Annotated in this window: 200 protein-coding genes, 2 tRNA genes and 2 pseudogenes (2 of these 204 running past the window's edge); 111 read left to right on the forward strand and 93 right to left on the reverse strand. The window is 61.8% G+C overall.

Annotation, left to right across the window (positions count from 1 at the left end; translation table 11 throughout):
• The 16 genes from fdhD to AC1DY9_RS06825 all read left to right on the forward strand — a co-directional run.
• A protein-coding gene (gene fdhD / locus AC1DY9_RS06750) for a formate dehydrogenase accessory sulfurtransferase FdhD (protein ID WP_477666107.1) crosses the window boundary here: on the forward strand, positions 1-674 show its 3' portion. It extends 142 nt beyond the left edge of the window; 674 of the gene's 816 nt are visible here — the last part of the coding sequence; its start codon lies off the left edge, out of view; the stop codon is at positions 672-674.
• On the forward strand, positions 671-895 hold the full coding sequence (locus AC1DY9_RS06755; protein WP_477648462.1) for a formate dehydrogenase subunit delta: 225 nt from the start codon (positions 671-673) through the stop codon (positions 893-895). The genes fdhD and AC1DY9_RS06755 overlap by 4 nt, the downstream gene beginning before the upstream one ends.
• A gap of 60 nt (positions 896-955) precedes the next feature.
• Positions 956-1,543 carry a DUF3305 domain-containing protein gene (locus AC1DY9_RS06760; protein WP_477666108.1) on the forward strand — a complete coding sequence of 196 codons (588 nt, stop codon included), beginning with the start codon at positions 956-958 and terminating at the stop codon, positions 1,541-1,543.
• Positions 1,536-2,276 (forward strand): DUF3306 domain-containing protein, encoded by a 741-nt coding sequence (locus AC1DY9_RS06765; protein WP_457279602.1) that lies wholly within the window; start codon positions 1,536-1,538, stop codon positions 2,274-2,276. Before AC1DY9_RS06760 ends, AC1DY9_RS06765 begins: the two co-directional genes overlap by 8 nt.
• Positions 2,206-4,341, forward strand: coding sequence for a 4Fe-4S dicluster domain-containing protein (locus AC1DY9_RS06770; RefSeq protein ID WP_457279601.1), 2,136 nt, complete (start codon positions 2,206-2,208; stop codon positions 4,339-4,341). The genes AC1DY9_RS06765 and AC1DY9_RS06770 overlap by 71 nt, the downstream gene beginning before the upstream one ends.
• A gap of 29 nt (positions 4,342-4,370) precedes the next feature.
• Entirely contained in the window at positions 4,371-4,988 is a 618-nt protein-coding gene (locus AC1DY9_RS06775) for a TorD/DmsD family molecular chaperone (protein WP_457279809.1), read from the forward strand.
• A gap of 205 nt (positions 4,989-5,193) precedes the next feature.
• Positions 5,194-5,400 (forward strand): formate dehydrogenase, encoded by a 207-nt coding sequence (locus AC1DY9_RS06780; RefSeq protein WP_457279600.1) that lies wholly within the window; start codon positions 5,194-5,196, stop codon positions 5,398-5,400.
• A gap of 61 nt (positions 5,401-5,461) precedes the next feature.
• Positions 5,462-8,431 carry a formate dehydrogenase subunit alpha gene (locus AC1DY9_RS06785; protein WP_457279599.1) on the forward strand — a complete coding sequence of 990 codons (2,970 nt, stop codon included), beginning with the start codon at positions 5,462-5,464 and terminating at the stop codon, positions 8,429-8,431.
• 148 nt (positions 8,432-8,579) lie between these two features.
• Positions 8,580-9,200: a formate dehydrogenase FDH3 subunit beta gene (gene fdh3B / locus AC1DY9_RS06790; RefSeq protein WP_457279598.1), complete on the forward strand. Its 621-nt coding sequence runs from the start codon at positions 8,580-8,582 to the stop codon at positions 9,198-9,200.
• The gene (locus AC1DY9_RS06795) at positions 9,197-9,430 is read left to right on the forward strand and encodes a hypothetical protein (RefSeq protein ID WP_457279597.1); all 234 of its coding nucleotides are present in this window, start codon (positions 9,197-9,199) and stop codon (positions 9,428-9,430) included. Before fdh3B ends, AC1DY9_RS06795 begins: the two co-directional genes overlap by 4 nt.
• 14 nt (positions 9,431-9,444) lie before the next feature.
• On the forward strand, positions 9,445-10,623 hold the full coding sequence (locus tag AC1DY9_RS06800) for a formate dehydrogenase subunit gamma (RefSeq protein ID WP_457279596.1): 1,179 nt from the start codon (positions 9,445-9,447) through the stop codon (positions 10,621-10,623).
• A 28-nt stretch (positions 10,624-10,651) separates the two neighbouring features.
• Positions 10,652-11,038, forward strand: coding sequence for a hypothetical protein (locus tag AC1DY9_RS06805; protein WP_457279595.1), 387 nt, complete (start codon positions 10,652-10,654; stop codon positions 11,036-11,038).
• A 76-nt stretch (positions 11,039-11,114) separates the two neighbouring features.
• On the forward strand, positions 11,115-12,134 hold the full coding sequence (locus AC1DY9_RS06810) for a formate dehydrogenase accessory sulfurtransferase FdhD (protein ID WP_477666109.1): 1,020 nt from the start codon (positions 11,115-11,117) through the stop codon (positions 12,132-12,134).
• A 23-nt stretch (positions 12,135-12,157) separates the two neighbouring features.
• Positions 12,158-13,744 (forward strand): C13 family peptidase, encoded by a 1,587-nt coding sequence (locus AC1DY9_RS06815; protein WP_477666110.1) that lies wholly within the window; start codon positions 12,158-12,160, stop codon positions 13,742-13,744.
• A gap of 69 nt (positions 13,745-13,813) precedes the next feature.
• Positions 13,814-16,375: an ABC transporter permease gene (locus tag AC1DY9_RS06820; RefSeq protein ID WP_477666111.1), complete on the forward strand. Its 2,562-nt coding sequence runs from the start codon at positions 13,814-13,816 to the stop codon at positions 16,373-16,375.
• Between the two features lie 717 nt (positions 16,376-17,092).
• On the forward strand, positions 17,093-17,524 hold the full coding sequence (locus tag AC1DY9_RS06825) for a group II truncated hemoglobin (RefSeq protein ID WP_477666112.1): 432 nt from the start codon (positions 17,093-17,095) through the stop codon (positions 17,522-17,524).
• Positions 17,525-17,622: 98 nt separating this feature from the next.
• Here AC1DY9_RS06825 and AC1DY9_RS06830 read toward each other — a convergent pair whose 3' ends face one another.
• Together AC1DY9_RS06830 and AC1DY9_RS06835 are read right to left on the reverse strand one after the other, a co-directional pair.
• Positions 17,623-17,961, reverse strand: coding sequence for a hypothetical protein (locus AC1DY9_RS06830; RefSeq protein ID WP_457279590.1), 339 nt, complete (start codon positions 17,959-17,961; stop codon positions 17,623-17,625).
• A gap of 233 nt (positions 17,962-18,194) precedes the next feature.
• Positions 18,195-19,094, reverse strand: coding sequence for a LysR family transcriptional regulator (locus AC1DY9_RS06835; RefSeq protein ID WP_477666113.1), 900 nt, complete (start codon positions 19,092-19,094; stop codon positions 18,195-18,197).
• A gap of 101 nt (positions 19,095-19,195) precedes the next feature.
• Between AC1DY9_RS06835 and AC1DY9_RS06840 the strand changes: the two genes are divergently transcribed.
• The 4 genes from AC1DY9_RS06840 (at position 19,196) to AC1DY9_RS06855 (ending at position 22,552) form a co-directional block, all read left to right on the forward strand.
• A complete protein-coding gene (locus AC1DY9_RS06840) occupies positions 19,196-20,071 on the forward strand; it encodes an SDR family oxidoreductase (RefSeq protein WP_477666114.1) in 876 nt (291 codons plus the stop codon).
• A 40-nt stretch (positions 20,072-20,111) separates the two neighbouring features.
• Entirely contained in the window at positions 20,112-20,585 is a 474-nt protein-coding gene (locus AC1DY9_RS06845; RefSeq protein ID WP_457279587.1) for an AtaL-like protein, read from the forward strand.
• 10 nt (positions 20,586-20,595) lie between these two features.
• Entirely contained in the window at positions 20,596-21,264 is a 669-nt protein-coding gene (locus tag AC1DY9_RS06850; RefSeq protein ID WP_477666115.1) for an NAD(P)-dependent oxidoreductase, read from the forward strand.
• Between the two features lie 193 nt (positions 21,265-21,457).
• The gene (locus AC1DY9_RS06855) at positions 21,458-22,552 is read left to right on the forward strand and encodes a patatin-like phospholipase family protein (protein WP_477666116.1); all 1,095 of its coding nucleotides are present in this window, start codon (positions 21,458-21,460) and stop codon (positions 22,550-22,552) included.
• 429 nt (positions 22,553-22,981) lie between these two features.
• Here AC1DY9_RS06855 and AC1DY9_RS06860 read toward each other — a convergent pair whose 3' ends face one another.
• Positions 22,982-23,638, reverse strand: a complete 657-nt coding sequence (locus AC1DY9_RS06860) for a Smr/MutS family protein (RefSeq protein ID WP_457279584.1) — start codon at positions 23,636-23,638, stop codon at positions 22,982-22,984.
• Positions 23,639-23,815: 177 nt separating this feature from the next.
• Between AC1DY9_RS06860 and AC1DY9_RS06865 the strand changes: the two genes are divergently transcribed.
• Positions 23,816-27,343: a tetratricopeptide repeat protein gene (locus AC1DY9_RS06865; protein WP_477666117.1), complete on the forward strand. Its 3,528-nt coding sequence runs from the start codon at positions 23,816-23,818 to the stop codon at positions 27,341-27,343.
• Between the two features lie 15 nt (positions 27,344-27,358).
• On the opposite strand, the gene radC is transcribed toward AC1DY9_RS06865, so the two are convergent.
• The gene (radC, locus tag AC1DY9_RS06870) at positions 27,359-28,033 is read right to left on the reverse strand and encodes a RadC family protein (RefSeq protein WP_477666118.1); all 675 of its coding nucleotides are present in this window, start codon (positions 28,031-28,033) and stop codon (positions 27,359-27,361) included.
• 323 nt (positions 28,034-28,356) lie between these two features.
• Between radC and AC1DY9_RS06875 the strand changes: the two genes are divergently transcribed.
• From AC1DY9_RS06875 to AC1DY9_RS06900, 6 genes are all read left to right on the forward strand, one after another.
• Positions 28,357-29,979: an ABC transporter substrate-binding protein gene (locus tag AC1DY9_RS06875; protein WP_457279808.1), complete on the forward strand. Its 1,623-nt coding sequence runs from the start codon at positions 28,357-28,359 to the stop codon at positions 29,977-29,979.
• Positions 29,980-30,098: 119 nt separating this feature from the next.
• Complete coding sequence (locus tag AC1DY9_RS06880) at positions 30,099-31,052, forward strand: ABC transporter permease (RefSeq protein WP_457279581.1); 954 nt, start codon at positions 30,099-30,101, stop codon at positions 31,050-31,052.
• 2 nt (positions 31,053-31,054) lie between these two features.
• The gene (locus AC1DY9_RS06885; RefSeq protein ID WP_477666119.1) at positions 31,055-31,993 is read left to right on the forward strand and encodes an ABC transporter permease; all 939 of its coding nucleotides are present in this window, start codon (positions 31,055-31,057) and stop codon (positions 31,991-31,993) included.
• Between the two features lie 4 nt (positions 31,994-31,997).
• The gene (locus AC1DY9_RS06890; protein ID WP_457279579.1) at positions 31,998-33,035 is read left to right on the forward strand and encodes an ABC transporter ATP-binding protein; all 1,038 of its coding nucleotides are present in this window, start codon (positions 31,998-32,000) and stop codon (positions 33,033-33,035) included.
• A gap of 58 nt (positions 33,036-33,093) precedes the next feature.
• The gene (locus tag AC1DY9_RS06895; RefSeq protein ID WP_477666386.1) at positions 33,094-34,083 is read left to right on the forward strand and encodes an ABC transporter ATP-binding protein; all 990 of its coding nucleotides are present in this window, start codon (positions 33,094-33,096) and stop codon (positions 34,081-34,083) included.
• A 16-nt stretch (positions 34,084-34,099) separates the two neighbouring features.
• Positions 34,100-35,278, forward strand: coding sequence for an amidase (locus tag AC1DY9_RS06900; protein ID WP_477666120.1), 1,179 nt, complete (start codon positions 34,100-34,102; stop codon positions 35,276-35,278).
• Positions 35,279-35,372: 94 nt separating this feature from the next.
• On the opposite strand, the gene AC1DY9_RS06905 is transcribed toward AC1DY9_RS06900, so the two are convergent.
• The 3 genes from AC1DY9_RS06905 to AC1DY9_RS06915 are packed head-to-tail and all read right to left on the reverse strand — an operon-like array spanning position 35,373 to position 37,714.
• Complete coding sequence (locus AC1DY9_RS06905) at positions 35,373-35,858, reverse strand: metallophosphoesterase family protein (RefSeq protein ID WP_457279577.1); 486 nt, start codon at positions 35,856-35,858, stop codon at positions 35,373-35,375.
• A 57-nt stretch (positions 35,859-35,915) separates the two neighbouring features.
• A complete protein-coding gene (locus tag AC1DY9_RS06910; protein ID WP_457279576.1) occupies positions 35,916-36,413 on the reverse strand; it encodes an ureidoglycolate lyase in 498 nt (165 codons plus the stop codon).
• The gene (locus tag AC1DY9_RS06915; protein WP_457279575.1) at positions 36,410-37,714 is read right to left on the reverse strand and encodes a Zn-dependent hydrolase; all 1,305 of its coding nucleotides are present in this window, start codon (positions 37,712-37,714) and stop codon (positions 36,410-36,412) included. The genes AC1DY9_RS06910 and AC1DY9_RS06915 overlap by 4 nt, the downstream gene beginning before the upstream one ends.
• Before the next feature lie 224 nt (positions 37,715-37,938).
• On the opposite strand from AC1DY9_RS06915, the gene AC1DY9_RS06920 reads away from it, so the two are divergent.
• The 7 genes and pseudogenes from AC1DY9_RS06920 (at position 37,939) to AC1DY9_RS06950 (ending at position 43,100) form a co-directional block, all read left to right on the forward strand.
• Positions 37,939-38,427, forward strand: a complete 489-nt coding sequence (locus tag AC1DY9_RS06920) for an FKBP-type peptidyl-prolyl cis-trans isomerase (protein WP_477666121.1) — start codon at positions 37,939-37,941, stop codon at positions 38,425-38,427.
• Positions 38,424-39,422 (forward strand): 4-hydroxy-3-methylbut-2-enyl diphosphate reductase, encoded by a 999-nt coding sequence (gene ispH / locus AC1DY9_RS06925; protein WP_477666122.1) that lies wholly within the window; start codon positions 38,424-38,426, stop codon positions 39,420-39,422. The genes AC1DY9_RS06920 and ispH overlap by 4 nt, the downstream gene beginning before the upstream one ends.
• A 22-nt stretch (positions 39,423-39,444) precedes the next feature.
• Entirely contained in the window at positions 39,445-40,386 is a 942-nt protein-coding gene (locus AC1DY9_RS06930; RefSeq protein ID WP_477666123.1) for a threonine/serine dehydratase, read from the forward strand.
• A 47-nt stretch (positions 40,387-40,433) separates the two neighbouring features.
• Entirely contained in the window at positions 40,434-41,774 is a 1,341-nt protein-coding gene (gene serS / locus AC1DY9_RS06935; protein WP_477666124.1) for a serine--tRNA ligase, read from the forward strand.
• 35 nt (positions 41,775-41,809) lie between these two features.
• A tRNA-Ser gene (locus AC1DY9_RS06940) sits at positions 41,810-41,897 on the forward strand.
• Positions 41,898-42,195: 298 nt separating this feature from the next.
• Positions 42,196-42,453 (forward strand): annotated as a pseudogene (locus AC1DY9_RS06945) (IS21 family transposase); the annotation flags it as partial.
• Between the two features lie 239 nt (positions 42,454-42,692).
• The gene (locus AC1DY9_RS06950) at positions 42,693-43,100 is read left to right on the forward strand and encodes a BLUF domain-containing protein (RefSeq protein ID WP_477666125.1); all 408 of its coding nucleotides are present in this window, start codon (positions 42,693-42,695) and stop codon (positions 43,098-43,100) included.
• Positions 43,101-43,561: 461 nt separating this feature from the next.
• Here AC1DY9_RS06950 and AC1DY9_RS06955 read toward each other — a convergent pair whose 3' ends face one another.
• From AC1DY9_RS06955 to AC1DY9_RS06965, 3 genes are all read right to left on the reverse strand, one after another.
• Positions 43,562-43,756 carry a DUF3606 domain-containing protein gene (locus AC1DY9_RS06955; RefSeq protein WP_457279569.1) on the reverse strand — a complete coding sequence of 65 codons (195 nt, stop codon included), beginning with the start codon at positions 43,754-43,756 and terminating at the stop codon, positions 43,562-43,564.
• Positions 43,757-44,167: 411 nt separating this feature from the next.
• On the reverse strand, positions 44,168-44,671 hold the full coding sequence (locus AC1DY9_RS06960; protein ID WP_477666126.1) for a hypothetical protein: 504 nt from the start codon (positions 44,669-44,671) through the stop codon (positions 44,168-44,170).
• Positions 44,672-44,840: 169 nt separating this feature from the next.
• Positions 44,841-45,209, reverse strand: a complete 369-nt coding sequence (locus AC1DY9_RS06965; RefSeq protein WP_457279567.1) for a helix-turn-helix domain-containing protein — start codon at positions 45,207-45,209, stop codon at positions 44,841-44,843.
• A gap of 143 nt (positions 45,210-45,352) precedes the next feature.
• Here AC1DY9_RS06965 and AC1DY9_RS06970 point away from each other — a divergent pair, with 143 nt between their 5' ends.
• Together AC1DY9_RS06970 and AC1DY9_RS06975 are read left to right on the forward strand one after the other, a co-directional pair.
• Positions 45,353-46,222, forward strand: a complete 870-nt coding sequence (locus AC1DY9_RS06970; RefSeq protein WP_457279566.1) for an XRE family transcriptional regulator — start codon at positions 45,353-45,355, stop codon at positions 46,220-46,222.
• 82 nt (positions 46,223-46,304) lie between these two features.
• A complete protein-coding gene (locus AC1DY9_RS06975; protein ID WP_457279565.1) occupies positions 46,305-47,675 on the forward strand; it encodes a sensor histidine kinase in 1,371 nt (456 codons plus the stop codon).
• Between the two features lie 40 nt (positions 47,676-47,715).
• On the opposite strand, the gene AC1DY9_RS06980 is transcribed toward AC1DY9_RS06975, so the two are convergent.
• The 12 genes from AC1DY9_RS06980 to AC1DY9_RS07035 form a co-directional block, all read right to left on the reverse strand.
• A complete protein-coding gene (locus tag AC1DY9_RS06980) occupies positions 47,716-48,300 on the reverse strand; it encodes a response regulator transcription factor (RefSeq protein ID WP_457279564.1) in 585 nt (194 codons plus the stop codon).
• A gap of 211 nt (positions 48,301-48,511) precedes the next feature.
• Complete coding sequence (locus AC1DY9_RS06985) at positions 48,512-49,822, reverse strand: tryptophan--tRNA ligase (protein WP_477666127.1); 1,311 nt, start codon at positions 49,820-49,822, stop codon at positions 48,512-48,514.
• Positions 49,823-49,847: 25 nt separating this feature from the next.
• Entirely contained in the window at positions 49,848-50,528 is a 681-nt protein-coding gene (locus AC1DY9_RS06990) for a site-2 protease family protein (RefSeq protein WP_457279562.1), read from the reverse strand.
• Between the two features lie 46 nt (positions 50,529-50,574).
• A complete protein-coding gene (locus AC1DY9_RS06995; protein ID WP_457279561.1) occupies positions 50,575-51,210 on the reverse strand; it encodes an L-threonylcarbamoyladenylate synthase in 636 nt (211 codons plus the stop codon).
• 24 nt (positions 51,211-51,234) lie between these two features.
• Positions 51,235-52,140 (reverse strand): DMT family transporter, encoded by a 906-nt coding sequence (locus AC1DY9_RS07000; RefSeq protein WP_477666128.1) that lies wholly within the window; start codon positions 52,138-52,140, stop codon positions 51,235-51,237.
• A complete protein-coding gene (locus tag AC1DY9_RS07005; protein ID WP_457279559.1) occupies positions 52,140-53,000 on the reverse strand; it encodes a 3',5'-nucleoside bisphosphate phosphatase in 861 nt (286 codons plus the stop codon). The genes AC1DY9_RS07000 and AC1DY9_RS07005 overlap by 1 nt, the downstream gene beginning before the upstream one ends.
• Before the next feature lie 267 nt (positions 53,001-53,267).
• Complete coding sequence (locus AC1DY9_RS07010; RefSeq protein WP_457279558.1) at positions 53,268-54,020, reverse strand: aspartate/glutamate racemase family protein; 753 nt, start codon at positions 54,018-54,020, stop codon at positions 53,268-53,270.
• Positions 54,021-54,290: 270 nt separating this feature from the next.
• Positions 54,291-55,004: a GntR family transcriptional regulator gene (locus tag AC1DY9_RS07015; protein ID WP_457279557.1), complete on the reverse strand. Its 714-nt coding sequence runs from the start codon at positions 55,002-55,004 to the stop codon at positions 54,291-54,293.
• The gene (locus tag AC1DY9_RS07020; RefSeq protein ID WP_477666129.1) at positions 55,001-55,882 is read right to left on the reverse strand and encodes an ABC transporter permease; all 882 of its coding nucleotides are present in this window, start codon (positions 55,880-55,882) and stop codon (positions 55,001-55,003) included. The genes AC1DY9_RS07015 and AC1DY9_RS07020 overlap by 4 nt, the downstream gene beginning before the upstream one ends.
• Positions 55,883-55,983: 101 nt before the next feature.
• Positions 55,984-56,898 carry an ABC transporter permease gene (locus tag AC1DY9_RS07025; RefSeq protein WP_477666130.1) on the reverse strand — a complete coding sequence of 305 codons (915 nt, stop codon included), beginning with the start codon at positions 56,896-56,898 and terminating at the stop codon, positions 55,984-55,986.
• A 156-nt stretch (positions 56,899-57,054) separates the two neighbouring features.
• Positions 57,055-58,350 carry an ABC transporter substrate-binding protein gene (locus tag AC1DY9_RS07030; RefSeq protein WP_477666131.1) on the reverse strand — a complete coding sequence of 432 codons (1,296 nt, stop codon included), beginning with the start codon at positions 58,348-58,350 and terminating at the stop codon, positions 57,055-57,057.
• Between the two features lie 74 nt (positions 58,351-58,424).
• The gene (locus AC1DY9_RS07035; RefSeq protein ID WP_477666132.1) at positions 58,425-59,480 is read right to left on the reverse strand and encodes an ABC transporter ATP-binding protein; all 1,056 of its coding nucleotides are present in this window, start codon (positions 59,478-59,480) and stop codon (positions 58,425-58,427) included.
• Between the two features lie 274 nt (positions 59,481-59,754).
• Between AC1DY9_RS07035 and AC1DY9_RS07040 the strand changes: the two genes are divergently transcribed.
• Positions 59,755-60,423, forward strand: coding sequence for a glutathione S-transferase (locus AC1DY9_RS07040; protein ID WP_477666133.1), 669 nt, complete (start codon positions 59,755-59,757; stop codon positions 60,421-60,423).
• 54 nt (positions 60,424-60,477) lie between these two features.
• On the opposite strand, the gene AC1DY9_RS07045 is transcribed toward AC1DY9_RS07040, so the two are convergent.
• From AC1DY9_RS07045 to AC1DY9_RS07055, 3 genes are all read right to left on the reverse strand, one after another.
• Complete coding sequence (locus tag AC1DY9_RS07045; RefSeq protein ID WP_477666134.1) at positions 60,478-61,221, reverse strand: DUF2325 domain-containing protein; 744 nt, start codon at positions 61,219-61,221, stop codon at positions 60,478-60,480.
• A gap of 446 nt (positions 61,222-61,667) precedes the next feature.
• Positions 61,668-63,473: a single-stranded-DNA-specific exonuclease RecJ gene (recJ, locus tag AC1DY9_RS07050; protein ID WP_477666135.1), complete on the reverse strand. Its 1,806-nt coding sequence runs from the start codon at positions 63,471-63,473 to the stop codon at positions 61,668-61,670.
• 18 nt (positions 63,474-63,491) lie between these two features.
• Positions 63,492-64,508: a hypothetical protein gene (locus AC1DY9_RS07055; RefSeq protein WP_477666136.1), complete on the reverse strand. Its 1,017-nt coding sequence runs from the start codon at positions 64,506-64,508 to the stop codon at positions 63,492-63,494.
• Positions 64,509-64,636: 128 nt separating this feature from the next.
• On the opposite strand from AC1DY9_RS07055, the gene AC1DY9_RS07060 reads away from it, so the two are divergent.
• Entirely contained in the window at positions 64,637-65,890 is a 1,254-nt protein-coding gene (locus AC1DY9_RS07060; RefSeq protein ID WP_477666137.1) for a lipoprotein-releasing ABC transporter permease subunit, read from the forward strand.
• A gap of 109 nt (positions 65,891-65,999) precedes the next feature.
• Positions 66,000-66,674: a lipoprotein-releasing ABC transporter ATP-binding protein LolD gene (gene lolD, locus AC1DY9_RS07065; RefSeq protein ID WP_477666387.1), complete on the forward strand. Its 675-nt coding sequence runs from the start codon at positions 66,000-66,002 to the stop codon at positions 66,672-66,674.
• A gap of 148 nt (positions 66,675-66,822) precedes the next feature.
• Here the strand turns inward: lolD and AC1DY9_RS07070 are convergent, their stop codons facing one another.
• The 3 genes from AC1DY9_RS07070 to AC1DY9_RS07080 all read right to left on the reverse strand — a co-directional run bounded on the left by AC1DY9_RS07070 (position 66,823) and on the right by AC1DY9_RS07080 (position 69,001).
• Positions 66,823-67,560, reverse strand: coding sequence for a hypothetical protein (locus AC1DY9_RS07070; protein ID WP_477666138.1), 738 nt, complete (start codon positions 67,558-67,560; stop codon positions 66,823-66,825).
• Between the two features lie 76 nt (positions 67,561-67,636).
• Complete coding sequence (locus AC1DY9_RS07075; RefSeq protein ID WP_477666139.1) at positions 67,637-68,128, reverse strand: hypothetical protein; 492 nt, start codon at positions 68,126-68,128, stop codon at positions 67,637-67,639.
• Positions 68,129-68,632: 504 nt separating this feature from the next.
• Positions 68,633-69,001, reverse strand: coding sequence for a hypothetical protein (locus AC1DY9_RS07080; protein WP_477666140.1), 369 nt, complete (start codon positions 68,999-69,001; stop codon positions 68,633-68,635).
• Between the two features lie 150 nt (positions 69,002-69,151).
• Here AC1DY9_RS07080 and AC1DY9_RS07085 point away from each other — a divergent pair, with 150 nt between their 5' ends.
• Positions 69,152-69,445, forward strand: coding sequence for a hypothetical protein (locus tag AC1DY9_RS07085; RefSeq protein ID WP_477666141.1), 294 nt, complete (start codon positions 69,152-69,154; stop codon positions 69,443-69,445).
• A 661-nt stretch (positions 69,446-70,106) separates the two neighbouring features.
• Here the strand turns inward: AC1DY9_RS07085 and AC1DY9_RS07090 are convergent.
• On the reverse strand, positions 70,107-70,394 hold the full coding sequence (locus AC1DY9_RS07090; protein ID WP_477666142.1) for a hypothetical protein: 288 nt from the start codon (positions 70,392-70,394) through the stop codon (positions 70,107-70,109).
• Between the two features lie 142 nt (positions 70,395-70,536).
• Positions 70,537-70,833: a DUF7660 family protein gene (locus AC1DY9_RS07095; protein ID WP_477666143.1), complete on the reverse strand. Its 297-nt coding sequence runs from the start codon at positions 70,831-70,833 to the stop codon at positions 70,537-70,539.
• 434 nt (positions 70,834-71,267) lie between these two features.
• Here AC1DY9_RS07095 and AC1DY9_RS07100 point away from each other — a divergent pair, with 434 nt between their 5' ends.
• The 4 genes from AC1DY9_RS07100 (at position 71,268) to AC1DY9_RS07115 (ending at position 74,255) form a co-directional block, all read left to right on the forward strand.
• Positions 71,268-71,543, forward strand: coding sequence for a DnaJ domain-containing protein (locus AC1DY9_RS07100; RefSeq protein WP_477666144.1), 276 nt, complete (start codon positions 71,268-71,270; stop codon positions 71,541-71,543).
• 45 nt (positions 71,544-71,588) lie between these two features.
• On the forward strand, positions 71,589-72,173 hold the full coding sequence (locus tag AC1DY9_RS07105) for a hypothetical protein (protein WP_477666145.1): 585 nt from the start codon (positions 71,589-71,591) through the stop codon (positions 72,171-72,173).
• 34 nt (positions 72,174-72,207) lie between these two features.
• Positions 72,208-72,975, forward strand: a complete 768-nt coding sequence (locus AC1DY9_RS07110; RefSeq protein ID WP_477666146.1) for a hypothetical protein — start codon at positions 72,208-72,210, stop codon at positions 72,973-72,975.
• Between the two features lie 68 nt (positions 72,976-73,043).
• Complete coding sequence (locus tag AC1DY9_RS07115; RefSeq protein ID WP_477666147.1) at positions 73,044-74,255, forward strand: hypothetical protein; 1,212 nt, start codon at positions 73,044-73,046, stop codon at positions 74,253-74,255.
• 369 nt (positions 74,256-74,624) lie between these two features.
• Here AC1DY9_RS07115 and AC1DY9_RS07120 read toward each other — a convergent pair whose 3' ends face one another.
• Together AC1DY9_RS07120 and AC1DY9_RS07125 are read right to left on the reverse strand one after the other, a co-directional pair.
• A complete protein-coding gene (locus tag AC1DY9_RS07120; RefSeq protein WP_477666148.1) occupies positions 74,625-75,113 on the reverse strand; it encodes a nuclear transport factor 2 family protein in 489 nt (162 codons plus the stop codon).
• Positions 75,114-75,192: 79 nt separating this feature from the next.
• A complete protein-coding gene (locus tag AC1DY9_RS07125) occupies positions 75,193-75,594 on the reverse strand; it encodes a hypothetical protein (protein WP_477666149.1) in 402 nt (133 codons plus the stop codon).
• A gap of 260 nt (positions 75,595-75,854) precedes the next feature.
• On the opposite strand from AC1DY9_RS07125, the gene AC1DY9_RS07130 reads away from it, so the two are divergent.
• From AC1DY9_RS07130 to AC1DY9_RS07145, 4 genes are all read left to right on the forward strand, one after another.
• Positions 75,855-76,346: a VOC family protein gene (locus tag AC1DY9_RS07130; protein ID WP_477666150.1), complete on the forward strand. Its 492-nt coding sequence runs from the start codon at positions 75,855-75,857 to the stop codon at positions 76,344-76,346.
• A 310-nt stretch (positions 76,347-76,656) separates the two neighbouring features.
• On the forward strand, positions 76,657-76,872 hold the full coding sequence (locus AC1DY9_RS07135; RefSeq protein ID WP_477666151.1) for a glycine zipper 2TM domain-containing protein: 216 nt from the start codon (positions 76,657-76,659) through the stop codon (positions 76,870-76,872).
• A gap of 83 nt (positions 76,873-76,955) precedes the next feature.
• Positions 76,956-77,807, forward strand: coding sequence for an alpha/beta fold hydrolase (locus AC1DY9_RS07140; protein WP_477666152.1), 852 nt, complete (start codon positions 76,956-76,958; stop codon positions 77,805-77,807).
• A 40-nt stretch (positions 77,808-77,847) separates the two neighbouring features.
• A complete protein-coding gene (locus AC1DY9_RS07145; RefSeq protein ID WP_477666153.1) occupies positions 77,848-78,204 on the forward strand; it encodes a nuclear transport factor 2 family protein in 357 nt (118 codons plus the stop codon).
• A 49-nt stretch (positions 78,205-78,253) separates the two neighbouring features.
• On the opposite strand, the gene AC1DY9_RS07150 is transcribed toward AC1DY9_RS07145, so the two are convergent.
• The 8 genes from AC1DY9_RS07150 to AC1DY9_RS07185 all read right to left on the reverse strand — a co-directional run bounded on the left by AC1DY9_RS07150 (position 78,254) and on the right by AC1DY9_RS07185 (position 86,781).
• Positions 78,254-79,351 carry a VWA domain-containing protein gene (locus AC1DY9_RS07150; RefSeq protein ID WP_477666154.1) on the reverse strand — a complete coding sequence of 366 codons (1,098 nt, stop codon included), beginning with the start codon at positions 79,349-79,351 and terminating at the stop codon, positions 78,254-78,256.
• A gap of 21 nt (positions 79,352-79,372) precedes the next feature.
• A complete protein-coding gene (locus AC1DY9_RS07155) occupies positions 79,373-80,353 on the reverse strand; it encodes a DUF58 domain-containing protein (RefSeq protein ID WP_477666155.1) in 981 nt (326 codons plus the stop codon).
• Between the two features lie 131 nt (positions 80,354-80,484).
• Complete coding sequence (locus AC1DY9_RS07160; protein ID WP_457279536.1) at positions 80,485-81,507, reverse strand: AAA family ATPase; 1,023 nt, start codon at positions 81,505-81,507, stop codon at positions 80,485-80,487.
• Positions 81,508-81,528: 21 nt separating this feature from the next.
• Positions 81,529-82,473, reverse strand: a complete 945-nt coding sequence (locus tag AC1DY9_RS07165; RefSeq protein WP_477666156.1) for a S1C family serine protease — start codon at positions 82,471-82,473, stop codon at positions 81,529-81,531.
• 209 nt (positions 82,474-82,682) lie between these two features.
• Positions 82,683-83,543 (reverse strand): ABC transporter permease, encoded by an 861-nt coding sequence (locus tag AC1DY9_RS07170; protein WP_477666157.1) that lies wholly within the window; start codon positions 83,541-83,543, stop codon positions 82,683-82,685.
• Between the two features lie 118 nt (positions 83,544-83,661).
• Positions 83,662-84,567, reverse strand: coding sequence for an ABC transporter permease (locus AC1DY9_RS07175; protein ID WP_477666158.1), 906 nt, complete (start codon positions 84,565-84,567; stop codon positions 83,662-83,664).
• Positions 84,568-84,579: 12 nt separating this feature from the next.
• A complete protein-coding gene (locus AC1DY9_RS07180) occupies positions 84,580-85,683 on the reverse strand; it encodes an ABC transporter ATP-binding protein (protein ID WP_457279532.1) in 1,104 nt (367 codons plus the stop codon).
• Positions 85,684-85,704: 21 nt separating this feature from the next.
• Positions 85,705-86,781 carry an extracellular solute-binding protein gene (locus tag AC1DY9_RS07185; RefSeq protein ID WP_477666159.1) on the reverse strand — a complete coding sequence of 359 codons (1,077 nt, stop codon included), beginning with the start codon at positions 86,779-86,781 and terminating at the stop codon, positions 85,705-85,707.
• 231 nt (positions 86,782-87,012) lie between these two features.
• On the opposite strand from AC1DY9_RS07185, the gene AC1DY9_RS07190 reads away from it, so the two are divergent.
• The 9 genes from AC1DY9_RS07190 to AC1DY9_RS07230 all read left to right on the forward strand — a co-directional run bounded on the left by AC1DY9_RS07190 (position 87,013) and on the right by AC1DY9_RS07230 (position 96,996).
• Positions 87,013-87,858: a TatD family hydrolase gene (locus AC1DY9_RS07190; RefSeq protein WP_477666160.1), complete on the forward strand. Its 846-nt coding sequence runs from the start codon at positions 87,013-87,015 to the stop codon at positions 87,856-87,858.
• Positions 87,855-88,460 carry a DNA-deoxyinosine glycosylase gene (locus AC1DY9_RS07195; protein WP_457279529.1) on the forward strand — a complete coding sequence of 202 codons (606 nt, stop codon included), beginning with the start codon at positions 87,855-87,857 and terminating at the stop codon, positions 88,458-88,460. Before AC1DY9_RS07190 ends, AC1DY9_RS07195 begins: the two co-directional genes overlap by 4 nt.
• Entirely contained in the window at positions 88,460-89,227 is a 768-nt protein-coding gene (locus AC1DY9_RS07200) for a class I SAM-dependent methyltransferase (RefSeq protein WP_457279528.1), read from the forward strand. Before AC1DY9_RS07195 ends, AC1DY9_RS07200 begins: the two co-directional genes overlap by 1 nt.
• A gap of 54 nt (positions 89,228-89,281) precedes the next feature.
• The gene (gene tfpB / locus AC1DY9_RS07205) at positions 89,282-91,084 is read left to right on the forward strand and encodes a type IV pilus assembly ATPase TfpB (RefSeq protein ID WP_457279527.1); all 1,803 of its coding nucleotides are present in this window, start codon (positions 89,282-89,284) and stop codon (positions 91,082-91,084) included.
• A gap of 151 nt (positions 91,085-91,235) precedes the next feature.
• Complete coding sequence (locus AC1DY9_RS07210) at positions 91,236-91,721, forward strand: tripartite tricarboxylate transporter TctB family protein (protein WP_457279526.1); 486 nt, start codon at positions 91,236-91,238, stop codon at positions 91,719-91,721.
• A 12-nt stretch (positions 91,722-91,733) separates the two neighbouring features.
• Positions 91,734-93,248, forward strand: a complete 1,515-nt coding sequence (locus AC1DY9_RS07215; RefSeq protein ID WP_457279525.1) for a tripartite tricarboxylate transporter permease — start codon at positions 91,734-91,736, stop codon at positions 93,246-93,248.
• Positions 93,249-93,345: 97 nt separating this feature from the next.
• Positions 93,346-94,314 carry a Bug family tripartite tricarboxylate transporter substrate binding protein gene (locus tag AC1DY9_RS07220; RefSeq protein WP_457279524.1) on the forward strand — a complete coding sequence of 323 codons (969 nt, stop codon included), beginning with the start codon at positions 93,346-93,348 and terminating at the stop codon, positions 94,312-94,314.
• A 123-nt stretch (positions 94,315-94,437) separates the two neighbouring features.
• Positions 94,438-96,048: a gamma-glutamyltransferase family protein gene (locus tag AC1DY9_RS07225; RefSeq protein WP_457279523.1), complete on the forward strand. Its 1,611-nt coding sequence runs from the start codon at positions 94,438-94,440 to the stop codon at positions 96,046-96,048.
• A gap of 78 nt (positions 96,049-96,126) precedes the next feature.
• Complete coding sequence (locus AC1DY9_RS07230; RefSeq protein WP_477666388.1) at positions 96,127-96,996, forward strand: DMT family transporter; 870 nt, start codon at positions 96,127-96,129, stop codon at positions 96,994-96,996.
• A gap of 228 nt (positions 96,997-97,224) precedes the next feature.
• Here the strand turns inward: AC1DY9_RS07230 and AC1DY9_RS07235 are convergent, their stop codons facing one another.
• Together AC1DY9_RS07235 and AC1DY9_RS07240 are read right to left on the reverse strand one after the other, a co-directional pair.
• Positions 97,225-98,280: a M48 family metalloprotease gene (locus AC1DY9_RS07235; RefSeq protein ID WP_477666161.1), complete on the reverse strand. Its 1,056-nt coding sequence runs from the start codon at positions 98,278-98,280 to the stop codon at positions 97,225-97,227.
• Positions 98,281-98,302: 22 nt separating this feature from the next.
• A complete protein-coding gene (locus AC1DY9_RS07240; RefSeq protein ID WP_477666162.1) occupies positions 98,303-98,905 on the reverse strand; it encodes an SH3 domain-containing protein in 603 nt (200 codons plus the stop codon).
• 37 nt (positions 98,906-98,942) lie between these two features.
• Here AC1DY9_RS07240 and AC1DY9_RS07245 point away from each other — a divergent pair, with 37 nt between their 5' ends.
• Both AC1DY9_RS07245 and AC1DY9_RS07250 read left to right on the forward strand, forming a co-directional pair.
• Entirely contained in the window at positions 98,943-99,737 is a 795-nt protein-coding gene (locus tag AC1DY9_RS07245; RefSeq protein ID WP_477666163.1) for an SDR family oxidoreductase, read from the forward strand.
• A gap of 16 nt (positions 99,738-99,753) precedes the next feature.
• Complete coding sequence (locus tag AC1DY9_RS07250; protein ID WP_477666164.1) at positions 99,754-100,128, forward strand: hypothetical protein; 375 nt, start codon at positions 99,754-99,756, stop codon at positions 100,126-100,128.
• 38 nt (positions 100,129-100,166) lie between these two features.
• Here AC1DY9_RS07250 and AC1DY9_RS07255 read toward each other — a convergent pair whose 3' ends face one another.
• The 3 genes from AC1DY9_RS07255 to AC1DY9_RS07265 all read right to left on the reverse strand — a co-directional run bounded on the left by AC1DY9_RS07255 (position 100,167) and on the right by AC1DY9_RS07265 (position 103,645).
• Entirely contained in the window at positions 100,167-102,170 is a 2,004-nt protein-coding gene (locus AC1DY9_RS07255; protein WP_477666165.1) for an AAA family ATPase, read from the reverse strand.
• 1 nt (position 102,171) lies between these two features.
• Complete coding sequence (locus tag AC1DY9_RS07260; protein WP_457279516.1) at positions 102,172-102,408, reverse strand: hypothetical protein; 237 nt, start codon at positions 102,406-102,408, stop codon at positions 102,172-102,174.
• Positions 102,409-102,745: 337 nt separating this feature from the next.
• Positions 102,746-103,645, reverse strand: coding sequence for a DMT family transporter (locus AC1DY9_RS07265; protein WP_457279515.1), 900 nt, complete (start codon positions 103,643-103,645; stop codon positions 102,746-102,748).
• 140 nt (positions 103,646-103,785) lie between these two features.
• On the opposite strand from AC1DY9_RS07265, the gene AC1DY9_RS07270 reads away from it, so the two are divergent.
• From AC1DY9_RS07270 to AC1DY9_RS07285, 4 genes are all read left to right on the forward strand, one after another.
• Complete coding sequence (locus AC1DY9_RS07270; protein WP_477666166.1) at positions 103,786-104,781, forward strand: quinone oxidoreductase family protein; 996 nt, start codon at positions 103,786-103,788, stop codon at positions 104,779-104,781.
• Positions 104,782-104,894: 113 nt separating this feature from the next.
• Positions 104,895-106,328 (forward strand): DUF1800 domain-containing protein, encoded by a 1,434-nt coding sequence (locus AC1DY9_RS07275; protein WP_477666167.1) that lies wholly within the window; start codon positions 104,895-104,897, stop codon positions 106,326-106,328.
• A gap of 122 nt (positions 106,329-106,450) precedes the next feature.
• Positions 106,451-107,818: a DUF1501 domain-containing protein gene (locus AC1DY9_RS07280; RefSeq protein WP_477666168.1), complete on the forward strand. Its 1,368-nt coding sequence runs from the start codon at positions 106,451-106,453 to the stop codon at positions 107,816-107,818.
• 239 nt (positions 107,819-108,057) lie between these two features.
• Positions 108,058-108,879 carry an NUDIX hydrolase gene (locus tag AC1DY9_RS07285; protein ID WP_477666169.1) on the forward strand — a complete coding sequence of 274 codons (822 nt, stop codon included), beginning with the start codon at positions 108,058-108,060 and terminating at the stop codon, positions 108,877-108,879.
• Here the strand turns inward: AC1DY9_RS07285 and AC1DY9_RS07290 are convergent.
• The 4 genes from AC1DY9_RS07290 to AC1DY9_RS07305 all read right to left on the reverse strand — a co-directional run bounded on the left by AC1DY9_RS07290 (position 108,876) and on the right by AC1DY9_RS07305 (position 115,062).
• Positions 108,876-110,534: a Na/Pi cotransporter family protein gene (locus tag AC1DY9_RS07290; protein ID WP_457279510.1), complete on the reverse strand. Its 1,659-nt coding sequence runs from the start codon at positions 110,532-110,534 to the stop codon at positions 108,876-108,878. The two genes, AC1DY9_RS07285 and AC1DY9_RS07290, sit on opposite strands and share 4 nt — an antisense overlap.
• A gap of 56 nt (positions 110,535-110,590) precedes the next feature.
• Positions 110,591-111,091: a signal peptidase II gene (gene lspA / locus AC1DY9_RS07295; protein ID WP_477666170.1), complete on the reverse strand. Its 501-nt coding sequence runs from the start codon at positions 111,089-111,091 to the stop codon at positions 110,591-110,593.
• Positions 111,091-113,910, reverse strand: a complete 2,820-nt coding sequence (gene ileS, locus AC1DY9_RS07300; protein WP_477666171.1) for an isoleucine--tRNA ligase — start codon at positions 113,908-113,910, stop codon at positions 111,091-111,093. Before ileS ends, lspA begins: the two co-directional genes overlap by 1 nt.
• 117 nt (positions 113,911-114,027) lie before the next feature.
• Positions 114,028-115,062 (reverse strand): bifunctional riboflavin kinase/FAD synthetase, encoded by a 1,035-nt coding sequence (locus AC1DY9_RS07305; RefSeq protein WP_477666172.1) that lies wholly within the window; start codon positions 115,060-115,062, stop codon positions 114,028-114,030.
• A gap of 161 nt (positions 115,063-115,223) precedes the next feature.
• Between AC1DY9_RS07305 and AC1DY9_RS07310 the strand changes: the two genes are divergently transcribed.
• Positions 115,224-115,781, forward strand: a complete 558-nt coding sequence (locus tag AC1DY9_RS07310; protein WP_092128654.1) for an HNH endonuclease — start codon at positions 115,224-115,226, stop codon at positions 115,779-115,781.
• A gap of 122 nt (positions 115,782-115,903) precedes the next feature.
• On the opposite strand, the gene AC1DY9_RS07315 is transcribed toward AC1DY9_RS07310, so the two are convergent.
• Entirely contained in the window at positions 115,904-117,019 is a 1,116-nt protein-coding gene (locus AC1DY9_RS07315; protein ID WP_477666173.1) for an acyl-CoA dehydrogenase family protein, read from the reverse strand.
• Between the two features lie 22 nt (positions 117,020-117,041).
• On the reverse strand, positions 117,042-118,223 hold the full coding sequence (locus tag AC1DY9_RS07320; protein WP_457279505.1) for an acyl-CoA dehydrogenase family protein: 1,182 nt from the start codon (positions 118,221-118,223) through the stop codon (positions 117,042-117,044).
• A 158-nt stretch (positions 118,224-118,381) separates the two neighbouring features.
• On the opposite strand from AC1DY9_RS07320, the gene purN reads away from it, so the two are divergent.
• Together purN and AC1DY9_RS07330 are read left to right on the forward strand one after the other, a co-directional pair.
• The gene (purN, locus tag AC1DY9_RS07325) at positions 118,382-118,978 is read left to right on the forward strand and encodes a phosphoribosylglycinamide formyltransferase (protein ID WP_457279504.1); all 597 of its coding nucleotides are present in this window, start codon (positions 118,382-118,384) and stop codon (positions 118,976-118,978) included.
• 193 nt (positions 118,979-119,171) lie between these two features.
• On the forward strand, positions 119,172-119,726 hold the full coding sequence (locus tag AC1DY9_RS07330) for a fasciclin domain-containing protein (protein WP_457279503.1): 555 nt from the start codon (positions 119,172-119,174) through the stop codon (positions 119,724-119,726).
• 67 nt (positions 119,727-119,793) lie between these two features.
• Here AC1DY9_RS07330 and mdeB read toward each other — a convergent pair whose 3' ends face one another.
• Complete coding sequence (gene mdeB / locus AC1DY9_RS07335; RefSeq protein ID WP_477666389.1) at positions 119,794-122,502, reverse strand: alpha-ketoglutarate dehydrogenase; 2,709 nt, start codon at positions 122,500-122,502, stop codon at positions 119,794-119,796.
• A 106-nt stretch (positions 122,503-122,608) separates the two neighbouring features.
• Between mdeB and AC1DY9_RS07340 the strand changes: the two genes are divergently transcribed.
• Complete coding sequence (locus AC1DY9_RS07340) at positions 122,609-123,118, forward strand: Lrp/AsnC family transcriptional regulator (protein ID WP_457279501.1); 510 nt, start codon at positions 122,609-122,611, stop codon at positions 123,116-123,118.
• Here the strand turns inward: AC1DY9_RS07340 and AC1DY9_RS07345 are convergent.
• Positions 123,101-124,948: a 7TM diverse intracellular signaling domain-containing protein gene (locus tag AC1DY9_RS07345; protein WP_477666174.1), complete on the reverse strand. Its 1,848-nt coding sequence runs from the start codon at positions 124,946-124,948 to the stop codon at positions 123,101-123,103. The two genes, AC1DY9_RS07340 and AC1DY9_RS07345, sit on opposite strands and share 18 nt — an antisense overlap.
• A gap of 146 nt (positions 124,949-125,094) precedes the next feature.
• On the opposite strand from AC1DY9_RS07345, the gene AC1DY9_RS07350 reads away from it, so the two are divergent.
• Entirely contained in the window at positions 125,095-126,486 is a 1,392-nt protein-coding gene (locus AC1DY9_RS07350) for an esterase-like activity of phytase family protein (protein WP_477666175.1), read from the forward strand.
• A gap of 86 nt (positions 126,487-126,572) precedes the next feature.
• On the opposite strand, the gene AC1DY9_RS07355 is transcribed toward AC1DY9_RS07350, so the two are convergent.
• Both AC1DY9_RS07355 and AC1DY9_RS07360 read right to left on the reverse strand, forming a co-directional pair.
• The gene (locus tag AC1DY9_RS07355; RefSeq protein ID WP_457279498.1) at positions 126,573-128,198 is read right to left on the reverse strand and encodes a peptide chain release factor 3; all 1,626 of its coding nucleotides are present in this window, start codon (positions 128,196-128,198) and stop codon (positions 126,573-126,575) included.
• Between the two features lie 147 nt (positions 128,199-128,345).
• Entirely contained in the window at positions 128,346-128,594 is a 249-nt protein-coding gene (locus tag AC1DY9_RS07360) for a DUF1653 domain-containing protein (protein WP_457279497.1), read from the reverse strand.
• Between the two features lie 54 nt (positions 128,595-128,648).
• Between AC1DY9_RS07360 and AC1DY9_RS07365 the strand changes: the two genes are divergently transcribed.
• From AC1DY9_RS07365 to AC1DY9_RS07380, 4 genes are all read left to right on the forward strand, one after another.
• Positions 128,649-129,905 carry an RsmB/NOP family class I SAM-dependent RNA methyltransferase gene (locus AC1DY9_RS07365; protein ID WP_477666176.1) on the forward strand — a complete coding sequence of 419 codons (1,257 nt, stop codon included), beginning with the start codon at positions 128,649-128,651 and terminating at the stop codon, positions 129,903-129,905.
• A gap of 199 nt (positions 129,906-130,104) precedes the next feature.
• Positions 130,105-131,304 carry a DesA family fatty acid desaturase gene (locus AC1DY9_RS07370; RefSeq protein ID WP_457279495.1) on the forward strand — a complete coding sequence of 400 codons (1,200 nt, stop codon included), beginning with the start codon at positions 130,105-130,107 and terminating at the stop codon, positions 131,302-131,304.
• A 585-nt stretch (positions 131,305-131,889) separates the two neighbouring features.
• Positions 131,890-133,815, forward strand: a complete 1,926-nt coding sequence (locus tag AC1DY9_RS07375) for a linalool dehydratase/isomerase domain-containing protein (protein ID WP_477666177.1) — start codon at positions 131,890-131,892, stop codon at positions 133,813-133,815.
• A 127-nt stretch (positions 133,816-133,942) separates the two neighbouring features.
• The gene (locus tag AC1DY9_RS07380) at positions 133,943-134,341 is read left to right on the forward strand and encodes a diacylglycerol kinase family protein (RefSeq protein ID WP_477666178.1); all 399 of its coding nucleotides are present in this window, start codon (positions 133,943-133,945) and stop codon (positions 134,339-134,341) included.
• A gap of 296 nt (positions 134,342-134,637) precedes the next feature.
• On the opposite strand, the gene rpmG is transcribed toward AC1DY9_RS07380, so the two are convergent.
• The 3 genes from rpmG to trxB form a co-directional block, all read right to left on the reverse strand.
• On the reverse strand, positions 134,638-134,805 hold the full coding sequence (gene rpmG / locus AC1DY9_RS07385; RefSeq protein ID WP_007863188.1) for a 50S ribosomal protein L33: 168 nt from the start codon (positions 134,803-134,805) through the stop codon (positions 134,638-134,640).
• Positions 134,806-134,816: 11 nt separating this feature from the next.
• Positions 134,817-135,050: a 50S ribosomal protein L28 gene (gene rpmB / locus AC1DY9_RS07390; protein WP_293403299.1), complete on the reverse strand. Its 234-nt coding sequence runs from the start codon at positions 135,048-135,050 to the stop codon at positions 134,817-134,819.
• 202 nt (positions 135,051-135,252) lie between these two features.
• Positions 135,253-136,197, reverse strand: a complete 945-nt coding sequence (gene trxB / locus AC1DY9_RS07395; protein WP_477666179.1) for a thioredoxin-disulfide reductase — start codon at positions 136,195-136,197, stop codon at positions 135,253-135,255.
• A gap of 176 nt (positions 136,198-136,373) precedes the next feature.
• On the opposite strand from trxB, the gene AC1DY9_RS07400 reads away from it, so the two are divergent.
• The 3 genes from AC1DY9_RS07400 to lolA all read left to right on the forward strand — a co-directional run bounded on the left by AC1DY9_RS07400 (position 136,374) and on the right by lolA (position 140,304).
• Entirely contained in the window at positions 136,374-137,051 is a 678-nt protein-coding gene (locus AC1DY9_RS07400) for a Crp/Fnr family transcriptional regulator (RefSeq protein WP_431097946.1), read from the forward strand.
• Positions 137,052-137,299: 248 nt separating this feature from the next.
• A complete protein-coding gene (locus AC1DY9_RS07405) occupies positions 137,300-139,654 on the forward strand; it encodes a DNA translocase FtsK (RefSeq protein ID WP_457279491.1) in 2,355 nt (784 codons plus the stop codon).
• 5 nt (positions 139,655-139,659) lie between these two features.
• A complete protein-coding gene (gene lolA, locus AC1DY9_RS07410) occupies positions 139,660-140,304 on the forward strand; it encodes an outer membrane lipoprotein periplasmic chaperone LolA (RefSeq protein WP_477666180.1) in 645 nt (214 codons plus the stop codon).
• A 54-nt stretch (positions 140,305-140,358) separates the two neighbouring features.
• Here the strand turns inward: lolA and AC1DY9_RS07415 are convergent, their stop codons facing one another.
• Positions 140,359-140,931 carry a class I SAM-dependent methyltransferase gene (locus AC1DY9_RS07415; RefSeq protein ID WP_457279489.1) on the reverse strand — a complete coding sequence of 191 codons (573 nt, stop codon included), beginning with the start codon at positions 140,929-140,931 and terminating at the stop codon, positions 140,359-140,361.
• A gap of 146 nt (positions 140,932-141,077) precedes the next feature.
• Between AC1DY9_RS07415 and AC1DY9_RS07420 the strand changes: the two genes are divergently transcribed.
• The 6 genes from AC1DY9_RS07420 to AC1DY9_RS07445 all read left to right on the forward strand — a co-directional run bounded on the left by AC1DY9_RS07420 (position 141,078) and on the right by AC1DY9_RS07445 (position 146,776).
• Entirely contained in the window at positions 141,078-142,370 is a 1,293-nt protein-coding gene (locus tag AC1DY9_RS07420; RefSeq protein WP_457279488.1) for a replication-associated recombination protein A, read from the forward strand.
• Positions 142,371-142,633: 263 nt separating this feature from the next.
• The gene (locus AC1DY9_RS07425) at positions 142,634-143,563 is read left to right on the forward strand and encodes a branched-chain amino acid ABC transporter permease (RefSeq protein WP_457279487.1); all 930 of its coding nucleotides are present in this window, start codon (positions 142,634-142,636) and stop codon (positions 143,561-143,563) included.
• Between the two features lie 34 nt (positions 143,564-143,597).
• Positions 143,598-144,716 (forward strand): ABC transporter permease subunit, encoded by a 1,119-nt coding sequence (locus tag AC1DY9_RS07430; RefSeq protein ID WP_457279486.1) that lies wholly within the window; start codon positions 143,598-143,600, stop codon positions 144,714-144,716.
• 11 nt (positions 144,717-144,727) lie between these two features.
• Complete coding sequence (locus AC1DY9_RS07435) at positions 144,728-145,495, forward strand: ABC transporter ATP-binding protein (RefSeq protein WP_457279485.1); 768 nt, start codon at positions 144,728-144,730, stop codon at positions 145,493-145,495.
• A gap of 14 nt (positions 145,496-145,509) precedes the next feature.
• Positions 145,510-146,226: an ABC transporter ATP-binding protein gene (locus AC1DY9_RS07440; protein ID WP_457279484.1), complete on the forward strand. Its 717-nt coding sequence runs from the start codon at positions 145,510-145,512 to the stop codon at positions 146,224-146,226.
• Positions 146,227-146,386: 160 nt separating this feature from the next.
• Complete coding sequence (locus AC1DY9_RS07445) at positions 146,387-146,776, forward strand: DUF2845 domain-containing protein (RefSeq protein WP_457279483.1); 390 nt, start codon at positions 146,387-146,389, stop codon at positions 146,774-146,776.
• 336 nt (positions 146,777-147,112) lie between these two features.
• Here the strand turns inward: AC1DY9_RS07445 and AC1DY9_RS07450 are convergent, their stop codons facing one another.
• Positions 147,113-148,114: a Bug family tripartite tricarboxylate transporter substrate binding protein gene (locus tag AC1DY9_RS07450; protein WP_457279482.1), complete on the reverse strand. Its 1,002-nt coding sequence runs from the start codon at positions 148,112-148,114 to the stop codon at positions 147,113-147,115.
• Between the two features lie 163 nt (positions 148,115-148,277).
• Positions 148,278-149,330, reverse strand: a complete 1,053-nt coding sequence (locus AC1DY9_RS07455; RefSeq protein WP_477666181.1) for a CDP-6-deoxy-delta-3,4-glucoseen reductase — start codon at positions 149,328-149,330, stop codon at positions 148,278-148,280.
• A gap of 61 nt (positions 149,331-149,391) precedes the next feature.
• On the opposite strand from AC1DY9_RS07455, the gene AC1DY9_RS07460 reads away from it, so the two are divergent.
• The 3 genes from AC1DY9_RS07460 to AC1DY9_RS07470 all read left to right on the forward strand — a co-directional run bounded on the left by AC1DY9_RS07460 (position 149,392) and on the right by AC1DY9_RS07470 (position 160,385).
• Positions 149,392-150,318 (forward strand): SDR family oxidoreductase, encoded by a 927-nt coding sequence (locus AC1DY9_RS07460; protein WP_477666182.1) that lies wholly within the window; start codon positions 149,392-149,394, stop codon positions 150,316-150,318.
• Between the two features lie 425 nt (positions 150,319-150,743).
• Positions 150,744-158,666 carry a beta strand repeat-containing protein gene (locus tag AC1DY9_RS07465; protein WP_477666183.1) on the forward strand — a complete coding sequence of 2,641 codons (7,923 nt, stop codon included), beginning with the start codon at positions 150,744-150,746 and terminating at the stop codon, positions 158,664-158,666.
• A gap of 27 nt (positions 158,667-158,693) precedes the next feature.
• Positions 158,694-160,385 (forward strand): ShlB/FhaC/HecB family hemolysin secretion/activation protein, encoded by a 1,692-nt coding sequence (locus tag AC1DY9_RS07470; protein WP_457279478.1) that lies wholly within the window; start codon positions 158,694-158,696, stop codon positions 160,383-160,385.
• A 131-nt stretch (positions 160,386-160,516) separates the two neighbouring features.
• Here AC1DY9_RS07470 and AC1DY9_RS07475 read toward each other — a convergent pair whose 3' ends face one another.
• The gene (locus tag AC1DY9_RS07475; protein ID WP_477666184.1) at positions 160,517-161,539 is read right to left on the reverse strand and encodes a S1C family serine protease; all 1,023 of its coding nucleotides are present in this window, start codon (positions 161,537-161,539) and stop codon (positions 160,517-160,519) included.
• A gap of 596 nt (positions 161,540-162,135) precedes the next feature.
• On the opposite strand from AC1DY9_RS07475, the gene AC1DY9_RS07480 reads away from it, so the two are divergent.
• From AC1DY9_RS07480 to AC1DY9_RS07490, 3 genes and pseudogenes are all read left to right on the forward strand, one after another.
• Positions 162,136-164,352, forward strand: a complete 2,217-nt coding sequence (locus AC1DY9_RS07480; RefSeq protein WP_457279801.1) for a type I secretion system permease/ATPase — start codon at positions 162,136-162,138, stop codon at positions 164,350-164,352.
• Between the two features lie 89 nt (positions 164,353-164,441).
• Positions 164,442-165,977, forward strand: a complete 1,536-nt coding sequence (locus tag AC1DY9_RS07485; RefSeq protein WP_477666185.1) for an HlyD family type I secretion periplasmic adaptor subunit — start codon at positions 164,442-164,444, stop codon at positions 165,975-165,977.
• A 182-nt stretch (positions 165,978-166,159) separates the two neighbouring features.
• Positions 166,160-166,438 (forward strand): annotated as a pseudogene (locus AC1DY9_RS07490) (IS21 family transposase); the annotation flags it as partial.
• Positions 166,439-166,717: 279 nt separating this feature from the next.
• Here AC1DY9_RS07490 and AC1DY9_RS07495 read toward each other — a convergent pair.
• Positions 166,718-166,802: transfer RNA gene (locus tag AC1DY9_RS07495), tRNA-Leu, on the reverse strand.
• 39 nt (positions 166,803-166,841) lie between these two features.
• On the opposite strand from AC1DY9_RS07495, the gene cysM reads away from it, so the two are divergent.
• The 3 genes from cysM (at position 166,842) to AC1DY9_RS07510 (ending at position 168,718) form a co-directional block, all read left to right on the forward strand.
• Complete coding sequence (gene cysM / locus AC1DY9_RS07500; RefSeq protein ID WP_457279475.1) at positions 166,842-167,744, forward strand: cysteine synthase CysM; 903 nt, start codon at positions 166,842-166,844, stop codon at positions 167,742-167,744.
• Between the two features lie 123 nt (positions 167,745-167,867).
• Positions 167,868-168,434 carry an NUDIX hydrolase gene (locus AC1DY9_RS07505; RefSeq protein WP_477666186.1) on the forward strand — a complete coding sequence of 189 codons (567 nt, stop codon included), beginning with the start codon at positions 167,868-167,870 and terminating at the stop codon, positions 168,432-168,434.
• Between the two features lie 56 nt (positions 168,435-168,490).
• Positions 168,491-168,718 (forward strand): sulfurtransferase TusA family protein, encoded by a 228-nt coding sequence (locus tag AC1DY9_RS07510; RefSeq protein WP_007867181.1) that lies wholly within the window; start codon positions 168,491-168,493, stop codon positions 168,716-168,718.
• 18 nt (positions 168,719-168,736) lie between these two features.
• On the opposite strand, the gene galU is transcribed toward AC1DY9_RS07510, so the two are convergent.
• Positions 168,737-169,657: a UTP--glucose-1-phosphate uridylyltransferase GalU gene (galU, locus tag AC1DY9_RS07515; protein ID WP_457279474.1), complete on the reverse strand. Its 921-nt coding sequence runs from the start codon at positions 169,655-169,657 to the stop codon at positions 168,737-168,739.
• Positions 169,658-169,781: 124 nt separating this feature from the next.
• Between galU and AC1DY9_RS07520 the strand changes: the two genes are divergently transcribed.
• Entirely contained in the window at positions 169,782-170,798 is a 1,017-nt protein-coding gene (locus AC1DY9_RS07520; RefSeq protein ID WP_457279473.1) for an NAD(P)-dependent oxidoreductase, read from the forward strand.
• Positions 170,799-171,133: 335 nt separating this feature from the next.
• Here AC1DY9_RS07520 and AC1DY9_RS07525 read toward each other — a convergent pair whose 3' ends face one another.
• The 3 genes from AC1DY9_RS07525 to AC1DY9_RS07535 form a co-directional block, all read right to left on the reverse strand.
• The gene (locus AC1DY9_RS07525) at positions 171,134-174,061 is read right to left on the reverse strand and encodes a valine--tRNA ligase (protein ID WP_457279472.1); all 2,928 of its coding nucleotides are present in this window, start codon (positions 174,059-174,061) and stop codon (positions 171,134-171,136) included.
• A gap of 113 nt (positions 174,062-174,174) precedes the next feature.
• Positions 174,175-174,375, reverse strand: a complete 201-nt coding sequence (locus tag AC1DY9_RS07530; protein ID WP_457279471.1) for a DUF2783 domain-containing protein — start codon at positions 174,373-174,375, stop codon at positions 174,175-174,177.
• Entirely contained in the window at positions 174,372-176,162 is a 1,791-nt protein-coding gene (locus tag AC1DY9_RS07535) for an FAD-dependent oxidoreductase (RefSeq protein WP_477666187.1), read from the reverse strand. Before AC1DY9_RS07535 ends, AC1DY9_RS07530 begins: the two co-directional genes overlap by 4 nt.
• Before the next feature lie 560 nt (positions 176,163-176,722).
• Here AC1DY9_RS07535 and AC1DY9_RS07540 point away from each other — a divergent pair.
• From AC1DY9_RS07540 to queF, 7 genes are all read left to right on the forward strand, one after another.
• Positions 176,723-177,145: a rubrerythrin family protein gene (locus AC1DY9_RS07540; protein ID WP_007867167.1), complete on the forward strand. Its 423-nt coding sequence runs from the start codon at positions 176,723-176,725 to the stop codon at positions 177,143-177,145.
• A 110-nt stretch (positions 177,146-177,255) separates the two neighbouring features.
• On the forward strand, positions 177,256-178,605 hold the full coding sequence (locus AC1DY9_RS07545) for a (Fe-S)-binding protein (protein WP_477666188.1): 1,350 nt from the start codon (positions 177,256-177,258) through the stop codon (positions 178,603-178,605).
• Positions 178,606-178,614: 9 nt separating this feature from the next.
• Positions 178,615-179,205, forward strand: a complete 591-nt coding sequence (locus tag AC1DY9_RS07550) for a DUF3501 family protein (protein ID WP_457279468.1) — start codon at positions 178,615-178,617, stop codon at positions 179,203-179,205.
• Positions 179,206-179,288: 83 nt separating this feature from the next.
• Positions 179,289-180,065: a peroxide stress protein YaaA gene (gene yaaA, locus AC1DY9_RS07555; protein WP_457279467.1), complete on the forward strand. Its 777-nt coding sequence runs from the start codon at positions 179,289-179,291 to the stop codon at positions 180,063-180,065.
• Positions 180,066-180,080: 15 nt separating this feature from the next.
• The gene (locus AC1DY9_RS07560; protein ID WP_477666189.1) at positions 180,081-180,914 is read left to right on the forward strand and encodes a 2OG-Fe(II) oxygenase; all 834 of its coding nucleotides are present in this window, start codon (positions 180,081-180,083) and stop codon (positions 180,912-180,914) included.
• A gap of 320 nt (positions 180,915-181,234) precedes the next feature.
• Positions 181,235-182,128, forward strand: coding sequence for an alpha/beta fold hydrolase (locus AC1DY9_RS07565; protein ID WP_477666190.1), 894 nt, complete (start codon positions 181,235-181,237; stop codon positions 182,126-182,128).
• 71 nt (positions 182,129-182,199) lie between these two features.
• Positions 182,200-183,027, forward strand: a complete 828-nt coding sequence (gene queF / locus AC1DY9_RS07570) for an NADPH-dependent 7-cyano-7-deazaguanine reductase QueF (RefSeq protein ID WP_477666191.1) — start codon at positions 182,200-182,202, stop codon at positions 183,025-183,027.
• Between the two features lie 55 nt (positions 183,028-183,082).
• On the opposite strand, the gene AC1DY9_RS07575 is transcribed toward queF, so the two are convergent.
• The 12 genes from AC1DY9_RS07575 to AC1DY9_RS07630 form a co-directional block, all read right to left on the reverse strand.
• On the reverse strand, positions 183,083-183,943 hold the full coding sequence (locus tag AC1DY9_RS07575; protein WP_477666192.1) for an enoyl-CoA hydratase-related protein: 861 nt from the start codon (positions 183,941-183,943) through the stop codon (positions 183,083-183,085).
• 14 nt (positions 183,944-183,957) lie between these two features.
• On the reverse strand, positions 183,958-184,287 hold the full coding sequence (locus AC1DY9_RS07580) for a hypothetical protein (protein ID WP_457279462.1): 330 nt from the start codon (positions 184,285-184,287) through the stop codon (positions 183,958-183,960).
• Positions 184,288-184,397: 110 nt separating this feature from the next.
• Positions 184,398-184,976 (reverse strand): cupredoxin domain-containing protein, encoded by a 579-nt coding sequence (locus AC1DY9_RS07585; protein WP_457279461.1) that lies wholly within the window; start codon positions 184,974-184,976, stop codon positions 184,398-184,400.
• 123 nt (positions 184,977-185,099) lie between these two features.
• On the reverse strand, positions 185,100-185,477 hold the full coding sequence (locus tag AC1DY9_RS07590; protein WP_457279460.1) for a DUF6632 domain-containing protein: 378 nt from the start codon (positions 185,475-185,477) through the stop codon (positions 185,100-185,102).
• 126 nt (positions 185,478-185,603) lie between these two features.
• A complete protein-coding gene (locus AC1DY9_RS07595) occupies positions 185,604-186,074 on the reverse strand; it encodes a tetratricopeptide repeat protein (protein ID WP_457279459.1) in 471 nt (156 codons plus the stop codon).
• Positions 186,075-186,261: 187 nt separating this feature from the next.
• Positions 186,262-187,350, reverse strand: a complete 1,089-nt coding sequence (locus AC1DY9_RS07600) for a serine hydrolase domain-containing protein (RefSeq protein WP_457279458.1) — start codon at positions 187,348-187,350, stop codon at positions 186,262-186,264.
• Positions 187,351-187,442: 92 nt separating this feature from the next.
• A complete protein-coding gene (locus AC1DY9_RS07605; protein ID WP_477666193.1) occupies positions 187,443-188,276 on the reverse strand; it encodes a PhzF family phenazine biosynthesis protein in 834 nt (277 codons plus the stop codon).
• A 49-nt stretch (positions 188,277-188,325) separates the two neighbouring features.
• Positions 188,326-189,000, reverse strand: a complete 675-nt coding sequence (locus tag AC1DY9_RS07610) for a phytanoyl-CoA dioxygenase family protein (protein WP_477666194.1) — start codon at positions 188,998-189,000, stop codon at positions 188,326-188,328.
• Between the two features lie 32 nt (positions 189,001-189,032).
• Complete coding sequence (locus AC1DY9_RS07615) at positions 189,033-189,800, reverse strand: alpha/beta hydrolase (protein WP_477666195.1); 768 nt, start codon at positions 189,798-189,800, stop codon at positions 189,033-189,035.
• A gap of 111 nt (positions 189,801-189,911) precedes the next feature.
• On the reverse strand, positions 189,912-190,829 hold the full coding sequence (locus AC1DY9_RS07620) for an LOG family protein (RefSeq protein ID WP_457279454.1): 918 nt from the start codon (positions 190,827-190,829) through the stop codon (positions 189,912-189,914).
• 56 nt (positions 190,830-190,885) lie between these two features.
• The gene (locus AC1DY9_RS07625) at positions 190,886-191,629 is read right to left on the reverse strand and encodes an anti-sigma factor (RefSeq protein ID WP_477666196.1); all 744 of its coding nucleotides are present in this window, start codon (positions 191,627-191,629) and stop codon (positions 190,886-190,888) included.
• On the reverse strand, positions 191,626-192,240 hold the full coding sequence (locus tag AC1DY9_RS07630; RefSeq protein ID WP_457279452.1) for an RNA polymerase sigma factor: 615 nt from the start codon (positions 192,238-192,240) through the stop codon (positions 191,626-191,628). The genes AC1DY9_RS07625 and AC1DY9_RS07630 overlap by 4 nt, the downstream gene beginning before the upstream one ends.
• Before the next feature lie 225 nt (positions 192,241-192,465).
• On the opposite strand from AC1DY9_RS07630, the gene AC1DY9_RS07635 reads away from it, so the two are divergent.
• Positions 192,466-193,041, forward strand: coding sequence for a DUF3455 domain-containing protein (locus AC1DY9_RS07635; protein WP_477666197.1), 576 nt, complete (start codon positions 192,466-192,468; stop codon positions 193,039-193,041).
• 30 nt (positions 193,042-193,071) lie between these two features.
• Positions 193,072-193,665 (forward strand): hypothetical protein, encoded by a 594-nt coding sequence (locus AC1DY9_RS07640; protein ID WP_457279450.1) that lies wholly within the window; start codon positions 193,072-193,074, stop codon positions 193,663-193,665.
• Positions 193,666-193,684: 19 nt separating this feature from the next.
• On the opposite strand, the gene AC1DY9_RS07645 is transcribed toward AC1DY9_RS07640, so the two are convergent.
• From AC1DY9_RS07645 to AC1DY9_RS07655, 3 genes are read right to left on the reverse strand one after another with little or no spacing between them, the layout of a single operon-like run.
• Positions 193,685-194,353, reverse strand: coding sequence for a cupredoxin domain-containing protein (locus AC1DY9_RS07645; RefSeq protein WP_477666198.1), 669 nt, complete (start codon positions 194,351-194,353; stop codon positions 193,685-193,687).
• On the reverse strand, positions 194,350-194,808 hold the full coding sequence (locus AC1DY9_RS07650) for a group I truncated hemoglobin (RefSeq protein WP_477666199.1): 459 nt from the start codon (positions 194,806-194,808) through the stop codon (positions 194,350-194,352). Before AC1DY9_RS07650 ends, AC1DY9_RS07645 begins: the two co-directional genes overlap by 4 nt.
• 34 nt (positions 194,809-194,842) lie before the next feature.
• Positions 194,843-195,763 carry a DUF3034 family protein gene (locus AC1DY9_RS07655; RefSeq protein ID WP_477666200.1) on the reverse strand — a complete coding sequence of 307 codons (921 nt, stop codon included), beginning with the start codon at positions 195,761-195,763 and terminating at the stop codon, positions 194,843-194,845.
• Positions 195,764-196,010: 247 nt separating this feature from the next.
• On the opposite strand from AC1DY9_RS07655, the gene AC1DY9_RS07660 reads away from it, so the two are divergent.
• Both AC1DY9_RS07660 and AC1DY9_RS07665 read left to right on the forward strand, forming a co-directional pair.
• Complete coding sequence (locus tag AC1DY9_RS07660) at positions 196,011-196,445, forward strand: c-type cytochrome (protein ID WP_477666201.1); 435 nt, start codon at positions 196,011-196,013, stop codon at positions 196,443-196,445.
• 158 nt (positions 196,446-196,603) lie between these two features.
• Complete coding sequence (locus AC1DY9_RS07665) at positions 196,604-197,122, forward strand: DUF1569 domain-containing protein (protein WP_477666202.1); 519 nt, start codon at positions 196,604-196,606, stop codon at positions 197,120-197,122.
• A gap of 21 nt (positions 197,123-197,143) precedes the next feature.
• On the opposite strand, the gene AC1DY9_RS07670 is transcribed toward AC1DY9_RS07665, so the two are convergent.
• The gene (locus tag AC1DY9_RS07670) at positions 197,144-198,346 is read right to left on the reverse strand and encodes a Y-family DNA polymerase (protein ID WP_477666390.1); all 1,203 of its coding nucleotides are present in this window, start codon (positions 198,344-198,346) and stop codon (positions 197,144-197,146) included.
• 277 nt (positions 198,347-198,623) lie between these two features.
• On the opposite strand from AC1DY9_RS07670, the gene AC1DY9_RS07675 reads away from it, so the two are divergent.
• A complete protein-coding gene (locus AC1DY9_RS07675; protein WP_477666203.1) occupies positions 198,624-199,052 on the forward strand; it encodes a VOC family protein in 429 nt (142 codons plus the stop codon).
• A 90-nt stretch (positions 199,053-199,142) separates the two neighbouring features.
• Positions 199,143-199,547 (forward strand): DUF3224 domain-containing protein, encoded by a 405-nt coding sequence (locus AC1DY9_RS07680; RefSeq protein WP_477666204.1) that lies wholly within the window; start codon positions 199,143-199,145, stop codon positions 199,545-199,547.
• A 70-nt stretch (positions 199,548-199,617) separates the two neighbouring features.
• Here the strand turns inward: AC1DY9_RS07680 and AC1DY9_RS07685 are convergent, their stop codons facing one another.
• Together AC1DY9_RS07685 and AC1DY9_RS07690 are read right to left on the reverse strand one after the other, a co-directional pair.
• Positions 199,618-200,298: a hypothetical protein gene (locus AC1DY9_RS07685; protein WP_477666205.1), complete on the reverse strand. Its 681-nt coding sequence runs from the start codon at positions 200,296-200,298 to the stop codon at positions 199,618-199,620.
• Positions 200,299-200,317: 19 nt separating this feature from the next.
• Positions 200,318-201,466 carry an alpha-hydroxy acid oxidase gene (locus AC1DY9_RS07690; RefSeq protein ID WP_457279440.1) on the reverse strand — a complete coding sequence of 383 codons (1,149 nt, stop codon included), beginning with the start codon at positions 201,464-201,466 and terminating at the stop codon, positions 200,318-200,320.
• A 203-nt stretch (positions 201,467-201,669) separates the two neighbouring features.
• On the opposite strand from AC1DY9_RS07690, the gene AC1DY9_RS07695 reads away from it, so the two are divergent.
• Positions 201,670-202,470, forward strand: coding sequence for an SPFH domain-containing protein (locus AC1DY9_RS07695; RefSeq protein WP_457279439.1), 801 nt, complete (start codon positions 201,670-201,672; stop codon positions 202,468-202,470).
• 40 nt (positions 202,471-202,510) lie between these two features.
• On the opposite strand, the gene AC1DY9_RS07700 is transcribed toward AC1DY9_RS07695, so the two are convergent.
• The 4 genes from AC1DY9_RS07700 to AC1DY9_RS07715 are packed head-to-tail and all read right to left on the reverse strand — an operon-like array spanning position 202,511 to position 213,334.
• Positions 202,511-203,872 carry a TPM domain-containing protein gene (locus AC1DY9_RS07700; protein WP_477666206.1) on the reverse strand — a complete coding sequence of 454 codons (1,362 nt, stop codon included), beginning with the start codon at positions 203,870-203,872 and terminating at the stop codon, positions 202,511-202,513.
• Between the two features lie 59 nt (positions 203,873-203,931).
• On the reverse strand, positions 203,932-206,175 hold the full coding sequence (gene pbpC, locus AC1DY9_RS07705) for a penicillin-binding protein 1C (protein ID WP_477666207.1): 2,244 nt from the start codon (positions 206,173-206,175) through the stop codon (positions 203,932-203,934).
• A gap of 5 nt (positions 206,176-206,180) precedes the next feature.
• Entirely contained in the window at positions 206,181-207,383 is a 1,203-nt protein-coding gene (locus tag AC1DY9_RS07710; RefSeq protein ID WP_477666208.1) for a serine hydrolase domain-containing protein, read from the reverse strand.
• The gene (locus AC1DY9_RS07715) at positions 207,380-213,334 is read right to left on the reverse strand and encodes an alpha-2-macroglobulin family protein (RefSeq protein WP_477666391.1); all 5,955 of its coding nucleotides are present in this window, start codon (positions 213,332-213,334) and stop codon (positions 207,380-207,382) included. Before AC1DY9_RS07715 ends, AC1DY9_RS07710 begins: the two co-directional genes overlap by 4 nt.
• Positions 213,335-214,223: 889 nt before the next feature.
• Here AC1DY9_RS07715 and AC1DY9_RS07720 point away from each other — a divergent pair.
• The 3 genes from AC1DY9_RS07720 to AC1DY9_RS07730 all read left to right on the forward strand — a co-directional run bounded on the left by AC1DY9_RS07720 (position 214,224) and on the right by AC1DY9_RS07730 (position 219,954).
• Positions 214,224-214,685, forward strand: a complete 462-nt coding sequence (locus AC1DY9_RS07720) for a hypothetical protein (protein WP_477666209.1) — start codon at positions 214,224-214,226, stop codon at positions 214,683-214,685.
• Positions 214,682-214,930, forward strand: coding sequence for a hypothetical protein (locus AC1DY9_RS07725; protein WP_477666210.1), 249 nt, complete (start codon positions 214,682-214,684; stop codon positions 214,928-214,930). Before AC1DY9_RS07720 ends, AC1DY9_RS07725 begins: the two co-directional genes overlap by 4 nt.
• Positions 214,931-215,283: 353 nt before the next feature.
• Positions 215,284-219,954, forward strand: coding sequence for a calcium-binding protein (locus AC1DY9_RS07730; protein ID WP_477666211.1), 4,671 nt, complete (start codon positions 215,284-215,286; stop codon positions 219,952-219,954).
• A 62-nt stretch (positions 219,955-220,016) separates the two neighbouring features.
• On the opposite strand, the gene AC1DY9_RS07735 is transcribed toward AC1DY9_RS07730, so the two are convergent.
• The 3 genes from AC1DY9_RS07735 to AC1DY9_RS07745 form a co-directional block, all read right to left on the reverse strand.
• Entirely contained in the window at positions 220,017-221,525 is a 1,509-nt protein-coding gene (locus AC1DY9_RS07735) for a DegQ family serine endoprotease (RefSeq protein ID WP_477666212.1), read from the reverse strand.
• A gap of 193 nt (positions 221,526-221,718) precedes the next feature.
• Entirely contained in the window at positions 221,719-223,140 is a 1,422-nt protein-coding gene (locus AC1DY9_RS07740) for an ATP-binding protein (protein ID WP_477666213.1), read from the reverse strand.
• The gene (locus AC1DY9_RS07745; RefSeq protein ID WP_457279431.1) at positions 223,137-223,796 is read right to left on the reverse strand and encodes a response regulator; all 660 of its coding nucleotides are present in this window, start codon (positions 223,794-223,796) and stop codon (positions 223,137-223,139) included. The genes AC1DY9_RS07740 and AC1DY9_RS07745 overlap by 4 nt, the downstream gene beginning before the upstream one ends.
• Before the next feature lie 230 nt (positions 223,797-224,026).
• Between AC1DY9_RS07745 and AC1DY9_RS07750 the strand changes: the two genes are divergently transcribed.
• Genes AC1DY9_RS07750 through AC1DY9_RS07760 form a run of 3 tightly spaced genes read left to right on the forward strand, consistent with a single transcriptional unit; the run spans position 224,027 to position 227,449 of the window.
• Entirely contained in the window at positions 224,027-225,001 is a 975-nt protein-coding gene (locus AC1DY9_RS07750) for a lipopolysaccharide kinase InaA family protein (RefSeq protein WP_457279430.1), read from the forward strand.
• A gap of 38 nt (positions 225,002-225,039) precedes the next feature.
• A complete protein-coding gene (locus AC1DY9_RS07755; RefSeq protein ID WP_477666214.1) occupies positions 225,040-226,017 on the forward strand; it encodes a VWA domain-containing protein in 978 nt (325 codons plus the stop codon).
• A gap of 10 nt (positions 226,018-226,027) precedes the next feature.
• Complete coding sequence (locus tag AC1DY9_RS07760) at positions 226,028-227,449, forward strand: adenylosuccinate synthetase (RefSeq protein WP_477666215.1); 1,422 nt, start codon at positions 226,028-226,030, stop codon at positions 227,447-227,449.
• Positions 227,450-227,461: 12 nt separating this feature from the next.
• On the opposite strand, the gene argH is transcribed toward AC1DY9_RS07760, so the two are convergent.
• On the reverse strand, positions 227,462-227,810 hold the end of the coding sequence (argH, locus tag AC1DY9_RS07765; RefSeq protein ID WP_457279427.1) for an argininosuccinate lyase. Its footprint extends 1,070 nt past the window's final position; only the last 349 of its 1,419 coding nucleotides appear in the window; the start codon falls outside the window, past its right edge — the gene reads right to left on this strand; its stop codon occupies positions 227,462-227,464.

Here is a 227,810-nt window from a genome sequence, read left to right on the forward strand (position 1 = left end):
GCCCCTCCGACCTCGAAGACTTTGCCTTCGGCTTTTCCGTCACCGAAGGCATCGTGGACGACTACACGCAGATTCACGACATTGAACAGACCAGCAGTGAGCAAGGGGAGACGCTGCACCTGAGCATCGCGGCATCGTGCTTTGCCCGCCTGAAAGACCGCCGCCGCAGCATGACCGGCCGTACGGGCTGCGGCCTGTGCGGCACCGAAAGCCTGGCGCATGCGGTGCGCCTGCCGCCGCGCCTGCACGGCGGCGCGGAGTTTGAAGCGGGCGCCATCACCCGTGCCCTGATCAACTTGCGCGAGCAGCAGTTACTGCTCAGCGCCACCGGTGCCACCCATGCGGCCGCCTGGTGCAATGCGGGCGGCGGCATCGTGGTGCTGCGTGAAGACGTCGGCAGGCACAACGCGCTGGACAAACTGACAGGCGCCTTGCAGCGCGGCCGTGTCAAGGTCAATGAAGGTTTTATCGTCGTCACCAGCCGCGCCAGCTACGAGATGGTGCACAAAACTGCCATGGCCGGCGTGACACTGCTGGCGGCTGTGTCGGGGGTGACCGGCCTGGCGATTGATGTGGCGCAAACCGCCGGCGTGGCGCTTCTGGGCTTTGTGCGCGGGGAAGATCTTTCCGTGTACAGCCACAAAGAGCGTGTCAACCTGGAGTACCTCCTGTGAACAACGACAACCTGATTCGCATGGTCAACCAGATCGGCGCCTTCTTTGAAACCATGCCTGACCGCACGGAAGCCCTGCAGGAACTGGCCATGCACCTCAAGAAATTCTGGGACCCCCGCATGCGCAAGGCACTGCTGGAGTTGATAGAAGGTAACGGCGGCGACGGGATCAGCGACGTGGTGCGTCGTGCCGCCCTGGAACACCGGTCCTTGCTGGTCTAGAGGTTTATTGGGGATAGGGTTATTGCGAACGGTCCGCTTTGCCCGCCGTACACTGCGGGCATGTCGGATTTCCTGCTGCAGTCCCCTGAAACAGACGCCACGCTGCACCGGCCGTGCACCGCGGTGGCCGTTGTCATGCGCCGCGAGCGCATCGACAACCGCTGGCAGCCCTGGCGCTGGTCGCTGGATGAAATCGTGCCGCACGAAGACGGTTTTGGCGCCGCGCCGCGCCTGCTGCTCAAAGACGAGCGCGAAGAGCGCTGGTTGCACCCCGGCTTCAAGGTCGAGCTGTTCACCGACGACGCCGAAGGCTACTACCTCAATGCCAGCACCGGGCAGCCCTGCTTCTGGGTGGTCTGGCGCATGGAGGAAGAAGCCCTGCTGGCCGATGAACCTATCGCAGTGCCGCAGATCGTCACCCTGAGTTATCACGATGCCGGGCGCTGGCTGGATGCGCAGGAAACAGTCGAGCAGGTGCCCGCGCCGCCGCAGGTCGTGCAGTGGCTGCAGCAGTTTGTAGATCAGCACTACGTCATAGAAGCCAAGCGCCGGCAGCGCCCGCAAAGCTTTAAGCCGCTGACGGACCGCTTCGGCAATCCGGCGCGGGTCAGCACGGAAAAGAAAACCGGCGGAGGCCAGCATGGCTGACGAACCGAAGGGCTTTTTGGGGCGATGGTCCCGCCGCAAGGCCGACGCTGTGCTGGGCAAACCACTGGATGAGCCGGTTGTGGCCGCACCGGCAACGGATGCCAACGCGCCCGCCCTGCAAGTCCAGACGCCCCGGGAACCGGCGCAAAAATCACCGGAAAATCCGCCGGAAAAGCAAGCGCTCACGCTGGCCGACGCCAGGCTGCTCACCAAAGATTCCGACTTCAAGCCCTTTATGGCCGGCGATGTGACGCCCGACGTGCGTAACGCGGCCATGAAGCAACTCTTTGCCGACCCGCATTTCAATGTGATGGACGGCCTGGACATCTACATCGACGACTATTCCAAGTCCGACCCCATCCCCGAGGCCATGCTGCGGCAGATGACGAGTGCGAAGTTTCTCAATCTCTTTGATGACGATGAGGACAAAGAGAAAGAGAAAAACAAAAGCAGCGCGGAGGACGCGGCAGGCGAAGACCAAGCGAAGGCTGCCGGCCCGCAAGACGACCCCGTCAACCTGCCACGGGAAAGCGCCAATAACCCCACGGGCGAAACCGTGGCACAGTCCTATGAAAATCCAGACATAGCCCCATCGCAAACGCCAGGCGCTTTATCAACCAGCCAATCCCAGCCCGACCCGGCCGGTGCCAGCCAAGAAGACCATGCCCACACTGATTTGCGATTGCAACCAGACCATGCCGCTCCAGCCACAGGCGCTGGGCACGGCACTTAACGAGACCCTGACGCTGCATTCGGCGCTGTGCCGCCGCGAGGTGGGCGCCTTCCAGAAGGCCGCGCAGTCCGGCGACGATGTTGTCGTAGCCTGCACCCAGGAGAAGCGGCTCTTTGCCGAAGTGGGTGAGCAGACCCAGGGCGTCACCTCGGTGGTGAAGTTCGTCAATATCCGCGAGACCGGCGGCTGGAGCAAAGACGCTGTCAGCGCCACGCCAAAAATCGCGGCTCTGCTGGCCGCGGCCCATTTACCAGACGCAGAGCCGGTGTCCACCGTCACCTACAAAAGTGCCGGGCGCCTGCTCATCGTGGGTGCGATCGACCAGGCCGAGCAGGTGGCGGCCCTTGTGGCTGACACGCTGGACGTGACCATCTTCGCCCAGGGCGTTTCGTCCCAGGCGCAGACCGGGTTTCCCTCGCAAGAACGCAAATATCCTGTGATCAGCGGTGAGCGGCTCGCGCTCAAAGGCTGGCTGGGTGCGTTTGAGGCGAGCTGGGACAAGACCAACGCTATCGACCTGGACCTTTGCACACGATGCAATGCCTGCGTCGCCGTGTGCCCCGAAGGCGCCATCGACCTGAGCTACCAGGTTGACGCGGCCAAATGCACATCCCACCGTGATTGTGTGGCCGTATGCAAGGTGGCCGGTGCCATTGACTTCAACCGCTCGCCGCAAACACTCACGGAAGCATTTGACCTGGTGCTCGACCTCGGCGCCAAACCGCTGGTCGCGCTGCATGCGCCACCGCAAGGCTACTTCGCCCTGAATGCCTCCGCCGGCCTCGCCTCACCCGGCTTGCTGGCCACCGTGGTCAAGCTGCGCGACATGGTGGGCGAGTTTGAAAAGCCCAAATTTTTTGCCTATAAACAAAAACTCTGTGCCCACAGCCGCAACGAAACCGTGGGTTGCAACGCCTGCATCGACATCTGCTCGGCCGGCGCCGTCAGCAGCGAAAAAAGCCGGCAGCAGATCGTCGTCAACCCCAACCTGTGTGTGGGTTGCGGCGCGTGCACCACGGTGTGCCCGACAGGCGCGCTCACCTACGCCTACCCGCGTGCCAGCGAGCAGGGCGTTCGCATCAAGACCCTGTTGTCGGCGTACGCCAAAGCCGGCGGCACGCAACCGGTGCTGCTGTTTCACAGCCAGGACAGCGGCCAGCAGGCGGTCGAGGCTCTGGGCCGCGCTGCGCGGCTGCAAAAAACCGTGCGGGGTGTGCCGGCCAATGTGATCCCGCAGGCGCTATGGCACACGGCCAGCGTGGGCCTGGACTTGTGGCTCAGCGCCATCGCATTCGGTGCGTCGCAAGTGGCGGTGCTGGTAACGCGTGAAGAAGCTCCCGCCTATCTTGAAGGCCTGGCCGAGCAAATGCACGTGGCGCAAACCCTGCTCAATGGCCTGGGCTATGCCGGCGTGCACCTTCATTTGGTGCAAGCCGGGGAGGGCGCTGATGCCATTGCCGGGCTGGACGCCAGCCTGCAAACGCTGGCGCGCGGCCGCCCTGCAGTGCCCGCCGCTGTGGCGCGCTTTGCGGTGGCGCAAGAAAAACGCAGCACACTGGACATGGCGCTGGACCACCTCATGAGCCAGGCGCCCGCCGCCCTGCCCGAAGCGATTACGCTGCCCGCCAAGGGCTCGCCCTTCGGCAGCCTGACCGTCAACGCAGACACCTGCACGCTGTGCCTGAGCTGTGTGAGCGCGTGCCCCGCCAGCGCACTGCAAGACAATCCCGACCGCCCGCAGCTCAAGTTCATCGAAAAAAACTGCGTACAGTGCGGCCTGTGCGCCACCACTTGTCCCGAGGATGCCATCACGCTGCAGCCGCGCCTGTTGCTCACACCGCTACGCAAAGAGGCGCGTGTGCTCAACGAGAGCCAGCCCTACCAGTGCATACGCTGCAGCAAACCCTTCGGCACGCTCAAGGCCATCGAGTCCATGCTGGGCAAGCTTGCGGGGCACGCGATGTTCCAGGGTGCGGCCGCCGACCGGCTCAAGATGTGCAGTGACTGCCGCGTCATCGACATCTATTCCGCCGATAACGAACTGAAAATCACGGACATCCGGTGAGCAACAGCTTCCCGACTCCAGACGCCACCATGACGCAAGCCCAACTCACCGCCTCCACCCTGGACGAAGAAACCGCGCGAGCCGAAGTCTATGGCGTGCTGGCCGCCCTTTACTACGCCGCGCCCTCCGCGGAGCTGCATGAAAACCTTCGCATTGCAGTAACGGAGGCGCCCGCCGCCGGTGGGTTGCTTGAAAGTTCGTGGAGCGAACTCGTGGCCGCCGCCCGCACGCAGAGCCTTGCAGATGTCACGCGGGAGCATGATGCCCTGTTCGGCGGCGTTGGCAAGCCTGAGGTGTACCTCTTTGGTTCGCACTACCTCAGCGGTTTCCTCAATGAGAAGCCTTTGGCGGCCTTGCGCACCGACATCGCCGCGCTGGGCCTGGCGCGTGACGAGGCCATGCCCGAAACCGAAGACCACGTGGCCTACCTGTGCGAAGTCATGCGCTACCTGATTGCCGGTGACGACGTGGAGGTCGCCAATCTCACGCGGCAGCGCGAATTTTTCGCGCGCCATGTCCAGCCCTGGGTGCCGCTGATGTGCGATGCCATCACGGCGCATCCCAAGGCGCGTTTTTATGCCGCTCTCGCGGCCTTTACCCAGACCTTCATCGGCGTTGAGGCGCAGGGCTTCGACATGCTGGCCTGACGGGGTGCATGAATTTTTTTTCTCAAAATGAGACAGCTTTTGAATGGCCAACCGGCCATAGCCGCCGAGTCTGACAATAAGATCGCTTATCGTTTTCCCTAGACTTGGACGTTGAGCGGCGCTAACCATTGTGGTGCGCAGCGCTCTGCCTTACAGTACTATGCAAACGGTTACATAGCCAGCAAGCCTTCCCCTGGAGATCACCATGCAGGACAGCCAGCCAAAACCCTCACGCAGGGGATTCTTTTTCGGCGCAGCCGCCACGGGCGCGGCAGCCGCGGCCATCGTCGCTTTGCCCGGCGCACCTGCGCTTCAAGCCGAGCTTCCAGAGCCCAAGCCGGCCCCTGAAAAAGGCGGCGGCTACAGCCTCTCGGAACACGTCAAGCGCTACTACAAGACCACCCGCATCTAGGTAGCCCTGGCTTCCAGTTCAGCCCGACCGGCCCCCGATTTCACCTTCTACGGAGAGCTTCATGCTGCTCACGAAAAAATCTTCTGATGTCCATCCCGTGCATCGCGCGGGTTCCGCGCGCTTTGTGCAAAGCCTGTCGCGGGGCCTGTCCAATGCGCTGCCCACCATGGACCGCCGCGCCTTCCTGCGCCGCTCCGGCCTGGGTGTCGGCGTCGGCCTGGCCGCTACGCAATTAACCCTGGTCAAAAAAGCCAAGGCCGCCACACCGGGCGCCGGCGACGGCACGGGAAAGATCGAAGTCAAGCGCACCGTTTGCACCCACTGCTCGGTGGGTTGTGCTGTAGACGCGGTGGTTGAGAACGGCGTCTGGGTCCGCCAGGAGCCGGTGTTCGACTCTCCCATCAACCTGGGCGCCCATTGCGCCAAGGGTGCTGCCCTGCGCGAGCACGGCCATGGCGAATACCGCCTGCGCTACCCGATGAAGCTGGTGAACGGCAAATACGAGCGCATCAGTTGGGACGTCGCCCTCAAGGAAATCACCGACCGCATGCTGGAGCTGCGCAAGGCCAGCGGCCCTGACTCGGTGTATGTGGTGGGGTCGTCCAAACACAACAACGAGCAGGCCTACCTGCTGCGCAAGTGGATGAGCCTGTGGGGCAGCAACAACTGTGACCACCAGGCCCGCATCTGCCACTCCACCACGGTGGCCGGCGTTGCCAACACCTGGGGCTACGGCGCCATGACCAATTCGTACAACGACATGCAAAACAGCAAGGTCGCCCTGTACATCGGCTCCAATGCGGCCGAGGCCCATCCCGTCAGCCTGCTGCACATGCTGCATGCCAAGGAAACCGGCTGCAAGATGATCGTGGTCGATCCGCGCTTTACCCGCACCGCCGCCAAGGCCGACGAATACATCCGCATCCGCTCCGGCTCCGACATCCCCTTCCTGTTCGGCATGCTGTATCACATCTTCAAAAACGGCTGGGAAGACAAGAAGTACATCAACGACCGTGTCTACGGCATGGACAAGGTCAAGGAAGACGTGCTGGCCAAATGGACACCCGACAAGGTGGAAGAAGCCTGCGGCGTGCCCGAGGCGCGTGTCTACATGGCTGCCGAGATGATGGCCAAGAACCGGCCGTCCACCATTGTCTGGTGCATGGGCCAGACCCAGCACACCATCGGCAACGCCATGGTTCGTGCTTCGTGCATCCTGCAGCTGGCGCTGGGCAATGTCGGTGTTTCCGGCGGCGGCACCAACATTTTCCGCGGCCACGACAACGTGCAGGGCGCCACCGACGTCGGCCCCAACCCCGATTCGCTGCCCGGTTACTACGGCTTGGCCGAGGGCTCCTGGAAGCACTTCGCAAAAATCTGGGGCGTCGAGTTCGACTGGATAAAGGGCCGTTATGCCTCTGCCGCCATGATGGGCAAGCCCGGCATCACGGTCTCGCGCTGGATCGACGGCGTGATGGAGAAAAACGAATTCATCGACCAGGACTCCAACCTGCGCGGCGTCTTCTTTTGGGGCCACGCGCCCAACTCACAGACGCGCGGCCTGGAAATGAAACGCGCGATGGACAAGCTGGACCTGCTGGTGGTGGTGGACCCGTATCCATCGGCCACCGCCGCCATGGCGGCCATGCCCGGCAAGGCTGAAGACCTCAACCCCAACCGCGCGGTGTACCTGCTGCCGGCCGCCACGCAGTTTGAAACCAGCGGCTCGGTGACGGCTTCCAACCGTTCCATCCAGTGGCGCGAAAAAGTGATCGAGCCGCTCTGGGAGAGCCGCACCGACCACATGATCATGCACCAGTTCGCCGAAAAGCTCGGCTTTGCCAAAGAGCTCTCCAAGAACTACAAGATGCAAAAGGTCAAGGGCATGGACGAGCCCGTGCCCGAAGACATCCTGCGCGAGATCAACAAGACCTGCTGGACCATCGGCTACACCGGCCAGAGCCCTGAGCGCCTCAAGGCGCACATGCGCAACATGCACCTGTTCGACGTCAAGACCCTCAAGTCCAAAGGCGGCGTCGACAAGGCAACCGGCTACGACACCACGGGTGATTACTTCGGCCTGCCATGGCCCTGCTACGGCACGCCCGAGATGAAACACCCGGGCTCGCCCAACCTGTATGACACCTCCAAGCACGTGATGGAAGGCGGCGGTAACTTCCGCGCCAACTTCGGCGTGGAACGCGAAGGCAAAAACCTGCTGGCTGAAGACGGCTCTTGTTCCAAGGGCGCCGACATCCAGACCGGCTACCCCGAGTTCGATCACCTGCTCGTGAAAAAACTCGGCTGGTGGGACGAGCTGACCGACGCCGAGAAAACCGCCGCCGAAGGCAAGAACTGGAAGACCGACTCCTCAGGAGGCCTGATCCGCGTCGTCATGAAGAACCATGGCTGCCATCCTTTCGGCAATGCCAAGGCGCGCGCCGTGGTCTGGAACTTCCCCGACGCCATTCCGCAGCACCGCGAGCCGCTTTACGGCAACCGGGCCGACCTCATGGCCAAGTACCCGACGCACGACGACAAGAAAGCCTTCTGGCGCCTGCCCACGCTGTACAAAACCATCCAGCAAAAGAACATCGCCGACAAGGTGCATGAGAAATTCCCGCTGATCATGACCTCGGGCCGGCTGGTGGAATACGAAGGCGGCGGCGAAGAAACCCGCTCCAACCCCTGGCTGGCCGAGCTGCAGCAAGAGATGTTCATCGAGATCAACCCCAAGGTCGCCGCCGAAAAAGGCATACGCAATGGCGAACGCGCCTGGGTCAGCACGCCCACCGGCGCACGCCTGAACGTACAGGCCCTGGTCACCGAACGTGTCGGGCCCGACACGGTGTTCATGCCTTTCCACTTCTCGGGCCGCTGGCAAGGCGCCGACATGCTGGCGTACTACCCGAATGGCGCGGCACCGGTTGTGCGCGGCGAGGCGATCAACACGGCAACAACTTACGGCTACGACAGCGTCACGATGATGCAAGAAACAAAAACGACGGTCTGCAACGTCGAAAGGGCATAAACATGACCCCCACGCTTTTCACTTCGTGTAATGCGCTGCCCCCCGAGGGGGCCGCTGCGCCTGCGGCCCGGCAAAGCCGGTTCCGCGGCCCCTGCTTGGGCAGAGCCCCGCGCAAGCTTCCGATCAACCGGTTTTCTCTGGAGACGTCATGGCACGCATGAAATTTGTTTGTGATGCGGAGCGCTGCATCGAATGCAACGGCTGCGTCACCGCCTGCAAAAACGAAAATGAAGTCCCGTGGGGTGTGAACCGCCGCCGCGTGGTCACGCTCAACGACGGTGTCCCTGGTGAAAAATCCATCTCGGTGGCCTGCATGCACTGCAGCGACGCACCCTGCATGGCTGTCTGCCCCGTCAACTGTTTTTACCGCACCGAAGAAGGCGTGGTGTTGCATGACAAGGACGTCTGCATTGGCTGCGGCTATTGCTCATACGCTTGCCCCTTCGGCGCGCCGCAGTTCCCGGCTGCCGGCACGTTTGGCGTGCGCGGCAAGATGGACAAATGCACCTTCTGCGCCGGCGGTCCTGAAGTCAACGGCAGCCAGGCCGAGTTTGAAAAGTACGGCCGCAACCGCCTGGCCGAAGGCAAGCTGCCGGCCTGCGCCGAAATGTGCTCGACCAAGGCCCTGCTCGCCGGCGACGGCGATGTGGTCGCCGACATCTTCCGCAACCGTGTGGTGCAACGCGGCAAGGGCGCCGAAGTCTGGGGCTGGGGCACGGCCTACGGATCCAAACAGGCAGGCCAGCCGCCCGCAGGAGCCAAATCATGATGCGCCTTCTTGTCTTGACCCTCTCCTTGTCGGCTTTGTCGGCCTGCGGCGAAAAACCGCAGACCCTGGGCAGCGGTGTGAAAAGCGACGGCGCCGCCTACCAGGGCGTGCAAACCCAGTTTGCGGCGCCAGGCTGGAAGGCCGGCGACAAGACCAGCTGGGAGCAAGGCCTCAAGGCCCGCGCACAAAACAGCCAGAACGAGTACACCAAGACAGGTAACTCGAAATAGTGACCGGAGGCCTTATGTTTTGTGCGCGACCAGCTATATTTTTCATAGCGGCCAGCCTGGCGGGACTTGCCTGTGCGCAAGCGCCTGCGGCTCCGCCGGCCACCGCCGCGCCTGCCACCGCTCCCGCTGCCACCGGCGGCATCCAGGGCCAGAACATCTTTGAGGTCAAGCCCGAAGCCAGCGCCGACCCCAACTACGCCAAGCAGACCAATGGTGAACGCGCCAAAGTGCAGCCGGGCAACAACGCGCCCATGTGGCGCCAGGTGGGCGAGGGCGTCACCGGCTACAGCAGCCTGCCCAAGAGCGAAGCGCCCGAAGCCGGCAACCTGATTCAGCCCTTTGTGCAGTACCCCGGCTCACGCCTGACCAACGCCGGCGAAGCCTGGCGACAGGTGCGCAACAACTGGATCATTCCCTATGGGGGCTCGCTGTTCCTGATCGTGCTGTTGGCCATCGCGATTTTTTACTTCAGCAAGGGTTCGATCAAAACCCACGGCGTCGACACCGGCCGCAAGATCGAGCGCTTCACGCCGTTTGAGCGTGCCGCGCATTGGTCCAACGCGATTGCGTTCTGCATCCTGGCCATCTCAGGCCTGGTCATGGCATTCGGCAAATTCTTCCTGCTGCCCGTCATTGGTGGCGCGCTCTTCGGCTGGCTGACCTGGACCCTCAAGACCATGCACAACTTTGCCGGCCCGCTGTTCGCGGTGTCGCTGGTGATCGTGTTCCTGACCTTCCTGCGCGACAACTGGCCGCAAAAGGGCGATCTGCACTGGCTGGCCAAAGGCGGTGGCCTGATCACGGGCGGCGAAGAACCGCCTTCGAACCGTTTCAACGCCGGCGAAAAACTCATCTTCTGGGGCGGCGTGTTCTTCCTGGGCATCGTGGTGGTGTCGTCGGGCTTTGTGCTCGACAAGCTGCTGCCCGGCCTGATCTATGAGCGCTCGACGATGCAGGTCGCACACATGGTGCACGCCGTGGCCACCGTGCTCATGATGTGTTTGTTCCTCGGCCATATCTACCTCGGCACCATCGGCATGCAGGGCGCCTACAAGGCCATGCGTACAGGTTACGTCGATGAGACCTGGGCCCGTGAGCACCACGAATACTGGTATGACGATGTCAAAGCCGGGAACATTCCGGCCCAACGCAGCAAGCCTGTTGACCCGCCCGGCCAGACGGCGCAGGCATAAGCCCCGAAGAGTTGTAGTGAGGAATCCCATGAAAAAAATTCTGATCATGAGCTTGCTGGCCGCCGCATCGGCCGCGTCGCTGGCCAAACTGCCCGCCCTGAGCGACGAAGCCAAGGCCAAGGCCGCAGAAGCGGCCGCCAAGACCGCCTGGACCGGCAAGCTGGAGGCCTACCAACTGTGCAAGTCGCAAGACAAGGTCGCCGCCAGCTATTACAAAACGGCCAAGGCCACCGGCAAAGAGACCAAACCGCCGACGCCTGCACCTGCTTGCGCGGACCCCGGCCCCTTCGCCTACACCCCGCCTGCAGCAAAGCCGATCGAAGCGGCCGGCGCGCATTCACCCGCAGGCAACGCTACCAGCCCGCCCAGTACCAAGCAGCCCGATGCGGTTGGAAACCCCGCCAAGAAGTCCTGATCCACTTCCAGGCTCATTCCACTTCCCGAAAGGCCGACTCCGCAAGGGGCCGGCTTTTTTGTTGTAGTCTTCCCTCATGCCCGCCTCGACATCTCTTCCCTCACGCCTGCCCCGGCTGACCAACGCCCAGGCGCCCCTGACCTGCGAGGTTGATGCCGTCAATGAATATGGCGAGACGCACAAGGTCGCCATCCCCGCCGAGCGTGCCCTCACCGTGTATGTCGACAAACGCGAGCTTGTGACGCTCATGACATTGGGCGCTCACCCTGAGCTGCTGGTGCTCGGCTACCTGCGCAACCAGCGGCTGGTCAAGGATGTGGCCGATATCGAATCGATCACCGTCGACTGGGACGTGGGCGCGGCCGCCGTCAAGACGCACCACGGCATTGAAGACATTGAAGAGAAAACCTCGCGCCGTGTGGTCACCACGGGTTGCGGGCAGGGCAGTGTGTTTGGCGGCCTGATGGACGAAGTCGACGGCATCGTGCTGCCCGCAGATGCGCACATCACCCAGGCCCAGTTGTATTCCCTCGTCAACACCATACGGCTCAAGGAAACCACGTACAAATCCGCCGGCTCGGTGCATGCGTGTGCATTGTTTGCGATGACGGCGGGCGACCCTGAAATGCTGCTCTTCGTGGAAGACGTGGGCCGCCACAACGCCATAGACACCATCGCTGGCTGGATGTCAATCAATAGGGCCCCCACGCTCGGCACTGACGTGTCCTCGCTGCCCCCCGAGGGGGCGTTGCGCCTGCGGCCTGGCAAAGCCAGTTCCGCGGCCCCGGCTGGTGAAGAGGGTGAGCCCGCGGTCGGTGCTTCGTCGACCGATCTCGGCTGGGACGGACTGGTCTTCTACACCACCGGCCGCCTCACCAGCGAAATGGTGATCAAGTCCGCGCAGATGGGGGTGCCCATTGTGGTCTCGCGCAGCGGCATCACGCAGATGGGCCATCAGGTCGCGCAGTCAGTCGGCCTGTGCGCGATTGGCCGCGCCACCAACAAGCGTTTTGTCTGTTATGCCAACCCGCAGCGGCTAAAGCTGCAGCCAGAACTGGCTGGCCCCCGCCCTCGCAATGTGGGCGCTGAGCCCTGAATCTGCCGTGGCATGATGCCGCCATGCACGACGCCCGCGTTCAACACACCTCGCCTGGCATCCCGGAACCCTTGCTGAGCCCGGTGGACCGCGGCCGTCCTGATACCTCTGGGAGGCTGAGTACATCACGCTGGATAAAGGAGGGGGTCCGTGCTGCGTTTTTCCTGCCTGTCCGCGTGGCGGGGAAAACACCGACGCCATTGCAGGTGATGGGCATTGTGATTCTGGCCGCAACCATGGAAGTTGCATTGATGCGGCTGGAAATTGCAGGCCCCGCGGTGTTTAACCTGCAGGCCTGGTTGTCGACATGGTGGACGATCGGGTTGGGCGTTGGCCTGGCGTGGTGGGCTTTTCCTGCTTCGGCAGTTGTGCCTGCCCCTGAAGCGGACGAGCCCGTTCCCGGCGACCAACCTCCCGGTGACCAGCCGCCTCGCGGTGTGGCGGCCTTTTTCGCGCTGTGGCTGGCAGCGGGGCTGCCCAATGTGCTGCTCGCCCAGGGCGTGGTTGCTGCGATTGCGCACGGCTGGATCAAGGCGGCGGTGTTTTCCGCTCCCTGGTTTTACTGGGCGTTGTATGCGGCGGTGACAGCCTGGGCGCTTGGCGTGAGCCTTTTCCTCTTCGTGCGTTTCGCCGGATGGACCTGGCGGACTGCCGTATTTGCGCTGGTCCTGCTGGCAACCACAGGCGTGTCCGCCTGGCAATTCGAGGCGCGTACCTGGGGGGTGGACTACGCGAGCCAGGCCACCGAAGACAGCCGGCCCCGCCTGCAGCTGAGCCAGCAGGTTTTTGAAGAGCAGCAGGCGCTGATGGAAAAGACGATGGCCGCCATCGAGCCGCAGCGCCGCGGTATCACCGACGTCTACGGCCTGGTGTTTGCTCCTTATGCCGCGGAAGATGTGTTCCTGCGGGAAAGCAGCATGGTCAGCCGTGTGCTTGCCGATCGCTTCGATGCCGAAGGCCGCGTGATGCACCTGGTCAACCATGCCAGCACCGTGAAAACCCATCCCTGGGCCACCACGCTGAATTTGCAGCGCGCCATCGACGCACTGGCCCAGCGCATGGATCGCGACAACGACGTGCTGGTGGTCTACATGACTTCGCACGGCGCCAGCGACTTCAAGCTGGCCGCCTCCCACTGGCCGCTGCAGGTACCCCCGCTCAGTCCCGGCGAGCTGCGCGAGGCGCTCGACAATGCCGGTATCCGCCACCGCGTCATCGCGATATCGGCCTGCTATTCCGGCGGCTGGATCGAGGCGCTGGCCAGCGACACCACCCTGGTCATGACGGCGGCCGACGCCACCCATACCTCTTACGGTTGTGGGCGCCTGTCCGAACTCACCTTCTTCGGCCGCGCCATGTTTGACGAGCAGTTGCGCAAGACACATTCTTTTGAGCAGGCTTTTTCCCGTGCCGTTCCGGTGATCAGGCAGCGCGAAATCGACGCCGGCAAGGATGACGGCTTTTCCAACCCGCAGATCAGGGCGGGAACTGGCATCGGGCCCGTGCTGCGCGCGCTGGAGCAGCGGCTGGATGCCTTGCCGGGCGCTCCGGTTTCGGCCCCAGCTCCAGCCCCGGTGGTGGCGGGACCCGGCTTCAAAACGTCTCCATAACCCTCCGCTAAATCCCTGGCAAATCCCGGCCATGATGCCGGGATGCGGACTTTGCGTTATGGTCTGCGCATGAACACCCTTTTCCTCAAGCTCGGCTGGAAAACCCTGTTGCGTGATCTGCGCGCCGGCGAGCTGCGCCTCCTGATCGTCGCGGTGACCCTGGCGGTTGCTGCGCTCACCGCGGTCGGTTTTTTTGCCGATCGCCTCAAGGGCGGCCTGCAACGCGATGCCCGTCAGCTGCTGGGCGGCGACGCCGTGATCCGCAGCGACGGCATCACGCCGGCCGCCTTCATTGCCAAGGCGCAGGCGCTGGGCCTGAAGGCCATCTCCACCGTCACCTTTCCCACCATGGGCCGCGCCACCGACGCTGATGGCGGCGCCAGCAAGCTGGTGGCTTTCAAGGGGGTGCCGGAAGGTTATCCGCTGCGCGGCAGCATGAAAATCGCCGACAGCCTGGACGGCCCCGGCGAAGACACGCGGGAGGTGCCGGCCCCCGGCACGGCCTGGGCCGACGCTTCGCTGCTCGACGCGCTGGGCCTCAAGCTCGGCCAGGCCCTGTTGATGGGCGACGCCAGCTTCAAGGTCACCCGCGTCATCGTGCAGGAGCCCGACCGCGGCGCCGGGTTCATCAGCTTTTCTCCCCGCGTGATGATCAACCAGGTCGACGTGGCCGCCACCAACCTGATCCAGCCCGCCAGCCGCACCAACTACCGCTTTGCTGTGGCCGGCGACGACAAGGCCGTCAAGGCCTATGTGAAATGGGCCGCAGACGAGATCAAGAAACCCGGTGCAGAGTCCGGCATCCGCGGCGTGCGCCTGGAGTCGCTCGAATCGGGTAGCCCCGAGATGCGGCAGACGCTGGACCGCGCCGAGAAATTCCTCAACCTGGTGGCCTTGCTGGCGGCCCTGCTGAGCGCGGTGGCCGTGGCCATCGTCGCGCGCGGTTTCGCCACCAAGCACCTGGACGACTGCGCCATGCTGCGCGTGCTGGGCCAGCCCCAGCGCACCATTGCGCTGGCCTACACCTTTGAGTTTGTCGTGGCCGGCATGCTGGCCAGCGCGCTTGGCGTGGCGCTGGGTTTCGCCGTGCATTACGCCTTTGTGCTGCTGCTGGCCGGGCTGGTTGAAACCGCTTTGCCGGCGGCCACCTGGTGGCCCGTCGTGTTCGGCATGGGCATGGGCCTGACGCTGCTGCTGGCCTTTGGCCTGCCGCCGGTGCTGCAGCTGGCGCAGGTGCCGCCGCTGCGCGTCATTCGCCGCGACGTCGGCAACCTCAAACCCGCGTCAATGGCGGTGCTGGGCGTGGGTGTGGCCGGCTTTGCGGCCCTGCTGGTCGCTGCCAGCAGTGATTTGAAACTGGGCCTGATTGCGGTTGGCGGCTTTGCCGGCGCTGTGCTGGTGTTCGCCGCGGCCAGTTTTGCCGCCGTCAAGCTGCTGCGCGCCAGCGTGAACGAAGTCACCGCCCCGCGTTGGCTGGTACTGGCCACGCGGCAGCTGTCTGCCCGGCCCATGTATGCCGTGGTGCAGACCAGCGCCCTTGCGGTCGGCCTGCTGGCCCTGATGCTGCTTGTGCTGCTGCGCACAGACCTCATCAGCAGCTGGCGCAAGGCGACGCCGCCCGATGCGCCCAACCGTTTTGTCATCAATGTGCAGCCGGAGCAGGGCGAGGCTTTCCAGAAAGCGTTGCGCGACGGCGGCGTGAAGAAGTTCGACTGGTACCCCATGATCCGCGGCCGTCTGGTGGCAGTCAACGGCAAGGCCGTCACGCCCGACGACTTTGAAGACGACCGCGCCAAACGCCTGGTGGACCGCGAATTCAATCTTTCCAACAGTGCCGACATGCCCGGTCACAACCAGGTCACCGGCGGGCGCTGGACAGGCGGTGAAAAAGACGCCGTGAGCGTGGAAGACGGCCTGGCCAAAACACTGGGCCTCAAGCTCGGCGATTCATTGCGCTTTGATATCGGCGGCCAGCTCAGCGAGGCGAAGATCACCAGCCTGCGCAAGGTCGACTGGGGTTCCATGCGCGTCAATTTCTTTGTGATGTACCCGGTGGCGCAATTGCCTGCCGATGTCCCTGTGTCCTTCATCAGCGCGTTTCGTGCACCCGAGGCGCTCGCTGTGGCACCCGGCCAGCCGCAGCCCCAGAGTTTTGACAACACGCTGGTCAGGGCGTTTCCCAACATCACCAATGTCGACATGAGCAGCACGCTGGCGCAGGTGCAGCGCGTGCTTGACCAGGTGATACGTGCGGTGGAATTTTTGTTCGGCTTCACGCTGGCCGCGGGCCTGGTCGTGCTCTTCGCCGCCATCACCGCCACGCGCGAAGAGCGCGCCCGCGAGTTCGCCATCATGAGGGCCGTGGGTGCGCGTGCTTCGCTGCTGCGGCAGGTGCAGCGGGCTGAATTGGCGGGCGTTGGTTTGCTGGCTGGCTTTCTGGCTTCCATCGTTGCGTTGGCCGTGGGCTGGGGTTTGGCGAGGTTTGTGTTTGACTTCAGCTGGACTGGTTCGTGGACGGTGCCTTTGGTGGGCAGCCTGGCGGGGGCTTTGCTGGCGCTGGCGGCGGGGTGGTGGGGGTTGAGGTCGGTTTTGAATACGCCGGTGGTGGAGACTTTGCGGAAGGCGCAGTAAGGTTTCTTGCCCTTGGCTTGTTCTTGCTCCGGCGTTGAGCTTTTTGCTGAAGGCGGTTGGCCGGGGGTTGCCCGGCATGCAACTCACTTTCTTTTGCTTCGCCAAAAGAAAGTAAGCAAAGAAAAGGCGACCCTGGTTCCTGCGTCCCTGCGCTTCGCTACGGGCAACCTGCGGTGCTCGGTCCAGCCGGGGTCAAAAACAACTCGCCTTCGGCTCAAACAAGTTTTTGCCCTGATCCGTCTGGGCCTCCGCTCCTCGGCGCATCCACAAGGGGGTGGGAGAGGAATACTGAACAGCCAACAACCGAATACCAGAACCCGAACACCTGAAGAAACAAGGACACGCCATGGCGTGTCCTTGTTGGTATTGGAGTTGGTATTTGTTTTCAGTCCCCGCTCCCGATTAGCCCTTCTGTATGCGCCGAGGAGCACAGGTTCAGGCGGATCAGGGATCGCGATTGTCTGAGCCGAAGGCGAGTTCGAGCGAGACCCCGCCTGAACCGAGCACCGCAGGTTGCCCGAAGCGAAGCGCAGGGACGCAGACAGCAGGGTCGCCTTTTCTTTTGCTTACTTTTCTTTTGGCGAAGCAAAAGAAAAGTGAGTAGCCGCCGGGCTACCCCCGGCCAGCAGCTCTCAGAAGAAGACGCATAGCCGGAGCGAGAACCGGCCAATGACCCCTCTCAACCAACCCCAAACCCCAACATTCGATAATCCAAAGATGCAGATAGAAGAAAAGCCCCCAGGAAACCCTCCCTTCGAAACTCCCTACGCCTGGATAGGCGGCGAAGAGCGCGTCAAGGCATTGGTCGAGCGCTTCTACGACCTGATGGACCTGGAGCCCGGCTACACAGCCCTGCGCGCCGCGCACGGCAGCACCCTGGACAACGCCCGCCAGCGCCTCTTCTGGTTTTTATGCGGCTGGCTGGGCGGGCCGCAGTACTACACCGACCGCTTCGGCCACCCGCGCCTGCGCATGCGCCACATGCCGCAGCAAACCGGCGGCGGCTCGATCGGCATTGCCGAGCGTGACCAGTGGCTGGCGTGCATGGACCAGGCCATGCGTGAAACCGGTGTTGATGAAGCGCTGCGCACGCGGCTCAATGCGTCGTTTTTCCAGACGGCCGACTGGATGCGCAACAGGGGCGAGTGATGATGCAGCGCCCCGGTGCAATGCCGGGTCACTGAATGCTATCAAAAATATAGCTGCTAGCGCCCGACTGCAAAGGGATGCGGCCGGTATTGATCCCGCTAGATAGCGTATCGGCGCCGGCCGTGAGGCAGCACGTTGTGAAGCCACATGCGCTCACGAATGTGCGCCCGTAGCGAGTTGGCCGACAAATCATCCGGATGATCCTCACCGCGATTGCGCGGGGTTTCTGCTGCCTTGGCGGGTTCGGGTTGCCTGTCTTTCTGGATGAAGTTGGTTTCCCTGAGCACATGGCCGCGCACAAAATCTCCCTGCCCGTCAATTTCGTCATACCAGTACACCGACGTCACGTGGGTTTCACTGGCTTCCACCTTGATGTCCCTCTGGACGATCCGGTTGCCATCTTCAATACCAAGTTTTTTCCTGTGCAGCGCATTCATCCAGACAACTCCTCTTTGTTTTTAGTAAGGCGACTCTAACGAGATGTGACGCATTGCGCGGATGCCCTTGGCAACTAAAGAAGAGGTCGGCGCTATATTCCACGCGCCAGTGGTCTGAGGCCAACGGAAATGAGCATTCGTTCACATCCATGGCGGCTCACTCCGGATCGTCAGGCTCGAGAGCGGTGTCGGGCTCGTCTCCGCATCGAGAGAGTCGGGCGTTTGTGCAGACCTCATCTCCCGATGTAGTCCGCCAACTCCTCCGGTGATCCGTTGGGAAAGGCTTCCTTCAGGCAGTCCAGGAAGGCGGATACGCGGGCGCTCAGCAGGCGGCGTGATGGATAGAGCGCCCAGAGGGCAATCTCAGGCCCTTTCACGTCGCCCCAATGGACCAGGGTTCCGGCTGCGAGATCGTGGGAGATCAGCGAAAGGGGAATACGCGCCGCCCCGACATTTGCCCGGACTGCGTCGCGGACCATGAACAGCGATGACAGGCGCAGGACGGGGTCCACCGCAAACCGTTGTTCACCGTCTGGCCCCGTCATTTCCCAGGGTTCATTCGGGTTTCCTGCCCCGCCTGCCCGCATCACCACCGGAACAGGCGCCTTGCCTGATGGGCGGTTCAGGTCAGGGCTGGCCACCACAACCAGGCGGTCGCGCAAGAAAATCCGCCCCACCAGGTTTTCGTCCGGGTCGGGGTTGACGCGGATCACCAGGTCGTAGCCCTCTTCCACCATATCGACCGGGCGATCTTCAGGGATGACCTCGAGCCGGACCTCGCGATGCTTCAGCGCGAACCGGGCGGCGAGCTTGCCCATGGCGGCTTGCGAGAAGAGCAGGGGCGCACTCACCCTCAATGTGCCTCGCGGCGTCTCACCGCCGGAGGTAATCGTGGCGACCGTCTCGTCGAGTTCGGCCAGCAAAACAGAGGTCCTTTCGTACAGCGAGCGTCCCTCCTCGGTGAGCTTGAGGGTCCGCGCCCCCCGCTCAAAGAGACGCAGGTTGAGGCCGCTCTCCAGGTCGGCCACCCGCCGTGACAGGGTCGCCTTGGGCCGCCCGGATTCGCGGGCGGCCCGCCCAAAGCCGCCATGCCGGGCCACGAGGTTGAAGTCTGCAAGGGCAAGCAAGTCCATATGTTCCACCAATGAGACGAAGTGTCTAAATATAACAGCTATCGGATACTGAGTGGATCAATCAAGATTGAGGCTCCTTCAACACACAACGGAGTAATTTCATGACCATCCTCATTACTGGCGCAACTGGCAACGTCGGCCGCCAGGTTATCCAGCAGCTCGTCCAGCGTGGCGCCAAAGTGCGCGCACTGGTCCGCGATCCGGCAAAGGCGAACTTCCCGGCCGGCGTCGAAGTCGTTCCAGGCGACCTGCTCGACGTGGCGGCACTGCGGAGCGCGTTCACAGGCGTGTCCACCCTGTTCCTGCTCAACGCCGTGGTCCCCGACGAGTTCACCCAGGCCCTGCTCACGCTCAATCTGGCGCGTGAAGCCGGCGTCGAGCGCGTCGTCTATCTCTCCGTGATCCACAGCGACCGCTACCTGAACGTTCCCCACTTCGCGGGCAAATTCGGTGTCGAGCGGATGCTCGAAGAGATGGGTTTCGCCGCCACCATCCTGCGCCCCGCCTACTTCATGAACAACGACCTCACCATCAAGGACGTGGTCACCGGTTACGGCGTCTATCCGATGCCGATCGGCAGCAAGGGCCTGGCCATGATCGACGCGCGGGACATCGGCGAGATCGCGGCGATCGAGCTGCTGCGCCGCGAGCAGGCGTCGAAACCGCTTCCGCTGGAGCGCATCAACCTCGTCGGCCCCGACACGCTGACAGGCGATGATGTCGCCGCCATCTGGTCAACTGTGCTGGACCGCCCGATCACGTATGGCGGAGACGACACCGCAGGCTTTGAGAAGAACCTGCTGAATTTCATGCCACCCTGGATGGCGTACGACATGCGCCTCATGAGCGAGCGTTTTCTCACGGTGGGGATGGTTCCCGAATCGGGTGACGTCAAGCGCCTGACGACGCTCCTCGGGCGCCCGCTACGGTCCTACCGCGAGTTCGCTACCGAAATCTCCGCGTCGGCATCGGCATAAGAGCCGGCGGTATAGCAAGCCACACCAAAGGAATACCACCATGATTTATTCAACCGCTACAGTGCCCGTCAATCCGCAAGGCGAAGTGAAGCTCACGCGTGCCCAGGCGTGGGCCGGCCTGGTTCTCAAGGCGCGTGACGCGCGCCGCTTCCTGCCGCCAGATCTTTGCACGCGCTGCGAAGTCGTCGAGGAAAGCGCGACGCACATCGTGCGCGAAGCCACTATCGCCGGCGCCGACCTGCGCGAGATCATTGCCTTCGAGCCCGAAAGCAAGGTGACCTTCTTCCAGGCCACCGGCCCGCGCGAAGGCGCGGTCGTCAACGAGTTGTTCGAAGACGAATCCGGAGAGCTCCAGCTGCGCTTCTACGGTTATCTCGGCCTGCGCGGCAAGACGCCGGGCGGCCCCGAAGAGCAGGCCGAGCAAGCCTGGATGGACGGCGAGCAAGGCTACAAAAGCGCGCTCGTCTCGACGCTCAAGCGCACCCGTGAACTGCTCGCGCAGGGCGAACTTTAAAGGCCGGACCATGAACACACTGAACACTGCCGGCATCTCGCTTGCTCGCCCGAAGATTCTGGTTCTTGGCGCCACCGGCGGCACGGGCCGGCTGATCGTCAGGGAGGCGCTTGCACGGGGATTCGACGTTCGCGCGCTCGTGCGCTCCCCGCAGAAGGCGAGCGGTCTCAAGGGCGCCGAGATCATCATCGGCGATGCCCTTGACGAAAGTGCGCTGCGTGAGGCCCTGCGAGGTCGCGATGCCGTCGTGAGCGCCCTGGGCACACCGGTCAGCCCGCTGCGCGAGGTGACCGTTCTCTCCTCGGCCACGCGGGCACTCGTGAGCGCCATGAAAGCGGAGCAGGTCTCGCGCCTTGTCTGCATCACGGGCATGGGCGCAGGCGACAGCGCCGGCCATGGCGGGTTCCTGTTCGACCGGCTGATCCATCCCGTTCTGTTGCGCAAGGTCTACGCCGACAAGAATCGGCAGGAGGCTGCCGTCCGCGCCAGCGGGCTGGACTGGGTTCTGGTGCGCCCTTCCGTGCTGAACGACAAGCCAGCGCGGCGCAAGATCCGCACCTTGACAGACTTGTCCGGTTTTCACGGAGGAACCATTGCGAGGCAGGACGTCGCGGACTTCGTCCTGGACCAGGTGCAGATGGATGTCTGGCTGCACCGGTCCCCTCTGATATCTTGGTGATTCCGGCTTTGAGACAAGGGCGGCAAGCGCTGGCGACAGCGGCCGCCCCGGACTTGCCATAGGCATCGAGCCGACAGGCATAGGAGAATCGGGACTGCTACCCATCCACGGCAAATAACATGCAATACGGCTTCTCCACAGCGATCACTGCGCATCGCCCGCTTCCTCTATATGTGCGCTGCAAGGCTGCGGCATGAAGCCGGTCTACCTGGCCCTTTCGGGCGGCGGCACGCGCGCCATGGTGTTTCACTGCGGCGTGCTGAGCTTCCTGGCGGAACACCAGGCGCTGGAGCGGGTCAGCAAGGTGTCTACTGTTTCGGGCGGCAGCCTGCTGGTGGGCCTCTTGCTGCAGCTCAACGCGATGCGCTGGCCCGGCAGCAATGAATGCCTGGCGGTGCTGCTGCCGCGCGTGAAAACACTGCTGACCACCACAGACCTGCAGAACGCCGCCATGCGCGCCATGCTGCACCCGCGCAACTGGCGCTTTGCGCTGTCGCGTGCCAACGTGCTGGCATCGGCCATCGGCAGTGCCTGGGGTGTCGATGCGCTGATGGAGGATGTTCCGGCGTCACCCGCCTGGGTGGTCAACGCCACCACGGCCGAGACCGGCAAACGCGCCAGCATCGAAGGCGACGCGTTGCGCGACTGGATGCTGGGCTCCACGCGCCTGAAGCAACTGCCGTTGCGAGATGCGATGGCGGTGTCGGCGGCTTTTCCGGGCTTGATCGGCCCTTACGTACTGCCGACCGACAGCTTTGACTGGAACCTGCCGATGTTCGCCTCCGGCGACGATGCCCGGCCTGCCGAAGACCGCTTTGCCCGCATCCACCTCTACGACGGCGGTGTGTACGACAACCTCGGGCTGGAGCCGTTCTTTGACGCCGGCTTTGGCCCCAAGCCCAAAATCGACGGCGTGATCATCGCGTCTGATGCAGGCGCGCCCTTGCCGGTGGGTTTTGCGATGGGCCCCCTCAGCATCTTTCGTCTCAAGCACGTGGCCGACATCATGTCCGACCAGGTCCGCGCGCTGCGCGCCAGGGGGCTCATGGCCTACGCCGCGCGCGAGCCGGGTCGCGCCGCCTACCTGCGCATAGGCGCTACCGCCCGGGAAGTTGCCGAACGCGCCGGCGCGGACTGCCCGGCCGGCGAATGGCTGGACGCAAACAGCGTCAGGGCGGCCGCTGCCTACCCCACCTCACTGAAGAAAGTGCCGCTGCCGATGTATGAGCTTGTGTTCAGGCACGGTTATGAATGCGCCGCGGCTGGACGAGCGGGGTTCGGGCTTTGAACGGCTGGCGGCTGAACCGGGACTGGTTCGAGTATCTGACTTGCTATCAAAAATATAGCTGCTCGCGCAGATCCTGATTCGGATACAGACACTTTTTGTTTGTAAAAAGTGCCTTTTCGCGGCGTCAAACCGGGTTTTTGGTGTCCGCCAAGTAAAAAAAGCAGCCCCTCGAGGCCTTTTTCGGTGAAATTCAGGCATCAAATACGCCTCCCACCCAATCACATCATGCGCGAGCAGCTATTGAATTGATAGCGCTTGGGATGCCTGCGGAATCTGTCCAGCAGGTGCCGCGGGACCGGCTTTGCCGGACCGCAGGCGCCGTCCCCTGCAAGGGGAAAAGGCACTACACGTAGTGAGTGTCGATAGGGGTGTACTCAGTCTTTCAAGGGGAGATGGCGCTACACGCAGTGAGCGCCGACAGGGGTGTGCCTAGCCAGCTTCAAGCAACACCACCAGCGCCCCGGCGCCGCCCTCGGCCGGCCGCGCCTGCACAAATGCCAGCACCTCCTGCTTCTGGATCAGCCAGCTTTGCACCTTGCCTTTGAGCACCGGCGTCTTGCCGGGAGACCCCAGGCCTTTGCCATGCACCACGCGCACGCAGCGCCAGCCCACCTTGTGCGCATCCTTGATGAAGTGAGCCAATGCTTCGCGCGCATCCTCGCGGCGCAGGCCGTGCAGGTCAAGCTGGCCCTGGATGCTCCAGCCGCCGCGGCGCAGCTTGCGCACCACGTCAGGCCCCATGCCGGGCCGCCGAAAGCTCAGCGCTTCATCCGTGTCCAGCAGTGTTTCCACGTCGAACTCGTCCGAGATCGCTTCTCGCATCACCGCAAGTTCATCGCGTTGCTGCTGCACCGGGATGGGCGCTGCCTGCGCCACCGGCAACGCCGCCTTGTGGCCCGGCAGGTGTTTGGCCGGCAGGGCCTTGACGGGGCCGACCGCGCGCGAGAAGAGTTCTTTCTCGGCTTTGGCCCTGGCGGCTGCTGCCACGCGCGCGGCTTCCTGTTCTTTCTCAAGCTTCGCGCGGGCTTCGATGTCCCGCTTGACGGCCTTGAGGTCCTGCAGGCTTTTGAGTGCGGGCGCTTTCATGATGCTTACTTTATCGTAGTGCTTCAGTACTCACCGATGTAGATAAACCACGCGTCGGGTCATTCAGCGGCGGATCTGGCGATGGCTACGTTACGATGTTCCGCTAACTTGCTGAGCGGTATCAGGTCATCGACGCACGTTCTGCCAGATCCGGATTTTGAATTGAGGGAGAGAAAAATGAAGCGGTCTACCGCCGTGCTTTGCGGAGTTCTGTTGCTCTGCAGTGGTGTATTGGCTGTCAGTAAGGTTCAGGCATTTCGCACCGAGGCCGCCGCGGAGGAGGAGAGGGCGAAACGGGAGGCCTCTGCGGCAAAGGCTCGAGCGGACATCCAGAACAAGATCGCGATGGAACGGTCTTTTGAAGATACTGCAATGGCCCGCTTCCTGCCGCCGCGCTATTCACCGCAGGCTTCCGATTGGCAGGGCAAGGAAAAGCTTTTCTACGGTCAGGTGTTGTCTGGCGGAAAGTTTGATGTGCTGGTTGTACCGTTCCAGGTTTGGGGCTGGGGTGTCGACAGGGCAAGCCGGTCCATCATGACTGCGGAACTCGCTGCGGGCGTCGCCCAATCGCAGAAAGTGAAAATTCCCGACCCCTATCTGGTGGCAAAAGCACTTGGTGAGGGGCAGCGCCACCTCAAGCAGGAGGAAATCTACAAGCTTGCCGATGCCGTGGGGGCAAAGCGCATTGTCTGGGGTTACGCCGGGCACGACCGGAAAGGAAAAATGGCGATCGCCATCCGGACCCAGGACTACACGGGCACTGCGCGCAATGGCGCTGTTTGGGCTGCTCCGGTGGAAACCAAAAAATTTGAAAATATCCCTTTTGGGGATGAAATTCCGGCCGTCGAGGCCTACGAATCCGTGTTGCCGGAAATCCTCAAGGCGGCAGGCGCCAACCCTTCCTCGCCTCTTTATGAAAAGACAGTCAGCAGCCTGGAACTGGAAGCGCTGCCGGCATCTCCGTTCGGCTTGGTGGCACCGTCTGGCAACCCGGCGCAGGATGCATACGCTTTCCTGGTGTACAGCGCACTGGCGCCCACAACCAACGAAAGAACGAAAGAGATATTTGCTGAAAAGGCGCATCTGGCGCTTTTGGGCCTGTCGCCGCAATCACCCGACTACCGGGCGCTCAGGGCGAGGACCTACATGGCACTGGGTCTGCGCATGGCTGCCATCAAGGCACTGGGCGATGTGCAGACCGTCGAGGAAAAAGAATTGCTTGCCGCCCTGAACGGAAATATCCTGGACGTGCGTGCAATGGCGGCGCTTGAAAAGAATCCCTTAAAACGCTTGCTGCAAAAGATCGATGAGAACAGGATCGCTACCGCCTACGGCACGATGACAACCAAAAAGGCAGGCGCCGAAGTGGCAGCGTTGAAGCTGCCCGGAACGATATGGCCGTTCATCGTGACGCGGGTTTTTGTAGAAACAGAACCGTGGGTTCAGAACGAGAATGCTTCCCTGAAAATGCTTCTTGACTATGAGTTGCCGGTCAAGGGGTATGCAATGGCGGACATGGCACGCGCGGCATTGCCACTTGCTGACCCGGACAAGGTTCAGACCATGGTGGATCTGTCGGTGTTTCATCACGGCCGCAAGTTCATCGAGGCCAATGCGGCCAGTTTGTGCTGCGGGCCCGCACCCGGCAAGCCGGGCCCGTTTGACTATCTGGACTTGCTCGAGAGTATTGGCCATGACAACCTGATGAACCGCATCAATTTCCTGTCCAACGTCCAGGGCATTCCGAACAAGGCCCTGATCTTTGCGAACAGCATTGACGCAATCTACAAGGGTTACCCGTCCTACGCGTATGAGCGCTCAAGAGCGGAGGCGAAGCTCGCCGGAAAGTCCACTGGAGCCGAAAGAGAGCAGTTGGTCAAGGCCGCGCACCAAAACGCGTTCGATGCAGCCTACTGGGAGCAAGGCCAGTCGCTCACCGCATTACGGGCCTTGAATCATTTCAATGCTGACGGCGGTCAGTACTACGGACCTTATAACAATCTTTACTATGCCGATGTGCCATTCCGTCCTTATTACTGGACCTGGGCAGACGGCGGTAAATTGGAGATAAGTATTGAAAACGAAATTGCCGCTTTGAAGAGTGCCACTTGGGAAATCGGAACCTTCACGGAGCTGCACGGGACGTACCGTCATTTTTTCCCCGACCAGGGGCGGGACACCGATCTTTTAGCGTCAATCAACGGGCGTTTCGTCGGCTCCCCGCAACTCAATAGCATCCTCGGCGCCGAGGCCAGGAGGCAGGGGGACACCGCGAAAGCGCAGGCTTACTATCGCGACAACCTCAAGCTTGCACCCACGCGGTGGACTTCCTATAGCGATTTGGCATGGATGCTGTTCGCGGCGGGTGACGTCAAAGCTGCCGCCAAGATGTTTCATTCTTACGAGGGCTTCAAGAAAGGGTCCGAAGACGGCCGGGTTGCGACCGCAAACCTTGCTTTCGAGGCAGGGTCGTATTTTTACTGGGCGGGTTATTTCGACCTTGCCAGGCCGTTCTATCAAATCGCCGTCTCTCAGGGATCGGGATCGTCCGGCGAAATCACGAGCGATACGCGTCTGAAGCTTCTTGCCGGCGATCTGCAGGGGGCGATGGCCAGCACCTTGCGGCGTGCCCAGCGTTACCAGGAGTCGTATGCCCACCGGGACTATCTGGGGCTTCTTCACGCAAGTGGCCATTCCAGGGAGGCCTGGGCCGGTTTTGAAATGCTGGCGAAACAAAGCCGCGCTCCTCACATTTGGGAGTCCGCGCTGGTCGGGCATCACATCTCCGGTCTGCCTGAAGCGGAGGTCGTGAGTTGGGCGCAACAGGGGAAATTCGGGGGCACAGTGGAGGGTACGATCGCCGCAACCGTTCACCTTGTGCGTTTTGCAACCACGGACCGCACGCCTTCCAGCAGCTTGTCTCAGGCGGTAGACGCACTGGATCTGCAGCGATGGAAAGTGCCCGGACACCCCAATCCGATTTGGGAAGGACATCCGGTCGCGCAGAAAGCTCCTGTGAAACAGCATGTGAAATCCATGCATGCGTATTTTGTGGAAGCTTACCGGGCCATCAAACTCAAGGACTTTGCCGGTGCGAAGGCAATCTTCTCCGAGTCGGCAACGTTTTACGACCTGACCGATTACCAGGTCAATTCAACGTTGACCTGCTATTTTCCTTACTACGCTTATGCGGCTGTCAAGGCGGGAGACACCTCAATTATTGAGAAGATGGTAAGCGGCACCAAGGCCTCCAGGCAAGACTTTGACTACCAGCTGACCATGGCGATTCTTGCCGCAGCATCCGGCAAAAACGAAGAAGCACTGCAATTCCTTCAACGCGCGCGGCAACTGCGGCCGCACACTGAGAAAAGGGCCTTGCTGACGCAGTACACCTTTGGAGAGATTTCCGAACTGGTGGCGGAAATGACCGGCAGCAGCAAGATCAGGGCCTTGACGCTGGAGTGGGCCCAGAAGAGCCAGAAGTTCGAACCCTGGCAATCCTGGGCTTATGCACTGGAAGCCAGGTTGACGAGGAACCCTGCCGAGCGCAGGCGGGCCTTGGCGATGCTGTTTTATCTCGACCCCAAATCGGAGGGCCTGTCCGCGTTCGGGCAACCCGAAATCGATGCCGCTGTGAAGGCATTCGGGAAGTCCAACCCCTTTCTCTCCATCAATCCGGAAATTGTAAAAAAAGAGGCAATCTAGAAAGAGTTTCGACTTCTACAGCAAGCCCAGCTCGGCCATCGACACCGCCTGGGAGCTCGTCACCACAAAATGGTCCAGCACGCGCACATCGACCAGCGCGAGGGCTGACTTGAGCGTTTGCGTCAGCGCCTCGTCGGCGCGTGAAGGTCTGGCGGTGCCGCTGGGGTGGTTGTGGGCCAGCACCACACTGGCGGCGTTGAGCGCCAGGGCGCGCACCACTACCTCGCGCGGGTAGACGGACGTTTGTGTCAGCGTTCCGCGAAACAGCTCTTCGAGAACGATCAGCCGGTGCTGGCTGTCGAGGAACAGCACCGCAAAAATCTCGTGCGGCCGGCTGCCCAGCTGCAGCTGCAAATAGTCGCGCACGGCCTGCGGCGTGTCAAAGAGCGTTTTTTCACGGAGCTTTTCGGCAAGCGCCCGCCGGGAAAGTTCCAGCACCGCGACCAGTTCGGCGCGTTTGGCCGGGCCCAGACCCTTGATGCTTTTGAGCGCTTCGGGGCCGGTGTGCAGCAGCCCGGCCACGCCGCCAAAGGTGTCGACCAGCTCCTGCCCCATCTGCAGCGCATTCTTGCCGGGCAGGCCAGTGCGCAGCAGCAGGGCCAGCAGCTCGGCATCGCTGAGCGCGCCGGGGCCGCGGGCCAGCAGTTTTTCGCGGGGGCGGGCGTCCTCTGGGAGGTCTTTGAGAAGCATGGAAGAAAAGCCGGTGAAAGGGATGAGGGGAAAGAACCACCAAAAGCAGTGCGGACCCGGACGGGTTCCCTTGCTCTGGACGGGAACAGTTTACAAACAGTTGCCGTCCCCCCACGAATGCCATGCCACGCGGAGACGGTTCGCGAGATTTTGAAGCGATGCACCAAGGCAGTGACGCATGCACTGCGGCGGAGCTCGCCTGACGAGCATCGGCGCTGAAACCATTGGCATATTCCTTGCGGGCATATCCTTATTTACAGGAGTGCTCCATGAAAGTTATCGGGTCCCGTCTGTCTCTGGTCTGGCTGCGCGCGCCGGTGTCCATGGCCCTGCTTGCCGCGGCCTCGCTGGCTGCCACCGGCCTGCATGCACAGGAAAAAGTACTGCGCATCGCCATGACGGCGGCCGACATTCCGCGCACCCTGGGCCAGCCCGACCAGGGCTTTGAAGGCAACCGTTTTACCGGCATCCCGATTTACGACTCGCTGACCCAATGGGATCTCTCGAAGGCCGACGCGCCGAGCGTGCTGATTCCCGCGCTTGCCACTTCCTGGGCCGTGGATGCCAAGGACAAGACCAAGTGGGTCTTCAAGCTGCGCCCCGGCGTCAAGTTCCACGACGGTTCAGCCTTTAATGCCGATGCCGTGATCTGGAACGTGCAGAAGGTGCTCGATAAGGACGCCCCGCAGTTCGACCCCAGCCAGGTCGGTGTGACCGCGTCGCGCATGCCGACCCTGCGCACCGCCCGCAAGATCGACGACATGACGGTCGAACTCACCACGAGCGAGGCCGACTCCTTCCTGCCGATCAACCTCACGAATCTGTTCATGGCCTCGCCGGCGCATTGGTCCGCCAAGCTCGCGGCCGTGCCGGCCGGCGTCACCGTACCCGCTGACCGCGCCAAGGCGGCCTGGACGGCTTTCGCCGCCGATCCGGCCGGCTCTGGCCCCTTCAAGGTCACGCGCTTCGTGGCGCGTGAGCGCCTTGAGCTGGCCGCCAACAAGGCCTACTGGGACGCCAAACGCGTGCCCAGGATCGACAAGGTCGTGATGCTGCCCATGCCCGAAGCCAATGCGCGCACCGCGGCGCTGCTGGGCGGGCAGGTCGACTGGATCGAGGCTCCCGCACCTGATGCGATGGCGCAGATCACGCAGCGCGGCTTCAAGATCTATTCCAACGCCCAGCCGCACGTGTGGCCGTGGCAGCTGTCATTCGCCGAAGGCTCGCCCTGGCTCGACAAGCGCGTGCGCCAGGCGGCCAACCTTTGCGTGGATCGCGGGGGCATCAAGCAACTGCTGGGCGGCATGATGGCCGAACCCAAGGGCACGGTGGCGCCCGGACACCCATGGTGGGGCAACCCCAAGTTCGACATCAAGTACGACGTGAAGGCTGCCCAGGCGCTGATGACGCAGGCGGGTTTTTCGGCCGCCAAGCCGCTCAAGGTCAAGGTGCAGATTTCCGCCTCAGGCTCGGGCCAGATGCAGCCGCTGCCGATGAACGAGTTTGCGCAGCAGTCGCTCAAGCAATGCTTTTTTGACGTGCAGTTCGACGTGATCGAGTGGAACACGCTGTTCACCAACTGGCGCAAGGGCGCGAAAGACCCGTCGGCCAATGGCGCCAATGCGGTCAACATCAGTTTCGCGGCGATGGACCCGTTCTTTGCCATGGTGCGTTTCGTGAGCACCAAGGCCTTCCCGCCGGTGTCCAACAACTGGGGCTACTACGGCAACGCCGATATCGACAAGCTGGTGGCCGATGCGCGTACCAGCTTCGACGAGAAGTCGCGCGACGCCGCGCTGGCCAAGCTGCACGCCCACATCGTGGACGACGCCCCCTTTGTCTGGATTGCGCACGACGTCGGTCCGCGTGCGCTGTCGGCCAGGATCAAGAACGTGGTGCAGCCCAAGAGCTGGTTCATCGACATTGCCACCATGACGATGGACTGATCACGGTGGAAAAGCCCTTTCTCCGCTGAGGAAGGGCTTCTTTTATCGCTCTCGCTTCCTTTTTTTTTCGCTTTTCCGTTCTCTCGTTCCTTATTGGAGCCAGCTTTCAACGCCAGCCCATGCTTGCCTACTTCCTGCGTCGTGTTATCTACGCCTTGCCGATCATGGTCGGCGTGGCACTCGTGTGTTTTCTTCTGGTGCATCTCGCGCCTGGCGATCCGCTGGTGTCCATCCTGCCGCCGGACGCATCGGCCGACCTGCAGGCGCAACTGCGCGAGCTCTATGGCTTTAACCGCTCGCTGCCCGAGCAGTTCGCGATGTGGGTATGGCGCGCCATGCACGGCGACCTGGGCGTGTCGATCGCGAGCAACCGTGCGGTTGCCGGCGAGGTCATGACCGCGGTCGGCAATACGCTGCGCCTGGCGGTGGTGGCCACTTTCATCGGCTTTGTGCTGGGCTGCCTGTTCGGTTTTGTGGCCGGCTACTTCCGCAACTCCTGGGTCGACCGGCTGGCCTCGATGCTGTCGGTGCTGGGCGTGAGTGTGCCGCACTACTGGCTGGGCATGGTGATGGTGATCGTCTTCAGCTCGCAGCTGATGCTGTTGCCGGCCACAGGCGCCGGCCCGGGTGGATCGAGCGACTGGGCCTGGGACTGGGAGCACATCCAGTTCCTGGTCCTGCCGGCGATCACGATGTCGGTGATCCCGATGGGCATCATCGCGCGCACGGTGCGTGCGCTGGTGGCCGACATTCTTGACCAGGAATTCATCGTCGGCCTGCGCGCCAAGGGCCTCACGCACTTCGGCGTGTTCCGCCACATGGTGAAAAACGCCGCCCCCACGGCGCTGGCCGTGATGGGCCTGCAACTGGGTTACCTGCTGGGCGGCTCCATCCTGATCGAGACCGTGTTTTCCTGGCCGGGCACCGGCTTTCTTCTGAACTCCGCCATCTTCCAGCGTGACCTGCCGCTCCTGCAAGGGACGATTCTGGTGCTGGCGCTGTTCTTCGTGGTGCTGAACCTGCTGGTCGATGTGCTGCAAACGTTGCTGGACCCCCGCATCGCCAGGGCATGACCATGAGCACCGTGACCGCCACCTCCGACGTATCCGCCACTTCCAGCGCATCCAGCGCCTCCACTGCCGCCGCCGATGTGAAGCCGCTGCCCATGCAGCGCTCGCGCGGCTACTGGGCCTCGGCCATGCTGCGCTTCACGCGCGACCCGGTCGCGATGGGCGCTGCTTTTGTGGTGCTGCTGCTGATCGGCCTGGCGGTGTTCGGCCCGTGGCTCGCGCCGGCAGATCCCTACGCCTCGTCAATGCTCAAGCGGCTCAAGCCGATCGGCACCGAAGGCCTGCCGCTGGGCAGTGACGAACTCGGCCGCGACATGCTGTCGCGCCTGATCGTGGGCGCACGGCTCTCGCTTTTCATCGGCATCACGCCCGTGGTCTGTGCCTTTGCCGTCGGCTCGACGATCGGCATCCTGGCCGGCTACGCAGGCGGATTCATCAACACCGCCATCATGCGCACCATCGATGTGTTTTATGCCTTTCCGTCGGTGCTGCTGGCCATTGCACTGTCCGGCGTGCTGGGCGCGGGCATCGTCAACTCCCTGATTTCGCTGACCATCGTGTTTATTCCGCAGATTGCGCGGGTGGCCGAAAGCGTGACCACGCAGGTGCGTAACCGCGACTATGTGGAGGCGGCCAGGGCCTCGGGTGCCGGCCCCTTCACCATTGTGCGGGTGCATGTTCTGGGCAATGTGCTGGGGCCGATTTTTGTTTACGCCACCAGCCTGATCGCGGTCTCGATGATCCTCGCCTCGGGCCTGTCTTTCCTTGGGCTCGGCGTGAAACCACCGGAGCCGGAGTGGGGCCTGATGCTCAACACGCTGCGCACCGCGATCTATGTGCAGCCCTGGGTCGCGGCACTGCCCGGGGCGATGATCTTCATCACCTCCATCTCATTCAACATCCTGTCCGATGGTCTGCGCTCCGCCATGGACAACAAGGGCTGAAACCATGGACGCAATGAACGACGTCGGAGGCCCCGCGCAGCCCTTGCTCACGATTTCCGGGCTGGTCAAGCACTTCCCGCTCAAGAAGGATCCGCTGGGCCGTGGTGGCGGTGTGGTGCGCGCCGTCGACGGTGTTGATTTCGAAGTGTTCAAAGGTGAGACGCTGGGGGTTGTCGGCGAGTCAGGCTGCGGCAAGTCGACCACGGCGCGGTTGTTGATGCAGCTGATCGCGCCTACCGGCGGCGAGGTTGTCTTCGACGGGCGCACCGTCGGCGGCCGCGACCTGCCGCTCAAGGAGTTCAGGCGCCAGGTGCAGATGGTCTTCCAGGACAGCTACGCTTCGCTTAACCCGCGGCTCACGATCGAAGACTCGATTGCCTTCGGCCCGCAGGTGCACAACGTGCCCAGGCGCGAGGCGATTGCGCGCGCACGCGACCTGCTCGCGCGCGTGGGCCTGGAGCCGCAGCGTTTTGCCGAGCGCTACCCGCACGAGTTGTCGGGCGGGCAGCGCCAGCGCGTCAATATTGCGCGTGCGCTGGCGCTGCAGCCGCGCATGGTGATTCTTGATGAAGCGGTGTCGGCGCTCGACAAATCGGTCGAGGCGCAGGTCATCAACCTGCTGCTCGACCTGAAGGCCGAGTTCGGCCTGACCTATGTCTTTATCAGCCACGATCTCAATGTGGTGCGCTACGTGAGCGACCGCGTGATGGTGATGTACCTTGGCCAGGTTGCCGAAATCGGCCCGGCCGATGCACTGTACGACGCGCCGGCCCATCCCTACACACGCGCGCTGCTGTCGTCGATGCCCTCAATGGACCCGGACCACCGCACCGAAGAAGCGGCGCTGGCCGGTGACCCGCCGAACCCGATCAACCCGCCCTCGGGCTGCCGCTTTCACCCGCGCTGTGCACTGGCCGCGCCGGTGTGCAGCCAGGTGGTGCCGGCGCGCATCGCCACCGGCGCACAGCACGCCGTGAGTTGCCTGATCCACGAACCCGGCAGCGGGCACCCGGATGCTGCACCGCTGGCCAGGGCGGCGTGACCCCATGACTGCGAACGCCTCTTCTTCCTCTTCCTCGTTTCCTTCCTCTTGCGAGCCGATGGTTCGCCTGAAGGACCTCAGCGTGACATTCAGCGGCGGGCGCAAGCCCGTGCAGGCCGTGAGCGGCGTGAGCCTGGAGGTGCAGCGCGGCGAGGTGGTTGCGCTGATCGGCGAATCCGGTTCTGGCAAGAGCGTGACCATGCGCACCCTGCTGCGCCTGCACCCCGAGCGCCGCACCCGCATGGGCGGCCAGGTGCAGGTGGCCGGGCGTGATGTGCTCGCCATGTCAACCGGCGAGCTCGACGACTTCCGCGGCAAGGTCGCCTCGATGATCTTCCAGGAGCCGCTGCTGGCGCTGGACCCGGTCTATTCGGTGGGGGCCCAGATCATGGAGTCGATACGCCGGCATGAGCGTGTGGGCAAGGCTGAAGCGCACCAGCGCGCGCTGGCGCTGTTCGAGCGCGTGCGCATCCCCAGCCCCGAGCGGCGCCTTGCGGCCTATCCGCACGAGATGTCGGGCGGCATGCGCCAGCGCGCGATGATCGCGCTGGCGCTGGCCTGCAAGCCGCAGCTCCTGCTGGCCGACGAGCCGACCACCGCGCTCGACGCGACCGTGCAGATCCAGATTTTGCTGCTGCTGCGCGAGCTGCAGCGTGACCTGGGCCTGTCGGTGATCTTCGTGACGCACGATATCGGCGCGGCCGTCGAGGTGGCCGACCGCATCGCCGTGATGTACGCGGGCCGCATTGTCGAAGAAGGCACGGCGCGCGAGCTGATCCGCTCACCGCGCCATCCCTACACGATCGCGCTGCTCAAGAGCCGGGCGCACGGCGCGCTGGCACGCGGCACCCGGCTGGAAACCATAGGCGGCGCGCCGCCCGACCTGTCGGCGCTGCCGCCCGGCTGTGCCTTTGCCGAGCGCTGCGCACTGGCCACTGAGGCCTGCCGCGCCGCGCAGCCGCCGGTGGTCGAGCTGGCGCCCAACCACCGTGCACGCTGCATCCACACCGACGCCGCCGCGGCGATTGCGCCCACCCTGGTTGCCTGATCACCGCCTTCACGTTATGCCCCTGCACGACCCCGCCCACGCCTTCGTTCCCTATCCCGACGCTCCGGTGCCGCGCGCTGCCACCGGCCCGCTCTCGGATCTCAGCTTCGGCGTGAAGGACCTGTTCGATGTGGCGGGCTATCCCACAGGTGGCGGCAGCCCTTTTGTGCTGGCGATGTCCGGCATCAAGACGCGTACCGCGCCCACCGTGCAGCGGCTGCTCGATGCAGGCGCGCGGTTTTCCGGCAAGACGGTCACGGATGAGCTGGCCTTTTCGATGAACGGCAACAACGCGCACTTCGGCGCGCCGATCAACGGCGCTGCCAAAGACCGCATCACCGGCGGCAGTTCATCAGGCTCGGCCTCGGCTGTGTCTTCGGGCCTGTGCGATTTCGCGCTGGGCACGGACACCGGTGGCTCCGTGCGGGCGCCGGCCAATCACTGCGGGCTGTATGGGCTGCGCCCAACGCATGGCCGCATCAGCCTGGAGGGCGCGTTGGACCTGGCGCCCAGCCTGGACACCTGCGGCTGGTTCGCGCGGGATATTCACACCTTCGCACGGGTGGCCGACGTGTTGCTTGGCCCCGATGCCGCCGCGCTGCCAGGTCGCGTGCGGCTGCTGCATCCTGAAGACGTGTGGTCGCTGGCCGTGCCGGCGGCGGCCGTTGCGTTGCAGGGCGCCGTCGAACGGGTGCAGGGCGTGCTCGGCACTGCGCAGGGCACCACCGTGGCGCTGGAGTCCTTCGATGCGATGTACTGGAATTTCCGGTACGTACAGGCGCACGAGGCCTGGCTGACCGACGGGCCGCTGATTGAGCGCTACGCGCCGCCGCTGGGGCCGGGCGTGGCCGAGCGCTTTGCCTGGTCGCGTGATGTGACGGATGCGCAGGTCAGCGCGGGCCGTGCTTTTCGCGCGGCCTTTCGCAGCCACCTGGCCGCGCTGCTTGGCAGCGACGGCGTATTGCTGATGCCGACCATGCCCGACATTGCGCCGTTGCGCAGCGAAGGCGAGGCCGGGCTGGAGGACTACCGCAACCGCGCCATCCGGCTGCTGTGCATCGCCGGCCTGAGCGGTTTTCCGCAGCTGTCGATGCCTCTGGCCCAGCGTGAGGGCGCCCCACTGGGCCTGTCACTGCTCGGGCCGGCGGGCTCGGACCGGGCGCTGGTGGCACTGGCGCAGCACATTGAGGCTTGATGCCGAATATTTTTGATTTTCTTAAGAAGAATCAGCCCCCAGACCATGTAGAACATGCGCGACCAGCTATTGATTTGATAGCTAAAGGGCGCCTTCAGTCTGTCTCGACGGCCTGAATCTCTGCCTGAATCTTTTCTATGCGCGGGTTGATGGCAGGGCCGTCGATCTGGAGTTCGGCAAGGGTGATCGGGAGCCTGAAGCGGCGCGGACCGGCACTGCCGGGATTCACGAACAACACGCCTTCGCGCTCCTCGATCAGGGGCTGGTGCGAATGGCCCGACACGACCACCTGCACACCCGCTGCGGCCGGGTCGATGTCCAGCTCCGCAAGATCGTGGATCACATGGATCGTGACTTCGCCGATGTTCAGCCATGTCGAGACGGGCAGGGCGTCGGCCCAGGCGCCCCGGTCATTGTTGCCGCGCACCGCCGTCACCGGCGCCAGCGTTGCCAGCGCTTCGAGGACGCCCGGCTCGCAGATATCCCCGGCATGGATGATGTGATCGCATCCGCGCAGGAACGCGAGGGCTTCCGGCCTCAGGAGGCCATGGGTGTCGGAGATCAATCCAATGCGAACCACAGGCCGGGTTCCTTCAGGCAGTTGCGTAGTTCATGCAGCTTATGCAGTTCAAGCGGTTCATGCAAGCGCTGCAACCGTCACGGGTTGTTGCAGCCGGCAGGTGCCACAGTCGACGGCTGCCGCGGCGCGCTCAAGCACCACAAAATCGCCTGCGTCTACCGCCAGCAAGGCGTGGTGCCAGGTGCCGGGCGCAAGCGCCACGCCCTGGCAGCCGTCGGTGATGAAGGCGGCCAGCGTATCGCCAGAAGGCGGCGCGCCGGCCGGCGCCACCACGATGACAAAGCGGCGCTCGCCCAGTGGCACAAAAGTCTGGCTGCCCAGCGCATGGCACTCCATTTCATCGACTGCATGGGGAAAGCGCCGCGCCTGTGCGCGAAATATCGCCAGCATCGGCCGCCCTCCGTCTGCATCAAGCTGCAGGTCGCCGATCAGGTCGAAGCGCTCGGATGTCCCGCCGTTAATGGCGTGGCCTTCGGCGCCGGCCGGCACCTGCACCACGGTGCCGTAGGGCGCAAATGCGTCTGGCGTCAGCGGCTGCGGCGCGAGTACCTTCATGCTGCGGCCACACCCGCCTGGTCGAGCATCGCGTGCAGCAGCACGTTGGCGCCGGCTGCCAGGTGTTCCGGCTTGGCGTCTTCGATCTCGTTGTGCGAGATGCCGTCTTTGCAGGGGACAAAAATCATGGCGGCCGGCGCGGTGCGGGCGACGTACACGGCGTCGTGGCCGGCACCGCTCACGATGTCCAGGTGGGCCAGGCCCATGCGCTTCGCGCCTTCGCGCACGGCAGCCACCAGCGGCTCGGCGAAGCGTGCCGGCGGGTAGTACACGGTCTGCTCAATCCCGACCGTGAGGCCGCCTGACTGGCTGAGTGCGGCGCAGGCATGGCGCAAGCGCCCGTCCATGCGGCTCAGGCCTTCGTCGTTGCCGTGGCGGAAGTCCACAGTGAAGGTCACGCGGCCCGGGATCACATTGCGCGAATTGGGATGCACCTGCACATAGCCCACGGTGCCGCGGCCGTCAGGCTGTTCGTCCAATGCGATGCTGCGCACGGCCTGCATGAGGCCGGTGGCGCCCTGCAGGGCATCGCGCCGCAATGTCATCGGGGTGGGGCCGGCATGCGCTTCCTGGCCGGTGACCACCACGTCATACCAGCGCTGGCCAAGCGCACCGGTGACCACACCCAGCGGAATGTCGGCATCTTCGAGCACCGGTCCCTGTTCGATGTGGGCCTCAAAATAGGCGCCGAAGCGCGGTGCACCGTCGTTCACCGCAGCGGGCGCCGTGCCGTCAAACCCGATGGCCTGGAGTGCCTCGCCGACGCGGATACCGTCGCGATCGGCGGCCTCAAGCGCTGACTGCAGGGTGAAAGCGCCGGCGTAGACACCCGAGCCCATCATCACCGGCACGAAACGCGAGCCTTCCTCGTTGGTCCAGACGCAGACTTCCAGCGGCGCGACGGTGCGTATGCCCGCGTCGTTGAGCGTGCGCAGCACTTCCAGCCCGGCCAGTACACCGTAGTTCCCGTCGAACTTGCCGCCGGTAGGTTGGGTGTCGATATGGCTGCCGGTGGCAACGGCAGGAAGCGAAGGGTCCTGCCCCTCGCGGCGCGCGAACAGGTTGCCGATGGCATCCACGCGCAGCGTGCAGCCTGCTTCGGTTGCCCAGCGCACGAAGAGCGCGCGCCCCTGGCGGTCAAGCTCGGTCAGGGCCAGCCGGCATACACCGCCTTTTTCTGTCGCCCCCACGGCAGCGAGATCCATGAGTGAGGCCCAGAGGCGCTGCGGGTCAATCCGCAGGTCGTGATCCGGGCCGGCCGGCGGGGCTGGCGTGTGTGGGGATGTGATGGCAGTGTCCATGGAAGTGAGTCAGCAGAAAGCATGCCAGTCATCCGCATCGGGCGCTGGCGAAAACCCCGCCACAAGCGGCAGACTGGCTGCTTGCCGTGGAATTGGGGAACAAACCTCCAAAAACCTCCGGAAAAACCGGTGATCGGCCTGGGCACTCCCGGTTTTCTACAATAGGGGGGCTGATCCTCCCTTTACAAACCGTTGCCGGCTGCTCGCCTGGCCCCGAAAGCCCTATGTCCACCGTGGAAACCCCCGACGCAACCCTTGTCCAGCAAGGCTCGTTCCTGACCCTGCACTACCGCATGGCCGGGCCCTCCGTGGACGGCAAACCGGGCGCGGACATCATCAACACCTTTGACGGCAAGCCCGCCACCCTGAGCCTGGGTACGGGCGAGCTCTCTCCGGCCATTGAGCAGCGGCTGATTGGCCTGCCCGAAGGCACGCGCACAACGTTTGAGTTGCCCGCAGGCGTTGCGTTTGGCGACCGCAACCCGGAGCTGGTGCAGTGGGTGGCGCGCAAGCTGCTCAACGAACTGGGCGACCCGGATGAGAAGTACAAAGTGGGCGATGTGGTGCAGTTTCCCACGCCGGATGGCATGGGCCAGTACGCTGGCGCTGTGCAGCAGGTCAAAGAGGGCGGCGACGCGGTGCAGTTCGACTTCAACCATCCGCTGGCAGGCCAGCCGGTGGTGTTTGAAGTGCAAGTGATTGGGGTGTTATGACTGAATCCAGATTGCTTCCCCAGGAAATCCTTCTCGCGGAACCGAGGGGTTTCTGCGCCGGCGTCGACCGTGCCATCGAAATCGTCGAGCGGGCATTAACGAAATTCGGCAGGCCGATATACGTGCGCCACGAGATCGTGCACAACACCTATGTCGTCAACGACCTCAAGGAAAAAGGCGCGATCTTTATTGAAGAGCTCGACGACGTGCCCCCGGGCGCCACGCTGGTGTTCAGCGCGCACGGCGTGAGCCAGGCCATCCAGAAAGAGGCCGAGCGCCGCGGCTTCCAGATTTTTGACGCCACCTGCCCGCTGGTGACCAAGGTACATGTGGAAGTGGCCAAGCTGCACAAAGAGGGCTACGAGTTCATCATGATCGGCCACAAGGGCCACCCCGAGGTCGAAGGCACCATGGGCCAGCTCGACAGCGGCATCCACCTGGTGGAAGACGTGGCCGACGTGTGGCGCATCAGCCCTGCCCAGACCGAACGCCTGGCAGTCGTCACGCAGACCACGCTGAGCGTGGACGACGCGGCCGAGATCAGTGCGGCGGTAAAGGCGCGCTTTCCGCAAGTGCGCGAACCCAAACACCAGGACATCTGCTACGCCACGCAGAACCGGCAGGACGCCGTCAAGGTGCTGAGCCCGCAGGTGGACATCCTCATCGTGGTCGGCAGCCCGACCAGCTCCAACAGCAACCGCCTGCGCGAGCTGGCCGCCAAGCTGGGCACCGAGGCCTATATGGTGGACGACGCCAGCGAGCTGAAGGAGTCGTGGTTTGAGGGCAAGGGCCGGGTCGGCCTCACGGCAGGTGCTTCGGCGCCCGAAATTCTCGTCAAGCAGGTGATAGACCGCATCAAGGCGCTGGGCGCTGTGTCGGTGCGCAAGATGGAAGGCATTGAGGAGACCATCAAGTTCCCGCTGCCCAAGGGCCTGAAGCTCGATGCGCAGGGCCAGATGCTGGAAGTCAATGACAGCCAGCTGCATCAGCTCTGACCTGATTTCTTCTTTTTTCCATATGACCAATCGCTATCAAATTGAGAGCTGCTTGCGCAAGTTCGAAGCGGGCTACAGCCACTTTATTCATAAAACACCGCTGTGGAAGCTGCCTGGCAAGGCGCTGGGCGTGGAATGCGCTGAGGTCTGGCTCAAGCTCGAACACCTGCAAACCGGCGGCAGCTTCAAGGCGCGCGGCATGCTCAACCGCCTGCTGTCCAATCCCATTCCGGCCAGCGGCGTGATCGTGGCTTCCGGCGGCAACGCGGGCATTGCCACAGCCGCCGCGGCCCGCGAGCTGGGCGTGCGCTGCGAAGTCTTTGTGCCTGAGGTGTCGACCCCCGCCAAGCGCGCCAAGCTGGCCGCGCTGGGCGCCGAGGTGGTGGTGACGGGAGCGGCGTACGCCGACGCGCTGAAAGCCTGCCTGGCGCGCCAGCAGGAAACCGGCGCGCTGCTGACACATGCCTATGACCAGCCCGAAGTACTTGCCGGCGCTGGCACGATGGCCGCAGAGATCGAGCAGCAGGGCGGTGTGCCCGATGCCGTGCTGGTCAGCGTGGGTGGCGGCGGCCTGATTGGCGGTGTGGCCAGCTGGTTTGAGCGGCGCAGCCGTGTGGTGGCGCTGGAGCCTGAGCTGGCGCCCACTTTGTACAAAGCCCGTGAGGCTGGTGAGCCGGTGGACGTGGCCGTTGGCGGCATCGCCGCCGACTCACTGGGCGCCAAACGCATCGGCAGCCTGGCCTGGGATGCCACGCAGGCCCATGTGCGTGATGCGCTGCTGCTGACCGACGAATCGATACGCGCCGCGCAGCTGTGGCTCTGGAAAGAACTGAAGCTGGCCGTCGAGCCCGCGGCGGCCCTGCCGCTGGCCGCGCTGCAAAGCGGCCGCTACCGCCCGCGCGCCGACGAAAAAGTCTGCCTCATCATCTGCGGTGCCAATCTGGACCCGGCCAGCCTGAACTGAGCTGAACGGGCTCTGGTGATCGCAGCTGCACAAAATACAATGGCCCCATGCTAGATATCAACCTGCTTCGCAAAGACCTGCCGTCGGCCATCGCCCGGCTGGAGACCCGTAAAACCCCGCAAGCCTTCCTGAACGTGGAAGCCTTCCAGGCGCTGGAGGCCGAACGCAAGGCCCTGCAGATCCGCACCGAAGAGTTGCAGAACCAGCGCAACACGCTGTCCAAGCAGATCGGCCAGCTCAAGTCCAAGGGTGAAGACGCCAGCGCCATCATGGCGCAGGTGAGTGCTTCCAAGGCCGAGCTCGAATCGTCCGCCGCGCGGCTGGACCAGATCCAGACCGACATGCAAACTCTGCTGCTGGCTGTGCCCAACCTGCCGCATGAAAGCGTGCCGCAAGGCGCGGGCGAAGCCGGCAATGTCGAAGTACGCAAATGGGCCCCGATCGAAGGCCCGGGCGGCGAGCCGCCGGCTTTCGCTTTTGAAGTGAAAGACCATGTCGATGTGGGTCAGCCCCTGGGGCTGGACTTTGAACTCGGCACCAAGCTGACCGGTTCGCGTTTTACCGTGATGAAAGGCCCGCTGGCGCGCCTGCATCGCGCGCTTGCGCAGTTCATGCTCGACGTGCAAACCGCCGAGCATGGTTACACCGAGTGCTACACGCCCTACATCGTCAACGGCGATTCGCTGCGCGGCACCGGCCAGTTGCCCAAGTTTGAAGAAGACCTGTTTGCCGCCAAGAAAGGCGGGCAAGAGGGCGCAGCCGAAGCCGAAAGCACCGCGCTGTACCTGATCCCCACGTCGGAGGTGCCGCTGACCAACTTCGTGCGCGATGAAATCGTCGCCGAAGCTGACTTGCCGCTTCAGTACACCGCGCACACGCCGTGCTTCAGGTCCGAAGCCGGAAGCTACGGCCGCGACACCCGCGGCATGATCCGCCAACACCAGTTCGACAAGGTCGAAATGGTGCAGATCACCCACCCCGACAAAAGCTACGAAGCGCTTGAAGCCATGACGGGCCACGCCGAAGCCATTTTGCAAAAGCTCGGCCTGCCGTATCGCGTCATGCTGCTGTGCACCGGCGACATGGGCTTTGGCGCCGCCAAGACCTATGACCTGGAAGTGTGGCTCCCCGCACAAAACACCTACCGCGAAATCAGCTCGGTCTCCAACTGCGAAGCCTTCCAGGCCCGCCGCCTGCAGGCCCGCTTCAAGAACGCGCAAGGCAAGAACGAGTTTGTGCACACCCTCAATGGCTCCGGCCTGGCCGTAGGCCGCACCCTGGTTGCCGTGCTGGAGAACTACCAGCTCGCTGATGGCTCAGTCACCGTGCCGGAAGTGCTGCAACCGTACATGGGCGGCATCAAGGTGCTGGCTCCAGCCGCAAAGTAGGCCGGCTACAGCTGTTAGAATCCGTTTTCCACACTGGAGAGGTGGCAGAGTGGCCGAATGTACCTGACTCGAAATCAGGCGTACCGCAAGGTACCGTGGGTTCGAATCCCACCCTCTCCGCCAGATACGCAAGGCCCTTAAAGATCTTTGATTTTTAAGGGTTTTTTCGTTTCTGAGGCTTGCGTTTCACCCCATGTTTTCACCCCATATAAGGGAAAGTAGCCGCGCGAATAATTATGGTCCAGCTAGACTCGCCCCAAGGCATGCTCTTTAACTACGATCGTTTACGCGCATGCGCTAGTTCGTATGTCTACCTGTTGAATTCCATCGAAATCTGACCCACTTAGCGCAGTAATTTCCATCCAAAACTGACCCACGTAGGCACTACCCTGCTTGTTTTAAAAGCAGGGGGAAATTAGGAGTGATGGACGTGGCGACATTGAATGTCATCAGGCGTTGGGCATTGCGGGATCAGATGTCCATTCGCGAGATCTCAAGGCGTACAGGCCTGGCTCGCAACACAATAAAGAAGCGCCTGCGATCGGAAGAGAGCGAGCCCAAGTATCCAAGGCGGGCCAGCGCCAGCAAGCGCTATCACTACGCCGAGAAGCTGGCCACCTGGCTAGTCATCGAGGCAACAAAATCGCGGAAACAGCGGCGCACTTTGAGGCAGATCCACACATCCACTTTTCATTCCGGAGTGCGAATATCCATCGTCGTGCCGTTACTGTTGATTCTGCATTGATTGCGCGCATTTGTTTTGCGGTCAACACCCGAACATCACCGTTTTGATGAATTCCATGAGTGGCTAACTTTGCTTTGCGTCTGGCTTCGTCGTATGCTGAAGCGCTCTGGCTCCTCATGCGATGGAACGCATGCTTCCAGCCTGCTGAAAGTTCAACTCAAGGACACGGCCTCATGATCAGACTGCTCTACATCAGTGATGCCGCAGATGGCATCAACGAGGATGCGATCAATGGCGTTTTGAAGAGCGCGGGGAAAAATAACCCGCCTCTTGGCATCACGGGCCTTCTTGTTTATGGCGGAGGCGTGTTTGCACAAATAATTGAAGGCCCGGAGCAAGCGGTGCTTCAGAAGTATGTGAGCATCGCTACCGACAAGCGGCACCACAATTGCCGAATCGTCTATATCACGACGACAAGGGAACGCATTTTCAAAGGCATTTCCATGGCGGCGCTTGAAGCGCTTCCCATGGAGCTCGAGCACATTGCCGAACTGGATGCGCACCGAACAGACGCCATACCGGCGGACGCGTTTACGGACCTCATGCATGTGTTCTTTTCGAGAATGCAGGCGGTTCCCTGATTTGCGCGGAGAGGAACAGGCCGTGAAGAAAACCCGACTCTGCCGGGCCGCGCTTCTAACTTCTAACGCAAGCGCCATCCCCATGGACATTAAAAATTCTTAACAATTTCCAGCTTGCTGCCCTATTGACGTTTCCAGGAAAACTCCCACCCGATCCGTGTTTTCTTAACTGCCCAGGAGGGCGTATGGCTAACTCCAGAATTATGGAAACGCTACGCGCCGCTGTGAGAGTTGAGCAGCATGAAGAGCTCGAGCGCACGCGGCGTTATATGGCGTTTATGCAAAGGATGGCGGCCTTTCAAAAGGGAGTTGGACCTGCGCCGACTCCCGAGGCATTTCAGCGGTGGTGCGAGGATGTTGAGAATCGCCTCGCGTTTCGCAGAATGGAGGCCGGGATACATGACCAGCCGGCAGAAGCCTGGGATGGCTCCCGATACTGACGGCTAAACCTCAGCTCGCAATCATTGCTGGCAGGTGTCCTTGCTGCGATGAAAATAACTGCGGATCTCGTCGGGTTCGCTGCCTACCGCATAGACCGCCACGCGCAATTCATACTCTGTGCATTTCAACTCGGAGCACCACGACTCCACGACGCGCGGATTAGTCAGGCTGATGCGGTTGGTCGTGCTGTCTGCGTCAGGAAATTTTTGTGACATGACGTACCCTCTTCAAATGGGACATTTCATGGAGGCCCACTGAAGCGTAGCAGTGCGGACCTGTAGTAAGTAATTGGTGCAAAAAATCACGCCATATTGCACCGACCACGCTTTACCTGTGCACTTTCCTATATTTCGATGAACATCACATCCTTCAATTAGAGGAGATGTTTGCAGGAACACATGTCACTATATGTGACAAGGCCGGCGCCATGAAACCGTTCCATGCGCTCATGCTGTATGGGTTTATGGATTTGCTGCTGCTCACGTTGGCGGCACGGATGCGCAGTGCTGGTGACTGTCACTGCCGCTGCCGCTGCGCCCAGGAGGAGCGGGAGCGGCTGCCGCAACGGCGTCGGTGGCCCCCTCAGGGCAGCACCGGCGAAGGAGGGAAGGCCTTCCAGGCTACGGTTACGCTTTCAGGCGGTCACCGCTGTTTAATGGGCTGGTCATCGCCTGCACAAATTCAACGCACATCATCCTGATGGGATGAACTTCGGCTTCGGTCACGCTGGCTTTGGCCATTGCCGCTTTCTCGATGTCTTCGTTTTCCAGTTCTACAAAGACGTTTTCACCGTCGTGGGTACGTAGATGAACGCGTAACTTGATTCCGGTGCTGGATAGCAGCATGTGATTCCTTTGTGATCGGGTTGACTGGATGTCGTGTCGGTGTGGATGAGGTGGCCGCCGTAGCGCGGCCCCGGCCATTCGTCTTTCGATGAATTCATTTCTGGCTGCCTGCCAGTCAACCCATCGGCGGATGGGCCAATCGGGCCATTTGGTCACCGCGAGGGTGGCAGGTTCCTGGTCAGGCTCAAGGCCGGGCAGAGTTTGACAATCCGGGGTGACGCTGTAGCTCAGCCGGCTGGTCTGGTGGCGGCTTTCCACAAAGCCGCCCGCTTCCAGCATGTCCATGGCTTGCTGGACATCGTTGGGTTCATACGTGGGTTTCCAGTGAGGATGAAGCGAGGCCAGCGTCCACCAGCCACCGGTGGCGCGCAACCGCAACCACAGGGCACGCACATCGTGGGTGATAAGGTCGCCCATGATTGGTCGCGATCTCGCTCAGGCGCTCTGATGATGTTTACGGTTGGGAGTACGGAGGTCCATCCGTGAGAGCGTTGTTGGCGGTCAGCTCATGTGCCAGTTTGCGCTGAGCCTGATTGCGCTGGTGCGGCATGGTGACCGTGATCTTGCGCGTCTGCTGAAAGGCCAGCGCCCGGCTGGCGGGATTGAGGTAACGCGACGGCCAGAGATCCTCGGGCCTTTTGTCGAGGGCGCGTGCCACGAGCTGCTCGGCCGCCAGCCAGGGGCTGGTCAGCACGCGTTGTATGTGGCTGTAACCGTTTTCCATGGCAATTTTTCGAAGACTGGTACCGCGTTTGCGGAGGGCAGCAATGACATCGGCGGGGTGCATATCTTCCTGTGCGGGTGTCGATTTAATTGTGCTCATATCTAATATTCTGAGCACAAAACAAGCCAAGTCAAACATTTTTTTCTGCCTGTTTCAATTTGTGCTACTTTTATTGTATTTTTTACCAATTAAATGAGTGTTATGTTTGCTCATTTTGTGCTTGGGGGAACAAAATAGTGTTCATGAACACAAAAGAAGCAGCGTCAGGGGTGGGGGGGTCTGGCTCATCTGGCAAGCTCCAGCACTATTCCTTTACCGCCGCAGCGCCGGTCAAGGCAGAAGAGCCCGTTGCGTGGTACCTGCATGAGGCCGCAGCAGCCGTCGACAAGGCGAGTGCCAGGTCTGTGCGAACCGAAGCCAGGTCGGTTTTCATGCGCCAGTTTGGCCAGCGCTGCCGCATGGCCCGGGGCACAAGGGAAATCAATGAGGTTGCGGCCACGGTCGGGGTTCACCGCAACACCATCTGGAACATAGAGCGTGGCGACAGCCTGCCGGATGCGTTCGAGCTGGAAGTACTCGCCAGGGAATACCGGTTGACGCCCGGGCAGCTACTGGGCCGGGAAGCTCCAGACGAAACCCGGGCTGCTGCGGCAGTGGCGCGCGACGTGCGCGCGGTCGAGACCGGCACGTTTGTCTATGCGCCCCTGTTTGACCTCCGCGCTTCGCCGGGCCGGGACGTATTCAACGACCTTGGGTCGGTCGTGGCGATGCGTCCCTTTGATGTGCAGTTCATCCGGTATGACCTGGGCATTGACCATAACGACATTGTCATGTCCACGGTGGCGGGCGCCTCCATGGAGCCGTGGCTGCATTCCAGGGACGCAGTGCTGACTGACTTGCGGGATCGCGATGCCCTGACAGAGGGCGTGCACATGGTACGGCTTGACGGCGCCTTGCTGGTCAAAAAACTGCAGCGCCTGCCCGGGAAGATATTGCGCGTCAGCAGCTACAACCCGGCGTATGAACCGTTTGACATCCAGGGCTACGAAAGTACAGACCGGGATTTTTCCGTGCTTGGCCGCGTGCGTTGGGCCGGCGTGACTTTTAACTGAGCGTAAGTCCCTAGACCGCAACGCAACAGGCGTGCGCCGCGGATGGCATTGCGGCCCCGGATGCGACGTAAACTCGCATTCCATGGACCACCCCACAGCGATCCGGCCTATCCAGGGCGCGCCAGATATCTCGCGCGAGGATTGGGTGGAAATGCGGTTGATCCATATCTTCATGCGGTATGCCCGCCCGGCCCTGCATTCCGCACTGGTCCTGATCGTGTCCATGGTGGTGATTCTTTACCGCCATGTAGACCTGCTCAGTCTGGGCATCTGGGCAACGGCGGCGACGCTGGTGACCCTGGTGCGGTACCGCGTCATCGGCATTTACCAGCGTTCGCTGCTGGGCGTCAGCGGCCCTGCGTTGCGCGCATTCATGGCGCGCTACACGTGGACGTGGCCCATGAGTGCCATGGTCTGGGGGGCGTCGATGTTTGTGTACTTCCTCAAAGCGCCCGTGTATGACCAGTTCCTCGGCATGATCGTCCTGGTCGGAATGGCCGGGTTTGCGGTGGGCACCTTTTCCTCCTGGCTCCCCTGCTTCAAAGGCTATGTGAACGGCCTGGGCATTTCCACCCTGACGGTATTTTTCTACCAGCTGATGCTGGAAAGAGGAATTTCTTCCACGTTCAATACCTGGGGTATGGTGGTGCTGATCGTGATTTACTGGGTGGTCATTCGCGTGTCGGGCCAGCGCTTTCACCAGGTGCAGCGTGCCAACCTCGAACTGCAGTACGACAACTCCGAACTGATCAGATCGTTGACTGAAAAAAGCCGTGCCGCCCTTGAGGCCATCGAGATCAAGAACCGTTTTATCGCCAGCGCCGCGCATGACCTGCGTCAGCCGGTGCATGCCCTGGACCTGTACGCCGGCTGGCTGGCTGCCGAGCCAGAATTCGTAGCGCAGATAGCACCCAAGATCGTCCGGTCCACCAAGGCGGTCAACGACCTGTTCAACTCCCTCTTCGACCTGGCGGGGCTGGAGTCCAGCCCACTGCGGGTCAACCTGCAGGCCGTAGACCTGGCGGGGCTGGTGCAGGATCTGGAGGCGCAATACGCGCCCTTCGCGCGGGAGCGAAACCTGCGCCTCAGGATTCGCCCTGCGGCGGGGCAGGTAAGGTCCGACCCCGTGCTGCTTCAGCGGCTGGTCGGCAACCTGTTGTCGAACGCACTGCGCAACACGCATCGAGGCGGTGTGCTGCTGGCTGTGCGCCGGCGGCGCGGGGTGCCATGCATCGAGATATGGGACACCGGTGTGGGCATCGCGAAAGAGCACCAGAAGGCGATCTTTCAGGAGTTCTACCGGATTCCCCTGCAGGGTACCGAAGAAGGTTTTGGGTTGGGCCTGGCCATCGTTTCGCGCCTGAGTGAGGCGCTGGGGCATCCTGTGAGGCTTGCCTCCAGGAGCGGGCGTGGCAGCGTCTTCTGGGTGGAGTTGCGCACGCCGGGCCAGTGACCTGGCCCAGTGTTACCCGGCCCAGTGTTGCCCGGTGTTGCTAGAGCAAGCCCTGGGTGCGCGCCAGGTGGCTGGCCTGCGAGCGGCTCTTGACATTCAGGCGCCGGAACAGCCGCCACAAATGCACTTTCACCGTGTGCTCGCTGATCTGCAGCTCTTCGGCGATGTCGCGATTGCTCATGCCCTTGTCGAGCATGACCAGCAACTGCTTTTGCCGCTTGGACAGTTTTTCCGTTGGGGTGGATGGCTCCGGGTCGAGTTCTTCACTCAGGAAGACGCGCAGGACGTTCGATATCTCGGTGGCCCCCGCAGACTTCTGGATGTAGGCATCGGCACCTGCCTCGATGGACAAGTCCTCGTAGTCCTGGGCCGGCGCGGCCGACAGCACTACCAGCGGCACATTGGGGAATTGGTGTTTGAGCTCACGCACGCCCGAAACACCATTGGTGTCAGGCAACCTCAAGTCGAGGCAGATGAGTTCGGGGACACCGTGTTGCTGCACGGCAGGCATTACCGCGGCGAGCCGGTCCAGCTCGGTCACAGTGGCTTTGCTGCTAAGGCGGCGAATCAACATGACAACCGCTTCGCGCATCAGCGGATGGTCATCTATTACAAAAATACTCATTAGTTCACGTCTGAAGTATCGTTCCTGTCAGCTATCGAGCATAACTGGTGAATGTCAACTTTGGGGCACTAATAAACTTGAAATTGCGGTATTTTTTCAGGGTGGTAATACCCTAAAACAACAATGAATAAGTCTTTCGTACCAATGTGATTCTGTCGAAGGCCGCCGCGCATGATCAAAGCCCCTGGCCCAAATTGCTTAATACCGCAACTCAGGGAGTTACAGGTGCAAAGAAACGTAGCGCTGTTTCCACCTCGGCTGCCTCGATACCGGGCAAGATTTGAAGCTTATCTTGCAGTGCAGCAAGCGCACCGGCCCCTTCGTTCTGCAGGGTGGAAATTATCAGCGCGGCTTCACGGGGAGATTCAAAGCCTTGGCTCTGCAAAAGCACCTTGGCATCAGCGTCCTGCAGCTTGAAATAGAACTGGCCGTCCTTCTCACGGTATTGCTTGAAGGCCGGAGCAACACTTTTGACTGACTTCCCTTTCGACGTGCCAGCCGGCTTTATCGCGAGGTTGCGCAAACCAACGGCGCGACGCAACTCGCCCATGAAAGGCGTGGCCTCCGCGCGCGCCTTCTGCGCACCCGCCTGCAAGGTCGCCTCGATCTTTGCCGGGTCGCTGATGAGGTCGTGGTATCGCTCGCGCATGGGCACTACTTCACGGTCAATGCGCTCGAACAGCAGCTGTTTGGCATCGCCCCAGGCAATGCCTTCGGCATAGGCCTTGCGCAGGGCCTGGGTTTCGTCCGCGCTCGCAAAGGCCTGGTAAATCTGGAACAGCGCCGAGCCCTCGACTTCCTTGGGTTCGCCCGGTGCGCGTGAATCGGTGAGGATGCCGGCGATCAGCTTGCGCATCTGCTCGCGTGGGGTGAAAAGCGGAATCGTGTTGTCGTAGCTCTTGCTCATCTTGCGTCCATCCAGCCCGGGCAGCAGCGCGACTGATTCCTCCACCACCGCTTCGGGCAGCACCAGGTGCTCACCGTACAGGTGGTTGTAGCGCTGCGCCATGTCGCGCGCCATTTCGATGTGCTGGATCTGGTCGCGCCCCACCGGCACCTTGTGCGTCTTGAACAGCAGGATGTCCGCGCCCATCAGCACCGGGTACATGAAGAGGCCGGCGGTGACGTCAGCGTCAGGGTCGTTGCCGGCCGCCTCGTTCTTGTCGACAGAGGCCTTGTAGGCATGGGCACGGTTGAGCACGCCCTTGCCCGTGACGCAGGTCAGCAGCCAGGTGAGCTCAGGGATTTCCGGGATATCGGACTGGCGATAGAACGTCACGCGCTCCGGGTCCAGCCCGGCGGCCAGCCAGCTCGCCGCGATCTCGAGTGTGGACTGCTGGATGCGCGCGGGTTCATCGCATTTGATCAGTGCGTGGTAGTCGGCCAGGAAGTAAAAGCTGCGGACATCGTCGCGAAAGCTGGCCTGGACCGACGGCCGGATCGAGCCGACATAGTTGCCCAGGTGGGGCGTACCGGTGGTGGTGATGCCGGTGAGGAAACGGGTAGTGGCGTTGCTTGTCATGAGAGTGTTGCCGGAGTTGACCTCATCAGAAGATCAACTTTAAAGGCGTAAGGACCAGATTGAGGAGGGAAAAAGACAGCGCCATCATGGGCTGCATCCAGAGAGGGCCAAATACCTTCAGGACAATGAGGCCCAGAACGATAAAAAAGCCAAAGGGTTCGATGCGTGCAAGGTACTGCCCATACTTCCACGGCAGTATGCCGACGGCAACGCGCCCGCCATCCAGGGGCGGCAGCGGGAACAGGTTCAGCACCGCAAGTGCCAGGTTGACCTGTATCCCCGCCGTGGCCATCTGTGAAAAGAAGTCTTCTGAGTTGCCGTTGATGTTGCGCAGGGTCAGAAACAGGACGCCCCAGAAAATGGCTTGTACAAAATTAATGCCGGGGCCGGCCAGTGCCACCCAGATCATGTTTCGCTTCGGATTGCGCAGATTGCCGAATTGCACCGGAACCGGTTTCGCGTAACCCAGGATAAACGGGCCGCCGGGGATGGCAAACGTCGTCAGGTACATCAAGGCCGGCATGAGGATGGTCCCCACCGGATCGATGTGCTTTACCGGATTGAGCGTGATACGGCCCAGCATCCAGGCCGTGTTGTCGCCGAAATAGCGCGCGACATAGCCGTGAGCTGCCTCATGCAGCGTAATTGCGAACAGCACCGGCAAGGCGTAGACCGCAATGGTTTGAATCAGGTTGGCGATATCCATGCCGCGATTGTCTCAGACGCCCTGGCGGCTCTGCCGCGCGGAAGGCTTAAAGGCCCAATGCCGCCAGCTCGCCCCGGCCCTGCCGCACCACGACAGGCTCGCCGCCGTCGCCCATGGCCGTCAGGTCGATCACCGTGGTCGGCTCCTGGTGGCAGGCGCCTGCATCGATCACGGCAGCCAGCTCATGCTCCAGCAGCTCGCGGATTTCGTGCGCGTCGTTCAACGGCACGGTGCCGTCCCGGGGGATCAGCGTGGTGGCCAGCAGCGGCGCGCCATGCAGCTCCAGCAGTGCCTGCAGCACCTTGTGTTCGGGCACGCGCAGCCCTATGGTCTTGCGCGACGGGTGGCTCACGCGGCGCGGCACTTCCTTGCTGGCTTCGAGGATGAAGGTGTAGGGCCCTGGCGTGGCGGCCTTGAGCAGCCGGAATTGTTTGTTGTCCACCCGCGCGTAGTTCGCCAGCTCGCTCAGGTCGCGGCAGAGCAGGGTGAGGTGGTGCTTATCGTCGACGCCGCGAATGCGGCGCAGGCTGTCGGCCGCGGTCTTGTCGTCAAGGTGGCATACCAGCGCATAGCTGGAGTCGGTTGGCACGGCCACAATGCCGCCGCGTTCAAGCAGCGCCACCGCCTGCTTGAGCAGGCGGGTGTGCGGGTTTTCGGGGTGAACTTCAAAAAACTGTGCCATACAGGTTTGCCGCCGGCTTGGGGTTCAGGATTCGGTGGGTTCAATGATGATGCGGCTCTCGCGTACCGCAAGCCAGGCGCCAGTGGCTCCGCACACGGTAATCATGGCAATGCCGAGCAGCGACCACTGATCCGGAACATGGGAAAAGATCAGCCATCCGCCCAGCATGGCAAAACCGATTTGGGCGTAAAGGAACGGCGTCAGGGTTGATGCAGTGGTGCGCGCATAGGCAAGAATCATCATGAAGTGCCCGACGGCTCCGAGGAAACCCATCAGGCACAGGCAGGCCCAAAGCACCCAGGAATCCAGCGAAGTCCAGACAAAGGGAAGGGCCAGCGAGGCGATGAGCGTGCCCACCCAGCCGGTGTAGAAGTGCATGGTCGCCGGGTCTTCGGTACGGGCCAGGCGGCTGGTCAAAATCTGGAACCAGGCATTGGACACCACCAGGCTCAGCGGTAGCAGCAGCGTCCAGTCAAAGCCGGAGCTTCCCGGCCGGATGRTGATCAGCGCACCGGCAAAGCCTCCCAGGACCAGCCCCCAGCGCAACGCCGGTACGCGCTCACCCAGCTGTAGCGATGCCAGCAGGGTGATGACCAGCGGCGTGATCATGATGATGGCCGTGAACTCGCCCACGGGCATGTATTTGAGGCTGAAAAACGCCAACCCGCTGCTGGTCAGCAGCAGTACGCCGCGTAAAAGCTGGAACCTGGGATGCGCCGTTCGAAACAGCGTTCGCCCGCGCGCAGGAAGCATCACCACGGTCGTGGCCACGGCCTGGAACGCATAGCGAAACCACAGCGCCATCAGGATGGGCACGCTCAGCGATATCCGTTTGGTGGTGGTGTCCAGCGCGGCGAAGCAGGCCATGGCGGCTACCAGAAGCGCAATGCCGGTCAGGGCAGGAGAGGTTTTTCTCGCGGGGCCGGCCATCACTGGATGCGGTCCACCAGCAGCTCCCACACCGGTGTCAGTTCGCCAGGCAGGAATGGCAGGGTACCCAGGTCGGTGTGGCTTTCGTCGGGGCTGTGGAAGTCGCTGCCGCGCGAAGCGGCCAGGCCGAACTCTTTCGCCGTTTCGGCGTATTTGAGGTATTCCTGCGGCGTGTGGCTGCCGGTGACAACCTCCACGCCACGCCCGCCATGGGACTTGAACTCGGTGAACAAGGCGTATTCCTCGTTGGGGGTGAACTTGTAGCGGCCCGGGTGCGCAATCACGGCAATGCCCTTGGCCTCGGTGATCCAGGTGACGGCGTCGCGCAGGTTGGCCCAGCGGTGGGGCACATAGCCGGGCTTGCCTTCGGTCAGGTATTTGCGAAAGACCTCAGGTGTTTCGCGGCACACGCCGGATTCCACCAGGAAGCGGGCAAAGTGCGTGCGTGAAATGAGCTCGGGGTTGCCGACAAACTTCAGAGCGCCTTCGTAAGCACCCATGATGCCGACCTTGGCCAGCGAGTCCGACATCTCCATGGCTCGCTGTTCACGGCCGCCGCGCGTATTGCGCAGGCCTTGTTGCATCGCAGGGTCGTTGGCGTCGAAGCCCAGGCCAACAATGTGGACCGTTTGCCCCGCGAAGGTCACGGACACCTCGGTGCCCGTGAGGTAGTGCATGCCCTGCGCTTTGGCAGCGGCGGCGGCACGGTGCTGGCCGCCTATTTCGTCGTGGTCTGTCAGGGCCCAGAGTTCGACCCCGTTGGCCTTGGCCCGTTCAGCCAGTGCCTCCGGTGTCAGCGTGCCGTCTGACACCACAGAGTGGCAGTGCAGGTCGGCATTCAGGATGTTTTTGGGAGTCACTGAGCCATTTTAGGCTTTGCGGGGTATTGGTGCAGGCCGGGTGCAATCTCCCTGACCCCAGAAGGCTCGCTTTGCGCGTGCGCGCGATGCCCTTGCACTGAAGGCGGTTTTGAGATGTTTCAGGCCGCCAGACCAATATAGGCAAGCGCGATCAGCTATAAATTTAATAGCGTTCCCTGCCTCGCCTGATATGCGCCACTGCGCTTGAAATGACCGGCTGCTATGAAATATATAGCTGCTTGCGCCCGTTCCTGTTGGGCTACAGCCTTAAAGCCCCAAAGCAGTGAGCTCCGGCGAGAGTTTCTCCCACGGCACGTCGAAGCCCGGCTGGCTGCGCTGCGGTGGCGGTGCATGGCTGCGCAGGGCCCAGTGGGCGCCGGCCAGCACGCTGTCGATCAGCGGCACGCTCACCCCGGGTTGCAGGGTCGCGGCCATGCCTGCCAGGCCTGCACCACCCAGAATGACGGCCTGCGCGCCCAGCTGGCGCACCGCGTCGCGGCAGGCCTGGGCGAGCAGGGTGCGCGCGGCGGCAGGGTCGGCCGCAAGCTGTGCACCGGTCGGGGCAACGGTGTGGATGCCGGCCAGCGAAGGCGCATGGCCCAGCGCCTGGGCCAGCCGCTGCAGCATCGGCCCCCAGCGCTCGCCCCCGGTGACGATGGCAAAGCGTCCGTGGCGCGCCGCCTCGATAAACGCCGCCTCGGCCAGGCCGGTGACCGGCACCGGGCTGCTTTCGCGCAACGCCAGCAGGCCTGGGTCGCCAAAGCAGCCGATCAGCACCGCGTCAGGTGTTTCTGGTGCGCCACCCGTTTCACCTGTGCCGGCCAGCGCAGCGGCCCAGGCGTCCAGCGTGGCGTGAGAGGCGACGGCGTAACTGGCTTCATCCGAGATATAGGGCGCGCCGAAGCGCGCGGTGACGGTACGCACCTGCACGTGCAGCCCGGCGGCGGCTTGCACGTGGGTTTGCAGCAAGGCGCTGACCGAAGTCGACGTGTTTGGATTAATGACCAATAGCTTACGCATGGTTAAGAATTCACCCCTGTCCAGGCTCACTGCGTGTAGCCTGTTCCCCCCTCAAGGGGGCGGTGAAATAGGTACACCCCTGTCCAAGCTCACTTCGTGTAGCTTGTTCCCCCCTCAAGGGGGCGGCGCCTGCGGTCTGGCGAAGCCAGTCCCGCGGCCCCTGCTGGTAGTCCCCGCTGAACCGGCTTTGCCGGGCCGCAAGCGGGCGGCCCCAATACGAGAGGAAAGGGGCAGCGCGCCGCAGGCTCGAAGTGAAAAGCGTGGGGGCCATCAACTAAACAGCGTGGACAGGTCGGGCGCATCATCCGCCGGCGGCGTGAACTGCAGCTGCGACTCCAGCCGCGTCAGGTGTTCGCGCATGTGGCGCGCGGCTTCCTGGACGTCGCGCAGGCGAATCGCGTCCAGCAGCTTGCGGTGCTCACGGCAGCCGCAGGCGGCGGCTTCGTCGCGGCTGTCCTTGTGCGACGTGCTGTAGGTCATCAAAATCAGCGACGTGCGCGAGGTGAGCTCGCGCAGGATGCGGCCCAGCGTCTGGTGGCCGGCGCGTTCGGCGATCTGCAGGTGAAAGTCGCCCGACAGGCGGATCGCGCGGTGCATGTCGCCGGCCAGGCGCGCGGCTTCCTCGTCGTCGATGCAGCGTTTGAGCTGTTGCATGTCGGCCTCGCTCGCCTTGGCAATGAAGAGCTCCACCAGCGTGGGTTCAATCAGCCGGCGCACCTCGAAGACTTCGCGCGCCTCCTGCTCGGTGGGCTGGGCCACGGTGGCCCCGCGGTTGGGGATGAGGGTAACGACCTGTTCATTGGCCAGGCGCACCAGCACCGGGCGTATGCGCGTGCGCGACACGCCGAAGGCACCGGCCAGCTTGTCTTCGACCAGCTTGGTGCCCGGCGGCAGGCGGTGGTCCAGGATGGCCGAGATCACGCGCTCATACATTTCGCTGTCGGTCAGGGGGGTTGCCTGGGTTACGGGCGTTGCCTCGCTCATCGGGTGCCTTTCTTTTGCCGGCGGCCCAGCCACCAGGCCAGGCCCAGGGCCAGCGCCATGACCAGCAACGACACCACAGTGGTGACGGTACCCAGAGCATAAATGGACGGCGTGGTGACGGTGGTGGTCAGCCCCTGCAGCTCCAGCGGCAGGGTGTTCACGTCGCCGATAGCCTGCGAGGTGCGGGCGATTTCGTCCCAGCTCAGGGTAAAACCAAACATGCCGATGCCCACCACCGACGGTGCGATCAGCGGCAGCACCACATGCCGGAAACCCTGCCACGGCGTGGCGCCCAGGTCGCGCGCGGCTTCTTCATAAGCCGGGTTGAAGCGGTTGAAAATCGCAAACATGATCAAGAGGCCAAAGGGCAGCGTCCAGGTCAGGTGCGCGCCCAGCGCCGAGGTGAACAAGCCCAGCGACGTGCCATACCCTTCCAGCGCATCGGCCATGCCGAAAGCCTCCAGTGCTTTCTTGACGCCGGTGTCGAGCAGGCGGAACTCCAGGCCAATGCCCAGCGACACGATGATGGACGGCATGATCAGGCTGGCCACCACCACAAAAAACAGCGTGTTGCCGCCCGCGAGCTTCTTGCGAAACGCCAGGCCGGCCAGCACCGACAGCACCACCGTGAAAGCCATCACGGCCAGGCCCAGGCCCAGCGAGCGCTTGAGCGCCGCGCCAATGTCCACCACGCCAAGCCCTTCGGCCAGTTTGTAAAACCAGTGCAGCGACACACCGCGCAGCGGAAACGTCAGTCCCCCTTCAGGCCCCTGAAAACTCAGCACCACGATGACAAACATCGGGCCATACAGGAACAGCACAAACAGCGCAAAGAATGCGGCCAGGAACCAGAAGCCGGCGGTGCGTTTTTCGGACATAGCTTAGAACTTTCGCAGAAGGGGCCGCAGCGCCGGGCCGCCCCAAGCAAGGCCAGCCCCCTCGGGGGGCAGCGCAGTACACGAAGTGACAAGCGTGGGGGTCATAGTTCCTTTCTGATGTCGACGAGGCGGGTCAACGCCCAGATGATCATCAGCACAATAGCCAGCAGGATCACCGCATTGGCCGCCGCCAGCGGAAACTGCAGGTAAGAAGTCTGCACCTGGATGATCTTGCCGATGGAGGCGATCTGCTGGCCGCCCATGACGCCGATGGTCACGAAGTCGCCCATCACGATGGTGATGACAAAAATCGAGCCGATGATGATGCCCGTGCGCGACAGCGGCACGATGACGTTCCACAGCGTTTGCCAGGCCGAGGCGCCGCTGTCGTTGGCCGCTTCGATCAGGCTGCGGTCTATGCGCATCATCGAATTGAAGATCGGCACGATCATGAACATGGTGTAGAGGTGCACAAACGCCAGCACCACCGAAAAATCCGAAAACAGCAACCACTCGACAGGCTGGTTCACGATGCCCAGGCCCGTCAGGCTCTGGTTCACCAGGCCATTGCGGCCCAGCAGCGGCACCCACGAGATCATGCGGATCACATTGGACGTCCAGAACGGGATCGTGCACAGCACGAACAGCAGCGTTTGCACGCTTTGAGAGCGCACATAAAACGCCAGGAAGTACGACACCGTGAAACCCGTCACCAGCGTGATCAGCCACACCAGGAAGCTGAACTTGAAGGTCGACAAATAGGTCTTGAAGGTGACGCACATCTCCGACGTGTTGCCGCAACTTTCAAAGACGGCGAAGTAATTCTTCAGCGTAAAACCGGGCAGCAACTCATACTCATTGAAGTCCCAAAAGCTGACCATCAACACCAGCGCCAGCGGAACCAGAAAGAACACCACAAACACCGCCGTCAACGGCGTAGCCTGCCACCAGGCCGCAAGGCTGCGCCCCGGCGCCTTGACCGGAGCGGAATGTGCAGCAACAGCAGGAGCACCCATAAATATCCAAAAGTAAAAAAATGAGCTACCAAGGGCAAGCGAAGCGAAGCCTGTTCCAGGACACCGCGGAACCGGCTTTGCCGGGCCGCAAGTGTCGTCCCCTGCAAGGGGAGAGGACGCTACACGAAGTGAGCGTCAACAGGGGTGTGCCAATTTTTAGGCCGCTACGAACTCATTCCACTTCTGCACCATGTAATTGTTCTCGTCCATGACCGCATTCCAGCAGGCGATGCCGCCCATGCGCGCTTCATAACTGCCGCCGTCGCGCACCGCGCCGGTTTTGGCCAGTACATCGCCATTCGGGCTCTTGATGTCCTGCGAGGCCGGCTTGCCTTCCATCCAGTAGGCCCACTCGTAGGCTTCCATCTTGGCCTTGGCGGTTTCCAGCACGGCGCTGTAATAGCCCTGGCGGTTCAGATACGCGCCGGCCCAGCCGTCGAGGAACCAGTTGATGAACTCATAGGCACCGTCCAGCTTCTTGCCCGACAGCGTGGCGGGCAGGCCGAAGCCGGCGGCCCAAGCGCGGTAGCCTTCTTTGAGCGGCTGGAAGTTGCAGGCGATGCCCTTGGTGCGCACGGCCGTCACGGCGGGGCTCCACATCGACTGGATCACTACTTCGCCCGAGGCCATCAGGTTGACGGACTCATTGAAGTCTTTCCACAGCGCGCGGAACTGCCCGGCCTTCTTGGCTTCGATCAGGGTGGCGATCGTCAGGTCGATCTCCTTCTTGGTCATGTTGCCCTTGTCCGGGTACTTGTAGATGCCTTTGGCTTCCACCACCATGGCGGCGTCCATGATGCCGATCGACGGGATGTTCAGGATGGCCGCCTTGCCCTTGAACTCGGGGTTCAGCAGCTCGGCCCAGGAGGTGATGGGGCGCTTGATCAAATCGGGGCGAATGCCCAGCGTGTCGGCGTTGTACACCGTGGGAATGAGCGACATGAACTGCGTCGGGCTCTTGGCGAAGACCTTGCTTTTTTCGCCTTCCAGATAAATTACCTTCTTGGGTGCGGTGCCCTGGTCGCCCACGGCCTTGCCGGCCACGGTGCCGGTGGTGAAGAGCGAGGTGATCTTGTCGGCGTTCTTGATGCGCTTGGTGTCAATGCCCTTCAAGTTGCCGGTGGGCACGATCTTTTTCAGCGAGAAGTACTCGGTGTCAATCAGGTCAAAGCTGTTGGGTGCGGTCACGGCGCGCTTGGTCACGTCGTCAGTGGTCACGGCCACGTACTGAATCGTGATGCCCGTGTCGGCCTTGAACTTCTCGGCAATGGCCTTGTCCTGGTTCACCGCAGTACCCAGGTAGCGCAGCACGATTTTTTCCTGCGCGTGCACGGCCGGGAACAGGCCTGTGGCCAGAATGCCGGCTGTGCCCTTGAGCAAAGCGCGGCGCGGCACGCCGCCCACGGTGGTGTCGGTGGCGGTGTCTTTTTGATCAGGAAGAGCGTCGGACATGGTGAAAAACTCCTGGTGGCTTGGGTGGAAATCTTCTTGCGAAGGGACGGGTGAAAAACTCGGTAATCTGGACGTCAGGCAGGAACGGCGGCTTGCAGCGTGTGCGCCGCCTCGGGCGCCCATGACAGTTGCACGCTGTCACCCGGCGCATAGGGCCGGGCCGCAAACGTCGCCTCGGGCACCATCACCGACAACTCGGCGGTGCTGTGGGCTGTGGGCGATACGCCCGGGTTTTGCAGGCCCAGCAATACATAGGGCCCCTGGTATTCGACATCGGTCACCACGGCGCGCCGGTTGTGTGGTGCGTCGGGCGCGGCCTGGCCGGCCGGGGTGATCTGCATGTGGTCGGTGCGCACGCCGATCTTGCCGGCGGGTGTGTCCAGCACGTTGTGCCCACCCATGAAGCGCGCCACAAATTCACTCGCGGGGCGGTTGTAGATTTCGTGCGGCGATCCCACCTGCTCGATCAGTCCGTGATTCATCACCACCATGGTGTCGGCCAGGGCCATGGCCTCTTCCTGCGAGTGCGTGACGTGGATAAAGGTCAGCCCCAGCTCTTTTTGCCAGCGCCGCAGCTCGGCGCGCATCTGGATGCGCAGAAAAGGGTCGAGCGCCGACAGCGGCTCATCGAGCAGCAACACCCGCGGCTGCGTGATCAGCGCGCGCGCCAGCGCCACGCGCTGCTGCTGCCCGCCCGAAAGCTCGGCCGGCTTGCGCTCTGCCAGGTGGCCCATCGCCACGCGTTCCAGCAAATCTTTGGCCTGCTGGCGGCGGGCCGCCTTGTCCACGCCTTTCATCTTCAAACTGAAGGCCACGTTGTCGAGCGCTGAAAGGTGCGGAAACAGCGCGAAGCTCTGGAACATCATGGCCGTGCCGCGGCCGGCGGCGGGCAGGTCGGTGATGTTGCGGTTTTCCAGCAGGATGTCGCCGCTGGTAACGGATTCGTGGCCCGCCATCATGCGCAGCGTCGTGCTTTTGCCGCAGCCCGAAGGCCCGAGCAGGCAGCAGTAGCTGCCGCTGGCAATGCGCAGGTTGATGCCGTCAACCGCCGGCTTGTCTTGCTGCGCATACCGTTTGGTCAGCGCAATGGCTTCAATGGCGGCGGGAGGCGGGCTGGCAAGAGCGTTCATGCCAAGCTTCTGTGCAAGGCTTGTGCCAGCTTTGTACGCGATTTATCTCAAGATTGTGTACAAAATGCATGCTTCTGGTGCCGAGGAAGCCGTGCCTGCCTGCCATGCTGGTGCATGCTGTAACCAGAAGTTCCTGAAACTTCCGCTGTCAGGTTTGGGTGTGCCCACCCTGGGGTGCCACCTGCCCTTTTCAGGTTTTCTTCCTGTCGCCGCCGGAGCTTGAAGCCAGCAATCCATGGCCTACCATCAGCGCTTCCGTCTTATGGAGCCGCACTTGATCACCCTGCATCACCTCAACAATTCCCGCTCGCAACGCATCCTCTGGCTGATGGAAGAGATGGGCCTGCCCTATGAAATCCAGCGCTACCAGCGCGACCCCAAAACCATGCTGGCGCCGCCTTCACTGCGCGCGGTGCACCCGCTGGGAAAATCGCCGGTGATCACCGATGGTGAGTTCACGCTGGCCGAGTCGGGTGCCATCATTGAATACCTGGTGGCGCGCTACGGCGCCGGCCGCCTGGCGCCCGAGGCCGGCACGCCTGCGCACCTGCGCTACACCTACTGGCTGCATTACGCCGAAGGCTCGGCCATGCCGCCGCTGCTCCTCAAGCTGGTGTTCGACAAGGTGGAAAACTCTCCCATGCCGTTCTTCGCCAAGCCGATAGCCCGCGCCATTGCCGGCAAAGTCAAGAAGACGTTTATCGAGCCGCAACTGCGGCAGCACCTGGATTACCTGGAAATGTCGTTGGGCCAAAGCGACTGGTTTTCCGGCGCCGAGTTCAGCGGCGCAGACATCCAGATGAGCTTTCCGCTGGAGGCGGCTGCCGCGCGCGGCGGGCTTAACGAGAGCCGGCCCAGGCTGATGGATTTCCTGGCACGCATCCACGCCAGGCCCGCCTACCAGCGTGCGATTGCGCGTGGCGGTGAGTTTGCGTTGCAGTGACATCGGCAGAACTTGCTGAGGTGCTATTAAATCAATAGCTGCTCGCGCAAGCTCTTAAAAGGCTGGAGCCGTTTTTGACTTGATATTCTGGGTTTCTGGAGTGATTGGCAGGCCAGGCGCCTGCCGGCTGCGCACAAACTGCATGGCCTGCGGCTGGCCCACCAGCACACACTGCTTGCCGGTGCGCCGGCAGTGGTCCTGCACGCGCCAGTAGGCGTCGTGGCTCACGCAGCCGGTCTGGCAGATCACCAGGTCGGCGGCGACCAGGCTGGCCTCCAGTGCGGCTGCGTCCTGCAGGTCGTCACCCGCATGGTGCAAAAAGTGCCCGCCAGCCATTTCAACAACACGCCGGGCTGCGGTGGTGCCGGCGCCTTGCTCGCCCACGCACAGCACCGACTTTTCATGCAGGGCGGCTGTGGCTTGCGAAGCTGATAAAGCCGCCGCCAGCGTGGCCGGGGCCGCCGTGTTCTTTTGCCGGCCCAGGCGTTCCCGCACCAAACCCTGCAAATCATGGACACGGCCCATCAACCACTCCACCCGGCGCGCCAGCGTCAGCCGTTTGGGCAGGCCGGGGATGGCCGCCTCCACGGCCTGCCGGTCTTCACGCTCCCAGGCCAGCGCCGTCTCCCGCACCATCGCCGCCGCACGCAGGCGCACCGCCTGGGATTGCAGGCGCGAGATTTCCGCGGCCTGCACGGCAATCACCGTGCTGCAGCGCTTCTGGATCTCGCCGTACTGGGCGAGCAGGGCGCGGTGTTCACGGTCAAGGCCGGGCAGAGAGGTACGGGGTCCTTGCATGTCGGGTCTCCAGAAGATGAAGGTGCCCCACTCCACAACCGGCGATCCGCAGCCGAAGGAAGAGGGGAAACCCATCTTAAATGAGAATTGCTCTCATTTGGAGTAAAGATTGAAGCCCGATTTGCTATGAATTCAGGAGCTGCTCGCGCACGTTCCTGTTGGCCAGAGCCCCGATTTCTTGAAATTTCAGCGAAAACCGAAGTAAGACAGGACGGCGCCGATGATGACAACAAGGCCGACGATATAAATGATGGTGTTCATGGATGCCTCAGGGGGTGGTAGGCGGCGCACCGGGTTGGGCACCTTCGCGTCATCATTCCCGCCGCGTCGGCGGCCAGCTGTAGGTGGCTCCACCCTGCAGCCGTCGGACAAGCGCTACAGCGTGGAGGCCTGGAGGTCTGGGCGGCAGAAGGTGCATCGGCTGCCAAGCGAGCGCAGCGCTCCGCCTAAAGCTCCGCGCCTTCCACCAGGAACCGTACCCGCTTCACGCCCTGCCACTCATCCGCATCCAGCCTGAAGGCCAGCTTGACCCGCGCGGGGAGTGATTCGGTGTGGCCGAACCAGATGCCGTCGACCGGCTGGCCCTGGTGCTTGAGCTTGAGCGCCAGGTGTTTTTCACCCACCAGCCGCTGCGACACGACTTCCACCACTTCGCTGAAGGTCGGCGCTGCAAAACCCTGGCCCCAGACCTCCTTGTGCAGCGTGTCGACCACGTCGGTGCGGCGGTATTCGGCCGGCAGCGGGCCGTCGGTGTCCATGCGGCGCGTCAGCGTGGCGGCGTCCAGCCATTCGTGCGCCACCTGCTGCAGCGCACTTTCGAACACCTCAAAGTGCTCTTCGGCAATGGTGCAGCCGGCTGCCATGGCGTGGCCGCCAAAGCGCAGCAGCACGCCGGGGTGGCGCTTGGCCACCAGGTCCAGCGCGTCGCGCAGGTGAAACCCCGGAATCGAGCGGCCCGAGCCTTTGAGCTCGTGCTCCTTGCCGTCGGCCTGGCTGGCGGCAAACACGAACGTCGGGCGGTGCAGCTTGTCTTTGACGCGTGAGGCGACGATGCCGACCACGCCTTCATGGAACTCCGGGTCGAAGATGGCAATCGCCGGCGGCGGTTCCTCATCCTCGTCAATCATCGCGTCGGCCGCCAGTTGCGCCTGCTCGCGCATGCCGGCTTCAATGTCGCGGCGCTCGCGGTTGATGCCGTCCAGCATTTGCGCCAGCTCATCGCCGCGCGCCGCGTCGTCGGTCAGCAGGCATTCAATGCCCAGCGTCATGTCGCTGAGCCGGCCCGCCGCATTGATGCGCGGACCCAGCGCAAAGGCAAAGTCAAACGTGGTGGCCACGGGCGCCTGCCGGCCCGCTGCCTTGAACAAACTGGCAAGGCCTGCGGGCAAATGGCCCGTGCGTATGCGCTTGAGGCCCTGCGCTACCAGCCGGCGGTTGTTGGCGTCCAGCTTCACCACGTCGGCGACGGTGCCCAGCGCAACGAGCGGCAGCAGCGTATCAAGCTTCGGCTGGGGATTGGCCCCCACGCTTGCCACTGCGTGTGCTGCGCTGCCCCCCGAGGGGGCTGTCCCGCCTAGGGGCGGCCCGGCGGCGGGACCCGCGTCAAACACACCGCGCGTGCGCAATTCGGCACGTAGCGCCAGCAGCACATAAAACATCACGCCCACGCCGGCAATCGACTTGCTTTCAAACGTGCAGCCAGGCTGGTTTGGGTTGACGATCACGTCGGCCTCGGGCAGCACCACTTCGCCGTCTTTCAGCGCAGGCAGGTGGTGGTCTGTCACCAGCACCTGCATGCCCAGGGCGCGGGCGCGCGCTACGCCGTCGATGCTGGCGATGCCGTTGTCTACCGTCACCAGCACGTCAGCGCCAGCGGCTTTCACGCGCTCGGCAATCGGAGGCGTGAGGCCGTAGCCGTCGGTCACGCGGTCGGGCACCAGGTAGCTGACATGCTGCGCACCCAGCAGCTTGAGGCCACGCAGCGCCACGGCGCAGGCGGTGGCGCCGTCACAGTCGTAGTCGGCCACCACACAGATCTTTTTGCCGGCCGCCATCGCGTCGGCCAGCAGGCGCGCCGCCTCAGCGGCGCCGTGCAGTGAAGCGGGCGGCAGCAGCCGGGCCAGGCCGTCGTCCAGCTCGTCGGCCGCGCTCACGCCGCGCGCGGCATAGAGCTGCGCCAGCAGCGGGTGAATGCCGGCTTGCTGCAGCGCCCAGACGCTGCGCGGGGGCACATCGCGCACCTGTATTTTCATGTGTGTTTACTATCTTTTTTATAGCTGGTCGCGCACGTACCATAAGGGCTGCGGCATCAAAAGGCTTGAAATTTTGGCCATGAGGCCGGCCTGGTGCGTCTCAAAAGTTTGCCAGCCGCGCTCGCCGCACAGCGTCAGCCGCACGGCCTCGCCCGCGCGCTGGCGGGCCAGCAGTTGCGCAATCTCGCCTGCATCCAGTGCGGCCCAGGCCTGGGCATAGGCTTGCCAGTCGTCGGTAAACACCGCTTGCGCCAGGCTGCGCGGCACGGCCGGAGTTTGGCTGGTGGGTGCATACCCGGCGGGCAGGGCGCCGCTGCCGCTCAGCCAGAAAGAATTGACCGGTAGCTGGCGGCGCTCGGCGCGTTCATCGTTCAGCGCGTGGGTGTACAGCAGCATCTGCATTTCGTTCTGCAGCAATTTCATCTTGCGGGCTGTGCCTTGGGCATCGTCCTTGCTCTGCTTGGGCAGCCACGGGTCCACATTGCGGCCCAGCACGCGATCCAGTGAGGCCGTGGGCAGGTTCCGAAACAGCTCGCCTTCGGCCAGCCAGCGCGACGGCCCCAGGGCAGGCACATAGTGCAGCGTGATGCCGTCGCCATCAAAGTAAGGCTGCATGGCCGCCAGCAGCGCGCGGGACTCGGTTTCATCCAGGCCCAGCGCGGCCGGGTCCGTCAGCGTGGCGTGTTCGCGGCCCATGGCCCAGTGGCAGGGCGTCACCCAGGCCCAGGCCTTGCCGGTGCCTGCCTGCAGGTGTTGCGCCGCATCTTGCGCCGCCCACGGGATCAGCCCGTCGGGCGTGTCCGCAGTGGCAAGGCCCAGCGCCTGGCCCAGGGCTCGCTCGTGCGGTGGCGAGAGCGTGTGTGCATCTGCCGTATCAGTGTGTACTGACTTCATGCCTTTGAGCAATTGGCTCTGGTTGTGCGTGCTTTGCGCCGGCAGCGCCTTCATGGTGGGCAGCCAGGCCTCTGCACTGCAGGCCGCAAAGGGAAGCAGCAGCTGCGGCCCTGCAAAAGGAGTGGGGGAATTGGCTGACATGGGGCTATTGTCCGGGATGCCACAATTGGCGTTCAAATTTGGGCGCTCAATTTGGGCGCTTAAATCGCACCCTATAAGAATCCGTTCGAGTTGGCCACCCGTGGCCCGCAACGACTACCAGGTTAAGTATGCAAATTCCTTATGAGCTGATAGTGGGCTGGCGCTACACCCGCGCCGGCCGTGCCACCCGGCGCAACGGCTTTATTTCTTTTATTTCAGGCGTGTCCATGCTGGGCATTGCGCTCGGTGTGGCCGCGCTCATCATCGTGCTCAGCGTGATGAACGGCTTCCAGAAAGAAGTGCGCGACCGCATGCTGGGCGTCATCTCGCACATCGAGGTGTTCGCCCCCAACGGCGCTGCCTTGCTGAACCCGCAAAAAACGCTGGCTGAAATCAAGGCCAACCCGCAAGTCACCGGCGCCGCCACCTTCATCGCCGCGCAGGCCCTGCTGGCACGCGGCGAAGACATGAAGGGCACCGTCGTGCGCGGCATTGATCCGGCGCTCGAAGGCCAGGTCACCGACCTCGCCGTAACGTCCGGCCCCACGCTGGCCAAGCTGGTGCCCGGCGCATTCGGCGTGGTGCTGGGCGGCGAGCTTGCCCGCGCCATGGGCGTGCGTGAGGGCGACAGCGTCACGCTGATCGCGCCCAGCGGCCAGGTCACCCCGGCAGGCGTGGTGCCGCGCCTAAAGCAAATGACGGTGGTCGGCACCTTTGACTCCGGCCATTTTGAGTACGACTCGGCCCTGGTCATGATGCACCAGGACGACGCCGCGCGGATTTTCCGCCTCGAAGGCCCCACCGGCATCCGCATCAAGCTGAAAGACCTGCACCAGGCGCGTGAAGTTGCGTTTGAGCTGTCACGAAGCCTGAGCGGCGATTTGCTGATTCGCGACTGGACGCGCCAGAACAAGACCTGGTTTGCCGCCGTGCAACTTGAAAAACGCATGATGTTCATCATCCTCACACTCATCGTGGCGGTCGCGGCCTTCAACCTCGTCAGTACGCTGGTGATGACGGTGACCGACAAGCGCGCCGACATCGCCATCTTGCGCACGCTGGGCTCCAGCCCCAAAAGCATCATGAAAATCTTTATGGTGCAGGGTGCACTCGTCGGTGTCATCGGCACGCTATCGGGCCTGCTGCTGGGCCTGGGCATCGCCTTCAACATCGACGTCATCGTGCCGGCGATTGAGCGCGCGCTCAACGCCAGCTTTTTGCCCAAAGACATCTACCTCATCAGCCGCATGCCGAGTGAACCGCAATACGCCGACATCATGCCGATCGTCGTCATCTCCCTGGTGCTGTCTTTCCTGGCCACCATCTACCCCAGCTGGCGTGCCAGCCGCGTCAACCCCGCGGAGGCACTGCGTTATGAGTGAAAAAATGACCCCCACGCTTGTCGCTTCGCGTACTACGCTGCCCCCCGAGGGGGCCGCTGCGCCTGCGGTCTGGCAAAGCCAGTCCCGCGGCCCCGGCTTGAATGAGGAGATCGTGCTGAAAGCCAGCGGCCTTACCAAACGCTTCCACGAAGGCCTGATCGATTTAACGGTGCTGCACGGCGTTGATCTGCAAGTGCATGCGGGTGAAACGCTCGCCATCGTCGGCGCCTCAGGCTCCGGCAAAAGCACACTGCTGCACCTGATGGGCGGCCTCGACGCTCCCACCAGCGGCCAGGTCGAATTGAAGGGCCAGACGCTCTCGGCCCTCTCGCCCCAGCAGCAAGGCGACCTGCGCAACAAGCATCTGGGTTTTGTCTACCAGTTCCACCACTTGCTGCCCGAATTCAGCGCGCTCGATAACGTTGCGATGCCGCTGTGGATTCGACGCGAATCTCCCGCGGAATGCGCACGCGTCGCGACAGCGATGCTAGCGGCCGTGGGCCTCAAAGACCGCATTCATCACCGCCCCGCAGAGCTCTCAGGCGGTGAGCGCCAGCGTGTGGCGATTGCGCGTGCGCTGGTCACGCAGCCTGCTTGCGTGCTGGCCGACGAGCCGACCGGTAACCTGGATCGTTCAACCGCCGACGGTGTGTTTGAACTGATGCTGCAACTCGCCCGCGACTTCGGCACTGCATTTGTGCTGGTCACGCACGATGAAACGCTGGCCTCGCGTTGCGGGCGGCGGTTCAGGTTGGTGTCGGGGCGGTTGTCGGAGTGGGACTGATTTGCTGCGTCGATAAGTGACGTGCTTGTCGAGGGGCGTGTTCTATATCGGTCTCAACGTGAGGTAACGTTTGAATTCACTGGCCTGCGCGGCTTTTTGCGCCGGTCCGGTGAAATGATGGGTCGGGCATCGGTGAAGTAATGGGTGCTTATTTTCCAGCACGCTGTTCATCAAAAAGCATTTTGACGATATCTAACTCCCAGGATGCAATGATAGGTATTTGTGCGTCCATTGTTCCGCCGCCATCATTCAATAGCGCGGAGTCCTTTTTCTGAAATTTTCCTTCGCTCGAAGAATAGCGGTCAACCCAATAGCTTTTATCGAATCGAAGACCATATATCTCACCCGCATATAACTTCGTAACGTAAAGGTTTGCCACATCTGGAGCCATCGTTCTGGCGACAAGGTTTCGTGTGAGCTCAAGTGGAAAATGAGAAACCGGGAATACGAGAAGAAGCAATCCTCCTATAGCGAAGGCCTTATCCGATTTGAAGATTTGGTAAATGCAACTGGATACGATCGTGATTAAAAAAAGGTATTGGGCCAGCACTAAGTATCCGTTCGGATGCCCGTAGCCGGTAACCTTGTCGAGGCGAGATAGCGATAGATAAAGCATTGCCATATGAAAAACCATTTCTGGCTCACGCAATGGTCTTTTCAACACAAGCAATCTGATGCTTGCAGCGGCACAGACATAAACAACTAGCGCAACGGCATCTATCAGGTCTGCCCATGGTATGAAACAGAGTGACGTCGCGCACGAAGCCCAAAGGAGAAACTCCGATGCCTTGGCAACACCACACTTGCCCGACACATAACGGATGCCAAAGTAGATCGCAGTTCCAATGGCAAACAAAAGGGCAGCCAAGACCAGGAGTGCTTGCATCACGATGCCCAACGTCGGAAATGAGAGGAGACAGCCGGCGCGCCGGCTGGCGTCCTTTCGATTGAAAGGTTAGGCCTCACTGCTCGCTCCACCACCAGGTAATCGACACCAGTTTCGACCCGGAAAACTTGAACGTTGCAGTGTGCTGATCGGGACCTTCATCGTTGAGGAGATAGACGAGAGAAGTTCGATCGGATTGCATTGGTTTTCCTGCAAAGGCCAATACCTCAGAGCGAGTGGCCCCAGGAGTAATGGGCTTTGGCAACTTGGTGTGCGCCCCACGGACAGTAAGCCACTCGAGAATTTCAAGAGGCGGACTCTGGATCGAAGCCCGGTAAACGACCACAACCAAGTTCTTGCATCGGATAGTTTCGCGTTGATCAAGAACTGGTTCGTCAAAGCGATTTTTCACCGCTTGCCGACTCACCTTCGCTTTCGCGCCGCAATGCTCGGTGGCTATTTCTTGGCCGATCTTCGCGAGGCCGTGCTGTACCACTGGCTGAGGCTCGCCAGCAGCGCCGGCCAACCCTGCCCACGCAAGAACGAACAAGAAAAGCCAATGACGCATTCTGGGAGGCCTAACGTTTAAATTAACCGGCGCACTTGTGCGTCCGGGTTGGATGCAATGTTAGGCGCTGACTCATGGCCCTGTAAGTGCAATCCCGAACCTCGCGTCGGAGACAACGTAGGCACTATGAACCAGAGCAAGCTGCCAACGTCTATGTATGAGTGGGCCGACCATCTGGCGGTTATCACAGTACAGATAGTCGTTCTTACCTTCGATTCCCGCAAAACTGGCCTGCTTTGACCAAAAGCACTTAAAACCCATGGCCTGAAGCTTCGGAAGTGCATCCCTTGCGTCAGAGCCAAGCGGTGCAAGCTCCAGCAACTGCTTTCTAGCCTCTTTCTCATCTGCGCTGAATGAGTAACTGCAACCAGATATGAGAACGCCCACAAGAAATATGGTCAACTGCTTCATTTTTCGGCTAACGCTGGACGTAAGCGGAGCCGCTACGCGTCCACTTGGCTGCGATGTTAGACAGGCAGCCGAGAAACGGATCGAAGTAGAAACTCATAAAACAAATAGTGCTATGCCGATCAAAACAGCGGCTACGGCAATCATTAAAGCCATCAGCGACCAGCGCGGACTCGGGTGACTCAAGATAGCTGAGTCCACAAAAGAAATAGCCTCTCTTCTAGTTTCGCCGCGGCTGAACCAGACAGCAAATCCGGCAGCCAGGAGAAGCCCACCAAAAAACAGCATGTGAGCTACGTAAGCGTAGAAGAATAACGGCGATTGGTCCTGGTGAATGATCGTAATTCGGTACTTGCTAATGTAAAAAAACCCCCGCATGAGTGCGCCACCCCCCAGGAACAAGAACCCGGAACCGAGAAGCAACAAGATAGCCGAGGCAATAGCGATCTTTATAGTGTTTTGCATTGCAAACTGTGGCGGTCTAACGTTGGAGGTGACCGGCGCGCAGCAACTGCCGCGCAGCGGCAACCTGCGGCTGTGTGTCCGCGTGGGCCGACCTGTTAAACGGGTTAGTCGCCAGCGTCGTCATATGGCTTCGTCCCAGAGGGACACATCATGCGCGATGAACCGCACAGCGTTTCCGACCGAAAGGTCGATATCGCCAATCTCTGTCCTACTGAGAAAGAATTGCGCTTCACCGGCAACAACAACGATGCACTGCTGACCCGAAGGTTCGTTAACTGGTTGAACGGACGACACAACCCCATGAACTATGAACCCGTTTGCCTCAGGCCTCATGGCCAACGGTTCCAAGGTGGCTCTATTCTGAAGGACTTCAAACTCGGAAATCCTCTCTTGGCTGACTTCAACGTCAAAAACTTCGCCGACACAAAGCATCGGGGCTTCTGACGCTGGAACAAAACGCGCGGTGCCGGAGATCAACGAACCGCTGAAAGAAACGGCGTAACTCGGCATAGGCGTAAAGCCGATTCGCTTTTCGTCGTTAGGGTCCAAGCTGTCAATGGTGATTCGCATCAGGAAATGTGGCCGTTTAACGTTGGAATTGACCGGCGACCGGGAAGCGCACGGAAGCACCTGGGCGTCCGTGTCGAACGACCTGTTAGACCGCGCGGGCGCTGCTTCAACTCCAAACATTGCCAGATGGTAGCTAGGTTTCACAAGGGGTATGCCTAAGAATCCACCAAAGGAACACAGCTTCCCAGACAACTAGCACTAGGCACAGGACGCTCACCGCCGCGTGTCCATATCTTAGGTGCCCGAAGTGGAGAAATCCTAGGGCACGGTAGTAGTTGCTTGTCATCGCAGACCAAATGCTAGCCCACTGAAGGTCTTCGCACAGATCGCCGTCGTCACGTACGAGCCAGTAGATCGCGCCAATAAGAGCCCATCCCACGACAAAAAAACCCGCGAGGACACCTAGGCAGGCCACGATGTTTCCTAGCGGTCTAACGTGAAGATGACCGGACGACAACAACGCGCGGCGAAGCCGCCTTCTGCTGTTGTTGGTCCGTGTCGATTGGCATGTTAAACCGCACCGCTTCACCCATTTCTATTGCTCTGCCGGAATGGTGTGCCGAGATTTGATTCCCGCATAACACTCGATGCAGACAATTGTCATTCCATTGAATTCCTTGAAGACCTCGGTCATCTCGCCTTCAGCCAGGAATTTCTCTTCACACGCATGACACCAGGCTTGGAGATCCGCAGGATCGGACGAGTTCTCAACGAACCCAGCAGGTGACAGCTTCGCGGCATCCAACAGGTGCTGACAAACGACGGTCGCTACGCGCTCCCCGTGTGGGCCGCAGTTGATAAGCATTGACGTTGCTTCTGCCATGGACTGTGCGGTTTAACGTCGGAGTTGACCGGCACGCAGCGGCATTGCGCCGCGAGACGTATGCTCCAGCGCACGGCTCGCGGCGCAATGCCGCTGCGTGTCCGTGTCGAACGACCTGTTAGACCTCACCGTCCAGCCGCGGCTACTCATAGAATTTTCCCGCGTGAAGTACTTGGGCAATCCGCTGCCACGGGTTCTCCGGCTTCTTGTAGAACTTCAGCCCGTCGATTGAAGCGATGCCCCAACGATAACCGGCATCCAGGAATGCTCCGATACTGCCGTTCTCCCATCCGAGCGCACCAGCCCCGTACGGAGCCGAAGGCCGCTCCTGTTCAATCTCTCGCTCCTCGTCCCAGTCAGCGGCGAGAAGCGCGATGAACTCCAGCAAGGTCTGTTCGTCTATCACTCGTTCGATTGCTTCGTACAGGTCGGCTGCCATGGATGCGTGTCTCTCTGTGATGCGGGTCTAGTGAGGTCTAACGTAATGTATACCGCAAGATCTGCGGTATAACATCGCGCCTGCGGTATAACCTGGCCGTCAAAAAACCAGCCAAGTGCTTGTTATTAAAAGACTTATTGCCCATTGTGAGTTTCGTTCAGGTCGATAAAAAGAATACCAAACATCGCAAACCGATTCTAGGCGGGCAGTGTGGTTACCGCCTCCTCAATATTGACGAGCGCAGCTGTACCTGTGGCGAACTGCGGGCGGCAAGTACGAGACAAGGTCATTTACCGGCCGCCAGCCTGCACCGCACCAGACGGGCATAATCCGTGATCCCTCCGCCACGCGCGCAGGCGAATCTCCTCAGTACGTGAGCCTTTCAACATGCCGTGCAGCTCCCTGCCTGCGGTCCAGGACACAGCCACTTTCGCATGATTGATCACTACACCGCCCTCGGGCTGGACAGCGCAGCAACGCTGGCCGATGTCAAAAAAGCCTTTCGCCAGAAAGCATCCTTCTGGCATCCCGACAAAAATGCCAGCCCCGAGGCGCCTGAGCGTTTCAGGGCGATGCAGCAGGCCTATGAGGTGCTGTCGGATGCGGACAAGCGCCAGGTCTATGACGACAACCGCCGCCGCAACCTGCTCGACAGCCCGATAGACACGGCGCGTGCCATCTGGGCCGACTATCTCAACCCGCTACTGTGACCCTTGCTGACCGAAAGAAGAACACCCCATGAAAAACCCGGCGGCATGAGCGTCTCCCCTTATTTCCTCGACCTGCGTTCGGCCTACCGGTCCGAGATGGATGACCTGCGATTCGACTCCGAGGGGCGCGACGTGTTGCACCAGCGTCTGGCCGGCAAACGCCAGGAGATGGCCTTTCTGGTGCAGATGATGGACACCAGCCCAGAGATGGTGGCGGTGGTGTTTCACCAGGGTTTTGATTTCACGGGAAAAACCGTGATGGAACACCTGCTCAGCCACGATGTTGATGCCGATTGCTTTCCGGCCTGGGGTAGCCTGGCGGATGGCTTTGTGCTGGCGCCCTGGGCTCAGGACCTGGCACACATCGTCTTGCAGGCGCCCGGCGGGGAGAAATTCCTGACGCTGACGGCGGGGCTGGAATACATGGCGGGTCTGCCGGTGGCCGCGTCGATGGTGAACGCCGAAGCAGATGGTGACGGCGACGACGACGAAGACAGTGATGAGAACGGTGACGGCGCCCTGGTGATGTTTGAGGGCGATGACGATCGTGAGCAAAGCGCCGATGCCCGGGCACGCCACGAGGCAGGTTCCGACTGGCTGGTCCAGCAGGGCTTTGACGCCAAAGACTGATGCAAGCAAGCATGAACTGGAAGGTAAAACACTGATGACGAATCATCTCGCCCTGATCGAAAAAACCCAAAGCCTGATTGCAGCCGGCGACATCGTCGGCGCCGAGGCTGCGCTGGTCGGGCTGGCGGACGCCGAAGGTGATGCAGCGCTGATGGTGGTGCTGGAACAGTTGCCGCCCAAGGACGTCCTGGCTGTCATTCGCGAGTACGACAACTCCCGGGAGTCGGTGGTCAGCCTGCTGGTCACGCCCGCGCAGTTTGCCCGCGCCGTGGTGATTGAAAAGCTCTACAAGGACTTGACCCGCACACACCTGCGCGGCATGGTCAATGCGGTGATCTTCCGGGAGGATGCCGACCCGTTGGAATTCCTCACCGCGATCGGCGACCTGGACGGTGGCAGCGACGCCCTCGCCGATTATTTTTCAGACCAGTGGAGCCGTGTCGAGGGCTTTGCGCGCAGCGGCGGCTTTGAGCTGGCCGACGAGTACGGCAAGATGTTGTCCCAGTCCGCCCTGCTGGCCTCGGCCTACGAAAGGCCGCGCATCCAGCTGGATGAGATCGCCGACCAGGACTGGATGCAGCTCGCCTGGCTGCTGCGTTACGAACTGCCGGACCTGTTCATTGAAATGCTGATGGTGCTGCGCGCCAAGGGCAGTGCGCACAAGGCGATAACTTCCGAAGGCGATGAGGAAGACGAGAACGAGGACGATGTGCAGGACGACGGCAAGGTCGAGACCGGCGACACCGATCGCGGCAAGGCCACACCGACGGCGCGCGAGTCCGACGAGGAATCGGCGATCTGAGCCTTCGCAGTCATCTCCTTACCCAAACCAGCCAGATCACCCCAGACTATCCAGACAAGCCCCGTACCATGTCGTCGCCTTCCGCCATCTCGCTCTACGATTCGCGCCCCTTTTTTGAGAAGGCGCTGCAGTACGGCGTGGAGCACGACATCATCGGTGCCGAAAAGATCGAAACCATGCGCATCGAGGGCCCCAAGGGCATGGTGCAGATCGCGCGTTATTTCGGCAATGAGTTTTTGCGCCCGGACCTTGAAAAGGCCCGCGATCGTATGGTGAACCTGATCAGCCTGTACCTCGAAAACTCCTGTCAGGGCGACCTGCATCAGGCAGCCGAATCGCTGCGCGATTTCTCACTGCTGTCCCGCTCCAAGGGCGGCTCGGACATGCTCAAGGCCTTGATCGCCATGCCGCAAAACAGCCACTTCGGCATGAATGAACGCGGCGGCTTCACCGACGAGCACATTCCGCTGCTGGCCAAATGGTCGCTGCGCAACCTGGCCGACTACCAGGCCGAACTTGCCAGGCGTAGCCACGTGGCGCAGGTGGTGGATGCGGCTGTCTGGCTTGCCGGGGAGTTGGGCGTGGACGCCGCCGAACTGGAAGAAGCGGGCAAGGATGCCGAAGCGGTGATTCGCACCGCCTTGCTGGTGCTGGCGGCGGGCCGCACCGAGATGCCCGACTGGGTCGCATTCGAGAAAATGATCGCCGCCTTGCGCAAAAAACACGGAGCTGCTCCGGCTGCGCTGCCGCTCGCCATCCCGAAAAAGCTGCCTGCCCACCTGCGGGATGTGGTCGAGGCGGTGCGGCAGTCCGTGATGGCCGACGCGCCAAAAATACTCGATCCGGCCTTGCCGACGCGTCAGCTGTTTGACCGCAGCCCGGCCTTCATGGGCCGGTATTTCTGGGTGGAAGACGGCCTGAACGAGGTCGACCACCACGACCGCCAGGCATCCGCCGTGTGGAGCAAGGTGACCGGCAGCAATGCAGACGATGGTTCGCTGTTGACCCTGTTCCTGTGCGTGGCCGCCGGCTCTGCGCCCAAGACCCTGCTGACCGGGAAAAGCGCCGCAACCCTGCTGCGCAAGATTCAAAAATCCGGTTTCGATCCCGCGCAGGCCCACCAGTACATCGTGGACCACGCGCCGGTGCAGCACCAGGACGCATACGCCAGCTTGTGGGATGACTTTGTGGAAGAGGCGCAGGCCACGCTACAAAGCGATGCCGTTCATGCGCTCCACGACGCGCTGGCGTTGCTGCGGCGGGAATGCCACGTGCAATAGGCAGTTTGTGCCTGCGGTGGCGGCCCGTAATACACGACCGCTACTCTCTGCCTCGAATCGCGACCCAGAACATCAAACCGGCCAGTGCAAGCAGGAGTCCGCGTATACCCCAAGGGCCAAGAAAATAGTAGGCTGCTTGAAATAGCGGCTCCAGCAGATTGCCGCAACCGGTTGCGCAGAGAGTTGGCCTGGCGAAGCTTAGCAAGGCAACGCAGAGGAGAAAAACTCCGAGCAATGCCGCGATGAGTCTCGAATTCATTGAGCTGAGATCCGATGTTTGGGTTGGATGCTCACATCCGAACAGCGACCAAGACGGCGTAGCTGGCCTGGCATCCGTTTGATGGGTCGGTTAGGTTGCTGCGACAAGGCCTACGGCTTTACAGCCGGATCCCAATGCTCAGCAATCTTTCCGGCCTCAATGCGGAACATGTCAAACCACGTCGTCGTGTACTTCTTTGACGGATCTTTGGGATCCGTCTGCTCGCGCACAAAACTAAGGATGACCAGGTTTCCTTCAGCCGTAATGGCTACGAGTGGAGCTGCGACCTTGACTTCTATCGGCTTCGGTTTCTTGAACTTCCCGAAGAATTCGACAAACGCTGCGCGGCCAGTGGGAACATTCGGATTGTGCTGGATGTAATTTTCAGCCAGATATTTCTCTGCGAGCTCTAGCTGGCCGGCTTCGAAGACTTCGCGCCAGAAGTCATAGACCAGGCGCTTGTTTTTCGAAAGTTTTGGATCTGCGCTTTGCAGAAGGGTGGAATGATCCAGCGCCGGGGTAACAGCAACTTGTGCGAAGGCTGCACCGGCAGCAACAGCGCCAAGAAGAAGGGCAACGATTGTGTTTCTCGTACTCATGAATTACCTCGGTTGTGATTTGGGATACCTGACATTTGGCATGAGCGGCAACTGGAGGCGCGCTAAGCTCGCACAACTATCAAAGCTTGGGATCCGGAAACGGCAACTTATCCTGCGAGCTGCTCGGCTGGGCCACCCATTTATTACCGCGACGGTAAAAGTCTGCCTGGGTTTCAGAACTTCCAGCTCCGATCTTCAATGCCACCGTGCAAGCAATCTGGCCTGGGTACTTGGCATCAACAGCCGGGATGCAGGTGCCGAGCTTGAGTTCGGCGGTTTTGTACTCTTGCATCTCCATCATCAGAAGGAATGCTTGCGTAGCCTCTTTGGCGTCGGGTAATACGAGTGCAGTGGCATTGACAGTAGTAGCGGCGGGTGTGGTGGCGGGCACTGTGGGCGAGATGACGGCGGCGGGTGGCGACGATGTTTCGCTGCAGGCGGAGCACAGAAGCAATGTTGACAGGATGACGGCGTAACGCATGAAGAATTCTTTGTGTTTCAGTTTGAGAAGAAAGGAAGGGCCTGAGCCTGCAAACTGATTCTAGGCGGCTAGTCTGTCAACCACCTCCTCAATATGAACGAGCATAGGCAAACACACAGCTGTCATTGGGGCATCGGAGTATCCCTACATGGGCATCAGTCCCATCCGACAAATCAGGTATGCAGGATGGATACCATGGGGGTTCTTTGCACCGTGGCGGGCGCCGGGTGCCGAATACCCAACCTTTCAGGAGACACGACATGGCCAGCAAAAAGACCAGCAAGAACACGATCTGCCTGTGGTACGACGGTGGCGCCGTTGAGGCCGCAAACTTCTATGCCAAAACCTTTCCCGACAGCACTGTGGGCAAACTTTTTTATGCGCCGGGTGACTACCCCGACGGCAAGCAGGGGGACGTGCTCACGGTCGAGTTCACCGTCGCCGGCATTCCCTGCATCGGGCTGAACGGTGGCCCGCTCTTCAAGCATAACGAGTCATTCTCTTTTCAGATTGCCACCGATGACCAGGCTGAAACCGACCGCTTGTGGAACGCGATCGTCAGCAATGGGGGGCAGGAAAGCGAATGCGGCTGGTGCAAGGACAAGTGGGGCCTGTCATGGCAGATCACCCCGCGCGCGCTCACTGATGGGATAGCCGACCCCGACCCCAAAGTGGCCAAGCGCGTGTTCGACGCGATGATGACCATGAAAAAGATTGACGTCGCCGCGATAGAGGCGGCACGACGGGGCTGAGACGCTTGATGGGATGACGCGCGTTTGCGTCCCGCTGCGTGTGCGCTCCTGTTCAGGTTTGAGAAGTGGTCCGGGCGGGATTTGCATGCGAAATTTCCTCCGGAGGTACCGGGCGTAGTACGTACCGATATCGGGAGTTCGTCCTACACCGCAGAACCCGCAGCCTCCTAGCATGAAGACACCAGCAATGAAAAGCCACCCCGGCGTGCAGCCGGTAACCGTGTGCGATTCATTCACGTGAAGAGGGTCTGGCGGCGTGATCAAGCGGCATTTGCTCTTCACTTTCATTAACGTTCTCAAGGAGACTGAAATGATTGGAATCAAACAAACTGCGCTTTGTGCGGTAGTGCTTGCCGGTCTGGCGGGCTGTAGTGGCATGACGACTCAGGAGAAAAACACCGCCATCGGCGCCGGTGTAGGCGGTGTGGCCGGCGCGGCTCTTACGGGTGGCAGCGCCTTGGGGACCGTAGGCGGCGCCGCAGTCGGCGGTGTGATCGGGCACGAGGTCAGCAAACCGAAGAGGTAAACCGGTCCTCGTTCACAGAACGACTCGCACGCGCGTGAGTGTCCTTGTTGGCGCTCCATGCGCGTGCATTCGTACATTGCCGTATGCGCGTCGACACCGTAGAGCATGAAGGCCTGAGCCTGGGCTTGCTGGCGGCGGGTGATTCCGCCAGGCCCGCGATTGTGCTGCTGCACGGCTGGCCTCATTGCAAGGAAGTCTATGCACCGGTGGTCGATGCGCTTGCTGCTGGCCATTTTGTTCTGGCCTTTGACTTGCCGGCGATAGGAGATTCGCGCGGCGCACCGCCTTCTGCCGAAAAAACCATCCTGGCCGAGATCATCGTCAGCGCAGCAGAACGCGCCGGCGCGCGCTCAATGGTCGTGGCTGGCCTGGATGTGGGGGGCATGATTGCCTATGCAGCCGCACGCGACCATGGGCACCGCATCGCGGGGGCTGTGGTCATGAATACCGTCATCCCCGGCATAGATCCCTGGGAGAAGGTGCTGTCGGATCCTCGTATCTGGCACTTCGCATTTCATGCGTTGCCGAAGCTGCCGGAGCTCCTGGTTTCAGGCCACCAGCGTGCCTACTTCGATTTTTTCACGGACTTCCTGGCAGGCAACAAGGAGGCCGTGACCGAAGTGCATCGCGCCGCGTTTGCGCGCGCCTATGAGCGCCCTGAGGCGCTCAAGACCGGCTTCGACTGGTACCGCACCCTGCAGGCCGATGCCCAACACAACAGCAGGCACAAGAACATCGAAACACCGATGCTCTACCTCCGCGGCGACGCCGACGGGCGTTCACCGGACGACTACCTACCCGCCTTGAAGACCGCCGGCGCCATGCGTATCAAAGGCAAAGTGCTGCGCGGCAGCGGCGAATTCGCGCCGCTGGAGGTTCCTGACGCCTTCACGCAGGCGCTGACCTCGTTCGCGAAGGAATGCCAGAAGCGTTGAACGGGTAGCACTGCGGCAGTCTCAAAGAAGGGATTTTTTGATGTCAGAGAGGAACAGCGAGATTCTGAAGAAGGCCAACGCGGCTATCGCCGAAGGCGACGTTGAAGGATTCCTGAAGTTCTGCACGGAAGATTCGGAATGGATTTTTGTGGGCGACAGGACGATCAAAGGGAAAGAGGCCGTTCGCCAGTGGATGATGACCGCGTACAAAGAACCGCCCAGGTTTGAAGTCCATCACATGGTTGCGGAGCATGACTTTGTCGCGGCGCTCGGTGAAATCACCTTGAAGGACGAAGAGGGGAAGGCGGTCCGCCACGCCTACTGTGATGTCTGGCGATTTCGGGATGGCAAGATGGCCGGGCTGCGGGCCTTTGTTATCAAGGCTGGATCGACCTGATCCGATCACTTTTGCGTCGTAATCGCTGCTGCCGCGGGGGGGCTTTCTCTCAAAGAATCCGGTTAAACCACAGCAGCGATAAACTCGCCGACACCAGCGCCAGCACGGCGGCAAGAAGCGCCAGCAACCCCGATACCTCGGTTTCCTTTTTCTCAATCGCCAGGCGTGAACTGAGGGTTTCATACACCTTCTTCAGGTCGGCCGCCGTACCTGCGTAGAAGTACTCGGCCTGTGTTGCCCGGGCAATGCCTTTGAGGGTTTCCTCGTCGAGCTTGACGCGCATGGACCAGCCTTCAAAACCAATCGTTTCCCCATCCACCGTACCCACACCGACGGTGTAGATGCGAACGCCACGGTCTGCTGCGAGCTTGGCGGCGTCGATGGAATCTACGCCGGTGGTGCGCTGGCCGTCGGTCAGCAGGATGATGGCGGCCGAGGTGTAGGAGCCGGGGGCGACTGGGGTGAATTCTTTTTTGGCGTTCTTGTCGGGGTTCAGGGCCTGGTCAAGCGATGTGCCGCGGGGCTTTTCCCTTCCGTACTGCATGGAGGCGATGTCGATGCCTGCGTCGGGGAACAGCTCGGCCAGCGACACGACGATGCCATTGCCGATGGCGGTGCCGCGCTGCAACTGGAATTTGTCAATCGCTGCCGTCAGGTCTTCGCGGCTGAGGGTGGGCTGCTGCACGACGGCGGCGGTGCCGGCAAAGGCGACGATGCCGACGCGTACATTGCGCGGCAAATCGGCCAGAAAAGCCTTGGCGGCGTTTTGTGCGGCCACCAGGCGGTTGGGCTGGACGTCGGTGGCGCGCATGCTGCCTGAGACGTCCATGGCGAGGATGATGGTTTCACGTTGTGAAGGCAGGCTGATCACGGCAAAGGGGCGCGATGCCGCCACCAGCATGGCGGCGATGGACAGCAAAAACAGCAGGGGCGGAACATGCCGGCGAAAGCTCTGGCCGCGGCCCATGGCTTCGCGCACGATGGAAAGGCTGGCGTAGCGCAGCGCGATTTTTTTCTTGCGGCGCAGCAGCCACACATACACGGCCACCAGCAGGGGAATGGCCAGCAGCAGCCATAAAAACTCCGGCCAGAGGAAAGTCGGCAGGGGAAGTTTTGACATGAATGAGGTCAACCAGCTGAAGTTCATGGATGTTCCTTGGCGGCTTCTTCAGGCGGCGTGTTTCAGGTGAGCCGGCAGCTTGCCGCCTGCTGCGTTGGCGCCTGATGTACGGCTGCGCCGTTTGCGGAGCTCGGTAAACCGCAGGATGGCGTCAACCAGGTTGTCGTCGGTGGAAAGCTCCAGCGCGTCCACGCCGGCACGCGCCAGCGACTGGCGCAGCTCGGCTTCGCGCTGGGCCGCGATGCGTGCAAAGCGTTTGCGGAAACCCGCGTCGTGGGTGTCGACCAGCAGTTGCTCGCCGGTTTCGACATCGCGGATGGGGATCAGGCCCAGGTCGGGCAGGTCCAGCTCCAGCGGGTCGAGCAGGCGCACGGCCACCACTTCATGCCGGCGGGCGAGTTGGCCCAGCGGCTTTTCCCAGCCGGGCTCGCTGATGAAGTCGGACACCACAAACACGGTGGAGCGCCGGCGTATGAAGCTGGCCGCGGACTCGAGCAGCTCGTGCAGGCGTGTGGGGCCGAGAAGTGTGGTTTCGGGACGGGCCTGCAAGGTGTGCAGCAAATGCAGCACGTGGTGGCGGCCGCCGCGCGCGGGAATCACGGCATCAACGCCGGAGCCATAGAGCATGGCGCCCACGCGGTTGCCGTGGCGCGTCAGCATGCGGGCCAGCACGGCGACAAATTCAGCGGAGACATTGCGCTTTCGCAGCTCGCTGGAGCCAAAGTCCATCGAGGGGCTCAGGTCCAGCAGGAACCAGGCGCTCATTTCGCGGTCTTCGGTAAACACGCGCACATGGGGTTGCTCCAGCCGGGCGGTGACGTTCCAGTCGATGTGGCGCACGTCGTCGTGGTGTTGGTACTCGCGCAGGTCGGCCAGGTCCATGCCGGTGCCGCGCAGCAAGGTGCGGTAGTCACCCTGCAGCAGGCCGTCAAGCCGGCGCAGCACGGTCCACTCCAGCCGGCGCAGCAGTTGTTCTGCGCTCGCTGCTGAAGCGGGTTTCGCCTTGGGTTCGGGCGGCAAGGTTTTCATGTCAGTGACAGGCTTGACGAGGTTTCATGCAAGCCGGGGCCGCGGAACCGGCTTTGCCGGGCCGCAGGCGCAGCGGCCCCCTCGGGGGGCAGGGAGCTACACGCAGTGAGCGACCGTGGGGGCTCATATTTTTAGGCTGCGAGTTTTTCATGCTCTAAGGGTTTTGCTGGGGGCGGGATTTTGGCCATGATCTTCGCGACTAGGCCGTCGGCCGACAGACCTTCAGACAGCGCTTCGTAGGACAGCACCAGCCTGTGGCGCAGCACGTCGGGTACGAGGTCTGTCATGTCTTCGGGCAGGGCGTAGCTGCGTCCGCGCAGCATGGCCAGCGCGCGGGCGCCTTCGGTCAGGTTGATGGTGGCGCGCGGGCTGGCGCCGAAGGTGATGAAGCGCTGCAAGTCTTTCAGGCCGTGCCTGGTCGGGTTGCGTGTGGCCGACACCAGCCGCACGGCGTACTGCACAAGGGACGGGTCAACGTAAATGCGGCGGCATTCGGCCTGCAGCGCGGCCAGCTGTTCGGTGGTGGCCACGGCGCTGACGGCAACGGCTGGGCCGGTCACGCGTTGGACGATGACGAATTCTTCTTCGTCGGTCGGGTAGTCCACCAGTACCTTCATCATGAAGCGGTCGACCTGCGCTTCGGGCAGCGGATAAGTGCCTTCGGTTTCAATCGGGTTTTGCGTGGCCATGACGAGGAAGGGCTCGGGCACTTTGTGGGTGATGCCGGCAATCGTGACCTGGCGTTCCTGCATCACTTCCAGCAGCGCGCTTTGCACCTTGGCGGGCGCGCGGTTGATTTCGTCGGCCAGCAGCAGGTTGGTAAACACCGGCCCGAGCGAGGTGGTGAACTCGCCGGTTTTCTGGTTGTAGATGCGCGTGCCCACCAGGTCAGCCGGCACCAGGTCGGGGGTGAACTGGATGCGCTTGAAATTGCCCTGCACGGTGTTGGCCAGCGTCTTGATGGTCAGCGTCTTGGCCAGGCCGGGAACGCCTTCCACCAGCAAATGCCCCTGCGCCAGGATGGCGACCATGACGCGCTCGAGGAAGCGGTCTTGCCCCACCACCACACGTTTGACTTCATAGAGGATCTGCTCCATCAGCTGCGCGGTGGCGTCATGGCCGGCGGCGGAATGTTCGGGCGTGTGCTGTTCCATGCGTCGATGTCCTTAAAGTCTTCAGAAGGGGGGCATGCCGGCGGCCGAGGCTGCGTTTTCAATCGGCACCGCAAAACCGATGCCGACAAACGTGCGCTGCTGGTTGGGGTTGAAGATGGCGGTCACGATGCCGACCACTTCGCCGTCCATGGTGACCAGCGGGCCGCCCGAGTTGCCGGGATTGGCGGCGGCGTCGAACTGGATCAGGTTGCTCATCATCTGCTTGCCTTCGGGCGAGCGGAAGTTGCGCTTGAGCCCCGAGATGATGCCCTCTGAGGCCGAGGGCCCGATGCCGAAGGGATAACCCACAGCCATGACACGGTCGCCCGGCGCCAGGTCGGCGGTGGAGCGCATGGTGGCGGCAATCATGTCGTCGGGAATCTTGTGGGCCTGCAGCACGGCCAGGTCGTTCTCGGGCTGTACGCCGGTGATGCTGGCGGTGGATTCGAGGCCGTCCGCGAACGTGACCTTGATGGTGGTGGCGCCCTGCACCACGTGCAGGTTGGTCAGGATGATGCCCTTGTCGACGATGACCACGCCGGTGCCCACGCTGCGCTCGCCGTCTTCCTTGCCGTCCTTGTCTTTACCCAGCCCCACGATGCGCACGACAGAGGGGATGATGGTGTCGTAAGCGCGGGTTCCGGGGGAGGGCAGGACTGTGGTCTCCAGCGTTTTGAGGACGGCCGCGTTGATGTCTTCCTGCGTCAGCTTGCGGGCCGCAGGCCGCAGCGGGGAGGCAAAGCTGATGGCCAGCAGCAGGGCCAGCAGGCCGACGACCGACCAGAGCAGGTAAAGCTGGTTTTGGGCAAGCCGTTTGGCCAGGCGGGAGGCCCGGGGAAAACGGGAAGGTGCGGGGGCTGGAATGGCGCCGTCTGGGCCGGAAGCCTGCTCGGGCGGCTGCGCCTGGGCATCACCCGCGCCCTGCGCCGGACGGTTTGAACTGCTGTAAAGGGCTGGCCTGCGCATCCGTTCACCTGTGAGGTCAATGTCAAAACCGGGCTGATACCACCGGGCGTGAAAACCTGCTTCAGGCCCCGTATTTACAGTTGCACCGTATCACGATTTGTGCATCCGTGCACGTGATTTGGGTATAGGCGTAGGGGGCTTTGTAAAGTGCTTGTTACTGCGCAGTCTGGGCTCGATTCGAGCCCGATTTTGGGGCGGCTTGGACTGCTTCAGGCGCCGGGGCTGTCGGCGGGCTTGCGCAGCAGGGTCAGCGCCAGGGCCGCCGAGGCCAACATCAGGAACAGGCTGACGGCATTGAGCACCGGCGTGGCGCCCTCGCGCATGCGTCCGTACATCATGACGGTCAGCGGTGCGTCCGAGCCGACCAGCATCAGCGTGGTGTTGAAGTTCTCGAAGGACATCAAAAACGAGATCGCTGCAGCGCCGATGAGCGCGGGTTTCAGGTAAGGCAGGGTGATGGTGGCGAAGACCGCGGCGCGGGAGGCGCCCAGGTTGTAGGCGGCTTCTTCCAGGGTGATGTCAAAACGTTTCAGGCGGGCCGAAATGATGAGCGTGGCGATGGACACGATGTAGGAAAACTGGCCGAGCACCACCAGCGGAAGCCCCGGCCGCAGGAAATCCAGCTCCAGCCCCCACCAGTCGTCGGCAAACTGGGCCAGGCGGCTGGCAAACGCCAGGATAGAAATACCCAGGATAACGCCGGGAATGACCAGCGGCGCCAGCATCAGCATCGACAGCACCTGTTTGCCCGGAAAGCGGCTGCGTTCAATCAAAAAGGCGTTGGTCGTGCCCACCAGCACCGCCAGCAGCGTGACCCAGCCGGCCACCACCACGCTGGTCCAGAGGCTGGCGAGCATGGGGCGATCAGCAAAAAGCCCCATACGCCCCGTCTTGCTGCCAACAAACCAGTCGAGCGTGAAGCCGCGCCAGGGCGGTGCCGGGTAGGGAGCGTCGTTGAAGGCAAACACCGCGACCACGACCAGCGGCAGGAACAGGAAGGCGAAAAACGCCAGCCCATACACCACCGTGCCTGTGCGCAGCCAGGCGGGCCGGGGCAGGGAGGCGATCATCTAACACTCTCCCCAAGTCTTCGCCAGTGACGGCGCGGAACCGGCTTTGCCGGGCCGCAGCGGTCGCCCCCTGCTAGGGGGGAGGGAGCTACACGCAGTGAGGTCCAACGGGGGGGCGTCATGTTTTTCTCATGACTTCGCCGAATTTCTGGCCCGTTAATTTAAGGCCGAGCCAGACGATCGCTGTCGACAAACCCAGCAGCAAAAATCCAAACGCCGCGCCTTGCTCCCAATTAAAGCGCGTGATGAACTGGGTGTAGATCTGCTCGGTAAACCAGAGCGAGTTCTTGCCTCCCAACAGCGTGGGTGTGAGGTAGTTGCCCAAGGTCAGCATGAAGACCACGATGCAACCGGCGAGGATGCCGGGCGCGGCATGCGGAATGACGATTTGTCGCAGGATGGAAGGGCCGTTGCCGCCCAGGTCGTAGGCGGCTTCTATCAGCGTGTCATCCAGACTTTCAAGCGCACTGATCAGCGGCACCACCATGAAGAGCATGGAGGTATAGACCAGGCCGACCAGGATGGTGGCGTCGCGGTAGAGCAGCTCTACAGGTGCATCAGTGAGGCCCAGCTGCACCAGCACGGCGGGCAGCACGCCCGATTCGCGCAGCAGAATCATCCAGCCCAGGGTGCGCACGGTTTCGCTGACCCAGAAGGGGATCAGGCACATCACCAGCAGCAGCGACTTGGCGCGGCCGCGCACCAGTTTGGCAATCGTCCAGGCGATGGGAAACGCCAGCAGCAAGGTGATCAGCGTGGCCAGGATGGACATGACGGCGGTGCGCACAAAGGTGTGCCAATACAGCGGTTCGTCGATAAAGGTGCGGTACTGCGCGATGCTGGGCGCGTATTGCCGCGGTGCGATGCGTTCGCGCAGCGACAGGATGGCCAGGTCGATGTGCGGCAGAACGATCAGGCCCACCAGCCAGATCAGCGCCGGCGCCAGCAACAACAGCAGGATAAGTTTGGCCTGCGCCGATGTGGGTCCGGCATTTGCTGCGGGCATGGCGGCTGCGGCTTGCATGATCTGCAGGCGCTAGGCGCCGGTTGTCCCAAAACAGGTGGCTTGCGCGGGGTCGAAGCTGAAGGCCACCGTTTCACCGACACGCAAGTCGGCAAAGCGCCCGGTCTGCGGTAGCGCGATACGAAATTCCGTACGGCTGGTGGTTTCGCGCAGCAATACGGCCGAATTGGCGCCGTCGAAGAGCAGGCTCTCAACCTGGCCCGCGTAGGCTGTGTGGTCAGCGGGCAGCTCCGCGGCGTCGCGGGCCAGACTGATCGCCTCGGGCCGTACAAACGCCTGCACGGACTGGTCGGTCAGGATTTTGCCGACAGCGCGGGCCCGCATGGCAAGGCCCTGGCCGGTCGTCAGCGCCACCACGTTGCCGGCTTCCGTGCCGGCGGCGGCACTGCCCTGCAGCTTGTTGTTGGCGCCCACAAAGCCCGCGACGAAAGGCGTTTGCGGCTGGTAGTACAGCTCTTGCGGTGTACCCACCTGCTCAAAACTGCCGGCATTCATGACTGCGACATGGTCGGACAGCACCAATGCCTCGGACTGGTCGTGCGTGATGTAAACAAAGGTGGTGCCGAAGGCCGCCTGCAGCTGCTTGAGCTCGACTTTCATGTGCTCGCGCAGCTTTAAATCCAGCGCGCCCAGCGGTTCGTCGAGCAGCAGCAGTGTGGGTTCGAGCACCAGGCTGCGCGCAATCGCCACGCGCTGCCGCTGCCCGCCTGACAGTTGATCGACGCGCTTGTCCTGCATGCCGGGCAGGCTCACGCGTTCAAGCATGGCGCCGACCTTGCTGGCAATGTCGGCGCGCGACAAGCCGCGCCGCGCCAGGCCGTAGCCGACGTTTTCGCCGACCGACATCATGGGGAACAGCGCCAGGTGCTGGAACACCATGTTGACGGGCCGCTGGTTGGGTGGCACGCCGTTCATGGGTTTGCCGCCGATGTGGATCTGGCCCGCATCGGGCGACAGAAAGCCGGCGATCATGCGCAGCAGCGTCGTCTTTCCGCAGCCCGACGGGCCGAGGATGGAAAAGAAGCTGCCGCGCTCCACGGTAAAGGACAAGTCCTTGACCGCGGGCTGGCCGGCGTAGGTTTTACCGACGTGTTCGGCTTGAAGGTCTGCGTGCACCGGTGATAGGCCGGTTGCCGGTTATTGGGCTGCTTTCACGCGGTCTAATACGCGGCCTTCGATGTCCTCGATGCCGGCAGGCACTGCGGGATACCACTTCACGTTTTTCAACGCGGCTTCAGGGAAGCTGGTGGCGAACTGGGCTTTCAGCTTGGGGTCGGCCAGCTGGTCGGCTCCCTTGGAGGCGGTGAAGTTGCCGGCAGAGCCTGCCACTTTTGCGGCGATCTCGGGGCGCATGTTGAAGTTGATCCAGGCGTAGGCGGCGGCATCGTTGCGGCCTTTGGCCGGGATGGCGAAGGTGTCGATCCAGCCGAGTGCGCCCGACTTCGGTGCGATGAACTGGATTTCAGGTTTTTCGGCATTGAGCTTCCAGCCGCCGGTGTCCCACATCATGGCGCCCACCACTTCACCGGCGCGCATGCCGTTGAGCAACTGGTCCTTGTTGTCCCAGTAGAACTTGATGTTGCTCTTACAGGCAATCATGGTCTTGCCGACTTCGTCCATCAGCGCGCCGTAGGCTTTCGGGTCCTTGTAGAGCGCAAACGGGTCTTTGCCGGAAGCAAAGGCGAAGGCCAGCAGCGTGGGGCGCTTCAGGCGCACGGCGGTTTTGCCCTTGACATCTGCCTTGCACAGGTCGGGGTAGTCGGTCATCTTGGCCAGCTTGGTATTGACGACGAGGCCGTCGGTGCCCCAGATGTGCGGCAGGCCATAAACCTTGCCGTCCAGCGTGGTGTTTTTCTTGGTGGCTTCCAGCATGGACGGGATGAACAGATCGGATTTGATCTTGCTGAGGTCCATGGGCTTGTAAATGCCGAACTCCTGCTGCGGGCCGGTGATGCGGTCCTGCGAGGGCTGGGCCAGGTCAAAGCCGGCGCCGCCGGTGGCGCGCAGCTTGGAAATCATTTCTTCGTTATTGGACAGCGTGAGCTCAACGTCGATCCCGGTCTCCTTTTTGAACTGCGCCACGACATCGGCCGGCACATAGTCGGCCCAGGTAATCAGCCGCAACTTCTGGTCTTGTGCCCAGGCGGGGCTGGCCATACTTGAAACAACGAGGCCGGCTCCGAGAATGTGGCTCATCAGACGGGATAATTTCATGTTGGCTTTTCCTTGGGTTATCAGTCGACGGTGGTTGACAGAGGTTGACGAAAAGAGATCGGGGGACAAAAAAAACGGTAACGAATTGCGCGTGCATTTCCTCAAAAAAAGCATAGCGTGTCCCGATTTCATTTCTGTGTCAACATCTTCCGCAAGCAAGGCCTGCGCCAGGCCGTTCCTTTTTTTGTACCTTTTCTTTTCATATCCCGGGTGCCCTGCCGCATTGACTGAATGACTTTCTGGGTAGACACACACTGCCATCTTGACGCCGGTGAACTGTCCGTCGATGTCGCTGAAGTTCGTGCGCGGGCAGCCGCTGCAGGCGTTGCACACTGCGTGCTGCCGGCGGTGGGCGTGTTCAATTTCGAGGCAGTCCGTGTGCTGGCACACCGTTTTTCCGACAGCTATGCGCTGGGCATTCATCCGCTGTGTGTGCCCCAGGCGCAAGACGCCGACCTGCAGGCGCTGGATAACGAGCTTGCGTTGAGGCGGTCTGATCCGCGATTGGTCGCGGTGGGTGAAATTGGCCTTGATTATTTTGTGCCTGCCCTGACGCAAAGCCCGATGCGTGAACGCCAGGAGCACTTCTACCGCGAGCAACTCAAGCTGGCGCGCAAGCACGGCCTGCCGGTCATCCTGCACGTGCGGCGATCGGCTGACAAGTTGCTCAAGCACCTGCGCGACCTGGCGCCCGAGGGCGGGTGGCACGGCATCGGCCATGCGTTCAACGGCAGCGAGCAACAGGCGGCGGAATTCATCAAGCTGGGCCTGAAGCTGGGCTTTGGCGGCGCCGTCACGTTTGAGCCTGCCTTGCAACTCAGGCGCCTGGCGGCAGAACTGCCCCTGGAGGCGCTGGTGATGGAAACGGATTCGCCTGACATTCCGCCCCACTGGATCTACAAAACCGCGGCGGAGCGCGAAGCGGGCCAGGCCCAGGGCCGCAATGAGCCGGGCGAGTTGCCGCGCATTGCGAAGCAGGTGGCGGATTTGCGGGGAATTCCGCTGGAGTCGCTGGCGGCCGCAACGACCGCCAACGCATTGCGGGCGCTGCCGAAACTGAGAGCCCTTCTGGCGTGAAAAAGGGCACCGAGGACACCGCTAAACCTGTGCTGGCAGGTCTGGCGCCGCTGGTTTCTCCCGGCACTCGGCTGCTGGTACTGGGGAGCTTTCCGGGCGCCGCCTCACTGGCTGCGCAGCAGTATTACGGCCACCCGCAAAACCATTTCTGGAAGATTTTGCAAGCCATTTGGCCCGATGGTCCAATGGGAACGGGCGCGAGCAGCTATCAAATTCGTAGCGAATGGCTTTTGTCAAAAGGGCTTGGCCTGTGGGACGTGTACGCTGCCTGTGAACGCGAGGGCAGCCTGGACAGCAATATCCGCAATGCGGTGGTGAACGACCTGGCGGGTCTCAAGGGCCTGTGTCCCAGGCTGGAAGCCATTGCGCATAACGGTGGTGAAAGCTTCAAGCATTCATTGGTTGTGAAGGCTGCCCTGAGCGCCGCCGGGCAGCCCCAAGGCGCGAGCACCCCCTCGGGGGGCAGCGAGGACACGTCAGTGCCGAGCGTGGGGGTCCAGTTCTACAAGCTGCCTTCCACCAGCCCGGCGAATGCTTCCTGGAGTTTTGAGCGCAAACTCGCTGCCTGGCGTGAAGTATTTGAAAAGCATGGACTGGTTTGATGTCAAAAAAAGAAACAGTGAAAACGACGGCCGAACTACCCGAAGTCAATTTCTCCGACTACGGTGAGGTGCGCTTTTTGCATCTGGGCACCGAATGGGTGCAGGGCTCCATGCTGCGCGATGCACCGTATGACATCGAACTGGAGTACGTGCAGCGCATGATGGCGGGGCTGCTGTTCACCGACGCGGCGGCTGTGTCTAAAAAGCACGCGATGCAGCTGGGCCTGGGTTCTGCCGCGCTGACCAAGTTTTGCTATAAAAAGCTGCGCATGAAAACCACGGCGATTGAAATCAATCCGCAGGTGATCACGGCCTGCCGGCTTTGGTTCAAGCTACCGCGGGACGACCTGAGGCTGCATGTCATTGAAGCCGATGCGGCGCTGGAAATCAAAAACCCTGTGCACCAGGGAATGGTGGACTTCCTGCATGTCGACCTGTATGACCATGAAGCGGCGGCGCCGGTGCTGGACAGCGCGGATTTTTATGAAGACTGCCGCGGGCTTCTGGCGGAAGACGGCGTGATGACGGTGAATCTTTTTGGCCGTGATTCAAGTTACGTGCAGTCGCTGACAAAAATTGCGGAAGCGTTCGGGCCCGAGGCGGTCTGGGCGTTTCGGCCGACGCGCGAAGGCAACACTGTGGTGCTGGCCCAACGCGACCCGACGCGTCCCGAGCGGGCCGACCTGCTGCAGCAGGCCGGTGTCATCGAGTCGTGCTGGAAGCTGCCTGCCAAAAAATGGCTGCGGCTCTTTGCGCCGGCGGCGTGATGATGATGCCGCGCGGATGGTAAAGACCCAGGTGGATGGGGTACAGTGCGACCCATGAGCGCCGTGACGCACCCCAAACACCCCAAAGACCTGCACGTGAAAAAGCCTCCTGCCGGGCCGCTGGGCTGGCGCATGCTGGTTGAGTGGCTCAGCGAAGACGGCGTCATCAGCGCCGCCGAAGCCCAGCGCACGATTGCACGCTGCTCCCAGGTGCAAAGCGCGCAGCCGCCGTTAACCCGGCTTGCCAGTGTCGGCATGACACGCCTGGCCGACGGCAAACCCCTGGACATGGAAACGATCACGCAATGGCTGGCCGGACGGGCCGGCCTTGCCTACCTGCGGATTGACCCGCTCAAGGTGGACGTGGGCAAGGTGGCGGACACCATGTCGGCCATGTATGCCGAGCGGCACAAGGTACTGCCGGTGCAGGTGACCCCCAGCGAGGTGGTGATTGCCACTTCGGAGCCTTTCGTGACTGATTGGGTGCAGGAGGTCGAACGTCAGGCCAAGCGCAGCGTACGCCTTGTGGTTGCCAGCCCCCTCGAAATCACCAAGTTCACCGCCGAATTTTTTGCACTGGCCAAATCCGTCAAGGCGGCGATCAAGGCCGGCGGTGGGGCGACGTCGGCGAGCTTTGAACAACTGGTTGAGCTGAACAAAAGCAACAAGCAGCTGGACGCCAACGACCAGGGCGTGGTGCAGGTGGTGGATTGGCTCTGGCAGTACGCCTTTGACCAGCGCGCCAGCGACATCCACCTGGAGCCGCGGCGCGAGCAGGGCGTGATCCGCTTTCGCATCGACGGCGTGCTGCATCCGGTCTATCAACTGCCCATGGGCGTGCACAACGCCATGACCGCCCGCATCAAGCTGCTGGGCCGCATGGATGTGGTGGAAAAGCGCCGACCACAGGATGGCCGCATCAAGACCCGCAACCCGCGCGGCGACGAAGTTGAGATGCGCCTGTCCACTTTGCCCACAGCCTTCGGCGAAAAAATGGTGATGCGGATTTTTGACCCGGACACCACGGTCAAGGACCTGGATGCACTGGGTTTTTCGCAGCACGACGCCGAACGATGGGAGCAACTGGTCAAGCGGCCCTATGGCATTGTCCTGGTCACCGGGCCTACCGGCTCCGGCAAGACCACCACGCTTTATTCCACGCTCAAGCGGCTTGCGACTGAAGAAGTCAACGTCAGCACGATTGAGGACCCGATCGAAATGATCGAGGCCTCCTTTAACCAGACACAAGTCCAGCCGCATCTGGATTTCGACTTTCCCGAAGGGCTGCGCGCGCTGATGCGGCAGGATCCGGACATCATCATGGTGGGCGAAATCCGCGACCTGCAGACGGCCGAGATGGCCGTGCAAGCCGCGCTGACTGGCCACCTGGTTTTCAGCACACTGCATACCAATGACGCCCCGTCGGCGGTGTCCCGCCTGATGGAACTCGGGGTTCCTTCTTACCTGATCAACGCCACCTTGTTGGGTGTGCTGGCCCAGCGGCTGGTACGCACCTTGTGCAGCAATTGCCGCCAGCCTGACGAGGCCGCCTCACGCGAAACGCTCGCCGACCTGGTCAAACCCTGGCAAATCAGCGGCGGCTACCGGCCGTACAAGCCGGTGGGCTGTGTGGATTGCCGGATGACCGGGTTCCGTGGGCGCATGGGGCTTTATGAGCTGCTGACCGTCACGGAAGGCTTCAAGGAAAAGGTCTCGAAAGAACCCAATATCGATGCGCTGCGCCGCCAGGCGGTCAGCGAAGGTATGCGCCCGCTTCGGTTGGCCGGCGCGCTGAAAGTGGCAGAGGGTCTGACAACCATCGAGGAAATTTTGGCCTCCACCCCGTCTTTGGACTGAGTCCTTGCAGCCTTTTACAGCGGCCGGCCCGTTGTAAGCAAGAGGTAAGCCAAAAGATTACGAAAGGTAAGTGAAAGCCACATGGCGGGGGCCGGGTGATTGAATGCACAATCCACCGATTCTTTCTTTTATATGTATTGAGGAGACAGCCGTGAATATCAAGAGTCAGAAAGACTTTTTCTCCGGCCTCATGTTCATGGGGGTCGGTGTGGCGTTCGCATGGGGGGCAACCACCTACAACGTGGGTGAAGGTGCCCGTATGGGTCCGGGTTACTTCCCTCTCATGCTGGGTATTTTGATGGCTGTTCTGGGAGGTGCTATTACCTTCAAGGCGCTGGTGGTGGAAACCGTAGGCGGCGACAAGATCGGCAAGTGGGCCTGGAAGCCCCTCATTTTCATCATTCTGGCCAATCTGGTATTTGGCATTTTGCTGGCCGGTTTGCCGAGCATCAAGATTCCCGCCATGGGCATGATCGTGGCGATTTATGCGCTGACCTTCATTTCCAGCATGGCCGAAGAGGGCTGGAAGGTCAAAAACACCTTCATTCTTGCGACGGTGCTGGCCATCGGCAGTTACCTGGCTTTCGTCGTCCTGCTCAAGTTGCAGTTCCCGGTCTGGCCATTCTTTATCGGCTAAGGAGAATAAAAAATGGAATTGCTAAATCATTTGTCGATAGGTTTTGGCGTGGCATTCACGCCGATCAATTTGTTGTACTGCCTGATCGGCTGTATTTTGGGTACCTTGATTGGTGTTCTGCCGGGTATCGGCCCTGTGGCTACGATTGCCATGCTGCTGCCGGCCACCTACGCGCTGCCTCCCGTGTCGGCGTTGATCATGCTGGCCGGTATTTATTACGGCGCCCAGTACGGCGGCTCCACCACCGCCATTCTGGTGAATCTGCCGGGGGAGTCGTCTTCAGTGGTGACCTGTATTGACGGGTACCAGATGGCGAGAAAAGGCCGGGCCGGGCCCGCGCTTGCCGCGGCAGGCCTGGGATCTTTCTTTGCCGGTTGCGTAGGCACTTTGATCCTGGCCGCGTTTGCACCGCCGCTGACCGAGCTGGCCTTCAAGTTCGGCCCCGCCGAATACTTCGCACTGATGGTGCTGGGTCTGATCGGCGCCGTGGTGCTGGCTTCCGGCTCGCTGCTCAAGGCGATTGCCATGATCGTGCTGGGCCTGCTGCTGGGTCTGGTCGGAACCGACGTGAATTCCGGTGTTGCCCGCTTCAGCTTTGACATTCCCGAACTGACTGACGGCATTGGTTTCGTGACCATCGCCATGGGTGTATTCGGCTACGGCGAGATCATCAGCAATCTGGCGCAGCCGGAGCATGAGCGTGAGGTTTTCACCGCCAAGGTCTCGGGACTTTTCCCCACCAAAGAAGACTTCAAGAACATGGCGCCTGCCGTGCTGCGGGGTACTTTCCTGGGTTCGGCACTGGGGATTCTCCCCGGCGGTGGCGCCTTGCTTGCCGCATTTGCGGGTTACGCCCTTGAGAAGAAAATCAAGATGCGGCCTGGTGAAGTGCCTTTCGGTCAGGGCAACATCCGCGGCGTCGCAGCACCTGAGTCGGCCAACAATGCCGGCGCGCAGACCTCCTTCATTCCGCTGCTGACGCTGGGCATTCCGCCCAACGCCGTAATGGCCTTGATGGTGGGCGCCATGACGATTCACAACATTCAGCCCGGCCCGCAGGTCATGACCAGCAACCCTGAACTGTTCTGGGGCCTGATCGCTTCGATGTGGATCGGCAACGCGATGCTCGTGATCCTGAATCTGCCGCTGATCGGGATGTGGATCAAGCTGCTGACTGTGCCTTACCGCTACCTGTTCCCGGCCATCGTGCTTTTCTGCGCGATTGGCGTGTATTCCACCAACAACAACACCTTCGACATCTGGATGGTGGGCATCTTCGGTGTGATCGGCTACATGTTCGTCAAGCTCGGCTGCGAACCCGCTCCCTTGCTGCTGGGCTTTATCCTGGGCCCCATGATGGAAGAGAACCTGCGCCGGGCCCTGCTGCTTTCACGTGGCGACTGGAGCGTGTTTGTGACGCGTCCACTGTCGGCCGGACTGCTGGGAGCCGCCGTGCTGCTGCTGGCCATCGTGCTGCTGCCAAGCATCAAAAACAAACGGGAAGAAGCTTTCGTTGAAGCTGACTGATCAACGGGAAGCACATACAAAAAAGGCACCTTCGGGTGCCTTTTGTTTTGCCTGTTTGCGACATAGTCGGCGCTCAAAATCGTTGCACAATGGCCAGATGAAACGTAGACATATTATTTCCCTGGCTGCGGCTTCCGCCGTGACTCTCGTGGGCCCCGCCATGGCCCAGAACTATCCGTCCAAACCCATTCGCATGATCGTGCCGTTTCCGGCAGGCGGCGCGACGGACATCCTGGCACGGGCCCTGTCGCAAAAGCTGGGCGAGAAAATCGGCCAGACGGTTGTGGTCGAAAACCGGCCGGGCGCCGGCGGCACGATAGGCGCCGATGCTGCGTCCAAATCGCCTGCTGACGGCTACACGCTGCTGCTGGCGACTTCAAGCACCCACAGCATCGGGCCGGCCGTCAACCCCCGGATTCCCTACAACGCGGAAACAGACTTCACGCCGATTGCCTATGTGGCAAGTTCCCCTAATGTGGTGCTGGTGCCTAACACGTCGCCGGCAAAGACCATGGGCGAATTTATCGATCATGCACGCAAGAACCCCGGGCGTTTGAACTACGCGTCCAGCGGCAACGGCACCATCATCCACTTGATGAGCGAATACTTCAAGGCGCAATCGGGGACCTTCATCCTGCACATCCCTTACCGCGGTACGGCACTGGCCATGCCGGACCTGATCAGCGGCAAGATCGACGTGCTGTTCGACTCCTTTGTCACCGGCATGCCGCATGTGAAAGATGGAAAGCTGCGGGCCCTTGCGGTCACCAGCCTCAAACGCACGGCGCTCGCTCCCGATCTGCCGGCGGTGGCGGAAACCCTGCCGGGCTTTGAGTCGGTCACCTGGTTCGGGGTTTACGGCCCCAAAGGCATGGCGCCAGACCTGGCAGGCAAGGTCAACCAGGCGGTGAACGCAGCCCTGGCCGATTCCGATGTGAAAGACCGCTTTGCCAGACTGGGCGCCGAACCCGCGGGTGGCACCCCGCAGGCCTTTGCGGCCATGGTGAAGACGGACACGGCCAGGTGGAAGAAAATCATTGTCGAGCGGAAAATCAGCGCCGATTGATGCCTTTCACCGCATCGCGCCGCCTGGTCGTGACGATGCCGGTCAGTTTGACTTCCCGCCTGCGGTTGCACACCATGACCGCCGGCATCCATTCTTCCTTGCCTTGCCTTCCACAGGTGACCCATGAATTTCAACTACAGCAACCCCTACACCTCCACCCGCCTGCCGCTGTTTGCCCGCAACGTTGTTTCGACTTCGCACCCGTTGGGCGCGCAGGCCGGTTTGCGCATGATGCTCAAGGGCGGCAATGCGGTAGATGCCGCGATCGCTGCTGCCGCCGCCATGACCATTGTCGAACCTGTCAGCAACGGCCTGGGCAGCGATGCTTTTTGCATCCTCTGGGACGGCAAGGAACTGCATGGACTGAATGCATCGGGCCGCGCGCCGCAAAGCTGGACGCCGGATTACTTCAAGCGCAAATACGGCAGCGATGCGCAGACGCCGCCCAAACGCGGTATGGATTCCGTGAGCGTACCGGGTGCGGTGGCCGGCTGGGTGGCCTTGAGCGAGCGTTTCGGCAAGCTTCCCTTCGCCGACCTGATGGAGCCTGCAATTGAAATCGCCGAGCGCGGCTATTTGTTGCCGCCCGTGGTGCAGCAGAAGTGGGCGGCCGCTACGGGGGAGTTGAAATCGCTGCCGGGCTTTGCCCAATCTTTCCTTCCCTGGGGCCGGGCGCCGAATGTCGGTGAACTGTTCCAGTTCAAGGCCGCAGCCAAAGCGTTGCGTGCTATTGCGCAAACCAAGGGCACGGCGTATTACGGCGGCGCCATCGCCCAGGCCATCGAAAAATTCTCCGCACAAAACGGCGGCAGCATCACCGCCAAAGATTTTGAAAGCTACCAGCCGGAATGGGTCAAGCCCATCGGCAAGGAGTACCGGGGCTATACCCTGCACGAAATTCCGCCCAACGGGCAGGGCATTGCGGCGCTGATTGCGCTGGGCATCCTTGATAAGTTCGATGTAGCCGGGCTCCCGGTGGATGGCGTGGATTCCCAGCATCTGCAGATCGAAGCCATGAAGCTGGCGTTTGCCGATATTTACCGGTACGTGGCCGAGCCTTCGTCAATGGAGGTGACGGCCGAGCAAATGCTCGATGACGCGTATCTGGCATCCCGTGCCAAACTCATTGACATGAAAAAGGCACAGGACTTTGGCGCGGGAAATCCCGTCAAGGGCGGAACGATCTACCTGACGGCAGCCGATGAAGACGGCATGATGGTGAGCTTCATCCAGAGCAACTACATGGGTTTTGGTTCAGGCTGCGTCGAGCCCGAGTTCGGCATCAGCCTGCAAAACCGCGGCCACGCCTTCAGCCTGCTGCCGGGCGCCAACCAGGTCGCACCGGGCAAGCGGCCTTTCCACACCATTATTCCGGCCTTCCTCAGCAAGGATGGCAAACCCGTGATGAGCTATGGCGTGATGGGCGCGAACATGCAGCCGCAGGGCCACATGCAGACACTGGTGCGCATGCTGGACTACGGCCAGAGCCCACAGGTGGCTTGCGATGCGCCGCGCTGGCGCTACAACGCCGGCCTTGAGATCAATGTGGAGGCCACGATGGACCCGAGTACCGTGCAGGGCCTTGCCGACCGCGGCCACCGCATGGAAGTCATCAACGACTCCTACCAGGACTTTGGCGCCGGCCAGTTCATCTGGCGTGCCGGCAACCCCAAGGTCGAAGGCTATGTGGCGGCCAGCGATCCACGCCGCGACGGCCAGGCCGTGGGCTTTTAAGAAACGACCTTGAGCGATAAATCTGATAAAAACAGGCCGACAGCCCAAGCAGGACGAGCGCAAGCAGCTACTAAAAGCATAGCGCCTGGTTTGCTGCTGGCCACTTTCGGTGCCATCGCGTTCAGCGGCAAGGCCATCATTGTCAAGTTGGCCTATCGCTACGGCGTCGACGCCGTCACGCTGATCATGTACCGCATGCTGTTTGCCTTGCCCATCTTTGCGGTGATGGCGTGGTGGGCCAGCCGGGGCAAGGCGCCGCTGACGCGCAAGGACTGGCTGGGCGTGCTGTGGCTGGGCTTCACGGGTTACTACCTCGCCAGTTTCCTGGACTTCGCCGGCCTGGCGTTCATCAGTGCGTCACTGGAACGACTCATCCTCTATCTCAATCCCACGCTGGTGTTGCTGCTGGGCCTGGTGTTGTACAAGCGCCGAGTTGGCGCGCTGCAAATCATCGGCATGGCCATCAGCTACTGCGGCGTGGTGCTGGTGTTCGGCCACGAGATCACGCTGCAGGGCGCGGACGCTGCCTGGGGTGCGCTGCTGGTGTTCCTGAGCGCGGTGAGCTACGCGCTTTATCTGGTTTACAGCGGTGAGATGGTCAGGCGGCTCGGCTCATTGCGCCTGGTGGGGCTGGCTACCACCGTGGCCTGCCTGTTGTGCCTGTTGCAGTTTGTGTTGCTGCGGCCCCTGAGCGCCGCCGCCGTCGCGCCCGAGGTCATCTGGCTGTCGCTGCTCAATGCCACCTTGTGCACAGCGGTACCGGTGCTGATGGTGATGATGGCCATCGAACGCATCGGCGCCGGCATGGCCGCGCAGACCGGCATGGTGGGCCCGATGTCCACCATCCTGATGGGTGTGCTGATTCTGGGTGAGCCGTTCACGGTCTGGGTGGCGGCGGGGACGGTGCTGGTGATTGCAGGGATCTTCGTTTTCACGAGAGGCAGATAGTGGCCCTCACGGTCGCTCACTTCGTGTGGCCTACGGCCTTTCTCCCTGCCCCTTTCATTACAGAAGGGGCCGCCCGCCTGCGGTCTGGCAAAGCCAGTCCCGCGGCTCATGCTGGGTTAAGGATTCCCGCGCGCACCGAAGCTGCTTAGGCATCAGATCGGCCTCTAGCCCAGGTAATACGTGCGCAAGCGGCTATTAATTTAATAGCGCGTGGTGTCAGGGGCGCTGCTACTTCTTTGCGGGTGTACGCGTCGACGCAGGCGCTTGCGCTGTAGGCCTGCGGTTCGCACCGCTGATGCGCTGCGCCACCGTGACGGATGGCTGTCCTGCATACGCGTCCAGCCGGGTACCCATGGCCTGCTCAAGCTGATTCAGTCGCGTCTGGGCGGGCGGATGCGTGCTCAGGGACAGCGCAAACAATGCGTCATCCGGCGCTGCGCTGCGCAGTTGCTGCAGCACAGCCACCAGGCCGTAGGGATCGAACCCAGCGCGCGCGGCGAGAGCCACGCCGGTACGGTCGGCGTCAAACTCGTCCTGCTGGTCCAGGCCCTTGGTGTACATGTTCTTGCCCAGCGCCAGCAACTGCGACGACACCAGGCCGCCCAGGTCGTTCTTCAGCTGAGAGCTGATCACCTGCGTCAGAAGGCCGGCGCGTGCCGCCTTGTTCATGGCGATCAAGTGGTGCTTGGCTGTGACGTGGGTGATTTCATGGGCCAGGATGCCGGCCAATTCGCTTTCGTCCGCCACGCGGTCCATCAGGCCCTTGGTGACGAAGACATAACCGCCTGGCGTGGCAAATGCGTTGAACCCGGGGTCGTCGAGGATGGCGAAGGTCCAGGGCAGGTCGGGCCGCGATGACTGCAGGCTGATCCAGCGGCCCAGCTGGTTGATATAGCGCTGCGCAGCCACGTCAGGGTAGAGCGGTTTGCTGCCCAGTAGCACGGCGGCCAGTTGCTGGCCGATCTGGATTTCACGTGGTTCGTCAATCTGATCCAGCGACTGTGACAACAGCTGGAACAGGTCACCACCCTGGGCTGCCTGCTGTCCGCCCGGTGTAAGGCTGGCGCCCAGCAACGCGCCGGCCAGGCCGGCCGCAGAGTTGGGTTGCGCGGGGGCGGGCTGCGCCGGCTGGTTCGGGCGTATCAGTGACTGGAACAGGCCGCCTAGCGCCTTGCCCGCATCCTGGGCATGAGCGCCCAGAGGGAGCAAGCCGGCCAGCAGGGTCAATGCAAAAACCGCATGGCGTGCGGGAGTTGCCAGTGTTTGGAGGGTGTGAAGATTCATTGCGGTGCCTCTTGTCTTGTTTTTAGCCGCCGTATTGTTCGGTTCTGGTGCTGGGTGCGGCAGCCGGCGGTGTGGGTGTGGGCAGGGGATCGACCTGCCGGACGTTCAGCGAGGCACCGCCCGCGAACTGCCTGGCTTGCGCAGCGTTCGCACGGTTGGCGTCGGCTTGCGCCACGGCCGCCAGGTTGGGAACGGCATTGGCAAGGTCTTCCGCACCCAGGCCGCGAATGCCGACGGTGGATGTGGCCACTGCGCCGCCCGGCGCCTGTGCGCTGCCCTTGTTGAAAAAGCTCGACAGGCTGCGCAGTGCACCGGTGCCGGCACCGGCCTGCGAGCTGGGGGCCGTGATGTCAAACATGTGCACCCAGCCGCTGGTGCCGTCGGCCATGCGGACCTTGATCCATGCGCCGTTGCGCTCGCCCAGCCGGGTCACCGAGGTTTGAACCGGCAGCGGGGCCAGGCTGCGGGCCGATTCGCCCGGACCTTCGCGCAGTTGGGCTGCGCGCTTGATCAGTACGGCCTCGCCTTGCGGCTGGGCCTGTGTCGCCGCACTGAAAACCAGCAGCGATGTGAGCAGGGGAGCGATAACCATTCCCGCCTGCATTTTGTATTTACTCAGTATCATGAGCCGCTCTCCCCCGTGGTTGTAATGAGGAATTATTATGGATTTGGGTATTGCAGGCAAATGGGCGCTGGTCTGCGGCGCCAGCAAGGGTTTGGGTCTGGGTTGCGCCGAGGCGCTGGTGCGCGAAGGCGTGCATGTGCTGATCGTGGCGCGCGGCGAGGAAACGCTGAAGGCCGCGGCTGAAAAACTGAAGACGGATAAGGGCAAACCCGCAGGCGCCAGCGTCCAGTATGTCGCCGCCGACATCACCACACCCGAAGGCCGCGCCGCGGTGTTCGCGCTGCGCAAGGACTTCGACATCGTGGTGACCAATGCCGGCGGCCCGCCGCCCGGTGACTTCCGCGACTGGGACCGTGACGCCTGGCTCAAGGCGGTGGACGCCAATATGCTGACTCCCATCGAGCTCATCAAGGCCACGGTCGACGGCATGGCGGCGCGCGGTTTCGGGCGCATCGTCAACATCACCTCCAGCTCAGTCAAGTCGCCTATCGACATCCTGGGTCTGTCCAACGGCGCGCGCAGCGGCCTGACCGGCTTTGTGGCCGGCGTGGCACGCACCAAACTCGCGGCGCAAGGCGTGACCATCAACAACCTGCTGCCGGGCGCTTTCGACACCGACCGCCTGCGCGGCACCATGAGCGGCGCTGCGCAAAAAACCGGCCAGCCCCTGGAAGCCATCATGGATGCGCGCCGCAAGAACATCCCGGCCCAGCGCTTCGGCACGCCCGAAGAATTCGGCGCCATCTGCGCCTTCCTGTGCAGCACGCATGCCGCCTACATGACGGGGCAAAACGTGCTGGCTGACGGCGGGGCTTATCCGGGCACTTATTGAGCACCAGGCGCTTCCCTTGAGCCTGGACTACCTCCAATTCGATTACGCCGAGAGCAGCGACGGCACGGGCACGCTGGAAGCCATGGCCTCCACATGGCCGGACCAGGTGCTGGCCGTCCATGCTGAAGCCGTCCAGGTATTGGCATGGGCCCACGCGGAATTCCCCGGGCGGCGCGGCCCGCTCGAGGAGGGTTTTGACTGGGATTACGACCTGCACGGCATGCAGGAGCTGACGGCGCCCGAGGCCTTGCACTATGACGAGGTTTCGCGACGGTTGGAGGTGGAAGCCGGCCTGCCCGGCAAGCCGCGGCATACGCTCACCCTGTCCCTCAGTGGGACTGTGGAGTTTTGCGATGCCTTCAGGCGGAACTTCGGCCTGGACCTGGATTGAATGCCCCAGCGCTCAAGTTAGCGTTAACGTTCAGGCAATCATTCAAGCGCAGGTTCGACAGCCTCCACTGCAGTAGCGCTAACCCGCTGCATCAGCCCGTGTTGCAGGCTGAACAGCTGGAGCTGCTCGGCATAAGGCATGAGCATTCTCTCTTCCGTCGCGATGCCCACTCCCAGCAGGCCGGCCATCTTCTCCTTGCTCACCTGGCCGTGCGCCAGCAGTTCGTCCACGATGCTCAGTAGCAAGGCCGAATCGGTTTTGAGAATCTCCTGTGCGCGCGCGTACGCCTGCGCGAGCAGGGCCTCGATCTCGGCGTTGGTCGGCTCAACATCGGTGTTGAGGTTGTCGTCCATGTCGTGGGTCACGTCGGTGTGGCTCAGCCGGTTGCCGAAACCGAAGTGGCGCACAAAGCGCGCGGCCAGGGCGGTGGCGTTCTTGAAGTCGCTCTCGCTGCCCGTGGTGCAGGCGTCTTCGCCAAACACCAGCGCTTCGGCGGCGCGGCCGGCCAGACCCACGCAGAGGCGGTCCAGGCAGCTTTGACGTGATTCGGCCTTCATGCGCACATAGCTGTTGTAGCCGCCCTCGAAAGACGCCACGTTGATCTTGACTTCCTGCGGCGCATGGCCGAACAGGCGGCCGTAGGCCAGGCCGTGGCCTGCTTCGTGCACGGCCAGCAAGGCCCGAAAGTCGGGGCTGGCGCGCTGCTTGAGCTGGTTGAGGTCCAGCGGCACGGGGTAGGCGATGCTCCCGCCCCCGCACTCGCCATGACTGACGTGCAGGGATTGCGTGGCGGCGTCCAGCCTCACGTGCAGCGTGGTGTCCGCCGGCACATCATGCTCAAACGCCCACAGCACGGCATTCACCAGCGGCGCACTCAGGATGGCGTGAATCGACGAGAACAGCGGGCGTGTGCCCTGGGCCGGGAAGACCGCATTGGCATAAATTCCCTGGTACACCGATTCATGCAGATCAAAAAACAGTCCTGCACTCGCCTGCATTTCACCAACGTATCTGGCACAGGTGCTGCGGATCAGCCGCTCATACGTGGCCTGGCTCAGCGAGGGGTAGATCACATGGTTGTTCCCCAGCCGGGCGATCTGCTCGGGCTTGAAGCGCTCTCCCAGGGCCTTCTTGACGTCAATGACCGACAGTTTTTTCGTCAGTGCATGAAAGATGTCGGCATCGGTGTCGCAGTCTTCCACGCGTTTGGCGGTTCCCTCATACATCTCGTCGAGGTTGCCCGAAACGATGATGAGCAAGCGGCTGTAATCCGTTTCCCACGAGTCGGTCGATGCCCTGAACGCCAGCATGCGCTCCTGCAGTTGCTGGGGTGTCCAGGTCATCACCTCCTGTAGTGGTTCCTTGAGCTTGAGGCTTTGCTTGAATTCCTGAGCCTGGTAGGGCGAGAGGGCGAACTTCAGCTTTTTGGCCTGGACGCCGTCCTTGGCAGGCTTTTCATCAGCCTGTTCCTCGCGTTCGTGGTCATACAGCGAGAAAGCCAGGGACGATTCCAGCTCCTGCAGAAAAGACAGCGACGGCGGCAGGCGCCCGTCGGACAGCAGCTGCCACACGTCCTGGTAGCGTTTGACGGCGACCTCATCGCCCTTTTCGTTGATGGTGCGAAAGCGCTGGAATTCATCCAGCACCAGAATGCCAGGCTCGCTCTCGGCAACGGCGGACTCCGCCAGCATGCCGCTGATGGAGTCGGCGCTACGCCAGCTGCTGCCGTTGCTGAAGCCGTCCATCTGCACTTCGACAAAGCGGTCGTAGAAACCCAGCTTCTGCGCCAGGCGGCGCGTGAGCTGGGTTTTGCCGGTGCCGGTCAGGCCCCACAGGCACACGATCACCGGGCGGCGAATGATGTGCGGCAGCACATACCAGGCGCGGATCGACTCGATCACCCGGTCGATGATGTCGTCAATACCGAACAGCTCGGTCTTCAGCTCGGTGGCGACGAGGGCCAGGTGGGCACTGCGTTCGCGCATGAGCTCGGGCGGCACGCGGGCTGCGGCCACCGTCTCGGTTGTCATATCGTTCTTCATGTCAGTCAGTCAAATTTTTGAGGGCTTTTTGCAAAGCCACGGTTTCAGCCCGGCGATGGGCGCCGTTGCTGCGAATATGTTTGCCCGCACCCGACGTGATGGCACGCTGGACGAGGGCCCGCACCACGGGATTGCGCGGTGTGGGTGACGGCAAGGTCAAGGCCAGCGGCTGCTTCATGCGCCGCAAATGCTTGACCTTGCCTGCGGCAAAGTCACGGGAAAAAGTTTTGGCGCTCATGTGCACGCTCCGAAAAAGCAAAACCCCGGCGAAAAATCAGCCTGGGGTTTTCGGAGCGCGCTTCACACGTGAAGGCACAGCACCGACTGCCCGCAGGGCTGGGTATGGTTGACACCACATCCAGCCGGGGGCAGTGGAGGGTGCGTCAGGTGTGAGTGAACAAAGTCATGGTCTTGAGGGCTTCAAGGTGTTTACTGCGCAAGGTTATTCGTTGTACAGTGGCTCAAAGCAAGGAACGGATTCTGAAGAGCCCACGCGGGCTTGGCAAGTTTTATGCAGCGATTTCTCACAATGTGTTGTGAAAATCAAACCGCTGCTGCGCTAATTGCTGCGCGCTTCAGCGCCGCGACGACACCACGATGCCGCCCACGATCAGCATAAAAGCCAGCGCGTGGTAGAGGTGCGGCAACTCACCGAGAAAGGCCGCCGACAGCAATGCAGCGAACAGCGGCGTGAGGTTGGAAAAGAAGCCCGCAATCGCCGGCCCGACACGCTGCACGCCCATGCCCCAGCAACGATAGGCAATCACCGCGGGTCCCACGGCCACGTACAGCAGGGCTGCGGCCAGCGGCCAGCCCCATTGGATGTGCGCGTCGGTCAACGCCCATTCGCCGGCGGCAAACGCACCCGACCAGGCCAGTCCGAACACGATTTGCGCGAGCAGGAAGGCCGCCCAGTCGCGGCGGATTTCCGCCGGCTCTTTGGGTTGCGACAGCAGCCAGCTGTAAAACGCCCAGGCCAGCGTGGCCAGCAGCACGTACAGGTCGCCGGGCACCAGCTGCACCTGCATGAGCAATTCCCGTTGGCCACGCGACAGCACCACCAGCACGCCGGCAATCGACAGCACGGCACCTGTGGTCTGTCGCTTCGACACAGTCTGGCCAAAAAACAGCGCCCCCACGACCAGCATCCAGATCGGCACGCTTGACGCCACCAGCGTCACGTTGAGCGGTGTGGAGGTTTTCAGCGCCAGATACTGCAAGGCGTTGTAGCAACCCACACCCAGCAGGCCCAGCACCGCGAAACGTTTCCAGTGAGGCCACAGGCTGCTGCCCGGTTTGAGCAGGCGCCAGGCCAGCGGCAGCAGGATCACGAAGGCCAGGGCCCAGCGCAGGAAGTTGAGCGTCATGGGCGGCACAAGGCCGGTGACGAGGCGGCCGACGACGGCGTTACCGGCCCAGAGCAAGGGAGGGACCACCAGCAGCGTGGCGGTGGCGGGCGTGAGGCGTTGGGTCATGACGGGGACTTTATCAAGCACGACCGTTTTCCTCTCGCCGCGCGGGGTTCAACCCTCGGCGCCTGCGGCCCATTTCGATTCATGGCACCATGACGGCCACCCCTTTTCTTTCTCCATCTGCAACCTTTGCAAGGAAATCCATGGCCTCCATCACCTCCAAAGCCGTACGCATCAACCAGCACGGCGGACCTGAAGAACTCGCACTGGTAGACGTGACGGTAGGCGACCCCGGCCCGGGCGAAATACGCATCCGTCACAAGGCCGTTGGCTTGAACTACATCGACGTGTACCAACGCAGCGGTGTCTATCCGCTTGCCATGCCGCTTCAACTGGGCATGGAAGCTTCCGGCATCGTCGAGGCTGTTGGTGAGGGCGTGGCCCACCTGAAAGCGGGTGACCGCGCGGCCTATGCCAGCCAGCCGCCCGGCAGCTACTGTGAAGTGCGCGTGATGCCGGCCAAGTGCGTGTGCAAGCTGCCCGATGCGATCTCGTTTGAAACCGGCGCGGCCATGATGCTCAAGGGGCTGACCACGCAGTACCTGCTGCGGCGCACGCAGCCGCAGGGCGGCTTGCACGCCGGCGACCATGTGCTGTTTCACGCGGCCGCCGGCGGCGTGGGCCTGATCGCTTGCCAGTGGGCCAGGGCCATGGGCCTGCAACTCATAGGCACCGCCGGCTCTGACGAGAAATGCGCGCTGGCGTTGTCGCAGGGCGCGGCCTTTGCCATCAATTACACCAAGGAAGATTTCGTGGCCCGTGTCAAGGAAATCACCGGCGGCAGGGGCGTGAAGGCGGTGTACGACTCGGTTGGCAAGGACACCTTCCTCAAGTCACTGGACTGCCTGCGCCCCTTTGGCCTGCTGGCCAACTTTGGCAATGCCTCGGGCAAGACGCCGCCGCTGGACATCGGCCTGCTGGCAGCCAAGGGCTCGCTTTACGTTTCACGGCCGACGCTCTTTACCCACATTGCGACGCGTGAGACCACACAGGAAATGGCGGATGAATTGTTCGCCATGGTCATCAGCGGCAAAGTCCATATCCCCATAGACCAGCGTTTTGCCCTGGCCGACGTGGCAGAGGCGCACCGTGCGCTTGAAGCCCGCAAGACCACGGGCTGCACCATCCTGACGCTGTAACCACCGGCCCTGGGGCGGTAAACCTGTGTAAAGCCACGGGCGGCATTCAACGCAAGGCGTGGCGGATGCGTTACAAGGGGCGAGGGCCTGCTAACAGACCCCAGGAGAACACGATGCCCACAGCGATCACCCAGGCCGGCATGCTCGCGGCCTTCCTGGCTTGCCTCGCCGCCCCGGCGGCGCAGGCGCAGGCCGATGCCGTGCCGCCGCCGGCCAAGCTTGCCGCCACATGGCGCGCCGCTTCGCGCCTGGGGTATGCACCCACGCCGGCCTCGACGCAGGCCGCCGCGGCCTCGCCGCGCGCCTGGGCGCTGCAGCAACTGGATGCGGCCTATGCCGCAAGCCTGCGCCCTCCCACCCTTCCTGCCGAAATCGCCGGCATCAACGCACCGCTCAATGACATCGCGCGCAGCTTCCAGGCCGAGCGCGAGATGCGCCGGGCTGCGCGCGAAACGCCCAAGCCCGGTATGGCCGCCGCGGCCGATACAGGCGGGGAAAAATTCAGCCGCGAGATGGCTCAGGGCGCGGCCGCCTGGCGGCTGATGTCCTGCAGCGATCCGGCGCTGGAAAATCCGCTGCTGGCCCGCATGACCGAGTTCTGGTTCAACCACCTCAATGTGTTCGTCGGCAAGGGACCGGTGCGCCCCTTTGTCGGCCACTACGAGATCAATGTGATTCGCGCCAACGCCCTGGGCCGTTTTGAAGACTTGCTGCTGGCCAGCGCCAGGCATCCGGCCATGCTGTTCTACCTGGACCAGGCGCAGAGCAACAGCCGCGGCCTCAATGAAAACTACGCGCGTGAGTTGATGGAGTTGCACACCCTGGGCGTGAACAGCGGCTACACGCAAAAAGACGTGCACGAACTGGCCCGCATCCTCACCGGCTGGACGGTGAACCTCAAGGACGGCGAGGGTTTTCGTTTTGCCGAGCGCCTGCACGACAAGGAGGGCAAGGTGCTGCTGGGCCGTACGTTCGGCAGTGAGGGCGTTGCGGAAGGCGAGGAAGCCATTCGCTTCCTGGCACGCCGGCCCGAGACGGCACGGCGTGTGTCCATCCGGCTGGCCAGTTTTTTTGTGGCCGACAAACCCTCGCCCGCGCTGGTCAACCGGTTGGCGACTGCCTTCACGGCTACCCAGGGCGACATCCGCGCGGTGATGCGCACCCTGATCGAATCACCGGAATTCTGGGCGCAAGACAACCAGTTGTTTAAAACCCCGCTGGACTTTGCCTGTTCGGCGCTCACTGCGGCCGGGGGTGTCAAGGAGCGCCGCGATATCGTGCAAACCCTGGGCTTCCTGGCGCAGGCCGGCCAGCCCATGCATGGCTGGCAAACGCCCGACGGCTACAAAACCGATGCCGGTACCTGGCTTGCGCCCGAGGCTTTGACGCGCCGCGCCGATTACGCCATGGGCCTGGCCCAGCGCACAGCTGAGCCGTCTTACCTCAACGCCTTTTTCAGCATTGCGACGCGCGAGCGCATTGCGCAGGAACCCGCGCAGATGCGCACCGGCCTGATGCTCGCCAGCCCTGACTTCATGCGCAAATAATTCCATGTCCAAATCAAACGTGCACTTTGTCGGCCCGCCTTGCCGTGCTGTAGCACTGTCTGCGGCGGGCCTTCGCGTTCACGCTTGATCTGGACATGGAATATGCCGCAACAAGGACTCCTATGAACCCCAATTTTTCTTCATCGGCGAATCTGCTGCAACGCCGCCGGCTGGTGGGCCTGGGCGCGTTGTCCGCCTTGTCGCTGGCAGCGCCCGGCGTGTGGGCGCAAGCCTTGCCCGCAAGCCGATCAGGCCTGGACGGCGGGCGCCTCGTCGTCGTCTTCCTGCGCGGCGCGTATGACGGTCTGTCGGCCTTTGTGCCCTACGCAGACAAGGACTATTACGCTTTGCGCCCGAACATCGCGATTGCGGCGCCCGACGGCACGACGCAAACCGCCTTGAAGCTCGACAAAACCTTTGCCCTGCATCCCGCGCTGGCTCCACTGCTGCCGCTGTGGCAGCAAGGCGTTCTGGGTTTTGTGCCCGCGGCCGGCCTGCCTGCGCCCAACCGTTCGCATTTCGATGCACAGTACCAGATGGAGATCGCGCAGGGCGGCAAGACCAGCAGCGCGCCCGGGTGGCTCAACACCACAGCGGGCCTGGGCAAAGCCGCTGCACCGGGCGCCACCGCTCTCGGCGTGGGCGAGGCCAATCCGGCCATTCTGGGCGGGCAGGCGGCCGTCAGGTTGATCCCTCGCGGCCAGTCGGCCGAGCGCACCGGCGTGCTGGCCAACGACAGAACCCGCCAGGCGCTGATGGACCTGTATGCCGGTGACGACAAGATCAGCGAAGCCTTCCGCCAGGGTGCGGGTAGCCGCATGCAGAGTGCGCAGGAGCTCACGGAGCAGAAAAACGCCAGGGCCGAAAAAATGGCGGAAGACAGTAAACGCATGGCAGACAAGCGCCTGGACCGCGACGGCACGCCCGGCAATCCGCAGGCCCTGAATGCGCAAATGCAGGCGGCCAGCAACGGCGCGGCCGACCCTGTGGGCCTGCAACTCGATGCGCAGCACCTGGGCACGCTGATGCGCAACGACCGAAAGTTGCGCATCGGCTTTTTGTCGGCCGGCGGTTGGGACACCCATGCCAACCAGGGCGCTGCCACCGGCCAGCTGGCCAACAACCTCGGCAACCTGGCGCGCGGCATCGCGCAGTTGCGCCAGGATTTTTCCGAACCCGGCGATGTTGTCGTGGTGATGAGCGAATTCGGCCGCACCAGCGCCGAAAACGGCACACGCGGCACCGACCACGGCTTTGGCAATGCCATGTGGCTCATGGGCAACCGCGTCGCCGGCGGACGCTGGCATGGCCAATGGACGGGCCTGGCCCAACTCAACGAAGGACGCGACTTGCCGGCGCACCATGATTACCGCGCGGTGCTGGCGCAGGTGCTGCGGGGGACTTTTGCATTTGGCGATACGCAGCTGGCTGATGTGTTGCCAGGGGCCAGGTGGGACAAGCGACTGGACGGTTTGTTCGTCAAAGCCTAGCTTCGCAGGTTTGCGCCCGAATTCAAGGGTTTTGGCCGTTTTATCCAATAGGGGTAAGCGCGAGCAGCTATTAAATTAATAGCAAATAAATTTCCGGAGCTGATGCTTCCCGCCTGGCCGGCAGGTTTGCAATGTCCGGTTGGTGTGGGCGAAGTAAACTGCGCAGCAGAATCCGGGATGGCCTGCTGCCCCGGTCTTTTCGCATATCAATGGCCTGCCAGCACGGGCCCCAAGGACGCATGATGATGCCGCCTGCTTTTGATGCCCAATGGCTGCAAGCCCTGCGCGCCGGAGCGATCCAGCCGCCGCTGCGCCCACGCGTGCCGCTGTGGGCCGGTGAATCGGTGATCGGATCGGTAGAACCCGGCTTCTTCCACAAGCTGGCCCTGCACGTCACGACCGATGGCGGCCATCCGCTGCTCAAGGAAGAGCGCCCCTCAACCTTGGGCTGGCGCGTGATGGGTGACGTCACGACCAGTCTGAACAAAATCGCGGTGGCGCTGCATGAAGCGGGCCTCGCCGGTGCCTGGCGCGACGAGCAGCTCGCGGTGCCCGACCAGTTCGGCCACCGCAAGGGCACGGTGGAGCGCGCGGCTGTGCGGCCGCTGGGCATCACCACGCTGGCGGTGCACCTGGTGGGGCGGTCACCTGACGGGCGCTTCTGGGTGCAGCAGCGTGCTTTCAACAAATCGAATGATCCGGGCCTGTGGGACACGCTGATGGGCGGCATGGTGTCGGCGGCCGATACGGTGGAAACCGCGCTCGTGCGCGAGACCTGGGAAGAGGCCGGCCTGCACACGGCCGCGCTGCAGGCTATGCGCTACGGCGGGCGCCTGGCGGCGCGGCGGCCGGCCACCGACGGCAACGGCGCGGGTTATGTGGTGGAGGACATCGACTGGTATGTCTGCACCGTACCCGAGGGCATGGTGCCCGACAACCAGGACGGCGAGGTCGAGCAGTTTCGCTTGATGGAGGCCGGGGACTTGCTCGAGGCCATGCAGCGCGGCGAATTCACGGCCGAAGCGACGCTGATTCTTTCAGGCGCCATGGGCCTTACTTAGGCCTGGTCGGTGAGTGCCGGCTGGCGCAAGCGATTGGGGGCCAGTGCGCCGGCCGAATCCAGGATCGGGTAGGCGATCGAGCAGATGTGCGAGTTGATGCGCTTGAGTTCGCTGATGAGGTCAATGTGCAGCGAGCTGGTTTCCAGGCTCTGCACCGTATTGGCTGATAGCCGACCCAGGTGGGTCGTGGCATATGCCCGCTCCAGGTCGCGGAAACGGGCTTTTTCTTCCAGCAGCTTTTGCGCGTCGCGCACCGTGCCATTGAGGAACACGCTCATGCCCAGGCGCAGGTTGGCCACCAGGCGCTCGTGCAGTTCGACGATTTCAGCCATGCCGGCGTCCGAGAAGTTGCGGCCCGGCTTGATCTTCTTGTCTTCGATGTCGATCAGCACACGCTCGATGATGTCGCCGATCTGCTCCATGTTGATGGTGAAGCTGATGATGTCGGTCCAGCGGCGGCTTTCTTCCTCGGCCAGCGCTTCGCGTGAAATCTTGGTGAGGTAGTACTTGATCGACGAATACAGCTCGTCGACGGCATCGTCCATCTTGCGCAGGTCTTCGGCCAGCTTGAGGTCGTTCTTCTGGATGACCGCCAGCACGCCCAGCAGCATGGTTTCCACCACGTCGGCCTGGTGCAGCGCTTCACGGGCCGCGCAGGAGATGGCCAGCGACGGCGTGGCCAGTGCGGAAGGGTCGAGATGATGGGGGCGGCCGCCGGCCTTGTTTTTGTCGGGCTTGGGCAGCAGCTTTTCCACCCAGCGCGCGATCACCTGCGTCCAGCCAATGAATATGGCACCCACCACCATGTTGAAGGTGAGATGGAACAGCACCACCACGGTGGCGGCTTCGCCAAGGTAGGGGCGCACGTGGCGCAGCCACAGGCCGATGAAGGGCGCTGCGACGATGATGCCCAGCAGCTTGAAGAACAGGTTGCCCAGCGGAACCTGCCGCACTTCAACGGCCGAGCGCAGTGTGGTGAGCACCGCCAGCAGCCCGCTGCCGAGGTTGGCGCCCAAGACCAGGCCCAGCGCCACGTCAATGGGGATGACGGCCGAGGCGGCCAGCGTGGCCGTGAGCAGCACAATCGCCAGGCTGGAGTACGACACCACGGCCAGGAAGGCGCCCGCGGTAATTTCGAGCAGCAGGTCGCTGCTGAGGGAGCCCAGCAGGGCTTTCACGGCCGGTGCCTGGGTCAGAACTTCAGTGGAGGCCGTGACCAGCCGCAAGGCCAGCAGCATGAGGCCCAGGCCGATCAGCACCCGGCCAAAGCGGCCGACATTGGTGTCCTGCCGCGAGATGAACAGCACGACGCCGACAAAGATAAAGAGCGGCGACAGCCAGGACAGGTCAAAAGAGAACACCACGGCCATCAGGCTGGTGCCGATGTCCGCGCCCAGCATGACGGCCAGCGCCAGCGGCAGGGTGACCAGGCCCTGCCCGACAAATGACGAAACGATAAGGGAGGTGGCGGTGCTGGACTGCACCAGGGCCGTCACCCCGATGCCCGAGACGGCCGCAGCCAGCCGGTTGCTGATGCTGACTGCGAGCACGTGGCGCAGATTGGCACCGAACACCCGCAGGATGCCGGTACGAACGAGATGGGTGCCCCACACGAGCAGCGCAATGGCTGCCAAAAGATTCAACAAATGCTTCATAAGGTCGGAACCACTATACCCTTGAACCGGATGGCTGCAAGCGGTCCGACTCCGGTTTATCGGGTACGCCGAACCCGGAGCAGCTCATCCAGGATGAGGCAAACCGCGCCAACGGTGATGGCGGCATCGGCGATATTGAACGAAGGAAAATACCAGCCGTGCCAGTGGAACTGCAGGAAATCCACCACATAGCCATGCAGGGTGCGGTCAACGACATTGCCGACAGCGCCGCCCAGGACGCAGGCCAGCGCGAAGGAAAACAGCTTTTGACCGGCATGCGAGCGCAGCATCCACACAATAAAGAGCGCCGCGGCAACCCCGATGGCGGTGAAAAACCAGCGCTGCCAGCCAGAGGCTTCGGCCAGGAAAGAAAACGCCGCACCGGTGTTGTGCACGCGCACGACGTTGAAGAAGCTCGTCACATAGGTGGAGTCGCCCAGGCGGTAGTAGCCCAGGATCAATACCTTCGTGAACTGGTCAGCGATCAGGATCAGCAGTGCCAGGCCCAGCCAGGGGAGCATGCTGCCCGGTGATTTGATGAAGGTCGTCTTGGCCATCAGGCGAACTTCCTGTCTTCACCGGCACCATACAGGTTGCTGGTGCAACGGCCGCAAATGGTCGGGTGGGCGGGGTCGTGTCCCACGTCACTCCGGTAGTGCCAGCAGCGCTCGCATTTGATGTCAGAACTGGCTGAAACCCGCGTTGATACTGCGCTGGCAGCTATTAAATCAATAGCGGATGTGATGAAGATAAATTTGAGGTCTTCACCGAGCGAGGCCAGCAGTGCATGGTCTTCGGCGGCCACTTCCAGCGCGACATTGGCCTGCAGCGAAGAGCCTACCTTGCCGTCGGTGCGCAGGGCTTCGATGTCCTTGTTGACCGTGTCGCGGATTTCGCGGATGCGTGACCACTTGGCCAGCAGCGCTGCGTCGGGCGCGGGGAACTCGGCATAGGTTTCCATGAAGATGGACTCGGACTGCCCGAACACCTTCCACGCTTCTTCGGCTGTGAAGCTCAGGAAGGGCGCCATCCAGCGCAGCATGGCGTGCGTGATCTGCCAGAGCGCAGTTTGCGCGCTGCGGCGGGCCAGCGATTTGGGGCCGGTCGTATACAGCCGGTCTTTCAGGATGTCGAGGTAGAAGGAGCCCAGGTCTTCGCTGCAATAGATCTGCAGCTTGGAGACCACCGGGTGGAATTCATACACCTCGTAATGCGCCAGGATGTCGGCCTGCAGTTGCGATGCACGGCTGAGCGCGTAGCGGTCGATTTCCAGCATCTGCTCAAACGGCACGGCGTCTTTGGCCGGGTCGAAGTCGCTCACGTTGGCCATCAAGAAGCGCAGCGTGTTGCGGATGCGGCGGTAGGCGTCCACCACGCGGGCCAGGATCTTGTCGTCGATGCCCAGGTCGCCCGAATAGTCGGTCGAGGCGCACCAGAGGCGGATGATCTCGGCGCCCAGCTTGTCGCTCACCTCTTGCGGTACCACCACGTTGCCTTCGCTCTTGCTCATCTTGCGGCCCTTGCCGTCGACGGTGAAGCCGTGCGTGAGCAGGCCCTTGTACGGCGCATGGTCGTACATCGCGCAGGCGGTGAGCAGCGACGAATGGAACCAGCCGCGGTGCTGGTCGTGGCCTTCCAGGTACAGGTCGGCCGGCCAGGTTGATTGCGCGGCGTGGCTGTGACGCAGCACGTGGTCGTGCGTGGTGCCCGAGTCAAACCAGACGTCGAGGATGTCGGTGCTCTTGATGTAATCCGGCGCATCGGCGCCGATGATGGACTCGGCCGTGGCCTTGCTCCAGGCCTCGATGCCGCCGGCCTCCACCATGGCGGCTGCCTGGTCCATGATTTCCATGGTGCGCGGGTGCAGCTCGCCGGTGGCGGTGTGGATGAAAAAAGGCAGGGGCACGCCCCAGTTGCGCTGGCGGCTGATGCACCAGTCGGGCCGGCCGGCAATCATGTCGCGCAGCCGGACTTTGCCGTTTTCCGGGTAGAAGCTGGTTTCTTCGATGGCGGCCAGGGCCAGCTTGCGCAGGGTTTGCGGCGCCTTGTCTTTGGTGAAAACGCCTTCGCCCTCGTCCATGCGCACAAACCACTGGGCCGCCGCGCGGTAGATCACCGGCGTCTTGTGGCGCCAGCAGTGCGGGTAGCTGTGCAGGATGTCCTGGGTGGCAAAGAGGCGTCCGTGTTCGCGCAGTTTGTCGATGACCAGCGGCGCGGCCTTCCAGATATTGAGGCCGCCAAACAGCGCGAGATCGTCGACATAACGCCCGTTGCCCTGCACCGGGTTGAGGATGTCGTCGTAGGCAATGCCGTTGGCCACGCAGGAGTTGAAATCCTCTACGCCATAGGCAGGAGAGGAATGCACGATACCGGTGCCGTCGTCGGCGGTGGCGTAGTCGGCCAGAAAGACCGGGCTGAAGCGCCGGTAGCCTGCATCGACGTCATAAAAGGGATGCTGGAATTTCAGCAGCGCCAGGGTTTTGCCCAGCGTGGTGGCCAGTACGGTGCCAGTGAGCTGGTAGCGCTCAAGGCATTTCTCGACCAGCACTGAAGCCAGCAGCAAGATACCGCGCTCTGTGTCGACCAGTGCGTATTCGAGTTCCGGGTTCAGGTTGAGCGCCTGGTTGGCCGGGATGGTCCAGGCGGTGGTCGTCCAGATCACCGCGAAGGCGTCTTTGGCCAGGCTCTTGAGGCCGAAAGCGGCCGCGAGCTTCTCCGGCTCAGCGCACTTGAAGCCGACATCCAGCGTCTGCGACTTCTTGTCGGCGTATTCGATTTCAAACTCGGCCAAAGATGAGCCGCAGTCAAAGCACCAGTACACGGGCTTGAGGCCACGGTAGACAAAGCCGCGTTCCATGATGCGTTTGAGGGCGCGGATTTCATTGGCCTCGTTGGCAAAATCCATCGTGCGGTAGGGGTTGTCCCATTCGCCGAGCACACCCAGGCGCTTGAAGTCGGCCATCTGGCCGGCGATCTGTTCGGTGGCGAAGGCGCGGCTCCTGGCCTGCACCTCATCGCGCGGCAGGTTGCGGCCGTGCAGTTTTTCAATCGCGTTCTCGATCGGCAGGCCGTGGCAATCCCACCCCGGCACGTAGATGGCGTCCAGGCCCTTGAGCTGACGCGCCTTGACGATCATGTCTTTCAGGACCTTGTTGACGGCGTGGCCGATGTGGATCTTGCCGTTGGCATAGGGCGGGCCGTCGTGCAACACGAACCTGGGCTTGCCGGCGCGCACGTCGCGCAGCTTCTTGTAGATGCCTTTTTCGTCCCATTCCTTGACCCAGCCGGCTTCGCGCTTGGGCAGGTCGCCGCGCATCGGGAAGGGTGTGTCAGGCAGGTTCAGGGTGCTGCGGTAATCGGTTTTGGTTTCGGACATGGGATGCTTCTGGGATGCTGTTGTTGGGGCGGCCTGAAAAAGCGGGCCGCCGGAAATACGGTGGGGAGAAGCCGGTCGCCAAAAAATGAAAGGCGAGGCCAGAGGCGACGAGATCGTCTAAATTCGGTCGCGCGTGGTCTGGCGGCTGGTTTCCGTGTGCATGGAGGCTGGAAACGACTTGGGCGGCTGGGCAAAAAACGCCCGCGCTTCGTCACAGTCTTTGGCGATGCCTGTTTTCAGGCTGTCCAGGCTGTCGTACTTCAGTTCGTCGTGCAGTTTATGAAGCAGTTCCACACGGATGATTTTACCGTATGCCCCCTCGGGGCCCAGGCTGGCCGGCCATTCGAGGCAATGCGTCTCCAGGAGCACGCGCCCGCCGTTGATGTCGGCCGGGTCCAGCGAGGGCCGGATCCCCAGGTTGGCTACGCCGGGAATGGGCTGGTCGGCCAGGCCAAACACCTGCACCGCAAAAATCCCGCTGGCTGCCGGTTTCCAGTGGGAAAACCGGAGATTGAGCGTGCGAAAACCGAGGTCGCGACCCAGTTTTCGGCCATGCACCACATGGCCCGAAATGCTGTAAGGCCGGCCCAGCAGGCTGGCCACGCGGGTCATCTGGCCCTGCGCCAGCGCCTCGCGCACCGCAGAACTGGACACCCGGGTGTTGCTGACTTCATAGCTGTTCATGCGGGCGACGTCAAAACCCAGGCGGTCGCCGGCGGCGTCCAGCATGGCGTAGTCGCCCACCCGTTTGGCGCCAAAGCGGAAGTCGTCGCCCACCAGTACGTACTTCACGCCCAGGCCCTTGAGCAACACATCTTCAATAAACGATTCGGCCGGCTGGGATGCGAGTGCTGCGTTGAAGGGCAGCACAACGCATTGGTCGATCCCGCAGCGGGCCAGTTCAGTGAGCTTGTCGCGCAGGGTGGCAATACGCGCGGGGGCGAGCTCGGGCTTACGGGCCACACCGGCAAAGTAGTCGCGTGGATGGGGCTCGAAGCTCATGACGCAGCTGGGGACCCCGCGGTGCTGTGCCTCATTTTTCAGCAGCGCCAGCATGGCCTGGTGGCCGCGGTGCACACCATCGAAATTGCCGATGGTCAGGGCGCACTGCGCCGCCAGCTGGGGATGGTGGTAGCCGCGGAAAATTTTCATGGGGCAATTATCGTTTTTATAGCGCTGGAGGCCGTCTCAATGGGGCTTCAAAGTGGTTTATGGGGGATTTGAACCTGTTTGTCATGATTTCACTGTATATTGATACACAGTCAGCCGAACGCCGTGTTTCCATGCGTCATCCACCATGATGGAGGTTCGTTTTGAAGGTCTTGAAGCTCTCAGCCCAGGGATTGCCGCAATCCTGGATCAGCCTTGAACAAGCCGTGTTGCATTACGCGGCCGACGAGGTGCGCTGGGAGATGGGCGCGCGGGTCGTCACCTTCCATGGCGGCCACAACGCCATCACGGGCGAGCAGTCCATCATCACGGTCAACAGCATCATCGGCACCAAGGGCGTGCCCAACATCAACCCGTTTGACCTGAAACCGGGCCTGACCAACGGCAAGCTGTTTGCCCGTGACCGCAATGTGTGCGCCTACTGCGGCGGGCATTTCCATGAGGAAGACCTGACGCGCGAGCACATCATTCCGTTTGCGCAAAAAGGCATAGACACCTGGATGAACGTGGTGACGGCCTGCCGCGCCTGCAACCACCGTAAAAGCAGCCGCACGCCCGAACAGGCCCACATGCCGCTGCTTTACACGCCTTATGTCCCCAGCCTCTGGGAAGACTTCATCCTGCGCAACCGCCGCATCCTGGCGGACCAGATGGAGTTTTTGATGGCGCATATTCCGAAGACCTCACGCTTGCACGCCTGACGCGTCCTGACGCGGTCACGTGCGAGGTCCAGTGTCACCGCGGAACCGGCTTCGCCGGGCCGCCAGTGGCGCCCCCTTGAGGGGGAGGCGGCCGCAGGCCGCTTCGGGGGGGAGCGCTACTTTTAGGCAAATACGCCAGCCGTCTCCTGCATGCGGCTCGATACTTCGCCGAGTTGATGCAGCGTGTCGCCAAACGTCATTTCCAGCTGCGTCAGTTTCTTGAAGTAATGGCTCACGATGTATTCGTCCGTCACGCCGATGCCGCCATGCAACTGCACTGCCTGCTGGCCCACAAAGCGCATCGACACGCCCAATTGGTACTTGGCGCGCGCCAACGCCCGGGTGCGCTCGTCGGCCGGGGCGTTGAGCTTGAGGGATGCGTAGTAACTCATCGAGCGCGCCAGCTCCAGCTGCATCTTCATATCGGCCACGCGGTGGCGCAGCGCCTGGAAGCTGCTGATGGCCACGCCGAACTGCTTGCGGGTGTTCATGTATTCGACGGTGATGGCCAATGTTTTGTCCATCACGCCCACGGCTTCGGCGCAGGTGGCGGCAATGCCGATGTCGATGCCGTGGGCCAAGGCCGTGAGGCCGTCCAGGGTGATCAAAGTGGCGGGGGCGTTTTTCAGTGTCACTTCGGCAGCGCGGCCGCCGTCCTGCGTACCGTAGCCTGTGGCTGTCACGCCGGCTGCCGCACGCTCAACGAGGAACAGCGCCAGCTTGCCATTGGCCATGGCAGGGACGATAAAGGCATCGGCCTTGTCACCGGCCGGCACTATGCTTTTGATAGCTGTTAGCGCCCATCCATCGCCGGCTGCAGCCGCATTTGCCTCGCATTTTTTGAAGTCGTAGCGCGCGGCGCGTTCCTGGTAGGCCAGTACCACCAGGCTTTCACCTGCGGCGATTTTCGGCAGCCATGCCGCCTTGACAGCTTCGGGGGCGTAGTTCGACAGCACGCCGCCGGCAATCAATGTCTGCGCCAGAGGCTCCAGCACAATACCGCGCCCGAGCTCTTCCATCACCACCATGCCCTCGACGGGGCCCATGCCCAGGCCGCCGTCGTCTTCGGGTATGTAGAGACCGGTCAGGCCCAGCTCGGCGATCTGTCCATAGGCCTCGCGCGAGAAACCGCCCGCCTTGGCGATGCCGCGGCGGCGCTCAAAGTCGTAGCCCTTGTCGACCCATTTGCGCACGGCGTCGCGCAGCTGTTCCTGGTCGTCTGTGAAATCGAAATCCATGATGTGTTCCTTTGAATCAGATTTAGCCGAGAACGACTTGCGAGACGATATTGCGTTGCACTTCGTTGGAGCCGCCGTAAATCGTGGTTTTGCGCATGTTGAAGTAAGTGGACGCCAGCGGCGCGTCGCCCGGCAGGCCGCCGGGGAAGTCGCCCTGCCAGCCGGCTTCCATGGCTTCTTCGATGAAGGGCAGGCTGAAGGGGCCGGCGGCCAGCATCATCAGCTCGCTGTAGCGCTGCTGAATTTCGCTGCCGCGGATTTTCAGCAGGCCGGCGATGTCCAGCGAGTTCTTGCCCGACTTTTCCGCCGACAGTACACGCAGCACCAGCATTTCCAGCGCCACCACGTCGACCTCTAGTTTGGCGATCTCGTCGCGAAAGCGGAGGTCGTCGTAGACCCCTTCGGCCTTGGCGATGCGTTTGAGGCGTTCCAGCTCGCGTTTGGCGCGGTTGACGTCGGCGATGTTGGTGCGTTCGTGGCTGAGCAGGTGCTTGGCGTAAGTCCAGCCCTTGTTTTCTTCACCGATCAGGTTGTTGGCCGGCACCTCGACGTTGTCGAACCAGACTTCATTGACCTCGGCCTCGCCGTCCAGCAGCACGATGGGGCGCACTGTCACGCCGGGCGACTTCATGTCGATCAGCAAAAACGAAATGCCGGTTTGTGGCTTGCCTTCAGTGCTGGTGCGCACCAGGCAGAAGATCCATTCGCCGTACTGGCCCAATGTGGTCCAGGTCTTCTGGCCATTGACGATGTATTTGTCGCCCTGGCGCTCGGCCCGGCATTTGACGGATGCGAGATCCGAGCCGGAGCCCGGCTCGCTGTAGCCCTGGCTCCACCACACTTCGCCGCTGGCGATGCCGGGCAGGAAACGTTTTTGCTGCTCGGGGCTGCCAAATGCCATGATGACGGGCGCCACCATCACCGGTCCGAAGGGCACCACGCGCGGCGCGCCGGCCAGTGCGCACTCTTCTTCAAACAAGTGCTTTTGCACGGCGTTCCAGCCCGGGCCGCCGAATTCCTTGGGCCAGCCGTGGCCCAGCCAGCCTTTCTTGCCGAGGATTTTGGCCCAGCGCTGCATGTCGTCACGGCTCAGGCGCAGGGCGTTGTGTACCTTGTGCGAGATGTCCTTGGGCAGGTTGGTGTGAACCCAGGCGCGTATCTCTTCGCGAAAGGCCTGTTCTTCAGGAGTGAAAGCTAAATCCATGGTGAATGTCTCCAGGCCGGTTGGCAGGTATGTCTACGGTCGATTTTCTATTTTTAGCACGGTCGTTCGCAATTTTATGTCTCAGTTGGGACATTCGTGCCGTTGCGGGCGGCGGGCTCCTGTGAACTGCTATCTGCCGCGTTCTAAACTAGAGGGCTATGGCAACTGCGCAGAAAAACATCGTTATCCTGATTTCGGGCGGCGGCTCCAACATGGCGGTTATCGCCCGCACCGCTGAAAAAGAAGCCTGGCGCAGCCGGTGGGGTGTGCAGGTGGCCGCAGTCATCAGCAACAAGGCAAGCGCCGGCGGCCTGGAGTTGGCCAGGGGCATGGGCATTGCCACGGCCGTGGTCCCGCATACCGCGTATGCGTCACGCGAGGCGTTTGATGCCGAGCTGATGGCGCAAATCGACAGGCATGCGCCGGCACTGGTCGTGCTGGCCGGCTTCATGCGCATCCTCACGCCGGGATTTGTTGCGCACTATGCCGGGCGGCTCATCAACATTCATCCTTCGCTGCTGCCGGCTTTTCCCGGTCTGCACACGCATCAGCGCGCCATCGATGCCGGCTGCACGGTGGCAGGCGCCACGGTGCACCAGGTGACCGCCGAGCTCGACCATGGCGAGACACTGGCGCAAGCCGTGGTGCCGGTCTTGCCGGGAGATACGGCCGAGGCGCTGGCCGCGCGCGTGCTCACGCAGGAGCACCTGATCTATCCGAAGGCGGTGCGTGCCTTCTTCGAACGCGCCGCCTGAACTGTGATCTGCGGCCGCTGCCAGCGGTCGCTGCTTACCCTTTGTTGTCAGTGATGCGCCCTGCAAGGTGTTGATCCCTCATCTGTTTTGAATCCACCGGAGCACTCGCTCCGTATTCATCACAGCCGCTTGAATCCTCGTGATTCCGGCTGAGGTTCAATTTCGTGATTCAACACCTTCCAAAGGATTCCACATGCAGACAAAACACAAACTCGCTTCCATCGGCGTGGCCCTGGCACTGTCGTTCGCGGCGGTTCCCTCCTTCGCCCAGGTCATGGTGGGCGGTGCGCCCATGCTGGCCAGCAAGGACATCATCGACAACGCAGTCAATTCCAAAGACCACACCACGCTGGTCGCCGCCGTCAAGGCTGCGGGCCTGGTCGATACGCTCAAAGGCCCGGGTCCGTTCACCGTGTTTGCGCCCACCAACGCGGCTTTCGCCGCGTTGCCCGCCGGTACGGTCGACACCCTGCTCAAGCCCGAGAACAAGGGAATGCTCACCGGCATCCTGACCTACCACGTCGTGCCCGGCAAGTGGGATGCTGCAGCCATCAGCAAGATGATTGCCGACGGCAAGGGCATGGCCTCGATCAAGACGGTGGCCGGTGGCACGCTGGTGGCCAAGGCGGCCGGCGGCAAGGTCACGGTGACCGACGAGAAGGGCGGCGTTGCGACCGTCACCATTGCTGACGTGTATCAATCCAACGGCGTGATCCACGTGGTCGACAAGGTGCTGCTACCCAAATAGGCTGGCGCTGCTTCGTGCCAGGGCTCGTGCGCGGTCAAATCGCGCACGAGCCTTGGTGTGTTTGCGCCTACTTTTGGCTGAGCATGTGCAGCGCTGCTTTGACGATGCTTTGCGCGTCGACGCTGAAAAATTCACGCAGCGCGGCGCGTGTGTCGCTGCGGCCAAAGCCGTCGGTGCCCAGGGTCAGGTAGCGCCTGCCTTCGGGCACAAAGGCGCGAATGCTTTCCGGTACAGCACGCACATAGTCGGTGGCGGCCACGATGGGGCCGGTGCTGCCTTGTAACTGCTGTGCGATGAAGGGCGCAGTCACAGCGCCGTCATTGATCGCCTCTTGCTGGCAAGCTGCACCATCACGCGCCAGCTCACTCCAGCTGGTCACGCTGAAGACCGTGGCCTCAATACCCTGCGTGGCCAGCTGCTGCGCAGCCTTGATCACCTCGGTCAGGATCGCTCCCGAGCCCAATAAAACGACTTTTTGAGCCTTTTTTGAAGATGTTTCAGGGCTATGGGGCAATAAGGATGTGCGCGACCAGCTATTGAATTGATAGCATCCGCGAATGATGTCTGCCTCGGAACCGGCTTGCAGATCAGGCTGGGCATAGTTCTCGTTCATCAGCGTGACGTAGTAGAAGACGTCTTTTTGTTCGACCATCATCTCCTGCATGCCGTGGTCCAGGATCACGGCCAGCTCGCCCGCGAAAGCCGGGTCATAGGCCTTGCAGTTGGGAATGGTCGCGGCGATCAGGTGGCTGGTGCCGTCCTGGTGCTGCAGGCCTTCGCCGCCCAGCGTGGTGCGGCCCGAAGTTGCGCCCAGCAGGAAGCCGCGGGCGCGCTGGTCGGCGGCGGCCCAGATCTGGTCGCCCACGCGCTGAAAGCCGAACATCGAGTAATAGATATAAAAGGGCAGCATCGCCAGGCCGTGCACGCTGTAGCTGGTGGCAGCGGCGGTCCAGCTGGCCATGGCGCCGGCTTCGCTGATACCTTCTTCCAGGATCTGGCCGTCGAGCGCCTCGCGGTAACTCAGCACCGAGCCGATGTCTTCCGGCGCATAACGCTGGCCCACGCTGGAGTAAATGCCCACCTGCTTGAACAGGTTGGCCATGCCGAAGGTGCGCGCCTCGTCGGCCACGATGGGCACGATCTTCGGGCCCAGCGCCGCGTCTTTCAGCAAGCCGCCCAGCATGCGCACAAAGGCCATGGTGGTGCTCATCTCCTTGCCGTCGGCGGCCAGCGCGAACTGCGCGTAAGTGGGCAGGGCTGGGATGTTCACGATGTCGGCCGCCGTTTCACGCCGCGGCAAATAGCCGCCCAGTGCTGCGCGTTTGGCGTGCATGTACTGCATCTCGGCACTGTCTGCCGCGGGCTTGTAGAAGGCCAGGTTTTTGGCTTGCTCGTCAGATAGTGGCAAATTGAAGCGGTTGCGAAATTCGATCAGCTCTTCGCCGTCGAATTTTTTCTGCGAATGCGTGGTCATCTTGCCCTGGCCGGCGCTTCCCATGCCGTAGCCTTTTTTGGTGTGCGCCAGGATCACCGTGGGCTGCCCCTGATGGCTGGCCGCCGCGGCGTAAGCGGCGTGAATCTTCACCAGGTCGTGGCCGCCGCGTTTGAGGCGGTCGATCTGCTCGTCCGTCATGCCTTGGGCCAGGCGTGTGAGTTCGGCGTTCTGGCCGAAGAAGTTGTCGCGGTTAAAGCGCCCGTCTTTGGCGGCAAAGGTCTGCATCTGGCCGTCCACCGTCTGCGCAAAAGTTTTGGCCAATGCGTCCGTCAGGTCGCGCGCAAAGAGGCCGTCCCAGTCGCTGCCCCAGACCAGCTTGATGACGTTCCACCCGGCGCCGGCAAAGAGCTTTTCGAGCTCGTCGATGATGCGGCCGTTGCCGCGCACCGGGCCGTCGAGCCGTTGCAGGTTGCAGTTGACGACCCAGACCATGTTGTCCAGCCCTTCGCGCGCGGCCAGCGTCAGCGCGCTCATCGATTCGGGCTCGTCCATCTCGCCGTCGCCGAACACGCCCCAGACTTTGYGGCCCGTGCAATCGAGCAGACGGCGGTGCGTGAGGTAACGCATGAAGCGCGCGTGGTAGATCGAGCTGATGGGGCCTATGCCCATGGAGCCCGTGGGGAACTGCCAGAAGTCCGGCATCAAATAAGGGTGCGGGTAGCTGCACAGGCCTTGCGCGCCCTGGCTGGGGGCGGTCAACTCCTGGCGGTAAAAGCCCAGGTCTTTCTCATCCAGGCGGCCTTCAAGGTAAGCGCGCGCATAAACGCCCGGTGCGCTGTGCGGCTGGAAGAACACCAGGTCGCCGCGGTGCTGGTTAACACCGTCAATTTGGCCGATGCCTTCGCGTGCGCGAAAGAAATGGTTGAAGCCGGTTTCAAACAGGTCGGCTGCGCTGGCGTAACTCGCGATGTGGCCGCCGAGTTCGGCCGAGCCGCCGGTCTCGGCCTGGTTGGCGCGCACGACCATCGCCAGCGCATTCCAGCGCATCAGCGAGGCCAGGCGCTCTTCCATCGCCAGGTCGCCGGGGAACACGGGCTGCTCGTCTACGCCAACGGTGTTGACGTAAGGCGTGGCCAGTTCGGGCCGCCAGCCGATGCGCTGCTTGCGCGCGACGCGGCTCAGCTCATGCAGCATTTCGCGTGCGCGGGCCGGGCCCTGCGTAAGGGCAAGGGCTTCAAACGCCTCGCGCCATTCGGCGGTTTCCTGCGGGTCAGGGTCAGCGGAAGGATCGGTGTAAGAAGCGGCCTGCATCAGTAAATGGTGGGGTGTGGAATCGTTCATGGCACTGATCACTTTACGCAGATTCATCCGGAAGGTGTTGCTTCAATATCGGGGAACGACACCATTTAAAAGCATAAAATGCTGCAAATAATCAATTTTGAAGATGATGCAGCTTGATAACCTTGATTTGAAGATTCTGGATGAGTTGCAGCGGGATGGCTCGTTGACCAACGTGGAGCTGGCGCGCCGCGTGCACCTGAGCCCTTCGCCGTGCCTGGCCCGCGTCAAGGCGCTGGAGGCCGGCGGCGTGATTGACCGCTATGTGGCCATTGCCAACGCGGCGGCGCTGGGTTTGGGCCTGAATGTGTTCATCTCCATCAGTCTGCGCACGCAAAGCAAGGAGTCGCTGGCCGACTTTGAACGGCGCATCGCCGAGCATGACGACGTGATGGAGTGCTATTTGATGTCGGGCGACAGCGACTACCTGATTCGTGTGGCTGTGGCCGATATCGGTGCGCTGGAGAAGTTCATCCTGGAGCAACTGTCACCGATTCCGGGCATCGAGAAAATACGCTCGAGCTTTGCGCTCAAGCAGGTCAGGTACAAGACGGCGCTGCCTTTGCCTGTGGCCAGGGCGCCTGAATCTGCCACCAGGGTGTCAGCGGCCCGGGGCTGAAGCCTGTTCGCTGGCCAGGGCCGGGTGTGAAATTTCAATTTCGTTGATCTTGGCCAGCAGGTCTTCCCGACGGCTCACGTCTTCTCCCGCGGCACTTACTGTATCGCTCGGTGAGTCGACAAACTGCACATAGCGCTTTGTTCCGGAGGCCATCTGGTGCAGGCGGGATTTGAGCCTTTCAACGACTTCCTGAGCGCTTGTCTGGGCGGTGGGCGTGTCATGCCAGAGGGCGACGTGCAGGTTAAAGGCATTGGCCTCGCCCAGCTTTTCAGAGGCGCGTATGCAGTCGGCCAGGATCTTGGTTGAAACTTCCGACAGGGTGGTGCGGTTGACCGGGCCTTCGATCAGCATCATGAAGTCGTTTTCGCCATGGCGAACCACGGTGTCCACGTCGCGTGCTGCCCCGCGCAGGATTTCGCCGATGCGGGAAAGTGCGGCACCGCGCTTCTGGTCGCTTGCCGCGTCATGGCTCGGGGCCTGGTCGAGCCAGCGCAACATCAATACGCCGAATGCCGACTTCTGCCGCCGCGCGCGAAGCAGCATGGGCGGCAGCCTGTCGTCGATGATCCGCGGCAGCATCAGCCCGCTGGCCGGGTCGTATGTCGCCAGTGCGGCGCTGCGGTGGTTGGCAAACAGTGCGGCCCGGCTGCGCCATGCCAGCACGAGGAAAACCCAGAGCAGACCGATCATCGCCGACAGGACACCGGCTGCCTGTGCCGCTTCAACATTCCAGACCCAGCCCGCGTTGTAGGAAAGCCGGGCCAGCGCGGCCAACCCGATGGGCGCGGCGCCCAGCAGGATGAGGAGGTTCCAGGTCTGTCCCCGCAACGACATCCACAAGAGGCTTCCCATGATGGCCAGGGTGGAAAACGCCAGCCACAGGTTGCGAAGATCTCGCGGCACGAGGTTCTGGCTGGCAGCCATCAGGCAGGCCATGAACAGGCTACCCGCCGCCACGATAAGCAGCAGGCGGTGTATGCGCGGGTAGCCGCTCTTGGCATAACTGGCCTGGGTGCAAAACCAGGCACCGGCGGCCATGCTCACCGAGGACAGCACCCAGCCCATGACCTGGTTCAGGTGTGCGCTGTGCGGCCAGATGCGCCAGCCGCCATAGCCGATCAGCACCAGCTGCGTGAACATGAGCGTGACCACGACGGCGCCGAACCACAAAAATACCTTGTTATGCGCCATGACGAACGCGGCCAGGCACAGAAAGGCCAGCAGGCTGAACATTCCCCACATCAATCCGATCACCACGCCAACCCGGGACGCGCCGTCGATGTACTCAATGGGCGACAGCAGCATGGGCCGCGCCGTGATGGCCCTGCGGTGCTCAAAGCGCAGGTAGTAGGTCTGCATGCCGTCGCCGCGCGTTTGCAGTTCAAAACTCGGCACGCGTGTACGCAAGGCCCATGCGGCCGGAGCAATCGCTTCGCCCGCGGACTGGACCAGCCAGCCGCCTTGCGGGTTGCGCGAAAAAAGGCTCGCCTTGAAGATCGCCTGGCCCGGCATCCGGATGTACCAGGTCTGCAGGGCTTCGGTGGCCGGCAGTGAAAAACTGGCCCAGACGTCTTGCGTGTTCGAGGTGGGAAGGATGGAGTCGTCTGTATAGGGCTGAAAGTTCCACGGCCCGGTTGCGGCATCGCCAGCCGTCAAGGCATCAGGTGACTCGATGGAATCCTTGGGCACCGCGACCCATTGCAGCGGCTGGGCCAGTGTGATTGTGGGACTGTCTTCGTACAGGCGGTCAAAGACCTGTGCATGGGCTGCGCCGAAGAATGCGCAGAGCAACATCAGGAAAAAACCACGCAGGCTTGCCGTTCGATACATCTGTATAGCTTATTGCAAAAAACGGCCTGCCCGGAAGGCCGTAGCCCTGCCGTGCAAACACCCGATGCGGACGCGGGGGCGCTGTGTGTAATCAGCGCGTCACATGCGTTGGCCACCATCCGCTTTTCATCAACAGTGGATTGCCCATGCCTTCTTCCCGTTTTGCCGCCAACCGGCGCCCCGCATTCAAATCTGTCTTCAAAGCCATCTTTCCTGCGCTGGCAGCCGTTGCGCTGGCTGCGCCGCTGCAAGCCCAGACCGCCTTTCCGGCCACACTGGCCGGCCATGTGGTGGTACCTGCCCAATCATTTATTGCCGCGCCCAAAGATGCGCCGCAGGACCTGCAGGTCAGCGGCAAGTTCACCAATGGCAAGCGCACGGAAGCGCTGGGCACGGTGGAAGGCCTGTCTGCCGGCAGGCCTACGGGTGTGGGTGTGCCTTTCAAGGGCCAGCCCTTGCAGGGCCATTCAGGCATCAAAAAAATGCCCGATGGCAGCTTCTGGATCCTGACCGACAACGGCTTTGGCTCCAAAGCCAATTCGCCGGATGCCATGCTGTACCTGAACCGCTACAAGGTTGATTTCAAGGCTGGTGCCATGAAGCGGCTGGAAACGATTTTCCTGCACGATCCCGACAAAAAAGTGCCGTTTCGCATCGTCCATGAAGGCACGAAGCAGCGCTACCTCACGGGCAGCGACTTTGACACCGAAAGCTTCCAGTTCGCCGGTGGCGCCTTGTGGATTGGCGACGAGTTCGGCCCTTTCCTGATCAAGGCCGACATGAAGGGCAAAGTGCTGGCGGTGTTTGACACGCTGGTTGACGGCAAGGCCGTGCGTTCGCCCGACCATCCGGCCGTGACAACTCCCGGCGTGCCGGGCGGCGCGGTGGATTTCCAGGTTCGCCGCTCCAAGGGTTTTGAAGGCATGGCAGCTTCGAAAGACGGCAGCAAGCTGTATGCGCTGCTCGAGGGCGCGCTGTATGACGCCGCCATCAAAGGCAATGAAAACGTGGGCGGCAAGGACTACCTGCGCGTGCTGGAGTTTGACGTGAAGAGCGAATCCTGGACGGGCCGCCACTGGAAATACATGCTGGAGAGCAACAGCCACGCGATCGGCGACTTCAACATGATCGACGGCACGACCGGGTTGATCATTGAGCGCGACAACGGCGAAGGCACGGCCGACAAGGCTTGCCCGGAAGGTCAGAAGCGCACCGACTGCTTCCACGACATTGCGAAGTTCAAGCGTGTCTACAAGGTGGAGCTGAGCGACGCCAATCCCGGCGGTGCGTTGCGCAAGATCGGCTACATCGATTTGATGGCCATTGCCGACCCGGCGAAGCTGGCGCGCAAGCCCCTGAACAACGGCGTGCTGACCTTCCCGTTCTTCACGATTGAAAACGTGGACGTGGTGGATGCCACACACATCGTGGTGGGCAACGACAACAACCTGCCGTTCTCCAGCAGCCGCGAACCCAACAAGGCGGACGACAACGAACTGATCTTGCTGGAAGTGGGCGATTTCCTCAAGGCCCAATAGGCCGGGGCTTCAGGATACGCGCGCAAGGTGCTATAGATTTTATAGCTGCTTGCGCATGTCCTGATTGGCCTGCAGGCCAAAAGTCCTTACATTTTCGACTGGAAAACCAGCCCGGCGTGCTCGCGCAGTGCATGGAACTTGATCTTGGGCCACTGCTGCTCCACGGCACGCAGGGTGGCGCTGTGATCCACCAGCAAGGTGGGCGCATCGACCGCATCCAGCGCCACGCGGTGGGCGTTGGCGTCCATGAATTTCTTGAGCTCGTTCGGGTCCTCGGACGTCACCCAGCGGGCCAGGTTGAAGTTGCTGCCCATGATGCGGGCCTTGACGCCGTATTCGTGCTCGAGGCGGTGAGCCACCACTTCAAACTGCAGCTGGCCGACAGCGCCCAGCAGCAGCAATGAGCCGGCAATCGGGCGGAACACCTGGATCGCGCCTTCTTCACCCAGCTGCGTGAGGCCGGCACGCAGCTGCTTGCTGCGCAGCGGGTCGGCTACCTCGACAGCGCGGAACATTTCAGGCGCAAAGAAGGGCAGGCCGGTGAACTGCAGCGCTTCGCCTTCGGTCAGCGTGTCGCCCAGCTGCAGCACGCCATGGTTGGGAATACCGATGATGTCGCCGGCGAAGGCGGTGTCGAGCAGCTCGCGGCGCTGGCTCATGAAGCTCACCACGGTGTTGGGCCGCAGCTCTTTGCCGCTGCGCACCACCTTCAGGCGCATGCCTCGGGTGAATTCGCCGCTGGCCACGCGCAAAAACGCGATGCGGTCGCGGTGGGCCGGGTCCATGTTGGCCTGGATCTTGAAGACCACGCCGGAGAATTTTTTCTCTTCGGGGTGCACCACGCGCTGGATGGCTTCGCGCTCCGCGGGTGCGGGTGCCAGGTCGACCAGCGCGTCCAGCACTTCCTGCACCCCGAAGTTGTTGATGGCCGAGCCGAAGAACATGGGCGTCTGTTTGCCGGCAAGGAATTCGGCGCGGTTGAATTCAGGCGTGGCACCGGCCACCAGCTCGATTTCACCTTGTGCCTGTGCGTATTCGGCGCCAAAACGCTTGGCGGCTTCGGCGTTGTCCAGGCCGGCCAGGATTTCATCGTCGCCGCCGGCTTTTTCTTCGCCGGGGCTGAAGACGCGCATGCGGTCTTCGCGCCTGTCGTAGACACCATGGAAAAGTTTGCCCATGCCGACCGGCCAGGTGAAGGGAATGACCGTCATGCCGAGTTCGCGCTCGATCTCGTCCATCACGCTCATCGGATCCTGCACCTCCCGGTCCATCTTGTTGACGAAGGTCAGGATGGGCGTGTTGCGCGCGCGGCAGACCTGCAGCAGGCGGCGGGTTTGCGGCTCAACGCCGTTGGCCGCGTCGATCACCATCAGCGCGGCGTCCACGGCGGTCAACACACGGTAGGTGTCTTCGGAGAAGTCCTGGTGGCCCGGTGTGTCGAGCAGGTTGATGACGCAGTCGCGGTATTCCATCTGCATGACCGAGCTCGCGACCGAGATGCCGCGCTGCTTTTCGATCTCCATCCAGTCGGAGGTGGCGTGGCGCGCAGCCTTGCGGGCTTTGACGCTGCCGGCGATCTGGATTGCACCCGAGAACAGCAACAGCTTTTCGGTCAGCGTGGTTTTACCCGCGTCGGGGTGGGAGATGATGGCAAACGTGCGGCGGCGCTTGACCTGTTTTTCGATTTCAGTGGAAGCTTGGGTTTCGGACATAACCCATGATTATCGGTGAGATGGCCCCCACGCTCCGCCGCTACGTGCCTTCGGCGTTCGCTGCCCCTTTCCTATGAGACAGGGGCTGGCCTTGCTTGGGGCGGCCCGGCGCGGCGGCCGCCGTTTCTTTTATTGGGGATGCGGTGCTTAACCAGGTTGCCGGGCAAATCGCGGTTGTTTCACCCCGTCGATCACGACCTCTTCATTGAACATGCCAGCAGGCCGCACCCATAGCCCTTTTTCGCCGTAGAGCGCGCGGTACAGAGTCATGGGCTCCAGGCTTTCGCTGTGGCGCACGGTGCCGACTACCTCATACAGCATGCCTTTGTAGTGGCGGTACAGACCGGGCGGGGTTTCTATCAGGGGAGGCAATGCGTGTGCGGTGGCTTCTGGCATGAGGGATCAGGGTTTAAAAATATTGCGCGGTGGCTCGGTGGGACAATGGAGGCTATGCATCCTAAAGCCTTACTCGACAGTTGTTCCGAGCTTCTCAAGCAGGTCCTCAAATTTGATCATCCCGCCGACATGGTGGTGTCGCGCTATTTCCGCGACTATCGCCTCGGCCCGCGTGAACGCGCCACCGTGGCGGAAACGATTTACGGTGTTCTGCGCAAGAAAAATCTTTATACCTATCTGGCCCAGCATGGCAGCGGCGCGCCGGAGCGGCGTCTTGCGATTCTTGGTTTCGCAGCGGACCGCGACTTTCTTATGGGTGCGCTGACCGACCAGGAAAAAGACTGGCTGGCGCGTTGCGACCAGGTCAAACCATCGGACCTGATGGAGCTGCATCGCCACAACCTCCCGCAGTGGCTGGTTGATCCGTTGAAAGAGCAGCTGGGTGATGATTTCTGGCCGCTGGTCGAGAGCCTGAACGCACCGGCCGGACTTGATTTGCGCGTCAACACGCTCAAGGACAAACGGGCTGAAGTCCAGAAGGAGCTTGCGAAAGCAGCTATCAAAACCGTAGCAACACCGTATTCGCCCTGGGGCCTGCGCATTGCCGACGGCAAGCCCCAGCTGGGCAAACTGGATGCCTTTACGCGTGGCGCCATTGAAGTGCAGGATGAAGGCTCGCAGCTGCTGGCCCTGCTGGTCGATGCCAAGCGCGGTGAGATGGTGGTCGACTTCTGTGCCGGGGCAGGTGGCAAGACCCTGGCCCTGGGGGCTTCCATGCGCAATACCGGGCGCCTTTATGCGTTTGATACGTCGGGGCACCGGCTGGATGCGCTCAAGCCGCGGCTGGCGCGCAGCGGCCTTTCCAATGTTCATCCGGTGGCCATTGCCCATGAGCGTGACGACCGGATCAAGCGTCTGGCTGGCAAGATAGACCGGGTCCTGGTGGACGCCCCGTGCTCGGGCTTGGGCACCCTGCGGCGCAATCCTGACCTCAAATGGCGGCAGACGCCCAAGGCGATTGAAGAGCTCAGGGCCAAGCAAGCTGCCATTTTGCAGAGCGCTGCGCGGCTTCTAAAGCCCGGCGGACGCCTGGTTTACGCGACCTGCAGCGTTTTGCGTGAAGAAAACGAAGCCATCGCTGAAGCCTTCAGTGAGGCGAATAAAGAGTTCAACGTCCTTGAAACAGGGCCCTTGTTGACTCATCTGGGGGTGGAACACGCGGAAAAGCTCTGCCGCGGACCCTATCTTCGGCTCTGGCCTTACCTGCATCAGACGGACGGGTTTTTCGCAGCTGTATGGCAAAAGTCGTGATATTTTTGGCGACAAAAGACGACAGATAGGCCGAAGTTACATATTCATTCGTGATTTTTCGCACTGTTTTGACCTTGGATCCTGTGCTGAAAGTGACTTGGTATTTGTGGGGGATCGCCTTACAATAAGTGGTTATTTTTTGCAGCGCCTGGAGACACATCTGGATGGGCGACTGCTTCAGATTGTTTAAAGGATTTTTATGATCTTGTTTGATGCGGCCCTCGACTGGCTTGCCAATGGGTTGCTTGCCGCCAGCTGGTGGCAAATCGTGTTGTACACGCTGGTGACCACCCATATCACCATTGCCAGCGTCACCATCTACTTGCACCGTCACCAGGCGCACCGCGCCATGGACCTGCACGCGATTCCTTCGCATTTTTTCCGCCTCTGGCTCTGGCTGGGTACGGGCCAGGTCACCAAGGAGTGGGTGTCCATTCACCGCAAGCACCACGCCAAGTGCGAAACCTCTGAAGATCCGCACAGCCCGCAGGCTTACGGCATCAAGAAGGTTTTCTGGGAAGGCGCCGAGTTGTACCGCGCCGAAAGCAAAAACAAGGAAACCATGGCCAAGTTCGGCCACGGCACGCCCAATGACTGGATTGAGCGCAACGTCTACACCCGCTATAGCTGGCAGGGCGTGGGCCTGATGATGATCATCGACCTGGCGCTCTTCGGTGCTGCAGGCCTGGCTGTCTGGGCCGTGCAAATGGCCTGGATCCCCGTGACGGCGGCCGGCATCATCAACGGCATTGGCCACTATTGGGGCTATCGCAATTTTGAGGCGCCTGATGCCAGCACCAACATTTCGCCCTGGGGCATCATGATTGGCGGCGAAGAGCTGCACAACAACCATCACACCTACCCGACATCGGCCAAGTTCTCGGTCAAGCCCTACGAATTCGACATCGGCTGGGTGTATATCCGTGCCATGGAAAAAGTAGGCCTGGCCTCCGTCAAGAAGGTCCCGCCCAAGCTCCAGCTGGGTTCCATCCAGCCTGTGGCAGATGAAAAAACCCTGGAAGCCCTGATCGCCCATCGCTACGAAGTCATGGCGGGTTTCGCGCGCGAACTGCGCCGCGCCGGCAGGGCGGAACTCGAAGTGCTGAAGGCCAAGAAAGCCGACGTGTCCGTGTTGCGCGCAGCCAATCGCTGGCTGCACCGCGATGACGACAAGGTGCCGGCCGCCGCCAAACCCCAGCTGGCGCAGGCCCGCGCCGAACACCCCGTGCTGGACAAGATGGTCACCATGCGGGAAGAACTGCGCCAGATGTGGCTGACCACTTCCGCTTCCCGTGAGCAGCTGGCTGCGGACCTGCAGGCCTGGTGCCACCGTGCTGAGGAAAGCGGTATCGCCGCCTTGCGCGAATTCTCGATGAAGCTGCGGGCTGCCCGCACCTGACCTGACGCTACATATCCGACCTGGTCACCCGGTCGAAACTTTAAGGCCGCTTCCGGAGAAATCCAGGAGCGGTTTTTTATTGTTCGGCGCAAGGTACGAGTTCCATGATCGAGCGCCCCAAGATTTGGTAATGGTAGGGTCGCTACCAGCGCACTGATCAGGGCGTTCGAGATTCGTCATCTTCTGCACACAGAAGAGCCTTCTCACGTGAATTGCGCTGAACCTGACACACTCTCGAGGTGAAAGCGCTGTCCCCACATTCGACAGCTGGTGGTCGCGCCCACTGACGAGCCAAACGCTGCCAACGGCAGGTCGTAGTGCTTGAGGTTCTTCCTCCAGGAAACCGGCTGTTTGCCAATACTCGAGGCAAGAATCGCGGAAACAGCGGCGCACCCTTGATGCAGATTCACACACCCGCAACTCAAAACGGGCTATTGGGTCGATGCAGCGTAATTGATCGTCTGGCGGTCGACTTCACACCTACTTCATACAGTTCATCAAGACCTCACAGGCGCGTATCAGACTGCACCTATCGAAAGCCGAGTGCATCAACCTGGTGTTTTCATTTCGAAGAAAGGTCGGTCTGTGAGTTCAATCCGTAGCGTCGCTGCTCTTCCGCCATACACACGAATTTTCGGTCCGGTAACGACAAGAAAGACTGTCCGACTTTTAAAACTGTATCTGCTGCTCGTTGCGGGCGGCTCGACTTTGCTGCTTTTCGGGCATCAGGATGGCTTGCAGATTTTCGGCTTGGGGTTGATGGTGCCGGGCGGCGGATTTCTGGCGCACGCCGATATCTGCACAGGCCGTGGCATAGGTCATATAGCCGCCTGGCTGTGCTCGGTTGGTGCCTTGGCGTTTGCGCTGTTGGTCTGGTTTGGCACGGGCAATGTGTTGCTGCCTCCGCTTGTTTGGCTCGGTTCGGCGTTTTGGGCCGCGAGCATGAGCCATGGTGCAATTCAGCCAGGTGTGGTTCTTAATGTGTACTGCGTGCTCGCGCTGTCTGCTGCGGCGGGCTGCCTGTCGATGCTGGCCTGGTTTATGTTTTCAGGCCGGCAAAGGCGCATCGATAACGACTACTTGATCCGACAAATGGCTCGATTGGACACGATCTTCACAGCCCAATCATCAAGGCAAAAACCGGAAATGTCTTTGGCGCATCTGCGTCGTCTGAGGTTCGCACTCGATCGGGCTCTGCAACCTTTCGATGAATTTTCGGGATTCGAGCAACGCGATCAATTTCAGACGGCGGCGCTTCGGTATCAAGTCAACTTTCTGGCTTATGGCATTGCCTTGACGCAGGCACGCTTCACGCCTGCGTTAGGCGGGTACATGAGCGACGCGCAAAGCAGGTTGCTGAACAAGCAGACACAGCATCGCGCATGGGCCTACTGGTCGCTGGAAAATCTATGGGGAAACTTGCGGTGGAACTCCGACCCTGCTGCCCGTGAAAACATCATGTACACGGGCTTCGTGGCGCTGCAGATGGCCTTGTTCCAGGCCAGCACAGGAAGTCAGGAGTTTTCGAAAAAAGGTGCCTTTACGCTGGTGCATCCGAACGGAAAACGCTACGAACACAGTTTTGAGTCCTTGCTGTCCAGTTTGGAAAAAGAATACGAACGTTCACCCTTCTATTTGATGGCCTGCGAGCCCAACTGGGTCTATCCCCTGTGCAACACAATGGGAGCCGCGGCATTGCGTGCCCACGATGCGCAGTACGGTCAGATGAAATGGGCCGGTCACGCGCCAGAGTTTCGCCGGCATCTGGACGCGGAGTTTCTGGATGGCATGGGTCGCTACGTGCCATGCCGTTCTACGTACATGGGATTGGCCTTGCCCGCCATTGGCGGCGCAATGCCCCTGGCGATGCCCTGCTACTTTTTGAATGCGCTGGAACCTGACCTGGCGCGTCGCCAATGGCTGTTGTTGAGACGTCAGATGTTCGATAGTCATGAGCGACTTCGACGCAGTGAATTCTGGCCCATCGATACGGGAAACTATGGTTTCTCAAGAGGGAGTGCTTACGCAGCGACGGCCTTGGCGGCGGCAGAGTTGGGCGATGAGTGTGTGTATCAAAACTGCATGGATGCCCTGGAGTACGAGTGTCCAACTACTCTCAGTCACGGGGTCGCCCACAGGAATAAGGCCTCGGTATGGGCGCATGGTGTCGAGCTGATGGCGCACTCGGGAGGGCGCGACAGCTTTCGAAACCTGATCAGTAACCCGCTTCCATCAAAAGGTCCCAGATTGGAACCCCTGTCCTATCCCGATGTGCTGGTTGCAGCTGCGCACTCCGATGCTGTAAGCAGCTCTTTGCAAGCGGTGCTGTACGGCGGAGCCGGTGATGGCATTAAGAGCTTGGGCGTGTCGGGCTTGCGTCCGTTGGCACCTTATCGGGTCACAGGCGCATGCCTGACGCAGGTTCTGGCTGATGGCATGGGAAATGTGTGCTTGCAGATTCCGCTTGCTGGGCGCACCTGTGTGACGCTAGAGCCGGCCGGCGCGCTGTGATGGGTTGCTGTATTTTGATGGCCACGGTATGGGGCTGCTTGTATGGGTTGCAGGTTATGCGGGTGTGCACCGTTCGACGTTCATGTGTTGCCCAGGCTTGGCGCTTGGTAAACAGGAAGGATGGGAAATGAAAGAAGTCCCTCATGCCCGCGCGGCGCAACGATTCACTCTGGTCGCACGCCTCAAGAGCTTTGGTTATGCCTTCGAGGGGATTGCCTTGATGCTTAAAACACAGCACAACGCATGGCTGCATCTCATCGCCACAATACTAGTGACGGGGCTGGCCGGTTGGTGCCGAGTGGACGCCGGCGACTGGCGCTGGCTGATTGGTGCGATGACCATGGTTTGGATGGCAGAGGCCATGAACACTGCAGTGGAGTCGCTCTGCGATGTTATGTCGCCACAATATTCGTTGGCAGTCAAATGCGCAAAGGATCTTGCCGCCGGCGGCGTGTTAATTGCGGCTTGCGCAGCAGCGGCAACCGGCGTCATAACCTTCTGGCCCTATTTGGAAAATAGTCTATAAAGTTCCGTCGATGACTCTGCTCTTGGAGTTAGCCTGAGTTGGTTGCGGATTTGGCTTGCCAGATGATTGCGTTGTGGCGCTGTGCGTGATGTGCCGCCTTGGTGGTAAGACTTAAACCACAGCTAGGCTTATGTGGACCAGATTTCGACAGGATTCAAACAAGCCGCGTAGCAACCTGCTTACTTGATGGGAGTTTTGTTTTCTAAATCCCAAAAAATAAAGGACACCGAGGTGTCCTTTATCTGGATGTGCCGACCGAGCGGTTAGTTTTTAACTAGGCACGGACTCGTAACTATTTATTTCAGCTTGATTTCTTTGTATTCCACGTGCTTGCGTGCCTTGGGATCAAATTTCATGATCAGCATCTTGTCGGGCGTGGTTTTCTTGTTTTTGGTGGTCGTATAGAAATGACCCGTGCCGGCAGTCGATTCCAGCTTGATTTTTTCGCGTGCGCCTTTAGCCATGATGCTTCTCCTTAGACTTCACCGCGGGCACGAAGGTCCACCAGGACCGCGTCGATGCCTTTTTTGTCGATCAAGCGCAGACCGGCGCTGGTGATGCGCAGGCGCACCCAGCGGTTTTCGCTTTCGACCCAGAAGCGGCGGTACTGCAGATTAGGCATGAACCGGCGCTTGGTTTTGTTGTTTGCGTGAGAAACATTGTTTCCCACCATCGGGCCTTTGCCCGTTACCTGACAGACGCGTGCCATGAGCACTCTCCGTAAAAAATTAGAAATCGGATGCTGGCAAAGGGTAAATCTGCACGAGACAGACCTGCAAATGCTCAGCTAAGCCATAGATTATAGCCTGAAAACTGATTTGGTCCAATTCTGCCGATTGAGAGCCTCGGCAGGGTGGCAAAAGAACTGGAAAAAAGAGACAAAAAGAGGAAGTCAGCGCTTCCTCTGGTTTTCAGGAGCCTTGTTCCAGGAAGCGCTGGGCATCCAGCGCCGCCATGCAGCCTGTTCCGGCGCTGGTAATTGCCTGGCGGTAAATATGGTCCTGCACATCGCCGGCAGCGAAGACGCCCGGAACGCTGGTCATGGTGGCAAAGCCCTGCAGGCCGGTTTTGGTGATGATGTAGCCGTCTTTCATTTCCAGCTGCCCTGCAAAGATGTCTGTGTTCGGCTGGTGGCCGATCGCGATAAAACAGCCTTTGAGGGTGATGTCCTGCGAGGCATCGCTGTTTGTGCTCTTCAGACGGACGCCGGTCACCCCTGAAGCGTCACCGAGCACCTGCTCCAGCGTGTGGTGCAGTTTGAGCTCGATCTTGCCCGCGGCCACTTTTTCGTGCAGTTTGTCGATCAGGATGGCTTCGGCCTTGAATTTGTCGCGGCGGTGTACCAGCGTGACTTTGCTGGCGATGTTGGATAAATACAGTGCCTCTTCGACGGCGGTGTTGCCGCCACCCACCACGCAGACCTCTTCTCCGCGGTAGAAGAAGCCGTCACAGGTGGCGCAGCCGGAAACGCCGCGGCCCATGAATGCCGTCTCCGACTCCAGGCCCAGGTATTTGGCGGAGGCACCGGTGGCGATGATCAGCGAGTCGCAGGTGTAAGTCCCACTGTCGCCCGTCAGGGTAAAGGGGCGTTTGCTGAAGTCGACCTTGTTGATGTGGTCAAAAATAATCTCGGTCTTGAAGCGCTCGGCGTGCTCCTGGAAGCGCTGCATCAGGTCGGGCCCCTGCACGCCATGCACGTCGGCGGGCCAGTTGTCGACCTCGGTGGTGGTCATGAGCTGGCCGCCTTGCGCAATGCCGGTGATCAATACCGGGTTGAGATTGGCGCGCGCTGCGTAGACGGCTGCGGTGTAACCCGCAGGCCCTGAACCGAGGATGAGGACTCTGGAATGTTTCATGATGAAAAACTGATTGGGAAAGTGTAAGAACTCATGTAGAGTCATGCCGCATAAGTGCAGCGTCAAGTAAAAACAGCTGCTGGTACTTTTCAGGCATTTGATTTCTTATGAGATTGCGTGCCATTGTAAGAACTCACGCGACTAGCCGTCGGATGTGAGGTTGGGAGATATCTGCTATGACGACGATGGTGTCTAACCTGGAATTGATTCGCCGGGTCCCTCTTTTTTCCGTGTTGACTGCCAGCCAGGCTGCATCGGTCGCCGATACCGTGGTCAAGCGCCGGTTCAAGCGCGGCGAGCCTATCGTGGAACAGGGCAAAAAATCCAACGCCCTTTCCATCATCCTGACCGGCCGCGCACGCGTCATCACCACGGATTCCCGTGGCCGCGAGGTCATTCTGGCCACCATGCACCCCGGCGACTATGTGGGTGAAATGAGCCTGATCGACAACGAACCTCACTCCGCCACGGTGCGCGCCGAGATCCAGACCGATGCCCTGATCCTGGGCCGCCTGGAGTTTGCGCGTTGCCTTCCGGAAAACAGCTCCATGGCCTATGCCGTGCTGAAGGGGCTGGTCCAGCGACTGCGCCATGCAGACCGCCAGATCGAATCGCTGGCCCTGATGGATGTGTATGGCCGTGTGGCCAGGGCGTTGCTCGAATTCGCCAATGAAGACGGCAGCGGAAATGCCGTGATCCGCGACAAGGTTTCAAGGCAGGATCTGGCCAAGATGGTCGGCGCTTCGCGCGAAATGGTCAGCCGGGTGATGAAGGATCTTGAAGAGCGCGGATTCATCGAAACCCGCGACGATGGCTCGCTTTTGGTGAAAGAGCGTCTTCATACGCTGGGATAGGGCCCTGGCAGACCCCTGCCGTACGGTTTGGCGTCTCTGGCGCCCCTCAAAGCCCTTAGCCAACTGCGGTAAGCTTGGTACTGCAACCCGGAAATATCGAAACATGAAAGCGCGTCTTCGTACCCATGGCGGCGTTGCAAGCCTTGCGAAGGCAAATAGCCTTCGCTGCGGCTCGCGCCTTGCTCTGGGCACGAATCCATCCCTTTCATTTTGTCTCGCTACTTCCGGCTCGCAGTACTAGCCGGGCCATGACTTACTCACTCGACACCCTGAACTCCAGAAATTCCCCAGCCGCGGGCGCGCCCAGCGGCATCAAACGCTTTGCCCATGAAGTCAGCCTGATTCTGGGTCTGCTCGGCCTGATTTTCTGGCTCGCGGCATTGCTCAGCTATTCATCGCAAGACGCTGCCTGGTCAACATCCGGTACCGCGGACGTCCTGGGCGGCGCCCAAGCTGCGGCCCGCAATTGGGGTGGCCGCCTGGGCGCATGGCTGGCAGATGCGAGCTATTTCCTGCTGGGCTTTTCCGTCTGGTGGGCATTGGCGGCAGGCGCACAGGTCTGGCTGTCTTCATTGGCGCGCTGGCTTCGCGGCGAACCCCTTGCTGCCGATTCATCCCACTCCGCCGGCCGGATCCGGTTCTGGCTGAGCCTGCTCCTGCTTTTACTGGCCAGCGCGGCGCTGGAATGGTCCCGGCTGTATCGTTTTGAGTTCAGGTTGCCCGGCCACGCTGGCGGCGTGCTGGGTTACCTGGCTGGAACGCAGGGTGAGAAATGGCTGGGCTTTGCTGGTTCGGGCCTGGTTTTCATTGCGCTCGGCGTGATTGCCGTGTCCGCCGTGTTCGGCTTTTCCTGGGCGCATGTGGCCCTGCGTGTCGGCGCCTGGATTGACAACCTGATTGATTCCCGGCGCGAAAAGCGCGAAATCGCCGAAGACCTCGCCTTCGGCAAGCTGGCTGCGCGCGAGCGCGAAGAGACCTTGATAGACGAGCGCATCGAGATTGAAGAGCACCACCCGGTGCCGGTCCTGATCGAGCCCGTGCTTGTGGACATTCCCAAAAGCGAGCGCGTGGCAAAAGAACGGCAAAAGCCGCTCTTCAGTGAAATGCCCGACTCCAAGCTCCCGCAGGTTGATCTGCTGGACGGTGCGCTGACGCGCCAGGAAACCGTGGCGCCCGAGACGCTGGAAATGACCTCGCGCCTGATCGAGAAAAAGCTGAAAGATTTCGGCGTCGAGGTGCGTGTCGTGGCCGCCGCTCCCGGCCCCGTCATCACACGTTATGAGATCGAACCCGCCACGGGCGTGAAGGGTTCGCAGGTTGTCAACCTGGCCAAGGATCTGGCGCGCGCCCTCAGCCTCGTTTCCATTCGCGTGATCGAAACCATTCCCGGCAAAAACTACATGGCGCTGGAGCTGCCCAACGCCAAGCGCCAGTCCATCAAGCTCAGTGAAATTCTGGGATCGCAGGTCTACAACGAAGCCAAGTCCATGCTCACGATCGGTCTGGGCAAGGACATCAGCGGCGCTGCGGTGGTGGCTGATCTTGCCAAGATGCCGCATTGCCTGGTGGCCGGTACCACCGGCTCGGGCAAGTCGGTCGGCATCAACGCCATGATCCTGAGCTTGCTCTACAAGGCCGATGCACGTGACGTGCGGCTGCTGCTGATCGACCCCAAGATGCTGGAGATGAGTGTCTATGAAGGCATTCCGCATTTACTGGCGCCGGTGGTCACCGACATGCGCCAGGCCGCCCACGGCCTGAACTGGTGTGTGGCCGAAATGGAAAAGCGCTACAAGCTCATGAGCAAGCTGGGCGTGCGCAACCTGGCCGGTTACAACGCCAAACTCGACGAGGCCAAGGCCAAGGGCGAATTTATCTACAACCCCTTCAGCCTCACGCCGGAGCAGCCCGAGCCGCTGGAACGCCTGCCTTACATCGTGGTGGTGATCGACGAGCTGGCCGACCTGATGATGGTGGTGGGCAAGAAGATTGAGGAACTGATTGCCCGCCTGGCGCAAAAAGCCCGGGCCGCCGGCATCCACCTGGTGCTGGCTACCCAGAGGCCAAGTGTGGATGTGATTACCGGCCTGATCAAGGCCAATATCCCGACCCGCCTGTCTTTCCAGGTCAGCAGCAAGATCGACAGCCGGACCATCCTTGACCAGATGGGCGCTGAGGCATTGTTAGGAATGGGTGACATGCTTTACATGCCGAGTGGTACAGGCTTTCCAATTCGGGTGCATGGTGCGTTTGTGAGCGATGATGAAGTACACCGCGTGGTGGCCTACCTCAAGCTGCAGGGCGAACCCAATTACATCGATGGCGTTCTGGAAGGCGGCACGGTCGATGGCGAGGACGGCGACCTGCTGGGTGATGGCGGCAGTGGCGGCAACGGCGGCGGTGAAAAAGACCCGATGTACGACCAGGCCGTGGAAGTCGTGCTGAAAAACCGCAAAGCCAGCATTTCACTGGTGCAGCGTCATCTCAAGATCGGCTACAACCGCGCGGCGCGGCTGGTCGAAGACATGGAAAAAGCCGGGCTGGTCAGCGCCATGAGCGGCAGCGGCCAGCGCGAAATCCTGGTGCCCTCACGGGCGGAGTGACGATCATGAAGAAATATTTTGCTACTATTTTGATAGCTGCTTGCGCCCATTCCGTATGGGCCGACGGCCTGGAAAGCCTCGAAACTTTCGTGAAGACCGTCAGCAGCGGCCGCGCCGAGTTCTCCCAGGTGGTGACTGCGCCCGGCAAGGACGGCCAGGCTGCACGCAGCAAGACGTCGAACGGTACGTTTGAGTTTTCACGGCCCAACCGTTTCCGCTTTGTCTATAAAAAACCTTTTGAGCAAACCATCGTGGCCGACGGCCAGACCCTGTGGCTCTATGACGCAGACCTGAACCAGGTCACCTCGCGCAAGCTCGCCCAGGTACTCAACGGAACCCCGGCCGCCGTGATCGCCGCTGCTGCTGACCTCAAGGGCCTGCAAGCCGATTTCAACCTGGCTTCCTTGCCTGACAGAGATGGTTTGCAGTGGATACAGGCCAAACCCAAAACCAAAGACGGCCAGTTGCAGAGCATTAGCGTCGGTTTTAAACCGACCGGGAAGGGCAGCGAACTCGCCATGCTGGAAATCCTTGACAGCTTCGGCCAGAAGTCAGTGATGACCTTCAGTCAGTTCGAGATTAACCCTGCACTTGGCCCTGCGAGCTTCCAGTTCAAGACGCCGGCTGGGGCGGACCTGATTCGCCAGTAACCGCCTGCGGTGGTTTTCCCATGCCGGTTTCAATTCCCGGATTCATGGTGGTCATCAAACCCGGTTTTCTGGCTTTCTCACTGACAGTTTGATTCTGTATTCCGAGAGGATGTTGTTTTTTTCGCGCGCCATGATTTCCAGCTCTTCGCCTGAAAGCTTCCCGTCCGAAAACATCTGGCTATAAGGATCGGCGATCACTACTTCCACATCAGTGGTCACAAAATCTACCCCCAGATAATGGGCAAAGGGTGAGTTGGGGAAGCCCTTCAATTTCCACTCGTCATTGTTTTTTTTATCGAACAGTGCAAACAGGGCGGGGGTGATGATTCGCACGTGCGTAGGATCGCTGATGAAATTGTCGTGCCTGGGATGGGGTACGTTAACTTCAATGACAGCACTGTTTTTGCATACGCGATAGAGTTCTTTCATGATGCCCAGAAAAACACTGGATTGCTGGCCCATGTGCTCAAGAGAATGATTAAAAATGACGGCATCGACTGAACTGTCGTCCCACATCCACGGAGTGACTTCTACGTTAAAAACTACATCCGGGTTGCATTCCTGAAATGCGTCCACGTTGACATATCCGGCAAACTTGTTGTGACCGCAACCAATATTGAGTTTCATAAGGATTTACCGCAGTTTTTGATGAATTGATGAGCCAGTAGTGATTATCGGTGTGCGCAACCGCAAGCTGTTTGCGGCCCCCAGGCAGCGCTGACCAGACACTAAAGAACCCCTTGCGCTAACTAGATGCCGCACATGTATCCCTTATGCCAACGAAGAGCCAACCTCTAGCAGAACGCTTGCGCCCCCAGTCGCTGGGCGAGGTCATCGGCCAGCAGCATCTGCTGGGCGAAAGCATGCCGCTGCGCATCGCATTTGAATCAGGCCAGCCGCACAGCTGCATCCTCTGGGGACCGCCCGGCGTCGGCAAGACCACCATCGCGCGGCTCATGGCGAGCAGTTTTGATGCTCACTTCATCACCATCTCCGCCGTGCTGGGCGGCGTCAAGGACATCCGGGAGGCAGTCGAGCAGGCGTCTGTCTGGCAGGGGCAGGGCGGCAAGCGCACGATTGTGTTCGTCGATGAGGTGCACCGCTTCAACAAAAGCCAGCAGGACGCTTTTTTGCCGCATGTGGAAAGCGGCCTTTTCACCTTCATCGGTGCCACCACCGAAAACCCTTCGTTCGAGGTGAATTCGGCCTTGCTTTCACGCGCCGTGGTGTATGTGTTGCAGCCGCTGGAGGAGGCAGATCTCAAGCAAATAGTGGCCAAGGTGCTTGCTGAGCATGCGCTACCAGCTATCGAAACAATAGCAAATGAAGCCGTTGACAGGCTGGTTGCCTATGCCGACGGCGACGCCCGCCGCCTCTTGAACACGCTCGAGTCCCTCAGCGTGGCGGCCAAGGCCGAAAAAGTGACCGACGTCGGCGACGTCTGGCTGCTCAAGGTACTGGGCGAGCGGATGCGGCGCTACGACAAGGGCGGCGAACAGTTCTACGACACCATCTCGGCGCTGCACAAGTCGGTGCGCGGTTCCGACCCCGATGCCGCGCTCTACTGGTTCATGCGCATGCTCGACGGCGGCGCCGAACCGCGCTACATGGCGCGCCGGCTGGTGCGCATGGCCAGCGAAGACATCGGGCTGGCCGACCCGCGTGCCTTGCGCATGGCGCTGGATGCTGCGGAAGTCTACGAACGCCTCGGCTCCCCTGAGGGCGAGCTGGCGCTGGCCCAGTGCGTCATCTATCTGGCGGTCGCGCCCAAGTCCAATGCGGTCTACAAGGCCTTCAACGAAGCCAAGGCTTTCATCAGCAAGGACGGCACCCGCCCGGTGCCCCTGCATTTGCGCAATGCACCAACAAAGCTCATGAAACAGCTCGATTACGGCAAAAACTACCGTTACGCCCATGACGAGGAAGACGGCTTTGCCGCGGGTGAGAATTATTTTCCGGAAGGCATGTCACCTCCAGGTTTCTATCGCCCCGTCAACAGAGGACTGGAGATACGCATAGCGGATAAGTTAAATGAGTTGAAAATTAAGAACAATAAGAAAAACTGATAAAAAACAAAAGCCGCTGATAAAGGTGAATTCGACCCGAAAATTTCACTTTCTCAAGGGTAAACCCCGCGAAAACCGCACCGCTGGCTCGATTCTCGCTAGAGACGCTTGGCTACAATTTGCGGATTAGCTCGCCAACTTCACCAGCCATCCGGCTTTGATAGGCGGGCTTTTTGTTAACTCAAGCCAGTCACCGGCGATCCCGGTGGATGGTGGCCGCCAGGCGGAGTTGGCGATTTCATCAAACGGACGGAGAGTGAGTTATGGAAATATTGCTACAGCAGATCATCAATGGTCTGGTGCTGGGCAGCATGTATGCCTTGATCGCCTTGGGCTACACCATGGTGTACGGCATCATTAACCTGATTAACTTCGCACACGGCGAAGTGCTGATGGTGGGGGCTTTGACCAGCTGGACCATCATTGGTCTGATGCAGGATTCCATGCCGGGCACGCCGGGCTGGATTATTTTGCTGATTTCGCTGTTGATCGCCTTTGTGGTGTGCGGCGCCCTCAATTTCGCGATTGAGAAAATCGCCTACCGGCCCTTGCGAAACTCCCCCAAACTGGCCCCGCTGATCACCGCCATCGGCATGTCGCTATTGCTGCAGACCCTGGCCATGATCATCTGGAAGCCCAACTACAAGCCCTATCCCACGCTGTTGCCTTCCGAGCCCTTCCAGGTCGGCGGTGCTGTCATCACCGTGACCCAGCTCTTCATCCTGGGCGCAACCGTTGTCTCCCTTTCCGTACTGATGTGGCTGGTGCATTACACCAAGCTGGGCCGCGCCATGCGTGCCACCGCTGAAAATCCCCGCGTCGCGGCGCTCATGGGCGTGCGCCCCGACACCGTCATCTCGGCCACCTTCATCATCGGCGCCATCCTCGCCGCGCTGGCTGGCGTCATGTACGCCTCCAACTACGGCACGGTGCAGCACACCATGGGCTTCCTGCCCGGCCTGAAGGCCTTCACGGCGGCTGTGTTCGGCGGCATCGGCAACCTGGGCGGCGCGGTGCTTGGCGGCATTTTGCTGGGCCTGATCGAATCCATCGGCGCCGGCTACATCGGCCCGCTGACGGGCGGCGTGCTGGGCAGCCAGTACTCCGACATTTTTGCTTTCATCGTGCTGATTTTTGTGCTCACGCTGCGGCCTTCGGGCTTGCTGGGTGAGCGTGTAGCGGACCGGGCGTGACGCCGCGTCCATCCGGTACACAAGGAGAACAATCATGAATTCTGTCAAATCGAAAAAACTCATTACCTTCCTGATCGTCGCGGCGGCACTGCTGGTGCTGCCCCTGATCCTGCAGCAGGGCGGCAACGCCTGGGTGCGCATTGTCGACATGGCGCTGCTGTATGTGCTGCTGGCCCTGGGCCTGAACATCGTGGTCGGCTACGCCGGCCTGCTGGACCTGGGGTATGTCGCGTTCTTCGCGGTCGGCGCCTACCTGTTCGCGCTGCTCGGCTCGCCGCACCTGGCCGACGCCTTTCCCTGGATTGCGGCGCAGTTTCCGAACGGGCTGCATTTGCCGATCTGGGCGATCATCCCGGCCGCAGCGGCCCTCGCCGGATTCTTCGGCGTGGTGCTGGGCGCCCCGACCCTCAAGCTGCGCGGCGATTACCTCGCCATCGTCACGCTGGGTTTCGGTGAAATCATCCGCGTGTTCCTGAACAACCTGGACCGCCCCATCAACCTCACCAACGGTCCCAAGGGCATCAACCAGATCGACTCGATGAAGTTCTTCGGGTTCGATCTGGGCAAGCCGCATGAGTTTTTCGGCTTTGAGGTCAACTCGGTGTCGATGTATTACTACCTCTTCCTGGTGCTGGTGATCGTCTCGGTTGTGGTTTGCCACCGCCTGGAAAATTCCCGCATCGGCCGCGCCTGGATGGCGATCCGTGAAGACGAAATCGCCGCCAAGGCCATGGGCATCAACACTCGCAACCTGAAGCTGCTGGCCTTCGGCATGGGCGCCACTTTCGGCGGCGTGTCGGGTTCCATGTTTGCCGCCTTCCAGGGTTTTGTGTCTCCCGAATCCTTCAGCCTGATGGAGTCGGTCATGATCGTCGCCATGGTGGTGCTGGGCGGCATCGGCCATTTGCCCGGCGTCATTCTGGGTGCCTTGCTGCTGGCCGCGCTGCCAGAAGTGCTGCGCCATGTGGCCGGCCCGCTGCAAGCCATGACCGACGGCCGGCTTGACTCCGCCATCCTGCGCCAGCTGCTGATCGCGCTGGCCATGATCAGCGTCATGCTGATGCGTCCGCGCGGCCTGTGGCCCGCTTCCGAGCACGGCAAGTCGCTGAACAAGCCCGTCGGCCCGGACCCTATCCAGTCAATCAACCCCTAAGGAGAATGGACATGAGCGAAACCATTCTTAAAGTCTCGGGTGTCTCCAAGCGCTTCGGCGGTTTGCAGGCTCTTTCCGATGTCGGCATCCATATCGAGCGTGGCCAGGTGTATGGCCTGATCGGCCCCAACGGCGCCGGTAAAACCACCTTCTTCAATGTGTTGACGGGCCTTTACACACCCGACAGCGGCACCTTCGAGCTCGCCGGCAAGCCCTACAAGCCGACGGCGGTGCACGAAGTGGCCAAGGCCGGCATTGCCCGGACCTTCCAGAACATCCGCCTGTTTGCCGACATGACCGCCCTCGAAAACGTCATGGTCGGCCGTCATATCCGTACCAATTCGGGCCTGATCGGCGCCGTGCTGCGCACTCCTGGTTTCAAGCACGAAGAAGCCGCCATTGCCAAGCGCTCGCAGGAGTTGCTCGACTATGTCGGCATCGGCAAATACGCCGACTTCAAGGCCCGCACCCTGAGCTACGGTGACCAGCGCCGCCTGGAAATTGCCCGGGCCCTGGCCACCGACCCGCAGCTGATCGCGCTCGACGAGCCGGCCGCCGGCATGAACGCGACCGAAAAAGTGCAGCTGCGCGAGCTGATCGACCGCATCCGCAAGGACAACCGCACCATCCTGCTGATCGAACACGACGTGAAGCTGGTCATGGGCCTGTGCGACCGCGTCACCGTGCTCGATTACGGCAAGCAGATTGCCGAAGGCGCGCCCGCGGACGTACAAAAAGACGAAAAAGTGATCACCGCCTATCTGGGCACAGGTCATTGAAGGAAAGCAAGAACATGGCAAACACACTCCTTAAAGTGACCGGCCTGAAGGTCGCTTACGGCGGCATCCAGGCGGTCAAGGGCGTTGACTTCGAAGTCAACGACGGCGAACTGGTCACCCTGATTGGCTCCAACGGGGCCGGCAAGACCACCACCATGAAAGCCATCACCGGCACGCTGCCGATGCTGGGCGGCGACATTGAATATCTGGGCAAGAGTATCAAGGGCCGCGGCGCCTGGGACCTGGTGAAAGAGGGCCTGGCCATGGTGCCGGAAGGCCGCGGCGTCTTCACCCGCATGACCATCACCGAAAACCTGCAGATGGGCGCCTACATCCGTAGCGACAAGGCGGGCATCGCCGAAGACATGGAAAAGATGTTTGTGCTGTTTCCCCGTCTGCGTGAACGCAAGGACCAGCTGGCCGGCACCATGTCGGGCGGTGAACAGCAGATGCTGGCCATGGGCCGCGCATTGATGAGCCGCCCCAAGGTGCTGCTGCTGGACGAGCCCTCCATGGGCCTTTCGCCCATCATGGTCGACAAGATCTTCGAAGTGGTCAAGGACGTTTCAGCCCGCGGCGTGACGGTGCTGCTGGTCGAGCAGAACGCCAGCCGCGCACTTGGCATTGCCAACCGTGGCTACGTCATGGAGTCGGGCAACGTCACCATGAACGGCGACGCGAAAGCGCTGCTGAACGATCCGCGCGTCAGGGCCGCTTACCTCGGCGAATAAGTGAGCGCCCGCGCGCCGGCAGGCGCCGCGGGACGCACGTTATCCCGTAAATCTGACCAACCGGCGCAGGGCATAAATGCCTTGCGGCGCCAAATATTTGCGCATAAAGTTCGAAGAGTGCGCACCACGCGCACTCTTGTTGAACCTTGGGGAAGCCAAAATGAACCAGTATGTTGTCCGCACTGCTGTCGTGATGTTCGCCTTCCTGGCCTCATCCTTTTTCACCGGCGCTTCGGCCCAGTCACTGCGCTGCAAGGGCGACCTGGCGCAGATCGGCAATTCCAAAGGCACGATCCTGCAAAAATGCGGCGAACCTGTCATGAAGGACACTTTTTGCAAAGCCACGCCTGACACCGTGTCCAGCGCGACCGTTGTGACACCAAATACCGCAGGTTCCACCACCAGCACCACCACCAACGTAACGGTCAACACCTGCCAGCAGGTCGAAGAGTGGACTTACAACCCAGGTTACGGGCAGTTCATGACCATGCTGCTGTTTGAGGGCGGTTCCCTGAAGAGCATTCGCTATGGGGATCGCGTGACCAGGTGAGCCCCCACGGTGGTGATGGAGCCCCCACGGTCGCTCACTGCGTGTAGCTCCCTGCCCCCCGAGGGGGCCGCCCGCCCTACGGCCCGGCAAAGCCGGTTCCGGGGCTCGTGCTGGGTTTAAGAATTCTTTGGGCACTATCGGCGGAGGTATTCACCAGTGGGTGCCGCGGAACCGGCTTTGCCGGGCCGCAGGCACCGTCCCCTGCAAGGGGAAAAGGGCTACACGCAGTGAGCCCGATAGGGGTGTGCCAATTTTTCGGCTTCGCCGGCCCCAGGCGCCGCCCCCTGAGGGGGGAACAGGCTACACGCAGTGAGCCTGGAAGGGGGTGGACCTATTTCAATCCACTTTGGCGCCTGAGGCCTTCACCACTTTTTCATACTTCGCCATTTCGCTTTTCATGAAGGCGCCGAACTGCTCGGGTGTGTTGCCCACAGGTTCGGCCATCAGTGTGGCAAAGCGGGTTTTGGCTTCGGGTGAATTCAGCGCGGCGACGAATGCCTGGTTGAGTTTGGTGATCACGTCTTTCGGTGTGCCTGCGGGCGCCACCAGTCCCCACCAGGTGTCGATCTCAAAACCCTTGAGCGTCTCGGCCACGGCAGGCACATCGGGCAGCATGGCGCTGCGTTTGGCTGTAGTGACCGCCAGCGCCTTGAGCTTGCCGGCCTTGATGTTGGCGGATGCCGTGGCCAGGTTGTCAAAGTTGTAGTCCACCTGGCCGCTCAGCAGCGCCAGTTGCGCCGGGTTGCCGCCGTTGTAGGGGATGTGCAGCGCGAAGATGCCGGCCTGTGCCTTGAACATTTCGCCGGCAAGGTGCCCGGCGCTGCCGTTGCCGCCGCTGGCGTAATTGAGCTTGGCCGGGTTGGCCTTGGCGTATTTGATCAGGTCGCCCAGCGAGTTGATGTTCAGGCGCCGAGCAGAATCGGCGTTGATCACCAGCACATTGGGCACGCGCACCAGCTGTGTGATGGGCGCGAAGTCGGTCGCCGCGTTGTACGGCATCCTGCTGTAAAGCCAGGGGTTGATGGCGTGGGTGGCAACGGCGGAAATGCCGATCGTCATGCCGTCGGGTTGCGCCTTGGCGATGGCGTCGACACCGATGTTGCCGCCGCCGCCGGGTTTGTTCTCAATGATGACCGGGCCCAGCGTGTCCTTGACGCGTTCGGCCATCAGGCGGGCCGTCACGTCGATCGGGCCACCGGGTGCATACGGCACGATGATGCGCATGACCTTGGGCTGGGCGTGCGCCAGAGGGGCTGACAGTGCCATGCCGGCAATGAAAAGGGCACCCAGGCATTTGCCGGGCAGGGAAGTGAGGAGGGAAACGGGTCGAATGTTCATGCTTCGTATTGTTGCAAATAATCGGGTCTCGCCGGCTTGCAGCGAATCCGGCTTTTCATGAGCCGGGGTGCATTCCCACAAAAAAGCCCCGGCTGACGAATCAGCCGGGGCGTTTCTTTTTCTTCTTCTTTTATTCTTCTTGTTTGTCGGGTGCGTGCGCCGTTCAGGTTTCGGCGGGTACGGTAGCCTGGGCTTTTTCTTTTTCGGTCACAAAGGAGTCGGCATAAAACTCGTCGTCCGGCAGGCCCGCAGCCGTGTAGGCGGCCTGGGCCGAATCCACGACGATGGGCGCGCCGCAGGCATACACCTGATGACCGGAAAGGTCGGAAAAATCATCCAGCACGGCCTGGTGGACAAAGCCGGTCCGGCCGGTCCAGTTGTCCTCGGGCAGGGCATTGGAAATCACCGGCACGTAGCGCAAATTCGGCATTTCCGCGGTCCTGGCCTTGACCCACTCGTCCATGTACAAATCGGCCGGGCGGCGGCCACCCCAGTACAGCACGGCCGGGCGCGTGATGCCCTTGTGTTGCAGATGCTCGATCAGCGCCTTGATGGGCGCAAAGCCCGTGCCCGAGGCCAGCAGCACCATGGGTTTGTCGCTGTCTTCGCGCAGGTAAAAGCTGCCGAAAGGACCCTCGATGCGCAGGATTTCCTTTTCTTTCATGGGGCCGAACACGTGCTCGGTGAACTTGCCGCCCGGCATGTGGCGGATGTGCAGCTCGACGCCCGGGTTGTCGGCCTGGGTGTGCGGGGCATTACCCATTGAATACGCGCGGCGGTCGCCGTCGCGCAGCAAAAACTCCACATACTGGCCGGCGTGGTACTTGAAAACATCGCTGGCCGGCAATTGCAGGCGCACCACCATCACGTCGTGCGAGGCCTTGGCCAGGCTGTTGATGCGCACCGGCATTTTCTTGACCGGGAAAGCGCTTTCATCCGTGACGTGGCGTGATTCGAGCACGACGTCGCTCGTCGCCCTGGCGCTGCAGGTCAGGATGAAGCCGTTCGCCTCTTCCTCGGGTGACATGGCTTTGACCTGGTGCGCGCCGTGAAGGACGCTGCCTTCCAGTTTTTTGGACTTGCAGGAGCCGCAGGCGCCGTCCTTGCAGCCGTAGGGCAGGCCGATGCCCTGGCGAATGGCGGCCGCCAGCAGCGGTTCATCCGCCTCGGCGATGAATGTCCGGCCACTGGGTTGCACGGTCACGTTAAAGCTCATATTCGGTATCCTTGCGGTATCTGTTCTCGACTTGGCTGGCTTTTTCCAGCAACCCCCAATTTTGCCCTCAAACCTGAACCCCCTAGGCGCGCTGCCTTTTCGTTTCCGCCGCGAGCGGGTTTTGATCGTCGGTTGCGGCGATGTGGGCCAACGCGTGGCCCGCCTGCTGCCACGCAATGTCCGGCTCATGGCCCTGACCTCATCGCCGGAGCGCTTGCCGGCTTTGCGCGCACAGCGCATCACGCCGCTACAGGGCAACCTGGACGACGCTGCCTCCCTGCGGCGACTGGCGGGGGTGGCTACGCGGGTGGTGCACCTGGCGCCGCCACCCGGCGACCAGCCCGATTGGCGTACCGACCCACGGACGCTGGCGCTGCTGCGCGCGCTGCGCCTGCGCAGCCTGCCGCAGTCGCTGGTGTATGGCTCCACCAGCGGGGTGTATGGCGACTGCGGCGGCGAATGGGTGCGCGAAACGCGGCCATTGAGCCCCCACACACCGCGTGCCCAGCGGCGTGTACATGCCGAGGCGCATCTGCGGCTTTTTGGCCGGGCCACCGGCACCCGTGTGCACCTGCTGCGCATCCCGGGCATCTATGCGCCCGACCGCGAAGGCGGTACGCCGCGTGGCAGGTTGCTCAAGGGCACACCTGTACTGCGTGCCGAAGACGACGTCTACACCAACCATATCCACGCCGACGACCTGGCCCGTGCCTGCCTGGCGGCGCTGTGGCGCGGCAAGCCCCAGCGCGCCAGCAACGCCAGTGACGACACGCAGTTGAAGATGGGCGACTATTTCGACCTGGCGGCGGACCTCTACGGCCTGCCGCGGCCGCTGCGCCTGGCACGGGGCACGGCACAGGAAGAGTTGCCGCTGATGCTGCTGAGCTTCATGAGCGAGTCGCGCCGGCTGGACAACACCCGCCTGAAGCAGGAGCTGCGGCTTCGTTTGCACTACCCGACAGTAGCAATTGGCCTGTGCGATCGGTGAGCACGCCAGCCGCGCGGCGCAACGCAATAAATGCCACGCAATAAATGCCATTGACCGCCTGAAATGAACGGGTTGCCACCATGGCAGCCCGTTTTCTCATTTTGGGTGTCTTTTTTTGGCAACGGCATTGCGGTCGAATGTTACAACCAAAGCGGTAACAAATTGAAACTAACGTGGTCGACCTGGAGCACGTTTCTATTAACCGCAAAAAGAACTTTTTTTGACCCGATGTGCCGGGTTTCCTTTGTGAATACCATCACTTCGAGTGCCTCTTTCTTGCAATCGGCTGACGCAAGGGGACTCGCGGGATGTGAAAAATGCACAAAAAAAGTTCGAAAAATGCGCGTACGGCAGCGCAATTTGTAACAATTATCGGTCGGTGCGCACCCACCGCGGCGCCGCCGTTTTTTGATGCCCTGGGACGGATGGCCGGTAGCGCCGCAGGCAGATGGACCCTGCGCAAGCCCGTAACGGCTGTTTTGCTGCTGGGAGCAGCGACGGCGCAGGCCGGACCGGTAGACGGCCAGGTTACTTCGGGCGCAGCCAGCATCTCGCAGAGCGGCTCCGCCACCACCATCAATCAGTCCAGCCAGAACGCTTCGCTGACCTGGAAGAGCTTTAACGTAGGCGCGCAGGAAAGCGTCAACTTCGTGCAGCCTTCGGCCAGCGCGATCGCGGTCAACCGCATCCTGGACACCCACGGCAGCCAGATCCTGGGCCAGCTCAATGCCAACGGGCAGGTTTTCCTGATCAATCCCAACGGCATCCTGTTTGGCGCCGGCGCCCAGGTCAATGTGGGCGGGCTGGTGGCGTCCACGCTGGATGTCAAGGATGCGGACCTGAGCAACGGAAAGCGCAGCTTCAGCGGCACAGGCGCAGGCAGTGTGGTCAACCAGGGCCGCATCAATGCTGCCACGGGCGGCTACGTTGCCCTGGTCGGCAATACCGTGCGCAACCAGGGGAGCATCAGCGCCCCGCAGGGCAGCGTGGCGCTGGCGGCAGGCAGCGCGGCTACTTTGACCTTCCAGGGCAACCAGCTGCTCAAGATCGAGGTGGACCAGAGCGTTCTCAACAGCCTGGCCGAGAACGGCGGGTTGATTCTGGCTGACGGCGGGCAGGCGCTTATGAGCGCCGGTGCCAAGGATTCCCTGCTGGCCAGCGCAGTCAACAACACCGGGGTGATCCAGGCGCGCACCGTGGAAAACCGCAGCGGCACCATCATCCTGCTGGGCGGCATGGCCGCCGGCACCGCCAACATTGCGGGCACGCTGGACGCTTCGGCACCCAACGGCGGCAACGGCGGCTTTGTGGAAACCTCGGGCGCGCGGGTGAACATTGCCGAAGGCGCCCGGATCACCACGGCGGCCCCCGCCGGCAACAGCGGCACCTGGCTGATCGACCCGGTGGATTTCACCATCGCCGCTGCGGGCGGGAACATCACGGGTGCGGCCCTGAGTGCCAACCTGGGTTCAGGCAACGTCGTCATCCAGAGCAGCAGCGGGAACACGGGCACAGCGGGCGACGTCAACGTCAACGACGTGGTGAGCTGGAGCATCAACCAGCTGACGCTCAACGCGCAGAACAACATCAACATCAACGCCAACCTCAATGCCTCCGGTACGGGCAAGCTGGCGCTGGAATACGGCCAGGGCAATACCAATGGCATCACCAACTCCTACAACGTCAACAACGGCGCGAAGATCAATTTGCCGGCAGGCAACAATTTCAGCACCAAGCAAGGCAGCAACGGTACCCCCGTCGCCTATACGGTGATCACTGACCTGGGTACCGCAACCAGCACCAGCGGCACAGATTTACAGGGCATGAGCGGCAATCTCAACGGTCGCTACGCACTGGGCGCTGACATCGACGCCTCGCCAACCAGCGCTTGGAACGGCGGCAGTGGATTCGAACCGCTGGGCAACAACCTGGCGCAATTCAGTGGCATCCTGGACGGTTTGGGCCACACCATTTCCGGCCTCACTATCAACCGGCCCACCGCCACCTACGTCGGTCTGCTCGGCTATGTAGGCGCTTCGGGGCGAATCAACAATTTGGGCTTGGCCGGCGGTAGCGTCACGGGCCAAACCAAAGTCGGCGCGTTGGCCGGGTGGAGCAATGGCAATATCACTAACAGCTACGCCAGCACCTCAGTGACCGGCTCCGGATCCGAGGCTGGTGGGCTGGTGGGGACCAGCCAGGGCGTAATCCGCAACAGCCACGCCAGCGGCGCGGTGATCGGCTCGTTCATTGTTGGCGGGCTGGTTGGCTGGAACCAGGGCCTTATCAGCGACAGCTATGCCACCGGCTCTGTCGGCGCATCGAGTTCGCGGGTTGGCGGGCTGGTGGGCGACATGCTCAACGGCGGAAGCGTCAGCAATAGCTACGCCAGCGGTAACGTCACCAGCACCGGCCAGGATGTCGGCGGGCTCGTGGGGTATTGGGACAGCAATGGCACCGCCAATGTTGTGATCAGCAATAGTTATGCGAGTGGCACGGTGTCCGGCACCACGAATGTCGGCGGCCTGGTGGGCTATAAATTTGACGCTGGTGGCACGATCAATAGCAGCTACGCGACGGGGGCCGTGAGCGGCACCAGCAATCTGGGTGGGCTGGTCGGCTTGTGGGACGCCGGAACGGCGATCAACAACAGTTTCTGGGACACCGTCACAACCGGGCGGGCCACAAGCTCGGGCGGCGGCATGGGCATGACCACGGCCCAGATGCAGCAGCAGGCCAATTTCAGCTCGGCCACGGCTGCCAACGGCAACGTCAACCCGAACTGGGATTTCACCAGCGTCTGGCGTATTTATGAGGGAAATAGCCGTCCCCTGCTCAAGGCACTCATGAAGGCCACCACGGTCACCGTCGCCAACACCAGCAAGACCTATGACAGGCTGTCCTGGAATGGTGGAACCAGCGTCAGTTGCTCCAACGTGGCCTGCGGCAGCTTGTCGGGCAGCATCGGTTTCGGCGGGACCGCCCAGGGCGCGGTCAATGCCGGAAGCTATACGGTGACAGCGTCCGGCCTGTATTCCAACCAGCAGGGCTACGACATCAGTTACGCCAATGGCACGCTGACAGTCAATCCCGCCAGTTTGGCTGTCACCGGCGTGAGCGCAAACAACAAGGTGTATGACGCCGGCACCACCGCCACCCTCAACGGCACGGCCAGCGTAACAGCCATCGCCGGCGACACGGTGAGCATCGCCGGCGCCGGCAGCGGTGCTTTCGCCGACAAGAACGTGGGCAACGGCAAAGCCGTGACGGTCACCGGCTACACGCTGGGCGGCGCAGATGCCGGCAACTATGTCATCGTGCAGCCCACGGGCCTGACCGCGAACATCACGCCGGCCAGCCTTGCCGTTGGCGGTGTGACGATCCAGAACAAGGTGTACAACGCCAGCGACGCCGCCACCATCAACGGCACGGCCAGCGTTGCAGCTTTCGCCGGTGATACGGTGAACGTGGCCGGCACGGGCATCGGCCGGTTTGCCGACAAGAACGTGGGCAACGGCAAGGTGGTTACCGTGACCGGCTACACGCTGGGCGGCGCCGATGCCGGCAACTACACCGTGGTGCAACCCACTGGTTTCACGGCCAACATCACGCCGGCCAGCCTGGCGGTTACGGGCGTGGGAGCCAACAACAAGGTCTACGACACAACGACCACCGCGACGCTCAACGGAACAGCGGCTGTCACAGCCTTGGGCGGCGATACCGTGACGTTGGGCGGCACCGGCAGCGGCAATTTCGCCAACAAGAACGTTGGCAACGGCAAGGTCGTGACCGTGACCGGCTACACGCTGGGCGGCGCCGATGCCGGCAATTACACCGTGGTGCAACCCACCGGTGTCACGGCCAATATCACACCGGCCAACCTGGCGGTCACAGGCGTGGGGGCCAACAACAAGGTGTATGACACCACCACGACGGCGACGCTGAGCGGAACGGCCGCCGTTGCGGCCTTGGGGGGCGATGCCGTGACGGTAGGCGGCACCGGCAGCGGCAATTTCGCCAACAAAAATGTAGGCAATGGCAAGGTTGTCACCGTCACCGGCTACACCCTCGGCGGCGCCGATGCCGGCAACTACACCGTGGTGCAACCCACCAGTGTCACGGCAAACATCACACCAGCCAGCTTGGCGGTGACGGGTGTGAGCGCAAACAACAAGGTCTACGACACCACCACTACGGCCACGCTGAGCGGAACAGCAGCGGTGACGGCTTTGGGTGGCGATACCGTGACCGTGGGCGGTACCGGCAATGGCGCCTTCGCCAACAAGAATGTGGGCAATGGCAAGGCGGTGACTGTGACCGGCTACACGCTGGGCGGTGCCGACGCCGGCAACTACACCGTGGTGCAACCCACGAGCTTGACCGCCAATATCACACCGGCCAGCTTGACTGTCACGGGTGTAGGCGCAAACAACAAGGTCTACGACACAACGACCACAGCGACGCTGAGTGGAGCCGCAGCGGTGACGGCTTTGGGCGGCGATACCGTGACCGTGGGCGGCACCGGCAGCGGCACCTTCGCCAACAAAAACGTGGGTAACGGAAAGGTCGTCACTGTCACCGGCTATGCGCTGGGCGGTGCCGATGCCGGCAACTACACCGTGGTGCAGCCCACGGCGGTGACCGCCAACATCACACCGGCCAGCCTGGCGGTGACGGGTGTGAGTGCAAACAACAAGGTCTATGACACCACCACTACGGCCACGCTGAGCGGAACAGCCGCCATTACGGCCCTGGGTGGCGATACTGTGACGGTGGGTGGCACCGGCAGCGGCAATTTCGTCAACAAGAATGTTGGCAATGGCAAGACCGTCACCGTGACCGGCTACACACTGGGCGGCGCTGATGCCGGCAACTACACCGTCGTTCAACCCACCGGCGTCACAGCCAACATCACGCCGGCCAGCCTGGCTGTCACGGGTGTAGGCGCAAACAACAAGGTCTACGACACCACCACCACCGCCACACTCAATGGCACGGCGGCCGTCGCGGCCCTGAGCGGTGACGTGGTGACGGTTGGCGGTGGCAGCGGCACCTTTGCCAACAAGAATGTGGGCAATGGCAAGGCGGTGACTGTGACCGGCTACACACTGGGCGGTGCCGACGCCGGCAACTACACCGTGGTGCAACCCACGGGATTGACCGCGAACATCACGCCGGCTGGCCTGGCTGTTACCGGCGTAGGCGCGAACAACAAGGTCTACGACACGACCACCACGGCGACACTCAACGGAACGGCAGCCGTTACGGCCTTGGGCGGTGACGTCGTGGCCGTGGCCGGCACGGGCAGCGGCAGCTTCGCCAACAAGAATGTTGGCAACGGCAAGGCCGTGACTGTCACCGGCTATACGCTGAGCGGTGCGGACGCCGGCAACTACACCGTGGTGCAACCCACGGCGGTGACCGCGAGCATCACGCCAGCCAGCCTGGCTGTTACCGGCGTAGGCGCCAACAACAAGGTCTACGACGCAACGACCACCGCGACTCTCAACGGAACGGCGGCTGTTACGGCCCTGGGGGGTGATGTTGTGACGGTTGGGAGTGGAAGTGGCGCTTTTGCCAACAAGAATGTGGGCAGCGGCAAGGCCGTGACTGTCACCGGCTACACGCTGGGCGGAGCCGATGCCGGCAATTACACCGTGGTCCAACCCACGGGGCTGACCGCCAACATCACCCCCGCCAGCCTCACGGTCACAGGTGTGAATGCCAACAACAAGGTGTACGACACCACAACTGCAGCCACGCTCAGCGGAACAGCTGCGGTGACGGCCTTGGGTGGTGACGCGGTGACGGTAGGCGGCGCCGGCAGCGCCAGCTTCGCCAACAAAAACGTAGGCAATGGCAAGGCCGTAACCGTCACCGGCTACACGCTGGGCGGTGCCGACGCCGGCAATTACACCGTGGTGCAACCCACCAGCTTGACCGCCAACATCACACCGGCCAGCTTGGCTGTCAGCGGTGTGAGCGCAAACAACAAGGTCTACGACACCACCACTACGGCCACGCTGAGCGGAACAGCAGCGGTGACGGCTTTGGGTGGCGATACCGTGACCGTGGGCGGTACCGGCAGCGGAAATTTCGCCAACAAGAACGTAGGTAACGGCAAGGCCGTCACCGTCACCGGCTACACACTGGGCGGAGCCGATGCCGGCAACTACACCGTGGTGCAGCCAACAGGTGTCACGGCCAACATCACGCCGGCCAGCCTGGCCATTACGGGTGTAGGCGCGAACAACAAGGTCTACGACACCACCACCACCGCCACGCTCAATGGCACCGCAAACGTCGCCGCCCTGGGCGGCGATGTGGTGACGGTTGGCGGTGGCAGCGGCACCTTCGCCGACAAGAATGTGGGCAACGGCAAGGCTGTGACGGTCAGCGGCTACACACTGGGTGGAGCCGATGCCGGCAACTACACCGTGGTGCAGCCCACCGGTGTCACGGCCAATATCACACCGGCCAACCTGGCGGTCACAGGCGTGGGGGCCAACAACAAGGTGTATGACACCACCACGACGGCGACGCTGAGCGGAACGGCAGCGGTGACGGCTTTGGGTGGCGATACCGTGACCGTGGGCGGTACCGGCAATGGCGCCTTCGCCAACAAGAATGTGGGCAATGGCAAGGCGGTGACTGTGACCGGCTACACGCTGGGCGGTGCCGACGCCGGCAACTACACCGTGGTGCAACCCACCAGTGTCACGGCAAACATCACACCAGCCAGCTTGGCGGTGACGGGTGTGAGCGCAAACAACAAGGTCTACGACACCACCACTACGGCCACGCTGAGCGGAACAGCAGCGGTGACGGCTTTGGGCGGCGATACCGTGACGGTGGGCGGCACCGGCAGCGGCACCTTTGCCAACAAAAACGTGGGTAACGGAAAGGTCGTCACTGTCACCGGCTATGCGCTGGGCGGTGCCGATGCCGGCAACTACACCGTGGTGCAGCCCACAGCTGTCACGGCCAACATCACGCCAGCCAGCCTGGCAGTCACAGGTGTGGGCGCCAACAACAAGGTGTATGACACGACGACCACAGCGACGCTCAACGGAACGGCGGCTGTCACAGCTCTGGGCGGCGATACCGTGACGGTGGGCGGCACCGGCAGCGGCAATTTCAATAACAAAAACGTTGGCAATGGTAAAGCTGTGACGGTTACCGGCTACACACTGGGCGGTGCCGACGCAAGCAACTACATCGTGGTGCAGCCTACGGCAGTGACTGCCAACATCACGCCGGCCAGCGTGGCCGTCACGGGCGTGGGGGCAAACAGCAAGGTGTATGACGCGGGTACTGCCGCCACCCTCAATGGCACAGCCGCTGTGGCTGCTTTGGGTGGTGACGTGGTGAGTGTGAGTGGCGGCAGCGGCACTTTTACTGACAAGAATGTGGGCAACAGCAAGGTCGTGACCGTGACCGGCTACACCCTGGGCGGAGCCGACGCCGGCAACTACACCGTGGTGCAACCCACCGGCCTCGCAGCCAACATCACACCAGCCAGCCTGGCTGTCACAGGCGTCGGGGCAAACAACAAGGTCTACGACACCACCACCAACGTCACGCTTAACGGAACGGCGGGGGTCACGGCCCTGGGCGGTGATGTGGTGACTGTGGGTGGTACCGGCAGTGGCGCCTTCGCCAACAAAAATGTGGGCAACGGCAAGGTCGTGACGGTGACCGGCTATACGCTGGGCGGAGCCGACGCCGGGAACTACACCGTGGTGCAACCTACAGGTGTCACGGCAAACATCACACCGGCCAGCCTGGCTGTCACCGGTGTGAATGCGCAGAACAAGGTTTTTGACGGTACGACTGCGGCCACCTTGGGTGGTACCGCCGCCGTGGCGGCCCTGGTCGGTGACGTGGTTAGCGTCAGTGGCGGCAGCGGGGCTTTTGCCAACGCGAATGTGGGTAACGCAAAGCCCGTGACCGTGACCGGCTATACCCTGGGCGGGGTTGACGCGGCCAACTACACGGTGGTGCAACCGACCGGGCTGACGGCATCCATCACTCCCTTGCCTGTCACAGCTGTGCCCGCACGGGCGGGAACGCTTGGGCGGGGGGGCGCCGATGATGGTGCCGACGCCGCCATGCAACAGGCCGTGGATGGGACACGCTCCAAATCCGGCCTGATCGAGGTATCTCCCATCCTTCGGGTAACTCGCAGCGCAAGCGCGGATGCCTCCGGTGGAGACGAACTGGTGGTTTCCGGTGGGGCCGTCGAGGTGCTGCAGGATGTGGTTGCCACAGTAAGAAAAGATCCGCGCCTGCATATCGTTGACGGCGGCGTGCAGCTGCAAAACGGTGTGCTGGCCGCTCAAAAATAAATACGGCCACCCCACAAAAGTTTCCCCATGAAATGCAACGTATCCGGTAAGCACGCTGTGCTGCTGTTGGCAGCCGCGCCCCTGTTCGCGGTCCAGGCGGCTGATCCGCTGCCGGTTGATATCGGCACCATCCTCCAGCAGGTCCAGCCGTCCCAGCAAGCCGTCCCATCGCCCCGCGGAGAAAGGCCGCCTCTCAGCAATGAGGGGAATGTCCCGCCGCCACCTGCACGTCCCGCCGTGACGGTGGATGTCAAATCGATCAACATCATCGGCAACACCCTGTTTGAGACAGCCACGCTGCATGCACTGGTGGCCGATGCTGAAGGCAAAAGCCTGACGCTTGACCAGCTCGACGAAATGGCGGGGCGCATAGGCCAGTATTACCACAGCAGGGGCCAGACCTTTGCCCGGGCCGTGGTGCCTGCGCAGGTGATCCAGTCGGGCGTTGTTCGCTTTCTGGTGATCGAGGCGCGCTACGGCAAGGTCGGCGTCAACAACCAGACGCGCGTGAACGACCTGCTGCTGCAGGCGACGGTAGCGCCGCTGCAAAACGGGCAGCCAGTCGACCAGGCCCTGCTGGACAAGTCCCTGCTGTTGCTGTCGGACATACCCGGCGTGGTGGTGCAGGCAACCTTAAGACCCGGCGACGGGATGGGCACCTCCGATCTGAGTATCGATACCACGCCCGGCCCGGCGGTTTCAGGAAGCCTGGTTGTGGATGGCTACGGCAACAGCTATACAGGAAGAGCCCGCTTGGGCGGTACGGTGTACGTCAACAACCCCTTGAAGCATGGCGATGTCCTGAGCCTGAGCGGCCTGAGTTCCGGGAAGGGGCTGAGCTACGGACGGGTGGGCTACGAATCATTGTTGAACGGCCAGGGTACCCGCGCAGGAGCCGCCTATTCCTTGCTGGACTACAAAATTGGCGGGTCTCTTGAGATACTTGGCGCACACGGTTCCGCCGAGACCGGCAGCCTCTGGGGCAAGCATCCGCTGGTGCGAAGCCAGACGGTCAACCTCTATGGACAGATTCAGTACGACACGGTGCAGTTGCGCGAGCGTGTAGACGTGGCAGGAATAAAAACAGACCGGCATCTCGACTCCTGGACGTCGAGCCTGACCGGGGACTGGCGGGACACCTTGCTGTCCGGCGGCATCAATACCTGGAGCCTGGGATGGACCCGGGGCAGGGTGGTTTTTGACGCTGCCGAGGCGCAGCTGGACGATGCGGCCAGCGCTAGGACGCAGGGCTGGTTTTCAAAGGCCAATCTGGGCTTCTCCCGCTTGCAGCGCCTGGGGCAAAACAGCACGCTGCATTTTTCATGGGCGGGCCAGTGGGCCAACACCAACCTCGATTCGTCGCAAAAAATGTCCGTGGGCGGGCCCTATTCGGTGCGTGCCTACGATGTGGGTGCGCTGTCGGGTGATACGGGTTACCGCACAAGCGTCGAGCTGCGCTACGACCTGGGGCAGGTTGTCGGCGGCAAGCTCCAGGCGGTGGCGTTCTGGGACGGTGCCTACCTGAAAGTCAATCAACGACCCTGGGTGGCAGGTGCGAACAGTGCAACGCTCAGCGGAGCGGGGGTCGGCCTTGACTGGACGGGGCTCAACCAGTGGCGGGCTCGCGCCTATCTGGCCTCGCCCCTGGGGCAGACACCCGAGCTGGTCAGGACGACAGATTCAACGCGGATGTGGACCGAGGTCGCCTACCGTTTTTGAAGGCTCCGCTGCTTGTGCCCATTCCTGGCTTGTGGTGCCGGGCTGTCAATTCACGTAGCCCTGTAGTGCTATTAAATAAATAGCTGCTTGCGCTTTCCCTGTCTGGGCTACAGCCTATTTTGTTGTAAAAATCAGATACCGGCGGGCCTCTTGAGCGTCAGCATCCTGTCCTGGGCCTTGAGCACAATGGTTTTGACTTCTGCACCCTGCAGCACCGTCAGCCTGACTTCCGCGTCGGGTGCGGGCCGGTCCCACAGCTTTTTATAAAAAGCTTCGAGCGTGGCCACCTTGGCGTCGTCCACTGCCAGCACCACATTGCCCGCCTCCAGCCCGGCCAGGTCCGCAGGACTCTCCTTGCTGACCCGCAGGATCTGTATGCGCCCGCCCTGGTCATTGGAGGTGATGCCAAGCCACGGCCTGCGGCTTTTCGTGCTGGCGCCTGAACGCTGCAGCTCCGCGAGGATGGGACGCAGCAAATCCACCGGCACAAACATATTGCCCGGCAGGCGGCGGTTTTCACCTGTGGCATCGGACACGAGCAGCGAGCCTATGCCCATCAACTCACCTTTCTGGTTGAAGAGCGGGGCGCCACTGTGGTTGCCACCACTGGCCATGATGGGTGGGCTGGTGAACAGCGCCGATTCGATGTGGTATTCCCAGTTGCCGGAGAACGCGCGCCGGCTGACCAGCCGGGTCATGCTCACGTCGCCGTCCTCATCGGCCTGCGGGCCGGTGACGGCCATCAGAGGTTCGCCCGGCTGCAGGTCTTTGCTATTGCCCAGGGCCGCTACGCCCACGCCACGCAGCGGCAGCAAAGGGCGCAACAGCCCAAACCCGGTTGCCAGGTCGTAGGCGACGGCGCGCGCCGGCAACGTGCGGTTGTCCTGCGTCACGATCTCAATGTATTCGGCCTCCAGCATCAGGTAGCCGATGGTGAGGATGAGCCCGTCCTGGTTGATTTGCACACCCGAGCCGGCACGGCGCAAGCCCAGCGTTTCGGCCGAGCGCGCATCTTCCATCGCCGTGACCTTGACACCGACCACTGCTGTCGTAGCGCGAGTTAGCGCATCCATCATGGCCTGTGCCGCCGGGGGCTGCACAGTGGCTGCGTGCGCGGTCGCCAACCACGGCATGCCGGGCACTAACGCAGACATGAATGCGCTTGAAAGGAGGATGCAGAGCCACTGACGCAAGGTGTACATGACGGACTCCTGAACGGCAGAAATTTCTGCACGGAGTTCAAGAATGCACGTTAATAAATGGCGTGACAAGCGGCAGGGTCAAAAGAATCAGGAAGGGAAAGTAACAAGCATTCAGCCCAGTAATTACTCAATACTCAACCAATCCGGCGCTAATGCACCAGTTCAGAGCGTTCGCAATTCTTTGGGAATCAACGGCCCTGAAAAGAGATGAAAAAGGAGATGAAAAAATTTAGCCCAATAAGTTTTGCAACGCAAAGTTCAAAAGTATCTCTATTTCCAGTGGTTTGGAAATGACTAAGCAATTAGTACCCAAACCGGCGTTGAAAATAACGTAACTGCCGCTGCAAGTTCTGCGTATTGCGATACAGTTTGGAACAAATAACAGGGAGGGGGCCCGTGCGGGCGCCTTGAGACATGTCACATAACATAGCCGACTGGGGAAGACTCGCCCCAAGCACATACGTGATCGCACCTGTGCCGCCGCAGCAATTCTTTTGCTGTGGCAGGAGTCCCAAGTGACAACCGCAACCACAGCAGCCTCGCCCACACTGTCAGCGGCGCCGGGGGCTGAAGAGCCAGCACCACCCATCAACGCGCTCGCTGCCCTGTGCCTGGTGGCGCGCTTTCACCAGGTTGCCGCAGACCCCCATACCCTTGCCCATCAACTCGGCGTTTCCCCGAGTGACGATATTGATGCCAGCATATTGCTGCGTGCGGCCAAACACCTTGGGCTTAAAGCCAAGCTCTCTAAATCCAAACCCGACCGCTTGAAGCTGGTCCCGCTGCCGGCCCTCGCTTTCCTGAAGCCCGCAGACGACGCAGCAAGCAGCACCAGTGCCGGTAGCAAGCAAGTCCGCACTGTCATCCTGGCGCAGTGCGACGGCCAGCGTGTGCTGTTTCAGGACCCGGCCACACCGTCGAACAGGCCCACGATTGAATCAGTGGAAGTCTTCGCAAGCCAGTGGACGGGTGAGCTGATCCTCATCACCAGCCATGCCGCGCTGGCGGGTGAACTCGCCAAGTTCGACTTCTCCTGGTTTGTGCCCAGCCTCGTCAAATATCGCAAGCTGCTGGGCGAAGTGCTGCTTATTTCCTTCATGCTGCAGCTGTTCGCGCTCGTCAGCCCGCTGTTTTTCCAGGTGGTGATGGACAAGGTGCTGGTGCACCGGGGCCTCACCACGCTGGATGTGTTGGTCATCGGCCTCGTGGTGGTGGTGCTGTTTGAAAGCATCCTCAACGGTTTGCGTGCCTACGTGTTCAGCCACACTACCAGCCGCATTGACGTGGAGCTGGGCGCGCGACTTTTCCGCCACCTGGTGCAATTGCCGCTGGCGTACTTCCAGGCCCGGCGTGTCGGTGACTCGGTGGCGCGTGTGCGCGAGCTGGAGAACATCCGCAGCTTCCTCACCGGCAACGCGCTCACCGTGGTGCTCGACGTTCTCTTCTCGGTCATCTTCATCGCCGTGATGCTGTTCTACAGCGTGCCGCTGACCTTGATCGTCATGGTCAGCCTGCCGCTGTACTTTGGCCTGAGCCTGGCCGTGGTACCCATCCTGCGCCAGCGGCTGGACGTGAAATTTGCGCGCGGCGCAGAGAACCAGTCCATGCTGGTCGAAACCATCACCGGCATCCAGACCGTCAAGGCCAGCGCACTCGAGCCCAGCTTCGGCAAGCGCTGGGACAATCAGCTCGCCGCGTATGTCAGCGCCAGCTTCAAGACACAAAACCTCGCCACCTGGGCGCATGAAGGCATCAACCTGATCGGCAAGCTCGTGAACGCGGCCACGCTGTGGTACGGCGCGCACCTGGTGATGAACAACGAACTCACCGTTGGCCAGTTTGTGGCCTTCAACATGTTTGCCCAGCGCGTGGCCCAGCCCATCATGCGCATGGCCCAGCTATGGACGGACTTTCAGCAAACCGGCATCTCCGTCGCGCGCCTGGGCGACATCCTGAACACCCGCACCGAAGTGCCGCCCACCAGCGCCGCGCAGCTGCCGCCCATCAAGGGCCGCATCACGCTCGACGGCGTGGTGTTCCGCTACCGGCCCGAAGCGCCACCGGTGCTGCACGGCATCAGCCTCGATGTGAAACCCGGCGAGATCATCGGCATCGTCGGCCGTTCGGGCTCCGGCAAAAGCACGCTGACCAAGCTGGTGCAGCGCCTCTATTCCCCCGAAGGAGGCCGCCTGCTGGTCGATGGCATAGACATCAGCCTGATCGACGCCGCGCAGTTGCGCCGGCAGGTCGGTGTGGTGCTGCAAGAGAATTTGCTGTTCAACCGCAGCGTGCGCGAGAACATCGCCATCACCGACCCGGCTGCGCCGATTGAAGCCGTGGTGCGTGTGGCGCAACTGGCCGGCGCGCATGAGTTCATCAGCGAGCTGCCCGAAGGCTACGACACGCATGTGGGCGAGCAGGGCAGCTCCCTCAGCGGCGGGCAGCGCCAGCGCATCGCGATTGCGCGAGCGCTGTTTACCAACCCGCGCATCCTGATTTTTGACGAAGCCACCAGCGCGCTCGACTACGAAAGCGAAGCCATCATCCAGCGCAACATGGCCCACATCTGTAAAGGCCGCACCGTGCTCATCATTGCCCACCGCCTGAGCGCCGTGCGCCACGCGCACCGCATTATCGTGATGGACAAGGGCAAGATTGTTGAAGCAGGTCCGCACGACGCACTGATCCAGAAACCGCAAGGCCTGTATGCGCACCTGTGGCGCATGCAGGACGGCAAACAACCGATGGAAGGGGCGTCGGCATGAGCACCGGTCCTGAAGATCAAAAACCGGTAGCCGTGGGTTCCGCACCGGCCGAAGCAGCTGCCCCGGCTGACAGCCGAGAGAAGCATCAGATGAAGCAACCTGCGCCTGACGTGGAAGACATAACCGCCAAAGGTGAAGCTCCGGCCGAAGTTCCCCAGGAAGCCGCCGTACCCGCCAAGCCTCGCCACCCCGCTATCGAACTGCTGACACGTTATCGCGCCATCTTTGGTGCTGCCTGGGCGCATCGCGACGAGCTCGCCGGCCCGCGCCGCTTGAGCGACGAGGCAGCTTTCTTGCCCGCCGCACTCAGCCTGCAAGACACGCCGGTGCACCCAGCGCCGCGCCGCCTGGCTTACCTCATCATGGGGCTGTTTGTCATAGCGCTGGTCTGGTCCATCTTCGGCAAGATCGACATCGTGGCCGTGGCGCCTGGGCGCGTGGTGGTGAGCGAGCGTACCAAGCTGATCCAGCCTCTGGAGCGCAGCGTGGTCAAGGCGGTGCTGGTCAAAGACGGCGACCACGTGGTGGCCGGTCAGCCGCTGGTGGAGCTGGACCCAACCGCCGCCAGCGCCGACAAGACCACGGCGCATGATCAGCAAAAATCAGCATTGTCGGAAGTGCTGCGCGCCCGTGCCATCCAGCAGGCGCTACAAAATTTGCAGCAGCTTGCGCCCGCCAGTACTGGGTTGCCGGCTAAATACATGCCCGAGTTTCCCAAAGAATGGTCTGCAGCCGAGACTGCCGCCGCACAGGCGCAGCTGCAAGGCGAGTGGGGCGACGTGACGGCCAAGCTCGCCAAACTGTCTTCAGAAATCAGCCGCCGCCAGGCCGAAATCGTCACGGCGCGCGCCGTGGTCTCCAAACTCGAAACCACCGTGCCCATGGCCCAGGCGCGCGAAATGGATTTCAAGAAGCTGGTAGACCAGGGCTATATCTCCGGTCACGCCACCCAAGACAAAACCCGCGAACGCGTAGAGCTGGAGCGCGACCTGGCCACCCAGCGCGCCAACCTGCTGCAAACCCAGGCCACCCTGCGCGAAAGCGAAAACAGCCGCGCCGCCTACCTGGCCGAAGTGCGCCGCACGCTGTATGAGCGCGAAGCCCAGGCCGACCTCAAACGCCAGCAAGCCACCCAGGAACAAGCCAAAGCCACTCAACGCGAAAACCTCACTACGCTGAAAGCGCCCGTCGCCGGCGTAGTGCAGCAACTCGCCATCCACACCACAGGCGGCGTTGTCACCGAAGCACAGGCGCTGATGATCATCGTGCCAGAGGGCGCGCAGGTCACGGCAGAAGTCACCCTGGAAAACAAGGACATCGGCTTCGTCAACGTAGGCAACGGCGCCGAGATCAAGCTCGAAACCTTTCCCTACACCCGCTACGGCACCGTGCAAGCAAGCGTAGACCGCGTCACAGCCGACGCCGTCAACGACGAAAAGCGCGGCGCAATTTTCCCCGTCACGCTGGCCCTAAAAACCAAGCAGATCGACATAGACGGAAAGATGATTCAGCTCGTCCCCGGCATGAACCTGACCGCAGAGATCAAGACCGGGCAGCGGCGGGTGATTGAGTATTTGCTGAGCCCGATTCAGAGGGCGGGTAGTGAGAGTTTGAGGGAGCGATGACGAAGCTCTTACTGCGAAAGTCGAAATCTTTTTATGAAAATTAAAAGAGACTACCTTGCGTAAATTGAAATTTGAGGTGTTGAATTCCATCGAAATCTGACCCACTTAGCGCAGTAATTTCCATCCAAAACTGACCCACGTAGGCACTACCCTGCTTGTTTTAAAAGCAGGAGAAATTAGGAGTGATAGACGTGGCGACATTGAATGTCATCAGGCGTTGGGCATTGCGGGATCAGATGTCCATTCGCGAGATCTCAAGGCGTACAGGCCTGGCTCGCAACACAATAAAGAAGCACCTGCGGTCGGAAGAGAGCGAGCCCAAGTACCCAAGGCGGGCCAGCGCCAGCAAGCGCTATCACTACGCCGAGAAGCTGGCCACCTGGCTAGTCATCGAGGCAACAAAATCGCGGAAACAGCGGCGCACTTTGAGGCAGATCCATACAGACTCAGCCCAAAAAGGAGAAAACCAAGAACTTATCCACATCGTGAGCAGCTTCTGCTCACAAAGAGTGTGGGTCAATATTCGATGGAAAACTCGGGTCAGACTTCAGTGCAATTCAACAACGTCGGAAGGTCTGAATCGCGAATTTGCCCCAACGACCGGCGCGTGCTGGTCTTCAAATTCTGGCGGCTGGCGTCGGCTTAGTCGTCGTATTCACCAGTGCCGGGTGCATTTGTGTTCGCAGCGGCGACAAAAGAAAAAGCCGGATCGGTTTGAAACCGTCCGGCTTTTCGGGATGTGGTGCCCGGGGCCGGAATCGAACCGGCACGCCTTGCGGCGGGGGATTTTGAGTCCCCTGCGTCTACCAATTTCACCACCCGGGCCGCGAGGAGCGAAGCCTCAAATTATGGCACAGTGTGGCCATGAACTATCCAACCATTGAAGACGCGATTGGCAAAACGCCTCTGGTCGCGCTGCAACGCATTTACGCCGCCGAAAACGCCGCCCGCGGCAATGTCATCCTGGGAAAGCTCGAAGGCAACAACCCGGCCGGTTCCGTGAAAGACCGCCCGGCGCTGTCGATGATCAAGCGCGCGGAAGAGCGCGGCGACATCAAACCCGGCGATACATTGATTGAAGCCACTTCCGGGAACACGGGCATTGCACTGGCCATGGCCGCGGCGATCAAGGGCTACAAGATGGTACTGATCATGCCGGAGGACCTGAGCATCGAACGCGCCCAGACCATGAAGGCTTTTGGCGCCGAATTGATCCTGACGCCCAAAAGCGCCGGTATCGAATATTCCCGCGACCTGGCCGACCAGATGCAAAAAGAGGGCAAAGGCCGGGTGCTGGACCAGTTCGCCAACCCGGACAATCCGCGCATCCATTACGAGACCACCGGCCCTGAAATATGGACAGATACGTCAGGCAAGGTGACACATTTTGTCAGTGCGATGGGCACAACCGGCACGATTACCGGCGTTTCCCGCTATCTGAAAGAGAAAAACCCGGCGATCAAGGTCATCGGCGCCCAGCCCAGCGAAGGGTCCCGCATTCCCGGCATCCGCAAATGGCCACAAGAGTATTTGCCCAAGATTTACGACCCCCGCCAGGTCGATGAACTGGTGCTGGTGAGCCAGGCTGACGCTGAAGACATGTGCCGCCGCCTGGCGCGCGAGGAAGGCATTTTTGCCGGCATCTCGGCGGCAGGGGCGCTCTGGGTCGCGCAGGAAATCGCCAAAACCGTGAAAGACGCTGTGATCGTCTTTGTCGTGTGTGACCGCGGCGACCGTTACCTGTCTACCGGCGTATTTCCGGCTTGAGCCATTTTTTGAGGCCAAAAATTGGCTTTGGCCCATATGTGACTTGCGCAAGCAGCTATTAAAACGATAGCGAATTGCGCTCCTCAACCCCTCTTATCCTTTCCTTCTCCTCCTTTCTTGACCATGACCCACGAATTCAGGTTTTGCCCCAACTGCGCGACGCCGCTGGCCATGGTGTCGCAGATGGAAGACGGCGGCGAGAAGGCGCGCCTGCGTTGCCCAGCCTGTGGCTATACCCACTGGAACAACCCCACGCCCGTGCTGGCCGCAGTGATCGAATACAACGGCCAGGTTTTGCTGGCCCGCAATGCCGCCTGGCCCGGCAAAATGTACGCGCTGATCACCGGCTTTATGGAGGCCGGGGAAACGCCCCAAGGCGGCATAGCACGCGAAATCAAGGAAGAAACCAGCCTGGACACCACCTCGCTTGATTTGATTGGCGTCTATGACTTCCAGCGCATGAACCAGATCATCATTGCCTACCACGCCGTCTGCACGGGGGATGTCAGCCTGTCGCCAGAACTGGTGGACTACCGGCTCTACGACCTGGACAAGCTCAAATGCTGGCCTGCGGGCACGGGCTACGCGCTGGCTGACTGGCTGCGTACGCGCGGCCATGAACCTGAGTTTGTGGATTGGGCTACCGTGCTGAGCAAAGTGGAACCGGACGGCGACGGCAAGGCCGGGTAAAACCGGGCGAACAGGCTTTGCGCTTTGCTTAAAATCGCGGCAACCCAAGGATTTTCATGAACATCGACAAAGAACTCGACACCCGCGGCCTCAATTGCCCGCTGCCCATCCTGAAGGCCAAAAAAGCGCTGACGGAAATGCTCAGCGGCCAGCTGCTTCGAGTTGTATCAACCGACGCCGGCTCTACGCGTGATTTCCAGGCATTTGCCAAACAAACCGGCAACGAACTGGTCGAGCAGCAGGTTGCCGGTAGTGACTTTATTCACGTTTTAAAGCGGCGCTGATTCTGTAACAGGTGGTTATCAGGCCACTTGTTTGCGGCGTTCCCGGCCGGACCAGCCAATTTGCAGGTTGTCCAGGTAATTCCGGAAATACACACCCACTTCTGGGTGCTCCAGAGCCAACTCTACGGTCGCTTCCAGGAAGCCTTCCTTGCTTCCGCAGTCATAACGTTTGCCCTCGTACTGGAAGGCATACACGCTCTCCTGGCCCAGCAGGCTCGAAATCCCGTCGGTGAGCTGCAACTCGCCGCCCACGCCGGATGTCTGCTTGCGGATGTGCCCAAAAATCGCGGGCGTCAGGATGTAGCGGCCGGCCACGCCCATGCGTGAAGGTGCCACCTCAGGCGCCGGCTTTTCGACAATCCTTTTGACTTTCATCAGGCCGGTGCTGGCGCCTTCCGTGGCGACGATGCCGTAACGGCGGGTTTGATCGAGAGGGACCTCCTGCACCGCCAGGATGGATTGCTGGACCTCTGCGAATTGCGCCGCCATCTGGGCCAGCACGGGCTGGCCGCCTTTCGGGCCGACCATCAGGTCATCGGCCAGCAACACGGCAAAAGCCTCCTGGCCCACCAGGTGCTCAGCACACAGCACGGCATGGCCGAGGCCCAGCGAACGGGGCTGGCGCACATAGGAAAAATTCATGTCGTCCGGCTGGACAGAGCGCACCAGTGATAGCAGTGCGTGCTTTTGGGCTACTTCAAGTTCGTTCTCTAGTTCATAAGCAGTATCGAAGTGATCTTCGATGGCCCGTTTATTGCGTCCAGTAACAAAAATCATGTGTCGGATGCCTGCGGCGTAGGCTTCTTCCACTGCGTATTGGATCAACGGCTTGTCGACCACAGGGAGCATTTCCTTGGGTTGGGCCTTGGTGGCTGGCAGAAAACGGGTACCGAGACCAGCAACCGGGAAGACAGCTTTATTTAATGTAAATTTTTGCATCGACTTTGACCGAATAAAAGCCTAAAGTGTTGCGTTGTTGGTACAGCGCGTGGGTCGGACAAATGCCCGAATCTGCGTGGGCACAGCACGCGATCGAGAGTTTGCAGGAAAAAGGATTGACTGAGTGGACATCTTACTTCTTGATGCGTTAGTGCCCGAAGCAATGGCCTGGCTTGAAACCCGGCATGGCGTCGCCTACCATCCAGAGCTTGCCGACGATCTGACATCGCTGCGCAAGATCGCGTACAAAACCAAAGGCATTGTTTTTCCGCGCCAGACTGTGGTCACGCGCGAGTTCCTCGATTTCCTGCCCAGGCTCAAGGCCATCGGGCGCCTGCACGTGGGAACCGACAACACCGACCTGGAGGCCTGCAAGGAGCGCGACATCAAGGTCGTGCATGCCAGCAGCGCCAACGTCCGCTCCAACGCAGAATACCTTTTGAGCAGCCTGCTGTTGCTGTACCGCCGCGGTCTTGTCTCGGCCTTGATGGGACGCCGTCATCCCACGACGCAGATGGGGCGCGAGCTTCATGGCAGCACCGTGGGCATTCTGGGCCTGGCCCCGACGGCGCACACGCTGGCCGGCATGCTGAGCGGGCTCGGCGTGCGGCTTGTCGGCTACGACCCTGCGGTTCATCACACTGCGCCCATTTGGGAGCGCCTTCGCATACAGCCTGTTTCCTTGCCAGAGCTGGTCAGCCAGTCTGATGCCGTGTCTGTGCAGATGCTGTATGCCACCCGGTTCCGGGGTTTCGTGAACGACAAACTCCTGGCGGGCTGCAAGCGCAACCAGTTGTGGGTCGGCATCAGCCGCAGCGAATTGTTTGATGAGGGCGCATTGGCCGCTGCGCTGTGCGACGGCCGCATTGAAGCCTGCATCCTGGATGGCGCTGAAGCAAGTTTCCTGGGTGACACCTCACCGCTCAAAGGGCTGAAGAACCTGTTTGTCACGCCGCGCCTGGGCTCCCACACACGCGAGGCACGCCTGCGCTCGAGCTGGTATGTAGCCCACCGTATGCATGAAGCTCTGGGCACGCAGCACAGCGGCATGGACCAGTTGACCAGCACCCCCATGGGTCTGGAGTCGCCGGGCAGTGTCCCGCCGTCGCAGTGGTCTGAACCCGAATTCATGACCAGATAGATGTTGGCCCCCACGTTCGCTCACTTCGTGTAGCTCTCTGCCCCCCGAGGGGGCGCTGCGCCTGCGGTCTGGCAAAGCCGGTTCCGCGGAGAGATAAAGCCCCCACGTTCGCTCGCTTCGCGTAGCTCTCTGCCCCCCGAGGGGGCGCTGCGCCTGCGGTCTGGCAAAGCCAGTCCCGCGGCCCCTGCTGGTGAAGAGGCATCTATCTTTGACCGTTGCAGTTGACTGGTCTTGGCGTATACGCAGCCCGCGGGTCTTACCAGGGCTCGCTTCGCATCCCGATCAATAAAGAAAGCCCCGCATTGCGGGGCTTTTTTCTGGCGGTGGCCTGGCGCTTATTTCAGGCGTGCCAGTTGCTCGCGAATCTTGGCCAGGGCCGCCTGGTTATCGGCCAGGCGTTTGCGTTCCTGCTCCAGCACGGCCGGGGGCACCTTGTTGACAAAGGCTTCATTGGCGAGCTTGGTTTCGGACTTGGTGATTTCTCCTGCCAGGCGGGTTTCTTCCTTTTGCAGGCGAACCTTTTCCGCCGCCAGATCGACTTCCATATAAAGGCACAGGCGCGCTTCGCCGACGATGGCCACAGGTGCAGACTGCGCCGCAGCGGCCCAACTGGCTTCGTCGTCGAACACTTTCACTTCGCTCAGCTTGGCCAGTGCCTTGAGTACCGGGGCGACGCCCTGCATGAAGGCGGTGTCGCCCAGCACATAAAGCGGCATGCGGGTAGCCGGAGACACCTTCATTTCGCCGCGCAGGTTGCGGCAGGCATCCACGAGCGTCTTGAGTTTGGTGACATGCGCTTCCGCTACCACGTCAATTTTCTCGGGCTGGCTTTGCGGATAAGGCGCGACGCCGATGAACTTGCCCGTTTTGCCGGCGACGGGAGCCACTGTCTGCCACAGCTCTTCCGTGATGAACGGAATCACCGGATGCGCCAGGCGCAGGATGGCTTCGAGTGTGCGGATCAGTGTGCGGCGTGTGGCGCGCTTTTGCGCATCGGTGCCGGTCTGTATCTGCACCTTGGCGATCTCGAGGTACCAGTCGCAGAACTCGTCCCAGACAAACTGGTAGATGCTGCCGGCAACGTTGTCGAGGCGGTAGTCGGCAAAGCCTTTGGCCACGTCGGCTTCCACGCGCTGCATGGTCGATGAAATCCAGCGGTCGGCCTGCGAGAAGCTCAGGTAGTTGTGGAACTCTCCGCCGGGCGCGCATTGCTCTTTGGTGTGCTCTTCCAGCCCGCAGTCCTGGCCTTCGCAGTTCATCAGCGTGAAGCGCGTTGCGTTCCAGAGCTTGTTGCAGAAGTTGCGATAACCCTCGCAGCGTTTGCTGTCGAAGTTGATGCTGCGTCCCAGGCTGGCAAGCGAGGCGAAGGTAAAACGCAGCGCATCGGCGCCGTAGCCCGGAATGCCGGCGGGGAATTCCTTTTCGGTGTTCTTGCGCACCTGCGGCGCCGTCTCGGGCTTGCGCAGGCCTTGCGAGCGTTTTTCGAGCAGGGGCGCGAGCTCGATGCCGTCGATCAAATCGACCGGGTCCAGCACATTGCCTTCGGACTTGCTCATCTTCTTGCCCTGCGCGTCTTTCACCAGGCCGTGGATGTACACGTGTTTGAACGGCACCTGACCGGTGAAGTGCGTGGTCATCATGATCATCCGGGCGACCCAGAAGAAGATGATGTCGTAGCCGGTGACCAGCACGCTTGATGGCAGAAAGAGATCGAGCTCTTTCGTCTTCTCAGGCCAGCCCAATGAAGAAAAAGGAACTAGCGCCGATGAGTACCAGGTGTCGAGTACATCTTCATCGCGCGTGAGTTTTTTACCGGGCGCCTGGGCCTGTGCTGCTGCCTCGTTTTCAGCGACGTAAACCTTGCCGTCTTCGTCGTACCAGGCCGGGATCTGGTGGCCCCACCAGAGCTGGCGCGAGATGCACCAGTCCTGGATGTTGTTCATCCACTGGTTGTAGGTGTTGACCCATTGCTCAGGCACGAACTTCACGTCGCCGCTGGCCACCGCATCGCGCGCCTTTTGCGAAATGGATTTTCCGGTCGGGTCCTGTTCACTCACCTTGCTGAGCGCCACAAACCACTGGTCGGTCAGCATGGGTTCGACCACTGCGCCGGTGCGCGCGCACACCGGCACCATGTTTTTGTGCGGCACGGCTTTTTCGAGGAAGCCTTGGGCTTCCAGGTCTTTCAGCACGGCCTTGCGGCAGTCATAGCGGTCCAGGCCCTGGTATTGCGCCGGGCCGTTCTCGTTGATCTTCGCGTCCAGCGTGAAGATGGTGATCAGCGGCAGGTTGTGGCGCAGGGCGACCTGGTAGTCGTTGAAGTCGTGCGCGCCGGTGATCTTCACCACGCCGCTGCCAAATTCGGGGTCGACATAGTCATCGGTGATCACCGGAATCTTACGGTCGCACAGCGGCAGGTCGACCATCTTGCCGACCAGGTGTTTGTAGCGTTCGTCGTCCGGGTGCACAGCCAGCGCGCCGTCGGCCAGCATGGTTTCGGGCCGTGTGGTGGCTATGTGCATGCCGCGCAGCGGCGAGCCGTCAGCGGCTTTCTGCGGGCCGTCGCTGAAGGGGTACTCGATGTGCCACATGAAACTGTCGCGCTCTTCGTTTTCGACTTCCAGGTCGGACACGGCGGACTTGAGGATCGGGTCCCAGTTCACCAGGCGCTTGCCGCGGTAGATCAGGCCTTGCTTGTAAAGCTGCACAAAGGTCGAGGTCACCACCGTCGACATCTTCGGATCCATGGTGAAGTACTCGTGCTTCCAGGCCACCGAGTCGCCCATGCGGCGCATCTGGCGCGTAATGGTGGTGCCGGACTCTTCCTTCCACTCCCACACTTTCGCGACGAAATTTTTGCGGCCCAGGTCGTGGCGGCTTTGGCCTTCAGCCTGCAGCTTGCGTTCCACCACGATCTGCGTGGCGATGCCGGCGTGGTCGGTGCCGGGCACCCACAGCGTGTTGTGGCCGCGCATGCGGTGGTAACGCGTGAGCGAATCCATGATGGTCTGGTTGAAGGCATGGCCCATGTGCAGCGTGCCCGTCACGTTGGGCGGTGGCAGCTGGATGGAAAAAGAAGGCTTGGCAGCGTCCAGCGTGGGCTCGTACTGGCCGCTTTGCTCCCATTCGGGGCCCCAGCGGCTTTCAATGGCGGCCGGCTCGAAGGACTTGGCCAGGCCGTCCAGCCCCGGTGTGGCGACTTTCACGGCCTCAGGGGCTGTGTTGGCGGTATCGGCAAGGGTGGGGGCGGCAGCGTTGGTCATGGGGCAATGAAAAACGGCATCGAAGGGATGCCGCCTTGGGTTGGGTGAAACTCCGCTGATTTTATTCGACTGGGGCTGGCCGTTGCGCTTGCCGGCCGTTGGCCTTGTAGCGCTCAGGCCTGGCGGGCCGCGGCCACGCAAGCCCGCAGTACCGCGGTGTCGCCCAGCTGGTTGGCCATCAGCAGGATCAGCCGGGCGTTGAGCAGCTCGGATTCCTCCCGGGAGAGGCCCTGGTGGGCGTCCAGCAGGCATTCGTAAAACGCATCGGCGTCCTGAAAATGCAGGCGGGTGATCAGGGGGGTGTCTGGCTTCATGATGCATCCCTTGTTTCGTGGCCGGCGCCCGCACCCATGGCGCTTGCGATGGCGTGGACCACCGAGGCATCCGTACTTTCACCCGTTGCGGCGACGTGTCCGTCGGGCCGCAGCAGCGCCCAGGCATGGCCAAAAACATGGCAGGTCGCCTGCAGATGGCCTTCGCGGTCGATCACATGCTCCCTTGCGGCGGCTTTCTCGCCGGGCCCCAGCACTTGCACGCAGCGCACGTCCGCTTCCCTGGAAAGCGCCGCCAGCCGCGCCAGCCCGGCGCCGGATACATCGCCAAACACCAGCAGCAGCAGGCGCCCATGAGCCCACGTCAACAAGTCCAGCAGCTCGCCTGAGCTGCCATCGGCCCAGGAGAAGCCCGCGTTCTGCGTGGCCCGCCCGCCCGCAGGCCCGCAGACGCCGGACCGCGTGTAGTGATTGGGCGTCGACATGCGCCCGGTGTTCACCAGCTGCCGGGCAAACAGGTGTTCACGCGCCAGCCCCAATGCCGCCGTGCGAAACAGCCGCTCCGCGCCGTCGGCCGGCCGCAAAAAGCGCGCGGTGCGGTTGGTTACCAGCACGTTGTGCTTCGCCGCCTCATGCCTTTCATGGTGATAGCTGTCGAGCAATGCGGGTGCGGCGCGGCCTTGCAGCACAGCGGCCAGCTTCCACGCCAGGTTGTCGGCGTCCTGCACGCCCGAGTTGCCGCCGCGTGCGCCGAAGGGGCTCATCACATGGGCTGCGTCACCGGCAAAGAACACGCGGCCATGGCGCAGGTTGTCGAGGCATTCGCTGCGGTAGGCATAGGGGCCGACCCAGACGATCTCGTAGTCGGCATCGTCCAGCGCCTGACCGGCCTGGCTTTTGAACTGCGCCTTCAGGCGTGCGCGCACCACCTCTTCGCGGCTGACTTCTTCGGGGTTGGCGTGCGGCGGCATCTGGTAGTCGATGCGCCAGACGCCGTCGGCCATCAGGTGCTGCCATACGGCGCGCCCTTCGTTAAAAGGCGCTTCGATCCAGGTGTGGCGCTCCACCGGTGGCGGGTTTTTAAAGCGCACGTCGGCAATGCACCAGCGGTCGTCGCCTTTTTGCGCTGTGACTGCCGCGCCGCACCAGGCGCGAAACGGGCTGCGCGATCCGCTGCAGTCGATGACATGGTCGGCCTCCAGGGAATACGAACCGGCGGGCGTTTCAAGCTGCAGCGTCGCGAAGTCGTCGTTCTGTTCGAAGGCCGTGACGCGGTGGCTCCAGCGGAGATCAATGAGGCGGTCCTCAGGCTCGGGTCGGTAGAGCTGCTCCACCAGGAATCCCTCGACATAAAACTGCTGGATATTGATAAAGGGCGGTTGCCGGCTCAGTGAATGCGTTTGCTGCTGGCGCAGGTCAAATGAATACACCTCGTCGGCGCCCGCAAAGGTGCGGCCCACGCTCCATTGCACGCCTTTGGCGGCGATGCGCTCGTAAGTGCCCAGTCGCTTGAAGATTTCCAGGGTTTTCTGGGCATAACAAATGCCGCGCGATGACGCGCCCTTCACGCCCACGGTGTTGTCTTCGTCCAGCAGCAAGGCCTTGATGCCGTACTGCGCCAGCGCACAGGCCAGCGTCAGACCGGTGATGCCGCCACCCACGATGACGACACCGTGCCGTTTGGCCGCGCCTGTTTGCAGCTCGGGCGGTTCCACGAACGGGTATTCGGGCAGGGTGTAGCCCGTGCCTTGGGCAAATTCATAGCCGTTGGTAAACGCGGCCGCCAGTGTGGCCGCAGCGGCGCTGCCTTTTGTGCTTGTCTCCGGCATGGATTGTTCCTGCGGTTTTTACGTGTTTCAAGCGTTTTAGCCATACTGGACGAGCGCGAGCAGCTATCAAAAAAATAGCAACTGCGGGACGCCGGCTGCACTTTTCCGGGAGACCCGGTGCGGTGGGTGGCTCTGACCGTATTGTTTACCTATCCGTAATAAATTTACCATAACGTAATTCAAACGATGATTTGCTGCCGCACGTCGCTGGCTATGGTTGCCCCTTCCTATGGTTGCCTCTTATTTAATTTGTTAAATTTATTGATATTATTAATTTGATAGTTTTTATCAATGTCATGCATTGATTCCGGCAATTAGACGAATCCCTCCAACAGGTCTATGGTGTTTACGGCCTGTTGAAGCTATTTATGCAAATGCGAGTGGGGTGACGGGGCGTACCCCGCCTGCGTTTTGCGCCTTGCTCAAAGCCTTTTTGACTCGCAACGCATCTTGCATAAATAGCTTTAACAGGCCTTAGTCTTCGGTCCTGCGCCAGAAGTCGGGCGTGGGTTTGAAGCATTGACGATTTGTTCGTTCATCAACCCACGAAGGAGATTTCCATGGCTGCTCTAAAAGGCTCCAGGACGGAAGAGAACCTGAAAGCCGCATTTGCCGGCGAATCACAGGCCAACCGCCGCTACCTGTATTTCGCGAACAAGGCCGACGTTGAAGGCCAGCCCGATGTCGCGGCACTGTTTCGCTCCACTGCGGAAGGTGAAACCGGCCACGCCCACGGCCACCTCGAATGGCTGGAACAGTGCGGCGACCCCGCGACCGGACTGCCGTTTGGCGCCACGCGCGACAACCTCAAGTCCGCTGTGGCCGGCGAAACCCACGAGTACACCGACATGTACCCCGGCATGGCCAAAACTGCACGCGACGAAGGCCATGATGAAGTGGCCGACTGGTTTGAAACCCTGGCCAAGGCGGAACGCTCACACGCCAACCGCTACAGCAAAGCGCTGGCCGAACTGGTCGATTGACTGGACAAGCGTGTCCCTCGCTACGCCGCAAGGCGTGGCGGGTTTTGGAAAAGATTCCGCACGAGAGTCTTTTCTCAAACCCCACCTGAGATTCAAAAGAAGAGGCAAGAATGGCCACAGAAGGCAACCTCCAGGCGCCCACGCGCCACGCGATCGACTGGAAAAACCCGGACTTCTACAACGAGGACGCGGCCCTCCACGAGATGGAGCGCATCTTCGACATCTGCCATGGGTGCCGCCGCTGCGTCAGCCTCTGCGGCGCCTTCCCCACGCTGTTTGACCTGGTCGACGAAAGCAAGACCGGCGAGGTTGATGGTGTGGACAAGAAGGACTACATGAAAGTGGTCGACCAGTGCTACATGTGCGACCTCTGCTACATGACCAAGTGCCCCTATGTGCCGCCGCACGAGTTCAACCTCGACTTTCCCCACACCATGCTGCGCGCCAAAGCCATCAAGTTCAAGAAGGGCGAAGTGGGTGCCGGTGAAAAGTTTTTGTCCTCCACTGACGTGCACGGCCAGTTCGCCGGCATTCCCATCGTGGTCCAGGTGGCCAACGCGGTTAACAAAACCAAACCGGCCCGCGCCGTGATGGAAAAAGTGCTGGGCGTCGACAAAAACGCCTGGCTGCCCGACCTGGCCACGAAAAAATTCCGCTCCGGCGCACTCGAGTCGCCGCCCCACGCGGTGAAAGACGGCGCCAAGACGCCCGGCAAGGTCGTGATTTATTCCACCTGCTACATCAACTACAACGAGCCCGGTATAGGCCACGACCTGCTCAAAGTGCTGGACCACAACGAAGTGCCCTACGTGCTGGTCGAAAAAGAGAAATGCTGTGGCATGCCCAAGCTGGAGCTGGGCGATCTGGCCTCGGTGAACACCAGCAAGGAGGCCAACATCCCGGTGCTGGTGAAGTACGCCAAAGAGGGCTACGCCATCCTGAGCGCCGTACCCAGCTGTACGCTGATGTTCAAGCAGGAGCTGCCGCTGATGTACCCCGCCGACGCCGACGTGCAGCTCGTCAAGGAGAATATGTGGGATCCGTTTGAATACCTGATGGCCCGCAAGCGCGACGGCCTGCTCAAGACGGAGTTCAGCACGCCGCTGGGCAAGATCAGCTACCAGATCCCCTGCCATGGCCGGGTGCAGAACATCGGCAAGAAAACCGAGGAAATGCTCAAGATGGTGCCGGGTACCAGTGTGCACACGCATGAGCGCTGCTCGGGCCATGCCGGCACCTTCGGCGTCAAAGTGCCGTACCACCAGCAGGCCATGAAGATCGGCAAACCGCTCTTCAAAGCCATGGCCAACCACAAAGACGGCGGCCTGCCTGACGTCATCAGCAGCGACTGCCCGCTGGGTGGCCACCACATCGCCCAGGGCTTTGATGTGAACAGCCTGGGTGCGCCGCCGCAAAAGCACCCGCTCACGCTGATACGCACGGCCTACGGCCTGAAATGAGATCACACCATGAAGACCACCGGAAAGATCACCCGCGAATCCCTCATGACGCTGGAGGCCTACAGCAAATACCGCAAGGAGAACAAGCCGGCCATCATCGCCCACCGCAAGCTGCGCAGCGTGCGCCTGGGTGAGCACATCAACCTGCAGTTTGAAAGCGAAACCAGCATCCGCTACCAGATCCAGGAGATGCTGCGCGTCGAGAAAATCTTCGAGGACGAGGGGATTGAGCAGGAGATCGAAGCCTATGCCCCACTGATGCCCGACGGCAGTAACTGGAAGGGCACGCTGATGCTCGAGTACCCCGACGTAAACGAGCGCAAGCGCGAACTGGCCCGCCTCATCGGTGTGGAAGACCGCATGTTCGTCGAGGTCGAAGGCCATGCGCGCGTGTACGCGATTGCTGACGAGGACATGGACCGCGAAAATGACGAGAAGACCTCGGCTGTGCACTTTGTGCGCTTTGAGCTGAACCCGGCCATGTGCGCGGCCGTCAAGGCAGGCGCAAGCGTGAAACTGGGCTGCGACCACACGCATTACCCGGCGCATACAACGATTGCAGCGGAAACGCTCGCCTCTTTGGCCAGCGATCTGCAGTAGTTGAAGGCTCATGGCTGTGGCGCCACCCTCCTGTCGTAAAGTGGGGGTTTCGCCTTACTTGCCTTACCCCTACGACTCAAAGCATGCTGTTTCTCATCTCGCCGGCCAAATCCCTGGACTACGACACGCCGCCGCACGTCGCGACCCACACCCAACCCCTCTTCACCCGCCAGTCGGCCCAGTTGATTGACGTGCTCAGAACCCGAACCCCGCAGCAGATCAGCGAACTGATGAAGCTGTCAGATTCGCTCGCAGGCCTGAATGTCGCGCGCTACCAGGCCTGGTCGCCGAAATTCACCGCGAAGAATTCCAAACAGGCCGCGCTGGCGTTTGACGGCGATGTGTATGGCGGCCTCGATGCAAAAACGCTAGGTGACGCACAACTGGCCTGGGCGCAGGACCATGTCTGTATCCTGAGCGGCCTTTACGGCGTGCTGCGCCCGCTGGACCGCATGCAGCCCTACCGGCTTGAAATGGGCACGCCGCTGGCCACGCCCCAAGGCAAAAATCTCTACCAGTTCTGGGGTTCGCAAATCTCCGCCTATCTGAACGAGCGCGCGGCCGCCCACACCACACCGGTCATCGTCAACCTTGCCAGCGAGGAATACTTCAAGGCCGTGGACCGCAAGGCGCTCAAGGCGCGCGTGGTGAGCTGCGTGTTTGAGGAATACAAGGCCGGCAAGTACAAGGTCATCAGTTTTTTTGCCAAGCGCGCCCGTGGTCTCATGGTGCGCCATGCGATTGAAAAGAAGCTGTCTACCGTCAAGAAGCTCGAGAGCTTTGACGTCGAAGGCTACCGCTTTGATCCCAAAGTGTCCGAACCCGACCGGCTGGTGTTCCGCCGCAAACAGGCCGCCTGAGCAGCCCAGCCCCGCATGAGCACGCCCGCCCGCACCGACCAGCAGCTCACGCCGGAAGTGCTGGCGTGGATGACGGCGCAGGCAAACCTCGGCCATTCCAGGGACGAGATTTTTAACGCCATGCTGGCAGCTGGCTGGAACCGCGACGCTGCCACGCGGGCGGTGCGCCTGACGCCCGAAGATCTCGCCGCAGTGGTTGTGCCTGCGCTGGCTTTGCCGGTCACCAACAACATGGTCGATGCCGGCGACAAATGGGTGGAAATACTTTTTTTCGCCCAGGTGCCCAATGTCATCGTGCTGGGCAACCTGCTGGGCCCGAGTGAATGCGAGGCGCTGATGGAGGCCGCCCGCCCGCGTCTGGTGCGTTCGCTGACGGTAGATACCAAGACCGGCGGCGAAGAACTCAACCCTGACCGTACCAGCGAGGGCATGTTTTTCAGGCGCGCTGAAAACGCCGTGGTGCGCCAGGTGGAGGCACGTATTGCCAGAATCTTCGGCTGGCCGCAGGAAAACGGCGAAGGGCTGCAGGTGCTTCACTACGGGCCCGGCACCGAATACAAGCCGCACTACGACTACTTTGACCCGACCGAACCCGGCACGCCCGCCATACTGCAGCGTGGCGGCCAGCGCGTGGCGACGCTCATCATGTACCTGCATGAGCCCGAGGAAGGCGGCGCCACGGTGTTCCCGGATATCGAGGTGCGGGTGGCGCCGCGGCGCGGCAATGCGGTGTTCTTCAGTTACCCGCATGCACTTCCTTCCAGCCTCACGCTGCATGGCGGCGAGCCGGTCACCGCCGGCGAGAAATGGATTGCCACCAAATGGCTACGAGAAAGAGAATTCGTGTAACACCCCCGTCCAGGCTCACTGTGTGTAGCCCGTTCCCCCCTCAAGGGGGCGAAAATTTTCTCACCCCTGTTGAGGCTCACTTCGTGTAGCCTCCTCTCCCCTTGCAGGAGACGGCGCCTGCGGCCTGGCGAAGCCAGTTCCGCGGAGAAATAGTTTCACCCCCGTCCAGGCTCACTTCGTGTAGCCCGTTCCCCCTTAAGGGGGCGGTGCCAGCGGCCTGGCAAAGCCAGTTCCGCGGCCCCTGCTTGCGGGTGAGCCTGCGTGACGCATGGGGGACGAGGTGATTGACGCGATTCGGGGAGTGCAGACCATAATCAGTTATGAAAATACGCGCCAACAACATCGATATCGAGATTGAAGACACCCACCCAGGCGACGCTACCGGACGGCCTGTGGTGTTGCTCATCATGGGGCTGGGCATGCAGCTGATTGCCTGGCCGCCGGCCATGGTGCAGGCGATCGCTGACGCGGGCTTTCGTGTGGTGCGCTTTGACAACCGCGATATCGGGCTTTCGCAGCACTTTGACCACCTTGGCTCGCCTAGCCTTTTGTGGGAGGGGCTCAAGTTCCGTATGGGCTGGCGTATCCGGCCGCCCTACAGCATTGAAGACATGGCCGCCGACACCGTGGGCGTGCTGGATGCGCTGCAAATCGGCAAGGCACATGTGGTGGGTGTGAGTATGGGCGGCATGATCGCGCAGCGCGTTGCGGTGCTGGCGCCTTCTCGGGTGATCAGCCTGACCAGCATCATGAGCTCCAGCGGCGCGCGCGGCCTGCCGGAAGCCAGTCCGGCGGTGGCCCGTGTGCTGCTCAGTCGGCCTGCCGGCAGGGGTGTGCAGGCCGCCATTGACCATACGGTGAAGCTGCTCAAGGCCATCGGCAGCCCGGGCTTTCCCATGGACGATGCCGAGATACGCGAAAAAGTCGCTGCGGCGGCGCAGCGCAGCTTTCATCCGCAGGGCGTTCTTCGCCAGATGGTGGCCGTTGCCGCTGACGGTGCGCGCGCCTCGGCACTTGCCAGGGTGACGGCGCCGACGCTGGTGGTGCACGGCCAGGCAGACCGGCTGGTGCCCATGGCCTGCGGGCAGGACACGGCCAGGCGCATTCCCGGTGCCCGTTTTGAAAGCATCGAAGGCATGGGCCACGATTTGCCGCCGGGTGTTGTCGAGCGCTTGCTGGCGCTGTTGGTTCCTCACTTCAAAGTGGCAAGCTGATACAGCTCCATCGCTTGGGGCTTTGTACGGGGGCTTTCAGCCTGGCAGCGGTTAGCGGCGAAAATGGGTGCATGAACACCCCTGAACAATCCCAGCTCGGCAAATCGTCGGCCTATATCGACCAATACGACGCTTCGCTGCTGTTCCCGATTCCGCGCGAAGGCAAGCGTGCCGAGATCGGCGTCACCGGAACGCCGCCGTTTTTCGGCGCAGACATGTGGACGGCGTTTGAGCTGAGCTGGCTCAATATGCGCGGCAAGCCGCAGGTGGCGCTGGCCCACATCACCGTGCCTTGCGAGTCACCCAACATCGTCGAAAGCAAGTCCTTCAAGCTCTACCTCAACAGCTTCAACAGCACGCGTTTTGCCGATGCGCGCGATGTGCGGGAACGCATTCGCGCCGACCTGAACGGTGCTGTCGGCATGGGTGTGGGCATCAAGACGCTGGGCCCCGAGCTTTTTGACCGCGAACCCGTGCATGAACTCGACGGCCTGAACCTGGACCGGCTCGACGTGGAGTGCATTCATTTCACGCCCACGCCCGAACTGTTGTTTGCCGAGTTCGACGAACCGCCGGTTGAAGAGACGCTGACCAGCAATCTGCTCAAAAGCAATTGCCTGGTCACCGGCCAGCCCGACTGGGGCAGCGTACAGATTCGCTATGCCGGCCCGCAGATCAACCAGGAAGGCCTGCTGCAATACCTGGTGAGCTTTCGCAACCACAACGAGTTCCATGAACAATGCGTGGAGCGCATCTTCATGGACATCTGGACGCGCTGCAAACCCATGAAGCTCTCGGTGTATGCGCGCTATACGCGCCGCGGCGGGCTGGACATCAATCCGTTTCGCACCAGCCATCCGCAGGCGCTGCCGCCTGCCATTCGTACAGCCCGCCAATAACTGCCAATGCAGTTTGCTATTAAATTAATAGCTGCTTGCGCAAGTTCTGTATAGGCTAGAGGCCGAATTCATTGAAATTCTTGATCGGTGAAAGCCCGGGAAAGCTCGCCGCGCGTTTTTCCTTCATGGCGGTAACCGCCTCACGGACATGCGCGTTGCTCCAGATCGCGCCCTGCAGCCAGCCCATCTGCTTGAGCGCGTCGTCCACCGAATGGTCACGTGTGTAGTGAATCGCCTGCTTGGTGCCCCAGATGGCCACCGGCGGCTTGGTGGCAATCTCGCCGGCGCATTGCATGGCGGCCGCCAGCATCGCCTCGGCTGAGTCAAACACTTCATTGACGAGGCCGTAGCCCAGCGCTTTGGCAGCCGGCATTCGTCGCCCGGTGTAAGCCAGTTCCTTGACGACCGCCAGCGGCACCAGTTTGGGCAGGCGCTGCAAGGTGCCCACGTCGGCCACCATGCCGATGTTGATTTCCTGGATGCAGAAGAATGCGTCGGCCGTGGCGTAGCGCAGGCAGCAGGCCGTCACCATGTCGACCGCTCCGCCTATGCAGCCGCCCTGGATGGCGGCGATCACCGGAATGCGCAGGGTTTCGAGCTTGGTGAAGGTGGCCTGCATGTCGCCCAGCATGTCAACGATGGCGGCGCGGCCCTCGGGGCTCTGGTCGTCCATGGCGATGTCGCTGCCAAAGGTTTCCAGTGCCATGCCGGCGCTGAAGTGCTTGCCGGTGCTGGAGATCACCAGCACGCGCGCCTCGCCAGCCTTGTGGATGTGCGTGAGCGCCGCATCCAGCTCGCGCCAGAAGGTCGGGTGCATGGTGTTCATCGCCTCGGGGCGGTTCAGCACCAGGTGGGCGACGTGGCCGGTGGTGTTGAGGGTGAAGCAGGTGAGGGCAGGTGGGGAGGAGGCGTTCATGCCCACACTCTAAGTCAGGCGACCAGGTCCAGCCAGTCACACCTGAGACGCCGCGCAATGTGCGCCCGTGCCCGTACATAGACATACAGCCGCGGCGCCAGTGTGCCCAGCACGCACAGCGGGTAGGCCCAGGCCGCCTCAAAGGTAAAGGCCGGCAGCCAGCCCATCCAGCCCATCACCCACGCCGTCAGCACTATCTCCCAGAGCTGGCATTCAAGCGGGTGCGCCGCTCGCTGCGCCTCGCGCCAGTCCTTGACGCGCTGCAACTGCGCCAGCGTGATGGGATGCCAGTACGGCGACCGGGCAGGTAGTGATGCCTTGGACGGGTCAGAGGGATCAGACATAAAGCCTCCGTGCGGAAGCTTCAATGTAAGTTTCGTGAAAGGTTCTGTCAATGACCCGAAAGGCCTGAAAGACGCCAAAAAAGCGTCGAAAGATTTCTGGATACGGCCGGCTAAATCCGGCGGCGGCGCGGCACCACGCTCAGCTGCAGCGTGAGCTTGCCGGGCGAGGCGGTCACGGTGTAGTTCTGAGGCGGGATATCGATCAGCTGGTCGGCATGCCAGACCTTGATCTGCGCAGCGCCTTCGGGCAACTGCTCGACCTGCGCTACGCCGTCGGCGCCTGTCAGCACGGCCCAGGGCGATTCGCTCACATAGACATGGCCGCGCATGGAGCCGTGAATGTGGCAGCCCAGCAGCACGGCGCCGGCCTTGTTGAAAGTGGCATCAGCGGTTTTGGCGGGTTTGCCTTCGGGCTTGCCGTCGAGCCGGAGCTCGAACCCCTCGCCCGGCGTTGCGTTGAACTGCGCCGCGCCGGCGGCCGAGCCGCGCACATGGTGTTCCCACGGATCATTGTTGACGAACTGGGCCTTGGCGCCCAGCGCCACCACGCTGACGGCCGGCACAAAACGCATCTTTTCCTGGTGGATCGTCACTTGGGCGGGCAAAGGGCTTTGGGGCGCCCCGGTTTTGGCGGAAGGCACCACGACGACTACGGCGTCCGGCGCCGGCTTGCCTTCCTTGTCGAGCACTTGAATGGAAATGTTTCCGGCTGCAGACCATATAGGTAGTGCGCAAGCAGCTATGAAAAACAGAGCAGTTGGCAGCATCCGGAAGGCAGGGCGTGTTAGCTTGGGCATGGGATTTCTTTCGGCTTAAGCTTCGCGGGGAGTCAGCAATGCCAGCACAGCCGCCACCGCGAACAGCGCCAGGACATCACCCCAGAGGTGCCCCATGTTGTGGTGGCCCTGAAACGACTGCACTGCCATCACCCCGCCGTGTGCAATGCTGGACCAGACGGTAAACCAGATGAGGCTGCGGTGCAAGAGAGGGTTACGGGCGGCAAGCATGAGGAAGATCCCCAGCGTTGCGTAAAGGGCGAGGATCATCTCCAGGTAGTACGAACGACCTTCCGCATGCCACGACCAGCCTGAAGGCCAGATGATGGTGAGCGGCCACAAGCCGAAAGTGAACGTCACCCCTATCAGCACCAGGGCAATGCGCAGGTATTTGATGCGATCAGCGTCAGTCATTGTTTTCTTTCGGATCATCAGAGGTCGCGCACTCAGAGACCCGCTCTTTGTGCGCCGGGAGGTGAGTGGCAACAGGAGACCATTGCAGCGCATACCGCGCCGCAATGGTGGCGGTTCAAGGGCGGCTTACTTGGCGGCCGGCTTGTACTCGGCCACGGCCTTGGCCAGGTCGCGGGTTTCCTCACAGGTGGCGCAAATTGCCTGCAGCTTGGCCAGCTGCGCRTCGGCCTGGGCTTTCTGGTTGGTCTTCAGGTAGGCAATGCCCGAGTATTCCAGCGCACCCTTGTGCTTGGGGTCCAGCGCCAGCGCCTTGCCATAGGCGGCAAAGGCATCGTCGTACTTGCCCATCCAGCGGTTGGAATAGCCGAGGTAGTTGTAGGCGTCGGCATTTTTCGGGTCCTTGGCCACCACCTTGTTAAAGCTGCTCACGGCCTCCGACCAGTTCTTGGCGCTGATGGCTTTTTTACCCGCCGCGAAGTCGTCGACCTGGGCGTTTTTGGCTGGTGTGGTTTCGATGTCGGCAGCCATGGCTGCACCGGCCAGGGCCAGGGCGATGACGGGCAATGCGACCAAGTTGCGGATGGAAAAAGTGTTCATGTCGGGCTCCTTGAGATATCAGTTGATTGAAACGCGCTGCAAACCARCACCTTATACAAACGGTGTGACAGGGAAAACGGATGCAGGGCGAGTTGTAATTTATTTGTAAACACAACGGCAGCTGCGCTTGATCGATGGCAGGCTCGCTGATTTCTCATCTGATGGGGAAAGCTGGGCAGCCGCGGGATCACTGGCAGGGCGCTGAAGTCAGCATTTTTACCGCGGTCAAAAAGTCGCCCGGTTTGACCCAGCTCACGTTCCAGTCGCCGGATACAGGGACTTGACGCTTGTGAGCGATGACCATGCGGTGCTTTGGTACCACGAGGATGTATTGCCCATGGACGCCCCAGGCCATGTAAGCGCCACTTAGTGGCGAATCGGCCGGCTCTTCCAGCGTCCACCAAAGGTAGCTGTAGCCAAAGTGACGGCTGGCCGTGCGCGCCGGATGCATTTGCGCGGCCGCGGTGACGGGTGTGGTGATTCGAGTGGCCCATTCTGGGGGAATGAGTTGCTGGCCGCGCCAATTGCCGTGTTGGAGCATCAAGTAGCCCAGTCGCGCCATGTCTCTGGTTGACAAGAAAAAATGATAGGCGGCGTGCCGGGACTTTGTAAGGTCCCCGGTGCGCTGGTGACGAGCGAGGTCGAAGTCTTCAAGCTGCAGCGGCGTCGCAAGATCGTCCGCGAATGTGCGGTAGATGCTGCGATTTGTCAGCGCCTCGAAGACTGTGCCCGCAGCGTTGAAATCCCAGTTGTTGTACAGAAAATAAGTGCCGGGCACTTGTGAGCCGCGCGGTGGCGCCGATGCCAGGTCATCGCCTGTGTTGGCCGCCGGGTGATAGACGCCAGAGCGCGCTGTCAGAAGGTGGCGCAACTTTGCCTGGCGCTCCAGAGGCAATAGACCACCCAGGTCGTCAATGTCGAGGTCGGCCAGTGTTTTCTCCAGATCGATCGTGCCATCTGCGACATATTTCCCATACAGCATCGCCAGCACACTTTTGCGAGCCGAAAACACGATGCTGACGGTATCGACGGGGCCATAGCTGAACAACACCCGGCCGTCCTGCACTGCCAGAACTGCGGTGGAATCAAGGGTTCGCAAGTAGTCGCGTGCAGCATCCAGGCGCTCATGACACGCGGGGCTTAGTGAAGTGGGGGAAATGGGTTCCCACGCCTTCGCCGGAAAGACGGGCGCAGGGGCTGCCGGCGTTGTTGCCCATCCGGCTGCCGGCATCGAAACCAGCAAGGCCGTGACGGAGGCAAGAAAAAAATGCTTCATTCTTGGTCAAATCTTTGCGCAAGGTTGTATCAATCGCCAAACCAAAGAGCCTTCTGGTGCCAGGCGAGATGTTTCTCGCGGGCACGGCAAACTCAGTCGTGCATGACCCGCGCTGTCCCTGACACCTTGATCGAGGCCCCGGGAGCGGGTGGAATTTCCGCGCGCAGGCACGAGCGCATGCCCATGTCTTCACCCTGCACGATATCGATGGCGCCGCCGTGCGGCCACTTCAGGTCGCGCAGGTAGCCTGCAAAAGCGGCTGTGGCTGCACCTGTGGCCGGGTCTTCATACACGCCGCCCGAAGCAAACGGATTCCGGGTGTGAAAAAACCGGGGAGTTTGCGCATGGGCCAGCAGGATGGTCACCAGCCCCGCCTTGTTCATCAGTTCGCGGCCCGTGTCCAGGTCATATTGCATGGCCGCCAGTTTGTCGCGGCTCTTCAGAACCAGTACCAGATGGTCTGCGCCGCCGTGGGCGAGCGCGGGGGCAATGCGCGGGTCCAGGTCATCCGGTGTGTAGCCGAACAGCGCCAGGGTGGCCAGCACCAGCGGCTGTGGGGCAGCCTGGCTGCGCGTGGGCGGCGATTGCAGCGCGGCGGTGATCGTCTCCCCGTTGCGCCGGCCTTCAACCGTGATGCTGGCCTGGTTCAGGGTCAGCGCAAACACGCCATCGCCATGCTGAAGGGCCAGTGCTGCGCCCAGGGCTATCGTTGCATGGCCGCAGAAGGGTACTTCGGATTCCGGCGAGAAATAGCGCACCCGCCAGCCGGCGCCGCTTGCAACGGCAAAAACCGTTTCCGAGAAGCCAAGCTCCGCAGCGATCCGCTGCATCTCACGGTCATCCGGAAATTGGCCGGCGATCATCACGCCGGCGGGGTTGCCGCCGGTGTTTCCGTCAGAAAAGGCTGCAATCTTCAAGACACTCATCGTTTTCCTTGTGAAATGGAAGGCGGGCTGCTTGCCTGTCCGGCGCAATTCATATTGCGCGCTGCCACCGGAGGCCGAAAGGCAATACTCGCGGGCCGAACAAAAAATGCAGCACCCTGCGCATGTTGCCGCTGGTGGATCTGGACGAAGCATGCAGCAGCAGCGGGCGCATGGCCATCGCGCTGCCTTGCCCGGCCGTGCAGGTGAACCCGGCTTGGGCCTGGCGGGCTGCTGCAGCGTCCTTCGCCTGCATGCGGCCGTACAGGTGTGACCCCGGAACCACCCGCAGTGGACCGTCCCCCGGGCCGCAGGCATCGATGTGCAAACGCACCGCCACCAACTGCTCCAGCAGCTCGACGGGCGGCTGGACATAAAGAATGCCTTCCTTCCTGGACCAGCCACTCAGGCTTGCGTGCTCTACGTGATCTGCCACGGGAATGCTCAGGTCCTGGTGCACCGGAACCAGCCAGTTGCGCGACGCCGACTTCTCGAAGTAGGTGCATTGCACAGCCGCAAAACCGGCCGGAACCAGGGGGGCCATTGACACGTGCCGGCGCACTCTTGCTGCGAGCGCCTGGCACCAGGCCTCCGATAGCAGGCAACGTGTTCCCGCCGAGTTGGCGGAAATCCCGGCAAGGCGCGAAGCGGCCGATTCACACTGGGCGGCAGTCAGCACCTGCGGAACAAGTGCGAAGCCCTGAGTGGTGAATGCGGCGTGGTCCATCCCGGCTTGTTTTGCAAAGAGGTGTTGAATGCTCACAGCATCGACTGAAACAGCGAAAGGTACTGCGGATGCTGCGAGACCGTGTTGTGGGAGGTTCCGGGCAGCATCTTCAGTACTGCTGTGCCATTCTTGAAGTGCGCATGCAACTGGTCGGTGCTGGCTTTCGGAATGACTTCATCGTATTCGGCCGAAATCAGCAGCGTGGGCACGGTGACTTTGGCCGCGTACTTCCAGGACTCGAACTTGTCGACAAGAAGCCAGGGGATGGGAAACCAGGGAAAGCGCTGCGCTGCCAGTTCCTGGATGCTGTTGTAGGGCGTCACCAGAATCAGGCGCGACGCCGGCCGTTGGCTGGCCACCCGGATCGCAACGCCTGAGCCCAGACTCCTGCCAACCACGGTGACGTCCGAATGTGTCCGGCTCACATGGTCGAACAAGGCCAGGGCGTCGCTTTGAAGCGCCGCCTCGGTGGGATTTCCAGTACTTCCGCCGTAACCGCGGTAGTGAAGCAGGTAGAGGGCATGGCCTGGAAATGCTTCCGAGAAAGACGGCAAATTCGGCGAAACGTCTTCGGCATTGCCGCCGAAGTAAATGATGGCCTTGGGTCCGGCCGTTTGCCGGGCGGTGACCACGAGCGTGGCGTCGGGTGTCTGGAGGTGGAGCGTCGTGGCCGGACTGCCCCACGACCTCGGCTGCGGGAAATAGATCAGCGAGCGTTGAAACGCAAACAGCGCCGCGCAGATGCCCAGGTAAGCGAGCACCATGACCACCAGAAAACCAGTCACTGTGCGGCGCACCATGAAACTCGGCGTCTTCCCCCGCAGCGCGCCCCGCCAATCAGGATGATCCGGTCCAAAAGGCCACGAACAAGGTTCATCGGATGCGTCGCATTGAGTGAGTGCCTGAATAACTCAGTTCAACCGCATGTCTGCACTGAGTTGTTTGACCAGCTCTGCACTCGTTTCCACATACTTCAAAAATGGCACTTCATCCTTGTTGATGGTCTTGCGCGCCATCATGTCGGTCAGGCGCGCGTCCAGGCTTTGCCAGTGAATTTGGCGATTGCCCACGAGATACACCGGAACCCTGGTCAGCTGCCTGCTTTTGATGATCTCGATGATCTGGAATATTTCCCATTCGGTGCCGGTCCCTCCTGGTGCAATCACGATGGCGGCCGAGTGCTTGATCATCGCCAGCTCGCGGATGGAGACGCTGGAAAAAATCAGGCCATGGGTCACATAGGCATTCAAGGCCTGCTTGGGGTCACCACCATAGGGTTTCAGCGTGTCGTTGGCCGTCGAGCGGTCGTAGTAGGTGGTGTACCCGACGCTGGGGCCTCCCGCCTCTTTTGCGCCGCGGTTGCCGGCTTCCATCAGGCCCGGGCCCGCACCCGTCATTATCGGATACTGCTTGCCATAACGCGTGGTCCATGCGTGAGCAAAATTCCGGATGTCTGCGTAGATGGCATCGTTTGCCGCCCTGATGGTGTCGTTGCAGTTCTCACCGCGCGCGTCGCAGGCGGCATTTTTCTCGCGGATACGGGAGCTGCCATAGATGGAGACAAAGCCCCGCGGAAAATGCATGGCCTTCAGGGCGTCAGAGCAGTAGGTGTCCTGAGCCATCAGTTTCACGGGGACGATGTTTTCAACGCCCGCATAGGGGCCGATGTAATCGGCGTTCGGGACATCTGCTTTCGCTACTGCGCACTCCAGCCGTAGCTCCGTGGGCTTGATCGCAGACGTTGCTGTGGTTGGCGGTGGTGTTGCACACCCGAGGAGGGTGGCGGTGACCACACCGAGGGATAGAAACAAATTGAGGCTGGCGTTCATGCTGGTTCTCCTTTTTACGGTACCTACCCGGATTGAGGCCCCGGATGCCGCCACGCTCACCACAGCTTGGCGCAATTGCCGCTGAACACCACGGTTCCGCTCGGGCTGGCGGGTGTGGCGCTGGTTTCCAGTGTCACCACCAGCTTGCTGACCTTGGACAGCAGCTTTTCCGACGTATCGGGCAGCATGGAAACCGCCGATCCGCTCGTGGGCACGGTGCCCAGCGAGAACGCCGGGCCATTGGCCGGCACGGCCCACAGCACCAGTGTTCCGGTGGCCGGCGGTGTGATCGGGCCTATGACCTTGACCGTCATGGTCTTGCCGTGGCGCAGCGAACTGGCCAGCAGCTTGCCGTTGCCCTGGGCGTCGGTGAGCAGGCCCACATAGCTTTGCGGCAGCCTTTCGCCCGAGCGCATCGCGATCTGGTCGCTGGACATGAACAGGGTGGGCATGGCGATAAAGAAAACGCTGGCCGCGATCACCCCGGCGGCCAGGCCGCCGAAGCCGAAACCGGCAGGTTTGAGCCAGCCCAGCCAGGACGGTTTTGTTTGCGGCGCCCGTTGCGGCCCTGCGGGTCGTGTGCGTGCTGCGATGRCAGCCCACACCCTGGGAGACGGTTTGTGCGCCGGTACCGACATGGCGAGTTGACCCAGCCGGGCTTCCCATTGTGTGACGCGCACGCGCACATCGGCACGGTCGCGCTGCAGGCGCTCAAAGCGGCGGCGCGCGCCATCTTGCAGCGTACCCAGCACATAGGCCGATGCGAGGTGTTCGAGCAATTCGGGGCTGGAATATCTCATGACGCCACCACCCCTTGCGCCGCCAGGCAGCCCTTGAGTTTTTCGAGCCCGCGCCGTATCCAGGCTTTCACCGAACCCAGCGGCGCGCCCATTTGCGCGGCCACTTCGGTATGCGACAGGCCCTGGTAATACGCCAGCGCCAGGCTTTGGCGGTGGCTGCCTTCCAGTGCATTCATGCAGCCTTCGATGTGCAGGGCCTCTGTGGCCTGCTCCAGCAGCTGCATGGCGCTGGGGGTGGGTGTGGCGGTGGTTTCGGTGTCTTCCTCATCCACATCACCGGAGTCGGGCAACTCGCTTTCCTTGCGGCGCGTGCGGGAGCGCAGGGCGTCCAGCGCCTTGTTGCGGACGATGGCGATCAGCCACGTCATGGGTTGAATGGTTTGCCCGTCTACCTCACTGCGGTAGCCGGCAGCGTTTTTCCAGATGCTCACGTAAGCCTCTTGCAGCACATCTTCGGCCGCGTGTCCTTGTCCCAATATACGTACGGCAACGCCAAACAGATGCGTGTGGGTGCGTTCATAGACCTGCGCAAAGCAGGCGTGGTCGCCTTGCCCTGCGCCGGCGATCAGCGCCTGCAGGCTACGGGTGTCCGTGTCGGGGGCCAGTTTCATGCGGCTGAGTATAGGGAGTTACGCCCAAGCGGCAAATCTTCCCCGGGCATGGCATTTTTTTCAGAAAAAGCTGCATCCAATCGACGCTTGCTGTCGTTTGTCCCTGGTAGGCCGGGCGCCGCGCCGGCCCACGCCCCCTTCCGCCATGTGGTTGTTGGGACTTTTTTACTTTCTTTTAACCCGGAGACCTGTCAATATTTGCAGGACTCCTCTCAGGAGATCGCCATGACACCGATAGCAACCGCCACCCAACCCAGGCTTCACGCAGGCCTTGCCGCTGCCGCGTTGTGTACTGGACTGCTGCTAAGCGCCTGCGCCGGTGGCCCGGCCGCACCAATGGATGTCAAGCCGGTGCCCGCCGCGCTCAAGCCGGCCGACGGCGAACGCGCGGCCTTCACCTGGCATGCGGTGGGCTCGCAGATTTATGAGTGCCGCTCCGGCGACAAGGGCTGGGCCTGGGTGTTTGTTGCGCCAGAGGCAGACCTCTTCAACCAGAAAGACGAAAAAGTCGGCACGCATGGCGCCGGCCCGAACTGGACCGCGCTGGACGGCAGCAAAACCGTGGGCACGGTCAAAGCGCGCGCCGACGGCGAGCGTCCCGCCGACATCCCGCTGCTGCTGCTGACGGCCAAATCTGCCGGCATGCCCGGCAAGATGGCCACCGTTACCAGCGTGCAGCGCCTGAACACCGAGGGCGGCAATGCGCCGGCCAAAGGCTGCACCACACCGGCCGATGCGGGCAAACGCGTCAAGGAAGGCTATACCGCCGACTACGTGTTTTTCACCGCCCAAAAAGCCTGACCCACAAAGCCAGAGGAAGCGAGGCCTGACATGTCCGTGCTCAAGAACCTTTTCAGCGCCAGCAAGAGTCCCAAGCACGATGCCACGGGGCCTGAGACGGGTCCGGTCAAGATGAATCTTGACGAGCGCATGGCGTTTCGGCGCGAGATGCTGTTCGAGGCCATCAAGGTCACGATGCAGGCCCACGGAATTTTGTCGGCCAGCTACAAATTCCGCGTGGTGCGTAACGACAAGCGAGGCCACCAGTACATGGTGCTGGTGGACCTTTCCACCGACTTCCTGGACAACCGGGAAGGTGGGCCCGCCCGGCTGGTCGAGGTGGGTGCGGCTATCGCCAAAAATGCCGCTGCGCGTTACAACCTGCTGGTCAGCGGCGTGTACTGGCAGATCAATGAGCAGATTCAGGCCTTCGCGCCCAGCCGGCCCGTCTCCTTGCCCGCGAGCCCGGATGCGGCCAGCCCACCGCCACCGGTACAACGCCGGGAGCGAGCCACGGCGGAAGAACTCGCGGCCTTTGAAGCCGCCTGGGAGAAGGGGCGGGCGCTGCATATCGGCGACCGGGTCTATTCGTCCGACCTGTCGCCGCTGGAGCCTGATTCCCAGAAGGACGACAGCCGGCGCTAACAACCTCGGGGCCGGCCGTTCAAGACCTGCGCCGCCGCGGCACCACGGTAAGCTGCATAACGCTTTTGGCCGGGGAGGCGCTCACCGTGACCTGCTGCGGCGCAATGTCCACCAGCTGGTCGGGGTGCCAGACTTTCAGCTGCGCGGCGCCCTCAGGCAGGTCCTCAAAGCTCGCAATGCCTTCCGGACTGGTTTTGGTTGCCCAGGGGGATTCACTGGCGTAGATATAGCCGCGCATCGAGCCGTGGATAAAACAGCCCAGCAAGGTGGCCCCGACAACGCCGRCCCTGTCCAGCGTCACTTCACTGGACTTGCCCGGTTTTCCGTCGGGCTTGCCTTCCAGCCGCAGCTCGAAGCCGGCATTCGTCGCGTTGAACTGGCCCATGCCGGCAGGTGAGCTGCGCACGTGGTGGTCCCAGGGGTCGTTGTTCACAAATTGAATTTTTGCCCCCACGGGAACCACCGTCACTGCGGGAACGAACTGCATCTTTTCCTGGTGAATGGTGGCCTGCGCAGCCGGCGGCGTTCTGGGCTGGGCGCTTTTGTTGGCGGGTGCCACCACGACCACGGCATCCGGCACCGGTTTGCCGTCTTTGTCGAGCACCGACACCGTGAGGCTGGCCGCATGAGCCCCTGCGCCGAAAGCGAAGAGCGCGGCGATCGCTGTGAGCTGGATTATTTGTTTCATGGTTTGGCTGCCGTCTCGGTGGGCGTGATGATGTCGCGGTTCATGGGAGCCAGCAGTGCCAGCATTTCATTCTGTTTGCGAAAAGGAATGTCCCTGGCATCCATGCTTTGCTGCAGCACCTCCACCAGGGCGTGGAAGTCCGACTTCTTGATGTCCAGGTTGGCGTGCGCGCTTTTCATGTCCGCGCCCTTGTAAATGCAGGGGCCGCCGCTCAGGGCGCAGAGCTGGTCGACCAGCTGCTCTTTCACGCGCTGCTGGTTCGACGGCTTGAAATGCGGCCCGGTGCGCGGGTCGGCCAGCAGGCGAACCATGAAGTCGTCCATCAGCGCCACCAGGCCGGCTTTTTCACCGAAGGCCTTGTAGAGCTGGTCGTCTTTGGGCGCCGTCTGGGCAAATGCATATCCGGCCATCAGAAGGCCTGCTGCGAGGGCAAAAGAAACAAAAGGGTTTTTCATGGGGCGGTTCCTTGAAGGGGGTTGTTCGTCGGGCTTAAAAAGCGACCTGGGCCGAGAGGTAGTAGCCGGTCTGCTTTCGGCTGCCGGTGGTGGCGGGCACGATCACGCCCAGGTCCACATACGCCAGCGTGAGCGAAAGATTTTTGGTCGGCGCCCAGGCAATAAAGATGTCTTTCCAGTCTTCAGAGCGCAGGCCGTTGCCCAGGCCGGCCGCGCGGCCGGCGCCCTCGAGCTTGTTGCGCATGAAGCGGTATTCGGCGCCGATGGCGATGTTTTTGCTCACCAGCCAGGCAATCGAAAATTCCGGCTGCAGCGTGTACTTGTCTTCGTTGCCGCCCAACGTGGCGCCGTAGCCCAGCAGGCCGTTCTGGTTGGCCTTGGTTGCGCGTAGCGTGCCGTTGAGCAGCAGGCTCTGGCCCAGGAAGAGTTTTGTGGCGCTGACATACACATCGACGCCGTGGCGTTTGGCGCCCAGTGCATTGAGTGTGGGGTCCAGCCCCGTGGAGCCCAGCGTCTTGTACTGCACGCCCACTGCCACCTGCGGCATCAGCGTGTCGCTGTCCAGGACGGCGTCGCCCAGCACGCGCACCTTGGCGCCCACGATGGTCTGCTTCAGGTGCAGCCCCGGCAAGCCCAGCGCCACGCCGGTGCCGCGGGTGTTGAAGTCCTGCTGTGCAATCGACAGTTCGTAGCGGTCATGGATGCCGACGGCCGCGCCGTACACATTGAGGCCGTAGTCGGTGGTGCCGGCGTGGGTGACATAGGCAGAACCGCCAATCTCGCCTGCCGTGGCGTTGCTGCCGATGACGGCCCAGGGCGTGAGGCCGCCGCCGGCCGCGCCTTCAATGGTGCTGACGCCGCCGGTCAGGAGGAGTTTGCCGGTGTCGGCGTTGGCGCCGGCGCAAAGCAGGGTGAGCAGGCTGGCAATCAGGGGGGGTGATACGGAGTGGCGCATGGTGATCCTGTGGGTGGAAAGGAAAAAGCCGGTTGCCGGCGTCAATGGAAGTGAACCTGTGTGGAATACGGCAAACCGGATTCACTGGATTCAATGAAACGAAAAAAAGATGCGAAAAGAAGCTGGGTCGCTCTTCGAAAGGCTGAATCCGCGGGCCGGCCGTCAACGTATTCAGAACAGCTTGCGGGATGGCCTGGCAGATTGCATGGCTTTCCCACCCATCAAAAACCAGTTTCAGGAGTGCTGAATGCCTGCTTGTTCCCTGTTCATGCGCAATGCGCGTCATTTTTTTGGTACCGTGGCGGCACTGACGCTCTTTGGCGTGAGCGGTGCCCCGCTATGGGCCCAAACGGCGCCCGAACGCGAATGGGTCACACCGCCACCCGGCAATGTGGCGCGCGGCATGGCCCTGTACCAGGCTCGCTGCACGGCCTGCCATGCGGTCGACAGCAACAAGATCGGGCCCGCGCACCGCGGTGTGATGGGCCGCCGCGTGGGCAGCCTGCCTGGGTACAAATATTCAGACGAATTGGCCCGGTCTCGGCTGCGCTGGACGCCGCAAACCCTCAACGCCTGGCTGGAAGACCCTGAGCAACTGGTGGCCGGCCAGCGCATGGGCTTTCAGGTGGAAAGCGCGGCGGAGCGCGCCGACCTGATTGCCTACCTGGCCACGCTGAAATGAACAGACCGCTATCAATTCAGGAGCTGCTTGCGCTTGTCCTGCCTGCCTGGAAGGCCTTTTCTTCATAAACTCTTTGTTCCGTGGCCCATGAGAGAAACGCCAGCCCGCCCTGATGCCGCAGCAAATGGGGCCCTGTGGGGACTGCTACCATCGCAGCCATGAAACGACGCGACTTTCTGGCCACCACCACGCTGGCTTTCACCGGAGGATTTGCCATGGCTGATTTGCCCAAAGTCCAGTCACTGGATGAAGCGCTGCGCTGGCTGGACAAGGTTGACCAGGCCGCCAGCGTCAAAACCACCGGCCAATGGCCCCTGGTGTCGGTGCTGGAGCACATGGCGCAAAGCGTGGAGATGAGCCTGGACGGTTTTCCGCAGCCGAAAAGCGCGGTGTTCCAGAACACGGCGGGCGCTGCGGCTTTTGCCTTCTTCAAATGGCGCGGGCAAATGAGCCACAGCCTGAGCGAGCCCATCCCGGGCGCTGCGGCGCTCAGCCGTGAAGGCGACTGGCGGCCCGCCTCGGCGCGGCTGCGCGCGGCCATTGCCCGCTTCGCCGGGCACCAGGGCGCGCTCAAGCCGCACTTTGCCTACGGCGCACTCAGCAAGGCTGATTTTTCACTTGCCCACACCTTCCATATCGCCAACCACCAGGATGAGATCGTCCTGGTGGCGCGCTAGAAGAACTGGTTAAAAAGCTGGTTAGAAGAGCTGGTCGGTTGCTATCGATTCAGGAGCAGCTTGCGCTCGTCCTGATTGGTCTGCAGGCACTTTTTGTTCGTAAACTCCTTCTTCGCCGAGCTTGGCCAGCGTGGAAGCGCGAACGCCCAGCAGGCGCAGTTTTTTGTCCAGCGGCACCCGTTTGAGGCACAGGCCCGCCAGCTGGCGGATGGTTTTTCCGTCCGCGGTGTAAGTGTCTGAGGTCTGGTCGCGCGTCGCGATCTTGAAGTCGTCATAGCGCAGCTTGATGCCGATGGTTTTGGCCACATAACCCTTGCGTTGCAGATCTTCGCCCAGCCTTTCACACAGGTCGGTGAAGATCGCGCCCAGCGTCGCCTTGTCGCGCACCGCATGCAGGTCACGGTCAAAGGTGGTTTCGCGGCTCATGCTGACCGGCTCGCTCTCGGTGACCACCGGTCGGTCGTCGCGGCCCCAGGCAGCCTCGTGCATCCAGGCGCCGGTGGCCTTGCCGAAGTTGTCGATGAGCCATTGCGGGTCTTGTGTGGCCAGCTCGCCGATGGTGTGGATGTGCAGCCTCGCCAGTTTTTCGCCGGACTTCGGGCCGATGCCGTTGATCTTGCGTACGTGCAATGGCCAGATTTTTTCCTGCAGGTCAGCTTCGTAAATGATGGAAATGCCGTTGGGCTTGTTGAACTCGCTCGCCATCTTGGCCAGCAGCTTGTTGGGCGCCACGCCGACGGAGCAGGTCAGGCCCGTCTTCTCAAAAATCGCTTTCTGGATGAGCCGGGCCAGCACGCGCCCGCCTTCACGCTGGCCGCCGGGCACGTCGGTGAAGTCAACGTAGACCTCGTCCACGCCGCGGTCCTGCATGAGCGGCGCGATGTCGGTGATGGTGCTTTTGAAGAGCTGCGAGTATTTGCGGATTTCCGAAAAATCCACCGGCAGCACGATGGCCTGCGGGCATAGCTTGGCGGCCTTCATCATGCCCATGGCCGAGCCCACGCCGAACTGCCGTGCCGCATAGGTGGCGGTGGTGATAACGCCGCGGCCCACATAGTCCTTGAGCAGCGGAAAACTTTCCACCGGAATGAAGCGCAAGGCCCGCTCGCCCTGCGCCGCCCGCAGCTCCTCGTCAACCTTGCGCCAGCCACCGCCTATGACCACCGGCAGGCCCTTCAACTGCGGGTAGCGCAGCAACTCGACGGAGGCGAAAAACGCGTCCATGTCGAGGTGGGCAATGCGGCGGATTTTGGCTGGAGATGAAACGGGTGAATGGGCCACTTCGCAAGCATAGCGCGCAGGCAAGGGTTGTGGCGGTGGGCTTGCGCCCGGCAGGGTAGGCCCGGGCTTACGGCGCTTCTTCCCCGTTCCTTACGCGGACACAAATTGCCCTGATAAATACTCGGATTCACGCCAGACGGGTGGCCACGCGGGGTGGCATGCCCATTTGCTTATTTTTGCCATCCGCCCGTTGGCTGTTTTTTCCAAGGAGGCCGTTGCCATGACCGAGGACCAGAAAAATAGCCGTGCAACCATCATTCCCACGCTGCGTTACCGGGACGGTGCCGCAGCGGTCAAATGGCTGTGCCGCGCTTTCGGCTTTCAGGAGCACCTGGTGGTGCCCGACAAGGACGGCGCCATTGCACATGCCCAACTGGTTTACGGCAATGGAATGATCATGCTGGGCTCCGCCACCAACAACGATTTCCACGAGCTCGTCAAGTCACCGTCAGAGTCCGGCTGTGTCGGGTCGCAAAGCGCTTACATCCAGGTCCAGGATGTGGATGCGCACTACAGGCAAGCCGTTGCTGCGGGGGCCGTCATCGTGATCGACATCAAGGATGAAGACTATGGAGGACGAGGCTACTCCTGCCGGGACCCGGAGGGCCATATCTGGAATTTCGGAAGCTACGATCCCTGGGCAGTCTGACTAGGCGGCGCCCGGCATCATGCCCAGAGAAGGCAAGTGATCGCGCTCTGGCATCATGGCCGCACTGCACATCCCTTGAAAGTGAATGCCATGCCCTCCCACGCCACCGGAACCTTTGAAGTCAAGCTCCTGCCCCAGTCACTTGCGAACGCGGAGGCCGGACCCTTGATGGGCCGTCTGTCCATCAACAAGACCTTCAGCGGCGACCTGCAGGGCACTAGCGTAGGCGAGATGCTAAGCGCTGGCACCGCCGTCAAAGGCTCAGCAGGCTACGTCGCAATGGAGCACGTGACGGGCACGCTGCACGGGAAAAGCGGCAGCTTTGTATTGCAGCACAGCGGCACCATGAACCGCGGTGCACCGCAGTTGACTGTCAGCGTGGTGCCGGATTCAGGCACCGATGAGCTGACGGGCCTGAGCGGCACGCTCACCATTCAGATTGCCGACGGCAAGCATTCGTATGCGATGGACTATGAGATTTCGCCTCAGGCTTGAGATCGCGGAATAGTCATGGCCGACGAGTGACCCTGCACTGGCTGGTGGCCCGTCCACGGATTTCCGGCCCTCACCTCAGGTCATGGGCACTGGCTGCATAGGCCAGCTGATAGCGGCCTGCCAGTGCGCCGGACAGGGCACCGTGGCGCTCGATCTCTTTCCCGCGCGACTCCTGCTGCAGCGCTTCCAGTGCCGACGCTTCGTAGGCCATGGCGACCACGATCCAGTCGGCCACCGCATCTTTGCCCCCGCGAATCTGCTGCTCTTTCGTGCTTGCGGCCTGCGGCGTCTCCGTGCGCAGCACGTGAAATGCGACGCCGCCTGGCTGGCTGACGAATGACGCCCCAAGCTCCGAGAGGTGGTCCAGCAGTTCTGCATGCCGGCCTTCGGCGGGCGAGAAGCGCAAGGTCAATGCATGACGGGCGATTCCGCCCCCGGCGCTGTGAAGCAGCCGGCACTGGCTTCGGACCATGCCCTGGTGGTGCGGCATCATCTTCGTGGACCAGGGCGTCGGGTTGTTCAGGCGCTCCAGGTAGCCGATCGACGTGAGGGTCTCGTAGTCTTCCAGCTCATACAGCACGAAGAAACCTTCTGCACTGTCGACGCTGGACCAGCGTGAACCCCGCAGAAAACCCTTGATGCCCATGCGCTCGGGAAAGTGCTCATGGGAATGCCAGTGTTCGAACTCCTCGCGGTGTTCTGCTGCCATGTTCCACCACATCGCAACGGCGGCTTGTCCCAGGAAGGCCATGGTGTTTACCGCCTCAGGCTCAATAAGTGCCTGGCACAAAGATGCTGGTGTCCACCGACTTGATGTCGGTGCGCCCACAGAAGGCCATGGTCAGGTCCAGTTCCTTGTGGATGATCTGCAGCGCCTTGGTTACGCCTTCTTCGCCCATGGCGCCCAGGCCGTAGAGGAAGGCGCGGCCGATGTAGGTGCCCTTGGCACCCAGGGCGGTGGCTTTCAGCACATCCTGGCCGGAGCGGATGCCGCCGTCCATGTGGACCTCGATCTGGTTGCCCACTGCCGCGACGATCTCGGGCAGGCAGGAAATGGAAGACATGGCGCCATCGAGCTGGCGGCCGCCGTGGTTGGACACCACCAGCGCATCGGCGCCCGAATTGACGGCGAGCTTGGCGTCTTCAACGTCCTGGATGCCTTTGAGGATCAATTTGCCGCCCCAGCGCTTTTTGATCCACTCCACGTCGCCCCAGTTGAGGGCCGGGTCGAACTGTTTGGCCGTCCACTCCGAGAGCGAGCCCATGTTCTCGACACCCTTGACGTGGCCCACGATGTTGCCGAAGCCGTGGCGCTTGGTACCCAGCATACCCAGCCCCCAGCGCGGCTTGGTCATCAGGTTGAGGATGGTGGAGAGCGTCGGCTTGGGCGGAGCGCTCAGGCCGTTCTTCAAGTCTTTGTGGCGCTGGCCGAGGATCTGCAAATCGAGCGTGAGCACCAGTGCCGAGCAGTTGGCTGCCTTGGCGCGGTCGATCAGGCTTTCAATGAAGGCGCGGTCCTTCATCACGTAGAGCTGGAACCAGAAGGGGTGGCGGTCTGTGCCGGCGGCCACGTCTTCGATGGAGCAGATGCTCATGGTCGACAGTGTGAACGGGATGCCGAATTTTTTGGCCGCGCGGGCGCCCAGGATTTCGCCATCGGCGTGCTGCATGCCCGTGAGGCCCGTGGGCGCGATAGCGACCGGCATGGCTACCGGCTGGCCGATCATGGTGGTGGCTGTGCTGCGGTTTTCCATGTTGACGGCCACGCGCTGGCGCAGCTTGATCTTCTGGAAATCGCTTTCGTTGGCGCGGTAGGTGCTTTCCGTCCAAGAGCCCGAGTCGGCGTAGTCGTAAAACATGCGGGGCACCCGCTTTTTGGCCAGGACGCGCAGGTCTTCGATGTTGGTGATCACGGGCATGGGGTCTCCAGACGACAGTTTTTTTGGGGAAGCTGCCGCCATGGTAGCGCCCGTGTTTGCGTTCTTGCGTGAATTCTGGTCCCGAGGCTTTGAAATTATTGATAAGCCACTGTCCCGCATAATCTGCGCCGGTGCGCCCCTGGGGCGCTACCTCAACAAAAAGCGGCGACCAGGGCCTGTTCGCCAATACCAGGGAATTACCTATGCAACGCACTCTCTTCACACTGATTCCAGTCCTGACGCTCGCACTGCTGGCCGGATGTACCCGCATTGAAACCGGCGAGGTGGGCTTGCGCATCAACTTTGACAAAACCACAGACCCGACCGAGCGCCTGCCGGGCTCCTTTAACCAGACGCTGATCGGCGATATCCTGACCTTCAAGATTCAGGACGTGGCGGTGGCCGTGGACAACATGACCCCGCTGGCGTCTGACAACTCAACCGTCAAGGACTTTGACATGACCGTTGTCTACAACGTCAACCCGACGGCGGTGTCCGAGTTATGGACCACCAAAAACAGGACGTTTCACGGTTTGTCTGAAAAAGGCAACGACATCTTGCTGATGCAGAACTATGTGGCGATGAGCGCGCGCAACGCGGCTTACAAGGTGGCGCGCGAATATGAGTCGCTCAAGATGGCCGACAACCGGCCGGCGATTGAGCAGAAAATCCGCGAAAACGTCATCAAGACGCTGACCGAGGAAAAGCTGGCGGACAAGATCACGGTTTCCCAGATCCAGGTGCGTGCCATTACCCCCGCCGATGTGATTGTTCAGAGTGCCAACGAATTGGTGCGGGCGCAAAACGAGCTGAAAACCAAGGAAGTTGAAGTCCAGACCGCCAAAAAAGAAGCGGAGCGCATTGCTGCCTTGAACGCTAACGCGGGCGCAATTGGCTACATGAACGCCATGGCCAACCTGAAGATCGCCGAAGGCGTTGCCGCAGGCAAGGTGCATACCATTGTGGTGCCCTATGACTTCAAGGGCATCGTGAACGCAAAGTGATCCTGGGCCGGCGGCGCGCATCCAACGCTGCCGGCGTCTCCTACCAGCTGCCGGACGAGCCGCCCCCGCTGCTGGAGCCACCCGACGAACTCCGGCTGCTGGAACTGGAGCTCGAACTGCTGCCCGACGAGCTGCTGCCATCCCGGTCATCGCGCCCACTGCTGCTGCCGGTACCCCCCGTGAAGAAGCCGAACAGCATCGCCAGCCCGAATGCCATGCCTGTCGGCATCCAGGATTCCCAGTCAGTCAGAAGCAGGTCTGGCGGGTTTTGAAACGCCACATACCCCACAACGCAGGCCACCAGGGCGCTGCGCACGCCAAACTCCACCAGGCTGCGTTTGTAGGCCGCGCGCATACCCATGGCGATCAGGCCGAGCAGCAAACAGCCTATACCGCCCCCCAGGGCGTAGAGCAGGCCCACGCCGAACCGCTCGGAGCCCACCACGAAGGCAATACCGACCATGACGCCGATCGCCAGCCCGATACCGGCGGCAATCCTGCGCACCGTGCGGGAGCGGCCGCAGCCGAAGCCCAGCGCAAACGCCAAAGGCATCGGGAAGGTGAGCAGGATGGCTCCGATGGCGACATTCTTCAGGACAACTACCGCCACCGCCGGGGCGGCCGCGATGATACCGATCGTCACAGGCCACTTCCAGGTGCGATGCGCCCGGACTACGCCCACGGCGAAACCCCACAGCAGTGCGGCAAGAAAGGCCCAGCCAAAGCGCGTGATGCCACCGCGGCTCGCCTCCGGGGGCTCAATCTCGCCTCGCAGCAGCGCGCCGATGTGGCCGACGGCCGCTTCCAGTCCGCCGCCGTAGTCGTTGCGCTTAAAGCGCGGCTTCATGTCCTGGTCGATGATGCGGCCCGCCAGCACGTCGGGCACGGTGCCCTCCAGGCCCTGGCCCACCTCGATGCGCATGCGCCTGTCTTCCAGTGCCACGAGGATCAGGATGCCGTCGTCGCGCTGGGTGTCGCCGAGTTTCCATTTCTCGAACACGCGCGTGGCGTATTCCTCGATGGAGTCTTCGCCCGTGGTTGGCAGCATGAACACGACCACCGCCGCCCGCGTGTCTGCTTCGATTGCCAGGATATGTTCGTTCAGGGCCGCGACCTGGGCGGTGCTCAGCGTGCCGGTGGTGTCGAGCACGCGCGCGCTGTAAGGCGGAACCTGCACCCGTACGGCATCGGCGGGCGTGGCTATCTGCGCAGCATCGCTCGGTGTGGGTGCCTGTGCGGCATCGGACGGCACGTCTGTCTGTCCGGCACGCGCCGGTGCTGCCATGGCATCACCCGCCGCCAGCATGCACAGCGCCACCCACAGAACAACCAGAGTTTTATAGAGAAAACGCCGGGTTTCAGCCGCTGAAGGAAATAGCGGGGCGCGTTGAAGGTGAAGCATGGAAGGTTTGGGGTAGAGCATGGCCGGTACAGCGTTGTCGAATGCCGGTGACGGAAAGATCAACGTGCCGCAGCCGCGCCGCCACGCACGCTGGCTTCGCGCACACCGGCACCGCGAACTTCGAGCCTGATCTCGTCGGCCACTTTGCCGCCGGCATCGACCAGCTGCACCACATGCCGGCCTGGCCAGGGCAGCCACTGTGCCTGGGGCCCGCGCGCAAACTCCTTGCCGTCCATCAGCCAGCGGGTGCCGCGGCCTTCGGCGCTGAAGCTCACACGCTGGTGTTTGGGCGGAATGTCCGGGTCCAGCGCAATGATGGTGCCGGAGGCAGGGGCGGTGATGCGGGGCGGGGCGTCGGGCTCGGCAACCGGTTTTTTCAAGACATTTCTGGCTGCGACCCTTTCAGAACGGGCGCCACCAGCTCCTGAATTCATAGCAAAAACGGCCTGCTCCGTGCCTTTCAGGAACCATTCGCTGCGGGATGCTTCCAGCGGCGTGCCGCCCTGGTTGCCAAACCGGGTCTGGCTTTGCACCAGGCCGGCGGGCGGCAACGGCGCGCGGCTGGGTTCGGTTTTATGCAGGTAATTCATCACCGCCGCCCAGATGGGGGCGGCGCCCGTGGTGCCGCTCACGTCCCACATGGGCGCGCCGCTGGCATTGCCCACCCACACGCCCACGGTGTAGCGCTGCGAGAAGCCCATGGCCCAGTTGTCGCGCATGTCCTTGCTGGTACCGGTTTTCACGGCGCTCCAGAAGCGGGTGGCCAGGATGCTGTCGGTGCCGAAGGTGCGGGCGCGCGCCATCGGGTCGGCCATGATGTCGGTGGCGATAAAGGCCGCGCGTGCATCCAGCGCGGGCTTGAAGACCGGTTTGGGGTTTCTCGCCAGCGAAGTCGCGCTGTAGCGACCGCCGTTGGCCAGCGTGCGGTAGGCATTGGTGAGGGACAGCAAAGACACCTCGCTGCTGCCCAGCGCCAGGCTGTAGCCGTAATAGTCACCCGACTCCTTGAGCGGCAGGCCCACGGCTTTGAGCTGTTTGTGAAAGGCATCGGGCGTCACCATCACCAGCGTACGCACGGCCGGCACGTTCAGCGACGCACCGAGTGCGGTGCGGGCCGATACCAGGCCCTTGAACTGGCGGTCGTAGTTTTGCGGAATGTAGAGCCCGCCCGCGGTCTGGATCTGCGAGGACGAATCTTCGAGCAGCGACGCTGCGGTGATGCGGCGCTCGGCAATGGCCTCTGCATACAAAAACGGCTTGAGCGTGGAGCCCGGCTGGCGCAGTGCCATCACACCGTCGACTTCGGCGGCGCCGCTCAGTTCGCCCGACGAACCTACCCAGGCCAGCACCTCGCCGGTGGCGTTGTCCAGCACGACAATGGCGCCGTCTTCGACGTGGCGGCCGCGCAGCTCGCGCAGCTGCTGGGTCAGGGTCTGCACGGCAAAGCGCTGCAGCGGAGCGCGCGCGGTGGAAACCAGCGTGCGGGGCACGCCCGTACGCCCAGGGGTATCGGCCTGGGCCGCGAGCAGCCGGCGCGCCAGGTGCGGCGCCACGCCTTCGCTGGGGTCAAACGCCTTGCGCTGCAGCGCGGCAGTGGCAAGCAGGTCCAGACCCTCGCAGTCGGCCTTGGCCGGCGCTTGCATGGTTTTCAGCACGCCGCAAGCTCGCTGCGAGACCTGCGCGGCCTTGGCGTTGGGCGCACGCACCAGCGCGGCGGCGATCGCGGCCTCGCGCTCATCCAGCCCATGCGCAGCCTTGCCAAACAGTGTGCGGCTCAGCGCGTCGATGCCGACAAGTTCGCCGCGAAAAGGCACAAGATTCAGGTACGCCTCCAGGATCTGGTCCTTGCGCCAGCGTGCCTCCAGCACTTGGGCCGACACGGTCTGCCCCACCTTTTGCGCCATGCTGCGGCCACCCGCACCGGCGCGCCAGTCCTCGTCGAGCAGTCCTGCCAGCTGCATGCTGAGGGTGGAAGCACCGCGGGTTTTGGTGTTCCACAGATTGCCCCAGGCCGCCGCAGAGACCGCCCGCCAGTCCACACCGCTGTGCTCGTAAAAACGCTTGTCCTCACTCAGAATCAGTGCCGTGCGCAAGGCAGGCGAGACATCGGGCAGCGCCACCCACTGGCCGCGCCGCACGGCGCTGTCGATGCGCAGCCGCTGGATGAGCTCGCCGCCGCGGTCCAGAACCAGCATGTCGGAGGGCCTGTAGTCGCGTTTGACTTCGTCGAAGGTGGCGACGGCCCAGGCGGCGTCCATCATGGCCGCAGCCAGTAGCAATGCTGTCGCAAGCTTGCGTGTCATGTGCTTCATGCCGGCAGCCCGATCTTGGTCGCCGCATTGAAGAGCTGGAAAAATGGCGCCTGCCAGGGTCCTTCGGACTCCACCGCCGTTTGCACCAGCACGGTTTGTGTCACGCGGTCCACCAGCACGCGCTGGCCGTGGTGGCCGTTCATCATCATCCAGCTGCCGTCGGGCTTGGGGTGCCAGAAGAAATACTTGTAGCCGGAAAGGCGCATGGCGGTGCCGTGCCGGCCCTGCGCATCAGCTGCCGACCATGAGGAGCATTCGTCAATCCACTTCTTGCTGACGACCTGGCGGCCTTCCATGACGCCGTCCTGTGCGATCAGTTGCGCAAGCCGTGCCCAGTCGCGCAGACGCGCGCCAAAGCCTATGCAGTTGAACTCCTTGCCCTTGTCGTCGCACAGCCAGCTGGCGCCGCCCTCGGCGCCCAGCGGTTGCCACAGGGCTTCTTCGCAAAAGGCCGCCAGCGGTTTTCCGGTGACCTGACGGATAACCATGCCGATGGTCAGCGGGCACAGTTCGTTGTAGTTGTAGCGTGTGCCGGGCGGCTCCTGCACGGCGTTCCAGCCGCGCACCACGGCTTCCAGGTCAGTATTTCCGCCGGTGAATGCACGCGGGTAGATGGTGGGGTTGTCGCGGTCGTGCAGGATGGCCGCGCCGCTGGACATATTGGCCAGGTGGCGCAGGGCAATGCCGCCGTGCAGCGTTCCCTTCAGTTCGTCAACGTACATCTGCGGCGTGTCGTCCATGGAGCGGACCAGACCGCGGTCCAGGCAGATGCCCAGCAGCAGCGACGTCACACTTTTGGCCATGGACCAGCTCGTCATGCGCATGTCGGGCTTGCGGTCGAACTGGTAGGACTCCAGCAGCACCGTGCCCTTGCGCGCGATGAGCAGGCCCGTCACGGGCCAGGCCTTGAGGTAGTCTGCCGCCGATTCCGCAATGGGTACGAATGCCTTGAGGCTTTCGGCCGATGCCGCCTTCAGCGTGGAAGCCTGCGCGGGCGCGGCGATGGGTCGCGCCCGGAACATGGTTTCGTAGCCGCCGGAATAATTGCCAATGCGGTAGTCCTTGTCGGTCCAACTGCGGTTGCCGCCCCAGCCGGTCGGGTAGCCGAAGCGCTGCCAGTCGGCGGCGGCCGCGGCCGCAACGCGCGGCAGGGCAATGCCCGCAGCCAGTGCGACGGCCAGGGAACGCCGCTGGATCATTTTGCGGCTTCCACCTTCACCCGTGCATTCGGCGACTCGCCAAACATCTCGGGCGCATACATGGCCTCGACCCGGCTAGGCGGTAGCGCGAAGTCGCCGACGTTGTTCAGGCGCACGGTGTATTCCATCTTCACCACGCCCTTGGGCAGGTATTCGTAGTAACTGCGGAAGGCCTCAAAACTGCGCTCTTCAAACGCCGGCCAGCCTGCGCCGGTTTTCTTTTCGCCGCTGGTGGCGATTTCGGAGTCACGGCCCAGACCGCCGCCGAGGATCGTTGCGCCGCCCGGCACCGGGTCGCTGATGACGACCCAGGTCATGTCGGCGCTGGCGTTGACTTCGAGCGTGATGCGGATCACGTCGCCGCGCGTGTAGATGCCTTTGACGGCCTGCTCTACCGGGGTGATCGTTTTCTTGATCTGGTAGCCGGCGTTGAAAGGCGCCTTCAGCTGGATGGCCGCGATGGACTGCAACGTGAGCCATGGTTTGCCCGGGCCTTGATGCGTCACGGTCAACGTGTCCTTCGCTGCGCTGCCCCATGGCAGGAACATGCTGTTGTTGCGCAGGTTACCGGGCGAGGCCGGTGCGCCGAAGAAGGTGGTCTGGTTGGGTGCGCCGGCTGCGTCGGTGGTCTTGACGCGGTCAACCTTGGCCCAGTCCACGCTCGCCACGCTGGCAGCTGCCGCTGCCAGCGTCGCCTTGGTCACGCCCGCTACCGGCGTGGCTTCAAACTTCGCCGAGAACTTGTCGAGCGCCAGGCCGCCCCACAGGTTGGCCGTGGTGGTGTGCCAGGCACCTTTTTGCTGACGGGCGATAAAGCCGTTGGCCAGGCGGCCCATGTCGTCTTTCCAGGCAGGGTCGTCCATCACGGCCAGCATCAGGCGCGCGGTATTCACATCACCGTTGGTCATCAGCCACCACCAGTAGTCGTCCTTCTCGGTGCTGAAGATCAATTTGGTGCCCTGGAAGGACAAACGCGAACGCAGCACCTGGTTGGCCTCGGCGATGCGCTGCTCACGCTGCGGCACATCGGCCACGCGTTTGAGGATGTTGAGCCAGTCGATCACCGCGTGCGTGGGCCACTGGTTGGGCGCAATCGTGATGCTGCCCAGCATGCGGCCCTGCGCCTTGCCGTAGCGCGAGAGCGCTTCCAGCGCGGCCAGCTTGCGCACGTCGAGGTCTTTGCGCGGGCTCCAGAACTCGCGCTGGATACGGCCTTCTACAAACGCGATCAGGCCGCGCTCCATGGGGGCGCGCGCATCGTCGGGCAGGGCAAACGCCGGGTTGATGCCAGAGGCTTCATGCGTGGCGGCCAGCAGGTAGGCCGTCAGTGCATCGCTGCCGCGATTTGCTTCACCGTCGCGCGGCGGGAAGTAGTTGGCCAGGCCATCGCTGTCCAGGTAGCTGGGCAGTTGTGCCAGCACGGTCTGCCACAGCTTGCTGTCGCGCAGCCCCACCGATTTGCTGGTTTTTTGCTCGAGGCAGATGAAAGGGTACATCGCGAAATAGTCGCGCACACCGTCCATGCCTTCTGCGAGTTTCGGCTGCAGCGACATCTTCAGGCCGCCGCGGCCGGGCAGGGCATCGGCCGGTGGGTTCACGTCCAGTGTGAAGTTGCCGTCGACCTGCACCAGTGTGGCTTGTTGCACCGTCAGCGGCACGGCCGGGATGATGCGCTGGCGTGCCTTGAGGCCGTCGCGTGCGCCGGAAATCGTGTCTTTGGCTTCGATCTCCCACAGGATGGCTTCAGCACGGGTGAATGCGAGCTGCGCCGGTGCGGTGACCATCCAGGCCACTTCGCGCGCTTCGCCGGCGGGGATGTCCACCGTCTGCGGTTTCAGGTCAAGCAGCGTGGCGCGCGGGCTCACTTCCACCTTCATGGCTACTTTGGTGGTGTTGCGCAGCGTCAGTTGCGCGCGGAACTGGTCGTCCTCGCGCACCAGCGGCGGCAGGCCGCTGATGATTTGCAGGTCCTGTGTGGCCTTGATGCTGGTCTGGCCGGTGCCGAAGAGGCCGGTGCCTGCGTCAGCCACCGCCACAATCTTGAAGGTGGTCAGCGCGTCGTTGAGCGGCACCATCACCACGGCCTGGCCGTTGGCGTCCAGTTGCACCTTCGGGTTCCACAGCAGCAGGGTGTCGAGCAGTTCGCGCGTGTTGCTTCGCCCGCCGCCGCCGCCGGCTGCCACAGCCTTGCGCCCGAAATGCCTGCGCCCGATGATTTCCATCTGCGCGGTCGAGGTTTCCACGCCCCAGGCGCGGCGCTGCAACATTGCATCCAGCAAGTTCCAGCTGCTATTGGGCATCAGCTCCAGCAGGGCCTGGTCCACCGCGGCCAGCGCCACTTCGGCATTGGCGGCCGGCTGGCCGTTGGGCAGCCTGGCGGTAATGGTTACCTTGGCCTGGCTGCGCACGGCATAGCTTTCCTTGTCGGTTTTCACACTGACGTCAAGCTGGTGCGCCTTGGTGCCTACACGTATTTCAGCCACGCCCAGGCGGAAGGCTGGCTTGCTCAAATCGACCAGCGCGGTAGGCGCGACGTATTCGCGGCCTTCGTACCAGAAGGATGTCCACCACTCACGCGGCGCCTTGTAGCCCCAGGTGAAAAAGCTGTACCAGGGCACTTCGCGCAGCCGGCCGCGCAGGGCCAGCACGCTGACGTACACATTGGGGCCCCAGCCTTCCTTGATCTGCAGGTTCACCGTCGGGTCCTGGCCGTTGAGCTGTACCACCTGGGTTTCGACGATGCCTTCACGCTCAACGGCGACCAGTGCCGTGGCAAACCGGAAGGGCATGCGCACCTGGAACTTGGCGGTCTCGCCGGGCTGGTAGCTTTTCTTCTCGGGCAGCACGTCCATGCGGTCGTGGTCTTCGCCGCCAAACCAGAGTTCGCCCTGGCGGGTGACATACACGTTGCTGGCGGCCTGGATGGTGTTGCCGTCCTTGTCCTTGGCCGTCACGATGAGTTCGACCTCGCCGGGTTCGCCGAGCTTGGTCTCGCACAGCAGCAATCCGCGCGAATCGCTCTTGCCGCTGCAGACGCTGCCGAGGTCTTTGACTTCCGTCTTGTTGTCGTAGGTGTAGAAGCCACCCACCATGCGCTTGCGGCTGGTGGTGGTGATGCGCGCCACGGCCTTCACTTCCAGCGACACGCCGGGGGCAATCTTGCCGGTCAGGTCAAGCGCCAGCGCCTGGAACTTGATCTTCTGGCTGGAAGAAACCCAGCCTTCAGTCTTGATGCCCGCCACCACGGCCGCAGGCCAGACGGTGGAGGTGCTGCGAATGGTCTGCACTTCGCCGTTCGGGTCGGCATAGGTGGCTTCCATCAGCAGCTCCTGCGGCTGCCTGCGTTCGGGGATGTCGTTGATGGTGAGCTTGCCTGCGCCATTGCGGTCCAGCGTCAGCGGCAGTTTGTCGGCAATCACGCGCTGGTCCTGTGAAGAGGTGCTTTCCTCTTCGCCCTGGTTGCCCGCGGTGCCGCGGCCGGTGCTCGGCGGCGAGAAATTGAATTCGTCGAAATCGCTGTAGCTCAGGGACTTGCCGCGCACCAGCGCCGACACCCGTACGGGCAGGGCCACGGCGCCGCCGCCCGCCACGTAATTGATCTGCACGTCGGTTGGCACGGACTTCACATTGACGAGCGGTTTTTTGTCGGAAGGATTGATACGGCCTTCAAGCACCGGCAAACGGAACTCTTCCACACGGAACTGCCCGCTGGAAAAACTGCGCTCGCGGCTGCCACGTTCGCCCCGGAGTTGCACCTCATACACGCCCAGCTTGGCAGCAGGCGGAATGGCAAAAGTGTTTTCGGCGCTTTGCCCGCCCGTGGCGGTCTTGCGCCAGGTGATGGGCTGGGTGTATTGCTGGCCGCTGCCGACATGGGTCACGACCAGCGTGGCCGGCGCGCCCTCGGGCAGGCCAAAACCCTTGCTGGTTTCAGTGCGCAGCAGGTGTTTCATCGACACCGTTTCGCCGGCGCGGAACAGTGTGCGGTCAAAGACAGTGTGTGCCCGTTCGTTGGGCAGGGGATCGCGGTTGGTCGGCACGTTAAAGCGCCAGGGCTCAATGCCCTTGTGCCAGTCGCTCCAGGTGAAGGCCAGGTCTTCAACACCGCTGACCGTGCTGCGTGCGCTGACAAAGTAGGCATTGGCAGAGTTGTCACCCGAGCAGCGTGGCGGCTCGGAAGACAGGCCGCTGAAATTGGCGATGCCCTGTGCGTTGGTGACAGCCTTGGCGATCTCGGTGCCGTTGCAGCCCGAGACGCGCACCGTGGCGCCAGCCACCGGGGCGCCCTTGTCGAGCGTGGTGACCCAGGCCAGCGAGTTCTCGCGGCCCAGCTTGAAGTGCACGCCCAGGTTGGTCACCAGGGCGGAAGTGCGCACATACATGGTCCGGCTGTTACCGTAGCGTTCGTCGAGCAGCGAGCTGCCCAATTTTTGCGAAGCGATCTCTACCACGTGAAAACCGGGTGCCAGCGGTATGCCGACCACCTCAAACGGGCGTGGGTCGGTGCCTGCGGCGGGCTTGGGCAGGTCCAGTGTCTTCACGCCGGCCTGGCCGGCCAGCAGCGACACCATGCGCGATTGCACGTAGTCCCGGTCGCGTGACTCCAGCGGTTTGGGAAGGGGCCCCTTGATGTCGGCAGCAGCCGTCTTGCGCGAAACCTGGTAGTCGTCGTAACGCTGCACCTTACGGAACCACGCGATGATCTCGGCGTCGGTGCGGGGCTGGAGGTCACTGACCTTTCCGGCCGGTGCCGTGCCGGGCGTGAGCCCTTTCACGGGCAGCAGGGCTTCGACATTGCGCAACGTGACGGGCAGCAGGGCCGGGTCGCCCGGTTTGGTGTTGGGTTCGGCAAAGCGTTCGACGATGCCGAAGGGAGAGGCGGCGAACTTGGCCAGTGGCGGCATGGAGCCGGTAGCCACCTTGAGCGGGAAGCTGTCGGCATTGCGCAGCGTACGGCCGGAAGCGTCCTTGAAACCCTTGGGCAGCTCCAGCATGAACTGCGCCTGTTCGGGAAACAGAGGCTTGAAGGTGATGTTGCTGACCAGGCTGTCGCCGTCGCTGTTGCCTTCCTCGAAGGCGGGCTTGAACGTGTCCCTGTCGCCCTTCAGGCGAATGGCCTCGGCCAGCTTGCGCGGCACGGGGGTATTGAAGTTCAGGGTCATGGGCCGCATCGGCAGGCAGGCCGACTGGGCGTTTTCGCGTTCGCAGGTGAAGCTTGCCGCAAACGGCTCGCGTACCTGGAAGTTGTAGCGTTTCTCGACTGAATTGGGAATGCCGCTGGGTGTGCTGACGCCTTTGCCGTACACCAGTTGCACTTTGGCGGCCGACGTCAGGCGCCGGTTGCAGGTCAGGGTGGCGTAGCGCAGCGGATCCTGGGCTGCGGCCTTTTCCAGGCCCAGCGACTTGAGCAGTTCGTTGCGCTCGTTACCGTCGATGAGCTTGACAGGAACACGTTCACCCAGGCCTTCCACGTTGCACCAGACGTTTTCGCGAATGCTGGCCAGTGTGGCGGCGCCGTTGAACTGCAGCACGAAGTACTGTTCTTCGTCGATGCGCTCATAGGTGCCGGGGCGAAGGTTCTGGATGAAGGGGCCGCCGGTGTTGAATTTATAGGAAGTGTTGCCGCCCACGGGCTGGCTCTTGGGAGACTTGAAGGTGCTGACCACCTGTACCGAACAGCTCACGCCGGGTGGCAGGTCGTTTTCAAATTCGAAAGCCCATTCGCGTTCGTTGATCCAGCGGCCGGAGCCCTTGGTGGCCTGCGCGTCGCTGCAACTCAGCGACAGCGGGGCAGGTGCCTTGGGGTCGCCGAAATTGACGGCGCCTTCGTCAAATTTGGCGACGATTTGCCTGACACGCGCGACTTCGCCCTGCGGCGAAAGACTGGTGATTTGCAGGGCATGGGCATGCAGCGAAACAGCCGCGATCAGTGCCAAAGCGGCTTTTTTCATTATTGGGCTCACGTTTTCCTCTCCTTCGGGAGGCCAAGCGTAGCCGATTTGGATGTAACAAAATGTCCCGTGAAATGGGCAAAAACCGCCCAAAAAAAGCGGGCCTGAAGCCCGCTGGGGTGATTTTTCAGAGGGCCTTCAGCGAAAAGCGGAAGGCCCCTGCGTCAGGACGCTCAGCTGAAGTTCACTGGCACAAAAATTTTGCTGTCGCCCCGCTGTATCAGAAGCGCCACGGATTTCTCCGCTTTGGCTACGGGCGGCACCTATTCGGTCGATCGTTTCCCTATTGCCTGTGGATTCATCTACTCCATGCGCGCGAACCGCTTGACAAGACTGTCAGGACTTCCTGGTCAGGTGATGAAAGATTTTTGTGCTCATCAAACGAGCAACGCCATTTGCTTCTGCGTTCAATTCTCTCGAAAAACCCGCTATCTAGTCTGAGCGGTCGCGGTTGGCTGCTCATGTTCAGTTGTTGTGATGCGGGTGAATTTTCACCATCGCGTGTGGTTACCTCTGCTCGGTCCGCGCTAAAGCCGCTTGATTAAAACGTTTGCTGGACTTCCTCTGCGTTAACTAATGAAAACGACTTGTGGCGGTCAGACGACGAGTGCGATTTGATTTGGTTTGCGGGATCCGTTCAACATAAACTGGCAATGACTACCAATAAATAACAAACGGGCAGGGAGTGTATGACTCAGGCAGAAGCAGCTGTGGCGAAGGAGACGCCAGCGCACGCACAAAGAACCAATAAGACAAGTTGTATTGCCGCTGTTTGTGTCGCCAATGTGTCTTCTTGCGCTGCAGCCTTCGGGTTGCCTGCCCTACTCCCGCTCGCCCGTTTTCATCGGGATGCCATCTACTCGGCCAATCCGGCTTCCCGGCTTGGGTGATGGCTTTCACTCCCGTAACCAAACTCGAAACCGCAGTGCCCACGGCCCAGGCACGCGAGGCTGACTTTAAGAAGCTTGTAGCCCAAGGCTATATCTCCGGTCACGCCACACGAGACAAAACCCGAGAACGCGTCGAGCTCAAGCGCGACCTAGCCACCCAACGCGAAACCCTCACCACCTTGAAGGCATCTGTCGTCGGCGTCGCGCAGCAACTCGCTATTCACACCACAGGCGCCGTCACCGAAGCACAAGCCCTGATGATCATCGCGTCCGAAGGCCCACAGTTCACTGTCGAAGTCACGCTGGAGAACAAGGACGTCGGCTTCGTCAACGTCTGCAACGGCGCCGAGATTAAGCTTGAAACCTTTCCCTCCATGCGCCGTGTCACCGTGCAGGCCAGCGGGATCTCGTTACGGCCGGCGCCGTCAACGACAAAAAATGAGGCGCGATTTTTCCGGTGACGCTGGCCCTAAAGACCAAGCAAATCAACGTACAAGGAAAGATGATCCAGCTGACGCCTGGGATGAACCTGATCGCAGAAATCGAAACCGGGCAGCGGCGCGTGATTGAGTATTTAATGAGCCCAATTCAAAGGGCGGGGAGTGATAGTTTGAGGGAGCAACGAGTGCTTTTCGGCTCCTCGGCTGTTGCCTTCACCTTCACCATTGGTTACCGACAATTTCTTTTTTTCAGGGGAAACAAATAGATGAGTAATTTGTGAAGCTTCAAACCTGTCATGAATTGAATATCTTCTTTTAAAAATAAATATCCATCCAATTTTCGAAGGAAATTTAGGATTTCAGTTATGAAACAAATATTTATTGCCCTTTATCAAATACACCCGCTGTTCCCAGCAGCTTATTTGTTTCTTTTTTCAGTTGGAATTCTTGCTCCAGGGATCTACTGTCTGATAAGAAATATTCCATATTCGTTGGGAATTATTTGGAGAAATTCCAGACGAGGTGATCTATTTGCTCAAATGGTCATCGCTGTGTATTCTTTTTTTGTATTGATAAGTTTCGTTTGTTTAATCCTTGTTTTACTTAAGTGAGAAAAAATATGGCTGGTATCCCCGCTCAAGCGTTAATCACAATTTATATGGACGTTACTGGGGTCGCGGTTGGTGCCGTCGACAATGTTGTTCAAACTATCAACGCCAGTTCTACCATGGAGACGGCCGCAGGTGTCGTTCAGGTTGTAGCGGCGGTAACGGGGCCAATTCCGGGTGTTGGAGCCGTAACAAACACCATCGCTCTGACTATGGGCGCAGTCACCGCAGATCCAAACGGTGCGACGCCCGGACAGCTCATTAGTGCAATTGGGAGTGTGGTTGGAATCGTTGGTAGTTTGCTTGCCGTTGGTGGAGTCGCGGTTCCCGCATTAGTAGTCGTTGGGCTCACGCTAACTGTCGCAGGTGCTGCCTACAACTTTTACGACCTTTATAAAAAATACCATCCCGATCCAGCACCGATCAATCCTGCGGTTGACCAGTGCTATAAAGATGCGTGCCGCTTCGTAAACAGCCGCGACCCATTGGTTCTGGACCTCGATGGCGACGGCCTGGAACTGGCAGGAGCCAACGGCGCTACCCTCTTTGACCACAACGCTGACGGCATCAAAACCGGCACAGGCTGGGCTAGACCGGATGACGGACTTCTGGTTCGTGACCTCAACGGCAACGGCACCATAGATACCGGCCGGGAACTCTTTGGTGTAGACACCATTAAGAGCAACAGCACACTGGCTACTGACGGCTTCGATGCCTTGGGTGATCTGGACGCCAACGGCGACGGTTTCATCACCAATGCAGATGCCGCATATGGTGATCTCAAGATATGGCAAGACGCTAATCAGGACGGCATTACCCAGAGCGGCGAGCTCAAGACGCTGACCGAGCTCAACATCACCAGCATTGGCGTCAACGGAAGCGGCACGGGCCCACAAGCGGGGCAGGTCATCAACAACAACACCGTAGCTTTGAGCGCCACGTTCACCCAGAACGGCCAGACGCATACCGTCGGCGCGATCGACCTCGAAACCAACAACTTCTTCACCGAGTTCCCACCTGTAGTGGTGGATGAAACTGGCAACCCTGTTCCTATCACCGAGCAGGCACAGGCATTGCCACAGATGAATGGCTCAGGCATGGTGCGCAACATGCGAGCCGCAGCCAGCATTGACGGTGATTTTGCGGATGCGCTGCAAACCTTCGCTGTCGCCGCTACGCGAGGGGATCAGCGTAATCAGCTGGATGGGCTGGTCCTTAAGTGGGCAGAAACTTCTGATTATTTTGGACAAACACCTGCTGGCTTTAATGCCAGTGTCACCTACAACCTCCCGGTCGGAATGACGGAGATCGAGTATATGAAGATGATTCATATACTCGAAGCATTCAACGGCAGCCGGTTTTATGGCGATGAGAATGGCGGCCCTCGCCCTGCGGGCTTTACCGTGCGTCTGGAGACAGATCCGTACGACGGACGTGCGATTTATCACTACATCATCAGCCCACCTGCACAGCAGATTGCGCTGCTGAAACAAGCCTATGAAGCGCTCAAGAACAGTGTTTATGACGCACTTGTCTTGCAGACTCGCCTTAAGCCTTATACCGATGCTATCGAGCTGGCAATTGGTGAAGCAGGCATTACATTCGACTTTACTGCGGTCTCCGCAATGTTTGCGTCGAAGTTCGGTGCCGATGCGCCAAACGCGGTATTTGATTTGCTGGACATGCAAAAGTATGCGGGTGACCAGATGCGAGGCATGGGATGGTCTGTCTATAGCACCCTTGACAGCCTTATCCGGTCTGGAAGTCCGTCATCGGCTTTGCAGGCAGCTTTGGATGCAGAGCATATTGAATTGGTCGCCGCCGGTGTTCAAGCTGGGGCGGTAAGCAATGCCACCGGCGCGATTTTGCTGGGTAACTCGCTCGACAACTCGTTGACCGGGAGCGCAGGTGATGATTACCTGTATGGGGGCGCGGGCAACGACACACTCACAGCCGCAGGCGGCACCAACGTGCTGGACGGTGGCGACGGCGACGACATACTCACCGGCGGCTATGGCGGGCACGACACGCTGCTGGGCGGCGCCGGTAACGACATCATGACAGTGCTGGGCAGTTACAGCAGCGACAACGTGTTCGAAGGCGGTACCGGCAACGACACCATGACCGGCAGCTACTGGACAGATACCTATCGATTCAACCTGGGCGATGGGCAAGACACGATCATCGAGACGCAGACGAACAACAACATTACCGACAAGCTGGTCTTCGGAGGTGGCATTGCGGTCAGTGACATCAGTGCACTGCGCTCGGGCAACGACCTCGTGTTCAGCCACGTAAATGGGGTCGACAAGGTCACGGCCAAAGACTGGTTTGTCAGCGCAGGCAACCAGCTCGAGTCGATCGAGTTTGCCGATGGCACCGTGTGGACGGGCGCAGCCGTGACGGCAGCGGCGCTGATCGTCACCGGCACGGCCGGTGACGACGTCATGACCGGCACGGTCATGAACGACACCCTGCGCGGTATGGGTGGCAACGACAACATCACGGGCGGGGCTGGCAACAACGTGCTGGACGGCGGTGATGGCGACGACGTGCTCAGCGGCGGCTACGGCGCCAGCGACATGCTGCTGGGCGGCGCCGGCAACGACACCATGACAGTGTTCGGCGGCTACAGCAGCGACAACGTGTTCGAGGGCGGCACCGGCAACGACACGATGACCGGCAGTTACTGGAACGACACCTACAAGTTCAATCTGGGTGACGGACAGGACACCATCATCGAGACGCAGACGAACAACAATGTCACCGACAAGCTGGTCTTCGGCAGCGGTATCGCCGCCAGCGATATCAGTGCATTGCGATCAGGCAACGACCTGGTGTTCAGCCATGTGAATGGGGTCGATAAAGTCACCGCAAAAGACTGGTTTGCCAGTGTAGCGAGCCAGCTCGAGCGCATCGAGTTTGCCGACGGTACGGTGTGGACAGGCGCGGCCGTGACCGCATCGGCGCTGATCGTCACCGGCACCGCCGGGGACGACGTCATGACCGGCACGGTCATGGATGACACCCTGCGCGGCATGGGTGGCAACGACAACATCACTGCAGGAGGCGGCACCAACGTTCTTGATGGTGGCGACGGTAACGACGTACTCACGGGTGGCTACGGCGGGCACGACACCTTGCTGGGCGGAGCCGGCAACGACATCATGACGGTGTTGGGCAGCTACAGCAGCGACAACGTGTTCGAGGGTGGTACCGGCAACGACACAATGACCGGCAGTTACTGGAATGACACCTACAAGTTCAACCTGGGTGACGGACAGGACACCATCATCGAGCTGGCCAGCAACAACAACGTGACCGACAAGCTGGTGTTCGGCCCAGACATAGCCGTTGTCGATATCACTGCAGTGCGATCTGGTAATGATCTGGTGCTCGGTCATTCCAATGGCCTGGACAAAATTACAGTCAAGGATTGGTATGTCGCAGACGGCAGCCAGCTCGAACGAATCGAGTTTGCAGACGGCACGGTGTGGACGGGAGCCGCTGTAACGGCTGCGACCATGGAAATATTTGGCACCAGCGGTAACGATGTTCTCAGCGGCAATAGCGCTTACACAGAATTTCTGTATGGCGTGGGTGGCAACGATACCTTATATGGTGGCAGCAATGACACGCTTTATGGCGGTGATGGCAACGATGCTTTGTATGGTGGAGGCAATAACGAAACGTTTGACGGCGGGGATGGCAATGACACCTTGACCGGCTACTGGGGGGGCAGCAACGCGACCTTCATCGGTGGCGCCGGCAACGACGTGATCACCGGGTCTTACTACAACAACAAGTACATCTTCAACCTGGGCGATGGCCAGGACACTGTCAGCAATTACGACGGTGTCCACAGTGGCTATACCGACACATTGATCTTTGGTGCGGGCATTGATCCGGCCAACGTGACGGCCACGCGTTCCGGTATTGACATGGTGTTCAAGGTTACAGGCAGTACCGATCAGATCACAGTGCAGAACTGGTTCTATGACACAGCAGGCGGATTCCAGATCGAGCAGATCAAGTTTGCCGATGGCACGATCTGGAGCGCTCCAGCCTTGACCACTGCCGCGCTGGAGGTGTTTGGCACCAGCGGTAACGACGTTATCAGCGGCTCCGGGGTGTATGTGGATATTCTGCACGGCGCTGGCGGCAACGACACTCTGTATGGTGATACCAACGACACGCTCGATGGCGGGGATGGCAATGACAGCCTCAATGGCTTCTGGGCAGGAAGTGACGTGACCTTCATCGGCGGCGCCGGCAACGACGTGATCACCGGGTCTTACTACAACAACAAGTACATCTTCAACCTGGGCGATGGCCAGGACACTGTCAGTAATGACGATGGTGTTCACAGTGGCTATACCGACACACTGACCTTTGGTGCGGGCGTTGGCGCTGACCAGATCTGGCTGCGCCAGGTGGCCAACAACCTTGAAGTGGGCGTCATCGGCACCACTGATACCGTCACGCTGAATAACTGGTACCTCGGTAGCCAATACCATGTGGAGCAGTTCAAGACTGGCGACGGAAAGGTGTTGTTGGACAGCCAGGTGCAAAACCTGGTGGACGCCATGGCGGCCTTTGCACCACCGGCTGCGGGGGAAACCTCTTTGCCTGCCTCTTATCAGGCCAGCTTGCAGCCTGTCATTGCGGCGAATTGGCAATAGTGTTCATCGGCTAAACCTGCCTGCAGCCCCTGGATGCCCGACCCAGGGGCCGCGTGCTTCAACTACCCGAAATTCACCGGCACAAAAATTTTGCTGTCGCCCCGCTGTATCAGAAGCGCCACGGATTTCTCTGCTTTGGCCACGGTGGCGCGCACCTGGTCGATATTTTTCACCGGAACGCCGTTGATGGACAGCAGCACATCACCGGCCTGCACTCCGGCCAGTGCCGCCGGGCCGCTGGCCTGCTGCACCACCAGGCCGTTGTCCACGCCGGCTTCCTGCTTTTCATCGGGCTGCAGCGGACGCAGCGCCAGGCCCAGCTTGCCCTGGTTGGGCGTGTCTTTTTTGGCGGCGGCCTGGGCCGTCTTTTCGTCGGCATTGGCCAGCCTGGCAGTGACCACCTTGGCGGCTCCCTGCCGCCAGATGTCCAGCCGGATGCTGTCGCCGGGCGCTGCCAGGCCGATCAGCGCGGGCAGGTCGCCCGAGGAGACGATGGGCTGGCCGTTCACGCCGCGGATCACGTCACCCGACTGCAGCCCGGCCTTGTCTGCCGGGCCGCCCTTTTCCACACTCGAAACCAGCGCGCCTTCGGGCTTGTCCAGCTTGAAGGAATCGGCAAAGGACTGGTTGACCTCTTGCACCGCTACCCCCAGGCGAGCATGTTCAACCTTGCCGGTCGCCACGATCTGGTTCTTGATCCGGACAGCCACGTCGACCGGGATGGCGAACGACACGCCCTGGTAGCCGCCGCTGCGGGTATAGATCTGCGAGTTAATGCCCACGACTTCGCCGCGTGCGTTGAACAGCGGGCCACCCGAGTTGCCCGGGTTGACCGCCACGTCGGTCTGGATGAAAGGCACGGCGCTGTCGTCAGGCAGCGAACGGCCCTTGGCGCTGACCACGCCGGCGGTCACGGTGTTTTCAAACCCGAAGGGCGAGCCGATGGCCAGCACCCATTCGCCGACCTTGAGCTCGCTGATCTTGCCGAGCGTCACCACGGGCAGGTTTTTGGCGTCAATGCGCAGCACCGCCACGTCGGTCTTGGGGTCGGCGCCCAGTACCTTGGCGCGGTATTCGCGCCGGTCGGTCAGCTTGACGGTGACCTCTTTTGCATCGCGCACCACGTGGGCGTTGGTCAGGATGATGCCGTCAGGGCTGACGATGAAGCCCGAACCCTGTCCGCGTGTGGGCATTTCCTGCTGCTGGCCGCCGCGGCCGCCACGGGCGCCCGGGCCCTGCTGGAAGCGTTTGAAGAATTCGAAGAACGGATCACCGGAGGGCGTGTCGTCGTCATCGCCGTCGTCCTGTGCCATCGGGGAGTCGTTTCGTACTTTGGTGGTGCCGGTCACGCTGATGTTGACGACCGCCGGGCCGTAGCGTTCGGTGATCTGCGAGAAGTCGGGCAGGGCCATGGGCACCGAGGTTGGGGTGCCGGCGGTAATGGCCGGAGGGACGGCCGCCGTGGCGGCAGGGTGCACGGCGTTGAGTGCACTGACGCCGGCGCCGCCTATGGCACCTGCAGCCAGAAGTGCAGCGACAAGCCGGGTATTTTTCAATGCTTCAGATTTCATGGATGGGCTTCCTTGCGTTGAGGGCACACACCGGTGCCGATGCGTACAACTATGGGGTGGCAGCCTTAGGCGGGGCTTAAATTTGCGCGACGCAGGAAGGGCAGCGCTGCGGGCGTGAATTTTGATAAAAAGTGGCTGTAGCCAGCAATAGGACTGCGCGAGAAGCTATAAAAATGGTAGCAAATGATGGCTGCTAGCCGGTGGTTTCATCCGCCGAAAAGCGGACTTCAACCCGCAGCCCGCCCAGGGACTCCGATGTGCCGAGCTGCAGCGTCGCGCCGTGCCGCTCGGCAATCACCTTGACGATGGCCAATCCGAGGCCGCTGCCGGTTTCGGGAGATATCGCTGATCCAGCCGACCCACCCGCCGTGTCCGTGACGCTGGCGGCGCGAAAGAAGCGGTCAAACACGCGGTGACGGTCTTCCGCGGCGATGCCCGGGCCGCTGTCTTCCACGGTCAGCGTCGGCTGGCCGTCCTGCAGGTCCAGCGACACATCGACCCGGCCCGCCACCGGCGTGTACTTGACAGCGTTGTCCAGCAGGTTGCGCAGCAGGATGCGCAGGGCCTCGCCTTGGCCTTTCACCTGCACAGGCTGCAGCGGCTCGCTGCCGGCCAGGCCCAGGTCAATTTGCCTGTGGCCCGCATGGGGCAGCACATCGGCCACGGCCAGCTTCACCACATCGCGCAGGTCCACCAGGGCGGCAGAGGCAGGTGCCTGGCCTGAATCGGCTTCGGCTTGTGCCGTGCCAGCGGTTTCCTCGCGGGCCAGCACCAGCAGCTGCTCGACCAGCCGTATCGCCCGGTCGATGCCCTGGTTCAACCGGCCGATGGCGGCCTCCCGCACGGCAGGCTCTTCGTCGTTTCGGCGAAGGGCCTGCGCCTGCAGCTTGAGCGCCGTCAGCGGCGAGCGCAGCTCGTGTGCTGCATCAGCCACAAAATGCCGCTGCGCCTCGAAAGCGCCGCGCACCCGGTCAAACAGCAGGTTCAGCTCTTCAACCAGCGGCCGCACTTCGTCAGGCAAACCGTCGTCGGCCAGCGGCGACAAATCGTCGGCCGGGCGCCCGGCCACCGGCCGCCGTGCACGCTCGATGGGCGCCAGCGATCGGCTGATGACCCACCACACGGCCAGCATCAGCAGCGGTGTGAGATAGGCAAAGGGCAGCACGGCGCGCACGGCCAGCGTGCGGGCGCGCGCCGAGCGGGCGTCCAGGTCCTGCGCAATCTGCACGGTTTGCAGCGCTGTCTGCAAGGTGTAGACGCGGTACCGGTTGCCGTGCGCTTCGACGTCTGAAAAGCCGAGCACTGCGCGCGGCGGAAGCGCCGAGCGGGTGGAACGGAAAATCTGTGTGCCGTCCTGGCCCCAGATCTGCACATACACCTCGAAGCGGTCGTCCTCATCGGCTTCGTCCAGAGGAATGTTGAGTGGAATGCCGCTGCGCAGGGAGCGCGCCATTTGCTGCAAATGGTCGTCGAACATCGCGTCGGCCTGCTGCAAGGCGCCGCGGTAGGCCGTGGCCGCCTGCAGCAGGGCCGCCAGAAAAATTGCCGCCAATATGAACCAGAGTAGGCGCCTCCTCAAAGAATGCGTTGCCGATTTTTTCACAGCTTCGATCATTGCTTGGGCACCAGATAGCCCAGGCCGCGCACGGTCTGGATCACGTCGTTCCCAAGTTTTTTACGGACGCCGTGGATGTAGACCTCGACGGCGTTGCTGCTGATGTCGTCTTTCCAGCTGAAGAGCTTTTCCTCAAGCTGCGCGCGTGACAGCACCACGCCCGGGCGTGCCAGCAAGGGTTCGAGCACCGCCCATTCGCGTGCCGAGAGCGACACCGGCTGGCCATTGAGGCTGGCTTCGCGCGTGGCGGGGTTCAGGCTCACGCCCTTGTGTTCAAACGCCGGTTCGGCCCGGCCCGCACTGCGCCGTATCAGCGCGCGAATGCGTGCCAGCAGTTCGTCGGTGTCATAGGGTTTGACGACGTAGTCGTCGGCGCCGGCATCCAGCCCGGCGATGCGGTCGCCGACCGCATCGCGCGCCGTGGCCACCATCACCGGGGTGGTGTTGCGGCGAGCCCGCAAAGCGCGCAGCACTTCCAGGCCGTCACGCTTGGGCAGGCCGAGGTCCAGCAGCACCAGGTCGTACTGTTCGCTGTTCAGGGCCTCGTCGGCCATGCGGCCGTCACGCACCCAGTCGACGGCATAGTGCTCACCGCGCAGCACCTGCAGCACGGTCTCGCCGATCATGGCGTCGTCTTCAACGAGCAGTAATCGCATTGGAAGATGTACGGTTTTGGAGAAATTGCCGGGGAGCCCGCAAGCTGGTGGGCCATTGGGGGCCATTGGCCGGATTATCCGGCCAATGCCTGGCCAAGGCTTATGTCAGCCTTAAACGAAAAGGCAAAGCCGCCATACCGCGGCGAGGAGCGCAAGTGCCCCCCGGGGTCATGCCATACTCCGGCAGTGACTGCCCTGGCAGGCGCCTTGTTCAACATGACGTTTACACCATGCCCTTTGTCAGCCTGATGTGTCCCCAATGCGCCGCGCCGCTGCCGCGTGCGGCTTATTGGCGCACGGTCACCTGCAGCTACTGCGGTGCCACCGTCAGCCGCGGCGCAGAAACCATCCGTGCCGCCTCGTTTCACGAAGCCTGGCTGCGGGTGCACCAGGCGGTCGATCTCCCGGCGCGCATGGTGTCCGTCGGCGAACGGCAATATGGGCTGCTGGCCGGCCTGGGCGGCGGCGAGTCGTCGCAGGTCTTTCTCGCGCAGCGCGTGCATCCTTTCGGCGAGCGCGTGACGCTCAAGCTGGCGCGCACCGACGGCGCAACCGCCGTGCTGCAGCAAGAGGCGGAGACCGTCAGGCAATTGCAGGGGCTTAAAACAGCAGGCTCGGCTTACTTCAGCCAGCGCCTGCCGCAGCTCGTTGCTTCAGGCACCGCGCGGGACGGCACGTCGCCCGAGCGGCATGCGCTGGCGCTCAGGCATCCCACGGGATTCTGGGGCAGCCTTGCCGACGTCATGCGTGGGCATCCAACGGGCGTGGACGCCCGCCATGCCGTCTGGATGTGGCGGCGTGTGCTGGAGGTACTGGCCTATCTTCATGACAACAGCTGGCAGCATGGCGACCTGTGCCCGGAGCATTTGCTCGTGCACCCGCGCAACCATGGCGTCCAGATGATTGGCTGGGCGCGGGCGCGGCATGGCGGGCATGGAGCGGTGCAGGACCTGATGCAGCTGGCGTGGAGCATACGCATGCTGTTGAGCGGCCAGGCCGGCAGCGGCGAGCATCCGCCGTCTCTGCCCGCAACCACCCCTGCGCCGCTGGCCGCGCTATTGCTGGCTGGCAGCGAAGATGCCCGTTGGTGCGCACAGCATGGCGCGCGCGGGTTGCTGGCGCAACTGGGCCAGGCGGCCGAGCAGTCTTTTGGCGTGTCGCGTTTTGTCGTTTTTCACCCGACTGCAGCGTCCGCCCTGCACTGAATCAGAATTACTGAATTACCAAAAGAGGAGCCGACTTCATGGGACACGGAAATTATTCATACGCTGCACATGCGGCCATGGTGGCCAACCGATCTGCCAGCCCACACACCGAGGTCTTTACCCAACGGGCCTGCCACGCGCTGATGGACCCGCGCGGGCTCAAGGTCCGGGAGTCGCGCGACAGTGCCGACCACCCGGCGTCGCTGGCCGTCGTGTTCGCACTGGACGTTACCGGCTCGATGGGAGACATCCCCCGCATCCTGGCGCAGCAGGAGCTGCCGACGTTCATGAAGCTGCTGGGCGATTGCAACATCCCCGATCCGCAGCTGATGTTCATGGCCATCGGTGACGCCACATCTGACCGGGCGCCGCTGCAGGTGGGTCAGTTTGAATCCACCGCCGAGTTGATGGACCAATGGCTGACCTGGAGCTATCTGGAGGGAGGCGGTGGCGGCTCGGGCAGTGAAAGCTACGAGCTGGCTTTCTACACCGTTGCCCAGCACACCGACCTGGACTGCTGGGCCAAGCGAAAAAAGCGCGGCTACCTGTTCATGACCGGTGACGAGCTTCCCTATCCGGCCGTGTCACGGCACCAGGTGGAGGCCCTTTTCTCTGAAAAACTGGATGAAGACATCCCGATCGAGGAAGTCATTGCGGCAGCCGCCGAAAACTACCACCTTTTTTTCCTGATCCCCGACCTGGAGCGCCGGCGCAACTGCGAAAAGCGCTGGCGCGAGTTGCTCGGAGAAAACGTCATCTGTATGGAGTCTCCCGAAGACGCATGCGCAGTCGCGGCGGCCATCGTCGGGCTGACGGAGCGTGCCTTGCCGGATTTGGGTGCCGTGGCGCGCGTCCTCAAGGCCAGCGGCGCCACGCCCGAGCGCACGGGCTCGGTCTTGCGTTGCCTGGATGCCTATGCTGCTCACCTGGATCCGTCCAGCATTCGTCACCTGCATGCGCAGGCGACCGGCGCGGCGCCGGTCAGGTCGGGCTGGTGGCGGCGCCTTTTCGGTTGAGCGGGCGGGTGTGCTGAAYGGCCGTGGCGCGGCCCCGTCCCGGCTGGTGTCGCTGCTTGGCCTTGGCTTTGGCGACTGCGGCAAGGGGCTGTTCACCGATTTCCTGTGCCGCCAATGGCAGGCCGGGGCGGTAGTGCGTTTTAACGGCGGCGCGCAGGCGGGCCACAACGTGGTCCTGCCCGACGGCCGGCACCATACCTTTTCCCAGTTTTGCGCGGGCACCCTGGTGCCGGGCGTGTTGAGCGTCCTGGCCAGCCCGGTCGTGGTGCACCCGACGGCCTTGCTGGTCGAGCATGCCGCGTTGCAGGCACTCGGAATTCCGGACGCGCTCGCGCGTTTGCGCATCGACGCGCGCTGTCGCATCAACACACCGTTTCACCAGGCGGCCGGCCGGCTGCGCGAATTACGGCGCGGCGCGGCCAGCCACGGAACCTGCGGGGTGGGCGTGGGGGAAACCGTGCGCCACGCGCTGGCGCATCCGGGCGAAGTGCTGTGCTATGGCGACTTGCTGGCGCCAGCCCGCGCGCACGACAAGCTCGAAGCCATCCGGCGGCGCCTGCTGGCCGGGTTTGACGCGTCGGCCGGCTCGGCTACGCAGCCAGCCGCGTGGCAGCAAGAGCAAGGGCTGCTGAGAGATGCCAGTGTGTCCGCCCGATGGCTCGCCTCCGTGGCAGAACTGGCCCGGCAATGCAAACCCACGCAGAGCCCGGAGATCGCCCGGGAACTCCAGGGATGCGGCACCGTGCTCTTTGAAGGCGCACAAGGTGTTCTGCTGGATGAATGGCATGGCTTTCATCCGCATACGACCTGGAGCAGCATCCATCCCGCCTCGGTAGAGTCGGTGGTCGCCGATTTGGGGCTGACCGGCCCCATCATGCACCTGGGCATCTTGCGAAGCTATCTCACAAGGCACGGCAACGGACCCCTGCCCACGTTTGATGCTGCGCTCGATGTGCTGGCGGAGCCCCACAACACGGGTGACGGCTGGCAAGGGCGTTTTCGCAGGGGGCACGCCGATGCGGTGCTGCTGCGTTATGCGCTGGAGATCACTGGAAAGCTCGATGGCCTGCTATTGAGTCACCTGGACGTATTTGACGCCGGCTTGCCTGGCGGGGGCGTGAACCTGTGCACCGCGTACGAAGCGGCGCCCGAGGCTGGCGACGCCCTGTTATGCCAAAGAATCGCTCATGGGGAAGGCCGTGAACGTGGCAACGGGCTGGTTGAGCGTCTGCTGCCCGGCAACGGGCATGACCTGCAGCACCAGTCGAGGCTGACAGCTTTGCTGGCGAGAGCGCAGCCGGTGTATGAAGGCCAGCCGCTGCGCTCGGCGTCGGCATTGGTGGCGCGTTTTCAGGCGCTCGCTGCCTGCCCGGTTCTGTACGGCGGCTTTGGGCCGAGCTTCAGCGCGGTTCGCGCCATGACCGGCACCTAGCGCGTCCAGGGGTCAGGAGAGCGAGGCCAGCCGCGCCCGGTGCCGCGTGATCTGGGCCTTGACTTGTGCCGGCGCAGTGCCACCCAGGATGTTGCGGGCGTTCAACGAGCCGCGCAGGCTCAAGCAGTCGTAGACGTCTTTTTCGATGTTGGGGTTGAATTCCTGCAGCACAGCCAGCGGCAACTCGGACAGGTCCACCGCATGGGTGGTGGCGGCTTTGACGGCGTGGGCCACGGTTTCGTGGGCATCGCGGAAGGGCAGGCCTTTTTTCACCAGATAGTCGGCCAGGTCGGTGGCGGTGGCGTAGCCGCGCAGCGCGGCCTTTTCCATGGCTTCGGGCTTGACGGTGATGCCGGCCACC

The organism is Polaromonas sp. P1_F6 (assembly GCF_056405695.1).

What these genes read in the sequence shown, in the direction of transcription:
- recJ (WP_477666135.1), bottom strand. Translation starts at nt 63,473, where the DNA reads ATGAAAATACAGGTGCGCGATGTGCCCCCGCGCAGCGTCTGGGCGCTG.
- ileS (WP_477666171.1), bottom strand. Translation starts at nt 113,910, where the DNA reads ATGTCCGAAACCAAAACCGATTACCGCAGCACCCTGAACCTGCCTGAC.
- AC1DY9_RS07055 (WP_477666136.1), bottom strand. Translation starts at nt 64,508, where the DNA reads ATGTCAGCCAATTCCCCCACTCCTTTTGCAGGGCCGCAGCTGCTGCTT.
- AC1DY9_RS07545 (WP_477666188.1), top strand. Translation starts at nt 177,256, where the DNA reads ATGGCCACAGAAGGCAACCTCCAGGCGCCCACGCGCCACGCGATCGAC.
- AC1DY9_RS07150 (WP_477666154.1), bottom strand. Translation starts at nt 79,351, where the DNA reads ATGAACTTCAGCTGGTTGACCTCATTCATGTCAAAACTTCCCCTGCCG.
- purN (WP_457279504.1), top strand. Translation starts at nt 118,382, where the DNA reads ATGGCAACTGCGCAGAAAAACATCGTTATCCTGATTTCGGGCGGCGGC.
- AC1DY9_RS07170 (WP_477666157.1), bottom strand. Translation starts at nt 83,543, where the DNA reads ATGATCGCCTCCCTGCCCCGGCCCGCCTGGCTGCGCACAGGCACGGTG.
- AC1DY9_RS07105 (WP_477666145.1), top strand. Translation starts at nt 71,589, where the DNA reads ATGAGCGTCTCCCCTTATTTCCTCGACCTGCGTTCGGCCTACCGGTCC.
- AC1DY9_RS07655 (WP_477666200.1), bottom strand. Translation starts at nt 195,763, where the DNA reads ATGCGCCACTCCGTATCACCCCCCCTGATTGCCAGCCTGCTCACCCTG.
- AC1DY9_RS07675 (WP_477666203.1), top strand. Translation starts at nt 198,624, where the DNA reads ATGACCGAGGACCAGAAAAATAGCCGTGCAACCATCATTCCCACGCTG.
- AC1DY9_RS07240 (WP_477666162.1), bottom strand. Translation starts at nt 98,905, where the DNA reads ATGATACTGAGTAAATACAAAATGCAGGCGGGAATGGTTATCGCTCCC.
- AC1DY9_RS07540 (WP_007867167.1), top strand. Translation starts at nt 176,723, where the DNA reads ATGGCTGCTCTAAAAGGCTCCAGGACGGAAGAGAACCTGAAAGCCGCA.
- AC1DY9_RS07260 (WP_457279516.1), bottom strand. Translation starts at nt 102,408, where the DNA reads ATGAGCGCCAAAACTTTTTCCCGTGACTTTGCCGCAGGCAAGGTCAAG.
- AC1DY9_RS07200 (WP_457279528.1), top strand. Translation starts at nt 88,460, where the DNA reads ATGTCAAAAAAAGAAACAGTGAAAACGACGGCCGAACTACCCGAAGTC.
- AC1DY9_RS06950 (WP_477666125.1), top strand. Translation starts at nt 42,693, where the DNA reads ATGATCAGACTGCTCTACATCAGTGATGCCGCAGATGGCATCAACGAG.
- AC1DY9_RS07185 (WP_477666159.1), bottom strand. Translation starts at nt 86,781, where the DNA reads ATGAAATTATCCCGTCTGATGAGCCACATTCTCGGAGCCGGCCTCGTT.
- AC1DY9_RS07720 (WP_477666209.1), top strand. Translation starts at nt 214,224, where the DNA reads ATGGCTTTCACTCCCGTAACCAAACTCGAAACCGCAGTGCCCACGGCC.
- AC1DY9_RS07735 (WP_477666212.1), bottom strand. Translation starts at nt 221,525, where the DNA reads ATGAAATCTGAAGCATTGAAAAATACCCGGCTTGTCGCTGCACTTCTG.
- AC1DY9_RS07665 (WP_477666202.1), top strand. Translation starts at nt 196,604, where the DNA reads ATGAAACGACGCGACTTTCTGGCCACCACCACGCTGGCTTTCACCGGA.
- galU (WP_457279474.1), bottom strand. Translation starts at nt 169,657, where the DNA reads ATGCAAAAATTTACATTAAATAAAGCTGTCTTCCCGGTTGCTGGTCTC.
- AC1DY9_RS06985 (WP_477666127.1), bottom strand. Translation starts at nt 49,822, where the DNA reads ATGACAAGCAACGCCACTACCCGTTTCCTCACCGGCATCACCACCACC.
- AC1DY9_RS07530 (WP_457279471.1), bottom strand. Translation starts at nt 174,375, where the DNA reads ATGAAGCCAGACACCCCCCTGATCACCCGCCTGCATTTTCAGGACGCC.
- AC1DY9_RS07115 (WP_477666147.1), top strand. Translation starts at nt 73,044, where the DNA reads ATGTCGTCGCCTTCCGCCATCTCGCTCTACGATTCGCGCCCCTTTTTT.
- AC1DY9_RS06825 (WP_477666112.1), top strand. Translation starts at nt 17,093, where the DNA reads ATGCAGATAGAAGAAAAGCCCCCAGGAAACCCTCCCTTCGAAACTCCC.
- AC1DY9_RS07275 (WP_477666167.1), top strand. Translation starts at nt 104,895, where the DNA reads ATGCCCACAGCGATCACCCAGGCCGGCATGCTCGCGGCCTTCCTGGCT.
- AC1DY9_RS06820 (WP_477666111.1), top strand. Translation starts at nt 13,814, where the DNA reads ATGAACACCCTTTTCCTCAAGCTCGGCTGGAAAACCCTGTTGCGTGAT.
- AC1DY9_RS07715 (WP_477666391.1), bottom strand. Translation starts at nt 213,334, where the DNA reads ATGAAAAAAGCCGCTTTGGCACTGATCGCGGCTGTTTCGCTGCATGCC.
- AC1DY9_RS07430 (WP_457279486.1), top strand. Translation starts at nt 143,598, where the DNA reads ATGAATTCTGTCAAATCGAAAAAACTCATTACCTTCCTGATCGTCGCG.
- AC1DY9_RS07380 (WP_477666178.1), top strand. Translation starts at nt 133,943, where the DNA reads ATGAAAGAAGTCCCTCATGCCCGCGCGGCGCAACGATTCACTCTGGTC.
- AC1DY9_RS07745 (WP_457279431.1), bottom strand. Translation starts at nt 223,796, where the DNA reads ATGCGATTACTGCTCGTTGAAGACGACGCCATGATCGGCGAGACCGTG.
- AC1DY9_RS07740 (WP_477666213.1), bottom strand. Translation starts at nt 223,140, where the DNA reads ATGATCGAAGCTGTGAAAAAATCGGCAACGCATTCTTTGAGGAGGCGC.
- AC1DY9_RS07145 (WP_477666153.1), top strand. Translation starts at nt 77,848, where the DNA reads ATGTCAGAGAGGAACAGCGAGATTCTGAAGAAGGCCAACGCGGCTATC.
- AC1DY9_RS07155 (WP_477666155.1), bottom strand. Translation starts at nt 80,353, where the DNA reads ATGAAAACCTTGCCGCCCGAACCCAAGGCGAAACCCGCTTCAGCAGCG.
- AC1DY9_RS06885 (WP_477666119.1), top strand. Translation starts at nt 31,055, where the DNA reads ATGAGCACCGTGACCGCCACCTCCGACGTATCCGCCACTTCCAGCGCA.
- AC1DY9_RS06810 (WP_477666109.1), top strand. Translation starts at nt 11,115, where the DNA reads ATGCCCGCCTCGACATCTCTTCCCTCACGCCTGCCCCGGCTGACCAAC.
- yaaA (WP_457279467.1), top strand. Translation starts at nt 179,289, where the DNA reads ATGCTGTTTCTCATCTCGCCGGCCAAATCCCTGGACTACGACACGCCG.
- AC1DY9_RS07165 (WP_477666156.1), bottom strand. Translation starts at nt 82,473, where the DNA reads ATGCGCAGGCCAGCCCTTTACAGCAGTTCAAACCGTCCGGCGCAGGGC.
- AC1DY9_RS07015 (WP_457279557.1), bottom strand. Translation starts at nt 55,004, where the DNA reads ATGAGCGAGGCAACGCCCGTAACCCAGGCAACCCCCCTGACCGACAGC.
- AC1DY9_RS06845 (WP_457279587.1), top strand. Translation starts at nt 20,112, where the DNA reads ATGATTTATTCAACCGCTACAGTGCCCGTCAATCCGCAAGGCGAAGTG.
- AC1DY9_RS07600 (WP_457279458.1), bottom strand. Translation starts at nt 187,350, where the DNA reads ATGAAGCATTTTTTTCTTGCCTCCGTCACGGCCTTGCTGGTTTCGATG.
- AC1DY9_RS07650 (WP_477666199.1), bottom strand. Translation starts at nt 194,808, where the DNA reads ATGAAAAACCCTTTTGTTTCTTTTGCCCTCGCAGCAGGCCTTCTGATG.
- AC1DY9_RS07270 (WP_477666166.1), top strand. Translation starts at nt 103,786, where the DNA reads ATGGCCTCCATCACCTCCAAAGCCGTACGCATCAACCAGCACGGCGGA.
- pbpC (WP_477666207.1), bottom strand. Translation starts at nt 206,175, where the DNA reads ATGACACGCAAGCTTGCGACAGCATTGCTACTGGCTGCGGCCATGATG.
- AC1DY9_RS07035 (WP_477666132.1), bottom strand. Translation starts at nt 59,480, where the DNA reads ATGAACGCTCTTGCCAGCCCGCCTCCCGCCGCCATTGAAGCCATTGCG.
- AC1DY9_RS07420 (WP_457279488.1), top strand. Translation starts at nt 141,078, where the DNA reads ATGCCAACGAAGAGCCAACCTCTAGCAGAACGCTTGCGCCCCCAGTCG.
- serS (WP_477666124.1), top strand. Translation starts at nt 40,434, where the DNA reads ATGCTAGATATCAACCTGCTTCGCAAAGACCTGCCGTCGGCCATCGCC.
- AC1DY9_RS07075 (WP_477666139.1), bottom strand. Translation starts at nt 68,128, where the DNA reads ATGCGTCATTGGCTTTTCTTGTTCGTTCTTGCGTGGGCAGGGTTGGCC.
- AC1DY9_RS07355 (WP_457279498.1), bottom strand. Translation starts at nt 128,198, where the DNA reads ATGTCCGAAACCCAAGCTTCCACTGAAATCGAAAAACAGGTCAAGCGC.
- lspA (WP_477666170.1), bottom strand. Translation starts at nt 111,091, where the DNA reads ATGGCCAAGACGACCTTCATCAAATCACCGGGCAGCATGCTCCCCTGG.
- AC1DY9_RS06975 (WP_457279565.1), top strand. Translation starts at nt 46,305, where the DNA reads ATGGACCACCCCACAGCGATCCGGCCTATCCAGGGCGCGCCAGATATC.
- AC1DY9_RS07565 (WP_477666190.1), top strand. Translation starts at nt 181,235, where the DNA reads ATGAAAATACGCGCCAACAACATCGATATCGAGATTGAAGACACCCAC.
- AC1DY9_RS07710 (WP_477666208.1), bottom strand. Translation starts at nt 207,383, where the DNA reads ATGATCCAGCGGCGTTCCCTGGCCGTCGCACTGGCTGCGGGCATTGCC.
- AC1DY9_RS07350 (WP_477666175.1), top strand. Translation starts at nt 125,095, where the DNA reads ATGCCTTCTTCCCGTTTTGCCGCCAACCGGCGCCCCGCATTCAAATCT.
- AC1DY9_RS07010 (WP_457279558.1), bottom strand. Translation starts at nt 54,020, where the DNA reads ATGCGTAAGCTATTGGTCATTAATCCAAACACGTCGACTTCGGTCAGC.
- AC1DY9_RS07315 (WP_477666173.1), bottom strand. Translation starts at nt 117,019, where the DNA reads ATGGATTTCGATTTCACAGACGACCAGGAACAGCTGCGCGACGCCGTG.
- AC1DY9_RS07485 (WP_477666185.1), top strand. Translation starts at nt 164,442, where the DNA reads ATGAAGCAACCTGCGCCTGACGTGGAAGACATAACCGCCAAAGGTGAA.
- AC1DY9_RS07140 (WP_477666152.1), top strand. Translation starts at nt 76,956, where the DNA reads ATGCGCGTCGACACCGTAGAGCATGAAGGCCTGAGCCTGGGCTTGCTG.
- AC1DY9_RS06970 (WP_457279566.1), top strand. Translation starts at nt 45,353, where the DNA reads ATGAACACAAAAGAAGCAGCGTCAGGGGTGGGGGGGTCTGGCTCATCT.
- AC1DY9_RS07285 (WP_477666169.1), top strand. Translation starts at nt 108,058, where the DNA reads ATGATGATGCCGCCTGCTTTTGATGCCCAATGGCTGCAAGCCCTGCGC.
- AC1DY9_RS07330 (WP_457279503.1), top strand. Translation starts at nt 119,172, where the DNA reads ATGCAGACAAAACACAAACTCGCTTCCATCGGCGTGGCCCTGGCACTG.
- AC1DY9_RS06890 (WP_457279579.1), top strand. Translation starts at nt 31,998, where the DNA reads ATGGACGCAATGAACGACGTCGGAGGCCCCGCGCAGCCCTTGCTCACG.
- AC1DY9_RS07615 (WP_477666195.1), bottom strand. Translation starts at nt 189,800, where the DNA reads ATGGTGCGCCGCACAGTGACTGGTTTTCTGGTGGTCATGGTGCTCGCT.
- AC1DY9_RS07660 (WP_477666201.1), top strand. Translation starts at nt 196,011, where the DNA reads ATGCCTGCTTGTTCCCTGTTCATGCGCAATGCGCGTCATTTTTTTGGT.
- AC1DY9_RS07360 (WP_457279497.1), bottom strand. Translation starts at nt 128,594, where the DNA reads ATGCCAGAAGCCACCGCACACGCATTGCCTCCCCTGATAGAAACCCCG.
- queF (WP_477666191.1), top strand. Translation starts at nt 182,200, where the DNA reads ATGAACACCCCTGAACAATCCCAGCTCGGCAAATCGTCGGCCTATATC.
- AC1DY9_RS07755 (WP_477666214.1), top strand. Translation starts at nt 225,040, where the DNA reads ATGGGACACGGAAATTATTCATACGCTGCACATGCGGCCATGGTGGCC.
- tfpB (WP_457279527.1), top strand. Translation starts at nt 89,282, where the DNA reads ATGAGCGCCGTGACGCACCCCAAACACCCCAAAGACCTGCACGTGAAA.
- AC1DY9_RS07475 (WP_477666184.1), bottom strand. Translation starts at nt 161,539, where the DNA reads ATGTCTGCGTTAGTGCCCGGCATGCCGTGGTTGGCGACCGCGCACGCA.
- AC1DY9_RS07025 (WP_477666130.1), bottom strand. Translation starts at nt 56,898, where the DNA reads ATGGGTGCTCCTGCTGTTGCTGCACATTCCGCTCCGGTCAAGGCGCCG.
- lolA (WP_477666180.1), top strand. Translation starts at nt 139,660, where the DNA reads ATGAAGAAATATTTTGCTACTATTTTGATAGCTGCTTGCGCCCATTCC.
- AC1DY9_RS06910 (WP_457279576.1), bottom strand. Translation starts at nt 36,413, where the DNA reads ATGAAGGTACTCGCGCCGCAGCCGCTGACGCCAGACGCATTTGCGCCC.
- AC1DY9_RS06780 (WP_457279600.1), top strand. Translation starts at nt 5,194, where the DNA reads ATGCAGGACAGCCAGCCAAAACCCTCACGCAGGGGATTCTTTTTCGGC.
- AC1DY9_RS07070 (WP_477666138.1), bottom strand. Translation starts at nt 67,560, where the DNA reads ATGCAAGCACTCCTGGTCTTGGCTGCCCTTTTGTTTGCCATTGGAACT.
- AC1DY9_RS07135 (WP_477666151.1), top strand. Translation starts at nt 76,657, where the DNA reads ATGATTGGAATCAAACAAACTGCGCTTTGTGCGGTAGTGCTTGCCGGT.
- AC1DY9_RS07405 (WP_457279491.1), top strand. Translation starts at nt 137,300, where the DNA reads ATGACTTACTCACTCGACACCCTGAACTCCAGAAATTCCCCAGCCGCG.
- AC1DY9_RS06855 (WP_477666116.1), top strand. Translation starts at nt 21,458, where the DNA reads ATGAAGCCGGTCTACCTGGCCCTTTCGGGCGGCGGCACGCGCGCCATG.
- AC1DY9_RS06930 (WP_477666123.1), top strand. Translation starts at nt 39,445, where the DNA reads ATGACCAATCGCTATCAAATTGAGAGCTGCTTGCGCAAGTTCGAAGCG.
- trxB (WP_477666179.1), bottom strand. Translation starts at nt 136,197, where the DNA reads ATGAAACATTCCAGAGTCCTCATCCTCGGTTCAGGGCCTGCGGGTTAC.
- AC1DY9_RS06965 (WP_457279567.1), bottom strand. Translation starts at nt 45,209, where the DNA reads ATGAGCACAATTAAATCGACACCCGCACAGGAAGATATGCACCCCGCC.
- AC1DY9_RS07605 (WP_477666193.1), bottom strand. Translation starts at nt 188,276, where the DNA reads ATGAGTGTCTTGAAGATTGCAGCCTTTTCTGACGGAAACACCGGCGGC.
- AC1DY9_RS06895 (WP_477666386.1), top strand. Translation starts at nt 33,094, where the DNA reads ATGGTTCGCCTGAAGGACCTCAGCGTGACATTCAGCGGCGGGCGCAAG.
- AC1DY9_RS07470 (WP_457279478.1), top strand. Translation starts at nt 158,694, where the DNA reads ATGAAATGCAACGTATCCGGTAAGCACGCTGTGCTGCTGTTGGCAGCC.
- AC1DY9_RS07365 (WP_477666176.1), top strand. Translation starts at nt 128,649, where the DNA reads ATGCATCCTAAAGCCTTACTCGACAGTTGTTCCGAGCTTCTCAAGCAG.
- AC1DY9_RS07220 (WP_457279524.1), top strand. Translation starts at nt 93,346, where the DNA reads ATGAAACGTAGACATATTATTTCCCTGGCTGCGGCTTCCGCCGTGACT.
- ispH (WP_477666122.1), top strand. Translation starts at nt 38,424, where the DNA reads ATGACTGAATCCAGATTGCTTCCCCAGGAAATCCTTCTCGCGGAACCG.
- AC1DY9_RS07575 (WP_477666192.1), bottom strand. Translation starts at nt 183,943, where the DNA reads ATGAACGCCTCCTCCCCACCTGCCCTCACCTGCTTCACCCTCAACACC.
- AC1DY9_RS06865 (WP_477666117.1), top strand. Translation starts at nt 23,816, where the DNA reads ATGAAGCGGTCTACCGCCGTGCTTTGCGGAGTTCTGTTGCTCTGCAGT.
- AC1DY9_RS07215 (WP_457279525.1), top strand. Translation starts at nt 91,734, where the DNA reads ATGGAATTGCTAAATCATTTGTCGATAGGTTTTGGCGTGGCATTCACG.
- AC1DY9_RS06960 (WP_477666126.1), bottom strand. Translation starts at nt 44,671, where the DNA reads ATGGACATGCTGGAAGCGGGCGGCTTTGTGGAAAGCCGCCACCAGACC.
- AC1DY9_RS06990 (WP_457279562.1), bottom strand. Translation starts at nt 50,528, where the DNA reads ATGGATATCGCCAACCTGATTCAAACCATTGCGGTCTACGCCTTGCCG.
- AC1DY9_RS07090 (WP_477666142.1), bottom strand. Translation starts at nt 70,394, where the DNA reads ATGGCAGAAGCAACGTCAATGCTTATCAACTGCGGCCCACACGGGGAG.
- AC1DY9_RS07305 (WP_477666172.1), bottom strand. Translation starts at nt 115,062, where the DNA reads ATGAAAATTTTCCGCGGCTACCACCATCCCCAGCTGGCGGCGCAGTGC.
- AC1DY9_RS07630 (WP_457279452.1), bottom strand. Translation starts at nt 192,240, where the DNA reads ATGAAACTGGCCCCCGACACGGACACCCGTAGCCTGCAGGCGCTGATC.
- AC1DY9_RS07550 (WP_457279468.1), top strand. Translation starts at nt 178,615, where the DNA reads ATGAAGACCACCGGAAAGATCACCCGCGAATCCCTCATGACGCTGGAG.
- AC1DY9_RS07190 (WP_477666160.1), top strand. Translation starts at nt 87,013, where the DNA reads ATGACTTTCTGGGTAGACACACACTGCCATCTTGACGCCGGTGAACTG.
- AC1DY9_RS06955 (WP_457279569.1), bottom strand. Translation starts at nt 43,756, where the DNA reads ATGTCACAAAAATTTCCTGACGCAGACAGCACGACCAACCGCATCAGC.
- AC1DY9_RS07095 (WP_477666143.1), bottom strand. Translation starts at nt 70,833, where the DNA reads ATGGCAGCCGACCTGTACGAAGCAATCGAACGAGTGATAGACGAACAG.
- AC1DY9_RS07505 (WP_477666186.1), top strand. Translation starts at nt 167,868, where the DNA reads ATGACCCACGAATTCAGGTTTTGCCCCAACTGCGCGACGCCGCTGGCC.
- AC1DY9_RS06805 (WP_457279595.1), top strand. Translation starts at nt 10,652, where the DNA reads ATGAAAAAAATTCTGATCATGAGCTTGCTGGCCGCCGCATCGGCCGCG.
- AC1DY9_RS07060 (WP_477666137.1), top strand. Translation starts at nt 64,637, where the DNA reads ATGCAAATTCCTTATGAGCTGATAGTGGGCTGGCGCTACACCCGCGCC.
- AC1DY9_RS07130 (WP_477666150.1), top strand. Translation starts at nt 75,855, where the DNA reads ATGGCCAGCAAAAAGACCAGCAAGAACACGATCTGCCTGTGGTACGAC.
- AC1DY9_RS07255 (WP_477666165.1), bottom strand. Translation starts at nt 102,170, where the DNA reads ATGAAGAACGATATGACAACCGAGACGGTGGCCGCAGCCCGCGTGCCG.
- AC1DY9_RS07290 (WP_457279510.1), bottom strand. Translation starts at nt 110,534, where the DNA reads ATGAAGCATTTGTTGAATCTTTTGGCAGCCATTGCGCTGCTCGTGTGG.
- radC (WP_477666118.1), bottom strand. Translation starts at nt 28,033, where the DNA reads ATGCTTCTCAAAGACCTCCCAGAGGACGCCCGCCCCCGCGAAAAACTG.
- AC1DY9_RS07465 (WP_477666183.1), top strand. Translation starts at nt 150,744, where the DNA reads ATGGCCGGTAGCGCCGCAGGCAGATGGACCCTGCGCAAGCCCGTAACG.
- AC1DY9_RS06830 (WP_457279590.1), bottom strand. Translation starts at nt 17,961, where the DNA reads ATGAATGCGCTGCACAGGAAAAAACTTGGTATTGAAGATGGCAACCGG.
- AC1DY9_RS07400 (WP_431097946.1), top strand. Translation starts at nt 136,374, where the DNA reads ATGACGACGATGGTGTCTAACCTGGAATTGATTCGCCGGGTCCCTCTT.
- AC1DY9_RS06775 (WP_457279809.1), top strand. Translation starts at nt 4,371, where the DNA reads ATGACGCAAGCCCAACTCACCGCCTCCACCCTGGACGAAGAAACCGCG.
- AC1DY9_RS07235 (WP_477666161.1), bottom strand. Translation starts at nt 98,280, where the DNA reads ATGAATCTTCACACCCTCCAAACACTGGCAACTCCCGCACGCCATGCG.
- AC1DY9_RS07750 (WP_457279430.1), top strand. Translation starts at nt 224,027, where the DNA reads ATGCCCTTTGTCAGCCTGATGTGTCCCCAATGCGCCGCGCCGCTGCCG.
- AC1DY9_RS07455 (WP_477666181.1), bottom strand. Translation starts at nt 149,330, where the DNA reads ATGAGCTTTAACGTGACCGTGCAACCCAGTGGCCGGACATTCATCGCC.
- AC1DY9_RS07175 (WP_477666158.1), bottom strand. Translation starts at nt 84,567, where the DNA reads ATGCAAGCCGCAGCCGCCATGCCCGCAGCAAATGCCGGACCCACATCG.
- AC1DY9_RS07020 (WP_477666129.1), bottom strand. Translation starts at nt 55,882, where the DNA reads ATGTCCGAAAAACGCACCGCCGGCTTCTGGTTCCTGGCCGCATTCTTT.
- AC1DY9_RS06980 (WP_457279564.1), bottom strand. Translation starts at nt 48,300, where the DNA reads ATGAGTATTTTTGTAATAGATGACCATCCGCTGATGCGCGAAGCGGTT.
- AC1DY9_RS07535 (WP_477666187.1), bottom strand. Translation starts at nt 176,162, where the DNA reads ATGCCGGAGACAAGCACAAAAGGCAGCGCCGCTGCGGCCACACTGGCG.
- AC1DY9_RS07700 (WP_477666206.1), bottom strand. Translation starts at nt 203,872, where the DNA reads ATGCTTCACCTTCAACGCGCCCCGCTATTTCCTTCAGCGGCTGAAACC.
- AC1DY9_RS07730 (WP_477666211.1), top strand. Translation starts at nt 215,284, where the DNA reads ATGGCTGGTATCCCCGCTCAAGCGTTAATCACAATTTATATGGACGTT.
- AC1DY9_RS07425 (WP_457279487.1), top strand. Translation starts at nt 142,634, where the DNA reads ATGGAAATATTGCTACAGCAGATCATCAATGGTCTGGTGCTGGGCAGC.
- AC1DY9_RS07370 (WP_457279495.1), top strand. Translation starts at nt 130,105, where the DNA reads ATGATCTTGTTTGATGCGGCCCTCGACTGGCTTGCCAATGGGTTGCTT.
- rpmB (WP_293403299.1), bottom strand. Translation starts at nt 135,050, where the DNA reads ATGGCACGCGTCTGTCAGGTAACGGGCAAAGGCCCGATGGTGGGAAAC.
- AC1DY9_RS07245 (WP_477666163.1), top strand. Translation starts at nt 98,943, where the DNA reads ATGGATTTGGGTATTGCAGGCAAATGGGCGCTGGTCTGCGGCGCCAGC.
- AC1DY9_RS07435 (WP_457279485.1), top strand. Translation starts at nt 144,728, where the DNA reads ATGAGCGAAACCATTCTTAAAGTCTCGGGTGTCTCCAAGCGCTTCGGC.
- AC1DY9_RS07670 (WP_477666390.1), bottom strand. Translation starts at nt 198,346, where the DNA reads ATGGACGCGTTTTTCGCCTCCGTCGAGTTGCTGCGCTACCCGCAGTTG.
- AC1DY9_RS06900 (WP_477666120.1), top strand. Translation starts at nt 34,100, where the DNA reads ATGCCCCTGCACGACCCCGCCCACGCCTTCGTTCCCTATCCCGACGCT.
- AC1DY9_RS07590 (WP_457279460.1), bottom strand. Translation starts at nt 185,477, where the DNA reads ATGACTGACGCTGATCGCATCAAATACCTGCGCATTGCCCTGGTGCTG.
- AC1DY9_RS06835 (WP_477666113.1), bottom strand. Translation starts at nt 19,094, where the DNA reads ATGGACTTGCTTGCCCTTGCAGACTTCAACCTCGTGGCCCGGCATGGC.
- AC1DY9_RS07510 (WP_007867181.1), top strand. Translation starts at nt 168,491, where the DNA reads ATGAACATCGACAAAGAACTCGACACCCGCGGCCTCAATTGCCCGCTG.
- AC1DY9_RS07695 (WP_457279439.1), top strand. Translation starts at nt 201,670, where the DNA reads ATGCAACGCACTCTCTTCACACTGATTCCAGTCCTGACGCTCGCACTG.
- AC1DY9_RS07640 (WP_457279450.1), top strand. Translation starts at nt 193,072, where the DNA reads ATGTCCGTGCTCAAGAACCTTTTCAGCGCCAGCAAGAGTCCCAAGCAC.
- AC1DY9_RS07100 (WP_477666144.1), top strand. Translation starts at nt 71,268, where the DNA reads ATGATTGATCACTACACCGCCCTCGGGCTGGACAGCGCAGCAACGCTG.
- AC1DY9_RS07690 (WP_457279440.1), bottom strand. Translation starts at nt 201,466, where the DNA reads ATGCCCGTGATCACCAACATCGAAGACCTGCGCGTCCTGGCCAAAAAG.
- AC1DY9_RS07120 (WP_477666148.1), bottom strand. Translation starts at nt 75,113, where the DNA reads ATGAGTACGAGAAACACAATCGTTGCCCTTCTTCTTGGCGCTGTTGCT.
- AC1DY9_RS06840 (WP_477666114.1), top strand. Translation starts at nt 19,196, where the DNA reads ATGACCATCCTCATTACTGGCGCAACTGGCAACGTCGGCCGCCAGGTT.
- AC1DY9_RS07085 (WP_477666141.1), top strand. Translation starts at nt 69,152, where the DNA reads ATGCGCGATGAACCGCACAGCGTTTCCGACCGAAAGGTCGATATCGCC.
- AC1DY9_RS07580 (WP_457279462.1), bottom strand. Translation starts at nt 184,287, where the DNA reads ATGTCTGATCCCTCTGACCCGTCCAAGGCATCACTACCTGCCCGGTCG.
- AC1DY9_RS07415 (WP_457279489.1), bottom strand. Translation starts at nt 140,931, where the DNA reads ATGAAACTCAATATTGGTTGCGGTCACAACAAGTTTGCCGGATATGTC.
- AC1DY9_RS06880 (WP_457279581.1), top strand. Translation starts at nt 30,099, where the DNA reads ATGCTTGCCTACTTCCTGCGTCGTGTTATCTACGCCTTGCCGATCATG.
- AC1DY9_RS07320 (WP_457279505.1), bottom strand. Translation starts at nt 118,223, where the DNA reads ATGGATTTAGCTTTCACTCCTGAAGAACAGGCCTTTCGCGAAGAGATA.
- AC1DY9_RS06760 (WP_477666108.1), top strand. Translation starts at nt 956, where the DNA reads ATGTCGGATTTCCTGCTGCAGTCCCCTGAAACAGACGCCACGCTGCAC.
- AC1DY9_RS07340 (WP_457279501.1), top strand. Translation starts at nt 122,609, where the DNA reads ATGCAGCTTGATAACCTTGATTTGAAGATTCTGGATGAGTTGCAGCGG.
- AC1DY9_RS07110 (WP_477666146.1), top strand. Translation starts at nt 72,208, where the DNA reads ATGACGAATCATCTCGCCCTGATCGAAAAAACCCAAAGCCTGATTGCA.
- AC1DY9_RS07265 (WP_457279515.1), bottom strand. Translation starts at nt 103,645, where the DNA reads ATGACCCAACGCCTCACGCCCGCCACCGCCACGCTGCTGGTGGTCCCT.
- AC1DY9_RS07560 (WP_477666189.1), top strand. Translation starts at nt 180,081, where the DNA reads ATGAGCACGCCCGCCCGCACCGACCAGCAGCTCACGCCGGAAGTGCTG.
- AC1DY9_RS06785 (WP_457279599.1), top strand. Translation starts at nt 5,462, where the DNA reads ATGCTGCTCACGAAAAAATCTTCTGATGTCCATCCCGTGCATCGCGCG.
- AC1DY9_RS07635 (WP_477666197.1), top strand. Translation starts at nt 192,466, where the DNA reads ATGACACCGATAGCAACCGCCACCCAACCCAGGCTTCACGCAGGCCTT.
- AC1DY9_RS06800 (WP_457279596.1), top strand. Translation starts at nt 9,445, where the DNA reads ATGTTTTGTGCGCGACCAGCTATATTTTTCATAGCGGCCAGCCTGGCG.
- AC1DY9_RS07080 (WP_477666140.1), bottom strand. Translation starts at nt 69,001, where the DNA reads ATGCAAAACACTATAAAGATCGCTATTGCCTCGGCTATCTTGTTGCTT.
- AC1DY9_RS07225 (WP_457279523.1), top strand. Translation starts at nt 94,438, where the DNA reads ATGAATTTCAACTACAGCAACCCCTACACCTCCACCCGCCTGCCGCTG.
- AC1DY9_RS06815 (WP_477666110.1), top strand. Translation starts at nt 12,158, where the DNA reads ATGCACGACGCCCGCGTTCAACACACCTCGCCTGGCATCCCGGAACCC.
- AC1DY9_RS07280 (WP_477666168.1), top strand. Translation starts at nt 106,451, where the DNA reads ATGAACCCCAATTTTTCTTCATCGGCGAATCTGCTGCAACGCCGCCGG.
- AC1DY9_RS07125 (WP_477666149.1), bottom strand. Translation starts at nt 75,594, where the DNA reads ATGCGTTACGCCGTCATCCTGTCAACATTGCTTCTGTGCTCCGCCTGC.
- AC1DY9_RS07620 (WP_457279454.1), bottom strand. Translation starts at nt 190,829, where the DNA reads ATGAACGCCAGCCTCAATTTGTTTCTATCCCTCGGTGTGGTCACCGCC.
- AC1DY9_RS07030 (WP_477666131.1), bottom strand. Translation starts at nt 58,350, where the DNA reads ATGTCCGACGCTCTTCCTGATCAAAAAGACACCGCCACCGACACCACC.
- AC1DY9_RS06915 (WP_457279575.1), bottom strand. Translation starts at nt 37,714, where the DNA reads ATGGACACTGCCATCACATCCCCACACACGCCAGCCCCGCCGGCCGGC.
- AC1DY9_RS07445 (WP_457279483.1), top strand. Translation starts at nt 146,387, where the DNA reads ATGAACCAGTATGTTGTCCGCACTGCTGTCGTGATGTTCGCCTTCCTG.
- AC1DY9_RS06920 (WP_477666121.1), top strand. Translation starts at nt 37,939, where the DNA reads ATGTCCACCGTGGAAACCCCCGACGCAACCCTTGTCCAGCAAGGCTCG.
- AC1DY9_RS06860 (WP_457279584.1), bottom strand. Translation starts at nt 23,638, where the DNA reads ATGAAAGCGCCCGCACTCAAAAGCCTGCAGGACCTCAAGGCCGTCAAG.
- AC1DY9_RS06770 (WP_457279601.1), top strand. Translation starts at nt 2,206, where the DNA reads ATGCCCACACTGATTTGCGATTGCAACCAGACCATGCCGCTCCAGCCA.
- AC1DY9_RS07345 (WP_477666174.1), bottom strand. Translation starts at nt 124,948, where the DNA reads ATGTATCGAACGGCAAGCCTGCGTGGTTTTTTCCTGATGTTGCTCTGC.
- AC1DY9_RS07045 (WP_477666134.1), bottom strand. Translation starts at nt 61,221, where the DNA reads ATGCAAGGACCCCGTACCTCTCTGCCCGGCCTTGACCGTGAACACCGC.
- AC1DY9_RS06795 (WP_457279597.1), top strand. Translation starts at nt 9,197, where the DNA reads ATGATGCGCCTTCTTGTCTTGACCCTCTCCTTGTCGGCTTTGTCGGCC.
- rpmG (WP_007863188.1), bottom strand. Translation starts at nt 134,805, where the DNA reads ATGGCTAAAGGCGCACGCGAAAAAATCAAGCTGGAATCGACTGCCGGC.
- AC1DY9_RS07685 (WP_477666205.1), bottom strand. Translation starts at nt 200,298, where the DNA reads ATGGCCTTCCTGGGACAAGCCGCCGTTGCGATGTGGTGGAACATGGCA.
- AC1DY9_RS06875 (WP_457279808.1), top strand. Translation starts at nt 28,357, where the DNA reads ATGGCCCTGCTTGCCGCGGCCTCGCTGGCTGCCACCGGCCTGCATGCA.
- AC1DY9_RS06765 (WP_457279602.1), top strand. Translation starts at nt 1,536, where the DNA reads ATGGCTGACGAACCGAAGGGCTTTTTGGGGCGATGGTCCCGCCGCAAG.
- cysM (WP_457279475.1), top strand. Translation starts at nt 166,842, where the DNA reads ATGAACTATCCAACCATTGAAGACGCGATTGGCAAAACGCCTCTGGTC.
- AC1DY9_RS06850 (WP_477666115.1), top strand. Translation starts at nt 20,596, where the DNA reads ATGAACACACTGAACACTGCCGGCATCTCGCTTGCTCGCCCGAAGATT.
- AC1DY9_RS07525 (WP_457279472.1), bottom strand. Translation starts at nt 174,061, where the DNA reads ATGACCAACGCTGCCGCCCCCACCCTTGCCGATACCGCCAACACAGCC.
- AC1DY9_RS07680 (WP_477666204.1), top strand. Translation starts at nt 199,143, where the DNA reads ATGCCCTCCCACGCCACCGGAACCTTTGAAGTCAAGCTCCTGCCCCAG.
- fdh3B (WP_457279598.1), top strand. Translation starts at nt 8,580, where the DNA reads ATGGCACGCATGAAATTTGTTTGTGATGCGGAGCGCTGCATCGAATGC.
- AC1DY9_RS07160 (WP_457279536.1), bottom strand. Translation starts at nt 81,507, where the DNA reads ATGGAACAGCACACGCCCGAACATTCCGCCGCCGGCCATGACGCCACC.
- AC1DY9_RS06995 (WP_457279561.1), bottom strand. Translation starts at nt 51,210, where the DNA reads ATGGCACAGTTTTTTGAAGTTCACCCCGAAAACCCGCACACCCGCCTG.
- AC1DY9_RS07610 (WP_477666194.1), bottom strand. Translation starts at nt 189,000, where the DNA reads ATGGACCACGCCGCATTCACCACTCAGGGCTTCGCACTTGTTCCGCAG.
- AC1DY9_RS07440 (WP_457279484.1), top strand. Translation starts at nt 145,510, where the DNA reads ATGGCAAACACACTCCTTAAAGTGACCGGCCTGAAGGTCGCTTACGGC.
- AC1DY9_RS07450 (WP_457279482.1), bottom strand. Translation starts at nt 148,114, where the DNA reads ATGAACATTCGACCCGTTTCCCTCCTCACTTCCCTGCCCGGCAAATGC.